177 protein-coding genes and 1 pseudogene (1 of these 178 cut by a window edge) are annotated in these 192,072 nt (G+C 61.7%); 68 read left to right on the forward strand and 110 right to left on the reverse strand.

Annotated elements, in window-relative coordinates; all coding sequences use genetic code 11:
* From dnaE to rpsB, 16 genes are all read right to left on the reverse strand, one after another.
* Positions 1 to 36, reverse strand: partial view of a DNA polymerase III subunit alpha gene (dnaE, locus tag ACW4TB_RS15135; RefSeq protein WP_012315887.1) — the beginning only. The gene continues 3,489 nt to the left of window position 1, outside the view; only the first 36 of its 3,525 coding nucleotides appear in the window; it begins with the start codon at positions 34 to 36; its stop codon lies off the left edge, out of view.
* A gap of 89 nt (positions 37 to 125) precedes the next feature.
* Positions 126 to 749, reverse strand: coding sequence for a ribonuclease HII (gene rnhB, locus ACW4TB_RS15140; protein WP_012315888.1), 624 nt, complete (start codon positions 747 to 749; stop codon positions 126 to 128).
* Between the two features lies 1 nt (position 750).
* Positions 751 to 1,878 (reverse strand): lipid-A-disaccharide synthase, encoded by a 1,128-nt coding sequence (gene lpxB / locus ACW4TB_RS15145; protein WP_012315889.1) that lies wholly within the window; start codon positions 1,876 to 1,878, stop codon positions 751 to 753.
* Position 1,879: 1 nt separating this feature from the next.
* Complete coding sequence (gene lpxA, locus ACW4TB_RS15150) at positions 1,880 to 2,656, reverse strand: acyl-ACP--UDP-N-acetylglucosamine O-acyltransferase (protein WP_012315890.1); 777 nt, start codon at positions 2,654 to 2,656, stop codon at positions 1,880 to 1,882.
* Positions 2,653 to 3,093: a 3-hydroxyacyl-ACP dehydratase FabZ gene (gene fabZ / locus ACW4TB_RS15155; protein ID WP_012315891.1), complete on the reverse strand. Its 441-nt coding sequence runs from the start codon at positions 3,091 to 3,093 to the stop codon at positions 2,653 to 2,655. Before fabZ ends, lpxA begins: the two co-directional genes overlap by 4 nt.
* Before the next feature lie 113 nt (positions 3,094 to 3,206).
* Positions 3,207 to 4,262 (reverse strand): UDP-3-O-(3-hydroxymyristoyl)glucosamine N-acyltransferase, encoded by a 1,056-nt coding sequence (gene lpxD / locus ACW4TB_RS15160; RefSeq protein WP_012315892.1) that lies wholly within the window; start codon positions 4,260 to 4,262, stop codon positions 3,207 to 3,209.
* A 1-nt stretch (position 4,263) separates the two neighbouring features.
* Entirely contained in the window at positions 4,264 to 4,767 is a 504-nt protein-coding gene (locus ACW4TB_RS15165) for an OmpH family outer membrane protein (protein WP_039601201.1), read from the reverse strand.
* Positions 4,768 to 4,811: 44 nt separating this feature from the next.
* Positions 4,812 to 7,166, reverse strand: a complete 2,355-nt coding sequence (gene bamA / locus ACW4TB_RS15170; RefSeq protein ID WP_012315894.1) for an outer membrane protein assembly factor BamA — start codon at positions 7,164 to 7,166, stop codon at positions 4,812 to 4,814.
* Positions 7,167 to 7,236: 70 nt separating this feature from the next.
* Positions 7,237 to 8,589, reverse strand: coding sequence for an RIP metalloprotease RseP (gene rseP / locus ACW4TB_RS15175; RefSeq protein WP_012315895.1), 1,353 nt, complete (start codon positions 8,587 to 8,589; stop codon positions 7,237 to 7,239).
* Between the two features lie 61 nt (positions 8,590 to 8,650).
* Positions 8,651 to 9,841: a 1-deoxy-D-xylulose-5-phosphate reductoisomerase gene (gene ispC, locus ACW4TB_RS15180; RefSeq protein ID WP_012315896.1), complete on the reverse strand. Its 1,191-nt coding sequence runs from the start codon at positions 9,839 to 9,841 to the stop codon at positions 8,651 to 8,653.
* On the reverse strand, positions 9,838 to 10,653 hold the full coding sequence (locus ACW4TB_RS15185; RefSeq protein WP_012315897.1) for a phosphatidate cytidylyltransferase: 816 nt from the start codon (positions 10,651 to 10,653) through the stop codon (positions 9,838 to 9,840). Before ACW4TB_RS15185 ends, ispC begins: the two co-directional genes overlap by 4 nt.
* Positions 10,653 to 11,408, reverse strand: a complete 756-nt coding sequence (gene uppS, locus ACW4TB_RS15190) for a polyprenyl diphosphate synthase (protein WP_012315898.1) — start codon at positions 11,406 to 11,408, stop codon at positions 10,653 to 10,655. The genes ACW4TB_RS15185 and uppS overlap by 1 nt, the downstream gene beginning before the upstream one ends.
* Positions 11,409 to 11,423: 15 nt before the next feature.
* Positions 11,424 to 11,981: a ribosome recycling factor gene (gene frr, locus ACW4TB_RS15195; RefSeq protein WP_008094910.1), complete on the reverse strand. Its 558-nt coding sequence runs from the start codon at positions 11,979 to 11,981 to the stop codon at positions 11,424 to 11,426.
* Complete coding sequence (pyrH, locus tag ACW4TB_RS15200; RefSeq protein WP_008094912.1) at positions 11,978 to 12,721, reverse strand: UMP kinase; 744 nt, start codon at positions 12,719 to 12,721, stop codon at positions 11,978 to 11,980. The genes frr and pyrH overlap by 4 nt, the downstream gene beginning before the upstream one ends.
* A 176-nt stretch (positions 12,722 to 12,897) precedes the next feature.
* Positions 12,898 to 13,761, reverse strand: coding sequence for a translation elongation factor Ts (gene tsf, locus ACW4TB_RS15205; protein WP_008094914.1), 864 nt, complete (start codon positions 13,759 to 13,761; stop codon positions 12,898 to 12,900).
* A 185-nt stretch (positions 13,762 to 13,946) separates the two neighbouring features.
* Positions 13,947 to 14,684 (reverse strand): 30S ribosomal protein S2, encoded by a 738-nt coding sequence (rpsB, locus tag ACW4TB_RS15210; protein WP_012315900.1) that lies wholly within the window; start codon positions 14,682 to 14,684, stop codon positions 13,947 to 13,949.
* Between the two features lie 304 nt (positions 14,685 to 14,988).
* Here rpsB and map point away from each other — a divergent pair, with 304 nt between their 5' ends.
* From map to dapC, 3 genes are read left to right on the forward strand one after another with little or no spacing between them, the layout of a single operon-like run.
* Positions 14,989 to 15,771, forward strand: coding sequence for a type I methionyl aminopeptidase (gene map, locus ACW4TB_RS15215; RefSeq protein WP_004375406.1), 783 nt, complete (start codon positions 14,989 to 14,991; stop codon positions 15,769 to 15,771).
* Between the two features lie 36 nt (positions 15,772 to 15,807).
* Positions 15,808 to 18,510, forward strand: coding sequence for a [protein-PII] uridylyltransferase (locus ACW4TB_RS15220; RefSeq protein ID WP_039601208.1), 2,703 nt, complete (start codon positions 15,808 to 15,810; stop codon positions 18,508 to 18,510).
* Positions 18,511 to 18,540: 30 nt separating this feature from the next.
* Entirely contained in the window at positions 18,541 to 19,737 is a 1,197-nt protein-coding gene (gene dapC, locus ACW4TB_RS15225; protein ID WP_012315902.1) for a succinyldiaminopimelate transaminase, read from the forward strand.
* Between the two features lie 60 nt (positions 19,738 to 19,797).
* Here dapC and ACW4TB_RS15230 read toward each other — a convergent pair whose 3' ends face one another.
* Positions 19,798 to 21,444: a Na+/H+ antiporter gene (locus ACW4TB_RS15230; protein ID WP_279928221.1), complete on the reverse strand. Its 1,647-nt coding sequence runs from the start codon at positions 21,442 to 21,444 to the stop codon at positions 19,798 to 19,800.
* Positions 21,445 to 21,682: 238 nt separating this feature from the next.
* On the opposite strand from ACW4TB_RS15230, the gene ACW4TB_RS15235 reads away from it, so the two are divergent.
* The 6 genes from ACW4TB_RS15235 (at position 21,683) to ACW4TB_RS15260 (ending at position 25,513) form a co-directional block, all read left to right on the forward strand.
* Positions 21,683 to 21,961 carry a type II toxin-antitoxin system RelE/ParE family toxin gene (locus ACW4TB_RS15235; protein ID WP_279928222.1) on the forward strand — a complete coding sequence of 93 codons (279 nt, stop codon included), beginning with the start codon at positions 21,683 to 21,685 and terminating at the stop codon, positions 21,959 to 21,961.
* Positions 21,962 to 21,969: 8 nt separating this feature from the next.
* On the forward strand, positions 21,970 to 22,269 hold the full coding sequence (locus ACW4TB_RS15240) for a HigA family addiction module antitoxin (protein WP_012315904.1): 300 nt from the start codon (positions 21,970 to 21,972) through the stop codon (positions 22,267 to 22,269).
* Positions 22,270 to 22,384: 115 nt separating this feature from the next.
* Positions 22,385 to 22,741 carry an ArsC family reductase gene (locus ACW4TB_RS15245; protein ID WP_042111691.1) on the forward strand — a complete coding sequence of 119 codons (357 nt, stop codon included), beginning with the start codon at positions 22,385 to 22,387 and terminating at the stop codon, positions 22,739 to 22,741.
* Between the two features lie 42 nt (positions 22,742 to 22,783).
* Positions 22,784 to 23,818, forward strand: coding sequence for a 2,3,4,5-tetrahydropyridine-2,6-dicarboxylate N-succinyltransferase (dapD, locus tag ACW4TB_RS15250; RefSeq protein ID WP_039601799.1), 1,035 nt, complete (start codon positions 22,784 to 22,786; stop codon positions 23,816 to 23,818).
* Between the two features lie 82 nt (positions 23,819 to 23,900).
* Positions 23,901 to 25,106 (forward strand): cysteine desulfurase, encoded by a 1,206-nt coding sequence (locus ACW4TB_RS15255; RefSeq protein WP_279928224.1) that lies wholly within the window; start codon positions 23,901 to 23,903, stop codon positions 25,104 to 25,106.
* The gene (locus ACW4TB_RS15260) at positions 25,103 to 25,513 is read left to right on the forward strand and encodes a SufE family protein (protein WP_012315908.1); all 411 of its coding nucleotides are present in this window, start codon (positions 25,103 to 25,105) and stop codon (positions 25,511 to 25,513) included. The genes ACW4TB_RS15255 and ACW4TB_RS15260 overlap by 4 nt, the downstream gene beginning before the upstream one ends.
* Positions 25,514 to 25,534: 21 nt before the next feature.
* On the opposite strand, the gene tcdA is transcribed toward ACW4TB_RS15260, so the two are convergent.
* Positions 25,535 to 26,344 (reverse strand): tRNA cyclic N6-threonylcarbamoyladenosine(37) synthase TcdA, encoded by an 810-nt coding sequence (gene tcdA / locus ACW4TB_RS15265; RefSeq protein ID WP_012315909.1) that lies wholly within the window; start codon positions 26,342 to 26,344, stop codon positions 25,535 to 25,537.
* 132 nt (positions 26,345 to 26,476) lie between these two features.
* Here tcdA and ACW4TB_RS15270 point away from each other — a divergent pair, with 132 nt between their 5' ends.
* From ACW4TB_RS15270 to ACW4TB_RS15285, 4 genes are all read left to right on the forward strand, one after another.
* Positions 26,477 to 29,068: a glycosyltransferase gene (locus ACW4TB_RS15270; RefSeq protein ID WP_012315910.1), complete on the forward strand. Its 2,592-nt coding sequence runs from the start codon at positions 26,477 to 26,479 to the stop codon at positions 29,066 to 29,068.
* 105 nt (positions 29,069 to 29,173) lie between these two features.
* Positions 29,174 to 30,325, forward strand: a complete 1,152-nt coding sequence (gene dapE / locus ACW4TB_RS15275) for a succinyl-diaminopimelate desuccinylase (protein ID WP_254466328.1) — start codon at positions 29,174 to 29,176, stop codon at positions 30,323 to 30,325.
* Positions 30,325 to 31,137, forward strand: coding sequence for a putative RNA methyltransferase (locus tag ACW4TB_RS15280; RefSeq protein WP_279928231.1), 813 nt, complete (start codon positions 30,325 to 30,327; stop codon positions 31,135 to 31,137). The genes dapE and ACW4TB_RS15280 overlap by 1 nt, the downstream gene beginning before the upstream one ends.
* A 17-nt stretch (positions 31,138 to 31,154) precedes the next feature.
* Complete coding sequence (locus ACW4TB_RS15285; protein ID WP_012315913.1) at positions 31,155 to 31,532, forward strand: hypothetical protein; 378 nt, start codon at positions 31,155 to 31,157, stop codon at positions 31,530 to 31,532.
* Positions 31,533 to 31,617: 85 nt separating this feature from the next.
* Here the strand turns inward: ACW4TB_RS15285 and ACW4TB_RS15290 are convergent, their stop codons facing one another.
* Positions 31,618 to 31,827: a cold-shock protein gene (locus ACW4TB_RS15290; protein ID WP_012315914.1), complete on the reverse strand. Its 210-nt coding sequence runs from the start codon at positions 31,825 to 31,827 to the stop codon at positions 31,618 to 31,620.
* 231 nt (positions 31,828 to 32,058) lie between these two features.
* On the opposite strand from ACW4TB_RS15290, the gene plsB reads away from it, so the two are divergent.
* The 3 genes from plsB to ACW4TB_RS15305 all read left to right on the forward strand — a co-directional run bounded on the left by plsB (position 32,059) and on the right by ACW4TB_RS15305 (position 35,742).
* Positions 32,059 to 34,545 (forward strand): glycerol-3-phosphate 1-O-acyltransferase PlsB, encoded by a 2,487-nt coding sequence (gene plsB / locus ACW4TB_RS15295; protein WP_279928236.1) that lies wholly within the window; start codon positions 32,059 to 32,061, stop codon positions 34,543 to 34,545.
* A 75-nt stretch (positions 34,546 to 34,620) separates the two neighbouring features.
* Positions 34,621 to 35,019, forward strand: a complete 399-nt coding sequence (locus tag ACW4TB_RS15300) for a YbaY family lipoprotein (protein ID WP_279928238.1) — start codon at positions 34,621 to 34,623, stop codon at positions 35,017 to 35,019.
* Positions 35,020 to 35,052: 33 nt separating this feature from the next.
* A complete protein-coding gene (locus ACW4TB_RS15305; protein WP_012315917.1) occupies positions 35,053 to 35,742 on the forward strand; it encodes a DUF4197 domain-containing protein in 690 nt (229 codons plus the stop codon).
* A gap of 36 nt (positions 35,743 to 35,778) precedes the next feature.
* On the opposite strand, the gene ACW4TB_RS15310 is transcribed toward ACW4TB_RS15305, so the two are convergent.
* Complete coding sequence (locus tag ACW4TB_RS15310; protein WP_254466331.1) at positions 35,779 to 38,844, reverse strand: efflux RND transporter permease subunit; 3,066 nt, start codon at positions 38,842 to 38,844, stop codon at positions 35,779 to 35,781.
* Positions 38,845 to 38,850: 6 nt separating this feature from the next.
* A complete protein-coding gene (locus ACW4TB_RS15315; protein WP_012315919.1) occupies positions 38,851 to 39,951 on the reverse strand; it encodes an efflux RND transporter periplasmic adaptor subunit in 1,101 nt (366 codons plus the stop codon).
* Between the two features lie 181 nt (positions 39,952 to 40,132).
* Between ACW4TB_RS15315 and ACW4TB_RS15320 the strand changes: the two genes are divergently transcribed.
* Both ACW4TB_RS15320 and ACW4TB_RS15325 read left to right on the forward strand, forming a co-directional pair.
* Positions 40,133 to 40,762: a TetR/AcrR family transcriptional regulator gene (locus tag ACW4TB_RS15320; protein WP_279928242.1), complete on the forward strand. Its 630-nt coding sequence runs from the start codon at positions 40,133 to 40,135 to the stop codon at positions 40,760 to 40,762.
* A gap of 112 nt (positions 40,763 to 40,874) precedes the next feature.
* Positions 40,875 to 41,774, forward strand: a complete 900-nt coding sequence (locus tag ACW4TB_RS15325; protein WP_279928245.1) for an RHS repeat-associated core domain-containing protein — start codon at positions 40,875 to 40,877, stop codon at positions 41,772 to 41,774.
* Here ACW4TB_RS15325 and ACW4TB_RS15330 read toward each other — a convergent pair.
* Positions 41,771 to 42,547: a class I SAM-dependent methyltransferase gene (locus ACW4TB_RS15330; RefSeq protein WP_254466334.1), complete on the reverse strand. Its 777-nt coding sequence runs from the start codon at positions 42,545 to 42,547 to the stop codon at positions 41,771 to 41,773. The genes ACW4TB_RS15325 and ACW4TB_RS15330 overlap by 4 nt on opposite strands.
* Positions 42,548 to 42,651: 104 nt before the next feature.
* Between ACW4TB_RS15330 and ACW4TB_RS15335 the strand changes: the two genes are divergently transcribed.
* Positions 42,652 to 43,272, forward strand: coding sequence for a hypothetical protein (locus tag ACW4TB_RS15335; protein ID WP_012315922.1), 621 nt, complete (start codon positions 42,652 to 42,654; stop codon positions 43,270 to 43,272).
* Between the two features lie 2 nt (positions 43,273 to 43,274).
* On the opposite strand, the gene ACW4TB_RS15340 is transcribed toward ACW4TB_RS15335, so the two are convergent.
* The 7 genes from ACW4TB_RS15340 to ppc form a co-directional block, all read right to left on the reverse strand.
* Complete coding sequence (locus tag ACW4TB_RS15340; RefSeq protein WP_279928249.1) at positions 43,275 to 43,961, reverse strand: extensin-like domain-containing protein; 687 nt, start codon at positions 43,959 to 43,961, stop codon at positions 43,275 to 43,277.
* Between the two features lie 6 nt (positions 43,962 to 43,967).
* The gene (locus ACW4TB_RS15345; RefSeq protein ID WP_254466336.1) at positions 43,968 to 44,798 is read right to left on the reverse strand and encodes an isocitrate lyase/PEP mutase family protein; all 831 of its coding nucleotides are present in this window, start codon (positions 44,796 to 44,798) and stop codon (positions 43,968 to 43,970) included.
* Between the two features lie 29 nt (positions 44,799 to 44,827).
* Entirely contained in the window at positions 44,828 to 45,697 is an 870-nt protein-coding gene (locus ACW4TB_RS15350) for a DUF72 domain-containing protein (protein WP_254466337.1), read from the reverse strand.
* A gap of 3 nt (positions 45,698 to 45,700) precedes the next feature.
* Entirely contained in the window at positions 45,701 to 45,988 is a 288-nt protein-coding gene (locus ACW4TB_RS15355; RefSeq protein ID WP_254466338.1) for a hypothetical protein, read from the reverse strand.
* Between the two features lie 129 nt (positions 45,989 to 46,117).
* Complete coding sequence (gene tsaB / locus ACW4TB_RS15360) at positions 46,118 to 46,792, reverse strand: tRNA (adenosine(37)-N6)-threonylcarbamoyltransferase complex dimerization subunit type 1 TsaB (protein WP_254466339.1); 675 nt, start codon at positions 46,790 to 46,792, stop codon at positions 46,118 to 46,120.
* Positions 46,793 to 46,879: 87 nt separating this feature from the next.
* On the reverse strand, positions 46,880 to 47,530 hold the full coding sequence (adk, locus tag ACW4TB_RS15365; RefSeq protein WP_012270800.1) for an adenylate kinase: 651 nt from the start codon (positions 47,528 to 47,530) through the stop codon (positions 46,880 to 46,882).
* 257 nt (positions 47,531 to 47,787) lie between these two features.
* Positions 47,788 to 50,415, reverse strand: coding sequence for a phosphoenolpyruvate carboxylase (gene ppc / locus ACW4TB_RS15370; RefSeq protein WP_455828398.1), 2,628 nt, complete (start codon positions 50,413 to 50,415; stop codon positions 47,788 to 47,790).
* 170 nt (positions 50,416 to 50,585) lie between these two features.
* On the opposite strand from ppc, the gene ACW4TB_RS15375 reads away from it, so the two are divergent.
* From ACW4TB_RS15375 to ACW4TB_RS15385, 3 genes are all read left to right on the forward strand, one after another.
* Entirely contained in the window at positions 50,586 to 50,930 is a 345-nt protein-coding gene (locus tag ACW4TB_RS15375; protein WP_012315929.1) for a hypothetical protein, read from the forward strand.
* Positions 50,931 to 51,201: 271 nt separating this feature from the next.
* Positions 51,202 to 51,615: a DUF4398 domain-containing protein gene (locus ACW4TB_RS15380; RefSeq protein WP_012315930.1), complete on the forward strand. Its 414-nt coding sequence runs from the start codon at positions 51,202 to 51,204 to the stop codon at positions 51,613 to 51,615.
* A gap of 50 nt (positions 51,616 to 51,665) precedes the next feature.
* Positions 51,666 to 52,454, forward strand: coding sequence for an OmpA family protein (locus ACW4TB_RS15385; RefSeq protein ID WP_455828400.1), 789 nt, complete (start codon positions 51,666 to 51,668; stop codon positions 52,452 to 52,454).
* Between the two features lie 72 nt (positions 52,455 to 52,526).
* Here ACW4TB_RS15385 and ACW4TB_RS15390 read toward each other — a convergent pair whose 3' ends face one another.
* From ACW4TB_RS15390 to prfB, 7 genes are all read right to left on the reverse strand, one after another.
* Positions 52,527 to 52,853 carry a hypothetical protein gene (locus ACW4TB_RS15390; RefSeq protein WP_012315932.1) on the reverse strand — a complete coding sequence of 109 codons (327 nt, stop codon included), beginning with the start codon at positions 52,851 to 52,853 and terminating at the stop codon, positions 52,527 to 52,529.
* Positions 52,850 to 53,773, reverse strand: a complete 924-nt coding sequence (locus ACW4TB_RS15395; RefSeq protein ID WP_012315933.1) for an alpha/beta hydrolase — start codon at positions 53,771 to 53,773, stop codon at positions 52,850 to 52,852. The genes ACW4TB_RS15390 and ACW4TB_RS15395 overlap by 4 nt, the downstream gene beginning before the upstream one ends.
* Complete coding sequence (locus ACW4TB_RS15400) at positions 53,745 to 55,022, reverse strand: flavohemoglobin expression-modulating QEGLA motif protein (protein ID WP_012315934.1); 1,278 nt, start codon at positions 55,020 to 55,022, stop codon at positions 53,745 to 53,747. The genes ACW4TB_RS15395 and ACW4TB_RS15400 overlap by 29 nt, the downstream gene beginning before the upstream one ends.
* Before the next feature lie 54 nt (positions 55,023 to 55,076).
* Positions 55,077 to 55,625, reverse strand: coding sequence for a hypothetical protein (locus tag ACW4TB_RS15405; protein ID WP_012315935.1), 549 nt, complete (start codon positions 55,623 to 55,625; stop codon positions 55,077 to 55,079).
* A gap of 29 nt (positions 55,626 to 55,654) precedes the next feature.
* Positions 55,655 to 56,371, reverse strand: a complete 717-nt coding sequence (locus ACW4TB_RS15410) for a TetR/AcrR family transcriptional regulator (RefSeq protein ID WP_455843009.1) — start codon at positions 56,369 to 56,371, stop codon at positions 55,655 to 55,657.
* 131 nt (positions 56,372 to 56,502) lie between these two features.
* Complete coding sequence (gene lysS / locus ACW4TB_RS15415) at positions 56,503 to 58,005, reverse strand: lysine--tRNA ligase (RefSeq protein WP_012315937.1); 1,503 nt, start codon at positions 58,003 to 58,005, stop codon at positions 56,503 to 56,505.
* Between the two features lie 89 nt (positions 58,006 to 58,094).
* A protein-coding gene (gene prfB, locus ACW4TB_RS15420; protein ID WP_115274014.1) for a peptide chain release factor 2 occupies positions 58,095 to 59,190 on the reverse strand; the annotation gives its coding sequence in 2 pieces (ribosomal slippage) (positions 58,095 to 59,117 and positions 59,119 to 59,190; 1,095 coding nt in all).
* Positions 59,191 to 59,400: 210 nt separating this feature from the next.
* Here prfB and ACW4TB_RS15425 point away from each other — a divergent pair.
* Positions 59,401 to 59,796, forward strand: a complete 396-nt coding sequence (locus ACW4TB_RS15425; protein WP_254466341.1) for a hypothetical protein — start codon at positions 59,401 to 59,403, stop codon at positions 59,794 to 59,796.
* A 40-nt stretch (positions 59,797 to 59,836) separates the two neighbouring features.
* Here ACW4TB_RS15425 and wspR read toward each other — a convergent pair whose 3' ends face one another.
* From wspR to ACW4TB_RS15465, 8 genes are all read right to left on the reverse strand, one after another.
* Positions 59,837 to 60,841 (reverse strand): Wsp signal transduction system regulator diguanylate cyclase WspR, encoded by a 1,005-nt coding sequence (gene wspR / locus ACW4TB_RS15430; RefSeq protein WP_012315940.1) that lies wholly within the window; start codon positions 60,839 to 60,841, stop codon positions 59,837 to 59,839.
* Positions 60,842 to 60,892: 51 nt separating this feature from the next.
* Positions 60,893 to 61,906, reverse strand: coding sequence for a chemotaxis response regulator protein-glutamate methylesterase (gene cheB, locus ACW4TB_RS15435; RefSeq protein ID WP_254466342.1), 1,014 nt, complete (start codon positions 61,904 to 61,906; stop codon positions 60,893 to 60,895).
* A complete protein-coding gene (locus tag ACW4TB_RS15440) occupies positions 61,903 to 64,170 on the reverse strand; it encodes a hybrid sensor histidine kinase/response regulator (RefSeq protein WP_279928267.1) in 2,268 nt (755 codons plus the stop codon). Before ACW4TB_RS15440 ends, cheB begins: the two co-directional genes overlap by 4 nt.
* Complete coding sequence (locus ACW4TB_RS15445; RefSeq protein WP_254466343.1) at positions 64,167 to 64,832, reverse strand: chemotaxis protein CheW; 666 nt, start codon at positions 64,830 to 64,832, stop codon at positions 64,167 to 64,169. Before ACW4TB_RS15445 ends, ACW4TB_RS15440 begins: the two co-directional genes overlap by 4 nt.
* A complete protein-coding gene (locus ACW4TB_RS15450) occupies positions 64,829 to 66,073 on the reverse strand; it encodes a CheR family methyltransferase (protein WP_254466344.1) in 1,245 nt (414 codons plus the stop codon). Before ACW4TB_RS15450 ends, ACW4TB_RS15445 begins: the two co-directional genes overlap by 4 nt.
* Positions 66,070 to 66,576, reverse strand: a complete 507-nt coding sequence (locus tag ACW4TB_RS15455; RefSeq protein WP_254466345.1) for a chemotaxis protein CheW — start codon at positions 66,574 to 66,576, stop codon at positions 66,070 to 66,072. Before ACW4TB_RS15455 ends, ACW4TB_RS15450 begins: the two co-directional genes overlap by 4 nt.
* A 5-nt stretch (positions 66,577 to 66,581) precedes the next feature.
* Positions 66,582 to 68,204 (reverse strand): methyl-accepting chemotaxis protein, encoded by a 1,623-nt coding sequence (locus ACW4TB_RS15460; RefSeq protein ID WP_012315946.1) that lies wholly within the window; start codon positions 68,202 to 68,204, stop codon positions 66,582 to 66,584.
* Between the two features lie 129 nt (positions 68,205 to 68,333).
* Positions 68,334 to 69,020 carry a tellurite resistance TerB family protein gene (locus ACW4TB_RS15465; protein WP_279928273.1) on the reverse strand — a complete coding sequence of 229 codons (687 nt, stop codon included), beginning with the start codon at positions 69,018 to 69,020 and terminating at the stop codon, positions 68,334 to 68,336.
* 204 nt (positions 69,021 to 69,224) lie between these two features.
* Here ACW4TB_RS15465 and ydcS point away from each other — a divergent pair, with 204 nt between their 5' ends.
* The 7 genes from ydcS to ACW4TB_RS15500 all read left to right on the forward strand — a co-directional run bounded on the left by ydcS (position 69,225) and on the right by ACW4TB_RS15500 (position 75,447).
* The gene (ydcS, locus tag ACW4TB_RS15470) at positions 69,225 to 70,376 is read left to right on the forward strand and encodes a putative ABC transporter substrate-binding protein YdcS (RefSeq protein ID WP_012315948.1); all 1,152 of its coding nucleotides are present in this window, start codon (positions 69,225 to 69,227) and stop codon (positions 70,374 to 70,376) included.
* Positions 70,377 to 70,491: 115 nt separating this feature from the next.
* The gene (locus tag ACW4TB_RS15475; protein WP_012315949.1) at positions 70,492 to 71,532 is read left to right on the forward strand and encodes an ABC transporter ATP-binding protein; all 1,041 of its coding nucleotides are present in this window, start codon (positions 70,492 to 70,494) and stop codon (positions 71,530 to 71,532) included.
* Position 71,533: 1 nt separating this feature from the next.
* On the forward strand, positions 71,534 to 72,457 hold the full coding sequence (locus ACW4TB_RS15480; RefSeq protein WP_455828406.1) for an ABC transporter permease: 924 nt from the start codon (positions 71,534 to 71,536) through the stop codon (positions 72,455 to 72,457).
* Positions 72,447 to 73,253 (forward strand): ABC transporter permease, encoded by an 807-nt coding sequence (locus ACW4TB_RS15485; RefSeq protein ID WP_455828408.1) that lies wholly within the window; start codon positions 72,447 to 72,449, stop codon positions 73,251 to 73,253. The genes ACW4TB_RS15480 and ACW4TB_RS15485 overlap by 11 nt, the downstream gene beginning before the upstream one ends.
* Before the next feature lie 17 nt (positions 73,254 to 73,270).
* Positions 73,271 to 74,695 (forward strand): gamma-aminobutyraldehyde dehydrogenase, encoded by a 1,425-nt coding sequence (locus ACW4TB_RS15490; RefSeq protein ID WP_012315952.1) that lies wholly within the window; start codon positions 73,271 to 73,273, stop codon positions 74,693 to 74,695.
* 168 nt (positions 74,696 to 74,863) lie between these two features.
* Positions 74,864 to 75,118, forward strand: a complete 255-nt coding sequence (locus tag ACW4TB_RS15495; RefSeq protein ID WP_080516493.1) for a type II toxin-antitoxin system HicA family toxin — start codon at positions 74,864 to 74,866, stop codon at positions 75,116 to 75,118.
* Positions 75,115 to 75,447 carry a type II toxin-antitoxin system HicB family antitoxin gene (locus tag ACW4TB_RS15500; RefSeq protein WP_012315954.1) on the forward strand — a complete coding sequence of 111 codons (333 nt, stop codon included), beginning with the start codon at positions 75,115 to 75,117 and terminating at the stop codon, positions 75,445 to 75,447. Before ACW4TB_RS15495 ends, ACW4TB_RS15500 begins: the two co-directional genes overlap by 4 nt.
* Before the next feature lie 9 nt (positions 75,448 to 75,456).
* Here the strand turns inward: ACW4TB_RS15500 and ACW4TB_RS15505 are convergent, their stop codons facing one another.
* Positions 75,457 to 76,563, reverse strand: coding sequence for an NADH:flavin oxidoreductase/NADH oxidase (locus ACW4TB_RS15505; protein WP_279928285.1), 1,107 nt, complete (start codon positions 76,561 to 76,563; stop codon positions 75,457 to 75,459).
* Between the two features lie 452 nt (positions 76,564 to 77,015).
* Here ACW4TB_RS15505 and ACW4TB_RS15510 point away from each other — a divergent pair, with 452 nt between their 5' ends.
* Complete coding sequence (locus ACW4TB_RS15510) at positions 77,016 to 77,297, forward strand: hypothetical protein (RefSeq protein WP_012315956.1); 282 nt, start codon at positions 77,016 to 77,018, stop codon at positions 77,295 to 77,297.
* Between the two features lie 286 nt (positions 77,298 to 77,583).
* Here the strand turns inward: ACW4TB_RS15510 and recJ are convergent, their stop codons facing one another.
* Together recJ and ACW4TB_RS15520 are read right to left on the reverse strand one after the other, a co-directional pair.
* On the reverse strand, positions 77,584 to 79,293 hold the full coding sequence (gene recJ / locus ACW4TB_RS15515) for a single-stranded-DNA-specific exonuclease RecJ (protein ID WP_279928287.1): 1,710 nt from the start codon (positions 79,291 to 79,293) through the stop codon (positions 77,584 to 77,586).
* Positions 79,294 to 79,305: 12 nt separating this feature from the next.
* The gene (locus ACW4TB_RS15520) at positions 79,306 to 79,848 is read right to left on the reverse strand and encodes a YaeQ family protein (protein ID WP_012315959.1); all 543 of its coding nucleotides are present in this window, start codon (positions 79,846 to 79,848) and stop codon (positions 79,306 to 79,308) included.
* A gap of 132 nt (positions 79,849 to 79,980) precedes the next feature.
* On the opposite strand from ACW4TB_RS15520, the gene ACW4TB_RS15525 reads away from it, so the two are divergent.
* Positions 79,981 to 81,180, forward strand: a complete 1,200-nt coding sequence (locus ACW4TB_RS15525; protein ID WP_254466347.1) for a CaiB/BaiF CoA transferase family protein — start codon at positions 79,981 to 79,983, stop codon at positions 81,178 to 81,180.
* 14 nt (positions 81,181 to 81,194) lie between these two features.
* Positions 81,195 to 82,055, forward strand: coding sequence for a TIGR02285 family protein (locus ACW4TB_RS15530; RefSeq protein ID WP_012315961.1), 861 nt, complete (start codon positions 81,195 to 81,197; stop codon positions 82,053 to 82,055).
* A gap of 128 nt (positions 82,056 to 82,183) precedes the next feature.
* Here ACW4TB_RS15530 and ACW4TB_RS15535 read toward each other — a convergent pair whose 3' ends face one another.
* The 6 genes from ACW4TB_RS15535 to xerD form a co-directional block, all read right to left on the reverse strand.
* A complete protein-coding gene (locus ACW4TB_RS15535; RefSeq protein WP_012315962.1) occupies positions 82,184 to 82,465 on the reverse strand; it encodes a DUF3509 domain-containing protein in 282 nt (93 codons plus the stop codon).
* 79 nt (positions 82,466 to 82,544) lie between these two features.
* A complete protein-coding gene (locus ACW4TB_RS15540; RefSeq protein WP_012315963.1) occupies positions 82,545 to 82,943 on the reverse strand; it encodes a histidine kinase in 399 nt (132 codons plus the stop codon).
* A gap of 126 nt (positions 82,944 to 83,069) precedes the next feature.
* The gene (thrC, locus tag ACW4TB_RS15545; protein WP_012315964.1) at positions 83,070 to 84,479 is read right to left on the reverse strand and encodes a threonine synthase; all 1,410 of its coding nucleotides are present in this window, start codon (positions 84,477 to 84,479) and stop codon (positions 83,070 to 83,072) included.
* Between the two features lie 165 nt (positions 84,480 to 84,644).
* Positions 84,645 to 85,949 (reverse strand): homoserine dehydrogenase, encoded by a 1,305-nt coding sequence (locus ACW4TB_RS15550; RefSeq protein WP_012315965.1) that lies wholly within the window; start codon positions 85,947 to 85,949, stop codon positions 84,645 to 84,647.
* Positions 85,950 to 86,031: 82 nt separating this feature from the next.
* Complete coding sequence (gene dsbC, locus ACW4TB_RS15555) at positions 86,032 to 86,793, reverse strand: bifunctional protein-disulfide isomerase/oxidoreductase DsbC (RefSeq protein WP_012315966.1); 762 nt, start codon at positions 86,791 to 86,793, stop codon at positions 86,032 to 86,034.
* A 152-nt stretch (positions 86,794 to 86,945) separates the two neighbouring features.
* Positions 86,946 to 87,842 (reverse strand): site-specific tyrosine recombinase XerD, encoded by an 897-nt coding sequence (gene xerD / locus ACW4TB_RS15560; protein WP_012315967.1) that lies wholly within the window; start codon positions 87,840 to 87,842, stop codon positions 86,946 to 86,948.
* Positions 87,843 to 87,910: 68 nt separating this feature from the next.
* On the opposite strand from xerD, the gene ACW4TB_RS15565 reads away from it, so the two are divergent.
* Complete coding sequence (locus ACW4TB_RS15565; protein WP_279928293.1) at positions 87,911 to 89,737, forward strand: cation:proton antiporter; 1,827 nt, start codon at positions 87,911 to 87,913, stop codon at positions 89,735 to 89,737.
* A 4-nt stretch (positions 89,738 to 89,741) separates the two neighbouring features.
* Here the strand turns inward: ACW4TB_RS15565 and ACW4TB_RS15570 are convergent, their stop codons facing one another.
* From ACW4TB_RS15570 to ffh, 6 genes are all read right to left on the reverse strand, one after another.
* Positions 89,742 to 90,149 (reverse strand): acyl-CoA thioesterase, encoded by a 408-nt coding sequence (locus tag ACW4TB_RS15570; protein ID WP_012315969.1) that lies wholly within the window; start codon positions 90,147 to 90,149, stop codon positions 89,742 to 89,744.
* 94 nt (positions 90,150 to 90,243) lie between these two features.
* Entirely contained in the window at positions 90,244 to 90,594 is a 351-nt protein-coding gene (rplS, locus tag ACW4TB_RS15575; protein WP_008094487.1) for a 50S ribosomal protein L19, read from the reverse strand.
* Between the two features lie 42 nt (positions 90,595 to 90,636).
* Positions 90,637 to 91,389: a tRNA (guanosine(37)-N1)-methyltransferase TrmD gene (gene trmD, locus ACW4TB_RS15580; protein ID WP_008094486.1), complete on the reverse strand. Its 753-nt coding sequence runs from the start codon at positions 91,387 to 91,389 to the stop codon at positions 90,637 to 90,639.
* Between the two features lie 3 nt (positions 91,390 to 91,392).
* Positions 91,393 to 91,929 carry a ribosome maturation factor RimM gene (gene rimM / locus ACW4TB_RS15585; RefSeq protein ID WP_012315970.1) on the reverse strand — a complete coding sequence of 179 codons (537 nt, stop codon included), beginning with the start codon at positions 91,927 to 91,929 and terminating at the stop codon, positions 91,393 to 91,395.
* Between the two features lie 5 nt (positions 91,930 to 91,934).
* Entirely contained in the window at positions 91,935 to 92,186 is a 252-nt protein-coding gene (rpsP, locus tag ACW4TB_RS15590) for a 30S ribosomal protein S16 (RefSeq protein WP_012315971.1), read from the reverse strand.
* A 235-nt stretch (positions 92,187 to 92,421) separates the two neighbouring features.
* The gene (gene ffh / locus ACW4TB_RS15595) at positions 92,422 to 93,798 is read right to left on the reverse strand and encodes a signal recognition particle protein (RefSeq protein WP_012315972.1); all 1,377 of its coding nucleotides are present in this window, start codon (positions 93,796 to 93,798) and stop codon (positions 92,422 to 92,424) included.
* A 295-nt stretch (positions 93,799 to 94,093) separates the two neighbouring features.
* On the opposite strand from ffh, the gene ACW4TB_RS15600 reads away from it, so the two are divergent.
* From ACW4TB_RS15600 to ACW4TB_RS15610, 3 genes are all read left to right on the forward strand, one after another.
* Positions 94,094 to 94,903 (forward strand): cytochrome C assembly family protein, encoded by an 810-nt coding sequence (locus ACW4TB_RS15600; protein WP_279928302.1) that lies wholly within the window; start codon positions 94,094 to 94,096, stop codon positions 94,901 to 94,903.
* 9 nt (positions 94,904 to 94,912) lie between these two features.
* Positions 94,913 to 96,118 carry a transporter associated domain-containing protein gene (locus ACW4TB_RS15605; RefSeq protein ID WP_254466348.1) on the forward strand — a complete coding sequence of 402 codons (1,206 nt, stop codon included), beginning with the start codon at positions 94,913 to 94,915 and terminating at the stop codon, positions 96,116 to 96,118.
* 279 nt (positions 96,119 to 96,397) lie between these two features.
* Positions 96,398 to 97,699: an MFS transporter gene (locus tag ACW4TB_RS15610; RefSeq protein ID WP_046784372.1), complete on the forward strand. Its 1,302-nt coding sequence runs from the start codon at positions 96,398 to 96,400 to the stop codon at positions 97,697 to 97,699.
* A 70-nt stretch (positions 97,700 to 97,769) separates the two neighbouring features.
* Here ACW4TB_RS15610 and purT read toward each other — a convergent pair whose 3' ends face one another.
* The 5 genes from purT to ACW4TB_RS15635 all read right to left on the reverse strand — a co-directional run bounded on the left by purT (position 97,770) and on the right by ACW4TB_RS15635 (position 101,123).
* The gene (purT, locus tag ACW4TB_RS15615) at positions 97,770 to 98,951 is read right to left on the reverse strand and encodes a formate-dependent phosphoribosylglycinamide formyltransferase (protein ID WP_012315976.1); all 1,182 of its coding nucleotides are present in this window, start codon (positions 98,949 to 98,951) and stop codon (positions 97,770 to 97,772) included.
* A 76-nt stretch (positions 98,952 to 99,027) separates the two neighbouring features.
* Entirely contained in the window at positions 99,028 to 99,495 is a 468-nt protein-coding gene (locus ACW4TB_RS15620; RefSeq protein ID WP_012315977.1) for a VUT family protein, read from the reverse strand.
* 59 nt (positions 99,496 to 99,554) lie between these two features.
* The gene (locus ACW4TB_RS15625) at positions 99,555 to 99,755 is read right to left on the reverse strand and encodes a DUF1289 domain-containing protein (RefSeq protein ID WP_012315978.1); all 201 of its coding nucleotides are present in this window, start codon (positions 99,753 to 99,755) and stop codon (positions 99,555 to 99,557) included.
* Positions 99,748 to 100,272, reverse strand: coding sequence for a gamma carbonic anhydrase family protein (locus tag ACW4TB_RS15630; RefSeq protein ID WP_012315979.1), 525 nt, complete (start codon positions 100,270 to 100,272; stop codon positions 99,748 to 99,750). Before ACW4TB_RS15630 ends, ACW4TB_RS15625 begins: the two co-directional genes overlap by 8 nt.
* 41 nt (positions 100,273 to 100,313) lie before the next feature.
* Positions 100,314 to 101,123 (reverse strand): CoA pyrophosphatase, encoded by an 810-nt coding sequence (locus ACW4TB_RS15635; protein WP_455843010.1) that lies wholly within the window; start codon positions 101,121 to 101,123, stop codon positions 100,314 to 100,316.
* Here ACW4TB_RS15635 and ACW4TB_RS15640 point away from each other — a divergent pair.
* From ACW4TB_RS15640 to ACW4TB_RS15655, 4 genes are all read left to right on the forward strand, one after another.
* Positions 101,040 to 101,591: an NUDIX hydrolase gene (locus tag ACW4TB_RS15640; RefSeq protein WP_012315981.1), complete on the forward strand. Its 552-nt coding sequence runs from the start codon at positions 101,040 to 101,042 to the stop codon at positions 101,589 to 101,591. The two genes, ACW4TB_RS15635 and ACW4TB_RS15640, sit on opposite strands and share 84 nt — an antisense overlap.
* A gap of 18 nt (positions 101,592 to 101,609) precedes the next feature.
* Entirely contained in the window at positions 101,610 to 102,164 is a 555-nt protein-coding gene (locus tag ACW4TB_RS15645; protein ID WP_012315982.1) for a L,D-transpeptidase family protein, read from the forward strand.
* A gap of 208 nt (positions 102,165 to 102,372) precedes the next feature.
* On the forward strand, positions 102,373 to 104,004 hold the full coding sequence (locus tag ACW4TB_RS15650) for a ShlB/FhaC/HecB family hemolysin secretion/activation protein (RefSeq protein WP_455843011.1): 1,632 nt from the start codon (positions 102,373 to 102,375) through the stop codon (positions 104,002 to 104,004).
* A gap of 27 nt (positions 104,005 to 104,031) precedes the next feature.
* A complete protein-coding gene (locus tag ACW4TB_RS15655; RefSeq protein WP_279928320.1) occupies positions 104,032 to 108,558 on the forward strand; it encodes a hemagglutinin repeat-containing protein in 4,527 nt (1,508 codons plus the stop codon).
* A gap of 61 nt (positions 108,559 to 108,619) precedes the next feature.
* Here ACW4TB_RS15655 and ACW4TB_RS15660 read toward each other — a convergent pair whose 3' ends face one another.
* From ACW4TB_RS15660 to ACW4TB_RS15715, 12 genes are read right to left on the reverse strand one after another with little or no spacing between them, the layout of a single operon-like run.
* Positions 108,620 to 109,279, reverse strand: a complete 660-nt coding sequence (locus ACW4TB_RS15660; protein WP_012315985.1) for a type II secretion system protein N — start codon at positions 109,277 to 109,279, stop codon at positions 108,620 to 108,622.
* Positions 109,276 to 109,662: a type II secretion system protein GspM gene (gene gspM / locus ACW4TB_RS15665; protein ID WP_012315986.1), complete on the reverse strand. Its 387-nt coding sequence runs from the start codon at positions 109,660 to 109,662 to the stop codon at positions 109,276 to 109,278. Before gspM ends, ACW4TB_RS15660 begins: the two co-directional genes overlap by 4 nt.
* The gene (locus ACW4TB_RS15670) at positions 109,659 to 110,747 is read right to left on the reverse strand and encodes a GspL/Epsl periplasmic domain-containing protein (protein WP_279928324.1); all 1,089 of its coding nucleotides are present in this window, start codon (positions 110,745 to 110,747) and stop codon (positions 109,659 to 109,661) included. The genes gspM and ACW4TB_RS15670 overlap by 4 nt, the downstream gene beginning before the upstream one ends.
* Positions 110,744 to 111,334 (reverse strand): type II secretion system protein, encoded by a 591-nt coding sequence (locus ACW4TB_RS15675; RefSeq protein WP_279928327.1) that lies wholly within the window; start codon positions 111,332 to 111,334, stop codon positions 110,744 to 110,746. Before ACW4TB_RS15675 ends, ACW4TB_RS15670 begins: the two co-directional genes overlap by 4 nt.
* Positions 111,331 to 111,699 carry a type II secretion system protein GspI gene (locus ACW4TB_RS15680; RefSeq protein WP_012315989.1) on the reverse strand — a complete coding sequence of 123 codons (369 nt, stop codon included), beginning with the start codon at positions 111,697 to 111,699 and terminating at the stop codon, positions 111,331 to 111,333. Before ACW4TB_RS15680 ends, ACW4TB_RS15675 begins: the two co-directional genes overlap by 4 nt.
* Entirely contained in the window at positions 111,696 to 112,133 is a 438-nt protein-coding gene (gene gspH / locus ACW4TB_RS15685; protein WP_012315990.1) for a type II secretion system minor pseudopilin GspH, read from the reverse strand. The genes ACW4TB_RS15680 and gspH overlap by 4 nt, the downstream gene beginning before the upstream one ends.
* Before the next feature lie 3 nt (positions 112,134 to 112,136).
* Positions 112,137 to 112,571, reverse strand: coding sequence for a type II secretion system major pseudopilin GspG (gene gspG / locus ACW4TB_RS15690; RefSeq protein ID WP_012315991.1), 435 nt, complete (start codon positions 112,569 to 112,571; stop codon positions 112,137 to 112,139).
* A gap of 18 nt (positions 112,572 to 112,589) precedes the next feature.
* A complete protein-coding gene (gene gspF / locus ACW4TB_RS15695; RefSeq protein ID WP_279928333.1) occupies positions 112,590 to 113,792 on the reverse strand; it encodes a type II secretion system inner membrane protein GspF in 1,203 nt (400 codons plus the stop codon).
* 3 nt (positions 113,793 to 113,795) lie between these two features.
* Positions 113,796 to 115,244 (reverse strand): GspE/PulE family protein, encoded by a 1,449-nt coding sequence (locus ACW4TB_RS15700; RefSeq protein WP_279928336.1) that lies wholly within the window; start codon positions 115,242 to 115,244, stop codon positions 113,796 to 113,798.
* Complete coding sequence (gene gspD / locus ACW4TB_RS15705; protein ID WP_279928338.1) at positions 115,244 to 117,196, reverse strand: type II secretion system secretin GspD; 1,953 nt, start codon at positions 117,194 to 117,196, stop codon at positions 115,244 to 115,246. The genes ACW4TB_RS15700 and gspD overlap by 1 nt, the downstream gene beginning before the upstream one ends.
* Before the next feature lie 3 nt (positions 117,197 to 117,199).
* The gene (locus tag ACW4TB_RS15710; RefSeq protein ID WP_012315995.1) at positions 117,200 to 117,625 is read right to left on the reverse strand and encodes a pilus assembly protein PilZ; all 426 of its coding nucleotides are present in this window, start codon (positions 117,623 to 117,625) and stop codon (positions 117,200 to 117,202) included.
* Positions 117,622 to 119,235 carry a hypothetical protein gene (locus tag ACW4TB_RS15715; RefSeq protein WP_455843012.1) on the reverse strand — a complete coding sequence of 538 codons (1,614 nt, stop codon included), beginning with the start codon at positions 119,233 to 119,235 and terminating at the stop codon, positions 117,622 to 117,624. Before ACW4TB_RS15715 ends, ACW4TB_RS15710 begins: the two co-directional genes overlap by 4 nt.
* A gap of 251 nt (positions 119,236 to 119,486) precedes the next feature.
* On the opposite strand from ACW4TB_RS15715, the gene ACW4TB_RS15720 reads away from it, so the two are divergent.
* Positions 119,487 to 121,550 carry a PhoX family protein gene (locus ACW4TB_RS15720; protein ID WP_279928344.1) on the forward strand — a complete coding sequence of 688 codons (2,064 nt, stop codon included), beginning with the start codon at positions 119,487 to 119,489 and terminating at the stop codon, positions 121,548 to 121,550.
* A 110-nt stretch (positions 121,551 to 121,660) separates the two neighbouring features.
* On the opposite strand, the gene gspK is transcribed toward ACW4TB_RS15720, so the two are convergent.
* The gene (gspK, locus tag ACW4TB_RS15725; protein WP_254466358.1) at positions 121,661 to 122,626 is read right to left on the reverse strand and encodes a type II secretion system minor pseudopilin GspK; all 966 of its coding nucleotides are present in this window, start codon (positions 122,624 to 122,626) and stop codon (positions 121,661 to 121,663) included.
* A gap of 145 nt (positions 122,627 to 122,771) precedes the next feature.
* On the opposite strand from gspK, the gene tatA reads away from it, so the two are divergent.
* Genes tatA through tatC form a run of 3 tightly spaced genes read left to right on the forward strand, consistent with a single transcriptional unit; the run spans position 122,772 to position 124,050 of the window.
* Positions 122,772 to 123,005: a twin-arginine translocase TatA/TatE family subunit gene (gene tatA, locus ACW4TB_RS15730; protein WP_438826643.1), complete on the forward strand. Its 234-nt coding sequence runs from the start codon at positions 122,772 to 122,774 to the stop codon at positions 123,003 to 123,005.
* Entirely contained in the window at positions 123,005 to 123,295 is a 291-nt protein-coding gene (gene tatB, locus ACW4TB_RS15735; protein ID WP_012316000.1) for a Sec-independent protein translocase protein TatB, read from the forward strand. Before tatA ends, tatB begins: the two co-directional genes overlap by 1 nt.
* On the forward strand, positions 123,292 to 124,050 hold the full coding sequence (gene tatC, locus ACW4TB_RS15740) for a twin-arginine translocase subunit TatC (protein ID WP_254466359.1): 759 nt from the start codon (positions 123,292 to 123,294) through the stop codon (positions 124,048 to 124,050). The genes tatB and tatC overlap by 4 nt, the downstream gene beginning before the upstream one ends.
* 43 nt (positions 124,051 to 124,093) lie before the next feature.
* Here tatC and ACW4TB_RS15745 read toward each other — a convergent pair whose 3' ends face one another.
* A complete protein-coding gene (locus ACW4TB_RS15745) occupies positions 124,094 to 124,405 on the reverse strand; it encodes an NIF3 1 (protein WP_012316002.1) in 312 nt (103 codons plus the stop codon).
* Positions 124,406 to 124,408: 3 nt separating this feature from the next.
* Entirely contained in the window at positions 124,409 to 128,308 is a 3,900-nt protein-coding gene (purL, locus tag ACW4TB_RS15750) for a phosphoribosylformylglycinamidine synthase (RefSeq protein ID WP_012316003.1), read from the reverse strand.
* Between the two features lie 282 nt (positions 128,309 to 128,590).
* Between purL and mltF the strand changes: the two genes are divergently transcribed.
* A complete protein-coding gene (gene mltF / locus ACW4TB_RS15755) occupies positions 128,591 to 130,048 on the forward strand; it encodes a membrane-bound lytic murein transglycosylase MltF (protein WP_279928352.1) in 1,458 nt (485 codons plus the stop codon).
* A 104-nt stretch (positions 130,049 to 130,152) separates the two neighbouring features.
* Here the strand turns inward: mltF and tadA are convergent, their stop codons facing one another.
* The 3 genes from tadA to ACW4TB_RS15770 form a co-directional block, all read right to left on the reverse strand.
* Positions 130,153 to 130,632, reverse strand: coding sequence for a tRNA adenosine(34) deaminase TadA (tadA, locus tag ACW4TB_RS15760; RefSeq protein ID WP_012316005.1), 480 nt, complete (start codon positions 130,630 to 130,632; stop codon positions 130,153 to 130,155).
* Positions 130,632 to 132,017: a multicopper oxidase family protein gene (locus ACW4TB_RS15765; RefSeq protein WP_012316006.1), complete on the reverse strand. Its 1,386-nt coding sequence runs from the start codon at positions 132,015 to 132,017 to the stop codon at positions 130,632 to 130,634. The genes tadA and ACW4TB_RS15765 overlap by 1 nt, the downstream gene beginning before the upstream one ends.
* 266 nt (positions 132,018 to 132,283) lie before the next feature.
* The gene (locus ACW4TB_RS15770; protein ID WP_279928357.1) at positions 132,284 to 132,484 is read right to left on the reverse strand and encodes a transcriptional regulator; all 201 of its coding nucleotides are present in this window, start codon (positions 132,482 to 132,484) and stop codon (positions 132,284 to 132,286) included.
* Positions 132,485 to 132,936: 452 nt separating this feature from the next.
* On the opposite strand from ACW4TB_RS15770, the gene ACW4TB_RS15775 reads away from it, so the two are divergent.
* The 3 genes from ACW4TB_RS15775 to ACW4TB_RS15785 are packed head-to-tail and all read left to right on the forward strand — an operon-like array spanning position 132,937 to position 135,163.
* On the forward strand, positions 132,937 to 133,530 hold the full coding sequence (locus ACW4TB_RS15775; RefSeq protein WP_279928359.1) for a hypothetical protein: 594 nt from the start codon (positions 132,937 to 132,939) through the stop codon (positions 133,528 to 133,530).
* Between the two features lie 12 nt (positions 133,531 to 133,542).
* On the forward strand, positions 133,543 to 134,109 hold the full coding sequence (locus ACW4TB_RS15780; RefSeq protein ID WP_279928361.1) for an ImmA/IrrE family metallo-endopeptidase: 567 nt from the start codon (positions 133,543 to 133,545) through the stop codon (positions 134,107 to 134,109).
* Positions 134,096 to 135,163, forward strand: a complete 1,068-nt coding sequence (locus ACW4TB_RS15785; RefSeq protein WP_279928363.1) for a beta family protein — start codon at positions 134,096 to 134,098, stop codon at positions 135,161 to 135,163. Before ACW4TB_RS15780 ends, ACW4TB_RS15785 begins: the two co-directional genes overlap by 14 nt.
* Here the strand turns inward: ACW4TB_RS15785 and ACW4TB_RS15790 are convergent.
* From ACW4TB_RS15790 to ACW4TB_RS15800, 3 genes are all read right to left on the reverse strand, one after another.
* Positions 135,152 to 135,760 carry a sce7726 family protein gene (locus tag ACW4TB_RS15790; protein WP_279928365.1) on the reverse strand — a complete coding sequence of 203 codons (609 nt, stop codon included), beginning with the start codon at positions 135,758 to 135,760 and terminating at the stop codon, positions 135,152 to 135,154. The genes ACW4TB_RS15785 and ACW4TB_RS15790 overlap by 12 nt on opposite strands.
* A 798-nt stretch (positions 135,761 to 136,558) precedes the next feature.
* Positions 136,559 to 137,824, reverse strand: coding sequence for a replication protein (locus ACW4TB_RS15795; protein WP_455828411.1), 1,266 nt, complete (start codon positions 137,822 to 137,824; stop codon positions 136,559 to 136,561).
* A 237-nt stretch (positions 137,825 to 138,061) separates the two neighbouring features.
* Positions 138,062 to 138,280: a helix-turn-helix transcriptional regulator gene (locus ACW4TB_RS15800; RefSeq protein WP_082367901.1), complete on the reverse strand. Its 219-nt coding sequence runs from the start codon at positions 138,278 to 138,280 to the stop codon at positions 138,062 to 138,064.
* Between the two features lie 91 nt (positions 138,281 to 138,371).
* Between ACW4TB_RS15800 and ACW4TB_RS15805 the strand changes: the two genes are divergently transcribed.
* Complete coding sequence (locus ACW4TB_RS15805) at positions 138,372 to 139,313, forward strand: LuxR family transcriptional regulator (protein WP_279928371.1); 942 nt, start codon at positions 138,372 to 138,374, stop codon at positions 139,311 to 139,313.
* Between the two features lie 318 nt (positions 139,314 to 139,631).
* Here the strand turns inward: ACW4TB_RS15805 and ACW4TB_RS15810 are convergent, their stop codons facing one another.
* Positions 139,632 to 143,354, reverse strand: a complete 3,723-nt coding sequence (locus ACW4TB_RS15810; RefSeq protein WP_279928373.1) for a hypothetical protein — start codon at positions 143,352 to 143,354, stop codon at positions 139,632 to 139,634.
* A gap of 362 nt (positions 143,355 to 143,716) precedes the next feature.
* Here ACW4TB_RS15810 and ACW4TB_RS15815 point away from each other — a divergent pair, with 362 nt between their 5' ends.
* Positions 143,717 to 145,024: a hypothetical protein gene (locus ACW4TB_RS15815; protein ID WP_279928375.1), complete on the forward strand. Its 1,308-nt coding sequence runs from the start codon at positions 143,717 to 143,719 to the stop codon at positions 145,022 to 145,024.
* 97 nt (positions 145,025 to 145,121) lie between these two features.
* On the opposite strand, the gene ACW4TB_RS15820 is transcribed toward ACW4TB_RS15815, so the two are convergent.
* From ACW4TB_RS15820 to ACW4TB_RS15840, 5 genes are all read right to left on the reverse strand, one after another.
* Positions 145,122 to 146,360, reverse strand: coding sequence for a tyrosine-type recombinase/integrase (locus ACW4TB_RS15820; RefSeq protein ID WP_279928717.1), 1,239 nt, complete (start codon positions 146,358 to 146,360; stop codon positions 145,122 to 145,124).
* A 306-nt stretch (positions 146,361 to 146,666) separates the two neighbouring features.
* Positions 146,667 to 148,244 carry a glutamine-hydrolyzing GMP synthase gene (guaA, locus tag ACW4TB_RS15825; RefSeq protein ID WP_012316007.1) on the reverse strand — a complete coding sequence of 526 codons (1,578 nt, stop codon included), beginning with the start codon at positions 148,242 to 148,244 and terminating at the stop codon, positions 146,667 to 146,669.
* Positions 148,245 to 148,370: 126 nt separating this feature from the next.
* Positions 148,371 to 149,840, reverse strand: coding sequence for an IMP dehydrogenase (guaB, locus tag ACW4TB_RS15830; RefSeq protein WP_008094438.1), 1,470 nt, complete (start codon positions 149,838 to 149,840; stop codon positions 148,371 to 148,373).
* 86 nt (positions 149,841 to 149,926) lie between these two features.
* The gene (locus tag ACW4TB_RS15835; RefSeq protein WP_012316008.1) at positions 149,927 to 150,484 is read right to left on the reverse strand and encodes a hypothetical protein; all 558 of its coding nucleotides are present in this window, start codon (positions 150,482 to 150,484) and stop codon (positions 149,927 to 149,929) included.
* A 46-nt stretch (positions 150,485 to 150,530) separates the two neighbouring features.
* A complete protein-coding gene (locus ACW4TB_RS15840) occupies positions 150,531 to 151,286 on the reverse strand; it encodes a sulfite exporter TauE/SafE family protein (RefSeq protein WP_012316009.1) in 756 nt (251 codons plus the stop codon).
* Positions 151,287 to 151,402: 116 nt separating this feature from the next.
* Here ACW4TB_RS15840 and xseA point away from each other — a divergent pair, with 116 nt between their 5' ends.
* From xseA to leuA, 3 genes are all read left to right on the forward strand, one after another.
* A complete protein-coding gene (xseA, locus tag ACW4TB_RS15845; protein WP_279928382.1) occupies positions 151,403 to 152,782 on the forward strand; it encodes an exodeoxyribonuclease VII large subunit in 1,380 nt (459 codons plus the stop codon).
* Positions 152,783 to 152,785: 3 nt separating this feature from the next.
* Positions 152,786 to 153,613 carry a M23 family metallopeptidase gene (locus ACW4TB_RS15850; protein WP_196996972.1) on the forward strand — a complete coding sequence of 276 codons (828 nt, stop codon included), beginning with the start codon at positions 152,786 to 152,788 and terminating at the stop codon, positions 153,611 to 153,613.
* A gap of 373 nt (positions 153,614 to 153,986) precedes the next feature.
* Entirely contained in the window at positions 153,987 to 155,654 is a 1,668-nt protein-coding gene (leuA, locus tag ACW4TB_RS15855) for a 2-isopropylmalate synthase (protein WP_455843016.1), read from the forward strand.
* Positions 155,655 to 155,880: 226 nt separating this feature from the next.
* Here the strand turns inward: leuA and ACW4TB_RS15860 are convergent, their stop codons facing one another.
* The 3 genes from ACW4TB_RS15860 to zwf are packed head-to-tail and all read right to left on the reverse strand — an operon-like array spanning position 155,881 to position 158,742.
* Positions 155,881 to 156,555, reverse strand: coding sequence for a bifunctional 4-hydroxy-2-oxoglutarate aldolase/2-dehydro-3-deoxy-phosphogluconate aldolase (locus ACW4TB_RS15860; protein ID WP_046784404.1), 675 nt, complete (start codon positions 156,553 to 156,555; stop codon positions 155,881 to 155,883).
* Between the two features lie 17 nt (positions 156,556 to 156,572).
* Positions 156,573 to 157,286, reverse strand: coding sequence for a 6-phosphogluconolactonase (pgl, locus tag ACW4TB_RS15865; RefSeq protein WP_125924457.1), 714 nt, complete (start codon positions 157,284 to 157,286; stop codon positions 156,573 to 156,575).
* Positions 157,273 to 158,742, reverse strand: a complete 1,470-nt coding sequence (gene zwf, locus ACW4TB_RS15870) for a glucose-6-phosphate dehydrogenase (RefSeq protein WP_196996980.1) — start codon at positions 158,740 to 158,742, stop codon at positions 157,273 to 157,275. Before zwf ends, pgl begins: the two co-directional genes overlap by 14 nt.
* A 202-nt stretch (positions 158,743 to 158,944) precedes the next feature.
* Between zwf and hexR the strand changes: the two genes are divergently transcribed.
* Positions 158,945 to 159,817, forward strand: coding sequence for a DNA-binding transcriptional regulator HexR (gene hexR / locus ACW4TB_RS15875; protein WP_012316016.1), 873 nt, complete (start codon positions 158,945 to 158,947; stop codon positions 159,815 to 159,817).
* On the opposite strand, the gene ACW4TB_RS15880 is transcribed toward hexR, so the two are convergent.
* From ACW4TB_RS15880 to edd, 11 genes are all read right to left on the reverse strand, one after another.
* Positions 159,810 to 160,664, reverse strand: coding sequence for a D-hexose-6-phosphate mutarotase (locus ACW4TB_RS15880; RefSeq protein ID WP_012316017.1), 855 nt, complete (start codon positions 160,662 to 160,664; stop codon positions 159,810 to 159,812). The genes hexR and ACW4TB_RS15880 overlap by 8 nt on opposite strands.
* 117 nt (positions 160,665 to 160,781) lie before the next feature.
* Positions 160,782 to 162,125: a carbohydrate porin gene (locus ACW4TB_RS15885; RefSeq protein ID WP_046784408.1), complete on the reverse strand. Its 1,344-nt coding sequence runs from the start codon at positions 162,123 to 162,125 to the stop codon at positions 160,782 to 160,784.
* A gap of 40 nt (positions 162,126 to 162,165) precedes the next feature.
* Positions 162,166 to 163,320, reverse strand: a complete 1,155-nt coding sequence (locus ACW4TB_RS15890; RefSeq protein WP_115273971.1) for an ABC transporter ATP-binding protein — start codon at positions 163,318 to 163,320, stop codon at positions 162,166 to 162,168.
* A gap of 3 nt (positions 163,321 to 163,323) precedes the next feature.
* Complete coding sequence (locus ACW4TB_RS15895) at positions 163,324 to 164,169, reverse strand: carbohydrate ABC transporter permease (protein WP_279928397.1); 846 nt, start codon at positions 164,167 to 164,169, stop codon at positions 163,324 to 163,326.
* Entirely contained in the window at positions 164,162 to 165,070 is a 909-nt protein-coding gene (locus ACW4TB_RS15900) for a carbohydrate ABC transporter permease (RefSeq protein WP_012316021.1), read from the reverse strand. The genes ACW4TB_RS15895 and ACW4TB_RS15900 overlap by 8 nt, the downstream gene beginning before the upstream one ends.
* 193 nt (positions 165,071 to 165,263) lie before the next feature.
* Positions 165,264 to 166,550, reverse strand: a complete 1,287-nt coding sequence (locus tag ACW4TB_RS15905) for an ABC transporter substrate-binding protein (RefSeq protein ID WP_254466372.1) — start codon at positions 166,548 to 166,550, stop codon at positions 165,264 to 165,266.
* 104 nt (positions 166,551 to 166,654) lie between these two features.
* Entirely contained in the window at positions 166,655 to 167,881 is a 1,227-nt protein-coding gene (locus ACW4TB_RS15910; protein WP_279928401.1) for a D-mannose isomerase, read from the reverse strand.
* Between the two features lie 102 nt (positions 167,882 to 167,983).
* Complete coding sequence (locus tag ACW4TB_RS15915) at positions 167,984 to 169,438, reverse strand: ATP-binding protein (RefSeq protein WP_279928403.1); 1,455 nt, start codon at positions 169,436 to 169,438, stop codon at positions 167,984 to 167,986.
* Positions 169,419 to 170,144 (reverse strand): two-component system response regulator GltR, encoded by a 726-nt coding sequence (gene gltR, locus ACW4TB_RS15920; RefSeq protein ID WP_279928405.1) that lies wholly within the window; start codon positions 170,142 to 170,144, stop codon positions 169,419 to 169,421. Before gltR ends, ACW4TB_RS15915 begins: the two co-directional genes overlap by 20 nt.
* 65 nt (positions 170,145 to 170,209) lie before the next feature.
* Positions 170,210 to 171,169 carry a glucokinase gene (locus ACW4TB_RS15925; RefSeq protein ID WP_279928407.1) on the reverse strand — a complete coding sequence of 320 codons (960 nt, stop codon included), beginning with the start codon at positions 171,167 to 171,169 and terminating at the stop codon, positions 170,210 to 170,212.
* A complete protein-coding gene (gene edd / locus ACW4TB_RS15930) occupies positions 171,166 to 172,992 on the reverse strand; it encodes a phosphogluconate dehydratase (RefSeq protein WP_279928409.1) in 1,827 nt (608 codons plus the stop codon). Before edd ends, ACW4TB_RS15925 begins: the two co-directional genes overlap by 4 nt.
* 265 nt (positions 172,993 to 173,257) lie before the next feature.
* Here edd and gap point away from each other — a divergent pair, with 265 nt between their 5' ends.
* From gap to ACW4TB_RS15960, 6 genes are all read left to right on the forward strand, one after another.
* The gene (gap, locus tag ACW4TB_RS15935) at positions 173,258 to 174,259 is read left to right on the forward strand and encodes a type I glyceraldehyde-3-phosphate dehydrogenase (RefSeq protein ID WP_012316028.1); all 1,002 of its coding nucleotides are present in this window, start codon (positions 173,258 to 173,260) and stop codon (positions 174,257 to 174,259) included.
* Between the two features lie 220 nt (positions 174,260 to 174,479).
* The gene (locus ACW4TB_RS15940) at positions 174,480 to 174,992 is read left to right on the forward strand and encodes an RNA polymerase sigma factor (RefSeq protein WP_012316029.1); all 513 of its coding nucleotides are present in this window, start codon (positions 174,480 to 174,482) and stop codon (positions 174,990 to 174,992) included.
* A gap of 90 nt (positions 174,993 to 175,082) precedes the next feature.
* A complete protein-coding gene (locus ACW4TB_RS15945) occupies positions 175,083 to 176,045 on the forward strand; it encodes a FecR family protein (protein ID WP_279930738.1) in 963 nt (320 codons plus the stop codon).
* Positions 176,046 to 176,171: 126 nt separating this feature from the next.
* Complete coding sequence (locus tag ACW4TB_RS15950) at positions 176,172 to 178,760, forward strand: TonB-dependent receptor (protein WP_279930736.1); 2,589 nt, start codon at positions 176,172 to 176,174, stop codon at positions 178,758 to 178,760.
* Positions 178,761 to 178,901: 141 nt separating this feature from the next.
* Entirely contained in the window at positions 178,902 to 179,495 is a 594-nt protein-coding gene (locus tag ACW4TB_RS15955; RefSeq protein WP_012316032.1) for a biliverdin-producing heme oxygenase, read from the forward strand.
* A 54-nt stretch (positions 179,496 to 179,549) separates the two neighbouring features.
* A complete protein-coding gene (locus tag ACW4TB_RS15960) occupies positions 179,550 to 179,957 on the forward strand; it encodes a YbaN family protein (RefSeq protein WP_012316033.1) in 408 nt (135 codons plus the stop codon).
* On the opposite strand, the gene arcD (ACW4TB_RS15965) is transcribed toward ACW4TB_RS15960, so the two are convergent.
* Positions 179,943 to 181,370, reverse strand: a complete 1,428-nt coding sequence (gene arcD / locus ACW4TB_RS15965; RefSeq protein ID WP_279930733.1) for an arginine-ornithine antiporter — start codon at positions 181,368 to 181,370, stop codon at positions 179,943 to 179,945. The genes ACW4TB_RS15960 and arcD (ACW4TB_RS15965) overlap by 15 nt on opposite strands.
* A gap of 437 nt (positions 181,371 to 181,807) precedes the next feature.
* On the opposite strand from arcD (ACW4TB_RS15965), the gene arcD (ACW4TB_RS15970) reads away from it, so the two are divergent.
* The 6 genes from arcD (ACW4TB_RS15970) to ACW4TB_RS15995 all read left to right on the forward strand — a co-directional run bounded on the left by arcD (ACW4TB_RS15970) (position 181,808) and on the right by ACW4TB_RS15995 (position 188,756).
* A complete protein-coding gene (gene arcD, locus ACW4TB_RS15970; protein ID WP_012316035.1) occupies positions 181,808 to 183,235 on the forward strand; it encodes an arginine-ornithine antiporter in 1,428 nt (475 codons plus the stop codon).
* A gap of 32 nt (positions 183,236 to 183,267) precedes the next feature.
* Positions 183,268 to 184,521 carry an arginine deiminase gene (gene arcA / locus ACW4TB_RS15975; RefSeq protein ID WP_012316036.1) on the forward strand — a complete coding sequence of 418 codons (1,254 nt, stop codon included), beginning with the start codon at positions 183,268 to 183,270 and terminating at the stop codon, positions 184,519 to 184,521.
* A gap of 68 nt (positions 184,522 to 184,589) precedes the next feature.
* Positions 184,590 to 185,600 (forward strand): ornithine carbamoyltransferase, encoded by a 1,011-nt coding sequence (locus ACW4TB_RS15980; RefSeq protein ID WP_012316037.1) that lies wholly within the window; start codon positions 184,590 to 184,592, stop codon positions 185,598 to 185,600.
* 142 nt (positions 185,601 to 185,742) lie between these two features.
* A complete protein-coding gene (gene arcC / locus ACW4TB_RS15985) occupies positions 185,743 to 186,672 on the forward strand; it encodes a carbamate kinase (protein WP_012316038.1) in 930 nt (309 codons plus the stop codon).
* A 56-nt stretch (positions 186,673 to 186,728) separates the two neighbouring features.
* Positions 186,729 to 187,097 carry a DUF5064 family protein gene (locus tag ACW4TB_RS15990; RefSeq protein ID WP_012316039.1) on the forward strand — a complete coding sequence of 123 codons (369 nt, stop codon included), beginning with the start codon at positions 186,729 to 186,731 and terminating at the stop codon, positions 187,095 to 187,097.
* A gap of 147 nt (positions 187,098 to 187,244) precedes the next feature.
* Positions 187,245 to 188,756: a sigma-54-dependent transcriptional regulator gene (locus tag ACW4TB_RS15995; RefSeq protein WP_279930726.1), complete on the forward strand. Its 1,512-nt coding sequence runs from the start codon at positions 187,245 to 187,247 to the stop codon at positions 188,754 to 188,756.
* A gap of 78 nt (positions 188,757 to 188,834) precedes the next feature.
* Here the strand turns inward: ACW4TB_RS15995 and ACW4TB_RS16000 are convergent, their stop codons facing one another.
* Together ACW4TB_RS16000 and ACW4TB_RS16005 are read right to left on the reverse strand one after the other, a co-directional pair.
* Positions 188,835 to 189,110, reverse strand: coding sequence for a bacteriocin immunity protein (locus ACW4TB_RS16000; protein ID WP_039603443.1), 276 nt, complete (start codon positions 189,108 to 189,110; stop codon positions 188,835 to 188,837).
* On the reverse strand, positions 189,107 to 189,235 hold the full coding sequence (locus tag ACW4TB_RS16005) for a hypothetical protein (protein WP_347882140.1): 129 nt from the start codon (positions 189,233 to 189,235) through the stop codon (positions 189,107 to 189,109). The genes ACW4TB_RS16000 and ACW4TB_RS16005 overlap by 4 nt, the downstream gene beginning before the upstream one ends.
* 25 nt (positions 189,236 to 189,260) lie before the next feature.
* Between ACW4TB_RS16005 and ACW4TB_RS16010 the strand changes: the two are divergent.
* Positions 189,261 to 190,276 (forward strand): annotated as a pseudogene (locus ACW4TB_RS16010) (IS30 family transposase).
* Between the two features lie 162 nt (positions 190,277 to 190,438).
* Here the strand turns inward: ACW4TB_RS16010 and ACW4TB_RS16015 are convergent.
* Both ACW4TB_RS16015 and ACW4TB_RS16020 read right to left on the reverse strand, forming a co-directional pair.
* A complete protein-coding gene (locus tag ACW4TB_RS16015) occupies positions 190,439 to 190,705 on the reverse strand; it encodes a bacteriocin immunity protein (protein WP_279930722.1) in 267 nt (88 codons plus the stop codon).
* Between the two features lie 5 nt (positions 190,706 to 190,710).
* The coding region (locus ACW4TB_RS16020) for an S-type pyocin domain-containing protein (protein ID WP_455843013.1) at positions 190,711 to 192,072 on the reverse strand (1,362 nt) is incomplete at its 5' end.

Below are 192,072 nucleotides of genomic sequence, written 5' to 3' on the forward strand. Positions count from 1 at the left end.
GGAGTGGACGCGCAGGTGAACGAAGGGAACCGACATGGAAGATCCTGTAGCAGTGCTGAACGACAAGGGCGGGATTGTAGCGTAAAAGCGAGGGGGTTTTGGGGCCGCAAGGCGACCCCGACATGCTAGATCAGAGAATCGGTAATGCCTTCGCGGGCTTCCCAGGCGGCACGTACCGGCGCAAAGGAGCGCCGATGAATGGGCGTGGGCCCGAGCCGGGCCAAAGCTTCAAGGTGTACCGGTGTCGGATACCCCTTGTGCCCGCCCATCCCATAACCCGGGTAGATCAGCTCGAATGCGCTCATCTCGCGATCACGGGTCACTTTGGCCAGGATCGACGCTGCAGCGATGGCTGGCACCTGACTATCCCCCTTGATAACCGGAGCAGCCGGCACCGACAGTTTGGGGCAGCGGTTACCGTCGATCAGTGCAAGCTTGGGTGTGACACTCAAGCCCTCCACTGCACGCTGCATGGCCAGCATGGTGGCCTGAAGAATGTTCAGCCGATCGATTTCCTCGACCTCGGCGCGCGCGATGCAAAAGCTCAGGGCTTTGGCACAGATCTCGTCGAACAGCGCTTCGCGCTTGGCTTCGGTGAGTTTCTTCGAGTCGTTGAGGCCGAGGATAGGCCGCGCCGGGTCAAGAATCACCGCCGCTGTCACGACCGCCCCGCACAGCGGGCCTCGCCCGACTTCGTCGACACCGGCAACCAGGTCCTCGACCAGGTTGAAATCCAGTCCTATCTGCATGTCAGCGGTCCTTGAGCAAAGCCAGCACCGCGTCGGCTGCCTGGTTGGAGGCGTCGCGGCGCAGGGTACGGTGAATCTCATCGAAGCGTTCGGTCTGCTGCCTGCCATCGGCCACCAGGGGGGCAAGGGTTTGCGCCAGGGCTTCGCTGGTGGCGGCATCCTGCAGCAACTCTGGCACCAACTCGCGCTGGGCGAGCAAGTTGGGCAACGACACGTAGGGGCTTTTCACCAGACGCTTGAGAATCCAGTAGGTCAGTGGCGCGAGGCGATAGGCAACGACCATGGGGCGCTTGTACAGCATGGCCTCCAGGGTGGCGGTACCCGACGCGATCAGCACCGCATCACAGGCAGCCAGCGCCTGATGCGACTGGCCATCAAGCAGCGTCAGAGGCAATTCACGACCTTCAAGCATCTGTTCGAGCTGTGCCCGCCGCGCTCCATTGGCGCATGGCAATACAAAGTGCACACCGGGTATCAGTTCGACCAAGCGCTGCGCCGCATCCAGGAACAACGCACCCAGGCGCCCGACTTCCCCGCCACGGCTGCCAGGCATCAGGGCAACCACCGGCCCTGCATCAAGCCCCAGCGCCATGCGCGCAGCCTGCCGATCCGCAGCCAACGGTATGGTATCGGCCAACGGATGGCCGACGAACCTTACCGGCACACCCTGCTCTTCATAGAAGCGTGCTTCGAATGGCAGCAGCGTCAGCATCAGATCGCAGCCTTCACGAATCTTTAGTACCCGCTTCTGCCGCCATGCCCAGACTGACGGGCTGACGTAATGCACGGTCTTGATACCGGCTTGGCGCAGCTTCAATTCGATATTGAGGGTGAAGTCAGGTGCGTCGATGCCAATGAACACATCGGGCTTCTCGGCGATCAAGGTCTGGATCAGTGCCTTGCGCCGCTTGAGCAGCTCGCGCAGGCGCCCAAGGACTTCGACCAGGCCCATTACCGCCAGACGTTCCATCGGGAAATACGACTGCATGCCCTCGGCTTCCATCAGTGGGCCGCCGACGCCGATGAAACGCACCTGTGGATGACGCGCCTTCAAGGCGCGCATCAGACCGGAACCGAGAATATCGCCGCTGGCCTCACCCGCGACCAGGGCTACGCAAAGTTGCGCCATGTCAGCGGGTAATGCCGCGAGCAGAATTCACGATCGACTGACGGAACAAGTCGACCTCTGGATGTTTGCCTGCCAACTCATCCAGCTCTTTGACCGCTTCTTCAACGGTCAGGCCCTGGCGGTAGACGATCTTGTAGGAACGACGCAGGGCATGGATAACCTCGTCGCTGAAACCGCGACGGCGCATGCCTTCGAAGTTCATGCTGCGGGCTTCGGCGGGGCTGCCAAATACCGTGACGAATGCCGGAACATCCTTGCCGATCGCCGTGCCCATGCCGGAGAAGGCATGCGCGCCGATGTGGCAGTACTGGTGCACCAGGGTGAAACCGGACAGGATCGCCCAGTCACCCACATGCACATGCCCGGCCAGCGCAGTGTTGTTCACCAGGATGCAATGGTTACCGATGACACTGTCATGGCCGATGTGGGCGTAGGCCATGATCAGGTTGTGGTCACCCAGCGTGGTTTCAGCGCGATCCTGAACCGTGCCACGGTGAATGGTCACACCCTCGCGAATCACGTTGTGGTCACCGATCACCAGCCGCGTTGGTTCACCTTTGTACTTCAGGTCCGGGGTGTCTTCGCCGATCGAGGAAAACTGGTAGATGCGATTGTGCTTGCCGATCCGGGTTGGGCCCTTGAGCACCACGTGAGGACCAATGACGGTACCCTCCCCGATTTCAACATCAGGACCAACGATCGACCACGGGCCCACCTCGACGCCATCGGCCAGTTTGGCCGACGGATCGATGATCGCCCGCGGATCAATCGAATTCATAGCTCGCGTTCCGCACAGGTGATCTCAGCCGAGCACACTGGCTTACCATCGACCAGTGCCCGGCACTCGAACTTCCAGATGGTCTTCTTACGGCCGATGAACTTGGCCTCCAGCACCAGCTGGTCGCCGGGCAGGACGGGCTGACGGAAACGCAGCTTGTCGGAACCGACGAAGTAATAGAGCGTGCCGTCGGCCGGCTTGGCATCGAGCATCTTGAAACCGAGAATGCCTGCAGCCTGTGCCATGGCCTCGATGATCAGCACGCCTGGCATCACCGGGTGTTCCGGGAAATGCCCGTTGAAGAACGGCTCGTTGATGCTGACATTCTTGTAGGCACGAATGCTCTGGGCCTCGAAGTCCAGATCCGTTACACGATCCACCAACAGGAAAGGGTAACGGTGAGGCAGGTATTCGCGAATCTCGTTGATGTCCATCATTTCGGGGGGAAGCCTGTAATAAGAATAGGGAGCGCAGGTGCTGACCACACGCTCCTTTTGCAATCCAAAGAGGAGCCAGCTAGCGACTGTTCACTCTTGCTCAGGAAATGGTATCAGCCTTCTGATGTCGGCTGGCCACCTGAGGTCACGGTATCGACACGTTTTTCCAGCTGCTGGAGACGTTTGGACATGTCATCCAGCTGGCGGATACGCGCAGCGCTCTTGCGCCAGTCAGCCAGTGGCTGCATGGCAGTGCCGGAAGAATACGCACCCGGTTCGGTGATCGAACGGGTGACCATGGTCATCCCGGAAACGAATACGTTGTCGCAGACATCAATGTGCCCCACCATGCCGACGCCACCGGCAATGGTGCAGTGTTTGCCAATGCGCGTGCTGCCGGAAATCCCGACGCAGGCAGCCATGGCCGTGTGCTCACCGATCTGCACGTTGTGAGCGATCTGGATCTGGTTGTCGAGCTTGACGCCGTCGGCGATCCGCGTGTCGGACAACGCGCCCCGGTCGACAGCGGTGTTCACACCGATTTCGACGTCATCACCTATGGTGACACCGCCGATCTGGGCGATCTTGCGCCATACGCCCTTCTCGTTGGCAAAGCCGAAGCCCTCACCACCGATCACCGCGCCAGACTGGATGACCACGCGCTTGCCTATGGTCACGTCGTGATACAGCGTGACCCGCGGTGCCAGCCAGCCACCCTCACCAACCACACAACGGGCGCCGATCACGCAATGCGCACCGATGCTGACGTTGGCGCCAATGCGTGCGCCACTCTCGATGACCACGAACGGCCCAATGCTGGCACTGGCATCCACCTGCGCATCCTCGGCAACCACGGCGCTGGGATGAATTCCCGCTACAGCCTTGGGCTTGGGATCGAACAGGTGGGAAATGCGCGCGTAGGCCAGGTACGGGTCCGCCACGATCAGCGCATTGCCGGCAAAGCCTTCGGCATCTGCAGCCTGCAGCAGCACCGCTGCAGCCTGGCAGTTATCCAGGTATTTGCGGTACTGCTTGTTGGCGAGAAAGCTCAACTGACCGGGGCCAGCCTCCTGCAAGGTAGCCAGCCCGGTGATCTGCAGCGCCTCGGAGCCTTTGAGAGTGGCCCCTAGGGCCTCGGCCAACTGGCCGAGCGTCATGGTCACGGTCATATCAACGGGCTTGGTTCATACGCTCGATGACTTGGCGGGTGATGTCGTACTGAGGCTTGACATCAATGACCGCGCCGCGCTCGAGGACCAGGTCGTAACCGCCTTTCTTGATCACTTCCTCGACAGCGCCGTCGAGCTTGGGCTTGAGCTGCTTGAGCATGTCGCGGTCAGCAACCGCCTTGGCCTCATTCAGCTCCTTGGACTGGAACTGGAAGTCACGGGCCTTTTGCTTGAACTCAAGCTCCAGGCGCTCACGCTCCGGCTGGGCCATCTTGTCACCGCCTTTGATCAAGCGGTCCTGAATGCCTTTGGCGCTGCTTTCCAGGGTCTTGAGCTTGGTCAACTGCGGGCCGAACTTCTTCTCGGCATCCACCGCGTACTTCTTGGCGGCATCGGATTCAAGCAACGCCATCTGATAGTTCAGCACAGCGACCTTCATTTCGGCGAAAGCCGGGGTGGCGACCAGCGCCGCGGCCAGTACGGCCAGTTGAGTCAACTTACGCACGATGCACTCCTGGATAAACCGTTGTCGTTAAGCAAGGGCCGACCTTAGAAGGTCTGGCCCAGAGAGAATTGGAACACCTGGGTATCGGCATCGTCCGGCTTTTTGACCGGCATTGCCAGGCTGAAGCTCAACGGGCCCAGCGCGGTGATCCAGGTCACACCCAGGCCCACGGAGCTGGCCATGTCCGAGAAACCGACCTTGGCGCAGTCAGGCTTGGAACCGCAATTGGTGTCGAACACGTTACCCACATCCCAGAACACGGAGGTGCGCAGCGAACGCTGGTCCTTCACGAACGGCAGCGGGAACAACAGCTCTACGCCACCTTGCACCAGGACGTTGCCACCGAACGGCAGTGGGTCTTGGTCCGGGTCCAACTCAGTGCCGGGCCTGTTAGCTGCACCTGTGCTGGGCGTACTACGTGGGCCCAGGCTGCTGTCCTTGAAGCCGCGAACGGAGTTGAAGCCACCCGCATAGTAGTTCTCGTAGAACGGCAGGCCCGAAGTACCACCGTAACCATCACCATAGCCCAGTTCGGTATGCAGACGCAGGGTGTACTCGTTGTTGATCGGCTTGAACAGCTGGCCGCGGTAATCAAGCTTGTAGAACGACAGATCGCTACCCGGAATCGTCGATTCCAGGGTCAGGCTCTGGGAGTGACCACGGGTTGCCAGCACGCCCTTGTTCAAGGTCGACTCGGACCAACCGATCGACGCCTTGAAGTTCAGGAAGTTATCACCCTCTTGATCGAGGAAGTCGAAGATCTCGTCAACGGTATAACGACCGGTCTTGATTTTGTCCTGCTGCACGCTGAGGCCGTAAGTCAGACGCGAGGTTTCACTGATCGGGTAGCCAAGGCTGACGCCTGCACCCAGGCTGTCGACCGCATAGCTGGCCACGTCAACGTCAAGGTCGTCGTAGTCGGTGCTGCGGTAGAACGCGTTGTAACCCAGGCTGACGCCGTCGGCAGTGAAGTAGGGGTCAACGAAACCGAAGTTGTAGCGGGTCTGGTATTCCGAACGGGTCAGACCGATGGAAACCTTGTTACCGGTACCGAGGAAGTTGGTCTGGCTGATCGAACCGCCCAGGATCAGGCCGGCGCTCTGGGCGAAGCCCACGCTGGCGGTGATCGAGCCGGATGCCTGCTCTTCAACGCTGTAGTTGACGTCGACCTGGTCGTCGGTGCCCGGCACTGGCGGGGTCTCGACGTTGACTTCCTTGAAGAAGCCGAGGCGCTCCAGGCGGGTCTTGGACTGGTCGATCAGGTAGGTCGAAGCCCAGCCGCCTTCCATCTGGCGCATTTCGCGGCGCAGCACTTCGTCTTCGGTCTTGGTGTTGCCGCGGTAGTTGATACGGTTGACGTAGGCACGCTTGCCCGGGTCGACCACGAACATGATGTCGACGGTGTGGTCTTCGTCATTGGGCTGTGGCACGCCGTTGACGTTGGCGAAGGTATAACCTTCGTTACCCAAACGGCGGGTGATCAGCTCGGACGTGGTGGTCATCACCTTGCGCGAGAACACCTGGCCCGGCTGCACCAGCAGGAGCGACTTGACCTGGTCTTCCGGCACCTTCAGGTCACCCGACAGCTTCACGTCACGAACGGTGTACTTTTCGCCTTCGTTGACGTTGACGGTGATGTAGACGTGCTTCTTGTCCGGGGTGATCGACACCTGGGTGGAAGCGATGTCCATGTTGATGTAGCCGCGGTCCAGGTAGTAGGAACGCAGGCGCTCCAGGTCACCGGAGAGTTTCTCGCGGGCGTACTTGTCGTCATTCTTGAAGAACGACAGCCAGTTGGTGGTCTTGAGCTCGAACAGCTGCGCCAGCTCTTCATCGTCGAACACGGTGTTGCCGACGACGTTGATGTGCTGGATGGCAGCGACGGTGCCTTCGTTGATCTTGATCTTCAGGGCAACCCGGTTGCGCGGTTGCGGCACCACCTCGGCATCGACCTCGGCCGAGTAGCGGCCCTGGGCCACGTACTGGCGCTGCAGTTCGTTACGCACGCCTTCGAGGGTGGCACGCTGGAAGATCTCGCCTTCGGCCAGGCCCGACTGTTTCAGGCCCTTCATCAGGTCTTCGGTGCTGATCGCCTTGTTGCCTTCGATCTCGATGCTCGACACCGACGGGCGCTCGACCACGTTGATGATCAGGACATCGCCGTCGCGGTTCAGCTGGATATCCTGGAAGAAGCCGGTCTTGAACAGCGAGCGGGTCGACTCCACCAGGCGCCGATCATCGGCCTGATCGCCCACGTTCAGGGGCAAGGCACCGAAAACGCTGCCGGCGGATACCCGCTGCAGGCCGTTGACACGAATATCGGAGATGGTGAAGGACTCGGCGTGAACTTCAGCGATCATCAATGCGGAGAGGACCGCAGTTAGCAGCAGACGTTTCATGAAGTCCTTTTATTCCAACTGGCAATAAACAACCTGCCGCAAATGGCGGCAGGTTTGCAATGCGAAGCTTTTATAGTCGACCCAGATCGTTGATCAGGGCGAGCAACATCACCCCTATGACCAAACTGATACCGATCTGGACCCCCCAACCTTGAACCCGATCCGACAATGGACGACCGCGCGCCCACTCGACCAGGTAAAACAGCAAATGCCCCCCATCCAACACTGGAATGGGCAGCAGGTTAAGAACCCCCAGGCTAATGCTCAGGTAGGCAAGGAAATTCAGGAAATCCCCCACGCCGGACTGGGCTGAAGCGCCCGCCACTTTAGCAATGGTTATCGGTCCGCTCAAGTTTTTTACCGAGAGCTCACCGAACAGCATTTTCTTCAGGGATTCGAGGGTCAGAACGCTCATGTTCCACGTCCGGGAAAGGCCCTCGCCTACCGCGTCCAGCGGACCATAGCTGACCTCACGAAGCATGCCGGCAGGCCACTCGCCGCTTTTCACCCCGGCCCCCAGGTAACCACCGGCAGCCTCGCCCTCACCTTTTCGAGCCAGTGTTACCGGTACATCCAGCGCCGTACCGTCGCGCTCGATACGCACCACGACCCTGGCTTCAGGGCGGGCGCGCACGCTATCGACAACCTGCTGCCAGTCACTCAAGGCCAACCCATCGATACTCAACAGCCTGTCACCGGTTTTCAGACCGGCAGCCGCCGCTGGCCCTTTGGGATCGATCTCGGCCAGCACGGGCGCCACTACCGGGCGCCATGGCCGCAGCCCAAGCGACTGAATCGGATCAGGCTCGTCTGCACCTTTGAGCCAGCTGTCGAGCTTGACCTGCAACTGACGTTCAGCGCTTGAGCCCTCATCGCGCACGCCAACCTGCAATGTTCCGCTTTCGCCCAGGCGACGAACCAATTGCAGATTGACGGCCGACCAGCCACTGGTCGCCTTGCCATCGATGGAAACAATTTCCTGGCCGGCAACCAGGCCAGCCGATGCTGCCAGGCTGCCAGGCTCTACCGCACCGATGACCGGACGGATCTGTTGGGTACCGAGCATCGCCAGCAACCAGAAGAAAACGATGGCCAGCAGGAAGTTGGCTATCGGACCGGCGGCGACGATGGCGATGCGCTGGCGAACCGATTTGCGATTGAAGGACTGGTCGGCCAGCGCTAGCGGTACTTCGCCTTCACGCTCGTCGAGCATCTTGACGTAACCACCCAAAGGAATAGCCGCCACCACGAACTCGGTACCGTGGCGGTCATGCCAGCGCAACAGCCCGGGGCCGAAGCCCACGGAAAAGCGCAGCACCTTGACACCGCAACGCCGGGCCACCCAGAAGTGGCCGAATTCGTGGAAAGTGACCAGTACACCCAAGGCCACCAGGGTGCCGATAATCATGTACAGCGCAGTCATGTCTTTCTCCGAATGACGTTCAGCGGAACGACTTCTCGCACATCTTCTGGGCCGGGCAGCATCAGCGGCCGTGGCGCCTCAACCACTCGCGGGACAACTCTCGGGCGCGCTGATCGGCAGCAAACACCGCATCCAGCGAAGGCACAGGCACCACGGGTTCCTGAGCCAGTACCTGTTCGATCATACCCGCGATCTCCGGGAAGCGGATACGCCGCTCAAGAAATGCCTCGACCGCAACTTCGTTGGCCGCATTGAGTACCGCTGGCGCGCTGTTGCCCGCCTCGGCCGCCTGCCGTGCCAGGCGCAGGCAGGGAAAGCGCAGTTCGTCGGGGGCCTGGAAATCCAGGCGAGCAATCGCGAACAGATCCAGCGGGGCCACACCGGAATCGATCCGCTCCGGCCAGGCAAGGGCGTTGGCAATGGGTGTACGCATATCCGGGTTACCCAACTGGGCCAGCACCGAACCGTCAACGTAGTCCACCAGGGAATGGATAACGCTCTGCGGGTGCACCACCACTTCGACCTTGTCCGGCGCCGCATCGAACAACCAGCAAGCCTCGATCAGTTCCAGGCCCTTGTTCATCATGCTGGCCGAATCGACCGAAATCTTGCGCCCCATGGACCAGTTCGGGTGGGCACAAGCCTGCTCCGGCGTGACATCGGCCAAGTCAGCCTGAGGCGTCTCGCGAAACGGCCCGCCCGAGGCAGTCAGCAGAATGCGACGGACACCCACCTGGCTCAGACCACGGTCATAGTCACCCGGCAGGCACTGGAAGATGGCATTGTGCTCGCTGTCGATCGGCAGCAGCACCGCACCACTGCGGCGCACAGCCTCCATGAACAGCGCGCCGGACATCACCAGCGCCTCCTTGTTGGCCAGCAGCACCTTCTTGCCCGCCTCGACGGCGGCCAGTGTCGGGCGCAAGCCAGCAGCGCCGACAATGGCAGCCATCACCGCATCCACTTCAGGGGCGGCCGCAACCTCACACAGACCCGCCTCCCCTTCAAGCACCTCGGTGGCGCAGCCCGCAGCCGCCAGGCCCTCACGCAAGCGCACGGCGGCTTCGCCGTTGGGCACCACGGCATAGGCAGGGCAATGCAGCACGCACAGGGCCAGCAGCTGATCGATGCGCGTATAGCCGCTCAATGCATATACCTGGTAGCGCTCGGGATGGCGGGCGATCACATCCAAGGTACTGAGGCCGATGGAGCCGGTGGCGCCCAGGACTGTAATGCGCTGTACCGCTGTCACATCACACCCCATTCGGCAGCCCACAGCAATACCGCGAAAACCGGGATGGCCGCGGTCAGGCTGTCGATGCGGTCGAGCACCCCGCCATGGCCGGGCAGCAGGTTGCTACTGTCCTTGATACCGGAGCGGCGCTTGAACATGCTCTCGGTCAGGTCACCAATCACCGATGACATGACCACCAGCGCAGCCCCCACGAGCCCCAGCAGAATCTGGCCGACGCCCCAATCGCGAGTGATGCCGACCGCAAGCGTAATCACCAGGCTGACCGCCAGGCCGCCATAGACACCTTCCCAGCTTTTACCCGGGCTGACTTGCGGAGCCAGCTTGCGCTTGCCGAAAGCACGGCCCGAGAAGTACGCGCCGATATCGGCCGCCCACACCAGCACCATCACAGAGAGGATAAGCCAATTACCCAGCGGCCAATGCTTGAGCAGCACCAGCCCTTGCCAGGCAGGTAGCAGGATCAGCAGACCGATCAGCAGACGGCAGGCAGCACTGACCCACAGCTCACTGCTGCGCGGATAGGTCAGCACCAACCAGGTAGCCATGCCCCACCAGATGACCGACGCACCAAGCACCCACGGCGCTAGGTCAGGCATCAGGTAGAGCAGCATCAGCGCACCGGCGACGACAGCGGCATAGGCAATGCGCAGCGGCTGAGCCATCAGCCCGGCCAGGCGCGCCCACTCCCAGGCCGCCAAGGTCACCACGAAGCCGATGAACAGAGCGAAATCCCCGCCGTTGAGCAGGAAGAAACCACCCAGCGCGACCGGCAGCAGGATCAGCGCTGTAATGATGCGTTGTTTAAGCATTAAGCACGAGCTCCAGCCTCGACCTGCTCGCTGGTCTTACCGAAGCGGCGCTGGCGCGAAGCGAAATCGGCCAGGGCATTGCGCATGGCCTCGTGTTTGAAGTCCGGCCAGTACAGGTCGGAGAAATAGAGTTCGGCGTAAGCCAGCTGCCACAGCAGGAAGTTACTGATGCGGTGCTCGCCACCGGTGCGGATGCACAGGTCCGGCAACGGCAATTCGCCTGTCGCCAGGCAGGCCTGCAAAAGCCCGGGAGTAATGTCATCCGGACGCAGGTGGCCGGCCTGAACCTCACGGGCCAGCCGCTGCGCGGCCTGGGCAATATCCCACTGGCCACCATAGTTGGCGGCGATCTGCAGGATGAAGCGATTACTGCCGGCGGTCTGCGCCTCGGCCTCGCGCATGGCGGCCTGCAGCTCTGGATGGAAACGCGAACGATCGCCAATGATGCGCAGGCTGATATTGTTCTCGTTCAGGCGTTTGGCCTCACGGCGCAGCGCCGAGAAGAACAGCTCCATCAACGCCCCCACTTCTTCGGCAGGGCGCTGCCAGTTCTCACTGGAGAAGGCGAACAGGGTGAGCACCTCGACGCCGGACTTGGCGCAGACCTCGATAACCGCACGTACGGCATCGACGCCGGCCTTGTGCCCGGCTACGCCGGGCAACAGGCGCTTCTTCGCCCAGCGATTATTGCCATCCATGATGATCGCGACGTGTCGCGGCACCGAAGACGGTGCCGCCAGCTTGGTCTTTTCCATTAAAAAACCTCGGCCTTAGACGGCCAACAGGTCCTTTTCCTTGGCTTTGAACGCAGCGTCGATTTCGGCGACGAACTTGTCGGTCAGCTTCTGGATCTCGTCAGCAGCACGACGCTCTTCGTCTTCACTGATTTCCTTGTCCTTGGTGAGCTTCTTCAGGTCGGCCAGGGCATCACGACGCACGTTGCGCACGGCAACCTTGGCATCCTCGGCAACGGCGCTGGCCTGCTTGGTGTAACCCTTGCGGGTTTCCTCGGTCAGGGCCGGCATCGGTACACGGATGGTGGTGCCGGCGCTGGACGGGTTAAGGCCCAGATCGGAAGTCAGGATGGCCTTCTCGATGGCAGCGCTGAGGTTCTTGTCGTGGGCGACGATCTTCAGGGTGCGCGCATCTTCAACAGAGACTGCAGCGACCTGGTTCAGCGGCATTTCGCTGCCCCACGCCGGAACCTTGACGCTGTCCAGGATGCTTGGGTGGGCGCGACCGGTGCGGATTGACGCCAGGTTGCGGCCCAAAGCCTCAATGGACTTGCCCATGCGATCCTGAGCGTCTTTCTTGATGTCGTTGATCATTTTTGAACTTCCTCGATCAGAGTTCCTTCCGCGCCGCCATGCACGATGTTCAGCAAGGCGCCGGGTTTGTTCATGTTGAAGACGCGCAGCGGCATCTTGTGGTCGCGGCAAAGGCAGATTGCCGTGAGGTCCATTACACCCAGCTTGCGATCCAGCACTTCATCGTAGGTCAGATGATCGAACTTCTCGGCATGCGGGTCCTTGAATGGATCTGCAGTGTATACACCATCGACCTTGGTTGCCTTCAATACCACGTCGGCATCGATTTCGATGGCACGCAGGCAGGCGGCGGAGTCGGTGGTGAAGAACGGGTTGCCAGTACCGGCAGCGAAGATTACGACTTCTTTGGCGTTCAGGTGGCGCATGGCTTTGCGACGGTCGTAGTGATCGGTCACACCCACCATGGAAATGGCCGACATGACGATGGCGGTAATGTTCGCCCGCTCCAGCGCATCGCGCATGGCCAGGCCATTCATTACGGTCGCCAGCATGCCCATGTGGTCGCCGGTAACACGGTCCATGCCGGCTGCACTGAGCGCCGCGCCACGGAACAGGTTGCCACCGCCGATCACCAGACCGACCTGGACACCGATGCCGACCAGCTGGCCAACTTCCAGGGCCATGCGATCCAGGACCTTGGGGTCGATCCCGAACTCTTCCGAGCCCATCAGGGCCTCGCCGCTAAGTTTGAGTAGAATGCGTTTATAGCGAGCCTGATAACCACTGCCCTGCTGAGCCATTGCGAATCTCTCCTGCGGCGTTTGTAAAATTCTGGCGGGCTGCTTGAGCCTGCGTGTAACTCTAACGTGACGCAGCGACTGCGTCAGCGAGCACGGCCTTGAAAACCGCTCCCGCTTTGACAAAGAGGCTGCGCGCGTGAGCGGGCAGCCTCTTTGGGGCGACAGACGAGTCTGTCTTACTGCTTGGCGGCAGCTACCTGAGCGGCAACTTCAGCAGCGAAGTCGTCGACCGGCTTCTCGATGCCTTCGCCTACTTTGAAGTAGGTGAAGGAAACGATTTCAGCACCGGCCTTCTTGGCCAGCTCGCCGACTTTGACTTCCGGGTTCATGACGAAGGCTTGCTCTTTCAGCGAGGCTTCGGCCTTGAACTTGGTGATACGGCCGTTGATCATGTTTTCAACGATGTTTTCCGGCTTGCCGGCGATCTTGTCGGCGTTCAGCTGCAGGAAGACGTTCTTCTCGCGCTCGATGGCCTCGGCGGAGATTTCCGACGCATCCAGGAACTCTGGGTTCGAAGCTGCAACGTGCATGGCAATGTTCTTGGCCAGCTCGACGTCGCCGCCCTTGAGGACGACAACAGCACCGATCTTGTTACCGTGCAGGTAAGCACCGACAACGTCACCCTCAACGCGCACCAGGCGACGGATGTTGACGTTCTCGCCGCACTTGGCGACCAGGGCTTCACGAGCAGCTTCGCGCGAGGCGATCAGCGGAGCGGCATCGGTCAGCTTCTGGGCGAAAGCTTCTTCGAGGCTTTCAGCGACGAAGTTCTTGAAGTCGTCTTGCAGAGCCAGGAAGTCGGTCTGCGAGTTGACTTCCAGCAGGACGGCGGATTTACCGTCGGTCTTGACGGCGATCGCGCCTTCGGCAGCGACGTTGCCAGCCTTTTTGGCCGCCTTGATGGCGCCCGAGGCACGCATGTCGTCAATGGCTTTTTCGATGTCGCCGCCGGCCTTTTCCAGGGCCTTTTTGCAATCCATCATGCCTTCGCCGGTACGCTCGCGCAGTTCTTTGACCAGCGCTGCAGTAATTGCTGCCATTTCAAAATCCTCTTGGAAAGTTTTTCAACCATTCCACCCGCTCATCACGGGCGTTCAATTCTGCAAATCCGCTGTTTCAACCTCAGCCGGCCCATAATGCGGGGCGCTTGCTGACAGCAGGATTTCAAGGTGGCAAAAAGGGGGCGAAGCCCCCTTTTTGCGTGCCAAGCAGACGCTAGCGTCTATTACTCGGCAGCAGGTGCAGCCGCTTCTTCAGCGTAGACTTCGGTGCCGCCAGCAACGTTGTTGCGGCCGCGGATGACGGCGTCAGCCATCGAAGTCATGTACAGCTCGATAGCGCGAATGGCGTCATCGTTACCTGGGATGATGTAGTCAACACCTTCTGGGCTGCTGTTGGTATCGACAACGCCGATAACCGGGATGCCCAGCTTGTTGGCTTCGGTGATGGCAATGCGCTCGTGGTCAACGTCGATCACGAACAGGGCATCAGGCAGGCCGCCCATGTCCTTGATACCACCCAGGCTGCGGTCCAGCTTTTCCAGATCGCGCGAACGCATCAGGGCTTCTTTCTTGGTCAGCTTGGCAAAAGTGCCGTCTTCGGCCTGGGTTTCCAGGTCGCGCAGACGCTTGATCGAAGCGCGGATGGTTTTGTAGTTGGTCAGCATGCCGCCCAACCAGCGGTGGTCAACGTATGGCGAACCGCAACGAGCAGCTTGCTCGGCGACGATCTTGCCGGCGGAACGCTTGGTGCCGACGAACATGATCTTGTTCTTGCCCTGGGCCAGGCGTTCTACGAACGACAGAGCGTCGTTGAACATTGGCAGGGTTTTTTCCAGGTTGATGATGTGGATCTTGTTACGCGCGCCGAAAATGTACTTGCCCATTTTCGGGTTCCAGTAACGGGTCTGGTGGCCGAAGTGCACACCGGCCTTCAGCATATCGCGCATGTTGACTTGGGACATGATAGTTCCTTGATAAGTCGGGTTGGGCCTCCACGTATCCCAATGACCAACCCACGCACCTGAACAAGAACTTCGAGAATGCGGGGCACCCAGGTCATCGTGTCGACACGTGTGTGGGTTTGAGCAGACGGGGTCGTCCCCGAAAGCGGCGCATGTTATACCACAGACCGCCAACGAACGGAACCCGCAGAAGCGAACTGCGAATCCAGCCTCAAGCTTGATGCTGGGTTCGCAGCCGCCCTCTGATAGAATAAGGGCCTTTTCCGTTTGTTCGCGCCGCCTGCGGCGCCGTAGAGAGCCTGTAATGACCGTTACCATCAAGACCGCAGAAGACATCGAGAAGATGCGCATCGCCGGCCGCCTGGCCGCCGAAGTGCTGGAAATGATCGAAGAACACGTCAAGCCCGGTGTCACCACCGAAGAGCTCGACCGCCTGTGCCACGACTACATCGTCAACGTGCAGCAGGCCATTCCGGCACCGCTCAACTACAAGGGCTACCCCAAGTCGATCTGCACCTCGATCAACCACGTGGTGTGCCACGGCATCCCCAACGACAAGCCGCTCAAGGACGGGGACACGCTGAACATCGATGTCACCGTGATCAAGGACGGCTACCACGGCGACACCAGCCGCATGTTCCACGTCGGCACCGTGCCGGTATGGGCCGAGCGCCTGTCCAAAGTCACCCAGGAGTGCATGTACAAGGCCATCGAGCTGGTCAAGCCTGGCTGCCGCCTGGGCGATATCGGTGAAGTGATCCAGAAGCACGCCGAAAAGAACGGCTTTTCGGTGGTGCGTGAATTCTGCGGCCACGGCATCGGCAAGGTGTTCCACGAAGAACCGCAGATCCTCCACTACGGCCGTGCCGGCACCGGCATGGAGCTCAAAGAGGGCATGACCTTCACCATCGAACCGATGATCAACCAGGGCAAGGCCGACACCAAGGTGCTGGGCGACGGCTGGACCGCCATCACCAAGGACCGCAAGCTCTCGGCGCAGTGGGAGCACACCCTGGTGGTGACCGCCACCGGCTACGAGATCTTCACCCTGCGCAAGGACGACACCATCCCGCGCACTTCGGCCTGAGTTCACGCCAAAGCCTCTACGACAGGAACGCGATGCATGCCCCAGGTGGATCCCGAGCTGTTCGACCGCGGCCAGTTCCAGGCGGAACTGGCCCTCAAGGCGAGCCCCATCGCCGCTTTCAAGAAGGCCATCCGCCAGGCCGGCGAGGTGCTCGACAGGCGTTTCCGTGACGGCCGCGACATCCGTCGGCTGATCGAGGACCGCGCCTGGCTAGTCGACAACATCCTGCAACAGGCCTGGAAACAGTTCGACTGGGGCGACGCTGACGGCATAGCCCTGGTAGCGGTCGGGGGCTATGGGCGCGGTGAACTGCACCCGCACTCGGACATCGACCTGCTGATCCTGCTGCGCGACGCCGAACACGAGCAGTACCGCGACGCCATCGAGCGCTTCCTGACACTGCTGTGGGACATTGGCCTTGAAGTGGGCCAGAGCGTGCGTACCGTCGACGAGTGCGCCGAACAGGCCCGCGCCGACCTTACGGTCATCACCAACATGATGGAAAGCCGCACCATCGCCGGCCCCGAAGCCCTGCGCCAGCGCATGCTCGAAGTCACCAGCACCGCGCACATGTGGCCGAGCAAGGAGTTCTTCCTGGCCAAGCGCGCAGAGCTCAAGGCCCGCCACCACAAGTACAACGACACCGAGTACAACCTCGAGCCCAATGTAAAAGGCTCGCCCGGTGGCCTTCGCGACATCCAGACAGTCCTTTGGGTAGCCCGTCGCCAGTACGGCACCCTGAACCTGCACGCCCTCGCTGGCGAAGGCTTCCTGCTGGAAAGCGAAAACGAACTGCTGGCCTCCTCCCAGGACTTTTTGTGGAAGGTGCGCTACGCCCTGCACATGCTCGCCGGCCGCGCCGAAGATCGCCTGCTGTTCGACCACCAGCGCAGCATCGCCGCACTGCTGGGCTACAGCGACGAAAACCCCAAACGCGCCATCGAACAGTTCATGCAGCAGTACTACCGGGTGGTGATGAGCATCAGCCAGTTGTGCGACCTGATCATCCAGCACTTCGAGGAAGTCATCCTAGCCGACGATGACAGTGGTACCACCCAGCCGCTGAATGCGCGCTTCCGGCTGCACGACGGCTATATCGAGGCCGTCAACGCGAACGTTTTCAAGCGCACGCCGTTCGCCATGCTGGAGATCTTCGTGCTGATGGCGCAGCACCCGGAAATCAAGGGCGTGCGCGCGGACACCGTGCGCCTGCTGCGCGAGCACCGGCACCTGATCGACGACACCTTCCGCAACGATATTCGCAACACCAGCCTGTTCATCGAGCTGTTCAAGTGCGAAATCGGCATCCATCGCAACCTGCGGCGGATGAACCGTTACGGCATCCTCGGCCGCTACCTGCCAGAGTTCGGCCTGATCGTCGGGCAGATGCAGCACGACCTGTTCCACATTTATACGGTCGATGCGCACACCCTCAACCTCATCAAGCACCTGCGCAAGCTGCAGTACACGCCGGTGTCCGAAAAATTCCCGCTGGCCAGCAAGCTTATGGGCCGCCTGCCCAAGCCTGAGCTCATCTACCTGGCCGGGCTGTACCACGACATCGGCAAAGGCCGTCAGGGCGACCACTCCGAGCTGGGCGCTGTGGACGCGAAGAAGTTCTGCGAGCGCCATCAATTGCCCGCCTGGGACAGCCGCCTGATCGTCTGGCTGGTGCAAAACCACCTGGTGATGTCCACCACCGCCCAGCGCAAGGACCTGTCCGACCCGCAGGTGATCAACGACTTCGCCCTGCATGTCGGCGACGAGACGCGCCTGGACTACCTCTACGTGCTGACCGTGGCCGACATCAACGCCACCAATCCCAGCCTGTGGAACTCCTGGCGAGCCAGCCTGCTGCGCCAGCTGTACAGCGAGACCAAACGCGCCTTGCGTCGCGGCCTGGAAAACCCGCTGGACCGCGAGGAGCAGATCCGCCAGACACAGAGTGCTGCGCTGGATATCCTCGTACGCGAGGGCACCGACCCGGACGACGTCGAGCAACTCTGGTCGCAACTGGGTGACGACTACTTCCTCAAGCACAACGCCGCCGATGTGGCCTGGCACAGTGACGCGATCCTGCAGCAGCCCGCCGACGGCGGGCCGCTGGTACTGATCAAGGAAACCACACAGCGGGAGTTCGAGGGCGGCACGCAGATCTTCATCTACGCCCCCGACCAGCACGATTTCTTCGCCGTGACCGTGGCGGCCATGTCGCAGCTCAACCTGAACATCCATGACGCGCGCATCATCACCTCGAGCAGCCAGTTCACACTCGACACCTACATCGTGCTCGACAATGACGGCGGCTCCATCGGCGACAACCCGCAACGGGTCAAGCAGATCCGCGACGGCCTGACCGAGGCGCTGCGCAACCCCGAGGACTACCCGACCATCATCCAGCGACGGGTACCCCGCCAACTCAAGCATTTCAACTTCCCGCCGCAGGTGACCATCCTCAACGATGCACAGCGGGCGGTAACCATCCTTGAGATCACCGCGCCGGACCGCCCCGGGCTGCTGGCGCGGATCGGGCGGATCTTCCTGGAGTTCGACCTGTCACTGCAGAACGCCAAGATCGCCACCCTCGGCGAACGCGTGGAAGACGTATTCTTCATTACCGATGCCGACAACCAGCCGCTGTCCGACCCGCAGCTGTGCAGCCGCCTGCAGGAAGCGATCGTGCAGCAACTGCAGGCCGGCCAGGCTAGCGATGCCAGCCCGACTCGCGTGACCTTTTAACGATTAGACGATTGACGAGACCTTGCGCCGATGAACCATGCCCTGACCCAGCTTCAGCCCTACCCCTTCGAGAAACTCCGCGCCCTGCTGGGCAGCGTGAAGCCCGCGGCGGACAAGCGCGCCATCGCCCTGTCGATCGGTGAGCCGAAGCACGCATCCCCGGCGTTCGTCGCCCAGGCCATGGCCGACAACCTCGACAAGCTGGCGGTCTACCCCAGCACCATCGGCCTGCCAGAGCTGCGCCAGGCCATCGGCCAATGGTGCGAACGCCGCTTCGGCGTGCCGACCGGCTGGCTGGACGCGGACCGCCATGTGCTGCCGGTCAACGGCACCCGTGAAGCGCTGTTCGCCTTCACCCAGGCTGTGGTCAACCGCGCCGATGATGGCCTGGTGGTCAGCCCCAACCCGTTCTACCAGATCTACGAAGGCGCGGCCCTGCTCGCCGGCGCCACCCCGCATTATCTGCCGTGCCTGGAAAACAACGGTTTCAACCCGGACTTCGATGCCGTACCCGCCGAGGTCTGGAAACGCTGCCAGATCCTGTTCCTGTGCTCACCGGGCAACCCCACCGGCGCACTGGTACCGATGGACACCCTGAAGAAGCTGATCGCACTGGCCGACGAGCATGATTTCGTGATCGCCGCCGATGAGTGCTACAGCGAACTGTACTTCGACGAAGACGCCCCACCACCGGGCCTGCTCAGTGCCTGTGCCGAACTGGGCCGCAGTGACTTCAAGCGTTGCGTGGTATTCCACAGCCTGTCCAAGCGCTCCAACCTGCCGGGCCTGCGTTCGGGCTTCGTTGCCGGCGACGCGGCCATCATCAAGCCGTTCCTGCTGTACCGCACCTACCATGGCTGCGCCATGCCGGTGCAGACCCAGCTGGCCAGCATCGCCGCCTGGCAGGATGAAGCACATGTGCGCGAAAACCGCGACCTATACCGCGCCAAATACGATGCCGTGCTGGATATCCTGCAGCCCGTGCTGGACGTACAGCGGCCTGATGGCAGTTTCTACCTGTGGGCCAAGGTACCGGGGTGCGATGCCGACTTCACGCGTGACCTGTTCGAAGCCCAGCATGTGACGGTGGTACCTGGTTCGTACCTGTCGCGCGAAGTGGATGGCGTGAATCCGGGGGCCGGGCGGGTACGCATGGCACTGGTCGCACCATTGGCCGAGTGCATAGAGGCGGCTGAGCGGATTCGTGCGTTTGTGCAAAACCGTTGATTGACCGAGCGCCGCGCTGTAGCGCAAACGCCGGCTCGCCGGCGCTTGAGCTACAGCGGCTTATTTGACTGCCCCCAGGTTCGCCTCGCTCAAGTCCAGCTCACCCAACACCTGCCGCACTACCTCATCGCCTACCAGGTGCTGGCGATGCAGGTTATACAATTCCAACCGCTGCGCCCGAAGCGCCCGCAGGCGCAGACGTCGCTCCAGCAAGTCCATCTGCTCCGCCAAGGCCCTCGCCTCGGCCGTGTCGTTGTAACTGTCCAGCTCATCGCGGTACTCGGCCATCAACCTTGCCTTGAGCTCCGTCGCCAGGGTCGCCTGCGCCGCATCCTGAGGTGCGCTGGCATCAACCACGTCCTCGGCCTCCAGGGCATGAATCGCAGCCTCGGCCGTGCGCCGCCAGGCTTCCTGCACCTCCTGATGCAGCCGCTCGTCCGGGCTTCGGGTGACACCTCTCAAGAGAAAGGGCAAAGCCACGCAGGCGCTGACCAGCGACAGCAAGATGACGCCGGCAGCGATGAAAATCAGCAGGTCGCGCTCCGGGAAAGCCTGGTCCGCCCCAATCAGCAGCGGTATCGACATCACACCCGCCAGCGTCACTGCACCACGCACCCCGCCAAGGGTCAGCAGCCAGCATGAGCGCGCCGTGGGCATCAGTACCAGGGCAGGCTTGCCGCGCCAGCGACGCACTACCCCGACCGCCCGCCAGATGCTTTGCACCCAGACGAACCGCAGCAGGATCAGCGCCGCAAAGATCGCCAGCACATCCAGGCAACGCCATGCCAGTGTCGGCCAGAGGGTAGGCTCGTGGCTGACCACCGCCTTGATGATGTCCGGCAATTGCAGGCCCAACAGCAGGAAGATCAGGCCATTGAAGGCGAATTCCAGTAGCGACCAGACGCTACGGTTGAGCAGGCGGGTGCTGGTCTGGCGCGGCAGCAGGTCGAGCCAGCTCTGCATCATGCCGGCGGCCACCGCCGAGAGGATGCCCGACACTCCAAGGCGCTCGGCCAGCACATAGGCGGCAAACGGCAGCAGCAGCATGAATACCACATGGGTGGCCGGGTCATCCCAGCCACGTGCGATCATCCAGGCGCGCAGCCTGCCAATCAGCCAGCTCAGGGCAACACCAACCGCCAGCCCGCCGATGGCAACCAGGACAAAGCTGAAGCTGGCATCGGCCAAAGAAAATACGCCGGTGATCGCCGCTGCCAGCGCGAACTTGAAGGTCACCAGGCCAGAGGCGTCATTCATCAGCGCCTCACCCTGAAGCATGCGCATCAGCGGAGTGGGAAGGCGGTCCTGGGTGATGGCCGAGACTGCCACGGCGTCGGTAGGCGACAACACGGCCGCCAGGGCAAAGGCCACCGCCAGCGGGATGCTCGGCAGCAGCCAATGAATGAAGTAGCCGGCGCCGACCACCGTGAACAGCACCAGCCCCACGGCAAGTGCCACCACCGGCCCGCGGATGCGCCACAGTTCGCGTTTGGGGATGCGCCAGCCGTCGGCAAACAGCAATGGCGGCAGGAACAGGAAAAGGAACAGCTCAGGGTCCAGGGCCACATGCAGCCCCAGGGTAGGCCAGGCCAACAGCGCACCGGCACCGATCTGCACCAGCGGCAGCGGCAAGGGGATCACCCGACCGACCAGTTTCGACACGCTGACCAGCGTCAGCAGGATGAGGACGGTATAAGCTGACTGCATCCGTTAAAGCTTCCTTTGTGAACCGATATCAATCCCGGGCGAAAAATCGCCACAGAAGCAATATGTTAGCGGGGTGGGGTAATCATGGGCCGCTGCACGAAAGTCGCAGGAGGCGGATGAATATGTAACATGATGATACACACCTACTGAAGTGATGCTGATGCTTGCACCCAGAGTTGCAATGAGACCCTGTACTTGTATACTTATTCTTAATCCATAACGTTAAGCGTTAAGCCTGATGATTCGATCGTTCCGCTGTGCTGAAACGGAAGCACTGTTCACCACTGGAAAGACAAGGCGATGGTCGGATATCAAGTCAGTAGCCGAGCGCAAACTGGCCATGCTCGATGCTGCAACCGCGCTGCGAGACCTTCGCTCGCCACCTGGCAATCGCCTGGAGCCGTTGAGCGGTAACCGCACTGGTCAGCACAGTATTCGTGTCAATGACCAATGGCGCTTGTGCTTCACCTGGACCGAAAACGGTCCGGTCAACGTTCAAATAGTCGATTACCATTGAGGTGCACCATGCTCAAGAACGGTATGCGTCCAATCCATCCCGGTGAAGTCCTGCGTGAGGACTATCAGAAAGAAATGGGCTTGAGTGCTGCCGCGTTGGCAAGGGCACTGGGCGTCGCCACCCCAACTGTCAATAACATCCTGCGTGAACGGGGCGGTGTTTCCGCCGACATGGCACTGCGTCTGGCCATCTGCCTGGACACCAGCCCCGAGTTCTGGCTCAACCTGCAGAGCGCCTTCGATCTGCGCACTGCCGAGCAGCAACATGGCGATGAAATCATCGGGTCGGTTCAACGCCTGGTCGCTTGAGACACATCCTGAGCAGTTAACAGGGCGCCTCGGGCGTGGCGTACCGAGGATGGTTCCCGCATAATCGCGCGACTGACATTCGGAAATGGAGAGATTGGGGCAGCCTGTGGCCCCAATGCACACAATGACCTACACGCTCTACGGCATCAAAGCCTGCGACACCATGAAAAAAGCGCGCACCTGGCTCGAAGACCAAGCCATCGCCTACGAATTCCACGACTACAAGACTCAAGGCATCGACCGTGACAGCCTGAACCGCTGGTGCGACGAGCACGGCTGGGAAGTCATCCTCAACCGTGCCGGCACCACGTTCCGCAAGCTCGACGATGCCAGCAAGGCCGACCTCGACCAGGCCAAGGCCGTCGAGCTGATGCTGGCCCAGCCGTCGATGATCAAGCGCCCGGTGCTCGACCTTGGCGCACGCACCCTGGTCGGTTTCAAACCTGACCTGTACGCCGCTGCGCTGGCCTGAGTCCATTTACGCATCGCACCCTATTTCGCACGAGGTAATCACATGTCCAATACCCTGTTCAGCCTGGCCTTTGGTGTCGGCTCCCAGAACCGCCAGGGCACCTGGCTGGAAGTGTTCTACGCACAGCCACTGCTCAAGCCGAGCGCCGAGCTGGTCGCCGCCGTCGCGCCGATCCTCGGTTATGAAGGTGGCAACCAGGCCATCACCTTCAGCAATGCCCAGGCCGCGCAACTGGCCGAAGCCGTAAAAGGCATCGATGGCGCCCAGGCTGCCCTGCTGACCCGCCTTGCCGAAAGCCACAAGCCGCTGGTCGCCACCCTGCTGGCCGAAGACGCTGCCCTGGCTTCGACCCCAGAGGCCTACCTCAAGCTGCACCTGCTGTCGCACCGCCTGGTCAAGCCACACGGCGTGAGCCTGGCAGGCATCTTCCCGCTGCTGCCGAACGTTGCCTGGACCAACCAGGGCGCCGTCGACCTGGCCGAGCTGGCCGAGCTGCAACTTGAGGCGCGCCTCAAAGGCGAGCTGCTGGAAGTGTTCTCGGTAGACAAGTTCCCGAAGATGACCGACTACGTGGTCCCGGCCGGCGTGCGTATCGCCGACACCGCCCGTGTGCGCCTGGGCGCCTACATCGGCGAAGGCACCACCATCATGCACGAAGGCTTCGTCAACTTTAATGCCGGCACCGAAGGCCCGGGCATGATCGAAGGCCGTGTCTCGGCCGGCGTATTCGTCGGCAAGGGCTCGGACCTGGGCGGCGGCTGCTCGACCATGGGCACCCTGTCCGGTGGCGGCAATATCGTCATCAAGGTCGGTGAAGGCTGCCTGATCGGCGCCAACGCCGGCATCGGCATCCCGCTGGGCGATCGCAACACCGTCGAAGCCGGCCTTTACATCACTGCCGGCACCAAGGTCAACCTGCTCGACGAGAACAATGAGCTGGTCAAAGTGGTCAAGGCGCGCGACCTGGCTGGCCAGACCGACCTGCTGTTCCGCCGCAACTCGCTCAACGGCGCCGTAGAGTGCAAGACGCACAAATCGGCGATCGAGCTGAACGAGGCGCTGCACGCCCACAACTGAGAACTTTCGAAGGGTTCGAAGTGTTAACATCGGGTCTGGCGCACTCACGCCAGACCCGATTTTCATTCCAGGCCCCGTGATCATGTTCCAGCCCTCCCCCTGGCGTGCCGATTTCCCCGCCATCGCCGCCCTGCAACGGCAGCACCAGACCTACCTGGACAGCGCCGCCACCACCCAGAAGCCCCAGGCCCTGCTCGATGCACTGAGCCACTATTACGGCCACGGCGCAGCCAACGTGCACCGTGCCCAGCACCTGCCCGGCGCGCTGGCGACACAGGCGTTCGAAACCAGCCGCGACAAGGTCGCCGCCTGGCTCAACGCCGCCGAATCGCGGCAGGTCATCTTTACCCACGGCGCCACCTCGGCCCTGAACCTGTTGGCCTATGGCCTGGAACACCGTTTCGAGGCAGGCGACGAAATCGCTGTGAGCGCGCTGGAGCACCACGCCAACCTGCTGCCCTGGCAACAACTGGCGCGGCGGCGCAACCTGCGCCTGGTGGTACTGCCACTGGATGAGCATGGCCGAATCGACCTTGACCAGGCGCTACAGTTGGTTGGCCCACGTACTCGCGTGCTTGCGGTCAGCCAGTTGTCCAATGTGCTCGGCACCTGGCAGCCGCTGCCAGCGTTACTCTCCCATGCCCGCGCCCAAGGGGCGCTGACTGTGGTCGATGGCGCCCAGGGCGTGGTGCATGGCCGCCACGATGTGCAGCAGTTGGGTTGTGATTTTTATGTGTTCTCCAGCCATAAGCTCTATGGCCCGGAAGGCGTCGGCGTACTTTATGGCCGTGCGCAGGCGCTGGAACTGCTGCGCCACTGGCAGTTCGGCGGTGAAATGGTACAACTGGCTGACTACCAAAGTGCCAGCTTCCGCCCGGCACCGCTGGGCTTCGAGGCAGGCACACCACCGATCGCCGGGGTGATCGGCCTGGGGGCGACGCTCGATTACCTGGCCAGCCTCGATGGCCAAGCCGTCGAGAACCACGAGACCCACCTTCACCATCACCTGCTGCGCGGGCTTGCCGACCGTGATGGGGTGCAGGTGCTGGGCACACCACAGGCTGCCTTGGCCAGTTTTGTCATCGAAGGCGTGCACAATGCCGACATCGCCCACCTGCTGACAGAGCAGGGCATTGCCGTACGTGCCGGCCATCACTGCGCCATGCCACTGCTCAAGGGGCTGAGGCTCGAAGGCGCGATTCGGGTATCGCTGGGCCTGTATAACGACAGCGATGACCTGCAACGCTTCTTCGATGCCCTCGATCAAGGCCTGGAGCTGTTGCGGTGAGCCTGCCAGCACACGCCCAGGAAGCACTGGAGCGCTTCGAGCAAGCCTGTGGATGGGAGCAGCGTGCACGGCTTCTGATGCAGATGGGTGAGCAACTGGAACCGCTGAGCGATACCCAGAAGTGCGAGAACAACCGCGTTCATGGCTGTGAAAGCCTGGTATGGCTGGTAGCTGAACAGCACGAGGGCCAATGGCAGTTCAAGGCAAGCAGTGATGCGCGTTTGTTGCGTGGCCTGCTGGCATTGCTACTGGTGCGGGTGCAGGGGCTCGACAGTCGTGAGCTGGCGGCGCTTGACCTGCGCGAGTGGTTTACCCGGTTGGGGTTGGAGCGGCAATTGTCGCCATCGCGCAGCAATGGCTTGCATGCGGTGCTACTGCGGATGGCCGAGCTGGTTTCAGGCTACTGAACCCAGCACCGACCGCGTGCCTTACTCGGTCTTGACCCGTTCTGAAGGCCGCCGGGCGCCAGCCACCAGCTTTTCCACTGCCTTGCTCGCCGCCACCATACCAAAGGTCGCGGTCACCATCATTACCGCGCCAAAGCCCCCGGCGCAGTCCAGGCGCACACCCTCACCGACAAAGCTCTTCTGCAGGCACACGCTGCCATCGCCCTTGGGGTAGCGCAGCTGTTCGCTGGAGAACACGCACGGCACGCCATAATTGCGGCTGACGTTGCGCGAGAAGTTGTAATCGCGCCGCAGGGTTGAACGCACCCGCGATGCCAACGGGTCGTTGAAGGTCTTGTTGAGGTCGCCGATCTGAATCTGTGTGGGGTCGATCTGCCCACCTGCTCCGCCGGTGGTAACGATCGCGATCTTGCGCCGCCGGCACCAGGCAATGAGCGCCGCCTTGGCCATCACGCTGTCAATGCAGTCGACAACGCAATCGAGCTGCTCGGTGATGTACTCAGCCATGGTGTCGCGGGTGACGAAGTCAGCCACCGCATGCACCGTGCAGGCCGGGTTGATCGCCCGCAGGCGCTCGGCCATCACCTCGACCTTGGGGCGCCCCACCTGCCCTTCCAGGGCATGGGCCTGGCGGTTGGTGTTGCTGACACAGACATCATCCAGGTCGAACAAGGTGATCTCACCCACACCACTGCGCGCCAGCGCCTCGGCCACCCAGGAGCCCACCCCACCGATACCGACGACCGCCACATGGGCCTGGTTCAGGCGTTGCAGCCCTTCGTCGCCGTACAGCCGGGCAACGCCTGCAAAGCGTGGATCTTCTGTGCTCATGTTCGTACCCCGAGGCTCATACCGCTAAAACGGCGCGCATTATAGGCCAGCAGCGCCAATGACCTCCATCGTTAGGAAAACACCTACTGATCCTGCTTTAATGTCCTACTACTTCGACAGATATGGACGACAATGTCATCTCGCAAATTCGGCTTGAACCTGGTGATTGTCTTGGCCATCGCCGCACTGTTCACCGGGTTCTGGGCGCTGGTCAATCGGCCGGTTTCCGCACCGGCCTGGCCTGAGCAGATATCAGGTTTCTCGTACTCGCCATTCCGTCTGGGGGAAAGCCCGCAAAAAGGCCAATATCCCAGCGACGCCGAGATGCGCCAAGACCTGGAGCAGATGAACAAGCTGACCGACAGCATCCGTATCTACACCGTCGAAGGCACCCAGGCCGATATCCCGCGGCTGGCAGAGGAGCTTGGGCTTCGCGTCACCCTGGGCATCTGGATCAGCCCGGACCTGGAGCGCAACGAGCGGGAGATCGCCACGGCCATCGAACTGGCCAACACATCGCGCAGTGTGGTTCGCGTGGTGGTCGGCAACGAAGCGCTGTTCCGCGAAGAGGTCACGCCCGAAGCACTCATCCAGTACCTTGACCGGGTGCGAGCCGCAGTCAAGGTGCCGGTAACCACCAGTGAACAGTGGCACATCTGGAAGGAACACCCGGAACTGGCCAAGCATGTCGACCTGATTGCCGCGCACATCCTGCCCTACTGGGAGTTCGTGCCCATGAAGGACTCCGTGGAGTTCGTCCTTGATCGGGCCCGTGAGCTTAAACAGCAGTTCCCGCGCAAGCCATTGCTGCTCTCGGAAGTCGGCTGGCCGAGCAACGGCCGCATGCGCGGCGGCGCCGACGCCACCCAGGCCGACCAGGCCATTTACCTGCGCACGCTGGTCAACACCCTCAACCGCCGTGGCTACAACTATTTCGTCATCGAAGCCTACGACCAACCCTGGAAAGCCAGTGACGAGGGCTCGGTGGGCGCCTACTGGGGCGTATTCAATGCCGAACGTCAGCAGAAATTCAATTTTGAAGGGCCGGTGGTGGCGATACCGCAATGGCGTGCACTAGCGGTCGCCTCGGTGGTATTGGCAATGATCGCCCTGACCGTACTGCTGATCGACGGCTCGGCCTTGCGCCAACGCGGCCGGACGTTCCTCACCTTCATTACCTTCCTCTGTGGGTCAGTGCTGGTGTGGATCGGTTACGACTACAGCCAGCAGTACAGCACCTGGTTCAGCCTGACTGTCGGCGTACTGCTGGCGCTGGGCGCACTCGGCGTGTTCATCGTGCTATTGACCGAGGCGCACGAGTTGGCCGAGGCGGCCTGGACTCACAAACGCCGCCGGGAGTTTCTGCCGGTGCAGGCCGACAGCGCCTACCGGCCCAAAGTCTCGGTGCATGTACCGTGCTACAACGAACCGCCAGAGATGGTCAAACAGACGCTCGACGCCTTGGCCGCGCTGGACTATCCGGACTACGAAGTGCTGGTGATCGATAACAACACCAAGGACCCAGCCGTGTGGGAGCCGCTCAAGGCCCACTGCGAAAAGCTCGGTGAGCGCTTCAAGTTCTTCCACGTCGCCCCTTTGGCCGGGTTCAAGGGCGGTGCGCTTAACTACCTGCTGCCGCACACCGCCAAGGATGCCGAAGTGATCGCAGTGATCGACTCGGACTACTGCGTGGACCGCAACTGGCTCAAGCACATGGTGCCGCACTTCGCCGACCCGAAGATCGCCGTGGTGCAGTCGCCGCAGGACTACCGCGACCAGCACGAGAGCGCCTTCAAGAAGCTCTGCTACAGCGAGTACAAGGGCTTCTTCCACATCGGCATGGTCACCCGCAACGACCGTGACGCAATCATTCAGCACGGCACCATGACCATGACCCGGCGCACCGTGCTCGAAGAACTGGGCTGGGCCGAATGGTGCATCTGCGAAGACGCCGAACTGGGCCTGCGGGTGTTCGAAAAAGGCCTGTCGGCCGCCTACGCCCACAACAGCTATGGCAAGGGCCTGATGCCCGATACCTTCATCGACTTCAAGAAGCAGCGTTTCCGCTGGGCCTATGGCGCCATCCAGATCATCAAGCACCACGCTGCGGCCCTGCTACGTGGTAAGGGCAGTGAGCTGACCCGTGGCCAGCGCTATCATTTCCTGGCCGGCTGGCTGCCATGGGTCGCCGATGGCATGAACATCTTTTTCACCGTCGGTGCCCTGCTCTGGTCGGCGGCGATGATCATCGTGCCGCACCGGGTCGATCCACCTCTGATGATCTTCGCCATCCCGCCTCTGGCACTGTTTTTCTTCAAGGTAGCCAAGATCATCTTCCTTTATCGCCGAGCAGTCGGGGTCAACCTCAAGGACGCATTCGCAGCGGCGCTGGCGGGGCTTGCGCTGTCGCATACCATCGCCAAGGCGGTGCTGTACGGGTTCTTCACCAGCAGCATGCCGTTCTTCCGCACACCGAAAAATGCCGATAGCCATGGATTGCTGGTAGCGATTTCAGAAGCGCGCGAAGAACTGTTCATCATGTTGCTGCTGTGGGGGGCGGCAGCCGGGATCTACCTGGTGCAAGGTTTGCCGAGCTCGGACATGCGGTTCTGGGTCGCGATGCTGCTGGTGCAGTCACTGCCATACCTGGCGGCGCTGGTCATGGCTCTGTTGTCGTCATTGCCCAAGCCCGAGCACAAGATGGCCGAGCCCCAGGAGGCTTGAGGATGCCGGGGCGGGCCAGCGGCCCAATGCCCCGTGCCGACAACCCTTGTTTGATATAAGATAACGCCCCTCGTTTTTCCGCCTTGCCTTGCCCCGGAGTTCCCCATGACGGCCCCAGCCGAGCTCTCGCCTACCCTTCAACTGGCCTGCGACCTGATCCGTCGCCCCTCGGTCACCCCTGTCGACGCCGACTGCCAGGCGCAGATGATGAAGCGCCTGGGTGCCGTGGGCTTCCAGCTCGAACCGATGCGCATCGAGGACGTCGACAACTTCTGGGCCACCCATGGTAACCAGGACGGCCCGGTGCTGTGCTTCGCCGGCCACACCGATGTGGTCCCCACCGGCCCGGTGCAGCAGTGGCAGCATGAGCCGTTCGAGGCACTGATCGATGCCGACGGCATGCTCTGCGGTCGCGGCGCCGCCGACATGAAGGGCAGCCTGGCCTCCATGGTGGTCGCCAGTGAGCGTTTCGTGCAGGACTACCCGAACCACCGCGGCAGGGTCGCCTTCCTGATCACCAGCGATGAAGAAGGCCCGGCCCATCACGGTACCAAGGCCGTGGTCGAGCGCCTGATCGCGCGCAACGAGCGCCTGGACTGGTGCATCGTCGGCGAGCCGTCGAGCACTACCCTGCTCGGTGACGTGGTCAAGAACGGCCGCCGGGGCTCGCTCGGCGCCAAACTGACCGTGCGCGGCAAACAAGGCCACGTGGCCTACCCGCACCTGGCGCGAAACCCGATCCACCTGGCCGCGCCAGCGCTGGCGGAGCTGGCCGCCGAACACTGGGATGAAGGCAATGCGTTCTTCCCACCGACCAGCTTCCAGATCTCCAACCTCAACTCCGGTACCGGCGCCACCAATGTGGTACCGGGTGATCTGACCGCGCTGTTCAATTTCCGTTTCTCCACCGAGTCGACGGTCGAAGGCCTGCAGGCGCGAGTATCGGCAATCCTCGACAAGCATGAACTGGACTGGTCGATCGACTGGGCGCTTTCGGGCCTGCCATTCCTTACCGAACCCGGTGAACTGCTCGATGCCGTGTCGGCCAGCATCAAGGGCGTCACCGGCCGTGATACCCAGCCGTCCACCAGCGGTGGTACGTCCGATGGCCGGTTCATCGCCACCATGGGCACCCAGGTCGTCGAACTGGGCCCGGTCAATGCAACGATCCACCAGGTCGACGAGCGCATCCTGGCCAGCGACCTCGACCTGCTGACCGAGATCTACTACCAGACCCTGGTGCGGTTGCTCGCCTGATGCTCGCCTGCCCTATTTGCCATGCGGCCCTGACGCGGCTCGACAACGGCGTGGTGTGCCCGGCCGGCCACCGCTTCGACCGTGCCCGCCAGGGTTACCTGAACCTGCTGCCTGTGCAGCACAAGAACAGCCGTGACCCTGGCGACAACCAGGCCATGGTCGAAGCTCGCCGGGATTTCCTCGATGCCGGCCATTACGCGCCCGTGGCCCGCCGCCTGGCCGAACTGGCCACCGAGCGCCAGCCCGGCGCCTGGCTCGACATCGGCTGCGGCGAAGGCTACTACACAGCGCAGCTCGCCCACGCCCTGCCACAGGCTGACGGCTACGCCCTGGACATCTCGCGCGAAGCCGTCAAACGCGCATGCCGCCGTGAGCCTTCGGTCACCTGGATGGTCGCCAGCATGGCCCGCGTACCCTTGGCCGATGCCAGTTGCCAGTTCATCGCCAGCGTCTTCAGCCCGCTGGACTGGGCCGAGGCCCAGCGCCTGCTGAGTCCGGGTGGCGGCCTGATGCGGGTGGGCCCGACCAGCGGCCATCTGATGGAGTTGCGCGAAGTGCTCTACGATGAAGTACGCCCTTATGCCGACGACAAACACCTGGCCCTGGTACCGCAGGGCATGGCCCATGCCCACAGTGAAACCCTGGAGTTCCGACTGAGCCTGGCTGCACCCAAAGCCCGCGCCGACCTGCTGGCCATGACCCCGCACGGCTGGCGCGCCAGTGCCGAGAAACGTGCGCGGGTGATCGACCAGCCCGAAACCTTCGACGTCACGGTTTCCATGCGTTATGACTATTTCGTGCGCCAAGACTGAGCACACCCGGAGCCCTTATGCGCCAACCTGATATCGAGATCTACCTGAAGGACGCTGACGTCGACCACAAGCAGATTGCCCAATGGCTCGGCGAAGCGATCGGCCCCTGCAGCGAATGGCAGCAGAAAGGCCAGACCTTCAAATGCAAGGCCGGTAACATTCCGGTCACCTGGTTACCCAAGGCTGTAGGGAAATGGAACAGCCTTTACCTGGAAAGCGACCAGACCCCATGGGATGATGACGTCGCCTGCGCCCGCGCCGCATTCACCGCACTGGGCGTGGAAGTGCGCTGCGCGCCGGGTGGCTGGGTCGAAGAAGATGGCGAGGAAGATGCCGATCGCTGGATCCGCATCAGTGCTGACGGTGAAGAGGAAATCACCTGGCGTACCTCGTGAGCGGCAAGCTACAAGAGGGTTCGCATCAGGCTGCAAGTTACACGGTCAACTTGCAGCTTGAGGCTTGAGGCTTGTGGTTTGGGACTCAGAGCCCTACCACGTCCTCGGCTTGCAGGCCTTTCTGGCCCTGCACGCAGGAGTACTCGACCCGCTGCCCTTCGACCAGGGTACGATGCCCCTCACCGCGGATCGCCCGATAATGGACGAACACATCCGCACCACCTTCGCGCTGAATGAAGCCAAAGCCCTTGGCATCGTTGAACCACTTTACATTCCCAGTCTCACGAGACGACATCTGAACTACTCCGGATTTTTATTGTGAAGATCGCCTTGTAGACACAGGGTTTCCTCCCCGTGCCGACGCCGCTTGCCGAAATATCCTGCAAGTGGCAGGCCGAGTATATGACACAGAACAAATAATTTTCATGACCGCCGCGCCCTTTGCAGGATTTTGCTGAACTTACGCAGATACGGCAGACTAACTGATTGCACACTCACTAAAAATCACACCCAGGGCACACACCCCATGACCCGTTCTCCCCTGCGCCGCCTGATCTTCGGCGCTCTGCGTCGCCTGTTGTACCTGTGGGTGCGCTCCGAGACCATCAACCAGTCCGCCATGAGCCTGCAGCTCGACCGCAGCCGCCCGGTGTTCTATGCACTGCCCTCGCCATCGCTCACCGACCTGGCCGTACTCGACCACGAGTGCACCAAGGCGGGGCTGCCGCGCCCGGTACTGCCGGTAGCTGTGGGCACGCTGCACGAGCCGGCCGGCTTCTTCTACCTCACCCCCGACCCGGACTGGCTCGGCCGCCACGACAAGCGCGGCGCGCCTCCTACCCTTGAGCGTGTGATTGCAGCGGTCAGCCAGCATGCCGAGGAAGACGCACAGATCATCCCGGTCAGTGTGTTCTGGGGCCAGACGCCTGCAAGCGAATCCAGCCCGTGGAAATTGCTGTTCGCCGACAGCTGGGCAGTAACCGGGCGCCTGCGCCGGCTACTGACCATCCTGATACTGGGGCGCAAGACCCGCGTGCAATTCTCGGCGCCGATCCAGGTGCGTGACCTGGTGCAGCACAACAAAGGCCATGAGCGCACCGTGCGCATGGCCCAACGCCTGATGCGCGTGCACTTTCGCAACCTCAAGACTGCGGTGATCGGCCCGGACATCTCGCACCGGCGCAACCTGGTGAAAGGCCTGGTGCACGCACCACTGGTTCGCCAGGCCATCAACGAACAAGCCCTGCGGGAAAGTATTCCCGTGGCCAAGGCTGAAGCACAGGCCCTGCGCTACGGCAACGAAATCGCCTCGGACTATACCTACACCGCGATCCGTTTCCTGGAAGTGGTGCTCAGCTGGTTCTGGAACAAGATCTACGACGGTATCAAGGTCAACCACATCGAGCAGGTGCAAGGCATCGCACCGGGCCACGAAGTCATCTATGTACCCTGCCACCGTAGCCACATCGACTACCTGCTACTGTCGTACCTGCTGTTTCGCAACGGCCTGACGCCACCGCACATCGCTGCCGGCATCAACCTCAACATGCCAGTGATCGGCGGCCTGCTGCGCCGCGGCGGCGCCTTCTTCATGCGCCGCACGTTCAAGGGCAACCCGCTGTACACCGCAGTGTTCAACGAATACCTGCACACCCTGTTCACCAAAGGGTTCCCGGTCGAATACTTCGTCGAGGGCGGGCGCTCGCGCACCGGGCGCATGCTGCAACCGCGCACCGGGATGCTGGCGATCACCCTGCGCAGCTTCCTGCGCTCATCGCGCACACCGATCGTCTTCGTGCCGGTATACATCGGCTACGAACGGGTACTGGAAGGCCGCACCTACCTGGGTGAGCTGCGTGGCGCCAGCAAGAAGAAGGAGTCGATCTTCGACATTTTCAAGGTCATCGGCGCGCTGAAGCAGCGTTTCGGTCAGGTCTACGTCAACTTCGGCGAACCGATCCGCCTGGCAGGCTTTCTCGACCAACAGCAACCCGGCTGGCGCGAGCAGGCACTTGGGCCGCAGTTCCGTCCGGCCTGGCTGAACGAGACCACCACCCGCCTGGGTGAAACCGTAGCCCGCCACCTCAACGAAGCCGCAGCGGTCAACCCGGTCAACCTGGTGGCCCTGGCACTGCTCTCCACCAGCCGCCTGGCCCTGGACGAAAGTGCCCTGACCCGTGTGCTGGACCTGTACCTGACCTTATTGCGCAAGGTCCCCTATTCGCAGCACACCACCCTGCCCGAAGGTGACGGCCAGGCGCTGATCGAACATGTCAGGGGTATGAATCTGCTGGCGGAACAGAAAGACGCCCTTGGCCGCATCCTCTACCTGGATGAAGCCAATGCGGTGCTGATGACCTATTACCGCAACAACGTCCTGCACATCTTTGCCTTGCCGGCGTTACTGGCAAGCTTCTTCCACAGCAGCTCACGGATGAGCCGTGATCTGCTCGGGCAGTATGTACACGCGTTGTATCCGTATTTGCAGGCCGAGCTATTCCTGCGCTGGGCACCCGAGCAACTGGACGAGGTTATCGATCAGTGGCTGGCGGCACTGGTCGAACAGGGCCTGCTGCGCCGCGAAAACGACTTGTACGTGCGCCCGGCCCCAAGTTCGCGTCAGTTCGTTTTGCTAACGCTGCTGGCCCGCACCATCACCCAGACCCTGCAGCGCTTCTACATGGCCACCTCGCTGCTGCTCAACAGCGGCCAGAACACCCTGAGCGCCGAAGCACTGGAAGACCTCTGCGTGATGATGGCCCAGCGCCTGTCGATACTGCATGGCCTCAACGCCCCCGAGTTCTTTGACAAGACACTGTTCCGCCACTTCATCCAGACCTTGGTCGAGCAAGGGGTGCTGCGCCCGGATGGCAACGGCAAACTGGGCTACCACGACAAACTCGGCGAACTCGCCGAAGGGGTAGCCAAGCGCGTGCTGTCGGCAGAACTGCGACTTTCGATCCGGCAGGTGGCCCTGCACCGTGAACATGCGCTGGAAGCATCGATCCTCTAAGGCATCATCAACCGGAAAAATCCGTTAAAGTCCTTGGGCTTGGCCACAAGCCAGCCCAAGGACAACGGAGATTCCATGAAAAAGCTCGTTATGCTGTGTTGTGCATCCCTGCTTGCAGCCTGTTCCAGCCACACCCCATCGCCACAGGCCAGCCTGGACGGTGAAGTCTTCTACCTGCAGCGCATTGCCCTACCGCCCAGCGCTACCTTGAGTGTTGAACTGCAAGACGTGTCGCTGATGGACGCCCCTGCCGTGACACTGGCCCGCCAGGCCGGCCCGGTCAAAGGCAACGTGCCGCTGCCTTTCCACCTCACTTATGACCCAGCCCAGGTCAAGCCAGGCCACCGCTATGCGGTTAGCGCCCGCATCGAGCTGGACGGCAAGCTGCTGTTCATCAACACAGGGCATCATGGCGTCAAACTCGACGGCAGCGACGAGCAGCCAATACGGATCAAAGTCGATCCGGTGCGCTGATACCCGCCTACTTCAGTTCAAAAGGAAAGCTTCATGATTCGCTCCTCCCTGCGCTTCACCACCCTGTGCGCCGGCCTGCTGCTGTCGGCCAGCGCACTGGCCTTGTCACTTGGCGATCTGAGCCAGAAAGACGCCGCCGGCGGCCTGAAGGATGCCCTTACCCAAGGGGCGCAGCTCGCCGTCAAGCAACTGAGCACCCCAGGCGGGTTCAGCAATAACCCCGACGTACGCATCGAGTTGCCAGGCAACCTCGGCAAAGCCGCCAAAGCCATGAAAATGTTTGGCAAAGGTGATCAGGTTACCGCCCTGGAAGACAGCATGAACAAGGCCGCTGAAGCTGCGGTGCCGCAGGCACAGGCGATCCTGGTGGACGCGGTGAAGAACATGAGTGTGACCGACGCCAAGGGCATTTTGAGCGGCGGTGACGATTCGGCCACCCAGTATCTGAACAAGAGCAGCCGTGAGCAGATCCGCGCCAAGTTCTTGCCCATCGTCAAGGCGGCGACCGACAAGGTTGGCGTGGTTCAACAATACAACAGCTTTGCTGGCCAGGCGTCAGCCCTGGGCCTGGGCGATGCCAAGAGTGCCAATGTCGAGAGCTATGTAACCGAAAAAGCCCTCGACGGCCTGTTTGAAATGATCGCCAAACAAGAACAGAGCATTCGTCAGAACCCTGCACAGGCGGCTACCAGCCTGGCCAAAAAGGTATTTGGCGCCCTGTGACCCGCGAAGGGAGGGCTAAGCCCTCCCCCGCAGCCTTCAGCCCTTCTTCACCCTGAACCACGCCGCATACAATGCCGGCAGGAACAAAAGGGTGAGCACCGTGGCAACGATCAACCCGCCCATGATCGCCACCGCCATCGGCCCATAGAACACGCTTCTGGACAACGGAATCATCGCCAGCACCGCCGCCAGTGCGGTCAGCACGATCGGCCTGAAGCGTCGCACGGTAGCCTCGATGATCGCCTGCCAACGGTCCAGCCCCGAGGCGATATCCTGCTCGATCTGGTCCACCAGGATCACCGAGTTGCGCATGATCATCCCCGCCAGGGCAATGGTGCCAAGCATGGCGACGAAGCCGAACGGCTGGCGGAACACCAACAGGAACAAGGTCACGCCGATCAGCCCCAGTGGCGCCGTGAGGAACACCATCACCGTGCGCGAGAAGCTGCGCAGCTGGATCATCAGCAAGCTGAGCACCACTACGATGAACAACGGCATACCGGCGTTCACCGACTTCTGCCCACGCTCGGAGTCCTCGACTGTGCCGCCCACTTCCAGCAGGTAGCCATCAGGCAGCTTGCCCTTGATCTCCTGCAAGGTCGGGGCAATCTGCCTGACCAGGGTCGCCGGCTGCTCCTTGTCATAGATGTCGGCGCGTACAGTCACCGTCGGCAAGCGGTTACGGTGCCAGATGATGCCTTCCTCGAAGCCGTAGTCCAGGGTCGCTACCTGCGATAGCGCCACGCTCTGGCCGTTGTCGGTGGGCAACGCGAGGCTGCCAAGGTTGCCCAGCTCGCCACGTTCCTTCTGCGTGCCGCGCAGAAGAATCTCGATCAGCTCGTTGTCCTCCCGGTACTGGCTTACCGTGGTGCCGGTAAGCGAGCTTCGAAGGAAGCTCGACAGGTGCGCGGTACTTACGCCAAGTGCGCGTGCACGGTCCTGGTCGATCGCCAGGAACACCGCCTTGCTCGGCTCTTCCCAGTCAAGGTGCACGTTCACCACATGCGGGTTTTCACGCACCTTGTCCGCGACTTCGCGGGCCAAGGCGCGCACCTTCTCGATATGCTCGCCCGTCACCCGAAACTGCACCGGGTAGCCCACGGGCGGGCCGTTTTCCAGGCGGGTGACGCGGGCACGCAGGTCAGGAAATTGCTGGTCCACAGTGTTGATCAGCCAACTGCGCAAGCGCTCGCGCTCCTCCATGGACGTGGCCAGCACGACGAACTGGGCAAAGCTGGCGGCGGGCAGTTGCTGGTCCAATGGCAGATAGAAACGTGGCGACCCCGTGCCCACGTAGGCCACATAGTTGTCGATGCCATCCTGCTGCTTGAGCAGGGCCTCCAGTTGCTTGACCCGCTCGGTGGTATTGCCCAGCGACGCACCCTCGGCAAGTTTCAGGTCGACCATCAGCTCTGGGCGGCCTGACGCCGGGAAGAACTGCTGCGGCACGAAGCGGAACAACGCAATGCTGCCGACAAAGGCTGCGATAGTCAGCAGGATGACCGTCTTGCGCCGTCGCACACACCACTCCACCACACGTCGCACACGCTGGTAGAAAGGTGTGGCATAGGGGTCAGGCGCATGCCCATTACCGTCATGACGGGCAGCATGCAGTTTGGCCAGGTCCGGCAGCAACCGTTCACCCAGGTAAGGGACGAACACCACGGCCACCACCCATGAGGTGAGCAACGCGATGGTCACCACCTGGAAGATCGAGCGGGTGTACTCACCCGTACTCGACGCTGCCGTAGCGATCGGCAGGAACCCGGCAGCGGTAATCAGCGTACCGGTCAGCATCGGGAAGGCCGTGCTGGTCCAGGCGTAACTGGCAGCCTTGAACCGGTCGAAGCCCTGCTCCATCTTGATCGCCATCATCTCCACGGCAATGATCGCGTCGTCCACCAGCAGGCCCAGGGCCAATACCAGCGCACCCAGCGAGATCTTGTGCAGGCCGATGCCGAAATAGTGCATGGCGGCAAACGTCATTGCCAGCACCAGGGGTATCGCCAAGGCCACCACCAGACCGGTACGCAGGCCAAGTGAGAAGAAACTCACCAACAGCACGATGACCAGCGCCTCGACCAGCACCTGGACGAACTCACCCACGCCCGCCTTGACCGCCGCCGGCTGGTCGGAGACTTTGCGCAGCTGCATGCCGGCCGGCAGGTTGCGCGCCAAGCGTTCGAACTCACCTTCCAGTGCCTTGCCCAGTACCAGGATGTCGCCGCCATCCTTCATCGACACGGCCAGGCCGATCGCGTCATCACCCATGAAGCGCATGCGCGGCGCAGGCGGGTCGTTGAAGCCACGGTACACCTCGGCGACATCGCCGATACGGAAGGTACGATCCCCTACCCGAATGGGAAACTGACGAATCTGCTCGACACTGTCGAACTGCCCACTGACGCGCAGTTGCAAACGCTCGCTGGGGGTTTCGAAAAAGCCGGCGGTACTCACCGCGTTCTGCTCTCGCAACGCTTGCTGCACAGCATCCAGCGGCACGCCCAGGGTGGCAAGCTTGAGGTTGGACAGCTCGATCCAGATTTTCTCGTCCTGCAGGCCGATCAGTTCGACCTTGCCCACGTCCTTGACCCGTTGCAGCTGGATCTGGATGCGATCGGCATAGTCCTTCAACACCGCGTAGTCGAAGCCGGTGCCGGTGAGCGCATAAATGTTGCCGAAGGTGGTACCGAACTCGTCGTTGAAGAACGGCCCCTGGATTTCCGGGGGCAGGGTGTGGCGGATATCCGCGACCTTCTTGCGGATCTGGTACCACAGCTCGGGGATGTCCTTGGAATGCAGCGAGTCCCGGGCCATGAAGGTCACCTGCGATTCGCCGGGACGGGAGAACGAGACGATCTTCTCGTACTCGCCTGTTTCCATCAGCTTCTTCTCAATGCGCTCGGTGACCTGGCGCGACACTTCCTCGGCCGTGGCCCCCGGCCACAGGGTACGGATGACCATGGCCTTGAAGGTAAAGGGTGGATCCTCGCTCTGCCCCAGCTTTGTGTAGGACATGGCGCCAATGGCAGCCAGCAGGATCATCAGGAACAGTACGATCTGGCGATTGCGCAGCGCCCAGGCGGAAAGGTTGAAACCCATCGGGACTTACTCCTTGGCCGTCAGGTTCACCACACGGTTGGTACGGTCCACCGGCCGCACCTCCTGCCCTTCGCGTAGCACGTGGCCGCCGGCGGCAACCACCCAGTCGCCAGGGTTCAGGCCCTCAAGTACGGGGACAGTGTCACTGCCATAAGGCCCCAGGCGCACGGCGGCACGCTCCAGTCGACGGTCCTGGTTGACTCGCCAGACGTACGCCTGGCCGTTTTCAGCGGTAATCGCCGAGAGAGGTACAGCCAGCGGGATCAGCCCGTCATGGGCGATGAATACCCGCGCGCTCTGCCCAAGATCGGCGGGCACCTTGGCCGAGTTGAAGGCGATGCGTGCGGCGAAGGTACGTGAACGAGGGTCGGCTGCGGGCGACAGCTCACGGATACGGCCCTGGAAGCGCTCATTGCGCCGCGACCACAGCTCGACACTGACCTGCTGGCCAACGGCGAAGCGGGCGAACTGCTGCTCCGGCAGGCCGATGACGACTTCGCGCTCACCGTCGGCCGCCAGCGTGAATACCGTCTGCCCGGCAGCCACCACCTGGCCGACCTCGACCTGACGCTTGGCGATCACGCCGGCCTGGGGCGCACGCAACACCGCGTATCCGGCCTGATTGCCAGCCACGTCGAACTCCGCTTTGGCCTGCTTGAGCCGCGCGAGCCCGGCCCGGTAGAGATTCTCGGCGTTGTCGTACAGGGAATGGCTGACCATCTGCCGATCCAGCAGCTTGCGGTAGCGGTCACGCTCGGCGCGCACCAGCGCCAGGTTGGCCTCGGCGGCCGCCAATTGGGCACGGTTGGCCTCGAGTTGCAGGCGCACGTCCTGGGGGTCGAGCTCTGCCAGTGGCTGATCGGCCTGGACCCGCTGCCCCTCCTCGACCAGGCGTTTGCTGACCTTGCCAGCGATGCGGAACGCCAGCTCCGGCTCGAAACGCGCTCGCACCTCGCCAGGGTAGCTGTCGGCTGAGGCTTGGGCCGGTTGCGGCTGGACCACCAGCGCTGGGCGCGGAGCAGTGGGTGGGGCGGCTTCCTGCCCGCAGGCCGCCAGCAACAAGGCGGCAGCGGCAGGCAGAGCGAGGCACAAGGCATGACGCAACATGATGAATCCTTTCGCGACGAGCGCATCGAATATTTATACTGTCGAGTATATTAAATCAGGGAACCGAAGCCGGGAAGCCAGCGTCGGAAAGAAAATCAACGTTAACGATGGGCCATTCCCTGAAGCCGGAAGGCAACCGAGCCGGTAAGATGGGGGCCCCTTCAACCAGACACGGATTCCAATGCCCAACGACGCACCCATCGGCCCAGGTCGCCCCAAGGACCTGGCCAAGCGCGAGGCGATCCTCGAAGCGGCCAAAACGCTGTTCCTCAGCCTCGGCTATGCCAACACCAGCATGGATGCAGTCGCTGCGGCGGCGGGTGTTTCAAAACTGACGGTCTATAGCCACTTCAACGATAAACAGACACTGTTTGGCTCTGCGGTCATGGCTACCTGCCAGAATCAGCTACCCGACCTGATGTTCGAGTACCCAGAGGGCGCGCCCGTCGAACAGGTGCTGCTGAATATTGCCCGGGGCTTCCAGGCGTTGATCAGCAGTGATGAGGCGGTCAAGTTGAGCCGCCTGATCATGGCGCAGGGCAGTCAGGACCCAAGCTTTGGCGAGTTCTTCTACGAAGCAGGGCCCAAGCGTGTGCTGGCGGGGATGGAAGCGCTGTTGCGCGGGGTCGCCGAGCGCGGGTTGCTGCGCATCGACAATCCGCTGCGGGCGGCGGAGCACTTCTTCTGCCTGGTCAAGGGTGCGCCAGATTACCGGTTGCTGCTGGGGTGTGCGGGGCCGCTGGAAGGGGACGAGGCCGAGGCGCATGTGCGCGAGGTGGTGGGGGTGTTCTTGCGGGCGTTCCAACTCTAAACAAATCCGCCAGAGCCTGTTTAACCAACATGACTACCTGGTATTTTTGTCAGTAGTCAACCATGCAATTCTTCAGCAAGCTCGTATTGAATCTGCGAATATGAGCTCACCCATGACAGCGCCAAAACTGAAGATTTTTTACAAAGGCAATAAGCTTTCCACTTTATATACAAGCAGCGCTCACCTGACAGTGCTCAGCGCCAATGACCAGAACCTATGCGAAACGACAGGCCTGCCTTCGCAAACAAGCCTCTTGGCCACTGATGCACAAGAGTCAACAGTCAACAGTCTCTCAGAAAGCCAGACGACCATCGCCTACGCTCCCTACGGTAATGACAGTAGCCCGCCTGCCAGCCCATTGTTATCTCGATTCACCGGCCAGAGCTGGTTGCCCTCTGCCATAGGCTACATGCTGGGTAATGGTCACCGCCTTTTCAATCCAGGACTGATGCGCTTTCACAGTGCTGACAGCTTTTCGCCGTTTGCAAAAGGTGGCCTCAATACCTATATCTATTGCGGGAACGACCCTGTTAACAGAGTGGACCCTAGCGGCAGATTTTTCGGGAGACTGTTCAAACGGCTTAATCAGGGCTATTCATACAAAAAGCTGGCTCCACGCCTGGATGAATCGAGCCCTAGCCTATCTAACAATGAATACAATGCGCTCTTGAATTCTGTCAAAAAGCGCCAACTACGGTCAGAAAAAAAATTGGATCGCGGACTTACGCATAACCTCCTTCATACAACGAAAAATGCACTTCAGGAATTAAGCACGCTTGATGGGCAGCGCGCAGCATTGGGCAGCTTGTCAGCTGACCAGAACGGGCGTTTAAATTTTGACACTCGCCACCTTACTCAAGAGCTGCATGGTGAAATTCCAGTCTACTCCGGCCATTCCCGTAAACGCGCTGAAGAAATACTTAACAGCCCTTCAACCATTGACCCCTCAATCTCGGAAGAATTGGTATACGAAGAGCTGCTAGAGCGCCTGAGGCGCCTGCGTGAAGGCTAGGCCTTCAACGCTTTCTTTGGATAAATATCATACCGGCTCGACTTGCCTTCCAGGCTATGACTCGGCTTTGGCCCGTCGATGATCGGTGCCTTGCGTGGCCGCTTCACCACCACTCGATGACTGGCCAGCGCCAGCGCGGCTTCGAGCAAAGCCGGGGCATCCAGGTCATCGCCCACCAATGGCCGAAACACGCGCATTTCCTTTTTCACCAGGGCGCTTTTGTCCCGGTGCGGGAACATGGGATCAAGGTAGATCACCTGCGGCGCCTCCCCTTCCCAGTTGCGCATACGCTCGATGGCGTTGCCTGTCAGCAGGCGCATGCGGCCGACGATAGGCCCGACCTCGTCATCCGACCGGGCTCGCGTCAGGCCGTCCTCCAGCAAGGCGGCAATCAGCGGCTGGCGCTCGATCAGGGTCATCTGGCAGCCCAGGCTGGCTAGCACGAACGCGTCCTTGCCCAAACCCGCCGTGGCATCGAGCACTTGCGGCCGCACGCCTTGGGCGATGCCCACCGCCTTGGCGATCATCTGCCCGTTGCCACCGCCAAACTGGCGCCGATGCGCTGCCTGGCCTTCGACGAAGTCCACCCGCACCGGCCCTGGCGCCTGCGGGCCCAACTGCTGGATCTGCAACCCATCGGCGCCCACCTGCACAGCGAAACCGGCGGCATCGTCCTGCAGCGGCAGGCCCAGGCGCTCGGCCCATGCCGTAGCCTGGTGCGCATACTCAGCCGACATCGCTTCGACTCTGATACCCGTGCCTTGCTCTTCCATCATCCACACCTGAAAAATCGAACCAAGCCCTTAATGAATCGGCACCATCGGCCGATACAGGCAATATCCCGCTATTCTGCCAGAGCACAACGCGCGCGACTGCCATGACAGATACTCTTCCCATCGGCTTGACCTACCTGTCGCCCGTCGGCAACTACGGTCGGCAGAATACCCAGGCACTGGGGGGCGTCAGCCACCTGTGGCAGGATTTCTTTGCCCGCGCCATGGCCGAGCAGCAAGGGAATGAGGCAGACAGCACCCATCAGGCGCTGGTGCAATACGACAAAATCAGCGGCGAGCCAATTGGCGGAGCCAGGGCCCTGGCCCTGATCGATGCCCAACGCGCCTGCCCCGTGCTCGACACCATCGTTGCACCACCCGAGCCCCTGTTCCTGCCCAAAGCCGAACTGGAAGCCAATCTGCTGGAGCCAGCGCCGGAGCCATTCAGCGCCGCCGAGATGATTCAGCAGCAGCGCCAACTGGACATCAGCAACAGTTGGCTGCGCCCGGTAGTCATGAGCCAGGGTCAGCCGCTCGCCGAGCCAGGCCCTGCACCCTCCCCGCGCCCGCTGCACCTGCCTATCGCCGAGTTCGAGACAGATCTGCTCGACCCCGCGCCGGAGCCGTTCGACGCAGCGACAATGGCCAAGCAGCAGAACGATCTGGAATTCGACATCCACTGGGCGCGCCCGGTAGTGCTGAACAACGTTCGCATCCACGCCTGAGCTTAACGGCAGATCTGCCACAGCCCCATGTCCAGGTGAAAGTGATTGCGGTGGGCGGCATTGTATTCCGGTCCCAGCACCGTACTGAAGCTCTTACAGGCCGCTTGCTGCACTTGCCGCAGGAATGCCGCCTTTTGCCCGCTTGCCTGCCAGTCCCGCGCCAGCACGATCCGCTGCCCGTCCTGCAGGCGAAAGCCGCTGATATCCAGCGCATTGGCCGTGGCATGCTGACTGAGCCGGCCCTGCTTGCGGTTATAGACGTTGCGGCAGGCAAAGCTGCCCAGATGATCGACCTGCGCCACCGGCTGGCCAAACACCTGCTGCGCTGCAGGTTGCAAGCCATGCTTTTCGAACAGCGCATAGGCCACCGCCAACGGGCAACTGGCCAGGAAGCTGCTACTCAACCGCGCCTGGCCTTGTTCTATACGCCAGACGTTTTGCAATGGGCAATTGGCCGATGCCGGGCTATCAGCCTGCGCCCGATAGCGCAGGCCGGTAGTCGCCAACGCTTGACGGCACAACTGCGGATCATCGCGCAGACGCGAAAGCTTATAGGGCGTCAGCAGGTTCGGCGGCTGACGGACGTCCAGTGCTGCCCACGGATTCCAGGCCTGCGGCAGGCGCCAACCCGACTGCCACAAAAAGCCTGCTACCAACAGCAGGCCGCACAGCATCACCAATGCGCGCACCGCGCTTCAGCGCCGGAACAGGTCGTTGAGCTGGGCGAACGGCAGCGCCTGCTCACCATAGCTGAACGTACCCTGGTCACGAATCTCCAATGCCGCGCGCTGAAACGCACCGAGCGCCGCACGGGCCAGTGAAGAGCCCACGCTGATGCGGCGTACGCCCAAGTCCTGCAACTGATTGACGCTCAATGGCACACCCGCCAGCCCCATCAGCACATTGACAGGTTTCGGCGCCACCGCCTGTACCACCGCGCGAATCTCTTCGGCAGTGCGCAAACCCGGCGCATAGAGCACGTCGGCGCCCGCTTCAGCATAAGCCTGCAGACGCAGGATGGTGTCATCCAGGTCCATACGCCCGTGCAGCAGGTTTTCCGCGCGGGCGCAGAGCATGAAGGGAAATGGCAGGCTGCGCGCCGCCTGCACTGCAGCCCTCACCCGCTCCACAGCCAGGCTCAGGTCATAGATCGGCGCGTCGCTGCGCCCACTGGCATCTTCGATCGAGCCGCCGACCAACCCTGCTTCAGCGGCACGCAGGATGGCGTGGGCACAGTCTTCCGGCAGGTCACCAAAACCATTTTCCAGGTCGGCGGCAACGGGCAAGGCAGTGGCATCGACGATCATCCCGGCGTTGTCGAGTGTCTCGTCCAGGCTCAGCGCCGCTTCGGCATCCGCTCGCCCAAGGCTGAAGGCAAGGCCTGCACTAGTAGTAGCCAGCGCCGCGAAGCCCAGGTTTGCCAGGAGCTTTGCGGAGCCGGCATCCCACGGGTTGGGGATGACGAACGCGCCTTCGCGCTCGTGCAGGGCTTTGAAGGCTTCGGCACGCAGGGTTTGTACATCCATGATCACAACCTCCGGCTGGTCGGTAAGGGTCAAAGTAGCCCCAGTTGTTCGACCTCAGGGGCGCGTGGCAATTCCGGCAAAGCTGCCAACCCCGGCAAGCGCGCCATCAGCCGCTGATGAAAACGCTGAGCCAACGCGGCGGCCAGGCGGTTGTCCGAGGTGTGCAGGAAGATGTACGGGCTACGGCCTTCCTCGATCCAGCTGGCGACCTTTTCAACCCACGGCGAAAGAAACGCTTCGTTGGCCTCGAGCACGGGATGGCCGATAAAACGGACCTGGGGGTGCTGGCTGAAAGCTGCGGGGCGCGGCGGAACCCTGGGCTTCTTGGCTTGCGCGTCGAGCACGGCGGCCTCACGCGAGGTACAGCTGAACAATGCACGCGAGTCCAGGCAAATACGTTCAACACCGCGATCGTGCAGCAAACGGTTGAGCAGGCGCTCCTCCTCACCCTTGGAGAAAAATGCCTGGTTACGCACCTCCACCGCCACAGACACGCCGATTTCATCGAGAAAATGCCCCAGCTCAGCCAGGCGAGCCGGGCCGAACTGAGCCGGCAATTGCAACCAGTACGGTGATACCCGCTGGCCAAGGGGCGCCATCAGCCGGGTGAAGTCCAGTGCGGCTTCCAGTCGCTCGCGCAGGTCACCTTCATGGCTGATATCACGGGGGAACTTGGCAGTAAAACGAAAGTGCGCAGGCATGACCTGCGCCCACCGCTCGACAGTGCTCGGCGCCGGGCGGGCATAGAACGTGGTGTTGCCCTCGACTGCATTCAGCACCTGGCTGTAAAGGCCAAGAAATTCGCCGGTGCGGGCGTCAGCGGGATACAAGTAGTCGCGCCAGGCGCTTTCGCTCCATGACGGGCAACCCAGGAAATAAGGCAGGTGGGATGAACTCATCCCTCAAATGTACAGGTCCAGCCCCAGCACTTCCATGTCCCAATCGGTAAAACCGGCAGTACTGAGGTAGCTGGCCAGCGCTGTGGCCGTGCGGCGGTCACGGGCACGTGGGAAAACCATGTCCTGCTGGCGGGCCGGCAAGCCACCGGGGCGACGGCGCGGCGCCGCGTCCTGACCAGCATCGACCTCTTCGACGAGCTCGGCATCGTCGATGCTCTCATCGCGCACCGCCGCTTTGCGCGGCGCGCGCTTTACCGGATAGGACTGCGATGAGAAACCGTCGATACGCATGATGAGCACTCAGGACCAATGATGGCAATTTAGCAGCATCAGGGTTCCATCGCTAATGCTCTAGTGATAACTGGACCACAGTTTGCGACAAAGGTTTTATCGACAGCCGCGATAACCGACGAACAGCCGTCAGCGGGCTTTGGGCGTAGCTACGTTATCGCGCAGGTAAACCGGTTGCGCCTGATCGGCAACGATTGCCTCGCCGCGTGCCCAGGCGAAGCTGGCCAGGCTGAGAATGTCCAGTGCATTGGGCAGCGCCGCAGGGTTGCTGGCGCTGGCCTGCACGGCCAGACGCTCGGCGTAGCCCCAGCCGGTGCCGGCTCCGTACCAATCGCCGCTGCTGCCATCAGGCAACGCCACGCGCTCCGGTGGCAGCACTGCTTCCAAGCCTTGCAAGCGCATTTCGCCATCCACCGCCTTGTAGCAACCCCAGTACACCTCGTCCATGCGTGCATCGATGGCAGCCGCTACCTGCTGCGCGCCATGTTCGCGCAACGCCCCCTGAGCCAGCGCGGCTAGGTTGGACACTGGCAGTACCGGGCGCTCCAGGGCGAAAGCCAAGCCTTGCACCACGCCGATGGCAATGCGCACGCCGGTGAAGGCGCCGGGGCCACGACCGAAGGCAATGGCATCGAGGGCATTGAGCGCCACGCCGGAATCACCCAGCAGCTGCTTGATCATCGGCAGCAGCTTCTGCGCGTGCATGCGCGGGATCACCTCGTAATGGCTGGTTACCTTGCCATCATGCAGCAGCGCGACGGAACAGGCTTCGGTGGCGGTATCCAGGGCCAGCAGGGTGGTCATCGAACGGGTATCCAGGAGCAAGTGAAAAGAGCGGCAGTATAAACGACAACGGCCCGCAAGCGGGCCGTCGTGACGCACGGTGATGGATCAGCTCAGGGCTGCCAGCACTTTGGCGGTGATCGCATCGACCGAACCCACGCCTTCGATGTGGCTGTACTTCGGCTTGCCAGCGTTCGCGGCCGATAGCTTCTGATAGAAGTCCACCAGCGGCTTGGTCTGGGTGTGGTAGACCGACAGGCGATGACGCACGGTTTCTTCCTTGTCGTCGTCGCGCTGAATCAAGTCTTCGCCGGTAACGTCGTCCTTGCCTTCCACTTTCGGCGGGTTGTACTGAATGTGGTAGGTACGGCCCGAGGCCAGGTGCACGCGGCGGCCCGCCATGCGGCCGACGATCTCTTCGTCGTCGACGGCGATCTCGACCACTGCATCAATGTCGACACCGGCAGCGACCATGGCTTCAGCCTGTGGAATGGTGCGTGGGAAACCGTCGAACAGGCAGCCGTTGGCGCAGTCTGGCTGGGCGATGCGCTCCTTGACCAGGCTGATGATCAGCTCGTCGGAAACCAGCTGGCCTGCATCCATGACTTTCTTGAGCTCCAGGCCCAGCGGGGTACCTGCCTTGACGGCAGCACGCAACATGTCACCGGTGGAGATCTGTGGGATACCGAACTTCTCGGTGATGAATTTTGCCTGAGTACCTTTACCGGCCCCGGGAGCTCCCAGCAGAATTACGCGCATCTCGTGCTCCTCAAATTTTTTTATGAAATTCAATGGATTCGGCAACCAGGGCCAAGTCCGGAAAATCGGGTATGACCATAAATCGGTCAGAAGGCTGCTCAAGATACACAGCGCCCGTCAGCCAGACAAGCGTCCCAAAGTTGCAGGAATGGGCCATCTGTAACCAAGGCTGCAGGCGGTTGCGCCCGGCGCAACCACCTTCCCTGCCCTGGCTTGGCCCCCATGACGGCCTTGCGCGCGGGCACCCAGGCATTGTCTCAGCCTGTGTTGCGCAGGCCTGCGGCGATACCTGCCACTGTCACCAGCAGGGCCTGCTCCAACGGGCTGTCCAGAGCGGCTTCACGGCTGCGTGAGCGCGCCAGCAGCTCGGCCTGGAGCCGATGCAGCGGGTCCAGGTAGGTGTTGCGCAGGCTGATGAATTCCAGCGTTTCCGGGCTGTGCGCCAGTAGCACCTGCTGCCCGGTCAAGCCCAGCACCACCTGACAGGACTGCGACAATAGGTCGCGCAGATGTGCACCTAAAGGAAGCAACTCCGGTTGCACCAGACGTTCGTCGTAGGCCTCGGCAATCTGCGCATCCGCTTTGGCCAGGACCATCTCCAGCATGTCGATGCGGGTACGGAAGAACGGCCACTGCTCACGCATCTGCGCCAGCAACTCACCTTGCCCCCGTGCCAGTGCATTGCTCAATGCGGTCTCCCATCCCAACCAGGCCGGCAGCATAAGGCGCGTCTGGGTCCAGCCGAAGATCCATGGAATGGCCCGCAGGCTTTCGATTCCACCGGCACGGCGCTTGGCCGGGCGGCTGCCCAGCGGCAGGCGACCCAGCTCCTGCTCGGGTGTGGACTGGCGGAAATACTCGACGAAATCCGGGTTCTCCCGCACCACGCTGCGGTAAGCCTTGACGCCATCGGCGGCCAGTTGGTCCATCAAGGCGCGCCAGGCCGGTTCAGGTGGCGGCGGCGGCAGCAAGGTGGCTTCCAGCACCGCAGCCAGGTACAGATTGAGGTTTTGCTCGGCGATACCTGGCAAACCAAACTTGAAGCGGATCATCTCGCCTTGCTCGGTGGTGCGGAACCGCCCCGCCACTGACCCCGGTGGTTGCGAGAGGATCGCCGCGTGGGCCGGGCCACCGCCGCGGCCGACAGTGCCGCCACGGCCATGGAACAGCAGCAGTTCGACCTGATGCTCACGGCAGATGCGTACCAGATTTTCCTGCGCCCGATATTGGGCCCAGGCCGCGGCGGTAGTCCCGGCGTCCTTGGCCGAATCGGAGTAGCCGATCATCACTTCCTGCGGCCCGCGCAAGCCCGCACGATAGCCAGGCAGGCCGAGCAGCCGCTCCATCACAGGGCCCGCGTTGTCCAGATCGGCCAGGGTTTCGAACAGCGGCACCACGCGCATCGGCCTGGTCAGGCCGGCTTCCTTGAGCAGCAACTGCACAGCCAGTACGTCCGATGCCGCGCCCGCCATGGAGATGACATACGAACCGAGGGATGCGCCCGGCGCCGCAGCGATCTCGCGACAGGTGGCGAGCACTTCGGCGGTATCCGCCTGGGGCGTGAAGTGGGCCGGCAGCAATGGCCGGCGGTTTTTCAATTCGGCCTGCAGGAACGCGATACGCTTGTCTTCATCCCAGTCCGCATAACTGCCCATGCCCAGATAATCGGTGATCTCCGACAGTGCGTCGCGGTGTCGGGCGGCATCCTGGCGCACGTCCAGCCGCCCCAGAAACAGGCCAAAAGTCACCGCACGCCGCAGACTGTCTAGCAATGGCCCATCGGCAATCACGCCCATGCCGCATTCGTGCAGGGACTGGTAGCACAGCTCCAGCGGCGCGATCAGGTCACGGTTGTCCACCAGCACGTCAGCACTGGCCGGCTGGGTAGCGGTGAGCGACGCATGGGCCCAGGCGCGCGTCGCCCGCAAGCGGTCACGCAACTGTTTGAGGACGGCGCGGTAGGGCTCGGGGGTGTCTCCTACCCGCTCGCGCACAGCGCTGCTGGCCTGCTGCATGGACAACTCTGCGGCGAGCGCGTCGACATCGCGCAGGAACAGGTCGGCCGCCATCCAGCGTGCCAGCAGCAACACTTCGCGGGTTACGGCGGCGGTCACGTTGGGGTTGCCATCACGGTCGCCGCCCATCCAAGAGGCAAAGCGCACAGGTGCCGCTTCCAGTGGCAGGCGCAGGCCAGTGGCGTCGAACAGCGCCTTGTCCACCTTGCGCAGATGGCTGGGGATGGCATGCCACAGGGAATGCTCGATCACCGCGAAGCCCCATTTGGCTTCGTCTACCGGCGTTGGTCGGGTACGGCGGATTTCTTCTGTGTGCCAGGCCTCAGCGATCAAACGGCGCAGGCGCTCGCGTACTTGCTGGCGCTCGCCCGGGGTCAGGTCGCGATGGTCCTGCGCGGCCAACTGACCGGCAATGGCATCGTACTTCTGGATCAATGTGCGGCGCGCCACTTCGGTGGGATGCGCAGTGAGCACCAACTGGATATCGAGCTTGGCCAACTGCCTGGCCAAGGCATCGTCCTTGTGCCCGGCCCGCTTGAGACGCGCCAGCAACTCAGGCAGCACCCGCGCCTCGAAAGGCTCTGGCTGCTCGGCATCGCGGCGACGGATCAGCTGGTACTGCTCAGCCATGTTGGCCAGGTTGAGGAACTGGTTGAAGGCACGTGCCACCGGCAGCAAGTCTTCTTCAGCCAGGTTCGCCAAGGTAGAGCTCAGCTGTTCGCCGGCGCTGCGCCGGTCCGCCTTGGCGCTATGGCGAATGTCCTCGATTTTCTGCAGGAACGCGTCACCGTGCTGCTGGCGTATGGTTTCGCCGAGCAACTCCCCCAACACATGGACATCTTCACGCAAGCGCACATCGATATCAGTCATTGGCCCTCTCTTCGGCGCGGCTCGCCCGCGCTCTGCTCAGGAAACAGCACTGGCCCAAGAGTGCCCACAGCGGGGCCGCCATGGCAAGCCACAACCGGTAAAGCAAACTAAAGTAAAACCACAGCAGTCCGATGCAGTGCAGCCTTTCCGAGGCGTTTACAGAGGTCATCATGAAAATCCGCGAACTCGCCCAGCACTGGGAACAAAACGCCGCAGGCACCCTGAGCCCGACCGGCCATACCTTGCACCTTGACCTTGAGTCGGAGGCGCGCCTGGCAGCGCTCATCGACATGTACCCCAAGCGCACCGCCGAGGAACTGCTCGGTGAGCTGGTCGCAGCCGCGCTCGAGGAGCTTGAAGCCAGCTTCCCCTACGTGCAGGGCCACAAGGTCATTTCCACCGATGAAGAAGGCGATCCGCTGTACGAAGATATAGGCTCTACACCGCGTTTTCTGGCGCTTTCAAGGCGCCATCTGCACACGCTCAGCAACCCCGGCGAGAACAGCGGAAACTGACGCGCCTGCCTCCTGTTCCGGGCTGCACTCCAGCCCGGAATACCGCTTCTGACAGTGGAAGTTCCGCACCCACACCACTGACCGATCAGTCAGAAATAGTTGGCATTTTTTTCTGAACTATTCAAAAAACGACCCAGTCACAGCCAATAGCCATCACGCTAAAACCCTGCACACTGTCGTCGTGCACTGTTGAGCTGACGCACACGGCGATGCCAGGGATTGAGCGATGGGATGGACTGCTACGGACATCGTCGTTATCAGGAGTGATCCAATGGAGCTGACCACCATGAAGACCCGCACTTCGAAACTTTCCTCCACTCATGTGCGCGGGTTCAAGCTGGCCGCGCTGGCCCTGGGCAGTAGCCTGGTCCTGGCCGGCTGTGCGGGCAACCCGCCCACTGAGCAGTATGCCGTCACCCAGTCCGCCGTGAACTCCGCCGTCAGCGCTGGCGGTACCGAGTTCGCCGCCGTTGAAATGAAAGCGGCGCAGGACAAGTTCAAGCAGGCCGAAATCGCCATGCACGACAAGAACTACGAGGACGCCAAGCGTCTGGCCGAGCAGGCCGAATGGGACGCTCGCCTCGCTGAACGCAAGGCCCAGGCGGCCAAGGCCCAGAAGGCCGTGCAGGACGCCCGCCAGGGCGTTCAGGACGTACGTCAGGAAGGCCTGCGTAGCGCTCAGTGAGCGCCGCCAAGCCTGCCTTAGCCTTCGCACTCGATCAAAGGATGAACACTATGCGCAAACACGTCATGATTCCCGCCCTGCTGGCCCTGAGCGTCGGTCTCGCTGCCTGCTCGCACGACCCGAACGCCAACCTGGAGTCGGCCCGTACCAACTTCTCGTCGCTGCAGAGCGACCCGCAGGCGAGCAAAATCGCAGCCCTTGAAACCAAGGACGCACAGGACTGGCTGAACAAGGCCGACAAAGCCTACATGGAGCGTGAGGACAGCAAGAAAGTCGACCAGCTGGCCTACCTGACCAACCAGCGCGTTGAAGTGGCCAAGCAGACCATTGCTCTGCGCTCGGCCGAAAACGAGCTGAAAAACGCCTCGGCCCAACGTGCCCAGGCCAAGCTCGATGCCCGTGACGCGCAGATCGCCAAGCTTCAGGACAGCCTGAACGCCAAGCAGACCGACCGCGGTACGTTGGTGACCTTCGGCGATGTACTGTTCGACTTCAACAAGGCTGAACTCAAGAGCAGCGCCTTGCCCAACGTCACCAAGCTGGCCCAGTTCCTTCAGGAAAACCCTGAGCGCAAGGTAATCGTAGAGGGCTACACCGACAGCGTCGGCTCGGCTAACTACAACCAGTCCTTGTCCGAGCGTCGCGCCGGTGCCGTGCGCATGGCACTGGTACGCGCAGGCGTGGACCCTGCGCGCATCGTCGCTCAGGGCTACGGCAAGGAATACCCGGTTGCTGACAACAGCAGCAACTCGGGCCGTGCGCAGAACCGCCGGGTGGAGGTGACCATCTCCAACGACAACCAGCCGGTAGCGCCGCGTCCGGTGAGCCAGGTGCAGTAAGGCTCACAGGTCGACAAAAGAACCCCGCCTTCATGGCGGGGTTCTTCATTTTTCATCGTTGGTTCGAGCTGGTCATTGCACTTGTTGCGGGGTCTGCTCACCCATGCAACGCACCGCACGCTTGCGGTTGTCGACCAGTACCCCGGTAAGGCCCTTTTGCGCTGTGTCGAACAGCACCAGCACACCGTCCACACACTGCGCCACCTGCGGCGCTGGGTCGAGGGAAACCTTGTAGTCCTCACCAGGCACGGTCTTGAGCATGGTGAAATCCTGCAGCAACAACGCATCCTCCGGCTTGGCGAAATGCAGGTAGCCGTAATACCACAGAGCCCCCACCGTCACGATGATGCTGCCGACACCGGTCAGGATCAGCGGGATGGCGTTGCGTTCTTCACTCATTGCTTGCTCTTCTCGTCAGGGTAGTTGGGCACTTCTGCCAGCCGTCGCAGGCCGTTGAAATGGCTGGGGTCATCAAGAAAACGCAGCATCACTTGGCGCCAGACCGGGTCGGCAAAGGTCTGCACATGGCCGCCTCGAGTCAGCTGCAGCACCCTTGGAGGCGGTGCGTGCTGGTACAAGCGGATGCCGTTGTTCATTGGTACCAGGTTGTCGTCGATGCTATGGAAGAACAGTTTGGGTGGGCTGCTCAAGCGCTCGACCGAACGGATCGCGCTGTCACCATCGGGTACTAGCCAGGACAATGGCACCTGCAAGGGCCAGGTCAACCACGATGTACTCAACGCAAAGCGCCCGACATCACGGTAACTGGCCGGCACACCATCGAACACCAGTGCGCTGAAGCGCTGGCGCTGCTCGGGGTGGGCTGCCAGGTAGTGGATGGCCATTGCCCCGCCCAGGCTCTGCCCCAGCAATACCAAGGGTTTGCCCTTGACCTCGGGGGCCTGGTCGAGCCATGCCATGGCCGCTGCGATGTCATTGTAGACCTGTGGCAAGCCGGGCTTGCCCTGGGACAGGCCATAGCCCCGGTAATCGATCATCAGCACCTGATAGCCCTGCTCCGGCAGCCAATAGCTACCGCCCAGGTGCCCGGCCAGATTGCCGCCATTGCCGTGCAAGTGCAGCACCGTGCCCTTGACCTCGACACCCGCCTTGGCTGGCAGCCACCAGCCATGCAGGCGGACGCCGTCGGCGGTGGTCAGGGTGACATCACGGTACTGCAGCTTGGCACGCTCGGGCGTGAACGGCTGGCCCGGTTCCGGGTAGAACAACAGGCTGCTGCACCCGCCCAGACCCAACAGCGCCAAACCCAGTGCCAGGCAGCGGCAGCGCTCAAAGAATGTTCGCGTAGTCGGCTTCAATGCGATCCAGGCTCAAGTGGTTAAGGAAGTTGGAGAAGCACATCCAGGCCGACAGCGCATTGAGGTCGCGGAACTGCTCCGGCAGGTACTTGGGCGGTTCCACCAAGCCTTCTTCGACCAGCTGACGCAAGGTGCGCATGTCTTCGAGGGTAGTCTTGCCGCAGAACAGCAGCGGAATCTGCTCGAGCTTGCCCTTTCTCACGGCCAACTGAATGTAGTTGTAAACCATGATGAAACCCTTGAGGTAGGACAGATCCTTGGTAAATGGCAGTCCATCAGGTACCGAGCCGCGGAATACCCGGCTTGCATTGCTGTAGCTCTGCGCCATTTCAAAGCCCTGGGCACGGAAGAACTCGAATACCTGAAGGAAATCGGCGCCCTCCTCGACCATATGGATGGCGCGCGTGCGGTTGGTGAGCTTGCGCAGACGGCTGGGGTAAGAGGCGAAGGCGATCACCTCCATGAGAATCGCCAAGCCCTCCTGAGTCACCGTCGATGAAGGCGGGCCCTTGGCCAGGAAGGTGCAGATCGGCTGGTTCAGGCCATTAAGCGTGGTGCCCACATGCACCAGCCCCTCATGCACTTCCAGCGCGCGCACATCACGGCTGTTGAACATGGCGTCGGCGCGCACCTTGATATAGTCGGCCCCCGCCGCCGCGTCGGCGACGATCCCGTCGGACTCGAACACCCGGATGGTTTCCTCGGCCTCGCCGAACACCTTGTTCAGGCGACGCTGGAGGATGTCCACGGCCTCCTTGGCAGTGAGGTTTTTCGGCTCGTCCTTGAGGTCACCCCGGCCGTCGATGTTGTTCAGGTAATCGGAAAGCATCAGACCGAGGTCGGCCAGCGTCGGGTCGCCAGCGTGGAAAGCATCGGACGCCGCGCCATAGAGTTCCTGGGAGATCAGGCCGAAATCCTCGGTGCCGCGTGCCTCGAGCATGCGCACCACCATGCGGTACTCCTTGCACATGCGCCGCATGATCTGCCCCACCGGGTTGAACTGCCCCAATTGACGGGTGATATCGCGCTCGATGCTCTGGAACTCGGCCTTGACCGCACTAGAGTCGAACGATAGCGGCCGCGACTGGTAATAGGCGCGGTCCACTGCAGGCGGCTCTTTGCCCTTGGCCTTCAGAAAGCCCTGGCGGATGTTGTCGTCCCACTTGACCGCATCAAGCACACGGATCGGGGTTTGCGCGGTGACGATGCGATCGGACAGTGCGCGTATGGTCTGCTGGTACTCGTCCACCGGGGAACTCCTTTCTAGAACAAGGCACCTGTACTGGCCCCATCGCCGGCACGGTCATTTGCCGCTGCGCTGGAAGCGCGCCACCTCGACGAACAGGTCGGAGTTGGCCGGGTCATCCAGATAGGCCAGCACCCGCGCCGACGGGCTGTCGATCAGCACGCCCTCGCCATTGTCCTCCGGCACCTCGGTACTACGCCCGCTCAGCTCTTTTTTCTCGACCGCCTGCTGCACCTGTTCCACATCAAGGTTGTAGATCACCAGTTCCTTGCCATCGACGATATCGAAACCGCCAATCAGGAAATGGCCGCCCAGGCGCTTGGGTACACCGGCGGAGAGGTACCAGCGGTTGCCATGGCGTGACACGGTGAATACGTACTCTTCGGGTTTCTTGCCCTTGGCCGTGGCCACGGCCTTGTAGGCATCGGCGCCACTGCGGCTGATGGCCAGCTTCAGTGGCTCGCCCCAGGCGTCCTTGCTGCTCCACTTGCCGAGCAGGGCCTTGGGCGCCGCCTGATTGCTCGGCAGCGGCTCATGGAAGGTCACCAGACAACCGCCCAGCAGGAGGAATGACAACGTCAACAACACCACACGCCAGGCTTTCATCAAGTTCTCCTTGAAAGTTCGTTCTAGGCTCAGGCCGATGCCAGCACCAGGTGCAGGTAACGGGTAAGCATAGCGAGCATCTGCCCATCGGCTTGCGCATCGGCATCCTTGAGCAGGCCCTGATATTCCATCTGCTCGATAATCGCCGTCAACATCTGGGCGTCCTGTTCCGGTTGCTGCGAACCGACCACCTGCAACAGCTGGCGCGTGCCATGCAGCAGAATCTGCTCGTGGGCGCACACCAACTCGGCCAGGCGCGGGCACAGCAGAGCCTCCTGGCGGAAGGCCTGCTCGGCCATCAGGAAGTCGCGGCGGTTGGCCAACTGACGGGAAACGTAGTCGGCAGTCATCTGCGCCACTTCGTCAGCCAGACGCGCCCTTGATTGCGCACTGCCATCACCCTGGGCAAGCAGCTGGCGCAGCACCACTTCGGTATTGGCCCACAGCTTGGCCATATAGGCGGCGCTGCGTTCGACGTACTGGGCGAAGGTATCGGTGAGCAGGTCCTCGATATCCTTGAAGTAGTAGGTCGTGGCCGACAACGGCACACCGGCCTCGGCGGCGACCGCACGGTGGCGCACACCACGCACACCATCACGCACGACAATGCGCATGGCGGCGTCGAGGATCAGCTGGCGGCGCTGTTCGCTGCCTTGGCGAGCGGTCTTGCGACCCTGGTATTGCACGCTTTCGGCGACGGCGGTGGCAATGCCGGCGGCGCCTTGCTGGGCCATTGCGGGGGTCACGGGTGTACCTCATTGATCTTGGGGTGACTGCACCGGCCTTATCGCCGGCATGCCGGCGATAAGGCCCTGACAAACAACATAAGGCTTCAGGCAAGAAAAAGCCGCCCCGAAAGGCGGCTTGTTCAATTCACTCAAGCCTGTGGGCGCATGTGCGGGAACAGGATCACGTCGCGAATCGACGGCGAGTTGGTCAGCAGCATCACCAGGCGGTCGATGCCGATGCCTTCACCAGCAGTCGGTGGCATGCCGTACTCCAGGGCGCGAACGAAGTCGGCATCGTAGTGCATGGCCTCGTCGTCACCGGCGTCCTTCTCGGCCACCTGGGCCAGGAAGCGCTCTGCCTGGTCTTCGGCGTCGTTGAGCTCGGAGTAGGCGTTGGCGATCTCGCGGCCACCGATGAACAGCTCGAAGCGGTCGGTCACGGCCGGGTTGTCGTCGTTACGGCGGGCCAACGGCGAAACTTCGAACGGGTATTCGGTAATGAAGTGCGGCTGCTCCAGCTTGTGCTCGACCAGCTCTTCGAAAATCATCACCTGCAGTTTGCCCAGGCCTTCATGGCCCAACACCTTGGCACCGGCTTTCTTGGCGATGTCGCGGGCGCGGTCAACGTCCTGCAGGTCGGCTGCGGTCAGCTCCGGGTTGTACTTGAGGATCGAGTCGAACACCGACAAGCGCACGAACGGCTCACCGAAGTGGAACACCTTGTCGCCATACGGTACATCGGTGCTGCCCAGGACCAGCTGGGCAAGCTCACGGAACAGTTCCTCGGTGAGGTCCATGTTGTCGCGGTAGTCAGCGTAGGCCTGGTAGAACTCGAGCATGGTGAACTCGGGATTGTGCCGGGTCGAAACGCCTTCGTTACGGAAGTTGCGGTTGATCTCGAACACTTTCTCGAAACCACCGACCACCAGGCGCTTGAGGTACAGCTCCGGCGCGATACGCAGGAACATGGCCATGTCCAAGGCGTTGTGGTGGGTCTCGAACGGTTTGGCCGCGGCACCGCCAGGAATGGTCTGCAGCATCGGCGTTTCGACTTCGAGGAAGTCGCGGTCGATGAGGAACTTGCGGATATGCGAGATCACCTGCGAACGCACGCGGAAGGTGTGGCGGGTTTCTTCGTTGACCATCAGGTCGACATAACGCTGGCGGTAGCGCTGCTCGGTATCGGTCAGGCCGTGGTGCTTGTCCGGCAGCGGGCGCAGCGACTTGGTCAGCAGGCGTACGTTGGTCATTTCGACGTACAGGTCGCCCTTGCCGGAACGGGCCAGGGTGCCTTCGGCGGCGATGATGTCGCCCAGGTCCCAGGTCTTGACCGCGGCCAGGGTTTCTTCCGGCAGGGTCTTGCGGTTGACGTAGACCTGGATGCGCCCGGTCATGTCCTGGATCACCATGAACGAGCCACGGTTGAGCATGATGCGACCGGCTACCTTGACCGGGATCGCTGCAGCTTCCAGCTCTTCCTTGGTCTTGTCGACGTATTGCTTCTGCAGGTCGTTGCAGTAGCTGTCGCGGCGGAAGTCGTTGGGGAAGGCCTGACCCTTCTCGCGCTCAGCGGCAAGCTTTTCCTTGCGCAGGGCGATCAGGGTGTTTTCTTCCTGTTGCAGGTCTTGCGATTCGGTCTTGAGGTCGCTCATGTCGTCATTCTTTCCATCAGGTATTCGTTGCCCTTTTCGGGCAGGGCACGCGATGCCGGCGTGCGGGCATCGCGGCGGTGGTGTGCGGCTTACAGCCCCTGCTTGAGGCTCGCTTCCAGATACTGGTCGATGTCGCCATCCAGCACCTTGTTGCAGTCGCTGCGCTCGACGCCGGTACGCAGGTCCTTGATACGCGAGTCATCCAGCACGTAGGAGCGGATCTGGTGGCCCCAGCCGATGTCCGACTTGCTGTCTTCCAGCGCCTGGGAGGCGGCGTTGCGTTTTTGCATCTCCAGCTCGTACAACTTGGCCCGCAGCATTTTCATGGCGGTGTCCTTGTTGGCATGCTGGGAGCGTTCGTTCTGGCACGCCACCACGGTGTTGGTCGGCACGTGGGTGATACGTACCGCCGAGTCGGTGGTGTTCACGTGCTGGCCACCGGCACCGGAGGAACGGTAAGTGTCGATGCGCAGGTCGGACGGGTTGATGTCGATCTCGACCTTGTCGTCGATCTCGGGCGACACGAACACCGCCGAGAACGAGGTGTGGCGACGGGCACCGGAGTCGAACGGGCTCTTGCGCACCAGGCGGTGCACACCGATTTCGGTGCGCAGCCAGCCGAAAGCGTATTCGCCCTTGATGTGCACGGTGGCGCCCTTGATGCCGGCGACTTCACCTTCGGAAAGCTCGATGATGGTAGCGTCGAAACCGCGCTTGTCGGCCCAGCGCAGGTACATGCGCAGCAGGATGTTGGCCCAGTCCTGCGCTTCGGTACCGCCGGAGCCGGCCTGGATGTCCAGGTAGGCATTGTTCATGTCCATCTCGCCGCTGAACATGCGACGGAACTCAAGCTGGGCCAGTTTTTCTTCCAGGCCTTGCAGCTCGGTCACGACGTCGCTCACGGCGCTTTCGTCATTTTCCTCGACGGCCATGTCGAGCAGATCCTGGCAATCGGCCAGGCCGCCGGACATCTTGTCCAGGGTCTCGACGACCTGCGCCAGCATGGCACGCTCGCGGCCCAGGGCCTGGGCGTACTCGGGCTTGTTCCAGACGGCCGGGTCTTCCAGCTCGCGGTTGACTTCGATCAGGCGATCAGCTTTTTGATCGTAGTCAAAGATACCCCCGAATGGACTGGGAACGCTCGGTGAGGTCCTTGATGGTGTTCAGGATCGGTTGGATTTCCATGGCGCGCGGCTCTCGTACGAATTCGGTGAAAAGCCCGCGAGTATAACCCATACAGACAAGCACGGTAGCCCGTTGAGCAGCCCGCACAGCGCCGGATCACGACCGCGCGTGATTTCCTGGTAATTCTGCCAGTAGCCCCCAGGCGTCGAGCAACGCAAGACTTGCCATCAGGCATGCGGATACTCCGCCGCCTCAATGGGAGCAATGAAAATGAGTGATCACTTTGACCGCGCATTGAAAATTCTGGAAGGTTTCGAAATTCTTCCTCCTGAATTCACGAACGCCGTGAACGACACGCTAGAGTTCGACCCAGCGCCCGCCCGAAACCCTGTAAAAGTGCATTACCCGGGGTTGAAGGAGGAGATTCCCGGACTCGAACGCGTCACCGTCGGGTGTTACGGCGATAATTGGGGAACGGGACGATCACCTGCAGCCCCCCAACGCGAAGAAACCCTTGAAGGTTATGCACCCGGTGCCGTCCTGACAGAGGCCGCCAGCTACAGAATATGGGCGGTCGTCAGGTTCAAGATGGCAGGCGAAGAAACGGAGCTCATCGTCCGCTCTGCAGATCGCACTTACAAGCTCAAAAGAAAAGAAGCTAAGTAAACTTGACTGGCGGCTACCCCGCCCGTGCCAGCCAAGAGCCTCATGCGATACCCACTGTGTTCCGACCACTGTTCTTGGCCAGGTACAAGCCCTTGTCGGCAGCGGATATAAGCTGCCGGCAATGGCTGCCGATCGCCGGCGTCTGGGTCGCCAGGCCGATGCTCACGGTCAGTCGCGAATCGTCTTGCGGCGCGGTATGCGGGATATTCAGGCCATGTACGGTCTGGCGCAGTTTCTCTGCGACCAGCCGCGCACCGCCCGGGGAGGTGTTGGGCAATACCAGCGCGAATTCCTCGCCACCGTAGCGCGCCGGCAGGTCGGTAGGCCTCGAACAAGAGCCGCGAATGGCCTCTGCAACCTTGCGCAGCGCCTCATCACCCGCCAGGTGCCCGAAGCTGTCGTTGTAGACCTTGAAGTAGTCGACATCGATCATCAGCAGCGACAATTGCTGCTGCTCACGCATGGCCCGGCGCCACTCCAGTTCAAGGTACTCATCGAAATGGCGGCGGTTGGACAGACCCGTGAGGCCATCGGAGTTCATCAGCCGCTGCAGCATCAGGTTGGTGTCGAGCAGTTGCTGCTGGCTCACGCGCAGCGCCCGGTAGGCCTCGTCACGCTGCAGCAGGGTCAAGTAAGAGCGGGAGTGGTAGCGGATGCGGGCCACCAGTTCGATGGTGTCCGGCAGCTTGACCAGGTAGTCGTTGGCTCCGGCAGCGAAGGCCGCACTCTTGACCAAAGGGTCTTCCTTGGTCGACAGAACGATGATCGGGATGTCCCGGGTAGCCGGATTGTTGCGGTATTCGCGCACCAGGGTAAGGCCGTCGAGGCCCGGCATGATCAGGTCCTGGAGGATCACCGTGGGTTTGATGCGCATGGCCTGGGCCACGGCCTGATGGGGGTCGGCGCAGAAATGGAAATCGATATTCTCCTCGTGGGCCAGGCCACGACGCACCGCTTCACCGATCATCGCCTGATCGTCGACCAGCAAGACCATCGCCGAATTTTCATTGGCGGTCGCAAACCCTTCGATCGGTAGATCAATCATCCCTATTCACCTGATCACGGCCGCAGAGGCGGTGTGATTCAATACATATCGTCATTGTGCAAAGATTTCCATCAGGCGCCCGGCGATTCGCTCCAGCGGACGGATTTCCACCGCTGCATCGATTGCCGCGGCGGCTTTGGGCATTCCGTAGACTGCGCTGCTGGACTGGTCCTGAGCAATGGTCAGGAAGCCTTGCTGGCGCATCAGTTTCAGACCTTGGGCACCATCGCGGCCCATGCCTGTAAGCAACACACCCACCGCCTGCCCGCGCCAATAGCGCGCCACACTCTCGAAGAACACATCGATCGAGGGGCGGTAGATTTCGTTGACAGGTTCGGCAGTGTAGGCCAACTGGCCGTTATGCAGCAGGCGTATATGGTGATTGGTGCCCGCCAACAGGACCTGCCCGGGCTGCGGCGGCTCCCCTTCACGGGCCAGGCGCACCGGCATGCCACAGGCACTGCCGAGCCACTCGGCCATGCCTGCAGCAAACACTTGGTCAACATGCTGGACCAGCACTATGGATGCCGGGAACGCCTTGGGCAGCCCCTTTAGCAGCACCTCGAGGGCCGCAGGCCCCCCGGCCGAAGAGCCGATCGCCACCAAGCCGCGGCGCTGGGCGGCATCGCGTAACGGCGCGGCGACCGTTTTGGTCGCGCTGGGCCGCTGTTGGCCGATCAACCAGCTGATGTTGAGGATCTTGCGTAGCAACGGGGCAGCCGCCTCCCGCGCATCACCCGCGCCGAGCGCCGGGGTGTCGACCACATCCAGGGCCCCATGGCCCATGGCCTCGAACACGCGATGCACGTTCTGCTTGCGGTCGACGGTAACGATGACGATGGCACACGGCGTCTCGGCCATGATCCGCCGGGTCGCCTCCACACCATCCATCACCGGCATGATGAGGTCCATGAGAATCAGGTCAGGCGTTGCCTGGGCACACTGGCGCACGGCCTCGGCGCCATTGCTGGCCACCCAGATCACCTCATGCGCAGGCTCCAGGGCCAGGGCCCGGCGCAACGCTTCTACCGCCATGGGCATATCGTTGACGATGGCGATCTTCATCCTTGAGCACCTCCGATCAGTTCAACCACAGCGTCGAGCAACGCATCGTCGTGGAAGCTGGCTTTTGCCAAATAGTAGTCGGCGCCAGCATCCAGGCCTCGCCGGCGATCTTCCTCGCGGTCCTTGTACGACACCACCATCACGGGCAACGACTGCAGGCGCTGGTCGCGGCGTACCAAGGTAACCAGCTCGATACCGTCCATGCGCGGCATGTCGATGTCGGTGATCAGCAGGTCGAAATCCTCGCTACGCAACGCATTCCAACCGTCCATGCCATCGACTGCCACCGCCACCTCGAACCCCCGATTGCTCAGCAGCTTGCGTTGCAGCTCGCGAACGGTGAGCGAGTCATCGACTACCAGGATGCGCTTGCTGCTGACGCCACGGCCGGCCTGCAGGCCGCGCTCGATGCGCTCCAGGCGGCCGGTACTGAGCAGCTTCTCGACCGAACGCAGCAAGTCTTCGACATCGACAATCAACACCACCGAGCCATCGTCCAGCAGCGCCCCCGCGGAAATGTCCTGGACCTTGCCCAACCGCGCATCAAGCGGCATCACTACCAGCACCCGCTCACCGATCAGCCGCTCCACGGCCACACCGTAAAGCTGTTCACGTTCGCGGATCACCACGACCCGCAAACCGCCTTCATCACCTTGCGCGGTGGGCCGGTTGAGCAACTGGCTGGCCGCCACCAGACCGATATGCCGGCCCTCATGCCAAAAATGCTGACGCCCCTCGATTTGTACGATCTGCTCGGCAGTCACTTCCAAGGTGCGCTCGATATGCGCCAGAGGGAACGCATAAGCCTCCCCCCCGACTTCCACCACAAGGCTGCGTACCACTGAAAGGGTCAACGGCACTTCCAGGTGAAAGCGGCAGCCCTGGCCGGCCTGCTGGGTCAGCTCGATCGAGCCGCGCAGGTCCCGGACCAGATGCTGCACAGCGTCCAGGCCAACACCGCGGCCGGAGACTTCGGTCACTTTGTCACGCATGCTGAAGCCCGGCAGGAACAGGAAGGTCAGCAGCTCCGCCTCGCTCATCTTCGCCACGGTATCCGCCGGGGACAAGCCGCGCTGAACGATACTGCGCTGCAGCCGTTGCAGGTCGATGCCGGCGCCGTCATCGCTCAGCTCAAGGATCAACAGGCCGGCCTGATGGGAGGCTCGCAGGCGTATCGCACCTTCTTCCGGTTTGCCCGCCAGCAGTCGCTGCTCAGGCAGTTCAATACCATGGTCGACTGCATTGCGCAGCAGATGGGTCAACGGCGCTTCGAGCTTTTCCAGCACATCGCGGTCGACCTGGGTCTTTTCACCGTCTATCTGCAGACGCACCTGCTTGCCCAGCGAGCGACCCAAGTCTCGCACCATACGGCTCTGGCCGGTGAGCACATCGGCAAACGGGCGCATACGGCAGGCCAGAGCCGTGTCGTACAGCAACTGAGCCCGCTGGCTGGCCTGCCATCCGAATTCGTCGAGGTCGGCAGTCTGCTGTTGCAGGATTTGCTGGGTTTCCATCAGCAGCCGTTGCGTCTGGGCCAGTGCTTCCAACACCGGCAGGCTCTGGCCGCTGCCTTCCAATTGGGCTTTCAGGCCATCGAGGGCGCGCATGCCTTGGCCGTGCATGCGCTTGAGGCGCTGCAGGGTGGCCAGGTAGGGTTTGAGGCGCTGAGTCTCGACCAGCGACTTGCTCGACAAGTCGAGCAGGCTATTGAGTCGATCGGCAGTTACCCGCAACACCCGCTCGCTGCCTTGCGCGCCACGTTTACCTGCCTTGCGCGGCACTAGAGGCTCTGCTTCTGGCTCAACCTCGGGGGTAATCAGGTCGGCCGCAGGTAACGGTTGCGGGGCCGGCTCCCTGGAAGGCACAGGTGCAATGGGAGGATCCAGCAGGCCAGACATCTGGGCCAAAAAACCGGGTACCGCGCTCTCACCGGCCGGGTCCCCGGGCGTGGCGACATGCAGCAGCAAGTCGGTACCGCGCAGCAAGGCATCGATATGTTCAGCGCGCAGCAGCAGTCGGCCTTCCTGGGCCGCTACCAGGCAATCTTCCATCACATGGGCCACGCTGACCCCGTCGTCAATGCCAACGATGCGTGCAGCCCCCTTCAAAGAGTGCGCAGCACGCATGCAGGCTTCCAACTGATCGGCCTGGGTCGGGTTGCGCTCCAGCGTCATCAGCCCTGTGATGAGCACCTGGGTCTGAGCTTCCGCTTCCAGGCTGAACAGCTCGAGCAACGATGCGTCGCGCATTTGCTCAGGGGTCATGACAGGCTCCGCTGCACGGCAGACAGTAGTTGTTGATCGTCCAGCACACGCACGCTGCGCCCGCGCCACTGCAACACGGCTGCGGTGAACGGTGCAGTATCTTCAGTGGCGCCCGGTAGTGCGGGCTCCAGGCGATGAATACCGTCGATCTCGTCCACCGCCAGTACCACTGGCCCGCCTGCCGCCGCCAGAATCAACATGCGCGGCATCGCCCGGCTGCTGCGCGCAGGCTCCGGGAAGAGCGCCAGCCCCAGCAGTTCGCTCAGCGACAGGCACGGCACCAGTGCACCACGCACATTGGCCACCCCTTGCAGCACCCTGGAACGCTGATGCGGCAAGGAATGCACCGGCTGCACCGGGGCGATCTCGGCCAGGCAGGCAGTCGCCAGGGCCAGCCACTCCTCCCCTAGACGAAACAGTAGCAGCGAGCGCCCGACGCTGGACTCGACCTGCGCCGCCTCATGCGACTGATCGTCCTGGGCCAGTGCATAGCGGTCCAGCAGACGGGTGGCGGCCGCAGCATAGACTTCACAATTGCGACAATGGATATGCCTTTGCAGCAGCGGGCATTGCTTGTCACCGTGCACGCCGATCCGGTTCCAGCAATCGTCGATACGCTCATCGTCCTGGGCGAGCAGCGCAATTGCGTGTTCGACGCTCATCGTTCAGCCCCCATGCCAGCGCGTGCCGCGCGTTCGTGCAAGCGGCGAGCGCCGGCTTCGTCGCCCTGGGCCGCCAGCAACATGGCCAGGTGCAACAGCGCCTCAGGGTGCTGCGGCTCCAGATACAGGGCTTTGCGGTAGTGCGTCTGGGCTTGCCGGGCATCGCCTTCGGTATCGCTGAGCAGTCCCAGCCAGTAATACACCTGAGCCTTGGGCTCGAACTGCTGCAGGTAGCGCTGGCAATTGGCACGCGCTTGCGCGCCCTCACCCGCGTTGGCCTGCCTCGCAATGAGGGCCAGCAGTTCACTTTCGCTCTCGCGCTGCACCACTGTGGGCGGGGCAACCGGAACCGAACGCAATGGCCGCGAAATGGGCGCAGGTGCAGGCACAGGGCGGCTCGGTGCGAGTGGCGCCGGTTGGCTGACCCGCGGCTGTGCTGGCGCTTCCAACGTCTGGCGGACGTAGGCGAACGACTGGGCAATGCCCAGCGGCCGCATACCCAGCCTTGCCAGAAGGCTGCCCTCGGCCGGCCCGATAAACAGTACGCCGTGCTCGTGGGTAAGACGCTTGAGCACCTCGAATACTCGCTGCTGGGTCGCCACGTCGAAGTAGATCAGCAAGTTGCGGCAGAACACGAAGTCGTAATAACCGTCACGGCTGCCCAGCGCCGGGTCGAGCACATTGCCCACGGCCAGGTTCACCTGTGCACGCACCCGCTCATTCAGTTCATGGCCTTCGGCGAGCGCGTGGAAGTGGCGCTCGCGAAAGGCCAGATCAACGCCGCGGAACGAGTTGCGACCGTAGACCGCCTGCACGCCCTTGGCCACCGAATTGGGACTGATGTCGATACCGTCGATGCGAAACGCAGCCGGGTTCATGCCTGAATCGAGCAGTGCCATGGCCAGGGAATAAGGTTCTTCACCCGTGGAGCACGGCAAACTCAGCAAGCGTAGCGGCCGCTCGCCGGCGAGTTCGGCCAGGCGTTTGTGGGCCAGCCCGACCAGCGCGGTAAACGACTCTGGGTAGCGGAAGAACCAGGTTTCCGGGACGATCACCGCTTCGATAAGCGCCTGCTGCTCATCTAAGGATTGCTGCAAGCACAGCCAATAGTCTTGCAGGTCTTGGGCATTGACCGCGACACAGCGCTGCTGCAGGGCACGCTCGACCATGGGCACGCCGACAGATTCGACATCCAGGCCGATGCGCTCTTGCAGAAAGCGGAAAAACCGTTGCTCGCTCATACCGACACCTGCCCCGACTCTTGTGGGAACAGCAGTTCGCGCACAGTGTCTGACAGCAAGTCATCGACCTCGATACGCTGTAGCAGGCCATTGCCGTCCTGACGAACCGGGCCCAGGTAACGCGCTTCGGGGTTGTCCAGCCCATACGGCTGAAACTCATCAGCGAGGCAGCGCAAGGTTTCGGTAGCCTGTTCGAGGATCAGTCCCAACTGATGCTCGCCCCGATAGTGCACCAGCACCAGCCGTGTGCTGGTGCGCGCAGTGGCAGGCTGGCCAAAACTCAGGGCCGACAGGTCGACCACCGGCACCAGCACGCCACGATGGGCAACTATGCCAGCAACCCAGGCCGGCGCCTGGGCGATCGGCTTGAGTGGCCGGCGAGGTAGCACTTCGACCACCTCGCGCACATCAAGGGCGAAACGTTGGTCGTTGAGACGAAATAGCAGGTACAGATTACCCTTGGCGCTGGCCGCTGCTGCCGCATGCGTGTACATGTCACTCATGGCGGTCAGACTTTAAAGCGCGATACACCACCGCGCAGGCCCGCGGCCACCTGGCTCAACTCGTCGATGGCGAAGCTGGCCTGGCGCAGCGATTCCACCGTCTGCGTGCTGGCATCGCTGAGCTGAGCCAGTGCCTGGTTGATCTGCTCGGCACCGGTAGCCTGGGCCTGCATGCCTTCGTTGACCATCAACACACGTGGCGCCAGCGCCTGTACCTGATGAATGATCTGGCTCAGCTGCTCGCCCACTTGCTGCACTTCGAACATGCCTCGGCGTACTTCTTCGGAAAACTTGTCCATGCCCATGACCCCTGCCGATACCGCCGACTGGATTTCCCGAACCATTTGCTCGATGTCGTACGTGGCGACAGCCGTCTGGTCCGCAAGGCGCCGCACTTCGGTGGCCACGACGGCAAAACCGCGCCCGTACTCGCCGGCCTTTTCCGCTTCGATGGCGGCATTGAGCGACAGCAGGTTAGTCTGGTCGGCGACCTTGACGATGGTCACCACCATCTGAGTGATGTTGCTGGCCTTTTCGTTGAGGATCGCCAGCTTGGCATTGACCAGGTCGGCTGCGCCCATGACCTGGTGCATGGTGTCCTCCATGCGCGCCAAGCCTTGCTGACCGGAACCGGCAAGGCTCGATGCCTGATCGGCGGCGCTGGTGACTTCGGTCATGGTGCGCACCAGATCGCGCGAGGTAGCGGCAATTTCACGGGAAGTGGCACCAATCTCCGTGGTGGTCGCAGCGGTTTCGGTGGCGGTGGCCTGTTGTTGCTTGGAGGTGGCCGCAATTTCAGTGACCGATGTGGTCACCTGTACCGAAGAGCGCTGGGCCTGGGACACCAGCTTGGCCAGCGCCTCGGCCATCTCGTTGAAGCCGCTTTCGATGGCGCCGAACTCGTCCTTGCGGTCCAGGCTCAGGCGCATGCTCAAGTCGCCCGAGCGCAGCTTGTCGAGGGCATGCACCACGCGCTGTACAGGCGCGGTGATGGCGCGCATCAACAGCAGCCCGCAGATGCCCGCCGCGATGATCGCCAACAGCAGCGAAACGATCATGCTGCCTTTGGCAGTGCTTACGGCACCGACGATCTGGTGGTTAGCGGCATCGGCGGCTTCGCGGTTGTACTCGATCATCGTGTTGAGATGATTACGGCCCTCCGACCAGGCCGGTGTCAGAACGTCCTTGATCAACCGCTCTGCCTCGGCATAATCATGCCGACGGTAGGCTTCAATCACCTGGCCGATGATATGGGTGTAGTTTGCCTCCATCTGGATGAAGGTGTCGAAATGGTCCTGGTCGTCCTTGTCGTGAATGGTGCCTTGGTAACTGGCCAGGTGTTGCTTGAGGCGTTCATCGAAGCTTTTGAACAGCTCCATGTCGGCTGCTGTGATCTCACGGTGGTCGGACAACCCCACCAGCTGCTGGCTGGTGACGTAGCTGTCGACCCAGGCACTGCGGATCATCGAACTGTAGTAGACCCCGGGAATGCTGTCGGTACCAACTGCCTCCTCGGCACTTTCGATCGCCACCAGCCGCGAGTAAGCGGCTACGACCATCAGCAACATGATGGCGATGATCACGGCGAAACTTGCCAGGATCCGTTGGCGCAAGGTCCAGTTCTTCACATTCAGCCCTCAGGAATTCACAACGAGCGGGAAAAATCGCCGAAGTATAGCCCAGGCGTCCTGCGCTTATGCGGCTGAATATAAGGTGTTAATCAGGCATCCCTGCCTGGTGGCCAGGCCATTTACCCATCATTGACCTGCGGCAAGTCGGACCTGACTCTCCAGTTCCTGGCGCAACGCCGGGTCCAGGCGAAGCTGACGGGCCAGTTCGTCCAGGTACGCACGCTCCATGAAGTTCTCCTGATCGACCATCATCAGGCTGGCCAGGTACATCTCGGCAGCCATCTCCGGCGTTTGTGCGGCGCGCGCGACTTCGGCAGGGTCCAGTGGCTTGTTCAGCTCGGCGTGCAACCAGTGCTGCAGTTCACGGTCGCTGTCCAGGCGGGTGAATTCCCCTTCGATCAGCGCCCGCTCGCGCTCGTCGATGTGGCCATCGGATTTGGCCGCTGCCACCAACGCCCGCAATACCGCCTGGCTATGCTGCTCGACCTGGGCCGGCGGCAGGCGATCGAGAGTTTGCGGTTCGGCCCCCTGCCCTGCGCCCTGGCGGGCCTGCCAGTTGCCATAGGCCTTGTAGGCCAGTACGCCGAGCGCGGCGAGGCCACCGTAGGTGATCACTTTGCCGCCATACTTGCGCGCTTTCTTGTTGCCCAACAGCAAACCCAGGGCGCCAGCCCCTAGCGCACCGCCCCCGGCGCCGGAAAGCAGGCTGCCCAAGCCTCCTGAGCCTGCAGCCGGCTTGCCTGCGCCGGCCTGTTTGTTCAACAGTTCCTGGCCGGATTTGAGCAGTTGATCGAGCAGACCCCGAGTATTCATTCACATGTCTCCACGCTGCGGAAAGTAACGTCCAGAGTAAGGCCTGCAGAGCCCATGGCCACCCGTGGATTTGCTTCCGGATGTTGCATCGGTAGGCAAAAAGCCAACTAGACTCGACTTCGCCCCAAGCGCATTACGCTTATAGCTATCGCTCCACTGCTTTCTTGATGACTGCCCCGACCAGGATCTAAAAGAGGGAACACCATGTCAGCGCACAAGACCGCATTGCTCGGCGCCGTGACCGGCGCACTGCTGGCCAGTGCAGGCCTGCAGGCCGCCGAGTTGCCCAAGGCCCTGGGCGCCGGTGAAGGCCGGCTGGATATCGTCGCCTGGCCCGGTTATATCGAGCGCGGTGAGAGCGACAAGGCCTATGACTGGGTCACAGGCTTCGAAAAGGAAACCGGGTGCAAGGTCAGCGTCAAGACCGCAGCCACCTCCGACGAAATGGTCAGCCTGATGAACAAGGGCGGTTACGACCTGGTAACCGCCTCCGGCGATGCCTCGCTGCGCCTGATCGCCGGCAAGAAGGTGCAGCCGATCAATACCGGGCTGATTCCCAACTGGAAAAACCTCGACCCGCGCCTGCAGGACGGTGGCTGGTACGTGGTCGACAAACAGGTCTACGGTACCCCGTATCAGTGGGGGCCGAACGTTCTGCTGTACAACACCAACACGTTCAAGCAGCCACCCACCAGCTGGAGCGTGGTGTTCGAGCCGCAAGACCTGCCCGACGGCAAACCGAACAAAGGCCGCGTGCAGGCCTATGACGGGCCCATCTACATTGCCGATGCTGCGTTGTACCTGAAATCGGCCAAGCCCGAACTGGGCATTCAGGACCCCTATGAACTGAACGAAGCCCAGTACAAGGCAGTGCTCGAACTGCTGCGCCAGCAGCAACCGCTGATCCATCGATACTGGCATGACGCCACGGTGCAGATGAGCGATGTGAAGAACGAAGGCGTGGTCGCCTCCAGTTCCTGGGGCTACATGGTCAATAGCCTCAAGGCGGAGAACCAGCCGGTGGCCTCCACCCTGCCGAAGGAAGGTGCCACGGGCTGGGCCGACACCACCATGCTGCACAGCGAAGCCAAGCACCCCAACTGTGCCTATAAATGGATGGACTGGTCGTTGCAGCCAAAGGTACAGGGCGATGTAGCGGCCTGGTTCGGCTCATTGCCAGCAGTACCTGCTGCCTGCAACGGCAATGTGCTGTTGGGGGCCGAGGGCTGCAAGACCAATGGCTTCGACAACTTCGACAAAATCGCCTTCTGGAAGACACCGCAGGCACAGGGCGGCAAGTTCGTGCCGTATAGCCGCTGGACCCAGGACTACATTGCGATCATGGGCGGGCGCTAGCGACCAAGAGCATCGTTGCATCAGCTGAAGGAACAGGGGCCGCCAGATTTCTGTAGGAGCGGCCTTGTGTCGCGAAAGGGGCGCAGAGCGCCCCGGCTTTAACCTGGAGCCCCCAATGCCCCTAGCCGTCCAGTTCACCCAGGTGTCACGCACCTTCGGCGAGGTCAAGGCCGTTGACCAGGTCAGCATCGACATCATCGATGGGGAGTTCTTTTCGATGCTCGGCCCTTCAGGCTCGGGCAAGACCACCTGCCTGCGCCTTATAGCCGGTTTCGAGCAGCCGGACAGCGGCTCGATCCGCATCCATGGCGTCGAAGCCGCTGGCGTGCCGCCTTACCAGCGCGACGTCAACACCGTTTTCCAGGACTACGCACTGTTCCCGCACATGAACGTGCGCGACAACATCGCCTACGGGCTGAAGGTCAAAGGCATAGCCAAGGCCGAACGCCATGCGCGCGCCGAAGAAGCCCTGGCTATGGTGGCCCTGGCAGGCTATGGGGAGCGCAAACCGGCACAACTTTCCGGAGGCCAGCGCCAGCGCGTGGCCCTGGCCCGCGCCTTGGTCAATCGGCCGCGGGTGCTGCTGCTCGACGAGCCGCTCGGCGCCCTCGACCTGAAACTGCGCGAACAGATGCAGGGCGAATTGAAAAAGCTGCAGCGCCAGTTGGGTATCACCTTCATTTTCGTCACCCATGACCAGACAGAAGCGCTGTCGATGTCAGACCGGGTGGCGGTGTTCAACCGCGGCCGCATCGAACAAGTCGATGCACCGCGCAATCTGTACATGAAACCGGCTACCACCTTCGTCGCCGAGTTTGTCGGCACCTCCAACGTAGTACGCGGCGATCTGGCCCAACACCTCAGCGGCAGCCGCACGCCCTTCTCCATTCGCCCCGAGCATATTCGCCTGCTCGGCCAGCCCGAGGCCAGCCACGATGTACAGGTCAGCGGCCTGCTGCGCGACATCCAGTACCAGGGCAGTGCCACCCGCTATGAAGTGCAGCTGGACAGCGGCCAATTGCTGGCGGTCAGCCAGGCCAACGACCGCTGGCACGAGCAGCCACAAGACTGGCGGCCCGGCCAACGGGTGCAGGCACACTGGCCGCGTGAAGCGATGACGGTACTGCAGGAAACTGTCCTGACCGAGGGCCAGTGACATGAGCCTGGCCCTGAGCCCGTTACGCAGGTTTTCCAACCTGCTCTACCGACGCCCCAACTTGTACCTGCTGTTACTGCTGACCCCACCGCTGACCTGGTTCGCCGCGATCTACCTAGGGTCGCTGCTCAACCTTTTGTGGCAAGGCTTTTACACCTTCGACGACTTCACCATGGCAGTCACCCCGCAACTGACCGTGGGCAACTTCGCCGCGCTGTTCAACCCGTCGAACTTCGACATCATCCTGCGCACCTTGACCATGGCCGTGGCAGTCTCGCTGGCCTGCGCCGTGCTGGCTTTCCCCATCGCCTATTACATGGCGCGCTACACCCGCGGCAAGACCCGGGCGTTCTTCTATATCGCCGTAATGCTGCCGATGTGGGCTAGCTACATCGTCAAGACCTACGCATGGACACTGCTGCTGGCCAAGGGTGGTGTGGCTCAGTGGTTCATTCAGCAACTGCACCTGGAGAGCCTGCTGCAGGCCCTCCTGACCTTGCCCGCGGTGGGCGGCAGCACGCTGTCGACCTCGCATCTTGGGCGCTTCCTGGTGTTCGTGTACATCTGGCTGCCGTTCATGATCCTGCCCGTGCAGGCGTCCCTGGAGCGCCTGCCGCCTTCACTGCTGCAGGCATCGGCAGACCTCGGCGCGCGGCCGGCGCAGACCTTCATACAGGTGATCCTGCCATTGTCGATCCCCGGCATCGCTGCCGGTTCGATCTTTACCTTCTCGCTGACCTTGGGCGACTTCATCGTGCCGCAGCTGATCGGCCCACCCGGCTACTTCATCGGTAGCATGGTCTACGCCCAGCAAGGCGCGATCGGCAACATGCCGATGGCCGCGGCGTTCACCCTGGTGCCGATCGTGCTGATCGCGGTGTACCTGTCCATCGTCAAGCGTCTGGGGGCCTTCGATGCACTCTGAAAAAGCCTCCACCGGCCTGCGCCTGGCGGCTTGGGGCGGGTTATTGTTCCTGCACTTTCCGATCCTCATCATCTTCCTGTACGCCTTCAACACCGAAGATGCGGCGTTCAGCTTCCCGCCCAAGGGCTTCACCCTCAAATGGATCGCCGTGGCATTCGCCCGGCCGGACGTGCTCGAGGCCATCAAGCTGTCGCTGCAGGTGGCCAGCCTGGCCACGCTCATCGCGCTTGTGCTCGGCACCCTGGCCGCGGCGGCACTGTACCGGCGCAGCTTCTTCGGCAAGGAGAGCATCTCGCTGATGCTGATCTTGCCGATCGCACTGCCTGGCATCATTACCGGCATAGCCCTGTTGTCGGCGTTCAAGGCCCTGGGTATCGAGCCTGGGCTGTTCACCATCGTGGTCGGCCACGCCACCTTCTGTGTGGTGATCGTCTACAACAATGTGATTGCCCGCCTGCGGCGCACCTCGCAAAGCCTGATCGAAGCCTCTATGGACTTGGGGGCCGATGGTTGGCAGACCTTCTGCTACATCATCCTGCCCAACCTAAGCTCGGCGCTGCTGGCCGGCGGCATGCTGGCCTTCGCCCTGTCGTTCGACGAGATCATCGTCACCACCTTCACTGCCGGTAACGAGCGTACCTTGTCCATCTGGCTGCTCAACCAACTCAGCCGCCCGCGCGACGTGCCGGTGACCAACGTGGTTGCCATGCTGGTGATGCTGGTGACCATGCTGCCGATCCTCGGCGCCTACTACCTGACCCGCGGCGGTGAAAGCGTTGCGGGCAGCGGCAAATGACCCACAAGGAGCCCCCGATGCAAACCAACATGCTGATCAACGGTCGCCTGGTCGCTGGCGATGGCCCGGCCTGGACCGTGCTCAACCCCGCTGAAGGCAGTGCCTTGGCACAGATCAACGAAGCCACCGAGGCCCAGGTCGATACTGCAGTGCGCGCCGCCGACCTGGCCTTCGACAGCTGGTCGCAGACCAGCCCCAAGGAGCGCTCGCTGGCCCTGCTGGCGCTGGCTGACACGATTGAGGCGCATGCCGATGAGCTGGCCAGGCTGGAGTCGCAGAATTGCGGTAAACCGTTCGCAGCGGCCCTGAACGACGAGATGCCGGCCATCGCCGATGTGTTCCGCTATTTTGCCGGCGCCGCCCGCTGCCTTGGTGGCTTGGCGGCCGGTGAGTACCTGCCCGGGCACACTTCGATGATCCGCCGCGACCCGCTGGGCGTAGTGGCCTCGATCGCACCCTGGAACTACCCGCTGATGATGCTGGCGTGGAAGATCGCCCCCGCCTTGGCCGCTGGCAATACCGTGGTCATCAAACCGTCCGAGCTGACCCCGCTGACCGCCCTGCGCCTCGGCGAACTGGCCAAGGACGTACTGCCTGCCGGCGTGCTCAACATCCTCTTCGGCCGCGGCCAGACAGTCGGCAACCCACTGATTACCCACCCCAAGGTGCGTATGGTCTCGCTGACCGGATCGATCCCCACCGGCGCGCACATCATCGGCGCCACGGCCGACAGCGTAAAGCGCATGCACATGGAGCTGGGCGGCAAGGCGCCGGTGCTGGTATTCGATGATGCCGACATCGATGCCGCCATCGACGGTATCCGGACCTTCGGTTTCTACAACGCAGGACAGGACTGCACTGCGGCCTGCCGCCTGTATGTGCAGGCCGGCATCTACGAACGCTTCGTCGAACGCCTCGGCAAAGCCGTGGCCAGCCTAAAAACCGGCCTGCAGGATGCCGAAGACACCGAACTCGGCCCGCTGATCAGCGCCCAGCACCGTGACAAGGTAGCCGGCCTGGTCGGGCGCGCCATCGCCCAGCCGCACATTCGCCTGGTCACCGGAGGCAAGGCACTACCGGGGGATGGTTTCTTCTTCGAGCCAACAGTGCTGGCTGATGCGCTGCAGGATGACGAGATCGTGCGCCACGAGGTGTTTGGCCCGGTGGTGTCGGTGACACGCTTCACTGACGAAGCGCAGGCGCTGGAATGGGCCAACGACTCGGAGTACGGCCTGGCTTCATCGGTGTGGACCCGCGACACCGGCCGCGCCCACCGCCTGGCGGCCCGGTTGCAGTATGGCTGCACCTGGGTCAATACCCACTTCATGCTGGTCAGCGAAATGCCCCATGGCGGGCAGAAGCATTCGGGGTATGGGAAGGACATGTCGATGTATGGGCTGGAGGATTACACCTGTGTGCGGCACGTGATGATCAAGCATTGAGCGTGATGTGAAGCTACCGGCCTCTCCTGAGACAAGTCAGCAAGGAGGCCGGTACAAAGTGGCGATCGTCCTCGCATGAATACCTAGGACCTTTCCTTCAAGCACGGTCCCCTATCTCCTACAGTCCGGCTGTTGTGAAAAAAACGACTGGTATCATAGTCTGATACCATGAATAATCATCAAAGATCGGCCCTTGAAGCCATTTTCAGGAAACCAGTGCCCAAGACCTTGGAATGGGTCCGGCTGGAGTCACTGTTGAGATCAGCTGGCACAAATGTCATCGAAGGTCGAGGTTCGCGAGTTCGCTTTGAGCTCAATGGGGCCGTTGCCACCTTCCATCGGCCTCACCCGGACAAACATGCCAAAACCTATCAATTGCGCGACGCCCGCCAGTTCCTTGAGCAGGCCGGAGTAACACCATGAATGTCATGACCTACCGCGGCTATGCCGCAAGAATCGAATACAGTGACGAGGACCAGTTGCTGATTGGACACGTTGCGGGCATACGTGACGTGATTGGTTTTCACGGCGAATCGATCAGTGAATTGCGACAAGCATTCGAGGAGGCCGTTGATGACTATCTCGAAACCTGTAAACGCCTTGGCCGTGAGCCGCAAAAGACCTATTCAGGGAAGCTGAGTCTGCGCCTTGAGCCCACCCTTCACGCCAGCGTGGCCGCAAAGGCCGAGCTGGCGGAAAAAAGCATCAATCAGTGGGTCAGCGATATTCTGAGCAAGGCCGCTTACAGCTGAGGTGGTCAATCAGTCCCGCAGATCCGACTCATGTATCGGATTCGCCCGGCTGGTAGCCCGTTGATACTGCGCCGGCCACGTAGCCCTGTTACCGCCCAGGTCATCATCGGCATGCAACGGCCAGTAAGGGTCGCGCAGCAGCTCGCGGGCGAGGAAGATCAGGTCGGCCTGCCCGGTGCGCAGGATGTGTTCAGCCTGGGCCGGTTCGGTGATCATGCCCACCGTACCGGTGGCGATTTCCGATTCCTTGCGTACACGCTCGGCGAAGCGGGTCTGGTAGCCGGGGCCGGTGGGGATTTCGGCATTCATCGAAGTACCGCCGGAGGACACATCGATCAAGTCGACTCCGAGCGCTCGCAGGCGACGGGCCAGTTCTACTGTTTCGTCGGGGTTCCAGCCGTCTTCCACCCAGTCGGTCGCCGACACGCGAACGAACAGCGGCAGTTCCTTCGGCCAAACCTTACGCACCGCGTCGGTCACCTGCAGCGTAAGGCGGATGCGGTTTTCGAAACAGCTGCCATATTCGTCACGGCGCTGATTGCTTAGCGGCGAGAGGAACTGATGCAGCAGGTAGCCATGGGCGGCGTGGATCTCGACTACCTTGAAGCCCGCTTGCAATGCCCGTTCGGTGGCTTTGACAAACTCGGCTACAACATCCTGGATCTCGTCTTTGCTCAACTCACGCGGTGCCGTGTGTTCAGGGTCGAAGGCAATTTTCGACGGCCCCACCGGCTGCCAGCCTCCTTCCTCGATCTTGACGCTGCCATGCTTGCCCAGCCAGGGGCGATGGGTGCTGGCCTTGCGCCCGGCGTGGGCCAGCTGGATGCCCGGCACGGCGCCCTGCGCGGTGATGAAGCGGGTGATGCGTTGCAGTGGGGCGACCTGTTCATCGTTCCACAGACCAAGGTCCTCGGCAGTGATCCGGCCATCGGCGGTCACAGCGACCGCTTCGGTGATGACCAGCCCGGCACCACCGACGGCGCGGCTACCCAAATGGACAAGGTGCCAGTCGTTGGCCAGGCCATCGACAGCGGAATACTGGCACATCGGCGAGACAGCGATGCGGTTGGGCAACGTCAGCTGACGCAGGGTGTAAGGCTCGAGCAGCAGGCTCATGAGGGCACCTCCCAAGGACTCCAATGGTGATCCGGCCCGGGCATTCAAGTGCACATCCCTGGCCCGGTGCCGGTCATTAATCAGACTAGACCAGATTGGTGGGGGGGAAGGTTCCCTGAGATTGCTGACTGCTCCGACGCGCGCATCAGATGTTTCCTACACATATGAGCTAGCGATACCTAGATCAGGAAAATATCCTACGAATCTTGTCGACTCGCGGCTGATTGTCCCTGGAAACCCCACCCTTTAGGCTTTTCGTGTCGCTGATGTTTGGCGTCCGGGAGTGGAATCCTGTCAATTACTGAGTTGCTGTCGTCATGGCAGTTGTGCGCGGGAGGCCGCAAAGCCTACCGGGTTTACTCGTAGCCTGGATTCCACACCGCGTACAACTGCCACCCATCCGTGTGGAATCGGACAGGTCGGTCAATCAGTAACCTTACGAGTCGTTCACTATGAAAAAACTAGTCCCCGATCCGCCCCACCATTTCGACCTTCCCTCCGACAAGACCCTGACCAACGCCGTGAGCGATGGCATCGTGCCAATCGATCACGTGTTGATGAACGTCACCCACTACCTGATGCTCGCTTACAACCATTGCCATCGAGTCCTCGATGCCGTCGAAGATGACAGCTCCCGGGAATCGCTTGTGAATGGGCTGCGTGCCCTGCAGATTGCCTGGGGCCAAGCAGATGCGCTGTCATTGGCCTTGGAGCGTACTACTACCCTGCATTGAGGTTGGATTCACTGGCCTCTTCGAGGGTAAACCTGCGGCCACAGGCGCATCACAGACCTCAAAACTTGCAGATGACCTGTGGGAGCTGGCTTGCCCACAAAGAGGCCAGAACAGGCAATCGAGAAACTTCAGGAGGGAATTCGATGACCACAGACGGCACCCACTTTACTGTCGGGAAGACCACCTTCTTTCAGGGTGAACACCAGACTCACCCACTGTTCCGCATCGAGCCAGGGAAATCGAGCGCCGCCCCCCGCAAAGACCAAGTCAGGCACTTGTAGTGCTTTCAGCGCGGCTCCATATGCGCAATCATCAACTGCACACTTTCATTACCTCGAAACTCGTTAACATCCAGCTTGTAGGCAAGCTCCACCCAACGCACGGTCGGGTTCGGCCAAACCTCGCGGTCGATGCCGAAGGCAATGCCATCCAGGCGTACCGAACCACATTCGCTCTTGAGCACCACTTTAAGGTGGCGCTCGCCGACCACACGCTGCTCCACCAACTGGAACACACCATGGAACAACGGTTCGGGGAAGTGCTGCCCCCAGGGCCCGGCGTGGCGCAAGGCCTTGGCCAGGTCAAGGTGGAACTCCTCCACCGCCAGGCTTCCATCCGACAGCAGGCGCCCGGTGAGGTCTTCTTCACGCAGCTGGCGCCGCACTTCTTCGTCGAACGCCTCGGCAAACGCGGGGAAATTGCCTTCAGGTAGCGACAGCCCCGCGGCCATGGCATGGCCGCCAAACTTGCTGATCAACTGCGGATGGCGCGCTGCCACTGCATCCAGCGCATCACGGATGTGAAAGCCCGGTACCGACCGCGCCGAGCCCTTGAGCATGCCCTCACCGGCATCGGCGAAGGCGATGGTCGGGCGGTGGTAACGCTCCTTCAGGCGCGAGGCGAGAATACCGATCACGCCCTGGTGCCATTCGGCATCGAACAGGCACAGGCCATAGGGCATGGACTCGACCGGCAAATCCTTGAGCTGGGCCAACGCTTCGCGCTGCATGCCCTGCTCGATCGACTTGCGGTCCTGGTTCAGGCCATCGAGCTGCTGTGCCATGTCCTGGGCCAGCGCCTCGTCCTCGCACAACAGGCACTCGATACCCAGGCTCATGTCGTCCAGGCGCCCGGCGGCATTGAGCCGCGGGCCTAGAATGAAACCCAGGTCAGTGGAGGTGATACGCCGGTGATCGCGACGTGCCACCTCCAGAATCGCCTTCAGCCCCGGCCGCGCCCTGCCGGCACGGATGCGCTCCAGGCCCTGATGCACGAGGATGCGGTTATTGGCATCCAGCGGCACCACGTCGGCTACGCTGCCCAGCGCGACCAGGTCGAGCAGTTCGCCGATGTTCGGTTGTGCCTGGGTTTCATATCGCCCCAGGCTACGCAGGCGTGCGCGCAAGGCCATCAGCACGTAGAAGATCACCCCGACACCGGCCAACGACTTGCTCGGGAAGTCGCAACCTGGTTGGTTCGGGTTGACGATGGCGTCGGCAACCGGCAATTGCTGGCCCGGCAGGTGGTGGTCGGTGACCAGCACTTTGAGCCCGGCCGCTTTGGCTGCCGCCACACCCTCGACACTGGAAATGCCGTTGTCGACCGTGATCAGCAATTGCGGCTGGCGCTGCAGCGCCACCTCGACGATCTCCGGGGTCAGGCCATAGCCATATTCGAAACGGTTGGGCACCAGGTAGTCGACATGGGCCGCACCCAGCAGGCGCAGGCCGAGCACGCCGACAGTACTGGCGGTGGCGCCGTCGGCATCGAAGTCGCCGACGATGATGATGCGCTGGCGCTGGTCGAGCGCTTCGACCAGCAAGTCTACAGCGGCATCGATGCCCTTGAGCTGCTGGTACGGCAACAGCCGCGCCAGGCTCTTGTCCAGCTCGGCCTCGGACTGCACGCCGCGGGCGGCATACAAGCGGGTTAGCAAGGGTGGCAGGTTACCGAGAAACGGCAGGGTCGGCGGCAGCGGGCGGGGTTCGATACGCATGGGTCGGTTGGCTCAGCCACGCTCACCGAGCAGCCACTGCAGCTGCACTTCGTGCTGGCCACGGTCATCAGTGACGAACACTGTGCCTTCACTGATCATCACGTCCCACTTGATGCTGCGCGGCATGTCCGTGGCAAGCACCTCGAGCACCTCTTGCGGCACAGCGGCGATGTTCAGGTTCTTCAGGTTCTTGACCGCGCCAACCACCTTGGTCTCCCATACACGCAGGCTGCCATAGGCCAGCAGGCTGGTGCGCTCGGTACGGCGCGAACACCAAGTCAGGCGATCAGCGTCCGGCTGGCCCACTTCGATCCAGTGCAGTACGCGGTCGTCCAGGCTCTTTTCCCACAGGGCAGGCTCGTCGACATCCGACAGGCCGCGGCCGAACGACAGATTCTCGTTGTACCAGAGTGCGTAGGCCAACAGCCGCACGGCCATGCGCTCCTCGGTTTCCGAAGGATGACGGGCGATGGTCTGCTTGACGCTTTCGTACACGCCGCGATCGAGATCGGTCAGATTCAATTCGAATTTGTAGGTGGTGGACGGCTGGGCCATGGTCGAAGGGCTACTTGCGCAAAGAAAAGTCACACAGTCTACCCGATCCTGATCTTCGTTGCGCCGCAGCAGTATCTGCCGCTACCGACCTATGATAAAACCACGGCTCTGCCCAATTGCCACGGATGCCCCATGTCTACGCCCAGCAAACCCCTCGCCGGCCTGAAAGTCATCGAGCTTGGCACCCTGATCGCTGGCCCGTTCGCTTCGCGCATCTGCGCCGAGTTCGGTGCCGAGGTGATCAAGGTCGAGTCGCCCGACGGCGGTGACCCGCTGCGCAAATGGCGCAAGCTGTACGAGGGTACTTCGCTGTGGTGGTTCGTGCAGGCGCGCAACAAGCAGTCACTGACGCTGAACCTCAAGCATCCCGATGGTCGCGAGATCCTCAAGCGGCTGCTGGCCGAGGCCGACATTCTCATCGAGAACTTCCGCCCGGGCGTGCTGGAAAAGCTCGGCCTGGGCTGGGATGTGCTGCACGAGCTCAACCCGAAACTGGTGATGGTGCGCCTGTCAGGCTTCGGCCAGACCGGGCCGATGAAGGATCAGCCAGGCTTCGGCGCCGTGGGCGAGTCGATGGGTGGCCTGCGCTATATCACCGGCTTCGATGACCGCCCACCGGTACGCACCGGCATCTCCATCGGCGACTCGATCGCTGCATTGTGGGGCGTGATCGGTGCACTGATGGCGCTGCGTCACCGCGAGGTCAATGGCGGCCAGGGCCAGGTGGTGGACGTGGCGCTGTACGAGGCAATCTTCGCCATGATGGAAAGCATGGTCCCCGAGTTCGATGTGTTTGGCTTCATTCGCGAACGCACCGGCAACATCATGCCGGGCATCACGCCCTCCTCCATCCACACCAGCGCCGACGGCAAGCACGTGCAGATCGGTGCCAATGGCGATGCGATATTCAAACGCTTCATGCAGGCCATCGGCCGTAACGACCTGGCCGCCGACCCAACACTGGCCAGCAATGATGGCCGCGATGCGCGGCGTGACGAACTGTATGGGGTGATCGACCGCTGGGCCAACAGCCTGCCCCTGGAGCAGGTCATGCAGATACTGACAGCCGCCGAAGTGCCGGCAAGCCGTATCTACTCGGCAGAAGACATGTTCAACGATCCACAGTACCTGGCCCGCGAGATGTTCCTGCAGGCCCGCCTGCCAGACGGTAAAGCGTTCAAGATGCCAGGCATTGTACCCAAGCTGTCCGAAACACCCGGCTCGGCCGAGTGGGTAGGCCCGGCGCTGGGCGAGCACACCGATGCACTGCTTGGCGCCCTGGGTTATGACGCCGCCGCCATCGCCAGCTTGCGCCAGGCAGGCACGGTCTGAGGTCGCCCCCGCCCGTGCGCGCGTTCCTGTCCCTGCTGTGCGGGCTGCTGCTCGCCATGGCCATCGCGCCAGTGCAGGCCAAGGAACGCCTGGTATGGCTGGTCCGCGACCTGCCGCCCTTCACCATCCTGGAGGGTGCGGCCAAGGGCCAAGGTGCGATCGACCGGATGCTGGCGCTGCTGATCGAACAGATGCCCGAGTACGACCACGACATCGTGCGGGTCACTCGGGCGCGCGGCATACAGATGCTGCAGGACCCTACCAGCTTCACCTGCGATCCGACCATGCTGTGGACACCCGAGCGCGCGAAGTTCGTGCATTTCTCCGAACCGGTGCTGGGGGCGATGAGCGGTGGCCTGGTCGTACGCAAGCAAGCCGGATCTCTGCTGGCACCGTTTCTGGATGGTGCGCAGGTTGACCTCAAACGCTTGTTGAGCGACACCCAACTGAAGCTTGGGATCGTCGCCGGACGCAGCTACAACACACAGATCGACGAGATCCTGCACCAGCTCCCCGACGCAGTCCTCAGCCGTCACTATGGTAACGATGCCACTGCCAATCTGCTGCAGATGCAGCGCCTCGGGCGCCTGCAACTGGTGCTCGGCTACTGGCCGGAAGTGCGCTACCTGATCCAGCAGCAAGGCGGCTCGCTCGATGAGTACCAGTTTCACCCGATACAAGGGGTGAACCGCTACCAGTTCCTGCATGTGGGCTGCTCCGATTCCCCCTTGGGGCAAGCGGCGGTCGCGCATATAGACCAACTGCTGCCCCCGCTACGCCGGGACACCCTGCCAGCGCTTTACGCCAAATGGCTGGATCCGGAGCTGCAAGAAGAATACCTGGAACAGAGCAAGCATTTTTTTGAAGGGCGATAAAAAAGAAACCCCGGGACGCTGGGGAGGACGCCCGGGGCCAATCGAAAGTCCTCATGGACTTCCCGTGACAACCCGCCATCACCGGAGCTGTGTGCTGGCTGGCTGCCCTACTGTCTCTGATGCACCACTCAGGCAAAGGTTCCCGGAGGATGCTGGCGTTGCTGCAACGCCGCGATGACACAGGGCTGCAGGCGCCCTTCGGCTATCTGCAAGTCACGGTGGAGGCCATCGACGAGGTCGATCAGCAGGCTTTGCTCCTGCAACTGGCGCTGGCTGACCGTTCGGCGCAAGGTAATGCCACCGAGGCTGTCGAAAACGGTGAGTTGCCGGTTACCACTGGCATCGGCGGTGCCAAGCTGGGTCTGATAGGGGCTCAGGGCGTCATTAAGCAGTCTGCAGATTCTTTCCATCCGGATCACTCGCTGCGTGGTGGTATATGAAGGAACTGACCAGCAAGCGCAGCGGAAAGTTCGTTACGCCTCAGCTGTTTCAATGAGCATGCGTGGGTGATGTGACCGTTTGAATACGCTGCAAGGCCTGTTGCCAGCGCCGCACCGGCAGCGGCCACGGCAGGTCGGCCAGCACCCAGAGGCCACGCTCGCGAGCTTGCTCGGCAAGGTTGGGCCGGTGCTTGCTGGCACAGCCGACGAAAAGCAAGGCGCGTGAACAGCGGTTGCGCTCCAGGCGTTCGAGCAGGGCCTGGCCGCCTTTCATCGCATGGTCGAGGATCAGCAGATCGGCACCGCGCTTGCGTGCCAGGCAGGCATTGAGGTCAACCAGATCATGGGTGATGCGCACATCGAAAACGCCCAGGGCATTGCACGCCTGATGCAGGAGAATCTGGTGGGAAGGCCGAGCCTGGTGAATCAACACGTAGGGCTGATGCATGAGCCGCTCCTGAGGGAAGGACGGGCCACTGTATGCAGCGCTTAACGCGTTTTACATAGGAAAAATCTGAATGAAACCAGGGAAAAGTCTAAAAAAGGGGCCGCGCAGCGGCCCCTTTCATCACGATTAAAGCGGCTTGCCGCGATTACCGTGCTGGCTGACGAAGGCCTGGACTGCCTTGAGGTCGTTGGCCAGAACCGTGCAGCGCTCCTCACGGCCGAACAGGTCGCTCAGGTGCGCAGGTAGTTCCAGCGCCTTGCCGACGCCCGCCTTCTCTACGGCCTCAGGGAACTTGACCGGGTGCGCAGTGCCCAGCACCACCATAGGGGTATCCAGGCTGCGACGGCATTCGCGCGCGGCCTTTACGCCGATCGCGGTATGCGGGTCGAGCACCTCACCTGTGCTGGCGAAGACCTCGGCGATGGTCTCGCAGGTCTGCTCGTCGCTCACTGCCAGCGAGTCGAACAGCTTGCGCGCCTCGGTCCAGCGGTCTTGGTCGACGCTGAAACCGCCGCCCTGCTTGAAGTTGGCCATCAGTTCGCCGATAGCCACACCGTTGCGACCATGGAGGTCGAACAACAAACGCTCGAAGTTGGACGAGACCATGATGTCCATCGACGGCGACAAGGTCGCGTGCAGGGTTTCCTTGACGTACTGGTTGCCGCTCATGAAGCGGTGCAAGATGTCGTTGCGGTTGGTGGCAACCACCAGCTGGCTGACCGGCAGGCCCATGTTCCGTGCCAGGTAGCCGGCGAAGATGTCGCCAAAGTTGCCGGTCGGCACCGAGAACGCCACCGAACGCGCCGGGCCACCGAGCTGCAGGGCAGCGTGGAAGTAGTAGACGATCTGGGCCATGATTCGCGCCCAGTTGATCGAGTTGACTGCGACCAGGCGGGTGCCTTTGAGGAACGACTGGTCGGCGAAGCTAGCCTTGACCATCTCCTGGCAGTCATCGAAGTTGCCCTCGATGGCGATGTTGTGAATGTTGTCGCCGAAGATGGTGGTCATCTGGCGGCGCTGAACTTCCGACACACGCTGGTGCGGATGAAGGATGAAGATGTCGACGTTGTCGCAGCGACGGCAGCCTTCGATGGCGGCAGAGCCGGTGTCGCCACTGGTGGCGCCAATGATCACCACGCGCTCGTTGCGCTTGGCCAGTACGTGATCAAGCAGACGACCAAGCAGCTGCAGGGCGAAGTCCTTGAAGGCCAGCGTCGGGCCGTGGAACAACTCAAGAACCCACTCGTTGCTGTTCAGTTGGCGCAGCGGAGCGACCGCGGCGTGGGCGAACTCGCCGTAGGTCTCTTCCAGGATCTTCTTGAAATCGGCATCGGCAATGCTGCCCTCGACGAACGGGCGCATCACACGGAAGGCCAGTTCGTGATACGGCAGGCCTGCCCAGGAAGCGATTTCTTCCTGGGTGAAGCGTGGGAGGTTCTCTGGCACGTACAGGCCGCCATCGCTGGCCAGGCCAGCCAGCAGGACGTCTTCGAAATTCAGGGCCGGTGCCTGGCCGCGGGTGCTGATATAGCGCATATGCAAACCTTCGGTTTGAGCGGCAAGTTGCAAGCTGAAAGCGCCAAGAAAAAGCTGTTCGGCATTTTTCTTACGCTCTGCACTGCCCTTGCCGCAAATTTAAACTGTTAGAAGCCTCAACACCGAACTGCTTTTTCTTGCAGCTTGCAGCTTGAAGCTTGCCGCTTAGTTGAGCTGTTCGACGCGGATGCGCACGACCTTGCCGACCACGTCCTGCAAGGCTTCAAGAGCAACGATGGCGTCGTTGATGCTCTGCTCGACCACACGGTGGGTCAGCAGGATCATCGGCACCAGGCCGTCCTGTTCCTCGACTTCTTTCTGCATGATCGACTCGATGTTGATGCCGCGCTCCGACAGGATGCTCGCCACCTGAGCCAGCACGCCTGGGTGATCCTTGGCATGGATACGCAGGTAGTAGGCGCTCTGGCAGGCTTCGATCGGCAGGATCGGGTGCGCCGACAGCGAATCCGGCTGGAAGGCCAGGTGCGGCACGCGGTTTTCAGGGTCGGAGGTCATGGCGCGGACCACGTCGACCAGGTCGGCGACCACCGAGGAAGCGGTGGGCTCCATGCCGGCGCCTGCTCCGTAGTAAAGGGTGGAGCCTGCCGCATCGCCATTGACCATCACGGCGTTCATCACGCCATTGACGTTGGCGATCAGGCGATCGCTCGGGATCAGCGTCGGGTGCACGCGCAGCTCGATGCCTTCTGCAGTGCGACGGGCCACACCCAGGTGCTTGATGCGGTAGCCCAGGGCTTCGGCGTAGTTCACGTCGGCAGTGGTCAGCTGGGTGATGCCTTCGGTGTAGGCCTTGTCGAACTGCAGCGGGATACCAAAGGCGATGGACGCCAGGATGGTCAGCTTGTGCGCAGCATCGATACCTTCGACGTCGAAAGTCGGGTCGGCTTCGGCATAACCCAGCGCTTGGGCTTCGGCCAGCACATCGGGGAAGGCCCGGCCTTTTTCACGCATTTCGGTGAGAATGAAGTTGCCTGTGCCGTTGATGATCCCGGCCAGCCAGTTGATACGGTTGGCCGACAGGCCTTCGCGGATCGCCTTGATCACCGGGATGCCACCTGCCACTGCGGCTTCGAACGCAACGATCACGCCCTTCTCACGGGCCTTGGCGAAGATTTCGTTGCCGTGTACGGCGATCAGCGCCTTGTTGGCAGTCACCACGTGCTTGCCGTTTTCGATGGCCTTGAGCACCAGGTCGCGAGCGATGGTGTATCCACCGATCAGCTCGATGACAATGTCGATCTCCGGGTTGCTCGCAACGTCGAACACATCAGCGGTAATGGGGGTACCGGTAATCTGGCAGTTCGGGTTAGGCGAGCGCATGGCGATCTGTGCCACTTCAATACCGCGCCCGGCACGGCGGGCAATCTCCTCGGCGTTGCGCTGAAGTACATTGAAGGTACCGCCACCGACGGTCCCCAACCCACAGATGCCTACTTTGACCGGTTTCACTGTGAACTCCCCATTGAACGGCCGGCACCTGCGCCGACCGTGAAACATGCCGTCACCCCATGACGACGGCGTACTGAATGATTTACTTGGCGGCCTGCTGCTGGCCGGCCAGGGCCAGTTTGGCCACTTGCGGTGCCGGTTGGTAACCTGGAATCACCTGGCCGTTTTCGAGCACGATCGCCGGCGTGCCGTTAACGCCGATCGACTGGCCCAGCTGGAACTGCTTACCGACCGGGTTGGCGCATTTGGCAGCCTTGATTTCCTTGCCGTCGATCATCTTGTCCAGCGCTGCGCGGCGGTCACTGGAGCACCACACGGCCTGCAACTGCTCGTCACCCGGCGAGCCGAGGCCCTGGCGCGGGAAGGCGACATAGCGCACTTCGATACCGCGACGGTTGAGCTCTGGCACTTCGGCGTGCAGCTTGTGGCAATACGGGCAGGTGGTGTCGGTGAACACGGTGATGTGCGACTTGGTCTGGCCCTTGGCAGGATAAACCACCATCTCGGCGGCTGGAATGCCATTGATGAGCTTGGCTACGCCTTGGCGCTCGGTCTTCTCGGTCAGGTTTACCGGCTTGCCGTCCTGGATCTGGTACAGGTAGCCCTGCATCACGAACTGGCCATCGGCGCTGGCGTACAGCACACGGCCGCCCTGCAGCTTGACTTCATACAGGCCGTTGAGCGGGCTGCTGGCCACGCTCTCGACCGGCACTTCCAGCTCAAGGTTCTGCAACGACTTGCGAATCGCCTGCTCGGCAGCGGCATTGCTGTCGGTCGCCGCAGCAACGGCAAAGGTACTGGCCAGCGCCAACGCGGCGGCGGCGAAAATCTGGGTCACGCGCATGGGAACTCCTGAGGGCGGACAGGGGCCGGAGGGTGTCACCTGCGCAAAAACGCGGCAACCGTGCGGCCCTTGGTGCAAACCGCCCAAGCCTACCACAACACGCTACCCGTGAAGGGGGCTGCGAGTACCGGCCGGCGGAACATGAAAAACATTCATCCACGCGGATGGTGCTGAGCGTGCAGTTGCTGCAGGCGGGCCTTGGCCACATGGGTATAGATCTGCGTGGTCGACAGGTCGCTGTGCCCCAGCAGCATCTGCACTACGCGCAGGTCCGCACCGTGGTTGAGCAGATGGGTGGCGAAAGCGTGGCGCAAGGTGTGCGGCGACAGCGGCTTGTCGATGCCGGCAATCCGGGCGTGATGCTTGATGCGGTGCCAGAAGGTCTGACGGGTCATCTGTTCACCCCGCAGGCTGGGGAACAGCACATCGCTCGGGCGCCCGTTGAGCAGCTCGACGCGCCCGTCACGCAGGTAGCGCTCCAGCCACAGCACCGCCTCTTCGCCCATCGGTACCAGGCGCTCCTTGCTGCCCTTGCCCATCACCCGCAGCACGCCCTGGCGCAGGTTCACCTGGTCCAGAGCAAGGCTGACCAGTTCGGTAACGCGCAGACCACAGGCGTACAGGACCTCAAGCATGGCACGGTCGCGCTGGCCAATGGCTTCGCCAAGGTCCGGAGCCTGCAGCAGGGCATCGACGTCGGCTTCCGACAAAGACTTGGGCAAGGGCTTGCCCAACTGCGGCATCTCTATTTGCAGGGTTGGATCGACGGCAATGAGCTTTTCCCGCAGCAAGTAGCGAAAGAAGCCACGCAGACCTGAGAGAAAACGCGCAGTGGAACGCGGCTTGTAACCCTGATCCAGACGCCAGGCCAGGTGATCGAGGATCAGCTCCCGACCGGCGGCAGGCAAGGCCAGGCCGTGATCCTGCAGCCAGCCGTTGAACAGCGCCAGGTCACTGCGATAAGAGACGCGAGTGTTGTCTGAAAGGCCTTTTTCCAGCCACAGGGCATCAAGGAACTGGTCGATCAAGGGGTGGTCAAGGGCTGGCATGAAAACTCGGTGGCAAACGACGAAATGACGCTTAGTCTTTCATAACAACGCCGGCATAGGGAGCCCGCATGAACGAACAGCAGATCCTACTCAGTGTGGGCGGTATCGGTGCCGCCGCCCTTGCCTGCCAGTGGCTGGCCTGGCGCCTGAAGCTGCCAGCAATTCTCTTCCTGCTGCTGGCCGGCATAACGGTCGGCCCATTGCTCGGCTGGCTCGACCCGCAAGCGCTGTTTGGCCCACTGTTGATGCCGCTGGTGTCACTGGCGGTGGCACTGATCCTGTTCGAAGGCAGCCTGACCCTGCACCTCTCGCAATGGCGAGACATCGGCAGCGTGGTGCACCGCCTGGTCACTGTCGGCGCCCTGTCGACCTGGCTGGTGATCGCCCTGGCGACACACTGGCTGCTGGGTTTCGACTGGCCGCTGGCGATCCTGTTCGGCACCTTGACCCTGGTGACAGGCCCTACGGTCATCGTGCCCATGCTGCGCGTGGTACGGCCGAAAGCGACCATTGCCAACATCCTGCGCTGGGAAGGCATCGTCATCGACCCGATCGGTGCCCTGCTCGCCGTCGTGGTGTACAGCTTTATCATCGCCAGCACCGATGGCAATGGCCTGAGCCAGAGCTTGGGCACCTTTGCCGGGGTCATCTTCTGCGGCAGCGCCCTGGGCGCCGCCGGTGGCTGGTTACTGGGGCAGATCATGCGCGAGCAGTGGCTGCCGGAATACCTGCACAACCTGGCGTCGCTGGCCGCCGTACTGGGTATTTTCATCGCCGCCAACCAGATCGCTCACGAGTCCGGGCTACTGGCGGTGACGGTAATGGGCATGTGGCTGGCCAACATGCGTGGCGTCGATGTACGGCAGATCCTGCATTTCAAGGAGAACCTCAGCGTACTGCTGATCTCCGGCCTGTTCATCCTGCTCGCCGCGCGGCTCGATTTGCATGCCCTGCTGGGGCTGGGCCCGGCCGTACTGGCACTGCTGCTGGTGATCCAGTTGGTGGCGCGGCCGCTGAATGTTTTGCTGTCGACGCTGGGGTCGTCCCTGAACTGGAGGGAACGGGCCCTGCTGGCCTGGATCGCACCACGCGGTATCGTCGCCGCCGCAGTGTCGGCGATATTCGCCATCCGCCTGCATGAGGCCGGGCATCAGGACGCGCTGCTGCTGGTGCCGCTCACCTTTGCCGTGATCATCGGCACTGTCGTGCTGCAGAGCGCTACGGCGCGCCCCCTGGCGCGCCTGCTCAAGGTGGCGGAGCCGGCGCCCAGCGGTTTTCTCATCGTCGGCGCCAACCAACCCGCACGCACCATCGGCAAAGCACTGCAGCAACTGGGTTGCCGTGTGTTGCTGACCGATTCGAGCTGGGAAAACATTCGTGCGGCGCGCATGGAGGGGCTGCCGACCTACTTTGGCAACCCGGCCTCGCAGCATGCCGACGCGCACCTGGACCTCGTAGGCCTCGGCCACTTGCTGGGGCTGTCGCCTGCCGGGGAGATCAACGCCTTGGCCTGTGCGCGCTTTCGTCATGACTTCGGCCACGGCCGTTTGTATGTGCTGGCTAGCGGCCTGGAGAAGCAGCGCAGCGACAAACACCGGGCCAGCGAAGAGCACCGTGGCCAACTGCTGGGCTCAAGCCCGATGACCTACCAGCAAATGGCCAATCGGCTGCATCATGGCGCGGAACTTTACAGCACCAACCTTACCGAGGGCTTCGACTGGGACAATTACCAGGCATTGCATGGCGAGCGGGCACATCTGTTGTTTGCCCGGGATGCCCAGGGCTGGGTGCATGTATCAAGCCCCGAGAACCCGCTTGCGCCGCAACCTGGCTGGACCCTGGTGGCGCTGGTGGAACCGGCCCCCGTCACCGAGACGACTGCCGCACCGGGTTGAGCCCTCAGGCTTGTGGCAACACCGGCACCGGGCGTTTGTCCTCGTCGATGGCGACAAAGCTGAACACACCATGGATTGCCCGCTCGCGCCCATCCAGGTACATGTTCTCGACGAATACGTCCACTTGAACCTGCAAGCTGGTGTTGCCGACCTTGATCACCGTCCCCACCAGCTCGACGATCGAGCCTGCCGGGATCGGGTGCTTGAAATCGATACGGTCTGTGGACACGGTCACCAGTGGCAGCCGGCAGAAGCGCGTAGCGGCGATGAACGACACTTCGTCCATCCAGGCCAGCGCAGTCCCGCCGAACAAGGTGTTGTGGTGGTTGGTGGTGTTGGGGAACACCGCTTTGGTCACGCGGGTCACCGACAACTCGGTGCGGCGCTGAATTTCCTGATCTCGGCTAGTCATGTCCGTCACTTCTTTCGGGTTTCAAAACGCAAAAAAGCAGCCCGAAGGCTGCTTTTTTCTCGCTAGGCGGCCAAGGCCACCGGGCAAACTGTACTCAGGACAGTTTTTCCTTGATGCGAGCGGCTTTGCCGGACAGGTCGCGCAGGTAGTACAGCTTGGCTTTACGCACGTCACCACGACGTTTCACGGCCAGGCTGTCGATCTGCGGGCTGTAGGTCTGGAAGGTACGCTCAACGCCAACGCCGCTGGAGATTTTGCGCACGGTGAAGGCGCTGTTCAGGCCGCGGTTACGCTTGGCGATAACGACGCCTTCGAACGCCTGCAGACGGGAACGCTCACCTTCCTTCACTTTAACCTGAACGACGATGGTGTCGCCTGGTGCGAAGGTCGGGATTTCCTTGCTCATCTGCTCGGCTTCGAGCTGCTGGATGATCTTGTTGGTCATGCTGTGCTCCTAAGATGGATACGTGATCCACCATCGATACGTTTAACTATCGTCCCGCTCGCGGAGATATTCCTCGAGCAGCTTCTTCTCTTCTCCAGAAAGCGAGCGACTTTCCAGAAGATCGGCGCGTCGTTCGAAGGTCCTACCAAGGGACTGCTTCATTCTCCAACGCCGGATGTGTGCATGGTTGCCACTTAGCAACACGTCGGGAACACGCTGATCCGCATACACCTCAGGTCGGGTGTAGTGCGGGCAATCGAGCAGACCGTCGGTGAAGGAGTCTTCCTCCGCCGAGTCCACATGCCCTAAAGCTCCGGGCAGCAGCCGTGTAACCGCATCGATCAGTACCATGGCCGGCAGCTCGCCACCGGAAAGCACATAGTCGCCAATCGACCACTCCTCATCGACATGAGCCTCGATAAAGCGCTCGTCGATGCCTTCATAACGACCGGCGATCAGGATCAGCGATTCCTGTTCGGCCAGGCCTTTGACCGCTTGCTGAGTCAGCTTGCGGCCTTGCGGCGAAAGGTAAATCACCTTTGCCGATGCTCCGGTCGCTTGCCTGGCGCTAACCAAGGCGTCTTCCAGAGGCTTGATTTTCATCACCATGCCCGGGCCACCGCCAAACGGCCGATCATCCACTGTATGGTGGCGATCTGTGGTGTAGTCCCGCGGGTTCCAGCAGGTCACCTGAAGCAACCCCTGTTTTACCGCGCGGCTGGTAATGCCGTACTCAGTGATGGCCGAGAACATCTCGGGGAACAACGTGATGACGTCTACGCGAAGGTTACCCATCGTTTAGAAGTCCGCGTCCCATTCAACCCGCATCACGCCTGCTTCCAGGTCGATTGCCAGCACACATTGCGCCGTATAGGGCAACAGACGCTCGCGATCATCCAGGCTGCCTGCGCAGGGTTTGACCACCATTACATCGTTCGCACCGGTCTCCAACAGGTGATCGACCTTGCCGAACAGCTGTTCGTCCTGGTTGATGACCTTCAGGCCCTGCAGCTGGTACCAGTAGTACTCGTCTGCGGCCAGGTTGGGCAAAAGGCTCCGCGGGATGCAGATTTCGAAGCCGCTCAGAAGACGCGCTTCATCACGATCATCGAGGCCTTTCAGTTTAACGACCAGACCCTTTTGGGAGCCACGACCGCTGACCAGCTCGACCTGCTTTACCTTGCCTTCGTGCCGAAGCGTCCAGCGTGGATAATCCAACAGGTTTTCAATCGGATCGGTAAAGGAATACACCTTCACCTCGCCGCGAACGCCGTGAACCGAAAAAATCTTGCCAACGACGATGAGGTCGTCAGCCTTTTCTGGCGTCGCGTTCATATTGCTCAGGCAGCGGCCTTGGCAGCGTCCTTCAGCAGCTGAGCAACACGCTCAGACGGCTGTGCGCCTTGGCTCAGCCAGTAGCTGACGCGCTCCTGGTTGACCGACAGCTTGACTTCAGCGCCAGCAGCGATCGGGTTGAAGAAACCTACGCGCTCAACGAAACGGCCGTCACGGGCGTTACGCGAGTTGGTCACGGTCAGGTGGTAGAAAGGGCGCTTTTTCGAGCCGCCACGGGCAAGACGGATGGTTACCATGTGAACATCGTTCCTATAGTCGGTGCTGCAAATCTGAATGCCAAATAGGCACACGGGTGCCCAAAAGGCCGCATATTCTCGGGGAATACACGGACATTTGCAAATGACTTTTTCGACAAGGCCTCGCCCTGCCGTCCAGATTTGCCGGTTGAGCCACGTATTGCGTGGCCGTTGCCCCGCCGCAGCGGGGGTTCTGAGCGCTCATCCTTCAAGAGACAAGCGCCCGGAATAAGGGTTACAGCTTCGGCATGCCGCCACCAGGCAGCATCCCGCCCAGGCCGCGCATCATCTTGGCCATGCCGCCCTTGGAGGAGAATTTCTTCATCATCTTCTGCATCTGCTTGTGCTGCTTGATCAGCCGCCCGATGTCCTGCACCTGGGTACCGGAACCCAGGGCGATCCGGCGCTTGCGCGAACCGCTGATCAGGTCAGGATCGCGACGCTCGGCCGGGGTCATGGAGTTGATGATCGCCTCCATCTGCTTGAACTGCTTCTCTGCCGCGCCCTGAGCATTGCCCATCTGCGACAGATTTACCCCGCCGATGCTGGGCAGTTTGTCCATCAGGCCGCCCAGGCCACCCATGTTCTTCATCTGCTGCAGCTGATCGCGGAAGTCTTCGAGATCGAAGCCCTTGCCCTTCTTGAGCTTCTTGGCCAGCTTGTCGGCCTTGGCCTTGTCGATGGTCTGCTCGGCCTGCTCGATCAGGCTGAGCACGTCGCCCATGCCGAGGATGCGCGACGCCACACGGTCCGGGTGGAAAGGCTCAAGGGCCTCGGTTTTCTCACCCATACCGATGAACTTGATCGGCTTGCCGGTGATGGCACGTACCGAAAGCGCGGCACCGCCACGGGCATCACCGTCGACCTTGGTCAGCACCACGCCGGTAAGCGGCAGGGCTTCACCGAAGGCCTTGGCGGTATTGGCGGCGTCCTGGCCGGTCATGGCATCGACCACGAACAGGGTTTCGACCGGCTTGACCGCAGCATGCAGCGCTTTGATCTCGTCCATCATGTCGGCGTCGATGTGCAGACGGCCGGCGGTATCGACAATGACCACGTCGATGAACTTGAGCTTGGCTTCGCGGATCGCCGCTTCGGCAATGGCCACAGGCTTCTGGCTGATATCGGACGGGAAGAAGGTCACACCGATGTCGTTGGCCAGCGTTTCCAGCTGTTTGATCGCTGCCGGGCGGTAAACGTCGGCCGAAACCACCATCACGCTCTTCTTCTTGCGCTCCTTGAGGAAGCGCGCGAGCTTGCCGGCGGTGGTGGTCTTGCCCGCGCCCTGCAAACCGGCCATCAGCACCACGGCAGGCGGGGCGGCATTGAGCGCGAGGTCTTCGTTGGCCGCGCCCATCAGGCTTTCCAGCTCGGCCTGGACGATCTTCACGAACGCCTGGCCCGGGGTCAGGCTGCGCGACACCTCGGTGCCGACCGCACGCTCCTTGACGCTGTTGACGAAATCCTTGACCACCGGCAGGGCAACGTCGGCCTCGAGCAGGGCCATGCGCACTTCGCGCAACGTATCCTTGATGTTGTCTTCAGTCAGCTTGGCCTTGCCGGTGACATGGCGCAGCGTCTGTGACAGGCGGTCGGTCAGGTTTTCGAACATGGTGATCCTTTCAGGCCAAGTAAAAGCCGAGGTTTGTCAGGCGCCCAGGTGAATATGCACACGCGCTGGGCACAGCAAGGCGGCGATTATAGCGAAGAGCGGCGGCGGCGCACACCTCGGCTTCCCGGCGGCAACTTTCAAGCCGCAAGCCTCAAGCCGCAAACCATCAGAAAATCCCGCCCCCGCACGAATCTGCCTTCGCTTGCAGCTTGCAGCCGGAAGCTTGCAGCTCACTAGCCCCCCCAGCGCGATCTATGCCAAACTCCGTCTCTTTAAGGCTTGCCCACCAGGACTTATGGTCTCCTCACCCAGCCTCATCCCCAACCTGATCGCCGCCGGCCTATATATAGCAGCGACCGTTTATCAGGGTTCGCGCCTGGCCCAGTCGAGCAAAGCCGACAAACGGCTGCTCGGCCTGCTCGGCGCCCTCGCCGTGATCGCCCAGAGCGGCGCGCTTTTCTTTCAGCTGATCACTCCGCTGGGCCTGAGCCTGGACTTCTTCAGCGCCGCCAGCCTGATCGCCGTGGCGGTGATCACCCTGACCCTGCTGGCCTGCCTGCGCATACCGGTGGAAAACCTGCTGGTACTGCTGTTCCCGCTCGGCGCCATCACGGCCCTGCTGGCCCAGTTCGCCCCACCCGGCACCGTTCCGCTGATCGATGAAGAGGCGGGGATCCTCGCTCATATCCTGCTATCGATCCTGGCCTATGGGCTGTTCACCATTGCGGTGTTCCAGTCACTGCTCCTGCTGTTGCAGGACCACCAGCTGAAAAACAAGCACCCTTCCGGCCTGATCCGCAACTTCCCACCGTTGCAGACCATGGAAAGCCTGCTGTTCGGCTTCCTTTGGGCGGGCTGGTGCCTGTTGTCGCTGTCGCTGATCTCTGGCTGGCTGTTCCTGGACAACCTGTTTGCCCAGCACCTGGTACACAAAACCCTGCTGGCCTGCGTGGCCTGGATCGTCTTCAGCGTACTGCTGTGGGGCCGCACCCGGCTGGGCTGGCGTGGCCACAAGGCGATCCGCTGGACACTGGCCGGTTTCTGCCTGCTGATGCTGGCCTATTTCGGCAGCAAGCTGGTCCGCGAATTCATCCTGCATATCTGACGGTCGCCCATGGACACCCTGCCGTACGCTCCGCTACTCGGCACTTTGGCACTGGCGCTGCTCTGGTCGGCGCTTTTCACCGCGGTGGATGCCGCCCGCCTGCAACTCAACGGCTCGTTGCGCCCCGGCGATGACGGGCAAGCGGTACTGCCAGCCCAGGCCCTGGTGCTGTGCGCCAGCCTGGGCAAGCTTCTGGTATTGGGCCTGGCCTGCCTGATCGGCCAACGCCTCAACGGCGAGCACGGTTTCTGGCTGGCCGGCCTGGCCGGCACCTCTGGCTTGCTGGTGTTCGCCGAATACCTGCCGCGGCGCCTGGCTCGGCGCAACCCGCTGGCCTTCATCAGCCTGGGCGCCAGCCTGCTGAAGCTCCCACTGGCGCTGGTGCAACCCTTGGCTTGCCTGCTGGACGGCTGCGCCAAGCTGATGTTGCGGCCGTTTCGCGTACCGCCCACCGCAGTGGCCCTGCACCCGCAGGCAGATGATGACTTTACCGAGGATGAAGACCAAGACATGCCGCGCCACGGCCTGCTCAATGGCCTGCACTCGCTGGACAAGGTCACCGTCAACGACATTCTGGTGCCGCGCAACGAGGTCGATGGCATCAACCTCGATGAGCCGATCGAGCGCATCATCGAGCAGCTGATCCTCAGCCGCCACACGCGCCTGCCGGTCTACCACAACGACATCAACCAGGTAGAAGCCATCCTCAATACCAAGCTGATCAGCCACCTGCTGCCCAAGGCCGAGCTGACGGTGGAGAAGCTCCACAGTGCCTGCTACGAGCCTTACTTCGTCCCCGAAAGCACCCCGCTGCAATTGCAGCTGCTGAACTTCCACAAGCAGCAGCGCCGCTTGGGCGTGGTGGTGGACGAATACGGTGAGGTACTGGGTATCGTCACGCTGGAGGACATTCTCGAAGAGATCGTCGGCGAGTTCGAGGAAGAGCACAGCCTCGACAACCCCCATGTACACCCACAGCCCGATGGCACCTTCGTCATCGAGGGCGCCGCTTCACTGCGTGAGATCAACCGCACCCTCGGCTGGCACCTGCCCAGCGACGGCGGGCCGAAAACCCTGAACGGGTTGGTCACAGAGGCCCTGGAAAGCATCCCGGAAAGCGCTGTTTGCCTGAAGATCGGCCGCTATCGCCTGGAAATCCTCGAAACAGAAGATAATTGCGCCAGCAAGGTACTGGTCTGGACCGTGACCCGCTAGCTATACTCGGGTCACGCTTACCCAGCCCTGCCGTCCCGCCCGCTACCCGCACCCGGCGCCACACGGCCAGTGCGCTCCACTGACGCGCCCTGCGGCCCTGCTTCATCACCCCGAACAGTGCCCGCTCCCGCCCCTATCCCTCTTGGGCTATCGTCAGTCGGGCGAACAAAAGAACAATACGCTCCGGCGTCCGCGAACCGTACTTGCCCTTTGCTGGCCAGTGCATACCTTTGCGGGCCAAGCCCATGGAGCACGACCAGACTGTTAGGGACCTACTTAATGACAACCAGCAGCACTTATGCCCAAGCGCCTGCCGCGCCGGTCAACTCGCCCGCGCGGGTGGCCACCGCCAGCTTCATCGGCACGGCCATCGAGTTCTACGATTTCTACGTTTATGCCACTGCCGCCGCGCTGGTGATCGGCCCGGTGTTCTTCCCGTCCGGGTCGGGCACCGCGCAGATGCTGGCGGCCTTCCTTACCTTCGGCATCGCCTTCCTTGCCCGCCCGCTGGGCTCAGCGCTGTTCGGTCACTTCGGTGACCGCATCGGGCGCAAGTCGACGCTGGTTGCCTCGCTGCTGCTGATGGGGGTGTCGACCACGCTAATCGGTGTACTGCCAGGCTACGACAGCATCGGCGTGTGGGCACCGATCATTCTTTGCCTGCTGCGCTTCGGCCAAGGCCTTGGCCTGGGCGGTGAATGGGGTGGCGCAGCGTTGCTGGCCACCGAGAACGCGCCGGCGGGCAAGCGCGCCTGGTTCGGGATGTTCCCGCAGCTAGGCCCTTCGATCGGCTTCCTGGCGGCCAACGGCCTGTTCCTGACCCTGGCCCTGCTGCTCAGCGACGAGCAGTTCCGTGAGTGGGGCTGGCGCATTCCGTTCCTGCTCAGTGCCGCGCTGGTACTGGTAGGCCTCTACGTACGCCTGAAGCTTGAGGAAAGTCCGGTGTTCGCGAAGGCCGTGGCCCGCCACGAGCGGGTGAAAATGCCGGTGGTCGACCTGTTCAGCAAGTACTGGCTGCCGACCCTGCTGGGCGCCGCCGCCATGGTGGTGTGCTATGCGCTGTTCTACATCTCGACAGTGTTCTCGCTGAGCTACGGCGTCACAACGTTGGGCTATAGCCGCGAAACCTTCCTTGGCCTGCTGTGCTTCGCCGTGGTCTTCATGGCCCTGGCCACGCCGCTGTCGGCCTGGCTCAGCGACCGTTACGGGCGCAAGCCGGTGCTGATCGTCGGCGGCCTGCTGGCGGTGGCCTCGGGCTTCACCATGGAGCCTTTGCTGACCTCCGGCTCGACTACTGGCGTAGCGTTGTTCCTGGCCATCGAGCTGTTTTTGATGGGCGTGACCTTCGCACCGATGGGCGCGTTGCTGCCAGAGCTGTTCCCTACTCACGTGCGTTATACCGGCGCGTCTGCGGCGTATAACCTGGGCGGTATCGTGGGGGCTTCGGCGGCGCCGTTCTTTGCCCAGAAACTGGTGAGCATGGGCGGCTTGAGCTGGGTGGGTGGGTATGTGTCGGTGGCGGCGGTGATCAGCCTGATTGCTGTGCTGTGCCTGAAAGAGACCCGCAATACAGAGCTGTGATCTTTGAGCTGCAAGCTTCAAGCTGCAAGAAAAGGCATCCCCTAGCAGCTTGTAGCTTGCAGCTTGCAGCTTAGAACTCGACCTTGACCGCCTGCGCTGCACGGGTCGCCTTGGCCCGCGCCGCTTCGATCGACTCATCACGTGCCAGGCACACACCCATGCGGCGCTGGCCGTTGATTTCCGGCTTGCCGAACAAGCGGATCGCGGTATCCGGCTCGCTCAACGCTGCGCCGAGGTTGGCGAAGCTGGTCTGCTGCGACTGGCCTTCAGGCAGGATCACCGCCGAAGCGGACGGGCCGAACTGGCGCACAACCGGGATCGGCAGGCCCAGAATGGCACGGGCATGCAGCGCGAACTGCGAGAGGTCCTGGGAAATCAGCGTGACCAAGCCGGTATCGTGCGGGCGCGGCGAGACTTCGCTGAACCACACCTGATCGCCCTTGACGAACAACTCGACGCCGAACAAACCACGGCCGCCCAGTGCATCGGTGACCGCCTTCGCCACACGCTGCGACTCGGCCAAGGCTTTCGGGCTCATCGCCTGAGGCTGCCACGACTCTTGGTAGTCGCCCTTCTCCTGGCGGTGACCGACCGGCTCCAGATACGTGGTACCACCAACATGGCGCACGGTCAGCAAGGTGATCTCGTAGTCGAAATCGATGAAGCCTTCGATGATCACCCGGCCCTTACCGGCGCGGCCACCCTCCTGGGCGTAGTCCCACGACTTCTGCAGGTCGGCATCGCTGCGCAGCAGGCTCTGGCCCTTGCCGGACGAGCTCATCACCGGTTTGACCACGCACGGGTAACCGACATCGGCCACGGCCTTGGCATAGTCTTCAAAGGTATCGGCGAAGTGGTAAGGCGAGGTCGGCAGGTCCAGCTCTTCGGCCGCCAGGCGGCGAATGCCCTCGCGGTTCATGGTCAGCTGCGTGGCGCGGGCGGTCGGCACGACATTGAAACCTTCGTTCTCCAGCTCGACCAGCGTAGCGGTGGCGATGGCTTCGATTTCGGGGACGATGTAATGCGGTTTTTCAGCCTCGATCACCGCGCGCAGGGCGACACCATCGAGCATGTTGACCACGTGGCTGCGGTGCGCGACCTGCATGGCCGGCGCATTGGCGTAGCGGTCCACGGCGATCACTTCGACGCCCAGGCGCTGCAGCTCGATCACCACTTCCTTGCCCAGCTCGCCACAGCCGCAGAGCAGTACACGGGTCGCGGTAGGCGACAATGGGGTTCCGATACGGGTCATTTCAGGTCCTCGAAGGCGTCCGGGGCCGCGCCAGTCTTAGCGCCGCCCGCTGAAAAAGGACCCGTATTCTACACCATCAGCCGGCGACGGCAGCCCGCCGCGCACGAAATGCCATGGCCAGCCACACCGCAGTCACGCCAGCGAACTTGGAGGCCATCGCGGTGCCGATCACGGCCGGTGTCAGGGCACCGATCATGCCGAAGAAAATGAAGGTGTCCACCGGAATGCTCAATGCCGAGCTCAACCACAAGCGGTCACGCAAGGGGCGCCGGGTGATGCTGAACACCAGCCAGTCGATCAGCTCGGAAACGAAGAACGCAGTGGCACTGGCCAGGGCAATGGCCGGCTCGGAAGTGACATACGACAGCACCAGGGCCATCAGCATGGCGATCAGCGCGCCATGGCCGTAGCGGGTCTGCACCATGTCACGCAGGATGAACACCAGCCCGCCCCAGGCAGACCAGATCACGTCCAGATGCGGGGCGCTGGAAAAGGCAAAGTTGATCAGTACAACGCTGCTGATGTATGCGATTAGAAAGAACATGGGCAGTGACCGTCCGGCAAGCGGCACAGATTACCTGATTTTCAAGTCAACCGCAGCGCTTACAAGATCAATCCGGCCGCCACTGCCCGCTCATGGCACAGCTTAAGCACCGCCCGGCGTTCGGTATTGTCCATCCGCCCCCAACGACCGATCTCCGCTACAGTGCGCTGGCACCCGGTGCAGACATCCTGCTCGTCCAGCGCGCAGATGCTCACGCAGGGCGAAGCGACCGGGCGCTCGGTCGCGATCAACTCACTCATCGTCCACCACCAGGTCCCGCGCATAACGCTGGGCGTTGTGAACATAGTGCGCGGCGCTGGCCTCGAGCATGCGCTTCTGCTGCTCGGTCAGCTCTCGCACCACTTTGCCGGGCGAACCCATTACAAGCGAACCATCGGGGATTTCCTTGCCTTCGGGGATCAGTGCATTGGCGCCGATGATGCAGTGTTTGCCGATACGCGCACCGTTGAGGATCACCGCATTGATGCCGACCAGGCTGTAATCGCCAACCGTGCAACCGTGCAGCATGGCGTTGTGGCCAATGGTCACGCCCTTGCCCAAGGTCAGTGGCGAACCCATGTCGGTATGCATCACGGTACCGTCCTGGACGTTGCTGTCCTCGCCGATATCGATCAGCTCGTTGTCGCCGCGCAGCACCGCGCCGAACCACACACTGGCGCGCGCCTGCAGGCGCACTTTGCCAATCAGCATGGCATTGGGTGCGGCCCAACTGGTGGCATGGCTCTCGACCCGCAGGTCGCCCAGGCGGTATTTCATTCTCGCTCCTCAGGTATCAGCGGCGACGGGATGGGCCCCGTTCAGATCTCTATATAACGCTCGGGGGGCTGATGCAGGCTGATGCCTGCGTCGTACAGCAAATTGACCAGCTCGACGATCATGATCGCCGACAGCCCCCAGATCTTGTATTCGCCATAACGATAGCTGGGCACATACCAACTGCGGCCCTGGTAATCGATACGGTGGGTGTGATCGCGCGGGTCCTGGCGGAAAAATTCGAGCGGCACGCTGAATACTGCCGCGATCTCCGCATCATTGGCGCGGTATTCGACGAAATCAGGGATCACCCCGACGAATGGCGTCACTTTCAGCCCGTGCAGGGAAATCAGCGGGCTCAGGGGACCAAGTACTTCCACCAGGCCGGGCGGCAGGCCGATCTCTTCTTCTGCCTCGCGCAGCGCGGTGAATACCAGGTCGGGGTCTTCCGGGTCGCGCCGGCCACCGGGGAAGGCGACTTCGCCGCCGTGGGTGGAAAGGCCCTTGGCACGCAGGGTCAAGACCAGCTCGGGCGCTTCGCTGCGGGTAATGGGCAAAAGGACCGCCGCCTCGGGGAACCGTCGGTCGGTTTCCAGTGAAGCTGGTTGGTGGTTGCTCATTCGGCGAAGTAGCTCGTCCAGCATTGCGCACTCTCGTTTCCAAGGCCTGCCCTGCATGATGCACCAAAGCCGCGAAGCACCCAAGCCCTGTACGCTTGCGGCAGGCATGCCTGGCGCGCCAAGATAGCCTGGGCTCAAGGGAAGAACAGCATGAAATTCTGCAGCGCGTGCGGCCAGCCGGTCATTCAGCGGATCCCCGAAGGCGACAGCCGCCTGCGGTTTGTCTGCAATCATTGCCAGACCATTCACTACCAGAACCCGAACATAGTTGCCGGGGTGCTGCCGGTCTGGGGCAGCCAGGTGCTGCTGTGCCGGCGAGCCATCGAGCCCCGCCGCGGCTTCTGGACCTTACCCGCCGGCTTCATGGAGAACGGCGAAACACTGGACCAGGCCGCTCGCCGTGAAACTGTCGAAGAAGCCTGCGCCCGGGTCGGCCCGATGGCCCTGTACCAGTTGTTCGACCTGCCGCACATCAACCAGGTACATGTGTTCTTCCGCGCCGAACTGGCCGACCTGGACTTCGACATCGGCGTCGAAAGCCTGGAAGTGCGGCTGTTCGACGAACACGAGATTCCGTGGGGCGAGCTGGCTTTCCGGACCGTCACACGCACACTAGAATGCTATTATCGCGACCGCATCGGGCAGCATTACCCCATAGGCCATGAGTACCTGCCACCGATGAACGTTTCGCCCACCACTTAAGCTTGCAGGTACCGCTTCATGCGCTGGTTGTTCGCCCTTTTCTGCCTTTGCGTTACCTCGGTGTCCCAGGCGGCCTTTACCGAGACCATCATTCGCAAGCCACAGCCGCCTTTGCCGGCACAGTCGCAATCGCAGGCAGCCATGCAGCCACTGATCGACAAGGTGCTGGTGATCAAGTCTGAGCGCCGCCTGCAGTTGATCAGCCGTGGCGAACCGCTGAAAACCTACCGTATCTCGCTGGGCAAGCAACCCAAGGGCGCCAAGCAGCGCGAAGGCGACAAAAAAACCCCCGAGGGCCTGTACTGGCTGGACTGGCGCAAGCAAAGCGACCGTTTCAACCTGTCCATGCACATCACCTACCCGAATATCAGCGATGCCGCCCGAGCCACACGCGAGGGCTGGAGTGCCGGCAGTATGATCATGATCCACGGCACCCCGATCAACGACGAGTATCCCGAATGGTATTTCCATACGCTTGACTGGACCGACGGCTGTATCGCCATGCGCAACTCGGACATGCGCGAGGTCTGGGACCTGGTGCCGGACGGAACATTGATCGAGATTCGGCCCTGATAGTCCGGCATTCCAATTGAGGCTGTAGGAACCTTCTCACTTCAATTAAGCATTTGCCCTACTGCCATGTAGGCAGCAGACTGCATCCAATCGACTGGCAGAGTTTTTAGCATCCACGCAAACGAGTACGCAGGCCGTACGCCATTTGCGGGGTTATCCCATGCCAGCCCGATACCGCCACATCGCCAGCAGGCTGCTGGCCTGCTGTATGACGAGTTTGCTGGCTATGCCGCAGGCATTGGCGGACGACCCTGCCAGCCTGCAACTGCGTGAGCAACAGCGAACATTGCGCCAGCTCGAGCAGCAACAGCGGCTGCAGCGCTGGCAGCGCCATCCAGCGGCGCAAAACAGCGACGCCCCCTCGCCGAACCCACCCAGCGACAGCCGCTGCTGGGAGATCACCGGCGTTCGCCTGGCCGGCAACCGACAGCTTTCGGCACAGGCGCTTGAGCCAGCCATCCAGACGCTGATAAAGCCCTGCATGGGCATCGCCGACATCAACCGCGTGCTCAAGGCCATCACCCAGCGCTACGTGCACGGCGGTTATCCGGCCAGCCGCCCCTATCTGCGGCAAGCGCCAGAGCATGACGCGCCGCTGGACATCGTCATCATCGAAGGCTTCGTCGAGTCGATCGAGCTTGCTGCCGAGCTGCCGCTCTCCCTGAACAGCGCATTCCCACACCTGCTGGGCAACCCCCTGTACCTGCCAGACCTTGAGCAGGGGCTGGACCAGCTCAACCGCCTGCGGGCCTACGAGCTCAGTGCCGACCTGTTGCCAGGCGAACTGCAGGGCGGCACCCGGGTACTGCTGCAGCCTCGCCAAGTGGATTCCCGTTGGCACCTGGACAGCCGCTTCGATAACCGGGGCAGCCCGCTGACCGGGCGTAACCGCCTGAACCTCGGCATCGGTGTGGACAGCCCCTCGGGTCTGAACGACGACCTGCGCCTGTCACTTTCGACAACGGTCATCGATGCTCCGGGGCGCAGCCAGGGCGTCACCCTCTACTACAGCATCCCCTACGGCCCATGGACTTTCGCGCTCAATGTCGGCCTGCTGCGCTACAACGCGCCGATTCCGCAGGGGCGGCACGACAGCAACGGCAACAGCAGCTACCAGAGCGTCAGCGCCGAGCGCATGCTCTGGCGCAACCAGCACGGCATGCTCAGCGCCAGCGCCCGGCTGGACCGCAAACAACTGATCAACCGCGCCGGCTCTGCAGTCATTGGCCTGCAGAGCCCCACCCTGACTACCGTGGAGGCCGGGCTCAACCTGCTCTGGCTTGACCACGGCCTGTGGAACGCCTACATCGGCGTCGCCCAAGGCACTCACTGGCTGGGCGCCGAGCAACCCGCTCAGCACGCAGCTGCGCCGCAGCCCGACTTTCGAAAATACCGCGCCAGCCTGCTGCACCTACGCCAGGGGCCAGCGAACTGGCCGTGGCGCTGGCAAAGCGAACTCGGCCTGCAGTACAGCACCAATGTCTTGCCGGCCGTCGAGCAAATGTTGTTGAGCGACGATTCGGCGGTGCGTGGCTTTCGCCTGCGTACCTACAGTGGCGCCAGCGCCGCCGCCTGGCGCAATACCTTCAGCCAACCGCTGCCACTGCCCTGGACCACACCGGTTACGGTGCGCCCCTACCTGGGCCTGGACCTGGGCTGGGAACGGCTGGCGCAAGGCGCTTCGCCGCGCCGGCTGGCAGGAGCCACGGCGGGTATCGAAGTGAACCTGCCGCACAGCCGCCTGCGCCTGGACTATCAGCGCGCCCTCTATGCCAGCGACCTGCAGCGCCCGATGCTCGAACCCGGATTCTGGGTACTTGAGTGGGCCCTGAACATCTGATTCACCCACAACAAAGAGAACGAGAACATGCAGACACTCTCGCAGATACCCGCTATCCGCCCCGATACCTTGCGCTGGGCCATTTTCCTCGCCCTGCTCGCCTCCACCAGCGCGCTGGCCGAACACGGCCTGGAGGCGGCCACCGGCCCTGGGGGTACGCCGCTCATCAACAACAAGCATGGCGTACCTGTTATCGACATCGTCGCGCCCAACGCCAGCGGCCTATCGCACAACCAGTTCCTCGACTACAACGTCGCCCGCCCCGGCGTGGTACTGAACAACGCTCTCCAGGCCGGGCAGTCGCAACTGGCCGGCGCACTGGCGGCCAACCCCCAGTTCCAGGGCCACGCGGCCTCGACCATCCTCAACGAGGTGATCAGCCGCAACGCCTCGCTGATCGAAGGCCCACAGGAGATCTTCGGCCGCCCGGCCGACTACATCCTGGCCAACCCGAACGGCATCACCCTCAATGGCGGGAGCTTCATCAACACCACCCGTGCCGGTTTCCTGGTCGGTACACCGGAGCTGCAGGACGAACAGCTCAAACACCTCAACACCCTCAATGCCAGTGGCACCCTGCAAGTGCTCACAGGCGGCCAGCACAATGCCGAGGGCGCGCTGGACCTGATCGCGCCGAAGCTCGACAGCAAGGGCGTGCTGTCGGCCAGTGGCGATCTCACTGTGGCCGTTGGCCGCAACCGCATGCGTCACGACGACGGGCAGGTCATCGAGCATCTGCCGGGCACACCGTCCAGCATCGACGCCAACCTGTTCGGCGCCATGCGCGCAGGGCGCATTCGTGTGGTCAGCACTGCCGAGGGTGCGGGGGTGCGGGTGGGGCCGGTGCAGATCAAGGCCGACCAAGGCATCACCCTTCAATCTGCCGGCGCACTGCAGGTCAGCGGCCATGCAGACCTGCCTGGTGAACTGATCACCGACCACGGCGCATTGCAACTCACTGCTGCCGATGACCTGCGCCTTGGCGCCGTCGATGGCAAAGCCGAACGTATCGAAATAAAGGCCGGCAAGAAGCTCACCCTGGACGCTGAAAGCCGCCAGAACATCGCCCGCGAGCAGGAAAGCTGGAACAAAAAGTTCCTGTTCGTCACCCGCGAGACCTACCAGCGCGAACGTACCGCCACCGACCTCAACTTGCGCGGTACGCAGCTGCAAGCCAGTGACAGCGTGCTGTTGCAGTCCGGCGCCGACATGCACCTGTTAGCAGCCAATGTGGATGCGGGCGGCGACCTGACACTCAACAGCGCTGCCAACCTGGATATCAGTGCAGGCACCAACAGCCAACGTATCGAGGAGCAGGTACGCCACCGCAAAGACCTGTGGCGAGGCGACAGTGATACCAACCAGTACAAGGAATCGGCACAAGGCAGCACGCTCAATGCCGCGCGCATGACGGTCAAGGCCAATGACAGGCTCACCGTGCAAGGCAGCAAGCTGCACAGCCGCGCCGGCCTGGACATCAACGCCAGGAACGTCGAAATCGGCACAACGGCGCTGCAGGAACAGGGCACACGCCGCAACTACCGTGGCGACCTGGTATCGGGCACCTTCTTTGGTGACCGCAAAGGCAACGAAACCCAAGGACAACGCGTAGCCGGCAGCGCCGTCACAGCCGATGGCAAGCTGAACGTTGCGGCCGAACAGTTGAGCATCAAGGGCAGCACCGTCCACGGCGCCCAAGACGCGGTGTTGTACAGCGAAAAAGGCGCCCTGGCGATCGAGGCTGACCACGGCAACACTATTGCCACCGAGCGCGACAGCAGCAGCAAGCTGTTCGGCCTCTTCGGCAACGATCGCGAGGGCACGCAACGCAAGCAGCAAGTGCTGAGCAGTGACGTCAGCTCTGCCAGCAACCTGCGGCTGGCCAGTGCTGAAGAATTGCGTATCCAGGGTTCGAAGGTGACGGCCGGCGGGCATCTGCAGGTCGAGGCCAAGGGTGACTTGTTGATCGGTAGCACGCAGTCAAGCGATGAAAGCGAAACACGCAGCCAGCAGCGCGGTTTCACGGCCAGCGCCAAACAGACCCAAGAAGCCGAAGACGGCAAGCCCGAGTCGCGCCAGTACGCCGCCGGCGTTGCTTACGAGGTGGTCACCAGCACAGGCCAACAACGCGAAACGTCGCAGGTGGCCAGCGAATTGAAGGGCGCTACGGTTGGCCTGAACAGCGGCGCGCAGCTTCAAGTCAACGGCTCCAGCGTACAGGCCAGTGCAGGCGACCTGGACGTGCAGGGCAAACAGGTGAGCCTTGGCGACACACGCAACGAGCGCGTGTCATCCAGCAGCTCTACCCACAGCGGCGGTGGCCTGACGGTGACCGGCGGTATGGATCGGCTGGGCAGCCTGTTCGAAGGCCATCACAACAACGAAGTCATCACCGAACGCGACAGCAAAACGCAACGCACCGGGTTGCAGGCCAGCGGCGACCTGAAGATCAGCGCCGACGAGTTGATCACCGAAGCTGCACGCGTCAACGCAGGCAACACCCTTCAGGTCACTGCCAAGCGCATCGAGAACCGTGCCGTGCAGGACACCCATGAACGTGAAGTGCAGCGCAATGACTGGTCCGGCAGCATCGGCGCCAGCCTGGAGTACCGTGACGTGACCCGGCCGATCGAACGCTTGGTACAGGGCGAAGAAGCGGCCCGCTTCCAGCAAGCCTCGCCCGAAGACGCACTGGTGGCACCGAGCGTTGGCGGCGACATGACCCTCGACCACCTCAAGCGCTTGGAAAACCAGCGCCGCGGCTTTGCCCAGGTGAGCGAACTGGCAGGGGGGCTCGTGAAGGTCAAGGCCGATACCCTCGATGACCAAGGCACCGCCTGGCGTGCCAACGCCGGCGCCCTGCAGGTCAACGCGCAGCAGCACCACCTGCGCGCCGCCGAAAACACACGGGAAGATAGCCTGCAGCGCCTGGCCTACGGTGGTGACCTGCGCGTGGATACCAGTTCGGGGAGCGACCTGAACGTCCGCGCTTCCGGCAAGGGCGGCTCGCAAGACAAACAGGAGGCCGCCAGCATTGCAGTGCCAGGCAGCCTGTACGGGCAAAAGGGTATCCAGGTCCAGTTGGGCAGCGATGGCCACTACGAAGGCACGCACATCGATGGCGGTGAAGGCGATGTGCTGATCCACAGTGCCGGTACGCTGTCACTGACCCAGGCCACCGACCACAACCAACAGCGCGCACGCCAGCTCGATGGCAACGCCTGGGCCAAGGTCGGCAACCGCCCGGGCAGCACTGGCGTCGACGCCCGAGGCTATCTCGACCATGCCCAGCAACAGGCTACGCAAACCAATGCCCAGGTGGCGCAGATCGACGCCAAAGGTGAAGTGCGCCTGACCAGCGGGGGCGACATGCTGCTCGAAGGCACGCGTATTGGCAGCCGCGAGGCCAAGGTTGGCGATACGCTCCTGCAAAGCGATGGCCGCCTGCAGGTCAAAGCTGCGAGCAATACCCGGCAGGACACTGGCGGGAACCTGGGTGGCGGCCTGGAGCTGGCCGTGAAGACCGGCACCACCCAAGGTGGCGCCATCGGGGGCCATTTCAACCATGGCAAGAAGAACGAGGATGCCCGCCAGGCCATCGATGCGCAGTTCCAAAGCGCGGGCAAATTGACCCTCGACAGCGGCACCCGCGAGGATATCGCCGTGCATCTGCAGGGCCTGCGGGCATCGGCCGAACACATCGGCATCAATGCCGCCAAGGGCGGCGTGCTGATCGAAGCGTCATCCAATGTCGAGCGGCGCGACAACTTGGGCATTACCGCCGGCGCCGGCTTCAACACATCCAAGGGCGGCACCGACACCCTGGGGCTGCACGGCCGTGCCCAGGTCAACCTGGACAAGCGCGACAACCTCATCTGGAACGCCGGCAACCTGCGCGCCGAAGGTATCGACCTGCAAAGCCGCGGCGACACCCGCATCGAAGGCGTGAGCCTGGAGGCCGGGCACATCAACGGCGCAATCGACGGCGATCTGCACATCACCAGCCGCAAGGACACCGTCGATACCCTGACCGTAAAAGGTGATGCACGGCTGAGCAAAGAGAAAAACCCGCAAGGCTATGTGAACGCTGCCACGGCCGTCGCGGGGCCGCTGGGAAGCAAGGTCAGCGAAAAAGCAGGTTCCGCCCTGGCCAAGGCCGACCCGGGCGTTTCGCCAACCTTCAGCCTCGATGTGTCGCATGTTCAGCGTGATGGCGTAGCCCGGCAGACGACGCTCAAGGGCAGCGATGGGGTAGACCTGACGGTTGGCGGTGACGCTCACCTGACGGGCGCCCGCCTGCAATCGGCCAAGGGTGAGGTAAAACTCACCGCCAACGCGGTGACCAAGGAAACGCTGAGCGGTAATGATTACCGCCGGGATGTGTCGATCGATGCGTCGAATTCGCCGGTAGACCTGGGTACCGCCATCGCCCAGATCAGCAAAGGCAAAGGTGCCGCAGACGGCGAGAATGCACTGGACCTTGGCTTACTACGCACCAGTGGGCATAGCCGAAGTGAGCAGTGGGCATCGGGGGTTGAAGGGAAAGTCAACTGATCCAGAGGCCCTGTCGTCGGCAAACCGGCGATAGGGCCATGAACCGCACGTTAACCGCTGCTTACCAACGCCACTCCCGCTGCCCCGTCAGTGCCTGCGGCCCCACCAGCCGAGCAGCGCGCAGCAGCGGTGTAAGCGCAGCGTCCGGCTGCATTTCGGCCGCCACCACTGCGTGGCGCCCCAGAAGGTCTGCATTCAGCGCCAAACGATGCTCACGCTGTTGTATCAGCTGCCCATGCAGGCGCAAGCCTGTGCGGCAATCCATTTCTACCCAGCCCTGCCCCAACCCCAGCGACCAAGGTTCGCTCAAGGCGAGGTCGGTGACCGTGATGCGCCCTTCGCTGGTACGGCACTGACGCCCCGCTCCTTGCAGGCGCAGCGTGCCCTGCCACTGCCCGGCCAGCCGATAGGCCGTTTGCACACTCGCCTGGTGATCCTGTGCGGTAACGTCCAACTGCCAGCGCCAAGGCCAGCCTTCAGCGTGCAACTGCCAGCCCTGGCCCTGAAACCCCAGCTGTGCGTTGGCCTGCAAGCGCCAAGGCTGCAAGGCCCAGCGCACGGGCCCGACAGGCCCGAACTGCTGCGCCTGCCCCTGCCACAGGCTGCCGCTGACCGCATGCATCGGCAGGCCCAAGCCCAGTGCAACCCAGGACGCCGGCAACTGCACCAGCAAAGTCAGGCTGAACACCAGCCCGGCCCACAGCAGCCCACGGCGGCTCATGGCTGCACCACCAGGTCGAAACGCAGGCCCTTGGCATCCTGCTCCAGGGCCCACTGCAGCGGTTGTGCACCCTCTGCGCGCAAGGCCTGCAGCCAACGCTGCAAAACCTGCTCATCGGCCACCTGGCCGCGCAGTTGCCACACCTTGCCTTGCGCCTCGACCTCGGCAACTTCGATCCGCCGCGCCTGGGCAGACTGACGCAGCCGCTCCAGGTTCACGCCTGGCCCACTGTGGAAGGCGGCGGCCTGCACTGCCAGCCCATGCCACTGGCTGAGCTCACGCCATTGCGACACGCCTTGGCGCAGTGCCAGAAACGCCAGCAGAAAGCCGACCAGGCACCATGCGAGCAACAATCGATGACGCTGAAACCACTCTCGGGTCATGTTGGCGCTCCCAGATCGAAAACCACGTGTGCCGATGGCGCAGCACTCAGTACCTGCACCGCCGCTCCGGCGGCGTTTGCCATTTCGTGCCAGGGTGGCTCGCCCCCCTCGCCCTGCAGGCGCAGGTGCCAGCGCTGGCCGTCGAAGCGCACTGCTTGCAGGCGCCAGCCTGGGTGCTCATGCAGCCAGACCTGCAGGCGTGCCTGCAGGTCTTGAAGCTGGCGTTGCCGCAGTTGCTGTTGCAGTTCGCTTTCGCGCAGGCGCTTGAGAGCCTGCGCCGCTTGCCGAGGGCTGGCCTGGGTGCCGGTCACGGCCAGCACCTGCGTGCGCCAGGTTTGCACCTGCCGCCATTGCTGGCCCGCCCATAGCCCGCACCACACCACGGCCAGCACCAAACAGACGACAACCAGCCGGCGCGGCAGGGCCGGCACATGGGGCGCAGAGCGGGCCTGACGGGTTCGCTCGAACAGGCTTGGCAGCGTGTCGAGCGGCGCCAGCGTACCCGGCCAGCGCCCGACCTGGGTGGCTTTGCGCAGGCTACCCCAGGGCTGTTGCGGTACCTCACCCAGCGCTTCAGGCCAGGCCAGCCAATGGGTATGCCCCTCTTCGCTGCGCCCTAGGTACAGGCACAAGCCAGGCGCACGTTGCCACTGCCAGCCCGTCCCGGGCTCAGGCGTGGGCAACAATTGGAACTCGGCCCAGCAGCGCTCGATCTGCAGCCCCCATGCGCTGCACTGCCCACGCCATTCGTCCAGCGCCTGGCGCGCTACCGCCAACAGGCGCAACTGCCCTGCCTGGCGAACGAGGCAAGCGCACTGCACCTGTTCAGCGTTCTGCAGCAAGTGGTCTTCCAGCAGGAGGGGCCACTCGTCACGCTTGAGACCTGGCGGAGCAGCCAGCTCAAACTGGCTGCACCGCTCGCCCGGAATGATCAGCGCTACCTGTGCATTCAGGTTCGCCGGAGGCTCGCCCTGGCCTTCCCGTTGGGCCACACCATCTGCGATCAGCAGCCAGTCCCAGACCACGCCCGGGCGCAGCAGCAACCAAGGTCGCGCCGGCGCACGTCGCCACCATTCAAGCTTCATGAACGCCCCCAAGGGAGCGTGAAGGTGCAGACATAGGGGGCTCCATCACGCTGCAGTTGCACGCGCACACCACGGCCGGGGTGCGCAGGTTGGTCGGAAGGCCAGGGCAGCCATCGGCCTCCCTGGTGATAAAGAACATTCAGCGCACTGACCTGCTCCAGCTGCTCGCGCATGACCCAACGGGGTTCGCTGGCGGCGTACAGGTCTGCCGAGGTTTCCAACGTCAGGCGTTGTTCGCGCGCGTCGAAACGCAGGCGCTGGCGCTGCAGCCGTGAGCCACCCACGGCCTCTGGCACAGCCGTGGCTGCCACCCACAGCAACTGCTGGCGATCGGGCTGCCAGTCGAGCCAGCGGCTCGCCAGTGGCAGGCGTTGCTCATACACCCGGCGCAATACCGGGCTGTCGAAACGCCGCTCCAAGGCCAGGCAGAACTCCAGCACACTGTTCTCCTGGCGGGTCACCTGCAGCCGCTCGCGGACCTTGAGCCAGCCATTGACCAGCGCCGCGAGCATGACCCCAAGCAGCGCGGTCAAGGCCATGGCCACCATCAGTTCGATCAGGGTCAAGCCAGCCTGGCGCCGCTTCATGGACGCTCCAGAAAAACCGTGTACTGGCCCAACGGCAGGCGCTGATCGCGGTCGGCATACAGTTGCATCTCGCCGCGACGCAGGTCGCGCACTCCGGTACGGCGCAGCTGCATCTGCCAGTGGCACGCCTGCCCGCCCTGGTTCAGCACCCCACTGGGCTGGTTGCTTGCCGGCCAGTACCGTTCCACGGCGAAGCGTGCCTGCAACTCGCGAGCGCACAGCACGCCAAGCCGATGCTGTTGCACGCTGTCCTGCACTGCCAGGCGCTGGCGCAGCACCTGGCTGGTGATCACTGCCAGCACAGCAGCAATCGCCAGGGCCACGGTCACCTCCAGCAGGGTGAAGCCCTGTTGCTTGCGCTTCATGGTGACACCCCCACACGAAGCTGGCCGTCACGCCCCCACGCCCAGCGCTGGCTGCCACCTGCCCAGTGCCAGCGCACCGAACCCGGTTGCGCCCACCCTTGCGGCGTGAACTGCAGATGCGGCTGCAGGCTGGCGGGCCAGTCGGGGCGCAGCCCTTTGGGCCAATCCCCAAAGCTGACCGGTTCGGCAACCCAGCCCTCGCGCTCACGCCGCACGAACTCCGGGCGCTGGCCGGTCCAGCGCAGCCCGCGCAATTGCCCGGCATGCCGGGCCAGTGCCGCCTGGGTGTGGACGTGCGCCGCCAGCCGCTGCAACGCCTGATCGACGCTGGCCTTGCCGCTGTCCAGCCAAGCCACAGCAAGCCCGGTCATAAGGCCGGCGATGGCCAGCACCACCAGCAATTCGAGCAGGCTGAAACCGCGCTGCAGGCGCATCGCTCACAGCGCCCAGTTACCCAGGTCGGCGTCCTGGCCTTCGCCGCCCGGCACACCATCGGCACCCAACGAATACACATCGACCCGGCCATGCTCGCCAGGCATGCGGTACTGGTAAGGGGTGCCCCACGGGTCCTCCGGCAGGCGGCGTACATAACCATCGCTGCGCCAGGCACGCGGCAGCGGCTCCTGGGCCGGTTTTTTCACCAGCGCTGCCAGGCCTTGCTCATTACTGGGAAAGCGCAGGTTGTCCAGCCGGTACATGTCCAGTGCCTGCTCGAGCGTGCTCAGGTCGGCCATGACCTTCTGCCGCATGGCCTTGTCCTGGTTGCCGAGCACGCTGGGCGCGACCACGGCAATCAGCAGGCCGATGATGAAAATCACCACCATGATTTCCATCAGGGTGAAGCCGTGTTGGCGCTTGCGTCGATGCTGCATGGGGTTGCTCCTTGTCATCTACAGTTGCAGGCCCTGGTTGAGTTGCATGATCGGCAGCAGCACCGCCAGCACGATGAACAGCACTACGGCGCCCATCACCAGGATCATCAGGGGTTCGAAAAGCGCCATGGCCGTATCCACCTGGCGCGCAAAGCCACGCTCCTGGTCGTCGGCCACGCGCTCGAGCATGTCGGCCAGGGTGCCGCTGGCCTCGCCACTGCCGACCATGTTCACCAGCAACGGCGGGAACTGCTGGCAACCATCCAGCGCCCTGTGCAGGCTGGTGCCGCCCTGCACCTGCTGGCGCACCTGCTCCATGGCCAGGCGAATGCGCCGGTTGCCGACGGTTTCAGTGGCCACCTGCAAGGCTTCGAGCAAGGCAACACCGCTGCTGGTGAGGATCGCCAGGCTGCGCGCCAGGCGGGCACTCTCCAGCACCTGCAACAGGCCCCCCACGCGCGGCAGGCGCAACAGCAGGTCGTCGCGGCGCAGGCACCAGTGCGGCTTGCGCAGCAACCAGCTGGCCAGCAGCGACGTCAGGATCGCCAGCCCCAGCAACCAGGGGCCGGCGTGCACCAAGCCTTGGCTCAGGACGATAAGTAATGAGGTGATCAGCGGCAGGCTCTGCCCGGCATGGGCAAACTGTTCGGTGAGCTTGGGTACGACGAAGGTCATCAGGCCGATCACCACCGCCAGTGACACGCCCATCAGCACGCAGGGGTAGATCAGTGCCGTGCGCGCCTTGTGCTGCTGGCGCTGCACCTGTTCCAGGTGGTCTGCCAGCCGGGTAAGCACCTGGGCCAACCGCCCGGAGCGCTCACCGGCTTCGACCAGCGCGCAGTACAGGCCGGTGAAAGGCGCGCCCTGGCGGGCCAGGCTGCGGGCCAGGCCCAGGCCCTCGGCGAGCGAGCCACGCAGAGCCACCAGCACCCCGTGCAGGGCTGGCTGGCGCAACTGGCGCTCAAGCGTCGCCAAGGCATCGACCAGCGGGATGCCCGCGCCGGTCAAAGTCGCCAGCTGGCGTGTCAGCTCACACAGCTGGGCACGGCTCAAGCGTTGTCGGCGAGGCTGCCGGGCACCGCTTTCGAAGCGCTGCAACTGGCGAGGGAACAGCCCCTGCTCGCGCAGCAACTGACGTGCGTGGCGTTCGGTATCGGCTTGCAGGCTGGCTTTGTGGGTCTTGCCGGCCAGATCAACGGCCTGGTAGCGAAAGGTCGGCATGGGTCAGCCCTGCACCACACGCAATACTTCAGCCAGGCTGGTCTCGCCGCGGGCCAGGCAATCACTGGCCATCGCCACCAGGCTCTGGCGGCGCTCGGCCAGGTACTCCTGCATGGCCAGTTCACTGGCGCCGTCATACAGCAGCCCGATCAGGCCGGCGTCGAGTTCGACGAATTCGTACAGGCCCAAACGACCGATATAGCCAGTGCCCTGGCACTGCTCGCAGCCCACCGCGTGGTAGCTGCTGCCCAGCGCCGCCAGCTCAGGCCACAGCGCCCGTTCGGCCGGCTGCAGTGGCTGCGCCACCGCGCAATGGCACAGCCGTCGCACCAGGCGCTGGGCCAGCACGCCACGCAGGCATGAGGCGATCAGGAACGGCTCGATGCCCATGTCGCGCAAGCGGGTGACCGCGCCCACTGCGCTGTTGGTGTGCAACGTCGACAGTACCAAGTGGCCGGTGAGGCTGGCCTGCACGGCGATCTGCGCAGTTTCCTGGTCGCGGATTTCGCCGAGCATGATCACGTCCGGGTCCTGGCGCAGGATGGCGCGCAAGCCAGTGGCAAAGGTCAGCCCGGCGCGCGGATTGATGGCCGTCTGGCCAATGCCGGCGATGGCGTATTCCACCGGGTCCTCCACGGTGAGAATGTTGCGGCTGCCATCATTGAGGCTGTTGAGGCTGGCGTACAGGGTGGTGGTCTTGCCCGAGCCGGTCGGCCCGGTGGACAGCACGATGCCGTTGGGCCTTGTCAGGCAGCTGCGCAGGCCGTGCAGCACTGCCGGGGGCATGCCCAGGTTGCCCAGTGCCAGCAAGCTGGCCTGCTTGTCGAGCACGCGCATCACCACGCGCTCGCCATGGATACCGGGCAAGGTCGAGACGCGAACGTCCACCTCACGCCCGGCGGCGCGCAAGGTGATGCGACCGTCCTGGGGCTGGCGCTTCTCGGCGATGTCCAGGCGCGCCATGACCTTGATCCGCGACACCAGCATGGCCGACAACGCGCGCGGCGGGCGCAACACCTCACGCAGGTGGCCGTCGACACGCAGGCGCACCACCAGGCTCTGCTCAAAGGTCTCGATATGAATGTCCGAAGCGCGCAGGCGCAGGGCCTGGCCGAACAGGCCGTTGATCAGGCGGATCACCGGGGCTTCATCATCGCTTTCGAGCAGGTCCTCGATGCGCGGCATTTCGCTCATCAGGCTGTCCAGATCAACCTGTTCGCCGATACCTTCAATCAGTGCTTCGGTGGCAGCATCCCCAGCCTGATACAACTGGCCGAGGCGTTCGTCGAACGCCGCAGCTTCCAGGTAGTGCAGTGCCACGGGCTGGCCATGCACACGCAGCAGTTCCTGCAGTTGGTTACTGTCGGCATCGCGGCGCAGCCACAACTGCCAGCCGGTATCCGTCGGGGCCATGGCCAGCCCGGCCTGACGCGCAAGGCGATAGGGCAGCATCACCAGTCCCCCCCGTCCAGGCGCGCGCGGCTGGCCGGGAACACCCGCAGCAGCTGGCCGTCCTGCGCAAGACCAGGCAGCTTGAGCGGCGTGGTCTGCTGCAGGGTGCGGTACTTGTCTTCGCTCAAACCCGCCAGGCTCGGCCCGTCACGCAGGATGCGCGGGCGGATGAAGACCATCAGGTTCTGCTTGGTGTTCTTGCTGGCCTCGGAACGGAACAGCCGGCCCAGCCCCGGAATATCCCCGAGAAACGGTACGCGTTGATCGCTGGTGCTCAGCTCATCGCTGATCAGGCCGCCAAGAATCACCAGGCCATTGTCCTCGACCATGACCTTGGTCTTGATCTCGCGCTTGTTGGTGATCACATCGCTGGCGGCGCTGGAGTCGGCGATCGACGAGACTTCCTGAACGATATCCAGGCGTACGCTGTTGTCGATGTTGATCTGCGGCTTGATGCGCAGCTTCACCCCGACTTCCTTGCGCTCGATGGTCTGGTAGGGGTTGGCGTTGTTCTGCGTCACGGAGCCGGTGACGAAGGGCACTTCCTGGCCGACCAGGATCGATGCCTCGGCGTTGTCCAGGGTCAGCAGGGTCGGCGTGGACAGCAGGTTGAAGCCGCTTTTGCCCTTCAGTGCGTTGATCAGCATGGCGAAGTTGAAGCCACCGCCGAAGTGGCCGATGCCGGCAGTCACGCCTGTCGTGGCCGACAGCAGGTCGCCCAGCGCTTCGTTGTCGCCGCTGGCCGCGGCGCCCGCGATGTTGGCGATGTTCACCCCGTTGCTGCCGAAGTTGACGATGCCGGCGCCGAACTTTTCGTCGGCGAACAGCCACTGCACGCCAAGCTCCTGGGCGCGGCTGTCGGACACTTCGGCGATGATGGCCTCGACCACTACCTGGGCGCGGCGGATGTCCAGCTGCTCGACGATGGAGCGGTAGGCGGCCAGCTCGCTGTCGGGGCCGACCATGACCACGGCGTTGGTGCCCTCCTCGTACTCCAGGCGTATGCCCGAATCGCTGGCGGCGGCCATCACCGGCTTGTCCTTGGCCTCGCCTTCGCCTGCTCCCTCGCTGGGCACAACGCCTTCCTGGCTCAGCCCGCGCAGCACCTTCACCACTTCGCCAGCATTGGCATGGCGCAGGTAGATCACCTGCGTGTTGCTGCTGTGCCGGTTCTCACTGGGTTGATCGAGCTGGCCCAACAAAGCACGCACACGGTCGGTGCTGCCACGTACCAGCAAGGCATTGCTGCGCGGGTCAGCGACCACCTGGGTGCTGTCGGCACCCTGCTCTCGGGCCAACAGGCGGGTCAGCAGCTGCGCGGTATCGGCGGCGCTGGCATGGCGCAGCGGCATGACCTTCAGGGGTTCGTCACTGACTTGGTCAAGCTGGCGCAACAGGCTGTCGATGCGTTCGAGGTTGCTGCGCCAATCGGTGACCACCAGCAGGTTGGCCGCAGGATAAGGGGTGATCACACCGACACGGGGGTCGATCAGCGGCTTGAGAATACCGAGCATCTGCTCGCTGGCGGCGTTACGCACATTGAATACGCGGGTGGCCACACCATCACTGCCTTCGCCGTGCTTGCCGGCGGCTTCCACCGGCACCGGTTCAAGGCGCGCGGCCTGGTCGGGGACGATCTTCACACTGCCATTGGGCAGATCGACCGCGGCATAGCCTTGGGCACGCAGCTGGGCTAGAAAGATGTCGTAGATGGCATCGGCATCGTGGCGGTCGACGGTACGCACCGTGACCTTGCCTTTGACCCGCGGGTCGACGATGAAGGTGGTGCCGGTGATGCGCGACACGCTGTCGATGAATTCGCCCAGCTCGGTGTCGACGAAGTTCACCTCGTAAAGGGGGGTGCCGTTGTCATCGAAGGTTTCCGGTTCTTCTGCCCAGGCCGCAGCAAGGGCCAGGGTCAAGGCAGCCGCCACGCAATATTTCACCAGCATCGTTCATCCTTGCCGCTTGAAGCCGGTCACGGCGGGGCGTGGCGGCCAGGGCAAGCGTTCGCGCCGCCCCTGGTTGTCGAAAATCAGGCCATCGGCGTCGATGTCCTGCAATACGATCCCCGGTGCCAGGCGCTGGCCGCGGCCCAAGGTACGCACCTGCTGGCCGTAGCGCAGCACCACGACGCTGGCAGACAACGGCTGAGCCTTGAGGCCGCCGAGGTACTGCAATGGCAAACGGGTGAGCGCAATCGAGCCATCGTCGCCCGGGGCCTGCCAATGGCCGACCAGCAACCCCGGCAGCGGGGCGTCGACGGCAACCGGGGCGCTGGCCGGTTGCGGCTGGCGCGCCAGTTGCAAAACGCATTGGGCGGCAAGCCACCCGGCCAGCGTCAGCAGGCCACCGGTCATCAGGCGAGCGGCGAGTGTCATGACATCAACTGCCGTGGGTGCCAGCCTGGGTGGCCTTGCACATAGCGCACCTCCGGTACTTGCAAGGCCGCCAGTTGCCAACCCGGCCGCTGTCGCCCGAGCCAGGCCTCGACCCGCTGCCACAACGGCTCACCGGCTTGGGGCTCGAATTGCAGACCAAAGGTGCGGCACAGGCCCTGAACCGGATCCAGGCCAGTGATGCGCTTGCCTTGCGGGCTGTAGCTCACCCGCCAGGCCTGACCCTGCCAGCGTGGCAGGTCCTGGCTGTTGTCCAGCAGCAAGGGGTCACCGAACAGTTGCTCGGCCGCGTTTTCCAGCACCTGCTCGACCTGCCGGGCCGGCGCCTCGACCACCGGTGCCGGGTAGCCGCCGGTGAGGCTGATCAGGTGCTCGCGCGTGATGGCCTCGCCAGCGGCCAATGGGTAGTCATAGCGCAGGCCCGGCAACAGCACCGGCATGCTGCTGTCATCGGCCAGGGCCTGGTGCAGCAAACGGTCCCAACTACCGCCACGCGTGTCGCGACGCCACAGCGCCTGTGGCGCAACCGCCAGCGGCTGGTCGAGCCACGCTGCATGGCCTGCGCGCTGCTGGCGCAACTCGGCCTGCAACTGGTTGGCGCGCAACTGCGCTGCGGGTGAGAGTTGCTGGGCCAATGCCGGAAAGAAGCGCCCATCGAACTGCCATTGCCCGGCGACCTGTTGGCAACGCAGGCGAAACGCACCACTGCCCCGGCAACCTGCAAACAACACAGGTATGCGGCGGCCGCTGGCCTGGGTTGCCTGCACAGGTGTGGGCCACAGGTCCTGGCCACGCGCGCAGAGCAGCACGTCGATCTGCGCCACGCGCTCGGCCAGCCACAGGCCCGGGCCGGTGCCGACATCCGCCAGCGCCACCACCAGGTCCGCTTCGCGGCGGGCCTGCTCGAAGGTCGGCAGCAGCGATTGGTACCACTGTTTGAGAGAGGATTTCTGGTCCTGGGCGTAAGGGTCGGTGACGCCCACCACGGCGATGCGTGCACCGCCGCGCTCGAACACGTGCAGAGGCTCCAGGCCCAAGGTTTTGCGTTGTTCGTCGGCAATACCCGCAGCAAGCGTCATCGCTGAAGACTGGTGGTAAAGGGCAGCACTGCGCTGTGGCCAAAGCACGCGTTCATCACTGCTCACACGGGCTTCGCTGCCCAACAGTTGGCTGCCCTGCACACCGCTCTCGCCCTGGGTCAAATAGGCCAGGCCACTGCCGTTCCAGCCCTGGCCGTTTTCGAGAGTCAGGCTATTGCCCGGCCCCACCTCGGCGCGCAGTTGTTCCAACAGGGCCGCGAGCACGGCATAACCACCCAGCTGCACGCCGGCCGCCTGGCTGGCATCGAGCAAGGGCGCGAGTTGAGGGTGCGCCACGCTGGCGCTGGCGCCGGTCATCCAGGGAGCCCGGCCCAAGTGGCTGACCGGGCCCAGGCGGGTTGCCGGCACCACGGGCTGGCCGGGCTGGCGCGCATCGAGGGTGTCGGCGACGTACAACAGGTCCAGGCTGGCATTGCCGCCGCGCTGGCCCGGGAATGCAGAACAGGCACCGAGCAACGGTGCCAGGGCACCGACACCCTTCCATCTGATCATTTCGCGCCTGTACACACTGCTTGCCATCGGGCCCGCCATCCTTATCCGAGTTCTCTTTGGGCCCCGGATGTTGCGGCGTTGGCATTACAGTTTGATGGCAGAAATCCGACAACCATTCCAGATTGTTCTGTCTGGCACAGCGATAAGAACTTAATGTTTTAAAGCGACGTTAATATTTCTGCCAAAGAATCATCATCTTTGCGCACTAAAGTCGCGGTTTCTTCCAACTCAGCCAATACAAGGACACCCTGATGAGTCGAGAAACCGGCGACAACCTGGACCGCAACCACAGTGGCAACCTGCCGATGGCCAGCGTCATGGACGCCTACCTAAGCCGTCGCAGCGTGATGCGCGGCAGCCTGGGTGCCGCTATCGCCATGATTGCCGGTACCGGCCTGACCGGCTGCTTCGACAGTGGTGGCGGTTCCGACAACGATGACCCGGCAACCGAGCCGCCGGTTACCGAACCTGAAGTACCGAAACTGGCGCTGGGCTTCCAGTCCATCGCGGGTTCGCGCACCGACGCCTGTGTCGTCGCCGCCGGCTACAGTGCCTACGTGCTGGCACCGTGGGGCACGCCGATCAACAGCAACGGCAACCCCTGGAAACCGGACGGCAGCAATACCTCCAGCGACCAGGCCAACGCCATGGGCATGCACCATGACGGCATGCACTTCTTCCCCATCAATGGCAGTTCCGAAGACGGCCTGCTGGCGATCAACTTCGAATACATCGATGCCGCCGCCCTGCACCCCAACGGCCCGACCACCGACGCCAGCGGCAATCGCCCGGCCGAAGAAGTGCGCAAGGAAATCAACGCCCACGGTGCCGGCGTGGTGCGCCTGCAGAAGCTCAACGGGCGCTGGCAGGTGGTCGACAACGACCCGCTCAACCGCCGTTTCACCACCGCCTCACGCATGGAAATCACTGGCCCGCTGCGTGGCACGGACCACGTCAAGACCAAGTATTCGGCTGACGGCACGCACTGCCGCGGCACCAACAACAACTGCGGCAACGGCTACACCCCGTGGGGCACTTACCTGACCTGCGAAGAGAACTGGCCTGGCATTTTCGTCAACAAGGATACTCGTCCGGAGGACCAGCGACGCATCGGTGTAGGCACCTCCACCGGCCAGTACAAGTGGGAGACCGCTGCTGGTGACAACACCGAAGAAAACGATGAGTTCGCCCGCTTCGACGTGACCATCAAAGGTGCCAGCGCCACCGACGACTACCGCAACGAAGCCAGCACCTATGGCTACATCGTCGAAATCGACCCGTACAACAGCAGCACCCTGGCCACCAAGCGCACCGCACTCGGCCGCTTCCGCCACGAAGGTTGCTGCCCGGGCCTGCCGGTGGCCGGTAAACCGCTGGTCTGGTACATGGGCGACGACTCCAATAACGAGTACCTGTACAAGTTCGTCTCCACCGCCGTGTGGGATGCCGCCGACGCAAGCCCGGCCGACCGCTTGGCCACCGGCGCCAAGTACATGGACCAGGGCAAGCTTTATGTGGCCCGCTTCAATGCAGACGGCACGGGCGAGTGGATTCTGCTCGACGTGACCACCGCTACCACTGCCGGCAGCACCCTCGGGGCGCTGTACGGCGACCTGGCAGGCATCATCCTCAACACCCGTGGTGCAGGCGATGCAGTGGGTGCAACGCCGATGGACCGCCCGGAATGGACAGCGGTCAACCCGCTCAATGGCGACGTCTACCTGACCCTGACCAACAACAGCGCGCGCACCCCGGAAAAAGTCGATGCGGCCAACCCGCGTGGCCCGAACCGCCACGGCCACATCATCCGCTGGCACGACAGCGACGATCACGCGAGCTTCACCTGGGACATCTTCGTGTTCGGCGCCAACGCCGCAGGCACCGCTGACATCAACCGCTCGGGCCTGACCGAGCTCAACCAGTTCGCCAGCCCCGACGGCATGAGCTTCGATAGCCGTGGCGTGTTGTGGTTCGAGACTGACAACGGCGAGAGCACGGTCACCGATTACACCAACGATCAGTTGCTGGCAGTGATCCCTACCGACCTGGTGGATGCCGCTGGCAACCAAGTACCGGTCAATGCCCAGAACCAGGTGGACTTGCGCCGCTTCTTCGTCGGGCCGAACGGCTGCGAGGTGACCGGGATTGCCTTCAGCCCGGACAACAAGTCGATGTTCGTCAATATCCAGCACCCGGAGAACTGGCCGTACACCGACAAGGCCACCGATGTAACCCCAGCGGGGACCACGGTACGGCCGAGGGCTTCGACCGTGGTGATCCAGCGCGATGATGGCGGAGAGATCGGGACTGTCTGATCCGTTTCTGCATCAGGGCCGCTGCGCGGCCCAATCGCCGGCAAGCCGGCTCCTACAGGTGTGGGAGCCGGCTTGCCGGCGATTGGGCTGCACGGCAGCCTTGAACATGATCACCAGGCCATTGGCGCCCGACTCTTCACCCGCACCTGCTGCGCAGGCACCCGCGCATGCCACTGCACCACCCCCAAGGCCTCAAGCTCAAAGGCGCTGCGTATCGTCCTGCCCTGTTCTTCGAACGAAAGCTGCAACTGAAAATGCCCACTGTTGAGCAGCAACCCTTCGCTCAACCGCTCAAACGTTTCGTCATCCACCGCCCCCAGCGCCTGACGCAACGCCGCAGCATCTACATAGCCCGACGCCGGCCGACCACTGACGATGCGGCTGAGCAACGAACGGGGATACCGCCCTTCATAAAGCGCCTCCAGCAATGGCAGATGCTCCAGGCCTACAGCATTGGCATTCAGGCGCCAGCCGGTGGTCTGCGGCAAAGCACACAACATTGGATAACGGCGCTGGCGGGAGGCATCCGGTTCGAGCAGCAGGTTCAACTCACTGGTATCCAGCATCGGCTGATTGGCAGCCAGACGAGGCGGCTGCTGGCGCAGATACTGAGCACTCTCGGCGCCCTGCAGGCGCGCATCGCTGTCGCTGTCGAGCCAGTCTGCCAAGGCGTCGACCAGACGTTGCGCGGCCATGTTGTCACCCAGCAAACGCCGTAGCTGGCGCTCGGCACGTTCACCGTCATCCCCCAGCAGCGCGTTGACGTTGAAACAGGTGTGCTGGTCGTACACCCGCAGTTGTGCCTGGCCGGCGCCAAAGTCGTAGTTCAAAGGTTGCCCCCGCAGCGCCTGCCAGAACAGCGGGCTAAGCCGCCAGGCGGGGTCACGCAAGGCCTGCTCGGCATAGGCCAGGCCAGCCTGTTCCATGGCCCGCACCTGTACTCGCTGGCGCAGCAACTGCACGTCATCGACCTGGCGCCGCCCATCCTCCATCAGCCAGGCCATCCCCGCCGCGAGCATCGCCAGTACCACCAACACCATCAGCAGTGCGGCGCCCTGCTGTCGCTTGCCACCCATGGCGCAGCACTCCTCTTATCGAACAAGGCGCCAGTCAACAGGGGAGTTGTTGCAGGCAGATTGCAAATACCTTGCAGTCATGTTCGCGTCATCTACGCGAGGCAGGATTGGCCTTTCTTTTCATGGCCTTACAGGAGTGGTCGTAATGGGTGGCATCGGAATCTGGCAACTGGTGATCGTACTGATGATCGTGTTTCTGCTGTTTGGCACTAAACGCCTCAAGGGTCTGGGCAGTGATGTTGGCGAAGCGATCCAGGGCTTTCGCAAGTCCATGGGGGGCGACAGCGATGCCAGCACCCAAACTGCACCGCAGCAGGTACAACAGGAGCCACTGACCCGTTCGCCTGTGCCACAGCAGCAAGCGGATCGGCAGGCCTGATGTTCGAGGTAGGCTTCAGCGAGATGCTGCTGGTGGGCATCGTCGCGCTGCTGGTGCTTGGCCCGGAACGCTTGCCGGTCGCTGCGCGCACTCTGGGCCGTGGCCTGGGCCAGGCGCGTCGGGCAATGCAGGGTTTGCGCGCGCAGATGGAACGCGAAATCGACATGCCCAACCTCGACAGCGCGCCATTGCAACGCCTCGAGCAGGAGCTGCGCCAGGGCATCAGCCTCAAGGCGGAACCGGCCACTGACGCTGCAACGGTCACGGTCATTCGGGAGACCACCTCATGAGTATCGCCCTGGACCCGGCGGCACACATGCCGCTCACCGGTCACCTGCGCGACCTGCGCAAGCGCCTGGTGCGCTGCCTGCTACTGGTCGCGCTGGTGTTCGCCGGCCTGTTCCCCTTCGCCCAGCAGCTCTACACACTGATTTCCGAACCGCTGCGCCGCTTCCTCCCGGAAGGCGCCAGCATGATCGCCACCAGTGTCACCTCGCCGTTTCTCACACCGTTCAAGCTGACTGCGATGTGCGCGCTGTTCGTGGCCATGCCGCTGCTGCTGCATCAGGCCTGGGGCTTTCTTGCGCCGGGCCTTTACCGCCGCGAGCGGCGCATCGCCCTGCCCTTGCTGGTGTCGAGCATCGTGCTGTTCTACGCCGGCATGGCGTTCGCCTTCTACCTGGTATTCCCGATGATGTTCGGCTTTTTTGCCAGCGTGACGCCGGACGGCGTAGCGATGATGACCGACATCAGCCAGTACCTGGACTTCATCATGGCGCTGTTCCTGGCGTTCGGCCTGGCCTTCGAGATCCCGGTGGCAACGTTCATCGTGGTGTGGGTGGGGCTGGCCGATGTGGCCACGTTGCGGCGCAGCAGGCCCTACGTGATCGTCGGCTGCTTTGTGGTGGGGATGATCCTGACGCCGCCGGATGTGTTTTCACAGACCATGCTGGCGGTGCCGATGTGGGTGCTGTTCGAGGTGGGGTTGCTGGCGTGTGCGGGGTTGCGGCGGGAGGGGCAAGCGCCGCAGAGCGTCGCTGAATGAAGCGGGTTCATCGCCGGCAAGCCGGCGATGAGCTCAGCTCGGTCTAGAAGTCGGCGAGGCGCCAGACTTCGTAGGCCGGTGTTTCGTAAGGATGGCTCTGCCTGAGCGCAGCGACGACCTGTGCAATCAGGTCGTCGGCCACTACCAGCTCCACTTTCCATTCCTCCACCACCTCGACCTGGCCGGTTTGCCCAAGGAACGGCTGGCTGCCGTCCAATGGGCGAAACTGGCCGTGGCCCAGGGTTTGCCAGGCGCAGTGGTCGTAGCCGCCGATACGGCCGCCACCGGCGGCGAACACGGCGGCCTTGACCACGTCGACGTGGCTGGCCGGGACGAAGAAGGCGAGCTTGTACACGCCTTAGTTCACCCAGACGCGCGCGTTGCGGAACATACGCATCAGAGCGGCGTCTTCCTGCCACTCATCCGGGCGCCAGGAGTTCTGCACGGCGCGGAACACGCGCTCCGGGTGCGGCATCATGATGGTCACGCGGCCGTCGCGGCTGGTCAGGCCGGTGATACCACGCGGCGAGCCGTTCGGGTTAGCCGGGTAGGCTTCGGTGACCTTGCCGTGGTTGTCGACATAGCGCAGCGCCACGCAACCGGACAGGTCGGCTTCCAGCAGTGCCTCTTCGCTGGCGAATTCGGCATGGCCTTCGCCGTGAGCAATGGCGATCGGCATGCGCGAACCGGCCATGCCCTGCAGGAAGATCGAGTTGGACTTCTGCACCTCGACCATGGCCACACGGGCTTCGAACTGCTCCGAACGGTTGCGCACGAAGTGCGGCCAGTACTCGGTGCCCGGAATCAGCTCGTGAAGGTTGGACATCATCTGGCAACCATTGCACACGCCAAGGGCGAAGCTGTCGGTACGCTCGAAAAAGGCCTGGAATGCATCACGGGCACGGGCGTTGAACAAGGCCGACTTGGCCCAGCCTTCACCGGCACCCAGCACGTCACCGTAGGAGAAGCCACCGCAGGCAACCAGGCCCTTGAAGGCTTCGAAGTCGACGCGGCCAGCGAGGATGTCGCTCATGTGCACATCGATGGCGGCGAAGCCGGCGCGGTCGAAGGCGGCAGCCATCTCGACCTGGCCGTTGACGCCCTGCTCACGCAGGATCGCCACTTGCGGGCGCACACCCTTCTTGATGTACGGCGCAGCGATGTCCTCGTTGACGTCGTAACCAACCTTGACCGACAGGCCAGGGTTGTCTTCTTCGAGAAGCGCGTCGAACTCCTGGTCGGCGCAGTCGGCGTTGTCACGCAGGCGCTGAACCTGGTAGCTGGTCTCAGCCCACTGGCGCTGCAGCATGCGACGGTCGTCGTCGAACAGCACTTGCCCGTTCAGGCTGATGGACACCTCGGCGTTGTTGACCGGTTTGCCGATCACCGCCACGCAACCTTCACCCAGGCCTGCGGCGCTGAACTGCGCCAGCACGTCCGGGGTTGCATCCTGGCGAACCTGGATGACTGCGCCCAGTTCTTCGTTGAAGAGGATGGCCGGCACGTCATTGCTGTTGTCGGTCAGCGGGTCCAGTTGCAGATCGAGACCGCAGTGGCCGGCGAAGGCCATTTCCAGCACGGTAGTCAGCAGACCGCCGTCGGAACGGTCGTGGTAGGCCAGCAGGTGGCCGTCGGCGTTCAGGCCTTGGATCACCGCGAAGAACGCCTTGAGGTCTTCGGCGTCGTCGACGTCCGGAGCCTGGGCGGCGATCTTGCCAAAGGTCTGGGCCAGGATCGAAGCGCCCATGCGGTTCTTGCCGCGGCCCAGGTCGATCAGGATCAGGTCCGTCTCACCCTTGTCCATGCGCAGTTGCGGGGTCAGGGTCTTGCGGATGTCGGTGACCGGGGCGAAGCCGGTGATGATCAGCGACATTGGCGAAGTGACGCTCTTCTCGACGCCGTCTTCACTCCACTTGGTCTTCATCGACATGGAGTCCTTGCCTACCGGAATGGTCAGGCCCAGCTCCGGGCACAACTCCATACCGACAGCCTTGACGGTGTCGTACAGACGGGCGTCTTCACCTGGGTGGCCGGCAGCGGACATCCAGTTGGCCGACAGTTTGATGTCGGACAGCTTTTCAATCTGCGCTGCAGCCAGGTTGGTCAGGGTTTCACCGATCGCCATACGGCCGGACGCTGGCGCGTCGAGCACTGCCAGCGGCGTGCGCTCACCCATGGCCATGGCTTCACCGGTGTACACGTCGAAGCTGGTGGCCGTGACGGCGCAGTCGGCCACCGGTACCTGCCACGGGCCGACCATCTGGTCGCGGGCCACCAGGCCGGTGATGGTGCGGTCGCCGATGGTGATCAGGAAGCTTTTGCTCGCAACCGCCGGGTGGTTCAGGACACGCTGCACGGCGCTGTCCAGGTCTACCTTGCTCGGGTCGAAATCATCGCCCAGTTCAGCTTCGCGGGTCACCGAACGGTGCATGCGCGGCGGCTTGCCCAGCAGCACGTCAAGCGGCATGTCCACCGGCGTATTGCCGAAGTGGCTGTCGGTCACGGTCAGGTGCGGCTCTTCGGTCGCCTCGCCAACGACGGCGAACGGGCAGCGCTCGCGCTCACAGATAGCCTGGAAGCGCTCGAAGTCAACAGCGCTGACGGCCAGCACATAACGCTCCTGCGATTCGTTGCTCCAGATTTCGTGCGGGGCCATGCCCGGCTCGTCATTGGGCACGTTGCGCAGTTCGAAGCGGCCACCGCGGCCACCGTCGTTCACCAGTTCAGGGAAGGCGTTGGAAATACCGCCGGCGCCGACGTCATGGATGAAGGCGATCGGGTTCTTGTCGCCCAGCTGCCAGCAACGGTCGATGACCTCCTGGCAACGGCGCTCCATTTCCGGGTTTTCGCGCTGCACCGAGGCGAAGTCCAGGTCCGCCGAGCTGGCACCGGTGGCGACCGACGAAGCGGCGCCGCCGCCCAGGCCGATCAGCATGGCCGGGCCACCGAGCACGATCAGCTTGGCGCCGACGGTGATTTCGGCCTTCTGTACGTGGTCTTCACGGATGTTGCCCATACCGCCGGCCAGCATGATCGGCTTGTGGTAGCCGCGCACTTCTTCACCGTGCGGGGTGTTGATGGCCTGCTCGAAGGTACGGAAGTAGCCGGTCAGAGCCGGGCGACCGAATTCGTTGTTGAACGCTGCGCCACCCAGCGGGCCTTCGATCATGATGTCGAGGGCGTCAACGATACGCTCAGGTTTACCGTACGCCTGCTCCCATGGCTGTTCGAAGCCCGGGATGCGCAGGTTGGACACGGTGAAGCCGGTCAGGCCGGCTTTTGGCTTGGCGCCACGGCCGGTTGCACCTTCGTCACGGATTTCGCCACCAGAGCCGGTGGAGGCGCCGGAGAACGGAGCGATGGCGGTCGGGTGGTTGTGCGTCTCGACCTTCATCAGGATGTGCACCGGCTCCTGCACCGCGCCGTACTGGCGGGTCTCAGGGTTCGGGAAGAAACGACCGGCAACGTTGCCGACGATCACCGAGGCGTTGTCCTTGTACGCAGACAGCACGCCTTCGCTGTGCATCTGGTAGGTGTTCTTGATCATGCCGAACAGGCTCTTTTCCTGAGCCTGGCCGTCGATGTCCCAACTGGCGTTGAAGATCTTGTGGCGGCAGTGTTCGGAGTTGGCCTGGGCGAACATCATCAGTTCGATGTCGTTCGGGTTGCGTTTGAGGCCCTGGAAGGCGTTGACCAGGTAGTCGATCTCGTCTTCGGCCAGGGCCAGGCCCAGCTCGATGTTGGCCTTGGCCAGCGCGTCGCGGCCACCGGCCAGGATATCGACCGACGTCATCGGCTTGGGCTGGGCGTGGCTGAACAGGTCGCTCGCCTGCTCCAGCTGTGCGAGCACACGCTGGGTCATGCGGTCGTGCAGTTCGGCGGCGACAACGGCGGCGTCGGCGTCGCTCAGGTCACCGGCAACGTAGTAGGCGATGCCGCGCTCCAGGCGCTGGATCGACTGCAGGCCGCAGTTGTGGGCGATGTCGCTGGCCTTGCTGGCCCAGGGCGAGATGGTGCCCAGGCGCGGCACGACCAGGAACAGGCGGCCAGTCGGCTCCTGCACCGGCACGCTCGGGCCGTACTTGAGCAGACGGCCCAGCACCTGCTGCTGGTCGGCGGTCAGCTCGCCGTCGACATCGGCGAAGTGGGCAAATTCGGCATACAAACCAGTAACAGCGGGGACTTTCTGGCTCAGTTGCTCGAGTAATTTACCGTGGCGAAAGGCAGAAAGGGCAGGAGCGCCGCGCAGGATCAACATCGTCGGGACAGCCTCAGGAAGGGGTGTGCTTAGAGGCCGTGCATTCTAGCCTAATTCCGCGGCTTGCGGCACCCGCCAGAGGGCAATGCTGCCGGGCGGCGGAACCGGACTTCGGGGTCAAAAAAAGCGACAAGCCGCAAGCTGCAAGCTACAAGAAAAAACAGGTGGCGCGCAGGTCGCATTTTTCTTGCCGCTTGCTGCTTGCATCACAGAACGCGCTACCAGACAACCTGGCAGTTGTCGAGATATGGCGCCCCCCGTCCTTTGCGTATACTGCAAGCTATGTTCGCCCATACTGCTTTGCGCCAGCGTTGCGCCAAATGGCTTTTCGCAACCGGTCTCTTTCTGTTGCTCGGTGCCTGCGTTGAAAAACCCAGCACCCTCGAGCGCGTGAAGGAGGACGGCGTGCTGCGCGTGATCACCCGCAACAGCCCGGCCACTTATTTCCAGGACCGCAATGGTGAAACCGGCTTCGAGTACGAACTGGTCAAGCGTTTCGCCGACGATCTTGGCGTCAAGCTGGAGATCGAGACCGCCGACAACCTCGACGAACTTTTCGACGACCTGGGTAAACCGTCCGGTCCGGTGCTGGCAGCGGCCGGCCTGGTCAGCAGCGAGCGGCGCAAGACCCAGGCCAGGTTCTCCCATCCTTACCTGGAAGTGACCCCTCAGGTCATCTATCGCAACGGACGCTCGCGCCCAACAGACCCCAAGGGCCTGGTCGGCAAGAAAATCATGGTGCTCAAAGGCAGCAGCCACGCCGACCAGCTTGCCGAACTGAAAAGGCGGTATCCGGGCCTGGAATACGAAGAGTCCGACGCGGTCGAGGTGGTCGACTTGTTGCGCATGGTCGATGAAGGGCAGGTCGACCTGACGCTAGTCGACTCCAACGAACTGGCAATGAACCAGGTGTACTTCCCCAACGTGCGGGTGGCCTTCGACCTTGGCGAAACCCGCAACCAACGCTGGGCGGTCGGCCCGGGCGAAGACAACAGCCTGCTGAACGAAGTCAACGAATTCCTCGACAAATCGCAGAAAAACGGCACGCTCCAGCGTTTGAAAGACCGCTATTACGGCCACGTCGACGTGCTCGGTTACGTGGGCGCCTACACATTTGCGCAGCATTTGCAGCAGCGCCTGCCCAAATACGAAAAATACTTCAAGAGCTACGCCAAGGTCGAGCAGGTGGACTGGCGCCTGTTGGCCGCGATCGGTTATCAGGAATCCTTGTGGCAACCGGAAGTCACTTCCAAGACCGGCGTACGCGGCCTGATGATGCTGACCCAGCGCACCGCCCAGGCGATGGGCGTGTCCAACCGCCTGGACGCGAGGCAGAGCATCAAAGGTGGTGCCAAATACTTCATGCTGGTCAAGCAGCAGCTTGACGACAGCATCAAGGAGCCAGACCGTACCTGGTTCGCCCTGGCGGCCTACAACGTCGGCAGCGGCCACCTTGAAGACGCGCGCACGCTGGCCAAACGAGAAAAGCTCAACCCGAACAAGTGGCTGGACGTGAAGAAGATGCTACCGCGCCTGTCGCAGAAACAGTGGTACCGCCAGACCAAGTACGGTTACGCCCGTGGTGGCGAGCCGGTGCATTTCGTGGCGAACATCCGTCGCTACTACGACATCCTCACCTGGGTGACCCAGCCGCAGCTCGAGGGCCAGGTGGCCGAGGGCAACCTGCACGTGCCGGGGGTCAACAAGGACAAACCGGCGGAACAGTCACCGCCGATGTAGGCGCTGCCTTGTGTTGCGAAAGGGGCGCACAGCTGTCCCGGGTTCAATATTGAGGCATGAAAGGCGGGGCTGCCTTGCAGCCCTTTCGCGACACAAGGCCGCTCCTACGACTTGGCGCGCCGCGCCTTGAAGAATTCGCTCAATATTGCGCCACATTCCTCGGCCAGCACCCCTCCTTCGAACATTACCCGATGGTTCAGGAAGCCCTGGCTGAAAAATTGCCCCTGGCTCTGCACGATGCCGGCCTTGGGCTCCAGCGCGCCATACACCACCCGGGCCACCCGCGAATGCACGATCAGCCCTGCACACATGCTGCAAGGCTCCAGGGTCACATAAAGGGTGCTGCCCGGTAGCCGATAATTGCTCGCAGACTTTGCCGCCGCGCGGATGGCGACCATCTCGGCATGGGCACTGGGGTCGCTGTCGATGATCGGCCGGTTGAAGCCCTGCCCGATCACCTGGCCGTGCTGCACCAGCACCGCACCCACCGGCACCTCGCCCAGCGCGGCACCTTGTGCCGCCAGGTCCAGGGCCATGCGCATGAATTCCTGATCACGGCTGCGATCGATGATCTGTGGGCGCATCAGACCACCGCAATCGCAGCCATCAGGCCGGTTTCCATGTGGTCGATGACATGGCAGTGGAACATCCAGGTGCCTGGATTATCGGCCACAAGCGCCACCTGGGCCCGCTCGTTCTTGCCCAGCAGGTAGGTATCGGTGAACCAAGGCTCGACGATCTTGTGCCTGTTGGAGGCAATGACCTTGAAGCTCATGCCATGCAGGTGGATCGGGTGCTGGTACTGAGTCATGTTCTTCAACTCGAAGATGTAGCTCTTGCCTTGTTGCAGCGTGGCGATCGGCCGGTCGGCGCAGGTCTTGTCGGTGATGTCCCAGGCTTGACCATTGATCTGCCAAAGGCTCGGCGGCCTGCCATTTTCGGTGTTGACCGAAACCTTGCCCACCCATTCGAAATTGAAGTTCAGCTTCTCGGCATTCTCCAGGTCCGGCTCGGCCACCGGGTTTGGCGGCAAGGCAGGCGGCCAGTCGCCGGGCGCATCGTTGCTGGGTACCGAGCGCAAAGTGCCCAAGCGCACGAAGCCGTCGCGCAGGGAAATCTCTTCACCTGCCTCGGGGATGCGGATCGCCAGGCAGATACGCATGCCTGGCCCCAGCCAGTACTCGTCATCGAGCACACGCGGGGTGACCGGGTTACCATCGAGGGCGTAGATTCTGGCCTCGTGATTGCCGCCCTTGAGGTTCAGGCGGTAGGTCCAGGTGTTGTCCAGGTTGAGCAGACGCAGGCGCACCACCTGCCCGGCCGGTAATTCGGTGACCGAGTCAGCCTGGCCATTTATGGTGATCAGCCGGCCGGCGGTACCATTGCGCGCCGCTTCGCGGGGGATGCTGAACGGCAGCCAGGCACCCTGCTCGTCCACGTGCCAGTTCTTCAGGCTCAGCGTGCGCTCATGCAAAAAACCGGTGGGCTCACGCTCCTCGACGATCAGCGGGCCGACCAGGCCGCGGCCGAGTTCTTCAGAGCTGCTGACGTGCGGGTGGTACCAGTAGCTACCGGCGTCAGGCACGCGGAACTTGTAGTCGAAATACTCGCCCGGCTTGACCGGCAACTGCGACACATACGGCACACCGTCCATTTCCAGCGGCAGACGGATGCCATGCCAGTGAATGGTGGTTTCCACCGGCAGGTGGTTGATGAAGCGTACCCGCAACCAGGTGCCTTGGCGAACCCGCAACTCGGTGCCTGGCGCAGACGGGCCGAACGCCCAGGCCTCGGTCTTGAAGCCGGGCACAAGCTCGACCTCCAGGGGCGCCGCGATCAGCTCGTAGTCGTGCCCGGCATTCTCGTCCTCGACCTTGCCCAGCCAGTACCGCGCTGCGCCTCCGGCGCCCAGGCCTACTACAACCAGGCCGGTGAGGCCCTTGAGCATTTGTCGACGGGTGAAGGACATCGGTGCGGGTACCTCGTTTAAGCGCAATCAAGCTGCCAGCACGGCTGGCGATGAAGGGCGAATACGATACACCTGCAAATGCGAAAGATTAAGTGAAGTCTTGTCGCAGGAAGGTCATCGCCATTCCCAGATACAACAAGGGCGCCTTGCGGCGCCCTTGTTGTTCAACTCATTCCCACTCATTGTTACCAACGAAAAATATATGAGCAATATCAATAGCTTATACGAAAAAATGTCACTAATACCATGAAATATGCCATATCCTGCTATGAAAGCGGTAGCGTGTGTTCCGCATCGGCAGGGCTCCACCTGTTGTCCTGCCCGACCACCTTGGCCAACTGTCGCAATAAGATGGCAAGCTCGGTAGAGTCGCCGTTTCGGCGCACTTCGGCCAGCAGTTCGGCGGCATAGGCCGGATCAGCGTAGAACTGTTCGGCCATTGCCTCGTCGTGTGGACGGTCTTTCATCTGGTGCCATCCTCTTTGTTGAAGGCGGAGTTCAGGGTGAACACACCGAGGAGCGCCGCGACATCGGTTGTAGTTTGTTCCCCTCCCCCGTCTGCGATCAGATAAATCTGAGTTGACTCGCGAGCCTGCAAGTCAAGCAAAATCTGGCGCAGGGTAGCACAGGCACTGCAAGCTGAAGCTACCGTAGCTACTGAGGCTCAGCGTAGTTAGTGAAAACTGTCGATAGCTAAGAGGTGTACCCTCGGTGTACCGAAGGGAGGTGTGAAGACCCGCAGCGCCACACACAAAAATCTCAATGCACGGTACCTACCTAAGCGCCCCACGCGATTGCGTAGACAGCTGGATTAACTCGGCGGTAGCATCACTTCGCTACCTAAGCTGCGCGCGGTGCTTTAGGGCCGCTTTTTAACCAGCATGGTGGGTGTTTTCGGCCATAGTGAATGGATTTCCAGATGAAGGATCTTTTTGCATCAAGCGTTCTATCAACATGTATCGCCTTAATCGTGGTACTGGCCGTGCTACATTTTGCTCCAGTGTCAGATATTTTAATTACCCATTCTCAATACGTCCCTGCCCGAGATATAAAAGAGCTTGATAGCTATGAGCAGTTAGTTGTCGAGCGAATGATCAGAGAGAAGACTCTGATCTCCGTGGATACGCTTTGGTCCCTGCAAGTATCATTCTATCAAACGATGGTCAGTATTTTGATTGCCTTGAACGCTGCCATTGTCGGTGGGGCGTTTGTCATTATCAGAAGCTCATCCAAGGCAGAAGTTGTTAAAGAGTCAAAAGCCCACTTTGATGAGTTTTCTAGTACTGGCGGGCTTACAAAAATTGTAGAGCGAAAAGCAAAGAAGGAGCTTAATAAACTTAATGCTATTTATGGGGATGTGTTCGACGGGTTGTCTGAACAAGGAGCTATAGTTTCCGATCATGAAACTAGGATTAAGGTGTCTGAAGATGCTATAATCCAAGTTAGTAGCAGGCTTGCAGAGCTCGATAGAGCTGAGACCTGTGATGGCCGCGACGGTAAGATTACAGAGTAGGTAGGTAGGTAAATGGCTTTTATCCGGAAGAGTGGTAAGTTCAAATCGGCCGAAACTTCGCATCAAAGTGAAGTTCCTTCGGCGGATGAGAGGTTTACAGTTGATCAGTTGCTCGCTCTTGCCGCGCAGCACGAAGTCGACACATCTCCTTTGGATGTAAAGGCTCTTCTTTCCGTTTTGGGTATTAGACTCTTAAGCGTCCCAATGAATGACGATGTATCAGGAATGCTGAGTCTCGCTGACAATGGCAAGGATTGGGTGGTAAAAGTAAATGCGCTTCACCACCCTAATAGGCAACGATTTACTATTGCGCATGAAATCGCACACTTTTCTCGGCACAGGTTTCAGCAGGCCGAGTTTAAAGACCTAAATTTTTTCAGGAATGGCGAAAGCAATCCAATGGAGGTTGAGGCCAACCGATTCGCTAGCGAGCTTTTGATGCCAGAGTCGGCTTTCAGAGATAAGGTTAAGGTATTATCCGGCAGTATTGAAGAAATCGCACAACACTTTAAGGTCTCAACCTTGGCAGTGCGCGTCCGAGCAAAAAATTTAGGAATGAAGGGACATGGATTGGAATAGCTTCATTTATTTTCCCGTACTTAAGACTAAAGATGCAGAACTAAGAGCCATATCGGCTATCGACGTTTCTTATAGGAAGAACATGCTTCCTACCTATGAGATTACTAAGTCAAGAATTACAAAGAAAAACTCGATTGGCGATATTGTTAAGCGCCTTGAGCAAATCAAAAATATCCAAGGAAAACTTCCTTATATTTTAGATGTGACGACAGACTCCAAGCAAAAAAACTCCCAGATAGAAAGTATTTTGTCGCCAGTCAATGGCTACGAATCCTGGAGAAGTTGGTTGGAGTTGAATTGTGGCGAGCAGATAGTTCCTATGATTCACGTTAACTTCGAGCAGGATGAAGACTTGAGTGAGGCCAAAGCCTTTGTCGCTTCAGTCACGGCGAAGTACAAAAAGATGGCTTTGCGTCTTCCTGCCGACCTGGAAGATGATGAGTACGAAGATATAGTAACTGAGATCGCTTCGGAACTGAGAGACACCCGACTTTATATCCTTTTGGACGAAGGCTGTATTAGGGATCGAGCTAAGTCTAGCTTATTGCCAATTACAAATAATTATCAGCGAGCTTTCAATAAGATATCCTCACTGCCAAGTTCTATTGAATGGCTTGAGAAGATTCTTTGTATTGCTGGCTCGTTCCCCTACCAAGTATCTGCTGAAGGTAAAGATGAGGAGGGGGATTTTGAGATATACGAGCAGTCACTGTTTCTGTCTCTTCGCCATAACCGGCCAATGCTGCAGTTTGGAGACTATGCTTCAATCAATGTTAAGCAAATTGAAATGCGAGGCGGCACCTTTGTCCCACGCATTGATTTTTGCACCGCGACAAGATTTTATTATTACCGAAAGCGACGGGATGTTGGTTCGTACATTTGGTGCGCAAAACAGGTTATGAAGAGCTCGAATTATGTTTCGAATGGTAGCTGGGGCGACAATGAGATATCAAGTGCCGCTGCTGGAAGTCCTTCAGGCATTAGCCCGTCTTTCTGGATATCCGTCCGAGCGTGCAACTACATGATCCGTAGGGTTGAAGAGCTACGAGTCTAATTTGTTAGGGGCTAAGCCTAAAGAGAATACATCATCTAGGGTAAGTAGTTCACTGATCTCGCTTTTCATGTGATTGGTCTGGCTACCATACTTCTGGATGATGTGTCGCCTGAAGATTGTTTTGATTTCTTCTCTCTTATTCATGCGAGAAATGGCTTCGCAAGTTTCAAGTTTGGATTTTTTTACTATTTTAAATTCTTTACGCAATGCTTCAATAGGCATCGCATCGAGCGTTACAATGGTGTTTTGGTTTCTTATTTGCTTGGCTTTCCGTAGGCGCTTCATGCCGGAGGATGAGCATAGGTAGATACCAACCCTTTCAGGAGCTATTTTCCGTATAGCAGAAAGGTGTTTGGCATCACATACGACATACACATAGTCGAATAGTTGTTCGTATGACCTAAGTTGCTCTGATAGCCTGTCTATTCGGTCATAGGCAGATTTGATTTCATACCCGATGATCATTCCATCTTCTGCAGAAATTATATCTGCACGGCGACGACCGAAATGAAATGGATACTCAAAGAAAACAACTTCCGTACCTTCTTGTTTCAGAAGGTGGTATCCGGCAAGGCGTTTTATTTCGGCTTCTTTCATGCTCTAAATGATTACGGTTATTAGCTTCCTGTAAATTCTACACGATTCAGAATTGTTAGTCAGTAATTACTTTTGTTTATCCGGATTTTGGCTTGTCTTGTTTTTATGTTTTTATTGACTGTACTGGCCGACTCTAAAGTTTTTTATGAGTTCTCCTACATCTTTCTTACCACTTTCGTTAATATTTTTTTGTATAGCTCTAAGGTGTACTCGCGATCGCGATGAGCATTTCGATAAATATCTTCTGGTGTACTTTGACATGGCTTGCGCTCTAGTTGTTTCTTTTCGCTCTTAGACGCGGCAGCGGCTGTGGGCCTCGCAGAGCAAGATACTGTTGAGCCGAAGGCGAATAAGGGGCGGTGCTGGATGGGTAGGGGCTTGCCCGTACCCGTACAACACACATCTTGCCGTCTAGTTCTATGCGATTCTATGCAACTGGAGCAGAGATACCATTTGCATTTTGTCTAATCGCATAGATTCGCGTTATTTCGCATACATTCGCATACATTCGCATAGATTCGCATTAATAAATGGTGACAATCGCATAGAATCGCGCAGAATCGCATAAAGCCTTCATCGCAAATGAGGCTGATTGAATTTCGAACGTCGTGTACCAATACAGGCTGTTTAGCGGCGAGCGCTGCTAATTTGCAAAGCATGCGCTGCATTCGTAGTACTCGCCTCCACCTTGGCCATTGGCATGGCACTCCATCAGAACGACGACATCAGACAGCCCTGGTCAAAAACGCGGAAGGATCTGCCTTTAGTAGTACGCACGGACTTTGAACACCTGAATCATTAGCTTGGACGGGCCGCCGTCAAAAGCACGGGGGCTTCGCCATTAGTAATACGGACGGACTTGGTACACTGAATCTCCGGCGTGTTTATGTATCTGGACACCGCCATAACTGACACACCCATTTGCTTAGCGATAGCCCGCACGCTCAACCCCTCGCACCTTAGAGTCTGCGCCTGTGTTTGCTTGGTTTTAGCGGTATCAAGGTAGGTTTGCCGATTCACTGAACCGGCAGCTCGCCTACGAAGCTCGTGGCGCCTCCTATCGCGCTCTGCAGCCTCGACCCGGCTGACAATGGTCTTGAGCTGACGTTGTTCGTCGGCGGTGATCCCGAACAGGTTGATAAGGGTGTCGTTCTTCGGCGTGTACAGCGGCGCGTAGTCCTTGCCGCCAAAGCTGATTTTCTCCCCGGCCTCGTAGGCTTTGGCCTTGCTGAACAGGGTCATAAGCTCTTTCGAGCGGCTATTCCACTGCGGATCGAGTTCGCGGGCCAGCGCGGCCGCTTCGTGGTACATCTGCTTGCTGTTGGTCGCCCCGGACAGCAGCAGGAAGTTCAATCGCCAAAACAGGTGCTGCATCCGGCTGCCTTCACCGACACCACCGCGCAGCTCGGCCAGCTTGCGCAGGTCTTCCAGCCGATCCCACGCGAGCTGTCGGCCGGAAAACCCGCGCAGATTGTCGACTTTGCTGCCGGGCACCAAAAGGAAAGGCTTTCTAGATGCGCGCTGTTCGGCCTGTTTCTGTTGCTCCTCACGTTGCTGCTCGATAGTCCATCGGGCTGCCGGTAGCAGGGCCTCGGCCAGATATTCGAAGTTGTAGCGGATCGGCTGACCATCGAGGCCGCTCTGGACGTGAACCACGCGGCAGACTTCGCCGCTCTTGCTGTTGACCGTCTCGACGGTGCGCAGCACACGGCTGGCATCCTTGGCCATCGGGTCGGCCCCGACGTGCGCGAGACGATCCACAAGGTAGCGTTGGCAGGCGTTCCAGCGGGGCAGGGCCTGTCGTGGAATCGTGCCCTCCAGCAGCCACTTGGCCTGTATGCCCCGGCCGCTGTAGATCAGCACGGACGGCAGCGGCAAACCCTCTTCGGCGCAGAAGTATAGGACGGACGCGGCCAGCTGGTCAGGCGCTCGCCCAGCCAGCGCGGGCACGCGGTAGGTGTCGAGGTCGGCGAACAGCAAGCCAAGCCGCAGAAGATTAACGACTCGCCTGTTGGGTCGGATGAACTCCGCTTGGGACATCCACGTGTCACGTTCTTTGTCCAACAAACTTAGCACTTTTGGCATATCAGCCAAACGATGAGAAGACTGGCGCTTTTCACCTTGGGAGTCTACGAGCAACGAAAAAAAACCGGCTCTCGTCCTATCATGGTACATCTGCGCTTCGTCCTGAGAACTGAAAAGCGCAAGCTGTGGACTTGCGCTATTCAGTTCTACCAGAGCGTTTGCAGTGTCTGAGTAAGGACGCAATATCGACCTTGTCTCAGGCCTGAACCCCACCGCTCAGACTGCCATTCCTGGCCTAGGAGCGGGGCCGGACTCCCTGCATGTATCAATCCACTCCTCTACCTCGGCTAAATCCCACACGACCTTGCGGCTACTCACCGCAATTCGACGTGGAAATTTACCCTTCATTTCAAAGTTATAGATCGTGCGCTCACACAGCGGGATCATCGCCAGGAGTGTCTTTTTGTCGATTAGTTTTTTGCTCGATGAATGCATAGCTAGGCCCTATCAGTCACAGCGAATGTGTGCCTGATCGTGCCTTTAGGTGCCTATTGCTTCGACAGAATGGTTGGCTAGAATGGTTGACATGAAAAAACAAACGACCATCGCTATTTGGGAGGGGTGTGATGCCTCCGTCGCAGAGGCCCTTCACCGATTCCTTGATCGCTGGGAGCCCTACTCCACAGCATCTAAACGCTATCCGATCGTTCGTCTGGTCGAAGAGCTTATCGACCCTGCCGTGGCGTCATATGCCGAAACGCTTCCATCGCGTTATCAGGGCCATATACCCGGGGCAGGAACGAATGTAGCGTTCAGCGCGATTATCCAGCTTGTTGGCATTGCCGCTATGGTCCGCCTACAGCGTCAGCTGCTACGAGCTTTTGTTCTGACTCACGACAAGCAGTCGGGGGATGATCGCTGCTTCATTGCGACGCTTGAGACGTTGATAGAACTGGTGCTGGCATGTAAGCGCAAGCAGCCGTATACCAAGGATATGGACGGTTTGAACGGTCAACGCTTAAAGGGGTTTTGTAGATTCTGCGGCGCGCTAGCAGAGCTAGCATTGTTCGCAGAAGGTGAAGGTCAGCGTGACCTTGATGAACACCTACGCCTGAGCAACCTTTACTGCACCACCCACCGCCCAAAGACACCAGACGGACGCTGGAACCCGGCATACAGGCAAGCAATGAGATCTGTAGCACAGTTCGACCTAGAGCTGGCCAGACTGAGCAGACAATGCGCGATACGAGCAGAGCCTAAGGCAAAGTCAGGTGACGAACTGGTCGACGCGTATATCTTTCGATACATGCTTAGCCAAACCCTGCACCTAGCGGACGAAGCGGAGTTAAGAAATCTCGCTCGATTAATGGTGGACATGAAGCTGACAGACCGAAGAAAGCAAATCCTCGTACTGCAAAAATTTGGCTTCAACCAGTCAGAAATTGCTCGCAGACTGGAGATCGAGCGCCAAGCAGTATCCAAAGCTCTTCGCTCAATTCCTGATTGCTTTCGACTCCCTACAGCGTGAGTGCGTCAAGCAGCGTATGGTGTATAGGTGGCCGCTTTTGTCCGACTCCTGGACATTTGGCAATGAGCAGCCCGTGGCGGTCGCGCCATGTTCAGAGAGTTGGATCTTAAGGTACACTCAAAAAATTGGGCTTCTAGGCTTTGTACGAAAAGTGCCTGCGTGACGATCATGCTGCGTTGAAAACACAGCGGATGCGCCAGCCCGGTCGGAATGCTCATTGACTGCAGTCAAGTCGAGCGAGACTCTGACCGTTCCTCGCCTTTTTCGCCTTGCCTGATCACCGCTCGGCGACTTTTCTTTCAACTCCTGGCATCCCATTCACTCGAAGCGCTTGTAGCCCTCGAGCGCTTTTTCATGCTCGTCTGCCTGTCTTTTCAGCTTTGCCTGATAGTGGGCATATTCCGTCAGCGCTGCGACCGAAGGGCCGTTTAGTTGGTCGAGCAGGGCAGCCTTCTGCTTGAAGGGGTTGCGCTGTGGGCCGGGGAAGCACTGGCGGTCGAGAAGCTGCAGGAACAAGGTCAGTACTTTGGCTGGAGCGGGCGAATTGTCCAGCAGTGCCAGTGACAGTGGTTTCCAGTGCAGCAGGTCCTGTTCCACCTCGGCCCAGGGGTAAAGCAGGCTGGCCAGGAGCGGGTAGTGCTCATCGGGCTGCGTGTTGCACCAGGCTACAAGCTGTTCGGGGTCGGCGTTGGCAAATGGGGCGATACCTGGTTGGCGGATGCCGTGCAGGCGTTCGAGTAGTTGTCGGTCGTTGTTCCGGGCCGCATCAGCCAGCATCTGCAAAGCCAGGCAAGGATGAGCATCGATCAGCGAGACAACTACTCGCAAGGGGACATCCCGGCTTCCCTGCTTGGTTTTGCCTTGCTCAAGCAGGTAAGTGATGGTTTTTCGAGCCAGCGCCCCACTGTCCGCGCAACACATCGCTACCTCGACGGTCGCTTCCAGTTCAAAGGGGCGACAAGGCTTCGCGGGCACATCGTCAAGGTAGCGAGTGAGCAGATCGGCGGCCATGCTGGCCCAGTGTGAACAGTCCCGGTGGTCGAGCGACGCCTGGAACAAGCGCGACTCGAGCAGATCCAGCGCTGCCGGAAGGCCGTCGGGAAGGGCGGCGATGTCGTAGATCAGCGTGTGCAATGCCTCCTGAGGGACCTCCAGGTAATCAGGCACATAGGTCAGTTCTGCAATGACCGTGAGGGGTATGCGCGTCAGATTGGCATGGACTGCGAGCGCGACATCCTGAGCGTTCCCATATGTGAAGAAATACAGATGGATGAGATACGGACTGAGCGTGGGCTGCAGGTGGAAATCTGCTGCCAGCTCATCCAGGGCAGTGGGGTTTGCGTGTGCCATACCGTGGATGAACCCTTGGATGAAGCTAAGGTTCAGGCCCTTTTCAGGCGTGGCATCGACAATCTGCTGCCAGACGTGTTGAGGCAGCAAAGTGCCCGTGCAAAGGTGGAAACCGAGGTGCCCGGCCGAGTTGGGGCTTGATAGCACGGCAGGCAAAAACTGTGGCAACTGCTGTGGCTCGGTTAACAGCGCCTCAGCCAGGCGTCGCTGATCCTGCTCCAGTCGTGCCATGCGAGCGCCGGAAATAGCACGGCGCGGCTTATCGGCAATGTCGGGTGAGTTGATCGAAAGTTCGATCAGCGCATCGATACCGGAAGGTGTCAGCACTTCGATGGCGGCTTCGAATTGCTGTTGCTGAAAGTCGCCTAGGTTCAGGTCTGGCGCATCGAGCAGGCCGATGAGGGCACCCCTGGCCTCATTCCACCACTCGGTTTGCGCCAGTTGCCTGAAGTATTCCTGCAGCCAGTGTGCGGGCTGCTTGAAACGCAGCAGGCTTCTGGCGTGTGCAAGGATCGTCGCTCTTGCCGGCGCGGCGCCTGGGCCTGGCGCCAAGGCCAGCGCACAGGCCAATTGTAGCGTTTGGCCTATCCATATCTCCGGGTCTTCCCTGGCCGCTGGCACCCTGGTATCGACAGGCGACTGCGCCGCCAACAAGGTGTCGGCGTAAATGGGGAAATGCTCGAGTTCGAGCAGCCCTCTCAACGCGCGCTCCCCAACCCAACTGTCTGGACCGTTGAGCAGCGACCTTGCGACATCCAGGCGCAGTACGAGTGGAGCTTCGGTGCCCCAACTGGCAAAGTGGAACAGGTACTCGACAAAGCGCAGTACATACTCGCGTTCATCTCTATTGCGGTACGTGAGTTTGGCCAGGTGCACCAGCAGGTCTATGGCTTGGGCGAAATGCTCGGTCTTTCTTGCCAATGCGCTCACGGTCAGGGTAATGAAGCGTCGGCTGTCGATATCGATGGTGGATTGCGGTGTCACCAGCTTTCCCAATAGTGCCAGCGACTCACTGGGAGCCAAGAGCGCGATGTAGCTGAACATCCGCCACTCATCCCGATCCAACTTTGACGCGCTGCCCAGCCATCCGCCACCGTTGAACCAGCGTTTTACCAATTGAACTGCACGATCGTTTTCGCCCAAGTAGTTGAGCCTGTGACAGAAAGAGAGCTTCAGGCGGCCCGGTGCATCGTTGAACATCTGCTCGATAAATCGCGGCGGTATTGCCTTGAGGGCCTGAACAGCCAGTCGGTTGGCAATCGCTTCAGGGAGTAATGCGCGATAGAACCCACGCTCCTGAATCAAGCCACGGTTGTGCAGCCTTGAGATCTGGCGATAGAACTGACCAGCGCCCATCTGGGCCAAGGGGGCGAGGTGGCATGACTCGTCGCCTTCGGGTGGTTCGCCGTCAACAGCGAACGAGTAGACCAGTGCGGCCACCTCTGCCGCGGCTTCCAGCGCGGGATCCTCGGCCTTCCCCTGGCGCAGTATGCGGTAGAGCAGTTCGGTATCGTTCAAGGTCGATACGTCCTTGCCATGCTGGGCACTAGCACCCAGCCACAGTGCGATCCGGGCATTGCCACCTGCGAACCTGGCAATGCGGGAGACAGCCAGTCCATTGAGTTGCGGATGGCTGCGTTGAACCAGCTCTTGAATCATCGCGTCCGACGAAGGATGCAGTATGTACAGATTGTCGTAGGACTCGTCTGGCTGCCTGATTTCGTGTTCGATCGTCAGGACGCTAACCTTCAGCGCTAGCCTGCTCACGCGCTCTTTCAATGCACGGTGCAGTTCTGGTGGGCAGTTGTCGATTATCAGGATGGGATAAGGCTCGCTGTCGCACAACAACGAGGCCATTTCGTCAGGCGGAGGTGTCAGCGACAAGCCAATGTCACCGTAGACCCCGCGATGGGCGGGTAGCGGTTGGGCACCAACGCCGTCTTCGAACAATGCTTGCGCCAGGCGCGTCTTGCCTGTGCCTGGGAGACCCAGCAAGCGTACGATGCTGCCGGGCAGGGCCAGTGCTGTGCGGATGCTGTCCACTGCTTGTGCAACGCTCAGCGGCGCTGGATGCCCTGGGCATTCGACCCGTGGCTGGTCGTCGCACAGGTAGGCAGACGCCTGGCTTTGCTGGCCGACGGCCAGCGCTGGCTGCCAGTTGCCAATGGGGCGCTTGACCGTTTGGCGCACCCAGATGACCAGGCCAGGGTAGCCGCGCACGGCCGTGGCCAGTGTGCTGGCATCATAAAAATCGACCTTGATCATGCCTTTCAAGCCGTTCTGATCAAGGACTGCCTCCATCGCCTCGACCCTTGGCACAATCAACTCACTGGCGATCGATTTGCCACAGACGATCACATAGGCGCCGGCCACATGTGCCAGCGCTCGGACCACTTGGCGCAATAGTTGATCAGGGCACATCTCTGCCTTGATCCTTTCGGCGGTGATATTGTTTTTCTTGACCTGAAACACCGTGTCGGGACGGGGAATGAAGCCATCGGGGCGCGCCTGGCCGAACGCGCTGACACGAACATCCACACCGCCATCCTTGGATTTTTGGTCGCCGCCCCAGCGCGCATTGAGCGCAGATTGCCCAGCACCACGCTGTTCGTACTCTGCAAGCAACCCCACGAGTGTGCGAAGCTCGTCGTCAGCCAGCGCTTCGATGTCCTTGTCCGTGATTTCCAGCATGAGTTCCCTGCAGTTCTAGACGCTTGGCCGATGGATGCGAACCTGGCGCAGGATACTGACAAGCGGAAAACATTTCGAGCAAGGCGACACGGCTGGTAAGCTCGACGGCAGACACTGGGGCTAGGCTTTGCACGAAAAGTGCCTGCGCGACGATTATGCTGCGTTGAAAACAGGCTCGGAATGCTCATTTACAACCCGTAAACTCCGCTTCCTCGCCTGTTTTCTCCTTGCCTGATCGCCGCTCGGCGACTTTTCGTACAAACCCTAAGCTACGCCGCCGCTGACGATAGCTTTGGCTAGATCATAAAATCACAATTTTTGCTTTCACAACATGTATTTACATTAACTAATGTGGGTGCCTTATGGATGAGTTTGCGTTAGAAAAGATGTCGGATCGTATTCATTATGGCAAGACCAAGGATTACTTCAAAGAGGTCTTGTCTTCATATCATAATGGAAACCACAGATCGGCAGTTGTAATGCTCTGGTCAGTTGCTGTATGCGACCTCGTGTACAAACTGCAGAGCCTGATTGATTTATATGATGATGCTTCGGCAAAATCAATATTGGCAGAGATGAGCAAAATCCAACAAGAGGATCAAAAGTCTGCAGCGTGGGAAATAAAACTGATTGATGATATTCATGACAAAACGCACCTCCTAGACAGTTCGGAGTACGAAAATTTAAGGTATCTTCAAAAGCAAAGACACCTCTCAGCTCACCCTGTTCTGAATAGAGAGCGGGAACTGCATTCGCCTAACAAGGAAACCGTTAGGTCTCTGCTTCGTAATACCTTGACTGATGTATTAACAAAGCCTCCATTTTACACTCAGCATATTCTTAAGGAACTCCTTATGGATGTTGCCGAATCTAGTGAAATGCTGAGTGACAGAGCGAAGGTTAAAAAGTACGTTGTCAGTCGTTACCTTGAGCGAGCAACCCCATCAGTTGAATTGAGTATTTTTCGTCAGCTGTGGAAATTTGTCTTCAGGCTTGAAGATGAAAATTGCGCCAAGAACCGGTTAATCAATCTACATGTCTTAGAGGTAGTAGCAGCTCGCAATAAGGCATCTCTTACTGACACGATAAAAGGTGATACAGACTATTATAGCAATGTCGCCAGCTCGGAACTCCCACTTCAATACTTAACATTCTTTATCTCTAATAACCCGGAGCTATTTCCCGCCTTAAGTGAGGCGGCTCGCCTAAAGGTAGAGCATTGCATTGCTGAGGATGACGTAGGGAAAGTCATAGGGTGGTTTGTTAAAGAAAGCGTTATGAAACACGGAGATGATTTAGAAGAATGGATCAAAAATGATTCGCCAGCCATAAGTCCGTCTCAATTCGACTACATTCTTCAGATTTCTGATACTGAGGAGTGGCAAGAAAAATTTTGCAACATAGTCGCGACCTACTATGGCGTAAGTGGAAGCTACGATCAAGCAGATTCCCGCTTTCAGGTGGCAATACCTCAGTACATTAAATTATTCAACAAATCGGCAATCAAATACCTCGCAGAAAAAATTGAACGCAATAGTCAGTGCCACGACAGGAATAGGGCTCGCCACGATTATGTTATAATCAAGGCGCGTATAGAAGAATTATTTGGCGCCGAGTTTGATTATACTCAATATTACTGGTTTAGTCGCAAGCTAGGTCTGGCAGACTAGTATAAAATTTTCGCTTTCAATTATTTTAAGTGTTTAGGTAGCTGCCCTCCATCAAGGGCAGCTTTGGGTTGTGGGCTCAACCGGTCGATACAATGGATTAGCGAAATCGCTCCCCAGGCGTTTCGTAGCCTGGTGTTTTCCGAGACTTCTTAAGCGTCCATTCATCAATCATATCTGCCCAGTCTTGTAACATCGCTCGACGCTGATCACGGTACTCGGCCTTGTTGTAGACGGCGCGCACACCTTTCTGCTCGTGCGCAAGGCACTTCTCAATCCAATCGGAGTTGTACCCCGCTTCATGCAGCAGCGTGCTGGCCGTGCGTCGCAAGTCGTGGGGACCGAATTTACCTAGTGGCACCCCTTCCTTTTGGGCAAGGCGATAGGTGAGCGTGAGTACCTGATTGATCGTGGCGGCACTCATCGGCAAATCAGAGTCGTAGCGTGACGGCAGAACGTAGTCTGAACCTCCAGCCAAGGTTTTCAACGCGATGAAGAAATCCAATGCTTGCTGAGACAGAAACACCAAATGAGGGTTACGACGCTTCATACGCTCTTTGGGGATGGTCCATAACGCTTCGGTGAAATTGATCTCACTCCACGTCGCATTGGTCAGCTCGCTCTTGCGCACCATCGTCAGCAGAAGGAGCTTTGCCGCAGCACGAACCGAAGTCGCGGTACCGATTCTGTCCATGTACTGGTACATCAGCGCAATTTCATCGGGCGTCAACGCACGGTCACGTGGCTCAAATTTCGCGATGCTGGCAGGTCGTACCAGATCGGCCGGGTTTTCAACCTTCTGGCCACGCTCAATGGCCCAACGGAAGACTTGCAGCACGATCTCCCGTGAGTGGACGGCGGTTGCAGGGGCACCCCGCTCCACTATGGCATCTGTCAGCGCTCGCAGATCCTCATGAGTGATTTCGACCAGTTTCTGATTGCCAAACTTCGACTTCAACTCACGCTCATAGACTGATCGACGCATGTCTCGCGTCGAGTCCGCCATCTGGTAACCGCGCAGCCATTTTTCAGCCCAAGCGTCAAAAGTCTCAGCACCCTTCGTGCGCGCCTTCGCACGCGCTTTCTCCTTTGCCGGAGACTTGCCAGCGGCGACCATCTTCTTCGCCTCCCCTAGCCGCTCGCGAGCCTCTGCCAGAGTGATCCCCCCTAAGCCATAACGACCGAAGGTGATGGTCTCTTGCCGGCCGTTGATGGAGTAGTTGTAGCGAAAGGAGATCGATCCTGCTGGGGTGACGGCCACGTACAAGCCGTCACGGTCAATCACCTTGTAGAGCTTGTCCTGGGGTTTGAGATTTCGAAGCTTGGTATCAGTGAGCATGGCTTCCACTATTTCCATGAAAAAATACCATGCCCTGAAAGGCGAGGAAAAATGAGGTCAACCCCCAGTAAACCGGGCCTTTAGGCCAACCCGATACCATGCCAACAATGGGACAAGGGGCATGGTATTGAGCGTCATGCATGGCATTGGATGCAGTCAGTACCCCGTACCATGCCACATAAATGCCATGCTTGGCGATGCAGAACGCTACCTGAATTTGCCAGACCTAAAAAGCCAAAAGCCCGCAATTACGCGGGCTCCAGGGCATTTCTTGCTAGATCGTGCCGGGCAGTGCCGGACGCGGGATCATTCCCACTCGATAGTGGCCGGCGGCTTGCTCGACACGTCGTAAGTCACGCGCGAGATACCGTCGATTTCGTTGATGATACGGCCGCTGACGGTTTCCAGCAGGTCGTAAGGCAGGTGCGCCCAGCGCGCGGTCATGAAGTCCACGGTCTCGACAGCACGCAGGGCCACGACCCAGGCGTAGCGACGGCCGTCGCCCACGACGCCAACCGATTTCACCGGCTGGAACACCACGAACGCCTGGCTGGTCTTGTGGTACCAGTCGGCCTTGCGCAGCTCTTCGATGAAGATGTGGTCGGCGCGACGCAGGATGTCGGCGTACTCCTTCTTCACTTCACCGAGGATACGCACACCCAGGCCCGGGCCCGGGAACGGGTGGCGGTAGACCATGTCGTACGGCAGGCCGAGTTCCAGGCCGATCTTGCGCACTTCGTCCTTGAACAGCTCACGCAGCGGTTCGACCAGCTTGAGGTTCATTTCCTCCGGCAGACCACCCACGTTGTGGTGCGACTTGATCACGTGGGCCTTGCCGCTCTTGGCGCCGGCAGACTCGATCACGTCCGGGTAGATGGTGCCCTGGGCGAGGAACTGGATGTTGTCCAGTTTGCTGGCTTCGGCATCGAACACGTCGATGAAGGTACGGCCGATGATCTTGCGCTTCTTCTCCGGGTCGGCTTCGCCTTCCAGGTTGTCGAGGAACTGCTTCTCGGCATCGGCGCGGATCACTTTGACGCCCATGTTCTCCTTGAACATGGCCATCACCTGGTCGCCTTCGTGCAGGCGCAGCAGGCCGTTGTCGACAAAGACGCAAGTCAGCTGGTCGCCGATGGCGCGGTGCAGCAGCGCGGCTACCACGGAGGAGTCGACACCGCCAGACAGGCCCAGCAGGACGTTGGCCGAGCCGACTTGCTGACGCACCTGGGCGATGGCGTCTTCGACGATGTTCGAAGGCGTCCACAGGGCTTCACAGCCACAGATATCCTGCACGAAGCGGGACAGGATGCGACCGCCTTGCTTGGTGTGGGTCACTTCCGGGTGGAACTGCACGCCGTAGTAGCCGCGCGCGTCGTCGAACATGCCGGCGATCGGGCAGCTCGGGGTGCTGGCCAGGATGTTGAAGTTGCCCGGCATCTGGGTGACCTTGTCGCCGTGGCTCATCCACACGTCCAGGCCCAGTACGCCGTCGCCATCAACGTGGTCTTCGATGCCGTCGAGCAGGCGGCTCTTGCCGACCACGTCAACGCGGGCATAACCGAACTCGCGCAGGTCCGAACCTTCGACCTTGCCACCCAACTGCTCGGCCATGGTCTGCATGCCGTAGCAGATGCCCAGCAAAGGTACATTCAGGTCGAACACGGCCTGCGGTGCACGCGGGCTGTTGGCTTCGTGGACCGACTCGGGGCCGCCGGCGAGGATGATGCCGCGCGGGTTGAATTCGCGGATCGCTTCATCGTCCATGTCGAACGGGTGCAGTTCGCAGTAGACACCGATCTCACGCACGCGGCGGGCGATCAGTTGGGTGTACTGGGAACCGAAATCGAGGATCAGGATGCGGTGAGCGTGAATGTCGAGGGCCATGACTCAATCTCTGGTGCAGCTGCAAGCGTCTAGCTGCGAGCTGCAAGTTGATCGGGGAAAACGCGGTAGCTGCTGCAACGCAACTACCGCTTGGAGCTTGAAGCTTGCTACTTACCGCTGGAGGCTTCAGCCGACCCGGTAGTTAGGAGCTTCTTTGGTGATCTGCACGTCATGCACGTGGGACTCGGCCATGCCGGCACCGGTGATGCGCACGAATTCCGGCTTGGTGCGCATCTCTTCGATGGTTGCGCTGCCGGTGTAACCCATGGACGAACGCAGGCCGCCCATCAGCTGGTGGATGATCGCGGCCAGGGCGCCCTTGTACGGTACGCGGCCTTCGATACCTTCCGGTACCAGCTTCTCGGCGCCGGCCGAGGAGTCCTGGAAGTAACGGTCGGAGGAGCCTTGCGCCTGTGCCATGGCACCCAGCGAGCCCATGCCGCGGTAGGCCTTGTAGGAACGGCCCTGGAACAGCTCGACTTCACCCGGGGCTTCTTCGGTACCGGCGAACATCGAACCCATCATCACGCAGGAAGCACCAGCGACGATGGCCTTGGACAGGTCACCCGAGAAACGGATGCCGCCGTCGGCGATCAGTGGCACGCCAGTGCCTTCCAGTGCCGCGGCAACGTTGGCGATCGCACTGATTTGCGGTACACCGACACCGGCGACGATACGGGTGGTGCAGATCGAACCTGGGCCGATACCGACCTTCACGGCGTCAGCGCCGGCTTCTGCCAGGGCCTTGGCCGCAGCGCCGGTAGCGATGTTGCCGCCGATCACCTGAACTTGCGGGTAGGTTTCCTTGACCCAGCGAACGCGGTCGATCACACCTTTGGAGTGGCCGTGGGCAGTGTCGACGACAACCACGTCAACGCCAGCAGCTACCAGGGCGGCGACGCGCTCGCCGGTGTCCTTGCCGGTGCCGACGGCAGCGCCGACGCGCAGGCGACCCTGGTCGTCCTTGCTGGCCAGCGGGTAGGCCTTGGCTTTTTCGATGTCCTTGACGGTCATCATGCCCTTGAGGCTGAACTTGTCGTCGACGATCAGGACTTTTTCCAGGCGGTGCTTGTGCAGCAGCTCGCGGACTTCGTTCTTGTCGGCGCCTTCGCGCACGGTGACCAGGCGCTCTTTGGGCGTCATCACGTCGCGCACCTTGGCATCCAGGCGGGTTTCGAAGCGTACGTCACGGGAAGTGACGATACCGACCAGGTCGCCGTTCTCCAGTACCGGAACACCCGAGATGTTGTTCAGGCGGGTCAGGTCGAACAGGTCGCGCACGGTGGCGTCGGCTTCGATGGTGATCGGGTCCTTGACCACGCCAGCCTCGAACTTCTTGACCTTGCGTACTTCGCCGGCCTGCTGTTCGATGGTCATGTTCTTGTGGATGATGCCGATGCCGCCTTCCTGAGCCATGGCAATGGCCAGGCGCGCTTCGGTCACGGTATCCATGGCGGCGGAAACCAGAGGGATGTTCAGCTCGATGCCACGAGTCAAACGGGTCTTGAGACTGACTTCATTGGGCAGTACCTCGGAGTAGCCAGGTACAAGGAGGATATCGTCGAAAGTCAGGGCTTCTTGGCTGATACGCAGCATCGCGGGGGCTCCCGGGCGGGAAAAATGGAAGCGCGCCATTATACTCATCCACGGCGCGCCGCTCAATGCAAAATAAGGGCCTTCGGTCAGCGTTCTGGCAGTTTTACCTGCACCACCGCCACCGGCTGGTCCAGCCAGTCGGCGAAGCTGTCGAGAAAGGCCTGGGTAAACCCGGCCTCGCCCCAGTTGTTGAAGATGAACCCCAGGTTGGAAAAGGCACATGACTGCAGGTAAATGAAGCCATTGATGTCGTCCTCGAAGCCGCACAACGGGCAGGTGAAGTTGTCACTCACCCCCGGCATCCACTCTTCCAGGCTTTCGAACAAGGGTTCGCCCACCTCGCGCCGGCACTCGGGGCAGCCGGCTTCTTCAAGGAAACCCTCGGTGGGGGTATAGATGCAGCGCTTGAGCATCACTTCCAGGCCGTTGACCGGCACGCCGAACGGCAGCTTTTGCGGGTGCAGGGCGATTTTGCGCGCACCTTCGGCCAGGGCATGGCCCATGCGGTTGCCGGTGCGACCACAGGTGGTCAGTTGCTCCTCGACCACTTTTTCCCGCACCAGCCAGCGCAGGATGGCCCGGGCGCGGGCCTCGTGCACAGGTACGGTGGAAAGTTTAGGGACGATGATGCTCTGGGTGTTCATGGATCAAACAGGCCTGCCAACTGCGGTAATCGGGTAATTCTACCGCTCACGCGCTCAGGTAGCGACCAATCAGCGCCAGGCCGCTGGCCAGTACCAGCCAGGTGACCAGGCGCACGAATGCTTCGCGCGACAGTTTGAGGGTCAGCCGACGGCCCACCCAGAGCCCGATGAACATCACCGGCAGCAGGCAGGCGGCGAGCAGCAGCAGGCTGGTATCGGCATAGACGCCGGCGATCAGGAACAACGACAGGCGCACCACCGTGCTGCAGCTGATCAGCGCGCTCTGGGTCGCGCGCACCTGCTCCTTTGCCTCCAGCCGCGCACTCAGGTAAATGGCATAGAGGAAACCGCCGCTGCCGAACAATGCACCGAACAAGCCGCCGATCGTGCCCATCGGTACTGCCCAGAAACCAGAAAGCCTGGCTGGCCGTACTTTTACCGCTAGGCCATAAATTGCGTAGGCGGTGACGAACAGGCCCATCAGCAAAAGCAACAAGTCGGATTTCAGGTGTAGCAGGAACACTACACCCAGGGTGCAGCCAACGGCCATGCACGGGAGCAGGCGCAACAATTCGCCGCGCACCACGTCGCGGCGCGACGGCAGCAGGTTGCCGAAGGCAGCGACGAAATCGAGCAGGACCAGTAGCGGGATGATGCGTGACAGCGGCATGAAATGGATGAGGACCGGGCCGGCGACCAGCGCGGTGCCGAAGCCGGCGATGCCGAAGACGATGTAGGCTGCGGCGACGGCGAGCAGGATGGGGAGCCAGTCGATGACAGACAAGGAAAGCTGGGCGAGCATTGTGCGATTTCCGGTGATAGACCGGCACAGGGTAGCCTGTTCTGGCCTCAGCGCCGGCTTGCCAGCGATGAGGCCAGAACAGACAACCAGGCATCGAGTCATTTATGATGCCCGGCATGATCAGAGACCCCTTCGAACGACTCGGCCTGGACCGCGAGGTCCTCACCGTCAGCCAGCTCAACGGCCGCGCCCGTGTGCTGCTGGAAGACGTGTTCCGCAGCGTCTGGGTGGAAGGCGAGATATCCAACCTCGCCCGCCCGGCCTCCGGCCACATGTACTTCACCCTCAAGGACAGTGGCGCTCAGGTGCGCTGCGCGCTGTTCCGGCAGAACGCCACACGTGTCCGCCAGGCTCTGCGTGATGGCCTGGCAGTGCGTGTGCGCGGCAAGGTCTCGCTGTTCGAAGGCCGCGGCGACTACCAACTGATTCTCGACACCGTTGAACCAGCCGGTGACGGCGCCCTGCGCCTGGCATTCGAGGCGCTGAAGGAAAAGCTCGGCGCCGAGGGCCTGTTCAGCGCCGAACGCAAGAGGCCGCTGCCCGCCCACCCGCAGCGCATCGGTATCATCAGTTCGCCCACCGGCGCGGTCATCCGCGACATCATCAGCGTGTTCGGCCGCCGCGCCCCGCAGGTCGAACTGAACCTGGTCCCCACAGCGGTACAGGGCCGCGAAGCCATTGCGCAGATCGTGCGCGCCATCCGCCTGGCCGACAGCCTCGGTTTCGATGCCCTGATCCTGGCCCGTGGCGGCGGGTCGCTGGAAGACCTGTGGTGCTTCAACGAAGAAGCCGTAGCGCGTGCAATAGCGGCCTGCGTCACGCCGATCGTCAGCGCTGTGGGCCATGAGACCGACGTATCGATCAGCGATTTTGTCGCCGATGTCCGCGCCCCTACGCCCTCTGCCGCCGCCGAGCTACTGGCCCCCGACAGCAGCGGGCTGCAGCAGCGCCTTGAAGGATTGCAGCGGCGCCTGCTGCTACGCATGCAGAACCGCCTGGCCCACGATCGCCTGCGCCTGGAATCGCTGACCCGGCGCCTGCGCCACCCCGGCGAGCGCTTGCGCCAGCAGGCCCAGCGCCTGGACGACCTGGACATGCGCCTGCGCCGCGCCTTCCTGCAGAGCCTCAACCAGCGCCGCGAACGCCTGGCGCGCCTCGACACACGCCTGGCCGCGCAACATCCGGGGCGCACGCTGAAACTGCTCAGCCAACGCCTGGACAGCCTCGCCGAGCGGCTGCTGCGGGCCATGCGCGAGGTGCTCAAGGACCGTCGCCAGCGCTTTCAGGCGCAACTGCAGACGCTGCAAGTGGTCAGCCCGTTGGCGACCCTGGCACGCGGCTACAGCATCCTGCTCGACGAGCATGGCCAAGCCATCCGCAGTGCCGAGCAAACTCGCAACGGCCAGCGCCTGACAGCCCGCCTGAATGAAGGCGAATTGCAGGTGCGCGTCGAGGACAACCACCTGACTCCGGTCACCCTTTCTCTACTGGACTGACACATGCCCCGCCTGTTCGCCCCTCTGCTTGCCCTATCCCTGTTGTTGCTGGCCGGCGGCGCCCAGGCCAGCTACATCACCCGCACCCTGAACAAACCTGTCCCGGGTGGCGTTGCCGTGGTCGATCTGGGCCCGGCGGCCACAGCGCCGAGCGCACGCTTCGACGGCAAGCCGGTGCTGGTGGTCAAAGAGCAGGACAACTGGCTGGCCATCGTCGGCATTCCACTGACGCAAAAGCCTGGCACGGCCGTGCTGTCCCAGGGCGGGCGCACCCTGCCGTTCAGCGTCGGCACCAAGAAGTACCCCGAGCAGCACATCACCCTGAAGAACAAGCGCCAGGTCAACCCCAACCCCGCCGACCTCAAGCGCATCGACCGTGAACTGGCCGAGCAGATCAAGGCCTACCGCAGCTTCAGCCCCAACCTGCCAAGCAACCTGATCCTCGACAAGCCGGTCAGCGGCCCGCTGTCGAGCAAGTTCGGCGTACGCCGCTTCTTCAACGGTGAAGAGCGCAACCCGCATGCGGGGCTGGATTTCGCGGTGCCAGCCGGCACGCCGATCAAGACACCGGCCAATGGCAAGGTGATTCTGGTGGGCGATTATTTCTTCAATGGCCGCACGGTGTTCGTCGACCATGGGCAGGGCTTCATCAGCATGTTCTGCCACATGTCGAAGATCGACGTGAATGTCGGCCAGCAGCTGCGCCGCGGGGATGTGGTGGGCAAGGTTGGGTCGACCGGGCGGGCAACCGGGCCGCACATGCACTGGAACGTTAGCCTGAATGATGCGCGGGTGGATCCGGCCATCTTCATTGGGGCGTTCCAGCCTTGATCCGTAGCGCCTTCATCGCCGGCAAGCCGGCGACGGGGCCCGCCCTTTTGCACCCCTTAGCTTGATTTGCGCAATCAAAAAATACCGCGCAACAGGTATAAAGCTTGAGACAAATAACCGCCATAAAATCTCGCTATCAGGATTTTTTTAAGCATTTATCTCAATTTTTCGGCAGCGCTTGCCATCCCTCACCCCACTGGTTAGGGTTGAAGGCATGAAAACCTCCAGCACCCTCATCCTGCTCCGACAACATCGCAGCCTTTACCTGGTCAGTGCACGACTACCAGGCTGATCGCGTCGCCTCGCCTCTTCATCTCGTTATCGCTCGGCAGGCCCGATCTCGGCCGCACACAAAAGGATTGCTTCCATGACCATGCTCAAAGACCCTTCGAAGAAGTACCGCGCCTTCCCGACCATCGACCTGCCAGACCGTACCTGGCCGTCGAAGACCATCACCGAAGCGCCGATCTGGTGCAGCTCGGACCTGCGTGATGGCAACCAGTCGCTGATCGAGCCGATGGACTCGGAGAAGAAGCTGCGGTTCTGGAAGACCTTGGTGCAGGTTGGCGTGAAGGAAATCGAAGCCTCGTTCCCGTCCGCCTCGCAGACCGATTTCGACTTCGTGCGCACCCTGATCGAAGAGGGTCACATCCCGGATGACACCACCATCCAGGTGCTCACCCAGGCCCGTGAAGACCTGATCGCGCGTACTTTCGAATCGCTGCGCGGGGCCAAGAAGGCCATCGTCCACCTGTACAACGCCACCAGCCCGTCGTTCCGCCGCATCGTCTTCAACCAGGACAAGCAAGGCGTGAAGGACATCGCGGTGAACGCGGCCAAGCTGTTCGTCAAGTACGCCGCCCAGCAGCCGGAAACCCAGTGGACGTTCCAGTACTCGCCGGAAACCTTCAGCGCCACCGAGCTTGAGTTCGCCAAGGAAGTCTGCGACGCAGTCATCGAAGTGTGGAACCCGACGCCAGAGCACAAGGTCATCCTCAACCTGCCGGCCACCGTGGAAGTTGCCACGCCGAACATCTACGCCGACCAGATCGAGTGGTTCTGCCGCAACATCAGCCGCCGCGACAGCGTGATCATCAGCCTGCACTGCCACAACGACCGTGGCACCGGCATCGCCGCCACAGAACTGGGCCTGATGGCCGGTGCCGACCGTGCCGAAGGCTGCCTGTTCGGCAATGGCGAGCGCACCGGCAACGTCGACCTGGTGACCTTAGCGCTGAACCTCTACACCCAGGGCATCGACCCGCAACTGGACTTCTCCGACATCGACGGCGTGCGCAAGGTGGTCGAAGAATGCAACCAGCTGCCGGTTCACCCGCGTCATCCGTATGTCGGTGACCTGGTACACACTGCGTTCTCCGGCTCGCACCAGGACGCCATCCGCAAGGGCTTCGCCAAGCAGCAGGAAGGCGAGCTGTGGGAAGTGCCGTACCTGCCGATCGACCCGGCCGACATCGGCCGCAGCTACGAGGCCGTGATCCGCGTCAACAGCCAGTCGGGCAAAGGCGGCATCACCTACCTGCTCGAGCAGGAGTACGGCATCAGCCTGCCGCGCCGCATGCAGATCGAGTTCAGCCAGGTGGTTCAGGGTGAAACCGACCGCCTTGGCCTGGAAATGACCGCGCAGCAGATCTACAGCCTGCTGCACAAGGAATACCTCCAGGCCAACAGCCCGTACGCACTGGTCAGCCACCGCCTGCAGGAAGAAAACGGCCACAGCGCAGTGGAAGTGGAAGTCGCCGGTGAAGGCGAAACTACCCTGCACTGGCGCGGCAAGGGCAATGGTGCCCTCGAAGCCCTGGTAGCCGGCCTGCCGATTGCCGTGGAGATCATGGACTACAACGAGCACGCCATTGGTGCCGGCACCAATGCCAAGGCCGCTGCCTACATCGAGCTGCGCGTGGCCGGTGGCCGCCCGGTACACGGCGTAGGCATCGACGAGAACATCACCACTGCCAGCTTCAAGGCGCTGTTCAGTGCACTGAACCGCTCTCTGAGCCAGCAAGAGGCCAAGGCTGCGTAAGCTGAGGTTTATGACCAAGAGCCCGCATCCCTGATGCGGGCTTTTTTTCGCCTGTGCGGCCCCTATCGCCGGCAAGCCGCCCCCTACAAAGATCTGAGCTGCCCATGACTTTGTGGGAGCCGGCTTGCCGGCGATAGGGGCCGCATAAGCAGCACAAAATCTGCAGACAAAAAAAGGGCGCCGACCAAGCGCCCCATAAGCCGTAAAGCACACAACAAATTCAGTATCAGTCCAGCAAAGCCATCGCCTCGGCGCTACACGCTTCGATCCGCGCCCAGTCGCCGTTCTTGATCCAGCTGCTGTCGAGCATCCAGGTCCCACCCACGCACATCACGTTAGGCAGCGCCATGTAGTTGCGCACGTTGGCCGGGTTGACGCCACCGGTAGGGCAGAATCGAATATCACCGAACGGGCCACCAAAGGCCTTGATCGCTGCCACGCCACCGCTGATTTCCGCCGGGAACAGCTTGAAGCGGCGATAACCCAAGGCATAACCCATCATGATTTCCGAAGGCGTGCTGATGCCCGGCAACAATGGGATATCGCTGTCGACTCCAGCTTCGAGGATGTCCTGAGTAATCCCCGGGGTAACGACAAACTGCGCGCCCGCCGCCTCGACTGCGGCAAACATGCCGCGATCGAGCACCGTACCAGCACCGACACACAGTTCCGGACGCTGCTCACGCAGGACCTGAATAGCCTTAAGGCCATACTGCGAGCGCAGGGTTACTTCCAAGGTGCGGATACCACCAGCGGCCAGGGCATCGGCCAGCGGCAAGATATCTTCCTCACGGGCGATGGTGATCACCGGCAGGATGCGCGCCGCCCCACAGATCGCATCGATCCGGGCGGCTTTCTCGGCCATCGAGAGCAGAGGCTGGGGGCGTTCAAGGGTGGTCATGACAGTGGATCCTTTGCTCATGGGCACCAGTAGATGTCCAGGGGGTCGTGAAGAAAGGCGCGAATCGGCATTTCATTGAAGTCGTTGCCCGCCAGCGCGGCGCGCAGGGTAGCGAGTTTGCCCGGGCCCTGCACGGACAGCGCGATGAAAGCGGCGCTGGCCAGCAGCGAACGGGTCAGCGAGAGGCGCTGGTGCGGCACGCTCGGCGCCAGCAACGGCAGGCAACGGCGCTTGCTGTTCAGGTCCAGGCCTTCGGCGAGATTCGGGCTGTTGGGAAACAGCGAAGCCGTATGGCCATCATCGCCCATGCCCAGTACCAGCACGTCGATAGCCGGGAGATCGGCCAGGACCTGGTCGGCCTTGGCAGCCGCTGCTTCGAGGTTTTCGGCCTGATGATACAGGCCGACAAAACGAGCCTTGGCAGCGCCCCCCTGGAACAGATGGCGAGCCAGCAAACCGGCGTTGCTGTCAGCGTGCTCCACCGGCACCCAGCGCTCGTCGGCCAGGCTGACGGTGACCTTCGACCAGTCCAGCGCCTCGGTCGCCAGCTTCTCGAGGAACGGCACCGGGCTGCGGCCACCGGACAACACCAGGCAGGCCTGCCCTTTCGCAGCAATGGCTGCACGCAAGCGGTCGGCCACATCAGCAGCCAATGTTGCCGAGAGCACGCGGGCATCATCGAGTTGATGCGCCTTGACGGATGTCGGCAGTTGCAATTCAGATATCCCCATACCACGCCCTCCCATCACGCGTAATCAGTGCAATCGAGCTCATCGGCCCCCAGGACCCCGCCGCATACGGCTTGGGAGCATCGCCTGCGCTCTGCCAGCCCGCGATCAACTGGTCGCACCACTTCCAGGCATATTCGATTTCATCCTTGCGCACGAACAGGTTCTGGTTGCCGCGCATCACCTCAAGCAGCAGGCGTTCGTAGGCATCCGGGATCCGCGCGGTGCGCCAGGTGTCGGAAAAATTCAGCTGCAAGGGGCCGCTGCGCAGTTGCATGCCTTTGTCCAGGCCCTGCTCCTTGGTCATCACCCGCAAAGAAATCCCTTCACTCGGTTGCAGGCGGATGATCAGTTTGTTGCCGACCTGCAAACGTTGCTCCGGGGCGAAGATATAGTGCGGCGTCTCCTTGAAGTGGATGACGATCTGCGACAGCTTCTGCGGCATGCGCTTACCGGTACGCAGGTAAAACGGTACGCCCGACCAGCGCCAGTTACGAATGTCGGCACGCAGGGCGACGAAAGTTTCCGTGTCGCTCTGGGCGTTGGCGTTGTCTTCTTCCAGGTAACCCGGCACCGGCTTGCCGTCGCTGTAGCCGGCAATGTACTGGCCGCGCACCACGCGGGTACTCAAGCCCTCGCCGGTGATCGGCGCAAGGGCTTTGAGCACCTTGACCTTCTCATCGCGGATGCTGTCGGCCGACAGCTCGCTGGGCGGGTCCATGGCGATCAGGCACAACAGCTGCAGCAGGTGATTCTGAATCATGTCGCGCAGCTGCCCGGCCTTGTCGAAATAGCCCCAGCGGCCTTCGATGCCGACCTTCTCGGCCACGGTGATTTCCACGTGGGAGATGGAGTTCTGGTTCCACTGGGTTTCGAACAGGCTGTTGGCGAAGCGCAGGGCGATCAGGTTCTGCACCGTCTCCTTGCCCAGGTAATGGTCGATGCGGTAAACACGGCTTTCCGGGAAGAACCGCGCCACGGCGTCGTTCACCCGGCGCGATGACTCAAGATCGTGCCCGATGGGCTTTTCCAGCACCACCCGGGTGCGCGCAGCGAGGCCCGCCTTGTCGAGGTTTTCGCATATCGCGCCATACACGGCCGCCGCGGTGGCGAAATAGGCAATCAACGGCAGCTCGGCAGGTGCCTGCTCGGCCAGGGCCTGGTAGCCCTCAGGCTGCAGGAAGTCCAGGTGCTGGTAACTCAGACGCCCCAGAAAACGCCCCAGCGCCGCAGGTTCCAGATCGGCCTCCGCCACGTGTTTGCGCAGATGAGCCTCGATGGTATTCAGGTGCTCCTGCACGCTGCCAGGCTCGCGGGCCAGCGCCAGCAAGCGAGTATCGGCATGCAGCAAATTGGCGCGGTCGAGCTGGTAGAGCGCAGGAAACAGCTTGCGCAATGCCAGGTCGCCCAAGGCGCCGAACAGGGCAAAGGTGCAAGGTTCAACACTGATCGCAGCCATGATGTTGGTTCTTTCCTAAAGTTGGCCTAGGAATACCGCTTTCACATACGGTTTTCAAGAGAAAATGTAGTAAAAACCACAACATTACACACAAGCGTTACAGATAAGTGGTGCGCCACCCGTACCGACAGTACGATAGACGACCGTGCAAAAAGCCTGCTGCTTCGCCAGCCGGCTGTCTTCCCGACCCAAGGACACACCCATGGACCGCGTGCGAAACCTCCTGGAGCAGATCCAGGGACGCCTCGACGAGCTGAACAAGGCCGAACGCAAAGTCGCCGAAGTCATCCTGCTCAACCCGCAACAAGCCACCCGTTTCAGCATTGCCGCACTGGCCCAGGCGGCCAAGGTCAGCGAACCGACCGTAAACCGTTTCTGCCGCTCGTTCGGTGTCAGCGGTTACCCCGAGCTCAAGCTGCAACTGGCGCAGAGTTTGGCCAGTGGCGCTGCCTATGTGAGCCGCGCCGTCGAGGCCGATGACGATCCTGCAGCCTACACCCAGAAAATCTTTGCCAGTGCCATCGCCTCGCTCGACAGCGCCTGCCAGCAGCTTGACCCGCAGCAGGTGAGCCGCGCCGTGGACATGATGATCCAGGCCCGGCAGATCCACTTCTTCGGCCTTGGCGCTTCTGCCCCGGTAGCCCTGGACGCCCAACACAAGTTTTTCCGTTTCAACCTCGCCGTCTCGGCCCACGCCGACGTACTGATGCAGCGCATGCTGGCTTCGGTGGCTCACACGGGCGATTTGTTCGTGATCATCTCCTACACCGGGCGCACCCGCGAACTGGTGGAGGTGGCGCGCCTGGCCCGTGAAAACGGCGCCTCGGTGCTCGGCCTGACCGCCGCCGGCTCACCCTTGGCCCAGGCGTGCAGCCTGAGCCTGCACATCCCGCTGCCGGAAGACACCGACATCTACATGCCGATGACGTCGCGGATCATCCAGCTTACCGTGCTCGACGTGCTGGCCACGGGGATGACCCTGCGCCGTGGTGTGGACTTCCAGCCCCACCTGCGCAAAATCAAGGAAAGCCTCAACGCCAGCCGCTACCCGATCGAGGATGACGAACTCAGCTGAGCCGGTGTGCCTGCAGCCGTAAATGAGCGCGCTGCCCCGGCGCCAGGCTCAAGCCTTCGCCACTGCCGCTGGCCGCCTCGACGCAAACGAAACCCTGGCTCTCGCGCCCGCTCACACCCATCAAGGGGCGGTTGCCTGGGTGCCACACCACGGTATCGTCACTGTCACCCGTATCGATGCACAGTTCACGCTGCCAGGCCGGGTCCTGCAACTGCACGCGCGGCGTGCCGGGGTAGACTTTCTGGCAGCCGCCCTTGAGCTTCAATGCACCCTCCTCGCGGCAGGCTTGCCGGCTCAGACGGTCATAGCCCTCAATATCTTCAAGCCCGGACAGCGCTATCTCGGAAACGTCACTGATACGCCAGTAGGCCAGCAGTGCATGGCTCAACTGGCATGGTTCGCTGTCCTGGTGCTCGGTACTCAGGCTCAGCTCCATGCGGCTGCCCAGACGGGCATGCAGATCGACCTGCCAGTCGCACAAGTCCAGGCGCCACTTCAGGCTCACGCCCTCCTCGTCCTCCCGGCTGTCCACCAGCTTCCAATCCAGCAGCCGCGCCCAGCCGTGGGCAGGCCACAGGTCCTCGCTGGGGTGGCGGCCATACCACGGCCAGCACACCGGCACGCCGCCACGGATTGCCCCCACCTGCGGCCACTGCTCGGCGCACCACAACCAGGGACGCTCACCGGCCGGCTGGAAGTGCAGCAACTGTGCGCCCTGGCGGCTGAACACCGCCTGGCAACGGGGGTGGTCAATGATCAGCACATCGCGCTGCTGGTAACGCTCCCACTCGAATGTCGGCCTGGGCCTCTGTGCGGAAAAGAAGCGATGTAGCGGATGTTCAGGCATGGTTCCAGGCTCTTGTTGTTTGAGATAGCGCTGTCTCGGCCTATCCCCGACAACCACTGCAAGCCAGTGGATGCCGGGAGCCGTTTTTGGATTGGCGTAAATTTACAACAAATGTGCTCAGAATGACGACTGAATCTTCAACCCTGCGACCAGCGCGTTGTCCACCTCATCCACGCCACCCGGGCTCTTGATGTACTGAAGGTTCGGGCGCACGGTCAGCCAGTTGGTCACATGGAAGCCGTAATAGAGCTCGGCGTTGTACTCGGTGCGCTGCAAAGGCACGAAGCCCGGGTTGTCGTAGTCATTGATGCCGCTCTGGGCGTTAAGCTGTTCGGCGCGCTTCTTCACATCATCGTTGACGTGAATGCGGGCGACACCAAAGCCGATATCATCCTTGGGCCGGGCATCGAAGGCACCTTTGTAGACCAACCCCACCTGCTGGTAGTTGTCGACCACGTTGGTGGCCTTGTCGTGCACGGTGAAGTTGGCGAACAAGCTGAGACCGCGGCTGACGTCGCCGCCGTGGGCGGTGACTTGCTGCTGCGCAACCACCCACCAGCCGTGCTTGCTGGAGTGTGATTTGAAGCCGGCGCCGCTGATCCCTTGCGGGTTGCCATTGACGTCCTCGTAGACGTCTTCGGCATCAGCCGTGCTGTAGTAATAGCCCAGGCGGTACTCGCCCGGCAGGCCGTTGACTTTGGGCGACCAGACTGCCTCCACCGGCAGGATCGCACCCTTGGTGCCGCTGCCGCTGAGCTTGAAGCCGTTGCCGGTTTCCAGGTTGGAGGGGTTCTGCTCGAACGCGCCGACCTGCACGAAGAACTCTGGCGTGATGTTGTACTTGACCCGCAGCGCCCACTGGCTGACCGGCCAGTTGTACCAGATGCCGCCGACCCAGTTGCCCACCTGCGATCCGCAGAAGGCCAGGTTCTGGAAGTCGCAAGGGAAGCTGTTGAAGTCCTCGCCCTCGCCGAAACGGCCGAATTTCACATCCAGGGCACCGTCAAAGTACTTCTGCTTGATCCACATCTGGGTCAGGCGCCAGGTCTGGCCGCGGCCCCACACCTCCTGCACCGAACTGAACTGGCCGGCACGTGGGTCGCTGATGCGGTCATTGGAGAGGTTGCGGCCACTGCGCTCGGTGATCGCCAGCTTGAACTCGGCATCGTGCCAGCCAAGGATCTTCTGCAGGTCCAGGTGCGCGCCGAGGGCGAACTGGTCACTGTAGCGTGCGGTCTTGTCGTCGTTGTAGCCGCCATTGAGGTTGCCGGCGACTTCGCCCACATAGTCGAGGGTGAAGTCATAGCCTTTTTCCAGCAGTTCGGTGCGGGTACCGCCCCAGTCGCCGGTCATCCATTTCGATTCGCTGGAGAAGGCCTCGGCGGCCTGCACCCCGCTACTCCCAACCATGGCCAGCAGGGCCAGCGAGCCCAAGGTCCTTATGCGATTGCGCTGTTCCATCCCTTTGCGTCCTCTTTTTCTTATTGATGGTATCGACGATTCAACGGCTCTTGAGGTGAGTCACGTTGTCCTTCAGTGAAGCGTTGGCAGTATTCAAGTCCAGGCGTTCGCCGCTGGCGGCGTCAAACAGCAGCACCCGTGCCGGGTCGAACTGCAGGTTCAGGCTGTCACCGACCCGGCACGCCACATCCGGCGCCAGGCGGCAGCACACTTTGGTCTGGTTCAGGGTGACGAACACCAGCAGGTCCGGCCCGGTGGGCTCGGTTACCTGGACCTCGGCGCGAATGCCCGGCAGGCCGTTGCCCTCCCCCGTACCCAGGCTGATCTGCTCCGGGCGGATACCAAGGATGATCTCGCGCCCGTCCAGCTCGTCACCGGCCACGCCCAACGGCAGCTCGCAACGCGCCTGGCCGCTGTCGAGCAGGGCCAGCAGGCGCCCATCCTGCCTGGCCAGGCGTACCGGTATGAAGTTCATTGGCGGCGAGCCGATGAAGCTGGCAACGAACTGATTGGCCGGGTCGTTGTAGATCTGCTGCGGGGTACCGAACTGCTGAATGATGCCGTCCTTCATCACCGCAACCTTGTCGCCCAGGGTCATGGCCTCGATCTGGTCGTGGGTGACATACACCGTGGTGGTCTTGAGTCGCTGGTGCATCAGTTTCATTTCCGTGCGCATCTCGACGCGCAGCTTGGCGTCGAGGTTGGACAGCGGCTCGTCGAACAGATAGATCTTCGGCCGCCGCGCCAACGCGCGGCCCATCGCCACCCGCTGCTGCTGGCCACCGGACAATTGCGCCGGCTTGCGTGAAAGCAGGTGTTCGATCTGCAACAGCTTGGCCACACGCGCCACTTCCTCGTCGATGGCAGCCTGGGGCATCTTGCGGATCTTCAGGCCAAATTCGATGTTCTCGCGCACGCTCATGGTCGGGTACAGCGCGTAGGACTGGAACACCATGGCGATATCACGATCCTTGGGGCTCATGCCGCTGACATCCTGGTCATCGATGAGAATCGCGCCACCGGTGATGTTCTCAAGGCCTGCGATGCAGTTCATCAAAGTCGATTTACCGCAACCCGAAGGGCCGACCAATATCAGGAATTCGCCGTCTTTGATCGACAGCTGGATGTCCTTTAGGGTGTCCGGCAGGCCGCTGCCGTAGGTCTTGTTCACATTACGAAGTTCAAGCGTTGCCATGACTTACCCCTTGACGGCGCCGGCTGTGAGCCCGCGAACGAAATACTTGCCTGCCACCACATAGACCAGCAGGGTTGGCAGGCCGGCGATCATCGCCGCCGCCATGTCGACGTTGTATTCCTTGGCCCCGGTACTGGTGTTGACCAGGTTGTTCAGGGCCACGGTGATCGGTTGCGAGTCGCCGCTGGAGAACACCACGCCGAACAGGAAGTCGTTCCAGATCTGGGTGAACTGCCAGATCAGGCAGACCATGATGATCGGTGTCGACATCGGCAGGATGATGCGGCGAAAAATGGTGAAGAACCCGGCACCGTCAAGGCGTGCGGCCTTGACCAGCGCATCGGGAATGCTCACGTAGAAGTTGCGGAAGAACAGCGTGGTGAAGGCCAGGCCGTAGACTACATGCACCAGCACAAGGCCACTGGTGGTGCTGGCCAGGCCCAACTTGCCAAGGGTGAACGATGCTGGCAGCAGCACGGTCTGGAACGGCAGGAAGCAACCGAACAGCAGCAGGCCAAAAAACAGCTGCGACCCGCGGAAACGCCACATCGACAGCACATAGCCGTTGAGCGCACCGATGGCGGTCGAAATCAGCACCGCCGGTACGGTGATCATGATCGAGTTCCAGAAGTACCCGCTGACCGTGCCCCAGGCCTTGACCCAGCCGATGCCGCTGACTACGGTCGGCCAGCTCAGCAGGTTACCCGTACTGATGTCCTCCGGGGTCTTGAAGCTGGTCAGCAGCATCACCACCAAGGGCACCAGGTAAAGCAGCACGGCCATCAGTAACACAGTGTGAATGGCGATGCGGCTGATGCTCGGCACCGATTTGTCGACAGGGCTATGCATGGCGTTTGCTCCGCAGCTCCGAGTACAGGTAAGGCACGAGGATCGCCAGGATCGCCCCGAGCATGAGGATGGCGCTGGCCGAGCCCATGCCCATCTGGCCGCGGCTGAAGGTGAACGAATACATGAACATCGCCGGCAGGTCGGACGAGTAGCCCGGGCCACCAGCGGTCATTGCGGCCACCAGGTCGAAGCTCTTGATCGCAATGTGCGAGAGGATCATCAGCGAACTGAAGAACACCGGGCGCAGGCTTGGCAGCACGACAGTCCAGTAGATGCGTGGCAGGCTTGCGCCATCCATCTGCGCAGCACGGATAATCGACTGGTCGACCCCGCGCAGGCCGGCCAGAAACATCGCCATGATGAAGCCCGAGGCTTGCCAAACGGCGGCGATCACCAGGCAGTACACCACTCGGTCGGGGTCGATCAGCCAGTCCAGGCGAAACCCCTCCCAGCCCCAGTCACGCAACAGCTTGTCCAGCCCCATGCCAGGGTTGAGCAGCCACTTCCAGGCGGTACCGGTGACGATCATGGACAAGGCCATCGGGTACAGGTAGACCGTGCGGATGAAACCTTCGCGGCGGATGCGCTGGTCGAGCAGCACCGCCAATAGTACGCCGATGGCGAGGCTGATACCGATGAACAGCCCGCCGAACACCAGCAGGTTCTTGCTGGCTACCCACCAGCGGTCGTTGTCGAACAGCCTGGCGTATTGCGCAAGGCCCGCCCACTTGTAAGTTGGCAGGAAGGTCGAGGTGGTGAATGACAGGACGAACGTCCACAGGATGTAGCCGTAAAAGCCCACCAGGACGATGAACATGCTTGGTGCCAGCACCAGCTTGGGTAGCCAGCGCTGCAGCGCGTCCAGGGGAGAGGCCCGCAGTCGGGCGGTTGCTGTAGTCATGATTCACCTTGAAGGCACTGCCCATCTGCTGTAGGAGCGGCCTTGCGTCGCGAAAGGGCTGCGCAGCAGCCCCAGGGGCTCGAGAATAAAGACAGACCGTCGAACCTGGCTTGCAGGCCTGGGGACCGCTTCGCGGTCCTTTCGCGACACAAGGCCGCTCCTACAAGAGCAATCGTGCCTGCCTTGAGCTTGGTTACTTGGCCGATCTGATCGCCGCCGCCAGCTTTTTCGCTGCATCGGCAGGGTCGGCCTTGGGATCGTTGATGTAGTTGGTGACCACATCGAAGAAAGCGCCCTGCACGGCCAGCGTGGTGGCCATGTTGTGCGCCATGCTCGGCTGCAGGCCGCCGGTTTTGGCGTCGGCCATGAAGTCCTTGGCAGAAGTCTGGGCGCAAGCGTCGAAGCCATAGGTGCCCATGTCCGCGAGCATGTCGTTACGCACGGGAATGGAGCCTTTGTTGATGCTGAAGACCTTCTGGAAGTCCTGGCCAAGCACCTTTTTGGCGATGTCCTGCTGGCCAGCGGCCGTGCCCTCGTCGTTCTGCTTGAACACCACCAGCGAGTCGATGTTGTACAGGAAGGCCTTGTCGGTGCCTGGGAACGCGACGCACTGGTAGTCCTTGCCGGCGGTCTTCTTGGCCAAGGTCCACTCGCTCTTGGCCCAGTCGCCCATGATCTGCATGCCGGCCTTGCCATTGATGACTTTGGCCGCTTCCAGGTTCCAGTCCTGGCCTTTGCCGTCAGGGTCCATGTAGGTGGCGACCTTCTTCAGCTCGGTCAGCGACTTGACCATCTGCGGCCCGGTCAGCGTGGCTTCATCGAGGTCGACCAGCGCTTTCTTGTAACCGTCTGCCCCCATCACCGACAGCACCACACTCTCGAACACCGTGCTGTCCTGCCATGGCTGGCCGCCGTGGGCGAGCGGGATGAAGCCGGCGGCCTTGAGTTTGTCGGCGGCGGCGTAGAATTCGTCGAGGGTGGTCGGCGCCTTGTCGACGCCGGCCTTCTTGAACACTTCGGGGTTGATCCACAGCCAGTTGATGCGGTGGATGTTCACCGGCACGGCCACGTAGTCACCTTCGTACTTGACGGTGTCGGCGACTTTCTTGTCGAGCAACGAGTCCCACTTCTCTTGCTTGGCCACATCCCTGAGGACATCCGGGTCCAGCAGGCCGGTGGCAGCCCAGTCCTGAATGTCCGGCCCCTTGATCTGGGCAACGCCAGGCGGGTTACCGGCCACGGCGCGACTCTTGAGCACGGTCATGGCCGTGGCGCCACCACCGCCGGCAACCGCACCATCCTTCCAGGTGAAGCCATCCTTCTCGACCTGGGCCTTGAGCACATCGACTGCCGCTTTTTCACCACCGGATGTCCACCAGTGAACCACTTCGACACTGCCTTTGGAGTCGGCGGCGAAGGCACTGAGCGGGAACAGGGAGGCGAAGGAAATCGCGGCAGCGAGGCGGAGAGTCGAATTCATCGGAATACCTTTCTTGTTGTTATGCCGGGCAAGTCGAGCGCTTGCATTGCATGGAGTCTAATCAGAGTGCCCGCTGCGTCAGGTAACGAAGCGATGCGTGAATGTCATCGTTTGGTTACATTGCGCGCCAGTGCGCTCGCCAGGCTGGGCGCCAGGGGCAGCGTTGGCAGCAGTACAGCCTGGTAGGCGTGATAAAGGTCTGGCTTGCCTGCCCAGATCGTCGCCGCGGGCTGATTGCCCGAGTCGAGTTCGTGGTGCCAGCTTCCGGCCGCGCGGTCGATGAAATGAGTGTCGATGAACGTCCAGAAACGCCGGTACCATTGCTCGTACTGCTGCTCGCCGGTTCGCCGCAGCAGCGCTGCGGCGCTGGCGCAGGCTTCGGCATGCACCCAGTGCAGGCGCTCGCGCACCCTGGGCTGATTGTCCCAGCCCAAGGTGTAGACGATGCCCTCGGCACCATCGATGCTCCAGGCATGCTTGCAGGCGTTGGCGAACAGTCCCCGCGCGCAGGCCAGCAGCCATGCCGGGGCAGGAAGCCCTGACTGACGTCGCGCAGCCTCAAGGTGCAGGACCAGTCGGGACCACTCGAACGCATGGCCAGGCGTTGTGCCGTATGGGCGGAAGTGATCTGCGGGATTGTCCTGGTTGTAGTCGGGCAGTGGTTGCCAGTGCACATCGAAATGTTCGACCACCTGGTAACCACTGGCGCCAGCATGGCCGTGAATGATGCGCTCGACGATACGCAGGGCGCGCTCCAGCCAAAGTACATCGCCCGTCACATCTGCCAGGGCGAGGAAGGCCTCAGTGGCGTGCATGTTGCTATTGGCGCCGCGATAGGCTTCAGGCTGCTGCCAGTCGCTGGAGAAGGACTCGCGCATCGCACCCTCTTCCTCACTCCAGAAACGCTCCTCGATGACCCGTATCGCCTGCGCCAGCAACCCCTGTGCTCCCGAAGCGCCCGCCACTACGGCAGAGCTGGCGGCAAGCGCGACGAAGGCATGCAGGTAAGCCGCCTTGCCGCTGTCGCCCAGGCCGTATGGGCGGGCGAACCAACCGCCGTACCTGGCGTCGCGCAAAGGCCCGCACAAGGCCTGCACACCATGCTCCACCAATCCCAGGCAGCCTGGCTCCCCATTAAGGTGGGCCAGGGCGAAGCTGTGGGTCATGCGCGCGGTGTTCATGGTTTCAGCGACAGCCGTGGGGGGCAGCTTGCCACGGGCGTCGAGATTGCTGAAACCTTCGGCGACTTGCGAGGCTTTGGCGAAGGAGAGCAGCCGCTGGCCCTCGCTTGTGAGCCAGGCGTTATGTTCCGGGGAATCGATGTAGTCCATGCTCCTGCTTCTTCCCTGTGTGAGGTTTGCAGATTCTAGCCAGCCGTCCTGGCTGGGATGTCACGAAGGCTTGCTGTTATGTCACCGATCAGTGACACACGTTCACTCAGTGCCGCGCGGCAGATGAAGAGTCACGCGCAACCCACCCTCGCGCAAATTGAGCAGGCTCACCTCACCACCGTGACTATGGGCAATGTTGCGTGCAATCCCCAAGCCCAAGCCATACCCCTGCTGCTGCCCGGCCAGCCTGAAATGCGGCTCGAACACCTGCTCAAGCCGCTGCTGTGGCACACCCGGCCCGTGGTCGTCCACCTGCAGGACAAAGCCCTCCGCGCTGTCGATGATGCGCAGACGAGCCCGCTCGCCGTACTTGATGGCATTGTCTATCAGGTTGCCGATGCAGCGGCGCAAGGCCAGTGGTTTGCCGGGGTACGGCGCCAGGGCCTGGCCTTCGACGGTGATGCGGCCATCCCCCAGATACGGCTCGGCGAGAATCTCCAATACCTGGTTGAGATCGACCGGCTCGATATTCTCGTGGATGTCAGTGTCTTTCACGCATTGCAGAGCGCCTTTGACCAACAGCTCCAGCTCATCCAGATCCTGGCTGAACTTGGCCTGCATGCGCTCATCTTCCAGCAGTTCAACACGCAGCCGCAGCCGGGTAATGGGCGTGCGAAGGTCATGGGAAATGGCGCTGAACAACTGGCTGCGCTCGGTGAGGTAGCGGCTGATACGTTCACGCATACTGTTGAACGCACGCCCGACCTCGACCACCTCGCTGCCACCGCCCTCGGGCACTGGAGCCACATCGGCGCCCAGCGACAGATCCCGCGCGGCCCGCGCCAAGCGCTTGAGTGGCCAGCTCTGCCAGTGCACCAGCAGGCCGATGAACAGCAGCAGCAAAGCGGTGGTCAGGACGATGAAGCCGATCTGCTGGCGTGGCAGGCGCTCGGCTTCAAGGCTGGTGTAAGGCTCAGGCAGCAACGAAGCGATGTACAGCCACTCGCCCTCGCCAAGGCGAAGCTGCGTGACCAGTACAGGCGGGTTGAGTGGTTCCAGGGTCAGCGAGTAATGCGCCCAGGAACGCGGCAGCTCATCGAGCTTCAGGCCGCTGTTGAAGATGCGCAGGTCATCGGGGGCGACGAACTCGACGGAAATATCCATCTGCGCGCCCAGCCGCTCATGCAGTACCTGCTGGAACACATCAATCACTGCCTGCTTGCGCGGCGTGATTGGCAATACCGGCATGTCCAGCGGCTTGTCGTTGAGCGACACGAAAAAACGCGTACCGCCCATGCTGCGCAACTGGTCCAGTACCATCGGCCGATAGGCCACCGGCAAAGAACGGAAATAACTGACGCTGGCACTCATCGAATGGGCCAGGCTGCCGGCACTGGCACGCAAGCCTTGCAGCTGGCTGGCACGTAACTGCGTGACCCAGATGACGCTGGACAAGCCCTGCGCCAGCAGCACCACCAGCAAGGTCAACAGCAGCATACGCCCCAGCAGCGAGCGCGGCAGCAGGCGCCAGCGGCGCTCAGGAAGCACAGCAGACATGCGCAGCCAGCAGGTAGCCACTGCCACGCACAGTGCGGATCAGCCGTGGCGGTTTGTCGGTGTCGCGCAGACGCTGACGCAGGCGGCTGACCGCCATGTCAACGATACGGTCCAGCGGCATTGGCTCACGGCCACGGGTAGCGTTGCCGATGGTATCGCGGTCGAGGATCTGCTGAGGGTGATCGAGAAAAAGCTTCAGCAAGGCGAAATCGGCACCGGAGAGGATCACCTCTTCGCCATCGCGGTGGAACAGGCGGTGGCTGACCGTGTCCAGGCGCCAGTCGTCGAAGGCCAGTACCGCGCTGGCTGGGGCGGCTTGGCCGAATTCCGCTCGACGCAGCAGCGCCTTGATTCGCGCCTGCAGTTCCCGCGGGCTGAACGGCTTGCCCAGATAATCGTCCGCACCGAGCTCAAGACCGATGACCCGGTCGGCCTCATCGGAGCTGGCGGTCAGCATGATGATCGGCACCCGCGATTGGCGCGGGTGCTGGCGCACCCAGCGACACAGGCTGAAGCCGTCCTCGTCGGGCAGCATCACATCGAGAATGACCAGATCGCAGTGAGTGTTTTCCAGAGCGTGGCGAAAACCCTGGCCATCGGCTTCGGCGTGCACCTGGAAACCGGCGCGACTCAGGTAGGTTTGCAACAGCTCGCGGATTTCCTGATCGTCGTCGACCATCAGGATCGATTTTCCGGCAGTGCTCAAGGTATCCCGCCCTCTTGTTGTCACAGGTCTTTTGCCTGCTGTGAGGGCCGCAAAGCGGCCCCCTATCAATGATCCAGAGCCTGCTGTAATGCCACGCCGGCGCCCAGCAGTCCAGAAAACTCTGCCGTCACCAGCCACACCGGCACATCCGCGAAGTACCCGCTCATGCAGCCCTTGTCGGCAAAACTTGCAGCGAACCCGCTACGCATGAACAGTTCGGTAAACCGCGGAATCACGCCGCCAACAATATAAACCCCACCGCGTGCACCCAGGGTCAGTACATTGTTACCTGCCACGCGCCCCAGGAAGCGGCAGAACTGTTCGATCACTGCCAATGCCCGTGGCTCACCACTCAGGGCGGCATCGGTAATTTCTGCTGGTGTCTTGTGCCGTACGGTATCACCGTCCAACGCACAGATAGCCTGGTACAAACGCACGAGGCCACCACCGCTGAGCACGGTTTCAGCGCTGACATGGCCAATCTGCCCATGAATCTGCTGATGGATCGCCGCTTCACGGGCATTGCCCACCGGCAAGTCGACATGCCCTCCCTCACCGGGCAGCGCCAGCCAATGCTGCTCACCCAGGCGCAGCAGGCTGCCGACGCCAAGGCCGGTACCCGGGCCGATCACCAGTGCAGGTCGCGCCGGGTCGGCCTTGCCGGGGCAGACCTGGCGCACCTCGTCCTCTTGCAGGCGGGTCATGCCCAAGGCCATCGCCGTGAAGTCATTGATCAGCAGCAACTGTTCAACCTGCAACGTCTTGCAGAATGCGCTGCGGCTCAGCCGCCAATGATTGTTGGTAAAGCGAAACTCATCACCGTCGACCGGCCCGGCCACCGCCAGGCACACCGCCGACAGCCCGCCACGGGCGATGCCTTGGCCGTGCAGGTAAGCTTCGATGGCCTGCTCCGGGCTGGTGTAGTTAGCAGTGGCGAAGACCTTCACCTGGTGCAGCTGGTTGTCACGCCACAACGCAAAACGGGCATTGGTGCCACCGATGTCGCCAACCAGCAGGTCCGTCATTTGAGGTTCTCCAGGGCCGAGGTAAAGGCGCTGGCGCCCTGCTCGGCCGAGCTGAACGCCATGCGCATGAAGCCGAACAGCTCGCGCCCACAGCCCAGGTCGTTGCCCTGTGGCGCAGGCGGCAGGTCGCGGCTGGCCAATTCCTCGGCCGACACCTTGAGCTGCAGCATGCCTTCGACACCATCGACCCGCACGATATCACCATCGCGCACCCGCGCCAGCGGTCCACCATCAAAGGCTTCAGGGCACACGTGGATGGCGGCCGGGATCTTGCCCGATGCGCCTGACATGCGCCCATCGGTGACCAGTGCGACTTTGTAGCCGCGGTCCTGCAGCACACCGAGGAACGGCGTCAGCTTGTGCAGCTCCGGCATGCCGTTGCAACGCGGCCCCTGGAAGCGCACCACTGCCACGAAGTCGCACTCCAGTTCGCCGGCCTTGAACGCATCGGCCAGCGACTGCTGGTCCTGGAACACCCGGGCCGGGGCCTCGACGACCTGATGCTCAGGGGCCACTGCGGACACTTTCATCACGCCACGCCCAAGGTTGCCTTCCATCACCCGCAGGCCGCCTTCGGCCGAGAACGGCCGTGCCACCGGGCGCAGGATGGTCTCGTCCAGACTCTGCTGCGGGCCTTCGCGCCAGACCAGCTTGCCGTTGTCCAGGAACGGTTCCTGGGTATAACGGCGCAATCCGTGGCCGGCGACGGTGTTGACGTCTTCGTGCAGCAAGCCGGCATCGAGCAGCTCACGGATCAGGAAGGACATGCCACCGGCGGCCTGGAAGTGGTTGATGTCGGCCTTGCCATTGGGGTAGACGTGGGACAGCGTCGGCACCACTTCGGACAGGTCGGCCATGTCCTGCCAGGTGAGCTGGATGCCTGCCGCCTGGGCGATCGCCGGCATGTGCAGGGTGTGGTTGGTCGAGCCCCCGGTGGCATGCAGGGCGACGATGGAGTTTACCAGCGATTTTTCGTCAACGATCTCGCCCAGCGGCATGAAGCTGCCACTGGCCTTGGTCATGCGCGTCACTTGCTGCGCGGCCTCGGCGGTAAGCGCGTCACGAAGCGGCGTATAGGGGTTGACGAACGAAGCTCCCGGCAGGTGCAGGCCCATCACTTCCATCACCAGCTGGTTGGTGTTGGCGGTGCCGTAGAAGGTGCAAGTGCCTGGGCTGTGGTAGGACTTCATCTCCGACTCCAGCAGCTCCTCACGGCTGGCCTTGCCCTCGGCATAGCGCTGGCGCACATCGGCCTTCTGCTTGTTGGAGATGCCGGAAACCATTGGCCCGCCCGGCACGAAAATGGTGGGCAGGTGACCGAAGCGCAGCGCGCCCATCATCAAGCCGGGGACGATCTTGTCGCATATACCCAGCATCAGCGCAGCGTCGAACATGTTGTGCGACAGCGCCACCGCAGTGGACATGGCGATCACTTCACGGCTGGCGATGGCCAGTTCCATGCCTGGCTCCCCCTGGGTCACACCATCGCACATGGCCGGCACACCGCCAGCGAATTGGCCGACGGAGCCAACTTCGCGCAGGGCCTTCTTGATCTGCTCAGGGAAATGCACATACGGCTGGTGCGCCGAGAGCATGTCGTTGTAGGCCGAGACGATGGCCACGTTGGCGGCATTCATCAGGCGCAGGCTCTGCTTGTCGTCGGCGCCACACCCGGCCACGCCATGGGCGAAGTTGGCGCACTGCAGGCTGGCCCGCATGGGTCCGTCACTGGCCGCGCCGCGAATCAGCTGCAGGTAGCGTTCACGGGTGGCACGGCTGCGTTCGATCAGCCGTTGGGTGACCTCAAGGATGCGCGGGTGCATGTACTGGACTCCAGGCTAGCGGTAAGGGCGGTTTACCAGGCATTTCCCCTCCAAACGATTGCGGCCTAGGCTCCTGTGTAAGAGACCCTGCGCATCGAGGCGGCGGCTTGCCCGACCACTCGTTGTATATTTAAACAAAATACTGCCAGTAAAAAGGCTTGTTTTCTATCGCTCAGTGAATAATCTTGTAATTCCAACAACAAAACCGTTTCAGTGAAGCTTCATTTGTGCCACCGGTTTCACTCGAACTGCCAGAGGTACTGCCATGACACTACGTATCGCCATCAACGGATTCGGCCGCATTGGTCGCAATGTCCTGCGCGCACTGTATACCCAAGGCTACCGCCACGACCTGCAGGTCGTCGCCATCAACGACCTGGGCGACAGCGCCATGAATGCCCACCTGCTCAAATACGACAGCGTACACGGTGCTTTCGATGCATCGGTGGAAGCCGACCACGAGAGCCTGACGGTCAACGGTGACCGTATCGCGGTGAGCGCCATCCGCAATCCGGCCGAGCTGCCCTGGAAGGCCGAGGCGATCGACGTGGTGTTCGAGTGCACCGGGCTGTTCACCGACCGCACCAAGGCTGCGGCGCACCTGGCAGCCGGGGCTGGCAAGGTGATCGTCTCGGCACCGGCCAAGGGCGCCGACGCCACCGTGGTGTACGGCGTCAATCATGACATTCTGCGTGCGTCGCACCAGGTCATTTCCAACGCCTCCTGCACCACCAACTGCCTGGCGCCGATCGCCCAGGTGCTGGACCGCGAGTTCGGCATCGAGCAGGGGCTGATGACCACCATCCATGCCTACACCAACGACCAGGTGCTGACCGACGTCTACCACAGCGACCCGTACCGTGCGCGCTCGGCGACCCAGTCGATGATCCCGAGCAAGACCGGCGCCGCCGAAGCCGTGGGCCTGGTGTTGCCGGAACTGGCCGGCAAGCTGACCGGCATGGCGGTACGGGTACCGGTGATCAACGTGTCGCTGGTCGACCTCACCGTCAACCTCAAGCGTGAGGCCACTGCCGAGCAGGTGAACCAGTTGTTCCTCGAAGCCAGCCGGCATTCCAAGGTGCTCGGCTACAACGCCCTGCCGCTGGTCTCATGCGACTTCAATCACAACCCGTTGTCGTCGATATTCGATGCCAACCATACCCGCGCCAACGGCAGGATGCTCAAGGTGCTGGCCTGGTATGACAATGAGTGGGGGTTCTCCAACCGCATGCTGGATAACTGCCTGGCATTGTGCAGCGCCCGCTGAGCGCAGGCGCTTGCTGGGGTAGGAGCGGCCTTGCGTCGCGAAAGGGCTGCAGAGCAGCCCCAGGGTATTCTGAGCGCTACAGTTGGGGCCGCTGCGCGGCCCTTTCGCGACGCAAGGCCGCTCCTACCGACAATCTTTACCTTTTCCTAACACTTCCAGGCTTGACCTTCAGGCAAGATGATAAGCATTATCATTAACCTTTCGTCGGCCAGGTCCCCCTGTGAGTCAGTCCCGGTTCAACTCTGTCTTCCTCGTTCAGCGCCTCCCCCTATTGCGAACCTTGCAACGCATGGTGGGCAACCCCAGCACCGCCGAGGACCTGCTTCAGGAAACCTACCTGCGGGTGTCCCGCGCTCTGGGGGAGCGGCCCATCGAACACCTCGAGCCCTTCGTCTTCCAGACCGCGCGAAACCTGGCCCTGGACCATCTGCGCACACGCCGGGTGCAATCGCGCATGCTGGTCGACGATGTGCCCGAAGAAATCCTGCACAACGTCGCCGCGCCGCTGAGCAGTAGCGAAGATGCCGCACACGCCGAGCAACTGCTCAAGCACCTGAGCGTCAGCCTCAACCAGTTGAGTGAGCGTCAGCAGCGCATTTTCATCCTCAGCCGCCTGCACGGTGCCAGCTACCTGGAAATTGCCGAGCAACTCAATGTCTCGGCCAGCACGGTCCAGAAGGAGCTGAAACTGATCATGGCAATCTGCATGGGTGTGGCCGAACGCCTGAAGTAAGACGACCGCTGGCCACCCGAGCTCGGCGAAGCGCTTGCCACGCCCCGTCTTAGCCTTGATCATTCGGGAAAATCATTTCAAGGATTCACCGTGACCGACAGCCCCGCCCCTCGCCCGCCGACCGCAGGGCCCGACGCCCGCGCCCGTGCGATGGACGAGGCGCTGGACTGGCTGGTCCGCCTGCAATGCGCCACCGAAGCGGACACGCAGGCCTTCGAGCAGTGGCTGAGCGCCGCGCCGGAAAACGCCGTGGCCTACGTCGAAGCCGAAGCCCTGTGGAACGGCACGCCGGTGCGCCAGGCCGCCACGCAAATGCATCAGGAGCGGCGCCGCTCTGTACGCGGGCGTCTGCGGGCTCACTGGAAACCCCTGGCGACCGCCGCAGTACTGCTGGTCGGGCTGTTCACCGTGGGCAACTTGCCGATGCGCCTGCAGGCCGACCACCTGACCGTGGTGGGCGAACGCCAGCGCCTGCAGCTCGATGACGGGGCCAAGGTGCTGCTCAACACCAACTCGGCTTTCGCCAGCGACGTGCGTGAAGGCCGCCAGGTGGCGCGCCTGCTGCAAGGCGAGGCGTTTTTCCAGGTACCAGGTGGTGCACAGCTGCCCTTGGAAGTGCAGGCCGGCCCGCTGCGGGCGCAGGTGCGCGACACCGATTTTGCCGTGCGCTACCTCGATGGCGAGGCGCAGGTTCGTGTGCAGCGCGGCGACGTCGATCTGCAGGCCGCCAGCGACCAGCGTATCCGCCTGAGCGCGGGTGACAGCATCAGCGTCGGCCCGCAAGGCTTCGGCCAGCGCCAGCGCCCGGACATGCACAAGGACCTGGCCTGGGTCGACGGCCGTCTGGTGTTCGAGAACTGCCCGCTTAGCCAGGTGCTGGCCGAAGTGCGGCGCTATTACCCGGGCTGGATCATCAACCGCAACGCCCACCTGGACGATATGGCGGTAACCGGCAACTACCGCCTCGATCAGCCGCTGGAGACCTTGCGCGCGCTGGCCCATATCACCTCTGCGCAACTGCACGAATACCCCGCCGTGGTCATCCTCAACTGACCTGAAAATTATTTTTACGCGATCGCCCCACCCCGCCCGTCTCGTTATAGCCAATGCAACTGATTCTTGTTTAATAACAGGAACGGTAATCATCTATAACAGTTCGCGCGTCAGGGAGCGCTTTCGATGTCCACAGGTCCAACTAGCCCGTCCCCTCTTCCCCGCCGTACCGGCCAGCTGTCCCTGCTGACCCTGGCCCTGCTCGCCAGTGGCGCCTGCGGCTTGCCGGCGCTGGCCGCAGAACCTGCGCAGGCGACAAGCCCGCGCATGGGCGACTACCGCTTCAGCATCGCCCAGCAGCCCCTGGTCGAGGCAATCAACGCCTTCAGCCTGGTGACCGGCTGGCAGGTGGGTTTCAGCGCCGAACTGGCCGACGGTGTGGCTTCGCCAGGTGTCCACGGCTCGCTGCCTCCGGAAGCGGCACTGAAACAACTGCTGCAAGGTACCGGCCTGGGCTATCGCAAGATCAGCAATGGCAATGTGGTGCTGGAGCGCCAGACGGCGGGCAATGCCATTGCCCTGCAGCAATTGACCGTCAGCGCCACCCGTAGCGCCCAGGACGTCAGCCAGGTACCCAGCACCGTGAGCGTACAGACCCGCGAACAGCTGGACCGGCAGAACGTCAACAGCATCAAGGAACTGGTGCGCTACGAGCCTGGCGTGTCGGTCGGCGGCGTTGGCCAGCGCAGCGGCCTGAACGGTTACAACATCCGCGGTATCGACGGCGAACGCATCCTCACCCAGATCGACGGTGTGTCGATCCCCGACAGCTTCTTCTACGGCCCCTACGCCCAGACACAGCGCAACTACGTCGATCCCGAGATCGTCAAGCGCGTGGAAATCCTGCGCGGCCCGGCCTCGGTGCTGTACGGCAGCAATGCCATCGGCGGTGCGGTGAGCTACTTCACCCTCGACCCGGACGACATCATCAAGCCCGGCAAGGATGTCGGCGCGCGGCTGAAGACCGGCTACAGCTCGGCCGACGACAGCTGGCTGACCTCCGCCACCGTGGCCGGCCGCCAGGGCGATTTCGATGGCTTGCTGCACGTGAGCCAGCGCAACGGCCACGAAACCGAATCCTACGGTGAAGACAGCGGCACCGGCCTGTCGCGTACCGAAGCCAACCCCGAAGACGTGCGCACCACCAACGTGCTGGCCAAGCTTGGCTGGAACTACGCCGACGACGCGCGCCTGGGCTTCACCTATGAACGCTACAAGGATGACCGTGACCAGAACATCCTAAGCGCCGTGGGCGGTCCGTTCATTCCAGGCTTTGGTGCCATGAACTCCTACCGCATGCGCCAGGGCAACGACACCGTCACCCGCGAGCGCTTCGGCATAAACCACGAGTTCGGCCTCGACAGCCTGGTCGCCGACCACGTGAAATGGAGCCTGAACTACCAGATCGCCAAGACCGACCAGCGCACCGATGAGCTGTATGTCGCGTCGGGGCGGCAAGTGCTCCGCGACCGCCAGACCACCTACAAGGACCGCCAATGGGTGTTCGATGCCCAGCTGGACAAAGCCTTCAGCATCGGCCAGACCGATCACCTGCTGACCTACGGCACCACCATAAAGCATGAAGAAGTGACCGGCTCACGCAGCGGCTCCGGCACCTGTGTGGCCATTGGCGGTAGCTGCACCGCCATCGGCCAGGACAGCTCGCGCGACGGCCAGGCCCTGGTCAGCGATTTCCCGGACCCGACCATCAACACCTACAGCCTGTTCGTGCAGGATGAAATCCGCTGGAACAACTGGACCTTCCTGCCAGGTGCCCGCTACGACTACACGCGCATGGAGCCCAAGTTCACCGACGCGTTCCTGCGTGGCATTCAGGGCTCGGGCGCAGCGCCAGGCGCCCTCGACGACTCGGACAAGAAGTGGCACCGCGTGTCGCCCAAGTTCGGCCTGACCTACGCCTTCAACGACAACTACACCTGGTACGGCCAGTACGCCGAAGGCTTCCGCACGCCGACAGCCAAGTCGATGTACGGCCGCTTCGAGAACCCGACACTGGGCTACAGCGTGCAGGGCAACCCCGGGCTTGAGCCGGAGAAGAGCAAGAGCTACGAGACCGGCCTGCGTGGCAACTTCGATGCCGGTAACTTCAGCGCTGCGGTCTTCTACAACAAGTACCGCGACTTCATCGACGAAGACGCCGTGCAGTCGGCCAACCTGGAAACCACTTTCCAGGCCAACAACATCAAGCACGCCACCATCAAGGGCGCCGAGGTCAAGGGCCGCCTCAACCTCGACCACTTCGGTGCGCCAGAAGGCCTGTACACCCAGGGTTCGATCGCTTACGCCAACGGCCGCAACGACGACAACGGCCAGCCGCTGAACAGCGTCAACCCACTGACCGGCGTGTTCGGCCTGGGTTATGAGCAGCCAAACTACGGTGGCCTGTTGAGCTGGACCCTGGTCAAGCGCAAGACCCGCGTCGACGACACCACCTTCTTTGCCCCCGACGGCGCAAGCTCGCAGTTCCGCACGCCCGGCTACGGTGTGCTGGACCTGAGCGGCTTCTACAAGGTGACCGACGATGTCACGGTCAATGCCGGGCTATACAACCTCACCGACAAGAAGTACTGGCAATGGGATGACGTGCGCGGCTACGACGGCCAGGGTGAAGCGGGTGTGACCCAGCCTGCCAACCTCGACCGCCTGACCATGCCAGGGCGCAACTTCGCCATCAATGTGGTTTGGGATATCTGACTGAGCTGATCGGTACTGGCCCTATCGCCGGCAAGCCGGCGACAGGGCAGGAACCGACAACACAAAGGCCCGTTTTTTTTACTCTCCCCACCCCACTGTTTCGTCTTGTCACTAGACGCCCCCAATCCCCAAGGACACCCCATGACCGACCGCCCAGCCCTGCGCTCGCAACGCCTCAACCAGGTCACCCACGCCCCGCACACCGAGCTCGACGCCCTGGTCAAATCCCACGCACCGTTCGACAGTCGCGAGAGTTTCGCCCGTTTCGTCGTCGCCCAGTACCTGTTCCAGTCCGAACTTCAGGCCCTGTACAACGACCCGAAATTGATCGCCATCGTGCCTGACCTGGCCCAGCGCTGCCGCGCCGATCAAGCCCGCCTGGACCTCGCCGACCTCAATACCGAAGTTCCAGCTGCAGTATCCGGCGCCTTGCACGACCCAAGCCTGGCAGAGGCGTTGGGCTGGATCTTCGTCTCCGAAGGCTCCAAACTGGGCGCCGCGTTTCTGATCAAGCGGGCCGTGGCCCTGGAACTGTCCGACAGCTTTGGCGCCCGCCACCTGGGCGAACCAGCCGGTGGCCGCGCCGAGGGTTGGAAGCAGTTCACCCGAATCCTCGATGGCCTGGCGCTGTCCGCCGAAGAAGACGCTGCTGCCGAACGCGGCGCAGTTGCCGCGTTCGAGCGCTTCACCGAACTGCTCAAACATGCCTACGCCGCCGACAGCGCGCTGGCCTGATACGCTTAACCCGGCCGCCCTTCCGGTGGCCGGACCGTTTTTCGCAGTGAGACCATGACCCGACCTGCCCGCTCGAAACTGTCGCGCCTGCTGTATGGCATCCTGGCTTACGTAAGCTTGGGTATCGGCCTGGTCGCCATAGTCATTCCTGGCCTGCCGACCACCGAGTTCATCCTTCTGGCCGCTTGGGCAGCGACACGCAGCTCGCCGCGCCTGTCGGCATGGCTGGAGAACCACCGGCTGTTCGGGCCTATCCTGTTCAACTGGCGCAATGGCAAGGTGATCCAGCGCCGGGCAAAGGTCAGCGCAACCCTCAGCATGCTGGTGTGCGCAGGCCTGATGCTGGCCTTCCTTGACCATCACTGGCCGGTATTTCTGGCCATCGCCGGCATGACCCTGGGCAACCTGTGGATCTGGTCACGGCCAGAGCAGGCATGCCCGCCCGCGTCACAGGCTCAGTAGCCCTGAATACAGCGCATAAGCTGCCAGAGCCGCGCCAATCAGCACCGCCGCAAAGATCAACTTCTCCCACGTGGTGAACAGCACCTGGCCTTGCTCATGCTTGGCCCGGGCGAACAGGATCACCCCTGGCGCATACAGCAATGCCGACAGCAGCAGGTACTTGAGCCCACCGGCATACAGCAGCCACAGCGCATACACCAGCGCCACCAACGCCACCAACAGGTCCTTGCGGCGCAGCGCCTCTTGCCCGGCATAACTCTCCCCGCGCAGCGCCATAAGCACCGCGTAGGCGGCTGACCACAGGTACGGCACCAGGATCATCGACGACGCCAGGTAGATCAGGCTGGTGTAGGTACCCGCCGAAACCAGGGTGATCAGCAAGAACCCCTGGATCATGCAGTTGGTCAGCCACAGGGCATTGGCCGGCACATGGTTGGCATTTTCCTTGGCCAAAAAGCGCGGCATGGTCTTGTCCCGTGCCGTGGCGAAGAGAATTTCGGCGCACAGCAGTGCCCACGAGAGCAAAGCGCCGAGTAGCGAAACCGCCAGGCCGATGCTGATCAGCAACGCGCCCCAGGGCCCGACGATGTGCTCAAGCACCGATGCCAGTGAGGGGTTCTGCAATCCGGCCAGTTCCGGCTGGGTCATCACGCCCAGCGACAGCACGTTGACCAGCACCAGCAGCGCCAATACCCCGAGAAAGCCGATCACCGTGGCCTTGCCCACATCGGTACGGCGCAGAGCCCGTCCTGAATAGACACTGGCGCCTTCGATACCGATGAACACGAATACGGTGACTAGCATCATGTTGCGCACCTGGTCCAGCACGTTACCGAACTGCGGGTTGCTCACGCCCCAGATATCCCGGGTAAAGATGTCGGCGCGGAAGGCGAAGGCGGCGATGACGATGAATATCAGCAGCGGCACAACCTTGGCCACGGTGGTCACCTGGTTGATGAACGCCGCTTCCTTGATGCCACGCAGCACCAGAAAGTGCACCGACCACAGCAGCAATGAGGCACAGCCGATGGCAATGGGCGTATTGCCCTCGCCGAACACCGGAAAATAGAAACCCAGGGTACTGAACAGCAGCACGAAGTACCCCACGTTGCCCAGCCAGGCGCTGATCCAGTACCCCCACGCCGAGGAGAAGCCCATGTAATCGCCAAAACCTGCCTTGGCATAGGCATACACCCCTGAATCCAGTTCAGGCTTGCGGTTGGCCAAGGTCTGGAACACGAAAGCCAGCGCCAGCATGCCCACTGCGGTGATACCCCAGCCGATCAGCACGGCACCGACATCCGCGCGCGCCGCCATGTTCTGCGGCAACGAGAAGATGCCGCCGCCAATCATCGAACCGACCACCAGTGCGATCAACGCGCCTAGGCGCAGTTTCTGTCCTGGTTCGCTCATGCGATTCCTCGTCTTTTGTGCGTGTTGTCACAACGCTGAAACAGCTTTATCTGCATATAAATAGGGCCACTTATAATAGACAAAGCCATTAAAGCTATAGCACTCATAACTCTTTTGTCTATACCGGCCGACCGAGATAAACGCTTGTCCGACGTGCAACTTTAACCACCTCGATGATCCGTGGAATTTATTGAGAAAAGTTTGCGAAAACGGCAAAAACGACTAGCTTCAGAGTTCGCAGGCTGAACAGGGCGTTTGTTCTGGTTGTACATGGAGGTGCCAGGGTACAGGGCCTGCAACAGGGCTGTCGGCACTCTCCAGGAGTCAAGTGAAGGAAATTTCCTACTTCACAACGCCATGAACTGATCCATGTCAGATCATGGCCCCGGCGACGGATTTATTCTGTCGTCAACGTTCTCCTGGTACGGAGTTGTTAAATGGCTGATTCTTCCGGAAAACTAAAACTCGGCGCACTCGTTGCACTCGTCGTCGGTTCGATGATTGGCGGCGGTATCTTCTCGCTGCCGCAAAACATGGCCGCCAGCGCAGGGGTTGGCGCCGTGCTGATCGGCTGGGCAATCACCGCAGTGGGCATGCTGACCCTGGCCTTCGTGTTCCAGACCCTGGCCAACCGCAAGCCTGACCTGGACGGCGGGGTATACGCCTACGCCAAGGCCGGCTTCGGCGACTACATGGGCTTCTCCTCGGCCTGGGGCTACTGGATCAGCGCCTGGCTGGGCAACGTCGGTTACTTCGTGCTGCTGTTCAGTACCCTCGGCTACTTCTTCCCCATCTTCGGTGAAGGCAACACCCCGGCCGCCATCATCGGCGCCTCGGTGCTGCTGTGGGCGGTGCACTTCCTGGTTCTGCGCGGCATCAAGGAAGCGGCGTTCATCAACCTGGTCACCACCGTGGCCAAGGTTGTGCCGCTGGTACTGTTTGCGCTGATCTGCGTATTCGCCTTCAGGCTCGACATCTTCACTGCCGACATCTGGGCCACCGGCACGCCGGAACTGGGCAGCGTGATGAACCAGGTGCGCAACATGATGCTGGTCACCGTCTGGGTGTTCATCGGCATCGAGGGTGCGAGCATCTTCTCCTCACGGGCGGAAAAACGCGCCGACGTGGGCAAGGCCACGGTCATTGGCTTCATCACCGTGTTGCTGTTCCTGGTGCTGGTCAACGTGTTGTCGCTGGGTGTGATGACTCAACCGGAACTGGCCAAACTGCAGAACCCGTCGATGGCTGCCGTGCTGGAGCATGTGGTTGGCCATTGGGGCGCGGTGCTGATCAGCGTCGGCCTGATCATCTCGCTGCTAGGCGCCCTGCTCTCATGGGTGCTGCTGTGCGCCGAGATCATGTTCGCCGCTGCGAAGGATCACACCATGCCGGAGTTCCTGCGCCGCGAAAATGCCAACCAGGTGCCGGCCAACGCCCTGTGGCTGACCAACGCCATGGTGCAGATCTTCCTGGTGATCACATTGTTCTCCGCCAGCACCTACCTGTCACTGATCTACCTCGCCACCTCAATGATCCTGGTGCCCTACCTGTGGTCGGCAGCCTATGGCTTCTTGCTGGCCATGCGCGGTGAAACCTACGAGCAGGCTGCCAGAGAACGCAGCAAAGACCTGCTCATCGGCGCCATTGCACTGATCTATGCCATCTGGCTGCTGTATGCCGGCGGCATGAAGTATCTGCTGCTCTCCGCCCTGCTATATGCCCCCGGGGTGATCCTGTTTGCCAAGGCCAAGCGTGAAATTGGCCAACCGATCTTCACCAACGTGGAAAAACTGATCTTTGCGGCTGTGGTCATCGGCGCCCTGGTGGCGGCCTATGGCCTGTATGACGGCTTCCTGACCCTGTGACCCACGTCTTCGCTCAATTGGAGGAAAGAACCATGTCCGCTGAAAAACAGAAGTACGGTGTGCACTCCGAAGCCGGCAAGCTGCGCAAGGTAATGGTTTGCGCTCCTGGGCTTGCGCACAAGCGCCTGACCCCGAGCAACTGCGACGAACTGCTGTTCGATGATGTGATCTGGGTCGATCAGGCCAAACGCGACCATTTCGACTTCGTCACCAAGATGCGCGAGCGCGGCGTGGATGTGCTTGAGATGCACAACCTGCTGACCGACATCGTGCAGAACAAAGACGCGCTGAAGTGGATTCTTGACCGCAAGATCACCCCTGACACCGTAGGTGTCGGCCTGACCAACGAGGTGCGCAGCTGGCTCGAAGGCCTCGAGCCGCGCCACCTGGCCGAGTTCCTGATCGGCGGTGTGGCCGGCCAGGACCTGCCGCAGAGCGAAGGCGCCGACGTGGTCAAGATGTACAACGATTACCTGGGCCACTCCAGCTTCATTCTGCCCCCGCTGCCGAACACCCAGTTCACCCGCGACACCACCTGCTGGATCTATGGCGGCGTCACGCTGAACCCGATGTACTGGCCGGCGCGACGCCAGGAAACGCTGCTGACCACTGCCATCTACAAATTCCACCCGCAATTCACCGGTGCCGACTTCCAGGTCTGGTACGGCGACCCGGACAAAGACCACGGCAACGCCACCCTTGAAGGCGGTGACGTGATGCCGATCGGCAAAGGCATCGTGCTCATCGGCATGGGCGAGCGCACTTCACGCCAGGCCATCGGGCAACTGGCGCAGAACCTGTTCGCCAAGGGCGCAGTGGAAAAGGTCATCGTCGCCGGCCTGCCGAAGTCCCGCGCGGCGATGCACCTGGACACGGTATTCAGCTTCTGCGACCGCGACCTGGTCACAGTCTTCCCCGAAGTGGTGAAAGAAATCGTGCCGTTCATCATCCGCCCGGACGAAAGCAAGCCCTACGGCATGGACGTGCGCCGCGAGAACAAGTCGTTCATCGAAGTGGTGGGCGAGCAACTGGGCGTCAAGCTGCGCGTGGTCGAGACCGGCGGCAACAGCTTCGCCGCCGAGCGCGAACAGTGGGATGACGGCAACAACGTGGTGGCGGTGGAACCTGGCGTGGTCATCGGCTACGACCGCAACACCTACACCAACACCCTGCTGCGCAAGGCCGGCATCGAGGTCATCACCATCAGCGCCGGCGAGCTGGGCCGGGGCCGTGGCGGCGGCCACTGCATGACCTGCCCGATCGTGCGTGACCCCATCGATTACTAACGACCATTTTCCCGGCTGCCCCCACAAGGCGGTGGCCGGGCCGATTACCGAACTCAAGGAGAATCACCATGGCGTTCAACATCCATAACCGCAACCTGCTCAGCCTCGAACACCACAGCACCCGCGAGCTGAAGTACCTGCTGGACCTGTCCCGCGACCTCAAGCGTGCCAAGTACACAGGTACCGAGCAGCAGCACCTGAAAGGCAACAACATCGCCCTGATCTTCGAGAAAACCTCAACGCGCACCCGCTGCGCCTTCGAAGTGGCCGCTTATGACCAAGGGGCAAACGTTACCTACATCGATCCCAACTCTTCGCAAATTGGCCACAAGGAAAGCATGAAGGACACCGCCCGCGTACTCGGGCGCATGTACGATGCCATCGAGTATCGCGGCTTCAAGCAGGAAATCGTCGAAGAGCTGGCCAAGTTCGCCGGGGTGCCGGTGTTCAACGGCCTGACCGACGAGTACCACCCGACCCAGATGATCGCCGACGTACTGACCATGCGTGAGCACAGCGACAAGCCGCTGCACGACATCAGCTATGCCTACCTGGGCGACGCCCGCAACAACATGGGCAACTCGCTGCTGCTGATCGGCGCCAAGCTCGGTATGGACGTGCGTATCGCTGCGCCCAAGGCGCTGTGGCCGCATGACGACCTGGTCGAGCGCTGCAAGCAGTACGCTGAGGAAAGCGGTGCACGCATCACCCTTACCGAAGACCCGAAAGCTGCGGTCAAAGGTGTGGACTTCGTGCACACCGACGTCTGGGTGTCGATGGGTGAGCCGATCGAAGCCTGGGGCGAGCGCATCAAGCAGCTCAAACCCTATCAGGTGAACACGGAGCTGATGAAGTCCACCGGCAATCCGCGGACCAAATTCATGCACTGCCTGCCGGCTTTCCATAACTCCGAGACCAAGGTCGGCAAGCAGATCGCCGAACAGTATCCGGACCTGGCCAATGGCATCGAAGTGACCGACGACGTGTTCGAGTCGCCCGCCTGCATCGCCTTCGAACAGGCGGAAAACCGCATGCACACGATCAAGGCGATCCTGGTGTCGACCCTGGCTGATCTCTGATAAGCACCTCGGTAGTGTGGGAGCCGGCTTGCCGGCGATGCAGGCAACACGGTGCATGGCACCGGCTGCGCCGGTGATCGCCGGCAAGCCGGCTCCCACACAGAAACGAGGCGCTCCCCCCATCTTCGCAAAGGACATTCCCATGCGAATCGTTGTTGCATTGGGCGGCAACGCCCTGCTGCGCCGCGGCGAGCCCATGACCGCTGACAACCAGCGCGCCAATATCCGCACCGCCACCGAGCAGATCGCCAAGATTCACCCCGGCAACGAGCTGGTCATCGCCCACGGTAACGGCCCCCAGGTTGGCTTGCTGTCATTGCAGGCGCTGTCGTACAAACCCGACGAAGCCTACCCGCTGGACGTGCTCGGTGCCGAAACCGAAGGCATGATCGGTTACATGATCGAACAGGAGCTGGGTAACCTGCTGGCGTTCGAAGTGCCGTTCGCCACCCTGCTGACCCAGGTCGAAGTCGATGCCGACGATCCGGCCTTCAAGGACCCGACCAAGTTCATCGGCCCGGTCTACAGCAAGGAAGAAGCCGAACGCCTGGCCAAGGAGAAAGGCTGGGTGGTCAAGGCCGACGGCGACAAATACCGCCGCGTGGTGGCCAGCCCCAAACCCAAGCGCATCTTCGAGATCCGCCCGATCAAGTGGCTGCTGGAAAAAAACAGCATCGTGATCTGCGCAGGCGGTGGCGGTATCCCCACCATGTACGATGAAAACCGCAAGCTCAAAGGCATCGAAGCGGTCATCGACAAGGACTTGTGCTCGGCACTGCTGGCCGAACAACTGGAAGCCGACCTTCTGATAATCGCCACTGACGTCGATGCGGCTTACATTGACTGGGGCAAACCCACGCAAAAAGCCATTGCCCAGGCCCACCCCGACGAACTCGAACGCCTGGGCTTCGCCGCCGGCTCCATGGGGCCGAAGGTGCAGGCCGCAAGCGATTTCGCCCGCGCCACCGGCAAGGTCGCCGTGATCAGCTCGCTGGAGAATATCGAGGACATCGTCAAAGGCACCGCCGGCACCCGTGTTTCAACGGCCAAGCCAGGCATCAGCTACCGTTGAATGCAGTAGGCGGGCGCAGGCCGCCCGCCATTTTCGACCCTCCGGAGGATTCCGCCATGGCCCAGTACCAACCTGGTCACGTGCATATCGAGCGCACTGCGCTGAACGCCAATGACCACAGCTACGACCTCAACATCGAGTACGAAGCGACTCAGGATCCCAGGGAAGGTCGGGGTATCCAGTTCCGCTTGCATGGCAGCATCGAAGGCAAGCCGGTAGATGAAAAGTTTTACCTGCCCAAAGATCAGGTGTTGCCGAGCTTTTTGATGGTGCTAAGCCGCAAGGCCCAGTCACACCTGCCACCGCACAAGAAATTCGAAACGCTCGGTTCACCGCACAAGATTTACGACCAGATGTTCGAGGACATCCGCGCCAAACTGGATGTGAAGTCCGGCGATTCGATCAAGCCTGAACATTTAGAGTAAACCCAATCGCCGGCAAGCCGGCTCCCACAGGTACCCCGCTGTCTCGGGTTCTGCGGAGTACCTGTGGGCAGGCTTGCCGGCAATTGGGTTTACCACTGCTCCCAAGGCATACTACTGCCCTCCCCGGCCATAACCCCCCGCCTCCCCATGCGCATCCATGTCAGCTTCATCGACCGCGTCGGCATCACCCAGGAAGTCCTCGCCCTGCTCGGTGCCCGCAACCTCAACCTGGACGCCGTAGAGATGGTGCCGCCGAACGTCTACATCGACGCTCCGACCCTCAGCCCCGCCGTACTCGAAGAACTGCACGACGCGCTGTTCGAAGTACATGGGGTACAGTCGGTAGACGTGGTCGATATCCTCCCTGGCCAGCGCCGCCACCTGCAGCTCGATGCCCTGCTCGCCGCCATGAGCGACCCGGTGCTGGCCGTCGACAGCGCAGGCCTGGTGCTGCTGGCCAACCCCGCGCTGATCGCCCTGTGCGGGCGTGAGTCAGCGGGGCGGTCTGTTGGCGAACTGTTCGGCGACCCCGGCCTGCTGCAGGCGCTGCTGGACAACAACTTCCACCTGCCGATGCGCGAGATGCAGCTCAACGGCCAGAGCCTGCTGCTCGATGCCACGCCCATCACCAACGCCGGCGGCCTGTTGACCCTGTACCCGCCCAACCGCATGGGCGAGCGCCTGTCGGCCCTGCACCACGACCACGCCGAAGGCTTCGATGCGCTGCTCGGCGAGTCCCCTGCGATCCGCACCCTCAAGGCCCGCGCCCTGCGCGTAGCGGCCCTGGATGCGCCCCTGCTGGTACATGGCGAGACCGGCACCGGCAAGGAACTGGTGGCCCGTGCCTGCCATGCCATCAGCAGCCGGCAAGCGGCGCCTTTCCTGGCCCTCAACTGCGCCGCGCTGCCCGAGAGCCTGGCCGAGAGCGAACTGTTCGGCTACGCCCCAGGCGCTTTCACCGGCGCCCAGCGCGGTGGCAAACCCGGGCTGATGGAGCTGGCCAACCAGGGCACGGTATTTCTCGACGAGATCGGCGAAATGTCGCCGTACTTGCAAGCCAAGCTGTTGCGTTTTCTCAGTGACGGCAGCTTCCGCCGGGTGGGCGGCGACCGCGAGGTGAAGGTGGATGTGCGCATCATCAGCGCCACCCACCGCGACCTGGAACGCATGGTCGCCGAAGGCACCTTCCGGGAAGACCTGTTCTACCGCCTCAACGTGCTCAACCTGCAGGTGCCGCCCTTGCGCGACCGTGGCCAGGACATTCTGATGCTGGCGCACTACTTCATGCAGCAGGCCTGCACGCAGATCCAGCGACCTCCTTGCCGACTGACGCCCGCCACCCACTCGGCTCTGCTGGCCAACCCCTGGCCGGGCAACGTGCGCCAGCTGCAGAACGTGATCTTCCGCGCAGCAGCCATCTGCGAAGGCAACCTGGTGGATATCGGTGACCTGGACATCGCCGGGACATCGGTGGCGCGTGGCCAGGATGGCGAGGTCGCGAGCCTGGAACAGGCGGTGGGGGATTTCGAACGTGAACTGCTGCAACGGTTATATGCCAGCTACCCATCGACCCGGCAACTGGCGGGGCGCTTGCAGACTTCGCATACCGCGATAGCCCAGCGGTTGCGTAAGTATGGAATTCCCAAAGCGAAAATTTAATGATGCAACCATCACCCCTTCTCGGATTACTCCGAGAAGGGGCTTTAAATCTAATCATCGAAACAGATCAACATTGACTCAGCCTTCGCGGAAACCGGGTTTTCCATTAGCAGCGAACCACGCTTTCAAAACTGAAATCACTCCGGCGGGACTGTCTTCCACTCCCTCTGCAGGATAGAAAATCAGACCACTTTTGTCTGGGTGCTCGATAATATTTTCAAAGTGATCAGTCAGTCGATTGATATGCGCCCCCAGTACGTCGCCTTTGAGTTGGCTAGGGTTTTCGAAAAACTCATTCAGAAACTCAGTGAACTCAGCCTCTGTATACTCTTCTATTTTATTCTTGAGAATCATTGATCGGCACCTTTATTCCTGTGTATCCGCACGTGATTTTTTGGGGTTGTGATTCTAAGATTGTCGATATCGTAAACCGCGCCACCATCTTTCAAAGGGGCGACGGCAAAAACTGAGTGCAACACCTGACCAATCCGGTACGGTGCCCCTATGTCTTACCAAGAACTCAGTATTGAAGAACGCATCACGATCCAGTTCGGCCAGCTTCAGGGCCTGAGCCAAAGAGCGATCGTCCAGATGCTTGATCGCACCCCTCGACCATTAGTCGTGAGCTTCGCCGTAACACCGCCAGTCCCTCGCCCTATTCTGCCAGCCAGGCTCAGCAACAGATGCGCCTGCGCCGCAAAGCGTGCCGTCCTGCGCGCAAGCTTGAACCAGGTGGCGAACTGTTCGATCTGGTGGCCTACCTGCTGCGACAGCGCTTTTCTCCTCAGCAAATTGCCGGCAAACTCCGACGCATGGAATTCCCAAAGCTTGAAGACGCTTACGTCTGCCGCGAAACGATCTACAACGCCATCTATGCATTGCCGGTGGGTGAGCTTCGCAAGGAGCTGATCATTTGCTTGCGGCAAGGTAAAACCAGTCGTCGCCCCCGCACTGGCGGGGTAGACCGCCGTGGCCAAATCCCTGATCTCGTCAGCATCCATGTTCGTCCGCCTGAGGCAGAAGATCGTCTGACGCCCGGCCACTGGGAGGGCGATTTGATCAAGGGCAAAGCCAATGCTTCTGCGGTCGGTACGTTGGTAGAGCGCAGCACGGGCTACCTGATGCTGATCAAGATGCATGACGCCACAGCGACTTCGGCGGTCGAAGGTTTCAGTGCCGCCTTGAACCGCATGCCTCTGGCAGCGCGTAAAACGTTGACCTATGACCAGGGCCGGGAAATGGTGCGTCACGCTGAGATCACCCAGCGTACCGGAGTGGCTGTTTACTTCTGCGACCCGCATAGCCCCTGGCAGCGCGGCAGCAACGAAAACATCAACGGCCTGATTAGGCAGTACCTGCCCAAGGGCACCGACTTGTCTGGGCATAGCCAGGAGCAGTTGGATGCCATTGCGTATGAACTGAATATTCGGCCGCGCCAGCGTTTTGATTATCAATGCCCAATCGAGATGATGACGCAGATGATGGCTCGGCATCATGAGAGCCCATCCTCTATTCAATGAAGCCCGGTGTTGCACTCAGCCTTTGAAACCGCCAAGCTTTACCTGGCGTTACCGTTTTTTTGCCGCAGGCTGATCAAAGAAGGCAACTAGCGTCAGCTCAGAAGTGAAGATTGTGTGACTGGGAATTCCCGACCGGCAGCGACCGGGAATTCCTTACAGCATTTACGACTCTTTGAAACCAGGCAAACCTTGCTCAGCGCGCCATCTTTTTACTTCTTTGACCACATCACCGGGAGAGTCCTTAATACCTACCTTTCCAGGCCGAAAAATCAGATTAGATCGTGCAGGGTGTTCTGCCAATCTTTCGAACTCCAAAATTCCTTTGGTGTGGGCTCGGTCGGTTGGGTAAAATCTGGGATCACCATGATAAATCGCATAGACCAAATCAAAGAATTCTTTTTCCGTGTAATCAGATATTACTCTAGTCACAGTCGCTACCTCTTTTTATGAATTTCAACATGCGATTTTGGCGACACAATCCTCAGATTGTCGACATCGTATACGCCACCACCATCAGCAATCCTCTTTACATGGTGGATTTCGTATTTAATTTTTGCGCCTATCCGCTCATCTGGATCGGCCAGCGGAGCCAAGCCTCTGCGCATGATCAGCAGATCGCCGAGCCCGAACTGATTCTCAAATAATGGACTACGACCAATCAGCTGCCATAGCCGCCTGCGAAATTCACCGAAGCTGCTGAATTTTTTCCCTCGCAGCTCACTGGCGATCTGAGCAGGAATCGGAGCCCCCTCTCGATTCCCTTCATACAGAAATTGACCCTGTATCAGCTGCCCTTTACCTGTCACCACCCCTGGCATGTTCCGGGGGCTTTTGAACATCACATAAAGAGGCGGCAACCCGGAGTCGGCCGGGAAGATGATGACATAGTCATCGAACCCAATATCTGGCAGGTCAGGATAGATGTCGAGCCGGCCTTCGAGCGGCTCCAGCGTCGGCCCAACCAGCGCCGTTATGGGGGGCGGTGTGGCCGGCAAGGCTGTGGAACTGTCAGTCGGCTCGACTGCGGGCGTCCAAAGCAGTGTTCTGGGTGGCACGTCATCAGTGGTGACGATGTACTGACCGTTTTGCGCGTCGTACTGCGCCGCCAAGACCGGTACTGCAGAAGTGATAAGGGCACCATCGGTGCGGGCGGCGAACAGCTCAGTCGGCCCGACCTGCTCGCGCTTGTCGCCCATCCGCATGGGCACATCGACCGCACCTCGCTCGATGGCCGCAGCCTGGGCAGCAACATTGAGCTCGACCGTGAGATCGGTCAGCGGCGCGCTCAGAACGTAGTTGTCCGGTAAATCACCATTCCCCAATTTGGGGGCGTAGAGCAGTGCGAAGGTACCTACCAGGAAAGGCCCAGCCACAGCTTCGATCGAAGCGGCACTCAGCGATGCGACGGCGGAACGAATGGCCGTGCCCAGTGCTACGCCAGCCTCTAACGCTGGAGCCGCTCCCGTAGTCATAACGATGGCTGCGTTTGCCGATAGCTCAAACAGCGGGGCTTTATAAGTGTTGGCTTGACGCGTGGCCTGCTCTGTCAACGCCCTCTCAGCCGCCTCTTGGGCTTTGGCATATGCTTCAGCTTCAGCTTCGGCTTGGGCCTCTGCCTGAGCTCGGGCTGCAGCTTCTGCCTCTGCCTTGGCTCGAGCCGCAGCTTCTGCCTCTGCCTTGGCCCGAGCCGCAGCTTCTGCCTCCGCCTTGGCCCGAGCCGCAGCTTCTGCCTCTGCCTTGGCCCGAGCCGCAGCTTCTGCCTCTGCCTTGGCCCGAGCCGCAGCTTCTGCCTCCGC

This window comes from Lelliottia jeotgali, from assembly GCF_977070485.1.

What these genes read in the sequence shown, in the direction of transcription:
- rnhB (WP_012315888.1), bottom strand. Translation starts at nt 749, where the DNA reads ATGCAGATAGGACTGGATTTCAACCTGGTCGAGGACCTGGTTGCCGGT.
- lpxB (WP_012315889.1), bottom strand. Translation starts at nt 1,878, where the DNA reads ATGGCGCAACTTTGCGTAGCCCTGGTCGCGGGTGAGGCCAGCGGCGAT.
- lpxA (WP_012315890.1), bottom strand. Translation starts at nt 2,656, where the DNA reads ATGAATTCGATTGATCCGCGGGCGATCATCGATCCGTCGGCCAAACTG.
- fabZ (WP_012315891.1), bottom strand. Translation starts at nt 3,093, where the DNA reads ATGATGGACATCAACGAGATTCGCGAATACCTGCCTCACCGTTACCCT.
- lpxD (WP_012315892.1), bottom strand. Translation starts at nt 4,262, where the DNA reads ATGACCGTGACCATGACGCTCGGCCAGTTGGCCGAGGCCCTAGGGGCC.
- bamA (WP_012315894.1), bottom strand. Translation starts at nt 7,166, where the DNA reads ATGAAACGTCTGCTGCTAACTGCGGTCCTCTCCGCATTGATGATCGCT.
- rseP (WP_012315895.1), bottom strand. Translation starts at nt 8,589, where the DNA reads ATGACTGCGCTGTACATGATTATCGGCACCCTGGTGGCCTTGGGTGTA.
- ACW4TB_RS15185 (WP_012315897.1), bottom strand. Translation starts at nt 10,653, where the DNA reads ATGCTTAAACAACGCATCATTACAGCGCTGATCCTGCTGCCGGTCGCG.
- uppS (WP_012315898.1), bottom strand. Translation starts at nt 11,408, where the DNA reads ATGGAAAAGACCAAGCTGGCGGCACCGTCTTCGGTGCCGCGACACGTC.
- frr (WP_008094910.1), bottom strand. Translation starts at nt 11,981, where the DNA reads ATGATCAACGACATCAAGAAAGACGCTCAGGATCGCATGGGCAAGTCC.
- pyrH (WP_008094912.1), bottom strand. Translation starts at nt 12,721, where the DNA reads ATGGCTCAGCAGGGCAGTGGTTATCAGGCTCGCTATAAACGCATTCTA.
- tsf (WP_008094914.1), bottom strand. Translation starts at nt 13,761, where the DNA reads ATGGCAGCAATTACTGCAGCGCTGGTCAAAGAACTGCGCGAGCGTACC.
- rpsB (WP_012315900.1), bottom strand. Translation starts at nt 14,684, where the DNA reads ATGTCCCAAGTCAACATGCGCGATATGCTGAAGGCCGGTGTGCACTTC.
- map (WP_004375406.1), top strand. Translation starts at nt 14,989, where the DNA reads ATGACCGTTACCATCAAGACCGCAGAAGACATCGAGAAGATGCGCATC.
- ACW4TB_RS15220 (WP_039601208.1), top strand. Translation starts at nt 15,808, where the DNA reads ATGCCCCAGGTGGATCCCGAGCTGTTCGACCGCGGCCAGTTCCAGGCG.
- dapC (WP_012315902.1), top strand. Translation starts at nt 18,541, where the DNA reads ATGAACCATGCCCTGACCCAGCTTCAGCCCTACCCCTTCGAGAAACTC.
- ACW4TB_RS15230 (WP_279928221.1), bottom strand. Translation starts at nt 21,444, where the DNA reads ATGCAGTCAGCTTATACCGTCCTCATCCTGCTGACGCTGGTCAGCGTG.
- ACW4TB_RS15235 (WP_279928222.1), top strand. Translation starts at nt 21,683, where the DNA reads ATGATTCGATCGTTCCGCTGTGCTGAAACGGAAGCACTGTTCACCACT.
- ACW4TB_RS15240 (WP_012315904.1), top strand. Translation starts at nt 21,970, where the DNA reads ATGCTCAAGAACGGTATGCGTCCAATCCATCCCGGTGAAGTCCTGCGT.
- ACW4TB_RS15245 (WP_042111691.1), top strand. Translation starts at nt 22,385, where the DNA reads ATGCACACAATGACCTACACGCTCTACGGCATCAAAGCCTGCGACACC.
- dapD (WP_039601799.1), top strand. Translation starts at nt 22,784, where the DNA reads ATGTCCAATACCCTGTTCAGCCTGGCCTTTGGTGTCGGCTCCCAGAAC.
- ACW4TB_RS15255 (WP_279928224.1), top strand. Translation starts at nt 23,901, where the DNA reads ATGTTCCAGCCCTCCCCCTGGCGTGCCGATTTCCCCGCCATCGCCGCC.
- tcdA (WP_012315909.1), bottom strand. Translation starts at nt 26,344, where the DNA reads ATGAGCACAGAAGATCCACGCTTTGCAGGCGTTGCCCGGCTGTACGGC.
- ACW4TB_RS15270 (WP_012315910.1), top strand. Translation starts at nt 26,477, where the DNA reads ATGTCATCTCGCAAATTCGGCTTGAACCTGGTGATTGTCTTGGCCATC.
- dapE (WP_254466328.1), top strand. Translation starts at nt 29,174, where the DNA reads ATGACGGCCCCAGCCGAGCTCTCGCCTACCCTTCAACTGGCCTGCGAC.
- ACW4TB_RS15280 (WP_279928231.1), top strand. Translation starts at nt 30,325, where the DNA reads ATGCTCGCCTGCCCTATTTGCCATGCGGCCCTGACGCGGCTCGACAAC.
- ACW4TB_RS15285 (WP_012315913.1), top strand. Translation starts at nt 31,155, where the DNA reads ATGCGCCAACCTGATATCGAGATCTACCTGAAGGACGCTGACGTCGAC.
- ACW4TB_RS15290 (WP_012315914.1), bottom strand. Translation starts at nt 31,827, where the DNA reads ATGTCGTCTCGTGAGACTGGGAATGTAAAGTGGTTCAACGATGCCAAG.
- plsB (WP_279928236.1), top strand. Translation starts at nt 32,059, where the DNA reads ATGACCCGTTCTCCCCTGCGCCGCCTGATCTTCGGCGCTCTGCGTCGC.
- ACW4TB_RS15300 (WP_279928238.1), top strand. Translation starts at nt 34,621, where the DNA reads ATGAAAAAGCTCGTTATGCTGTGTTGTGCATCCCTGCTTGCAGCCTGT.
- ACW4TB_RS15305 (WP_012315917.1), top strand. Translation starts at nt 35,053, where the DNA reads ATGATTCGCTCCTCCCTGCGCTTCACCACCCTGTGCGCCGGCCTGCTG.
- ACW4TB_RS15310 (WP_254466331.1), bottom strand. Translation starts at nt 38,844, where the DNA reads ATGGGTTTCAACCTTTCCGCCTGGGCGCTGCGCAATCGCCAGATCGTA.
- ACW4TB_RS15315 (WP_012315919.1), bottom strand. Translation starts at nt 39,951, where the DNA reads ATGTTGCGTCATGCCTTGTGCCTCGCTCTGCCTGCCGCTGCCGCCTTG.
- ACW4TB_RS15320 (WP_279928242.1), top strand. Translation starts at nt 40,133, where the DNA reads ATGCCCAACGACGCACCCATCGGCCCAGGTCGCCCCAAGGACCTGGCC.
- ACW4TB_RS15325 (WP_279928245.1), top strand. Translation starts at nt 40,875, where the DNA reads ATGACAGCGCCAAAACTGAAGATTTTTTACAAAGGCAATAAGCTTTCC.
- ACW4TB_RS15330 (WP_254466334.1), bottom strand. Translation starts at nt 42,547, where the DNA reads ATGGAAGAGCAAGGCACGGGTATCAGAGTCGAAGCGATGTCGGCTGAG.
- ACW4TB_RS15335 (WP_012315922.1), top strand. Translation starts at nt 42,652, where the DNA reads ATGACAGATACTCTTCCCATCGGCTTGACCTACCTGTCGCCCGTCGGC.
- ACW4TB_RS15345 (WP_254466336.1), bottom strand. Translation starts at nt 44,798, where the DNA reads ATGGATGTACAAACCCTGCGTGCCGAAGCCTTCAAAGCCCTGCACGAG.
- ACW4TB_RS15350 (WP_254466337.1), bottom strand. Translation starts at nt 45,697, where the DNA reads ATGAGTTCATCCCACCTGCCTTATTTCCTGGGTTGCCCGTCATGGAGC.
- ACW4TB_RS15355 (WP_254466338.1), bottom strand. Translation starts at nt 45,988, where the DNA reads ATGCGTATCGACGGTTTCTCATCGCAGTCCTATCCGGTAAAGCGCGCG.
- tsaB (WP_254466339.1), bottom strand. Translation starts at nt 46,792, where the DNA reads ATGACCACCCTGCTGGCCCTGGATACCGCCACCGAAGCCTGTTCCGTC.
- adk (WP_012270800.1), bottom strand. Translation starts at nt 47,530, where the DNA reads ATGCGCGTAATTCTGCTGGGAGCTCCCGGGGCCGGTAAAGGTACTCAG.
- ppc (WP_455828398.1), bottom strand. Translation starts at nt 50,415, where the DNA reads ATGACTGATATCGATGTGCGCTTGCGTGAAGATGTCCATGTGTTGGGG.
- ACW4TB_RS15375 (WP_012315929.1), top strand. Translation starts at nt 50,586, where the DNA reads ATGAAAATCCGCGAACTCGCCCAGCACTGGGAACAAAACGCCGCAGGC.
- ACW4TB_RS15380 (WP_012315930.1), top strand. Translation starts at nt 51,202, where the DNA reads ATGGAGCTGACCACCATGAAGACCCGCACTTCGAAACTTTCCTCCACT.
- ACW4TB_RS15385 (WP_455828400.1), top strand. Translation starts at nt 51,666, where the DNA reads ATGCGCAAACACGTCATGATTCCCGCCCTGCTGGCCCTGAGCGTCGGT.
- ACW4TB_RS15390 (WP_012315932.1), bottom strand. Translation starts at nt 52,853, where the DNA reads ATGAGTGAAGAACGCAACGCCATCCCGCTGATCCTGACCGGTGTCGGC.
- ACW4TB_RS15405 (WP_012315935.1), bottom strand. Translation starts at nt 55,625, where the DNA reads ATGAAAGCCTGGCGTGTGGTGTTGTTGACGTTGTCATTCCTCCTGCTG.
- lysS (WP_012315937.1), bottom strand. Translation starts at nt 58,005, where the DNA reads ATGAGCGACCTCAAGACCGAATCGCAAGACCTGCAACAGGAAGAAAAC.
- ACW4TB_RS15425 (WP_254466341.1), top strand. Translation starts at nt 59,401, where the DNA reads ATGAGTGATCACTTTGACCGCGCATTGAAAATTCTGGAAGGTTTCGAA.
- wspR (WP_012315940.1), bottom strand. Translation starts at nt 60,841, where the DNA reads ATGATTGATCTACCGATCGAAGGGTTTGCGACCGCCAATGAAAATTCG.
- cheB (WP_254466342.1), bottom strand. Translation starts at nt 61,906, where the DNA reads ATGAAGATCGCCATCGTCAACGATATGCCCATGGCGGTAGAAGCGTTG.
- ACW4TB_RS15440 (WP_279928267.1), bottom strand. Translation starts at nt 64,170, where the DNA reads ATGACCCCTGAGCAAATGCGCGACGCATCGTTGCTCGAGCTGTTCAGC.
- ACW4TB_RS15445 (WP_254466343.1), bottom strand. Translation starts at nt 64,832, where the DNA reads ATGAGCGTCGAACACGCAATTGCGCTGCTCGCCCAGGACGATGAGCGT.
- ACW4TB_RS15450 (WP_254466344.1), bottom strand. Translation starts at nt 66,073, where the DNA reads ATGAGCGAGCAACGGTTTTTCCGCTTTCTGCAAGAGCGCATCGGCCTG.
- ACW4TB_RS15455 (WP_254466345.1), bottom strand. Translation starts at nt 66,576, where the DNA reads ATGAGTGACATGTACACGCATGCGGCAGCAGCGGCCAGCGCCAAGGGT.
- ACW4TB_RS15465 (WP_279928273.1), bottom strand. Translation starts at nt 69,020, where the DNA reads ATGAATACTCGGGGTCTGCTCGATCAACTGCTCAAATCCGGCCAGGAA.
- ydcS (WP_012315948.1), top strand. Translation starts at nt 69,225, where the DNA reads ATGTCAGCGCACAAGACCGCATTGCTCGGCGCCGTGACCGGCGCACTG.
- ACW4TB_RS15475 (WP_012315949.1), top strand. Translation starts at nt 70,492, where the DNA reads ATGCCCCTAGCCGTCCAGTTCACCCAGGTGTCACGCACCTTCGGCGAG.
- ACW4TB_RS15480 (WP_455828406.1), top strand. Translation starts at nt 71,534, where the DNA reads ATGAGCCTGGCCCTGAGCCCGTTACGCAGGTTTTCCAACCTGCTCTAC.
- ACW4TB_RS15485 (WP_455828408.1), top strand. Translation starts at nt 72,447, where the DNA reads ATGCACTCTGAAAAAGCCTCCACCGGCCTGCGCCTGGCGGCTTGGGGC.
- ACW4TB_RS15490 (WP_012315952.1), top strand. Translation starts at nt 73,271, where the DNA reads ATGCAAACCAACATGCTGATCAACGGTCGCCTGGTCGCTGGCGATGGC.
- ACW4TB_RS15495 (WP_080516493.1), top strand. Translation starts at nt 74,864, where the DNA reads ATGAATAATCATCAAAGATCGGCCCTTGAAGCCATTTTCAGGAAACCA.
- ACW4TB_RS15500 (WP_012315954.1), top strand. Translation starts at nt 75,115, where the DNA reads ATGAATGTCATGACCTACCGCGGCTATGCCGCAAGAATCGAATACAGT.
- ACW4TB_RS15505 (WP_279928285.1), bottom strand. Translation starts at nt 76,563, where the DNA reads ATGAGCCTGCTGCTCGAGCCTTACACCCTGCGTCAGCTGACGTTGCCC.
- ACW4TB_RS15510 (WP_012315956.1), top strand. Translation starts at nt 77,016, where the DNA reads ATGAAAAAACTAGTCCCCGATCCGCCCCACCATTTCGACCTTCCCTCC.
- recJ (WP_279928287.1), bottom strand. Translation starts at nt 79,293, where the DNA reads ATGCGTATCGAACCCCGCCCGCTGCCGCCGACCCTGCCGTTTCTCGGT.
- ACW4TB_RS15520 (WP_012315959.1), bottom strand. Translation starts at nt 79,848, where the DNA reads ATGGCCCAGCCGTCCACCACCTACAAATTCGAATTGAATCTGACCGAT.
- ACW4TB_RS15525 (WP_254466347.1), top strand. Translation starts at nt 79,981, where the DNA reads ATGTCTACGCCCAGCAAACCCCTCGCCGGCCTGAAAGTCATCGAGCTT.
- ACW4TB_RS15535 (WP_012315962.1), bottom strand. Translation starts at nt 82,465, where the DNA reads ATGGAAAGAATCTGCAGACTGCTTAATGACGCCCTGAGCCCCTATCAG.
- ACW4TB_RS15540 (WP_012315963.1), bottom strand. Translation starts at nt 82,943, where the DNA reads ATGCATCAGCCCTACGTGTTGATTCACCAGGCTCGGCCTTCCCACCAG.
- thrC (WP_012315964.1), bottom strand. Translation starts at nt 84,479, where the DNA reads ATGCGCTATATCAGCACCCGCGGCCAGGCACCGGCCCTGAATTTCGAA.
- dsbC (WP_012315966.1), bottom strand. Translation starts at nt 86,793, where the DNA reads ATGCGCGTGACCCAGATTTTCGCCGCCGCCGCGTTGGCGCTGGCCAGT.
- xerD (WP_012315967.1), bottom strand. Translation starts at nt 87,842, where the DNA reads ATGCCAGCCCTTGACCACCCCTTGATCGACCAGTTCCTTGATGCCCTG.
- ACW4TB_RS15565 (WP_279928293.1), top strand. Translation starts at nt 87,911, where the DNA reads ATGAACGAACAGCAGATCCTACTCAGTGTGGGCGGTATCGGTGCCGCC.
- ACW4TB_RS15570 (WP_012315969.1), bottom strand. Translation starts at nt 90,149, where the DNA reads ATGACTAGCCGAGATCAGGAAATTCAGCGCCGCACCGAGTTGTCGGTG.
- rplS (WP_008094487.1), bottom strand. Translation starts at nt 90,594, where the DNA reads ATGACCAACAAGATCATCCAGCAGCTCGAAGCCGAGCAGATGAGCAAG.
- trmD (WP_008094486.1), bottom strand. Translation starts at nt 91,389, where the DNA reads ATGGGTAACCTTCGCGTAGACGTCATCACGTTGTTCCCCGAGATGTTC.
- rimM (WP_012315970.1), bottom strand. Translation starts at nt 91,929, where the DNA reads ATGAACGCGACGCCAGAAAAGGCTGACGACCTCATCGTCGTTGGCAAG.
- rpsP (WP_012315971.1), bottom strand. Translation starts at nt 92,186, where the DNA reads ATGGTAACCATCCGTCTTGCCCGTGGCGGCTCGAAAAAGCGCCCTTTC.
- ffh (WP_012315972.1), bottom strand. Translation starts at nt 93,798, where the DNA reads ATGTTCGAAAACCTGACCGACCGCCTGTCACAGACGCTGCGCCATGTC.
- ACW4TB_RS15600 (WP_279928302.1), top strand. Translation starts at nt 94,094, where the DNA reads ATGGTCTCCTCACCCAGCCTCATCCCCAACCTGATCGCCGCCGGCCTA.
- ACW4TB_RS15605 (WP_254466348.1), top strand. Translation starts at nt 94,913, where the DNA reads ATGGACACCCTGCCGTACGCTCCGCTACTCGGCACTTTGGCACTGGCG.
- ACW4TB_RS15610 (WP_046784372.1), top strand. Translation starts at nt 96,398, where the DNA reads ATGACAACCAGCAGCACTTATGCCCAAGCGCCTGCCGCGCCGGTCAAC.
- purT (WP_012315976.1), bottom strand. Translation starts at nt 98,951, where the DNA reads ATGACCCGTATCGGAACCCCATTGTCGCCTACCGCGACCCGTGTACTG.
- ACW4TB_RS15620 (WP_012315977.1), bottom strand. Translation starts at nt 99,495, where the DNA reads ATGTTCTTTCTAATCGCATACATCAGCAGCGTTGTACTGATCAACTTT.
- ACW4TB_RS15625 (WP_012315978.1), bottom strand. Translation starts at nt 99,755, where the DNA reads ATGAGTGAGTTGATCGCGACCGAGCGCCCGGTCGCTTCGCCCTGCGTG.
- ACW4TB_RS15630 (WP_012315979.1), bottom strand. Translation starts at nt 100,272, where the DNA reads ATGAAATACCGCCTGGGCGACCTGCGGGTCGAGAGCCATGCCACCAGT.
- ACW4TB_RS15640 (WP_012315981.1), top strand. Translation starts at nt 101,040, where the DNA reads ATGAAATTCTGCAGCGCGTGCGGCCAGCCGGTCATTCAGCGGATCCCC.
- ACW4TB_RS15635 (WP_455843010.1), bottom strand. Translation starts at nt 101,123, where the DNA reads ATGATTGCAGACAAACCGCAGGCGGCTGTCGCCTTCGGGGATCCGCTG.
- ACW4TB_RS15645 (WP_012315982.1), top strand. Translation starts at nt 101,610, where the DNA reads ATGCGCTGGTTGTTCGCCCTTTTCTGCCTTTGCGTTACCTCGGTGTCC.
- ACW4TB_RS15650 (WP_455843011.1), top strand. Translation starts at nt 102,373, where the DNA reads ATGACGAGTTTGCTGGCTATGCCGCAGGCATTGGCGGACGACCCTGCC.
- ACW4TB_RS15655 (WP_279928320.1), top strand. Translation starts at nt 104,032, where the DNA reads ATGCAGACACTCTCGCAGATACCCGCTATCCGCCCCGATACCTTGCGC.
- ACW4TB_RS15660 (WP_012315985.1), bottom strand. Translation starts at nt 109,279, where the DNA reads ATGAGCCGCCGTGGGCTGCTGTGGGCCGGGCTGGTGTTCAGCCTGACT.
- gspM (WP_012315986.1), bottom strand. Translation starts at nt 109,662, where the DNA reads ATGACCCGAGAGTGGTTTCAGCGTCATCGATTGTTGCTCGCATGGTGC.
- ACW4TB_RS15670 (WP_279928324.1), bottom strand. Translation starts at nt 110,747, where the DNA reads ATGAAGCTTGAATGGTGGCGACGTGCGCCGGCGCGACCTTGGTTGCTG.
- ACW4TB_RS15675 (WP_279928327.1), bottom strand. Translation starts at nt 111,334, where the DNA reads ATGAAGCGGCGCCAGGCTGGCTTGACCCTGATCGAACTGATGGTGGCC.
- ACW4TB_RS15680 (WP_012315989.1), bottom strand. Translation starts at nt 111,699, where the DNA reads ATGAAGCGCAAGCAACAGGGCTTCACCCTGCTGGAGGTGACCGTGGCC.
- gspH (WP_012315990.1), bottom strand. Translation starts at nt 112,133, where the DNA reads ATGCGCCTGCAGCGCGGTTTCAGCCTGCTCGAATTGCTGGTGGTGCTG.
- gspG (WP_012315991.1), bottom strand. Translation starts at nt 112,571, where the DNA reads ATGCAGCATCGACGCAAGCGCCAACACGGCTTCACCCTGATGGAAATC.
- gspF (WP_279928333.1), bottom strand. Translation starts at nt 113,792, where the DNA reads ATGCCGACCTTTCGCTACCAGGCCGTTGATCTGGCCGGCAAGACCCAC.
- ACW4TB_RS15700 (WP_279928336.1), bottom strand. Translation starts at nt 115,244, where the DNA reads ATGCTGCCCTATCGCCTTGCGCGTCAGGCCGGGCTGGCCATGGCCCCG.
- gspD (WP_279928338.1), bottom strand. Translation starts at nt 117,196, where the DNA reads ATGCTGGTGAAATATTGCGTGGCGGCTGCCTTGACCCTGGCCCTTGCT.
- ACW4TB_RS15710 (WP_012315995.1), bottom strand. Translation starts at nt 117,625, where the DNA reads ATGACACTCGCCGCTCGCCTGATGACCGGTGGCCTGCTGACGCTGGCC.
- ACW4TB_RS15715 (WP_455843012.1), bottom strand. Translation starts at nt 119,235, where the DNA reads ATGATCAGATGGAAGGGTGTCGGTGCCCTGGCACCGTTGCTCGGTGCC.
- ACW4TB_RS15720 (WP_279928344.1), top strand. Translation starts at nt 119,487, where the DNA reads ATGAGTCGAGAAACCGGCGACAACCTGGACCGCAACCACAGTGGCAAC.
- gspK (WP_254466358.1), bottom strand. Translation starts at nt 122,626, where the DNA reads ATGGGTGGCAAGCGACAGCAGGGCGCCGCACTGCTGATGGTGTTGGTG.
- tatA (WP_438826643.1), top strand. Translation starts at nt 122,772, where the DNA reads ATGGGTGGCATCGGAATCTGGCAACTGGTGATCGTACTGATGATCGTG.
- tatB (WP_012316000.1), top strand. Translation starts at nt 123,005, where the DNA reads ATGTTCGAGGTAGGCTTCAGCGAGATGCTGCTGGTGGGCATCGTCGCG.
- tatC (WP_254466359.1), top strand. Translation starts at nt 123,292, where the DNA reads ATGAGTATCGCCCTGGACCCGGCGGCACACATGCCGCTCACCGGTCAC.
- purL (WP_012316003.1), bottom strand. Translation starts at nt 128,308, where the DNA reads ATGTTGATCCTGCGCGGCGCTCCTGCCCTTTCTGCCTTTCGCCACGGT.
- mltF (WP_279928352.1), top strand. Translation starts at nt 128,591, where the DNA reads ATGTTCGCCCATACTGCTTTGCGCCAGCGTTGCGCCAAATGGCTTTTC.
- tadA (WP_012316005.1), bottom strand. Translation starts at nt 130,632, where the DNA reads ATGCGCCCACAGATCATCGATCGCAGCCGTGATCAGGAATTCATGCGC.
- ACW4TB_RS15765 (WP_012316006.1), bottom strand. Translation starts at nt 132,017, where the DNA reads ATGTCCTTCACCCGTCGACAAATGCTCAAGGGCCTCACCGGCCTGGTT.
- ACW4TB_RS15770 (WP_279928357.1), bottom strand. Translation starts at nt 132,484, where the DNA reads ATGAAAGACCGTCCACACGACGAGGCAATGGCCGAACAGTTCTACGCT.
- ACW4TB_RS15775 (WP_279928359.1), top strand. Translation starts at nt 132,937, where the DNA reads ATGAAGGATCTTTTTGCATCAAGCGTTCTATCAACATGTATCGCCTTA.
- ACW4TB_RS15780 (WP_279928361.1), top strand. Translation starts at nt 133,543, where the DNA reads ATGGCTTTTATCCGGAAGAGTGGTAAGTTCAAATCGGCCGAAACTTCG.
- ACW4TB_RS15785 (WP_279928363.1), top strand. Translation starts at nt 134,096, where the DNA reads ATGGATTGGAATAGCTTCATTTATTTTCCCGTACTTAAGACTAAAGAT.
- ACW4TB_RS15790 (WP_279928365.1), bottom strand. Translation starts at nt 135,760, where the DNA reads ATGAAAGAAGCCGAAATAAAACGCCTTGCCGGATACCACCTTCTGAAA.
- ACW4TB_RS15800 (WP_082367901.1), bottom strand. Translation starts at nt 138,280, where the DNA reads ATGCATTCATCGAGCAAAAAACTAATCGACAAAAAGACACTCCTGGCG.
- ACW4TB_RS15805 (WP_279928371.1), top strand. Translation starts at nt 138,372, where the DNA reads ATGAAAAAACAAACGACCATCGCTATTTGGGAGGGGTGTGATGCCTCC.
- ACW4TB_RS15810 (WP_279928373.1), bottom strand. Translation starts at nt 143,354, where the DNA reads ATGCTGGAAATCACGGACAAGGACATCGAAGCGCTGGCTGACGACGAG.
- ACW4TB_RS15815 (WP_279928375.1), top strand. Translation starts at nt 143,717, where the DNA reads ATGGATGAGTTTGCGTTAGAAAAGATGTCGGATCGTATTCATTATGGC.
- ACW4TB_RS15820 (WP_279928717.1), bottom strand. Translation starts at nt 146,360, where the DNA reads ATGCTCACTGATACCAAGCTTCGAAATCTCAAACCCCAGGACAAGCTC.
- guaA (WP_012316007.1), bottom strand. Translation starts at nt 148,244, where the DNA reads ATGGCCCTCGACATTCACGCTCACCGCATCCTGATCCTCGATTTCGGT.
- guaB (WP_008094438.1), bottom strand. Translation starts at nt 149,840, where the DNA reads ATGCTGCGTATCAGCCAAGAAGCCCTGACTTTCGACGATATCCTCCTT.
- ACW4TB_RS15835 (WP_012316008.1), bottom strand. Translation starts at nt 150,484, where the DNA reads ATGAACACCCAGAGCATCATCGTCCCTAAACTTTCCACCGTACCTGTG.
- ACW4TB_RS15840 (WP_012316009.1), bottom strand. Translation starts at nt 151,286, where the DNA reads ATGCTCGCCCAGCTTTCCTTGTCTGTCATCGACTGGCTCCCCATCCTG.
- xseA (WP_279928382.1), top strand. Translation starts at nt 151,403, where the DNA reads ATGATCAGAGACCCCTTCGAACGACTCGGCCTGGACCGCGAGGTCCTC.
- ACW4TB_RS15850 (WP_196996972.1), top strand. Translation starts at nt 152,786, where the DNA reads ATGCCCCGCCTGTTCGCCCCTCTGCTTGCCCTATCCCTGTTGTTGCTG.
- leuA (WP_455843016.1), top strand. Translation starts at nt 153,987, where the DNA reads ATGCTCAAAGACCCTTCGAAGAAGTACCGCGCCTTCCCGACCATCGAC.
- ACW4TB_RS15860 (WP_046784404.1), bottom strand. Translation starts at nt 156,555, where the DNA reads ATGACCACCCTTGAACGCCCCCAGCCTCTGCTCTCGATGGCCGAGAAA.
- pgl (WP_125924457.1), bottom strand. Translation starts at nt 157,286, where the DNA reads ATGGGGATATCTGAATTGCAACTGCCGACATCCGTCAAGGCGCATCAA.
- zwf (WP_196996980.1), bottom strand. Translation starts at nt 158,742, where the DNA reads ATGGCTGCGATCAGTGTTGAACCTTGCACCTTTGCCCTGTTCGGCGCC.
- hexR (WP_012316016.1), top strand. Translation starts at nt 158,945, where the DNA reads ATGGACCGCGTGCGAAACCTCCTGGAGCAGATCCAGGGACGCCTCGAC.
- ACW4TB_RS15880 (WP_012316017.1), bottom strand. Translation starts at nt 160,664, where the DNA reads ATGCCTGAACATCCGCTACATCGCTTCTTTTCCGCACAGAGGCCCAGG.
- ACW4TB_RS15885 (WP_046784408.1), bottom strand. Translation starts at nt 162,125, where the DNA reads ATGGAACAGCGCAATCGCATAAGGACCTTGGGCTCGCTGGCCCTGCTG.
- ACW4TB_RS15890 (WP_115273971.1), bottom strand. Translation starts at nt 163,320, where the DNA reads ATGGCAACGCTTGAACTTCGTAATGTGAACAAGACCTACGGCAGCGGC.
- ACW4TB_RS15895 (WP_279928397.1), bottom strand. Translation starts at nt 164,169, where the DNA reads ATGCATAGCCCTGTCGACAAATCGGTGCCGAGCATCAGCCGCATCGCC.
- ACW4TB_RS15900 (WP_012316021.1), bottom strand. Translation starts at nt 165,070, where the DNA reads ATGACTACAGCAACCGCCCGACTGCGGGCCTCTCCCCTGGACGCGCTG.
- ACW4TB_RS15905 (WP_254466372.1), bottom strand. Translation starts at nt 166,550, where the DNA reads ATGAATTCGACTCTCCGCCTCGCTGCCGCGATTTCCTTCGCCTCCCTG.
- ACW4TB_RS15910 (WP_279928401.1), bottom strand. Translation starts at nt 167,881, where the DNA reads ATGGACTACATCGATTCCCCGGAACATAACGCCTGGCTCACAAGCGAG.
- ACW4TB_RS15915 (WP_279928403.1), bottom strand. Translation starts at nt 169,438, where the DNA reads ATGTCTGCTGTGCTTCCTGAGCGCCGCTGGCGCCTGCTGCCGCGCTCG.
- ACW4TB_RS15925 (WP_279928407.1), bottom strand. Translation starts at nt 171,169, where the DNA reads ATGACGGACCTGCTGGTTGGCGACATCGGTGGCACCAATGCCCGTTTT.
- edd (WP_279928409.1), bottom strand. Translation starts at nt 172,992, where the DNA reads ATGCACCCGCGCATCCTTGAGGTCACCCAACGGCTGATCGAACGCAGC.
- gap (WP_012316028.1), top strand. Translation starts at nt 173,258, where the DNA reads ATGACACTACGTATCGCCATCAACGGATTCGGCCGCATTGGTCGCAAT.
- ACW4TB_RS15950 (WP_279930736.1), top strand. Translation starts at nt 176,172, where the DNA reads ATGTCCACAGGTCCAACTAGCCCGTCCCCTCTTCCCCGCCGTACCGGC.
- ACW4TB_RS15955 (WP_012316032.1), top strand. Translation starts at nt 178,902, where the DNA reads ATGACCGACCGCCCAGCCCTGCGCTCGCAACGCCTCAACCAGGTCACC.
- ACW4TB_RS15960 (WP_012316033.1), top strand. Translation starts at nt 179,550, where the DNA reads ATGACCCGACCTGCCCGCTCGAAACTGTCGCGCCTGCTGTATGGCATC.
- arcD (WP_279930733.1), bottom strand. Translation starts at nt 181,370, where the DNA reads ATGAGCGAACCAGGACAGAAACTGCGCCTAGGCGCGTTGATCGCACTG.
- arcD (WP_012316035.1), top strand. Translation starts at nt 181,808, where the DNA reads ATGGCTGATTCTTCCGGAAAACTAAAACTCGGCGCACTCGTTGCACTC.
- arcA (WP_012316036.1), top strand. Translation starts at nt 183,268, where the DNA reads ATGTCCGCTGAAAAACAGAAGTACGGTGTGCACTCCGAAGCCGGCAAG.
- ACW4TB_RS15980 (WP_012316037.1), top strand. Translation starts at nt 184,590, where the DNA reads ATGGCGTTCAACATCCATAACCGCAACCTGCTCAGCCTCGAACACCAC.
- arcC (WP_012316038.1), top strand. Translation starts at nt 185,743, where the DNA reads ATGCGAATCGTTGTTGCATTGGGCGGCAACGCCCTGCTGCGCCGCGGC.
- ACW4TB_RS15990 (WP_012316039.1), top strand. Translation starts at nt 186,729, where the DNA reads ATGGCCCAGTACCAACCTGGTCACGTGCATATCGAGCGCACTGCGCTG.
- ACW4TB_RS15995 (WP_279930726.1), top strand. Translation starts at nt 187,245, where the DNA reads ATGCGCATCCATGTCAGCTTCATCGACCGCGTCGGCATCACCCAGGAA.
- ACW4TB_RS16000 (WP_039603443.1), bottom strand. Translation starts at nt 189,110, where the DNA reads ATGATTCTCAAGAATAAAATAGAAGAGTATACAGAGGCTGAGTTCACT.